This window comes from Pseudomonas sp. zfem001 (assembly GCF_032621725.1).
GTDB lineage: Bacteria > Pseudomonadota > Gammaproteobacteria > Pseudomonadales > Pseudomonadaceae > Aquipseudomonas > Aquipseudomonas sediminis.
In genome coordinates this window covers 1,293,258-1,518,299 of the sequence record NZ_JAVYJI010000001.1, presented here as the reverse complement: position 1 = coordinate 1,518,299, position 225,042 = coordinate 1,293,258, and the positions used below count along the sequence as shown (strand labels likewise).

Genomic DNA, 225,042 nt, shown 5'->3' with positions numbered 1-225,042 from the left:
CATGATTACGGCATCTCGTTCGATTTCCGCGCCATCGTGCCACGACTGAGCGCATGAGCCAACGCATACGGATGTCGCATGAAACTGGTCTAGACCTGTGATCAGGGCAGGTTTAGCGCACTAAGTGGCTGTCTCAGCATCTGCTCGTCGCAGTTATGGCCGTCGCCACCACGGTCCACCACCAGGAAGCGGCCGGGGTGTTGCAGGCACAGTAAAGGGTGGTGCCAGGTGCCGCGAGCGTAGTTCACGCCCTGATCCGGCGCGCTGATGAAAGCGCGGATCTGCGACTCATCCAGCTCGCCGGGCGGTGCGACGACGATCAGCATGCGCCCGCCATCCACCGGGTAGAACGCCTGGCTGCCCAGCGGGTGGCGTTCGAGCATGCGAATCTCGACGGGTGCGTGCCAGGCCTTGCCTTCGAACAGGTTGACCAGGGTGCGCGGCGCCTCACCGGCCAGCTCCACCTGCACCAGATCGTGGTAGCGAGTGGTGGTGCCGGCGTTGATCGGGAAGGCCGTGGCGCCGGCAGTTTCGATCACGTCGCCGAACGGCGCGAAGGCTTCTCGGGTCAGTGGTTCGATGCGTATTGGCAGCGGGGTCATGGCGTTCACAGGTTCACCGAACCGATGAAGTTGCGCAGCTCCTCGGTCTGCGGGGCGGCGAACAGCGCTTTCGGGTCGCCGATCTCATGCACTTTGCCATGGTGCATGAACACCAGCTTGTTACCCACTTCGCGGGCGAAGCGCATCTCGTGGGTGACCATGATCAGGGTCATGCCTTCGCTGGCCAACTGCTTGACCACCGCCAGTACCTCATTCACCAGCTCCGGGTCGAGCGCCGAGGTGATCTCGTCGCACAGCAACACCTTGGGCGACATGGCCAGGGCGCGGGCGATGGCCACGCGCTGTTGCTGGCCGCCGGAAAGGCGTTCGGGGTAGGCGTCGAATTTCTCCGCCAGGCCGACGCGTTCGAGCATCTGGCGGGCGGTTTTCTCGGCTTCGGCGCGTGAGGTTTTCTTCACCACCTGTGGCGCCAGCATGACGTTCTCGCCGACGGTCAGGTGCGGGAACAGGTTGAATTGCTGGAATACCATGCCGACTTTCTGCCGCAGGCTGCGCAGGTCGGCGCGGGCGGCGTCGATGTAATCACCGTCAACTTCGATCACGCCGTCGTTGATCGACTCCAGGCCGTTGAGGGTGCGCAGGAAGGTGCTCTTGCCCGAGCCGCTGCGGCCGATGATGGCGACCACTTCGCCTTCTTCGACCTTGAGGTCGATGCCCTTGAGTACGTGGTTGTCGCCGTAATACTTGTGCAGGGCGGTGACATTAAGCAGTGACATTCAGCCTCCTTTCCAGGCGGTATGCAGCGAGCGAGAGCGGGTAGCAAAGCAGGAAGTAACCGAGGGCGACGAAGCCGTAGACCATGAACGGCTCGAAGGTGGCGTTGGCCAGCATGCTGCCGGTCTTGGTCAGCTCGGTGAAACCGATGATCGAGGTCACCGCGGTGCCCTTGACCACCTGCACCGAGAAACCGACGGTAGGTGCCACGGCGATGCGCAGCGCCTGTGGCAGGACTACGTGGCGCAAAGTTTCCAGGCGGCTCATGGCCAGGCTTTCGGATGCCTCCCACTGGCCACGGCTGATCGACTCGACGCAGCCGCGCCAGATTTCGGCGAGAAAGGCGCTGGTAAACAGCGTCAGTGCGGTGGCTGCAGCCAGCCAGGGCGACACGTCGAGGCCGAGCAGGGCGATGCCGAAGAACACCAGGAACAACTGCATCAGCAGCGGCGTGCCCTGGAACAGCTCGATATAGCCACGGGCGAGGATGCGCGGCGCCGATAACGGCGACAGGCGGGCCAGCAACACCAGCAGACCGGCGATGCCGCCACAGACAAAGGCCACCAGCGACAGCAGCAGCGTCCACTGCAGGCCGGTGAGCAGATTGCGCAGGATGTCCCAGAGGGTGAAGTCCATCAGCGGGCTCCCATGATGAAGCGGCGGCCGACCCAGGCCAGCAACTGGCGAATCCCGATGGCCATAATCAGGTACAGCGCGGTGGTCAGCAGGTAGGTTTCGAAGGCGCGGAAGTTACGCGACTGGATGAAGTTGGCGGCGAACGACAACTCCTCGGTGGAGATCTGCGAGCACACCGCCGAACCGAGCATGACGATGATGATCTGGCTCGACAGGGCCGGCCACACCTTGCCCAGCGCCGGGCGCAGCACCACATGGCGGAACGTCTCGAAGCGGCTCATGGCCAGTGCGCTGGCAGCCTCGAGCTGGCCGTGCGGGATGGCCTGGATGCCGGCACGGATGATCTCCGTGGAGTAGGCGCCAAGGTTGATCACCATGGCCAGAATGGCGGCCTCCCATTCGCTCAGACGTACGCCGAGCGAGGGCAGGCCGAAGAAGATGAAGAACAGCTGGACGATGAACGGCGTATTGCGGATCAGCTCCACGTAGACGCCGAAAATGCGGTCGAACGGGCGGATGCGCCAGGCGCGCAGTATCGCCCCGACGATGCCGAGACCGACACCCAGCAGGGTGCCGATCGCCGTCAGGCCGAGGGTGAATGCCGCACCCTGTAGCAGCAGGTCACTGTGCTGCAGGACGGCGGCGAAGTCGAACTGGTACGCCATGGCTCAGTTCCCCGTGCCGCTCAGAGACCGGCCGGCAGCGGTTGCTTCAGCCACTTCTGGCTGAGTGCGTCGAGGCTGCCGTCGGTCTTGGCGTCGGCGATGATGGCGTTGACCTTATCCATCAGGGCGGCCTGATCCTTATTCACACCCACGTACACCGGCGAGTCCTTGAGCTTGAGTTTCATGCCCGGCACGCGCTTGGGGTTTTTCTCGGAGATGGCCACCATCACCACGTTGCCGCTGGCGATCAGCTCGACCTGGCCGGAGAGGTAGGCGGCGATGGTCGAGTTGTTGTCCTCGAAGCGCTTGATGGTGGCGCCTTTCGGGGCGACGTTGCTCAGCTCGATATCCTCGATGGAGCCACGGGTGACGCTGATGGTCTTGCCATTCAGGTCATCGAGGCTGGCAATGGCGGCGTCTTCCGGGCCGAACACTCCGAGGTAGAAGGGCGCGTAGGCAGCGGAGAAGTCGATCACCGCTTCACGCTCGGGGTTCTTGCCGAGGCTGGAGATCACCAGATCGACCTTGCCGGTAGTGAGGAAGGGAATGCGGTTGGTGCTGTTGACCGGGGTCAGCTCCAGCTTCACCGCCAGCTTGTCGGCCAGCAGTTGTGCGGTATCGATATCCAGGCCGCGCGGTTTCATGTCCGGGCCAACCGAGCCGAACGGCGGAAAATCCTGCGGTACGGCGACTTTCAGTACGCCAGCCTTGCTGATGTCTTCGAGTGCATCGGCGTGAGCGGTGCTGGCGCCGAAGGCCAGGGCGGCGAACAGGGTACCCAGCAGGGTGCGGTGAAATTTGCGCATGTCGAACTCCTGGTGAATGAAAAACTGAAGCGTTTTGCTTGGTTCCTGCAGTGCATCGCCTGTGCCAAGTTCAATGAAATCAGGGCTTTCATCGCTTCAGGCGAGCGGAAACAAGGTCTTACTGGTCTGAACAGTTGGCTTAGCTGACCGAATGGTCAGAAGTATTCCTGAGCCATCTCGGTGCGTTCGTGCTCTGAGCTGGTCCACAAGGGGGCGTCGCTTGCCTGAAATATGCTTATGGCCTTACAAAGGCGGCTTTACTGGACTGACCGGCCCGAACAGTCATGAATGCTTCTGCTCCCCGCGCGGTACCCGAATACGCCTTGCAGGCGATCCGTCGCCTGATCGAGGACGAGGGCTATCGCCCTGGCGACGCACTGCCGTCGCAGCGCGATCTGGCCGAGCGCCTCGGTGTCAGCCGTGCGTCACTGCGTGAGGCGCTGTCGTCGCTCAGCGCGTTGGGCCTGGTCAGCGTGCAGGCTGGCAAGGGTGTGTTCGTGCAGGAGGCGAGTAAGGCCGAGGCGGCCGGAGCTTTTGCCTGGCCCTTCGCCGCACAGGTATCGGCGGCCGATACCTTTCAGTTGCGCTTCGCTCTGGAGGGCTTCGCCTGCGGCCTGGCGGCCGGGGTGATGACCGCTGAGGAGCTGGATATCCTCGAGGACAACGTCGAGCAGATGCGCCGCGAGTTGCGTGCCGGTGATTTCGAGCAGGCCACGCGGCTGGATTTCGAGTTCCACCAGCGCATACTCGCTGCCAGCGGCAACCAGGCAATGTTCGCCCTGGTCACCTCCAGCGCCGATATCTTTCTGGAAAGCCAGAAGCTGCCGTTCATCCGCCCGGAGCGAGCGATGGAGACCTGGCAGGAGCACCGCAAGATCATCAAGGCCCTTGCCCGGCATGCCGCCGGCCCGGCGCAAAAGGCCATGCAGCAGCATATCCGCGCCGCTGCGCTGCGTACCGGCATCGCCTTCACCACGCTGGGCGATTGAGGCCTACATTGGCGACTATTGAAAGGCTCAATCGTCAGTGCCTTTCGGTGTCACTCAAGCCGGGCTATGATGGCGCCACTTTTTTGCTTCCGAATCACGGAGACTCCTCATGAGCGAATTCATCACCAACGTCAGCGACGCCAGCTTCGACCAGGACGTCATCCAGGCTGAAGGTCCGGTTCTGGTCGACTATTGGGCTGAGTGGTGCGGCCCGTGCAAGATGATTGCACCGGTGCTCGACGAGATCGCCAAGGAATACCAAGGCAAGCTGAAGATCTGCAAACTGAACATCGACGAGAACCAGGAAACCCCGCCGAAGTACGGCGTGCGCGGTATCCCGACCCTGATGCTGTTCAAGAACGGCAACGTCGAAGCGACCAAGGTCGGCGCGCTGTCCAAGTCGCAGCTGGCTGCTTTCCTCGACAGCAACATCTAAAGAGTAGGGTGGGCTTTAGCCCACCGAGCTGTTCGCAGGTGGCGTGCTGGTGGGCTGAAGCCCACCCTACACCTCTGAGGCAAGTCGCTCTGGAAGGCCCTGCTTTTTGCGGGGCTTTTTCGTTTTTAGGGCTAGACGCTGTTTTTTCACGGTGTTAAATTCGACCCCGCTGCATCCTCCATGCAGCTCTCTGCATGCCGTCGCCGATTCATTCCTATACGAACTCGTTCGCGATCCTGTCGCCTTCTCTGCGGCGCGGCCTCTCAAGCTAACAGCTTTCTTCTCCTCTCGATGATCACGTCATTCCTATGAATCTGACCGAACTCAAGCAAAAGCCGATTGCCGAACTGCTGGACATGGCCGAACAAATGGGCCAGGAAAACATGGCTCGTTCGCGCAAGCAGGACATCATCTTCGCTCTGCTGAAAAAGCATGCCAAAAGCGGCGAGGAGATTTCCGGCGACGGCGTGCTGGAGATCCTCCAGGACGGTTTCGGCTTCCTGCGCAGTGCCGACTCTTCCTACCTGGCCGGCCCTGACGACATCTACGTCTCGCCCAGCCAGATCCGCCGTTTCAACCTGCGTACCGGTGACACCATCGTCGGCAAGATCCGTCCGCCGAAGGAGGGCGAGCGTTACTTCGCCCTGCTCAAGGTCGACAGCATCAACTTCGACCGCCCGGAAAACGCCAAGAACAAGATCCTGTTCGAGAACCTGACGCCGCTGTTCCCCAACAAGCGCCTGACCATGGAAGCCGGCAACGGCTCCACCGAGGACATCACCGGCCGTGTGATCGACCTCTGCGCGCCGATTGGCAAGGGCCAGCGCGGCCTGATCGTCGCTCCGCCGAAAGCGGGCAAGACGATCATGCTGCAGAACATCGCCTCGAACATCACCCGTAACAACCCCGAGTGCCACCTGATCGTCCTGCTGATCGACGAGCGCCCGGAAGAAGTGACCGAAATGCAGCGCACCGTGCGCGGCGAAGTGGTCGCCTCGACCTTCGACGAGCCGCCGACCCGCCACGTGCAGGTCGCCGAAATGGTGATCGAGAAGGCCAAGCGCCTGGTCGAGCACAAGAAGGACGTAGTCATCCTGCTCGACTCCATCACCCGCCTGGCGCGTGCCTACAACACCGTGATTCCGAGCTCCGGCAAGGTACTCACCGGTGGTGTCGACGCCCATGCCCTGGAGAAGCCGAAGCGCTTCTTCGGCGCCGCGCGTAACATCGAAGAAGGCGGCTCGCTGACCATCATCGCCACCGCGCTGGTTGAAACCGGCTCGAAGATGGACGAAGTGATCTACGAGGAATTCAAAGGCACCGGCAACATGGAGCTGATCCTCGATCGCCGTGTTTCCGAGAAGCGTGTGTTCCCGGCGATCAACATCAACAAATCCGGCACCCGCCGCGAAGAGTTGCTGACCGGCGAGGAAGAGCTGTCGCGCATGTGGATTCTGCGCAAGCTGCTGCACCCGATGGATGAAATCGCCGCCATCGAATTCCTGATCGATAAGCTCAAGGCAACCAAGACCAACGACGAGTTCTTCCTGTCGATGAAGCGCAAATAAGAGGATCTACTGCGCCTCGGTGATGCTGCGTTAAAAACAGACTCGGAATGCTCATGTACAAAAGTACACTCCGCTTCCTCGCCTGTTTTTGCCTTGCCTGACCTTCGCTCGCTACGATCCATTGCACCGCCACAAGGCCGGGGAAACCCGGCCTTGTCGTATCTGGAGGCTTTCAAGCCTTCTGAAAGCCCGACTTCGGCGCTAAACTTTGCGGCCGACTCTTGCCTGTCCGACACGAGGCTCCTGCATGCAGTATCGCGACCTGCGCGACTTCATCCGTGAACTGGAAAAGCGCGGCGAACTCAAGCGCATCCAGACCCCGGTATCGCCCGTTCTGGAAATGACCGAAATCTGCGACCGCACCCTGCGCAAGGGCGGCCCGGCGTTGCTGTTCGAAAAGCCAAGCGGCTTCGACGTGCCGGTGCTCGGCAACCTGTTCGGCACGCCCAAGCGCGTGGCGCTGGGCATGGGCGCCGAAGAGGTGTCCGAACTGCGCGAGATCGGCAAGCTGCTGGCCTTTCTCAAGGAGCCCGAGCCGCCGAAGGGACTGAAGGATGCATGGAGCAAGTTGCCGATCTTCAAGAAGGTCATCAGCATGGCGCCCAAGGTGGTCAAGGATGCGCCCTGTCATGAAGTGATCGAGGAAGGCGATGACGTCGACCTCGGCAAACTGCCGATCCAGCACTGCTGGCCGGGTGACGTGGCGCCGCTGATCACCTGGGGCCTGACCATCACCAAAGGCCCGAACAAGGAGCGACAGAACCTTGGGATCTATCGCCAGCAGGTGATCGGTCGCAACAAGGTGATCATGCGCTGGCTCAGCCACCGTGGTGGCGCGCTGGATTACCGCGAGTGGTGCCAGAAGCATCCAGACAAGCCTTATCCGGTTTGCGTCGCGCTGGGTGCAGACCCGGCGACCATTCTCGGCGCCGTCACGCCAGTGCCGGATACGCTCTCCGAATATGCTTTTGCGGGCCTGCTGCGTGGTCACCGCACCGAGCTGATCAAGGCTCGTGGTAGCGACCTGCAAGTACCGGCCAGTGCCGAGATCGTCCTGGAAGGCGTGATCCATCCGGGCGAGACCGCGCCGGAAGGCCCCTACGGCGACCACACCGGCTACTACAACGAGGTTGATACCTTCCCGGTGTTCACCGTCGAGCGCATCACCCGTCGCCGCGATCCGATCTACCACAGCACCTACACCGGCCGGCCGCCAGATGAGCCGGCGATCCTCGGCGTAGCGCTGAACGAAGTGTTCGTGCCGATCCTGCAGAAGCAGTTCCCCGAGATCACCGATTTCTACCTGCCGCCGGAAGGCTGTTCCTACCGCATGGCAGTGGTGACCATGAAGAAGCAGTACCCGGGCCACGCCAAGCGCGTAATGCTCGGTGTGTGGTCGTTCCTGCGACAGTTCATGTACACCAAGTTCGTTATCGTCACCGACGACGATATCAATGCACGGGACTGGAATGACGTGATTTGGGCGATTACCACGCGCATGGACCCCAAGCGCGACACGGTGATGATCGACAACACGCCGATCGACTACCTCGACTTCGCCTCGCCGATCTCCGGCCTGGGTTCGAAGATGGGCCTGGACGCCACCCACAAGTGGCCCGGTGAAACCACTCGCGAGTGGGGCCGCGCCATCGAGAAGGATCCGGCCGTGGTGGCGCGCGTCGACGCGCTGTGGAGCGAGCTGGGAATCGATTGATGAACGTCACCCTGCAACCTTCCGGCGTCACCCTCTCGCTACAGCCGGGCGAACGCATCCTCGATGGTGCTCGGCGCCTGGGCTACGACTGCCCACAAAGCTGTCGCAACGGTAACTGCCATATCTGCGCTGCGCTGCTGGTTGAAGGCCGTGTCAGGCAGAACGGCGTGGAGCTGGACCATGGCGAGCTGTTCACCTGTCTGGCCGAGCCGCTGGAAGACTGCGTGCTGCACTGGGATGGCGTGCTGGCTCCGGGCGAGCTGCCGGTGCGCGAGCTGAGCTGCCAGGTGGTCGAATGCCAGGAAGTTGGCGGCGACGTGTTCCGCGTACGCTTGCGCACCCCGGCCGGCAAGGCGCCGCGTTATCACGCCGGGCAGTACCTGCTGTTGCAGCGCCCGGATAGCGAGATGGCGGCCTTTTCCCTGGCCTCTGCGCCACATGCCGGACGCGAGCTGGAGCTACACATCCTCGCCCGCGAAGACAGCAGCATCGCCCTGTTGGAGCAGTTGCGTGCAACCGACATGGCGCGCGTGCAGATGCCTTACGGCGACACTCATCTTGCTGACCTGCCCGATGGACCGCTGGTACTGATCGCCGCCGGTACCGGCATGGGCCAGATGCACAGCCTGATCGAACACTGCCGCGCCGCCGGTTTCGCTCACCCCGTACACCTGTACTGGGGCGCGCGTCGGCCCGACGACTTCTATCAGCTGCCACACTGGGCCGAGTGGCAACAGCTGGATAATCTGCACCTGCATCAGGTGGTCAGCGACCAGTGTGGCTGGCAGGGCCGCTGCGGCCTGCTGCACGAAGCCGTGCGCGAAGACTTCCCCGACCTCAAGGCCCTGCACGTTTACGCCAGCGGCTCCCCAACCATGGTCTACGCCACCCTCGATGCACTGGTCGAAGCCGGGATGGACGCTCACCAAATGCGCGCCGACGTGTTCGCCTACGCACCGCGTTAAGGGTCAATGACGATCAGTTAAGGTTGCCAGAACTTAACGCCAGTCAGCTAAGGCTGTACGCGTTTGGCTCCCCTCTCCCGCTTGCGGGAGAGGTCCGAAGTATCGACGAAACGGTCATGCTCCCCTCTCCCCAGAGGGGCGAGGGGACCGACCGTGTTCGAACGATATCTGACTACATGTATGCCAAAGCTGCCTTTCGTAGCAGCCCCACCCCACGGCGAAATCTTTCCTGGCGGCAGCCCTTCGGGCTGTCACAGGGCGCTGCCAAAAATGCTTCCGGCATGTTTCCGAGCTCGCCTCGCCCTTGTCCGTGGTGAGGCGCGGCTCCTAAACAGGCAGTACGTCTCACTTTTAAGTTTCGTTAGGCGCCGTTTATCGGGGCATCCGAATCAATGTCCCCAAACGTGAAGTTGTTCAGTTTTTAGACATTTGATGGCAGGAGGCCATATGTTCTAATCGCCGCCGATTTTCCGCCGCTGTTTTTCTGCTATTCAAAGGACTGAAGGCATGTCTTTCCGTATTAGCCCTTTGGCCGTATGGCTATGTTTTTCCCTTCCCGCTATCGCACTGGCGCAGACGCCGGGCGACCGTGAGCTGATCCGCGAGCGCCAGGAGCGCCTGCTGCAGGAGCAGCAGCGGCGCCTCGACGAGCTGCAGCAACTCCCAGGTGAAACGCCTCAGTTGCAAGTCGCCCCCGTCGAAGACGAGCGCTGCTTCGATATCGAGCAGATTCGCCTGGAAGGCGCCACTCTCCTCGCTGAGGACGACCAGCAGGCCATTCTGCAGCGCTTCGCTGGCGAGTGTCTGGGCGTTGGCCAGCTCAACGAGTTGCTCAAAGCCATCACCCAGTTCTATATCGACCGTGGCTATGTGACCTCGCGCGCCTACTTGCCGCAGCAGGATCTGGCCTCGGGCGAGCTGCGCGTCATTGTGGTCGAAGGCCGTCTGGAAGGGCTGGACAGCTCCGAGCTGGCCAGCGACCGCGAACTGGCCATGGGTTTTCCCGGCCAGCCAGGCGAAGTGCTGGACCTGCGCGAGCTGGAGCAACTGGTCGACCAGCTCAACCGCCTGCCGTCGCGCCAGGCCCAGCTGGAGCTGGTGCCGGGCGAAGAGGTAGGCGGCAGCCGCGTCCGCTTGCAAGGCCAGCGCGACAAACCCTGGCGTGCCGGGCTCAACCGCCACAACGACGGCCAGAAGAGCACCGGCGAGCAACAGTGGGGCCTGAGCTTCGACTGGGACAGCCCGCTCGGCCTGGCCGACCAGCTTAGCCTGCGCGCCAATCGCGACGCGGTGAGCGATAGCTACCGCCACTCCCACAGCCAGAGCCTGATCTACCAGGTGCCTTATGGTTGGTGGAACTTCAGCTACAGCTACAGCCAGAGCTACTACCGTACGCAGAGCGACGGCGGCGGCTTTCTCTTCGATCAGGATGGCGACAGCAAGACCCACGCCTTGCGCGGCGAGCGCGTGCTGCACCGCGACAGCGTCAGCAAGACCGCCTTCAACCTGGGTGTCAGTCACCTGCGCAGCAACAACTTCATTCTCGGTAACCGCATCGACACTTCCAGCACGCGCCTGTCCGAAGCGCAACTGGGCTTCAACCATGGCCGTCGCATCGGCAGCGCCTTCGTCAACGCCGATCTCGGCTGGCAACGCGGTATTGGCGCCTTCGACGCTCAGCGTGCCGGCGACCCGCAAGGCAGTCAGCCGGTGGCGCGCTACAACAAATACACCCTGGCCCTGAGCTACCTGCAGCCCTTTGCGCTATGGGGCGAGTCCTTCAGCTTCGACAGCCTCGCCTACGGCCAGAAGAGCGAAGACGTGCTGTTCAGTCCGCAGCGTATCAGCATCGGTGGCCTCAGCTCGGTGCGTGGCTTCAAGGACCAGTCGTTGGCTGGCGACACCGGCGGCTACTGGCGCAATCAGCTGCGCTGGCGCCGCCCGGTGACCTGGGAGGCGCTGCGCCCCTTCGTGCACGAGTACAGCCTGACCTTCGCCTATGACGTGGGCGTGATCCACGGCGGCCGGCACAACCCCGAGCAGCGCGGCCGTATGACGGGCAACGCCCTCGAATTCGCCCTGCGCGGCCAGCACTTGGCGGCCTCGGTGAGCTTCGCCCATGCCCTGGAGCGCCCAGATGCCATCGAGCGTGACGAGCGCCCGGTCTATTTCCGATTCGACGTGTTTTTCTGATTACCCGGCCGGATGGCTGGTTGGAGTATCGACATGGACGTACGCAGTCCCCTGTTCCAGAACATCGCCCTCATCGTTGCTGGCGTGCTGTTTCTCAACCCTATCGTCGCCACCGCGGCGCAACTGACGGTTGACCAGGCCGCAGGCGGAAACACCGCCGTGACCCAGGCGCAGAACGGCGTGCCGATGGTCAACATCGCCACGCCCAATGGCAGCGGCCTGTCGCACAACAAGTTCACCGACTACAACGTCGGTCAGCAGGGGCTGATCCTCAACAACAATGCGCAGAACCTGGTGCAGACCCAGCTGGGCGGCTACGTGGTCGGCAACCCCAACCTGAAGAATGGCGCCGCCGGGCTGATTCTCAACGAAGTCACCGGCGGCAACGCCAGCCAGCTCAAGGGTTACACGGAAGTGGCCGGGCGCTCGGCAGCGGTCATCGTCGCCAACCCACACGGCATCACCTGCGATGGCTGCGGCTTCATCAACACCCCGCGCGTTACCCTCAGCACCGGCACCCCGGTCGTCGAGAATGGCCGCCTGCAGCGTTTCGACGTCGACGGTGGGCAGATCGCCATCGAAGGCCAAGGCCTCAATGCCGGCAACGTCGACCAGTTCGACCTGATTACCCGCAGTGCGCAGATCAACGCCGAGCTGCACGCCAACAAGCTCAATATCGTCACCGGCCGCAATGAGGTGGACGCCACCACCCTGGCTGCGACCGCCAAAGCCGATGATGGCTCGGACAAACCCATGCTGGCCATCGATAGTTCGGCCCTCGGCGGCATGTACGCGGGCGCCATCCGCCTAGTTGGTACCGAGCAAGGCGTGGGTGTGAAACTGGCCGGTGACATGGCCGCCAGTGCCGGGGATATCCAGATCGATGCCAATGGCAAGCTGAGCCTGGCGCGTGTCGCGGCCAGTAATGACCTGAAACTCGCTGCCAACGAGATTGAACTGAACGCCGATACATATGCCGGGCGTAACGCGACAGTCACAGCCACGGACAAGACCCTGGTGAAGGAAAGCCTGGCGGCTGGCAATCGTCTTGAGATCGGCGGCGGTGAGCTGGACAACCAGGGCATCGTCGAGGCCGGGGTCAAGGCCAATGGTGCGCTGGTAACCGACAGCCAACTGGTATTGAACAGCCAGCGTGTCAGCAACCGGGGCGAGCTGATTGCTCGCGGCAGCCTGGAAGCGGATGTCGAGGTGCTGGACAACAGCAACGGCAAGTTGCTCAGCGCAGGTAATGCCAAGATCCAGGCTGCACAACTTGCCAACAGCCAGGGCCAAATCATTGCGCAGAAGAGCCTGGAACTTGGTGGCGGCGCCCTGAGTAACCAGGGCGGCGAGCTGCTGGCAGCCGGCGAACTGCGAGTCGACGCTGCGTCACTGAACAACCAGGGTGGCATCCTCGCTGCTGACTCCATCGATGTGAAGCTGGTGGGGGCGTTGGAGAACGCACAGGGGCTGATCGAATCCAGTAAAACACTGACGCTTGCTGTTGGCAGCGCTCAGAACAGTGATGGCCGTTTGCGTGCGCTGTCCAGTAGCGGCAAGAGCGACTTCCAGATTGGTGGCTCATTCGACAATGCTCAGGGCCTGGTGGAAGTCGGCAACGCTGCCTTCGCGCTCACTAGCGCTTCACTGAGCAACCTGGGCGGTATGGTTCGCCATCTCGGTACTCAGGGATTCGAGCTGGCGCTTGCTGATCTGGGCGGGGCCGGGGGGCGTTTCACCACCAATGGTGAGTTGAGTCTCAGTGCCGCTGACTGGACGAACACCAGTGAACTGCAGGCCGAGCGCCTGACCCTGAATATCGGTCAGTTCACCCAGGCGGCCGAGGGCCAACTGATCTCGCGACAGAGTATCTTCGCGACCGGTGACAACTGGGTGAATGATGGTGTCATCGCCACCGATGGTTCGCTCGACCTGACGCTCAGCGGCAGCTACGAGGGCAATGGTGCGTTGCGCAGCCTGGGCGATCTGACCTTCAAGGCCGCGAGTGCCGAGTTCGGCAGCGATGCCCAAGCCAAGAGTGGCGGTATCGGACGCTTGGAACTGAGCGGCCAACTGCTCAACCAGGGCCGCCTGACCGCCGCGCAGGATATGTTCCTCAAACTGGGTAGCCTCGACAACCGTGGCACCTTGGGTGGCAGTGGCCTGCTACGTATCGAGGGTGACTCGCTGCGTAACGAGCAGGGCCTGATCTTCAGCGGCGCGGACATGACCCTGCGCACCACCAGCCTGGTCAACTTGCTGGGCGATATCTACAGCTTGGGCGAGCTGGACGTTGCACGTGACGAAACCGGGGGCGAACTCGACCTGCTGGAAAACCGCTCGGCGAGCATCGAATCCACAGGTGATATGACCCTGCGTGCAGCGGTGCTGCACAACCGCAAGGATGTATTCGACTGGCAGCTTGCCCAGACCTACGGTGGTATCAGCGTCGTCTGCTATGACTGCAGTGGCGATCACCACAACGTCGACTATGTGGCGACCGAGCGCTTCGAGGCCCGAGTTGAAGCGGACTCCGCCTCATCACGCATCCATAGCGGTGCCAACCTGCTGCTCAGCGGCGGTGAAATCGCCAACCGCTACAGCACCCTGAGCGCGGCCGGCGATATCGATATCGATGCCGACAGTCTGGAGAATACCGGTGCCACTCTCGCCTCGGTGGAACGTGTGCGCCGCTACAACACCGGCCGGGTCACAGACGGAACGGATGAGCGTTTCCGGGCCAACTACATCTACCCCTACAACGCCCAGCCCTTGCCCAAGGTATTGCCTGGGGCATTGGGGCAATGGAGGCTGGTCAGCGACATTCAGCGAGAAACGCCCATTGGCGTCGCGGCGCCCGGCATCATCCAGGCTGGCGGCGATGTGCGCATCCAGGCAACCCAACCTATTACTAATGAATCCGTCCTGGCCCATAACGCACCCCAGGCCGGTACTGAGCAAACACTGGAAACCACTGTAGGTGGCGCCTCTGCCCCCTTGGTCGTGCAGCTCAACCCGCAACTGCCTGCTGATACAGCGCAACAAGCCGTCGATCCCATCAGCCTCCCTGGCTTCAGCCTGCCGCAAGGGCAGAATGGCCTGTTCCAGACCAATACCGATCCCGGCCATCGCTACCTGATTGAAACCAATCCGGCGTTCGCCGACCTCAAGCAATTCGTCAGCTCCGACTACATGCTCGGCCTGCTCGGTTTTGATAACGACACGGCGCAGAAGCGCCTGGGCGATGGCCTGTACGAACAGCGTCTGCTTGAGCAGGCGGTGGCGGCTCGTACCGGCAAGCGTTACCTCGACGGTTTCACCAACAACGACGCGCAGTTCCGCTACCTGATGGACAACGCCATCGCCAGCAAGGATGCGCTGAGCCTGTCGGTCGGTATCGGCTTGTCGTCAGCCCAGGTCGCGGCGCTGACCCACGATATCGTCTGGCTCGAAGAGCGTGAGGTGAATGGCGAGAAGGTACTGGTACCGGTCCTCTACCTGGCCCAGGTCGGTGATCGCCTGGCACCCAGTGGCGCCCTGATCCAGGGCCAGGACGTTGCCCTGATCAGCGGCGGCAGCCTGAACAACAGCGGCACCTTGCGTGCCAGTGAAAACCTCAGTGTCACAGCTGCCAGCATCGGTAACAGCGGTTTGATGCAGGCGAGCGACCGCCTGCAACTGCTGGCGACAAACAGCATTCGCAACGCCCAGGGCGGCATCATCAATGGTCAAGACGTTTCCCTCATTGCCCTGACAGGCGACATCAGCAACGAGCGCACCATCAGCCAGCAGAGCCTGAGCGGCAAGGGTTTCAGCCAGTTGACCAGCGTGGTGGACAAGGCCGCCGGTATCGAGGCTGGCAACGACCTGCAACTGCTCGCTGGGGGCGATATCCAGAACATCGGCGGCAGCCTCAAGGCGGGTGGCGACGCCAAATTGGATGCCGGTGGTGATGTGATCATCGCCTCTGCTGCCGAAGAGCACGGCAGCATGCGCCAGGACAAGCGCCACTTCTGGAGCACCACCAGCACCACCCAGCATGGTAGTGATGTGCAGGTGGGCGGCGATCTGGCCGTGGCCGCCGGGCAGGATATCGCTGTTGTGGCCAGCACGGTGAGGGCCGGTGGCGACGTGCTGCTGGACGCTGGCCGTGACGTGACCATCGCTGCAGCGGCCAACGAGAGCAGCAGCGAGTACCGCTACAAGCGCAGTGGCAAGAAGGTCGACAAGGCGGACAGCAACCTACGCCAGCAGGCGGCGGTGATCGAGGCGGGTGGGGATCTGGATGTCCTGGCCGAAGGCAACCTGATCCTCAGCGCCAGCCAGCTCAGGGCCGAGGGTGAGGCTTACCTGTATGCCGGTGAGCAACTCGCGTTGCTGGCTGCTCAGAACAGTGACTACTACCTCTACGACATGAAGAAGAAGGGCTCCTGGGGCAGCAAGAAAACCCAGCGAGACGAAGTCACCACGGTGCGCAATGTTGGCAGCAGCATCACCACGGGTGGTGATCTGACACTGGTCAGCGAAGGCGACCAGCTCTACCAGAAAGCGCGCCTGGAAAGCGGCAACGACCTGATCCTCGACAGCGGCGGCAGCATCACCTTCGAAGCGGTCAAGGATCTGGATCAGGAGAGCCACGAGAAGAGCAGCAACAGCCTGGCGTGGACCTCAGCCAAGGGCAAAGGCACGACGGATGAAACCCTCTACCAGAGCCAACTGATCGCCAAAGGTGACCTGGTGATACAGGCCGTGGACGGCCTGAAGATCGACATCAAGGAGGTCAACCAACAGAGCGTCAGCCAGACCATCGACGCCATGGTCAAGGCCGACCCCGAACTGGCCTGGCTCAAGGAGATGGAGCAGCGCGGGGATGTCGATTGGCGGCAGGTGAAGGAGATACATGACTCCTTCAAGTACAGCCATTCGGGGTTGGGGGCTGGGGCGCAGTTGGTGATTGCGATTGTGATGGCTGCCGTGGTTGGCCCGATGGCTGCCGGCGCTCTTGGCGGCGCTGCTACGGGAGCAGCTGCGACCAGCCTGGCAACGACCGGAGTGATCAGCACGATTAACAATAAGGGCAACCTAGGCGCCGCGCTCAAAGACACCTTTAGCAGCGATAGCTTGAAAAATGCTGCTGTGGCAGGAGTGACGGCGGGTCTTACGGAAGGCCTGTATGACAGCATGCTTAACACCAAGACCAACGCGATCACTGGCAAGGTCACGGTTGATCTCAGCAATCTTGATGGCATTGGCCGCTTTGCCGGCAATCAGGTGCTGCAAGGCGGAACCTCTGCCGCGTTGAATAAAGCCCTTGGTCGGGACGTGGACTTCAAGGATGTGCTTCAAAGTGCGCTGTTCAATACTTTAGCAGCTGCTACCTTCAATGCCGTGGGAGACCACACGCAAGGTGTCTTAGATGATGGCAGCGCAGGAAAGGTTGCTATTCATGCGTTTGTGGGTGGTCTGCTCAGCGAAGCGACAGGCGGTGACTTTGTTACCGGTGCGCTTGCGGCAGGTGCGAATGAGGCACTCGTCAATCAGCTAAACGCTCTCGTTGACAGCAATGAAAGCCTGCTGCTGATGATGTCCCAGTTGGTGGGTGTGGCTGCTGCTGCGATGACAGATGGGGACATGGAGAATGCGGCGTGGGTGACGAAGAATGCTACGCAGTACAACTTCATGGGTCATCAGGAACTGGATGAGTTTGTTGCAGACGCTCAAGTGTGTGAAGCAAGAGGAAACTGTGACGAGGTAAGGCAAAAATTCAGGGACATTTCTCTCGGTGGCGATGATGCGTTAGGTGCCCTCTGTGCTACTGATCCGGCTAGTTGTATTGAGCTGTATGGTGATCTGGCTCATGATCGCCTAAGTTTGCAGGAGAGAATCAGCAAGCTCTATTTCGACGACAGTATTCCCTCGGTACTCAAACGTGATCTGCATGTTTATCAAATGCAGAATATGAGTGCGGTTGGTACACTGACGAAGGCACAGGTGCAGATCAGTCTTGAGAACCAAGGTCTCTCTAGTGATACCGCTCAGCTAGGCGCTATGGTGGCTGCGGCAGCAGCGTCTGGCGGCCTAGTGGGTCGAACTGGTGGGGCAAAAGAACCTATATTTAAAACCACTAGAGAGGCCAGGGTTGCTGCTGAGGGCTTAGGGTTCAAGAAAATTAATGAAACGGTTCATGGAGGGCAGGCTGTATTTAGAAAAGGAAATTTATATATCACGCGAGACTTGGACGGTCATAATGGTGGGGCTTGGAAAATGGCGGCTTCAGTTAAAGATTTGTCTAGCAGAAGTACTCGTATGGGGACTTATGACTCAAGCCTAAATCGTATAGGTGATTAGATGGGAAATGATGCGACAGAAAGTGGCGCGTGGGTGTCAGTTGGAAAGACAATTAAGCAGCTGATTGCTGAATTAGAGTCGTTTGAAAACAAAGATCTAATCGTTGAGTTATCAGTTGACGGTGGTGGTAGTAGTGTGCCGATAAGTTTGGTTGGTAAGAAGGATGGCAAGTGTATTCTTATGTATACTGGTTGAAGGATCAATGGGGTCAGAGTCTGAGGAATCCCCACAAATCTACCCCGGTGCCTGCGCCTGCCGGTGAACCTCCTCACGCAGCAAAAGCTCCATCTTCGCCAGAGCCGAGCATGATAAATCGCTGGCCGAGCGCCTGAGGTATTCGAGGCCGATACGCCAGAGCGACAGCACGGGTTTATGCCTGACGCTGTTGCTCTGAAAGCGGCATGACCTGCCTGTCGTTTGAGCCTGAAGGCCGGCCAAGTACAGAAAGTATTAGGAAAATATTAGGGGACAGACCACGATTTAACTAGGAAGAAAACGTGGTCTGTCCCCTATTGTTTGCCTATTGTTTGATTGAGGAATTGCATTTTCCAGGGGCCAAGAAATGACAGAGGTAGAGGCTATTTCCATCCTTGAAAATCACGGTTGGATCTGTGGGGTCGATGAGGCAGGGGATCGTTCTTGCTCCATGGATCTTGGCGATAAGGTTGTTCGAATATTTCCAACAATCGGGAAGCGATCAAATCACTTTAGGGTAACTTTCATGCCATCCATATCCTCTAGAAAATTCTCGGCGGTGGTTTCGTCTATTTTGGGTGAAGATGTGAAGTATGACCCGGTGATTGTTAGCAATGAAATTCCGGAAAAGTTGGCAGGGTTCTCGGTTAGTGATGTGCTGAGGCTTTCGGAGAAAGCGATATCTTGGGCAAATGCTCAAAATCTGGAGGCAGGATTAGCTGCTTATAGAGATCTACCAACGGATGCTAAAGGTGCAATGCCACTCCGTCATTTGGCGGCTTTAGCGATAGCTGGTGAAGTAAGTCGTCTTGGATCATATCGACAGAGCTTCGAAAAGGGTAATCGCCTAGGTTTTGTGCCCTATATAACTTCTGCAATGCTTGATAGGGCAATTTCGATAGCCCAGGAACACGCCACTTGAATGAAATATTCGGGGACAGACCACGAATATCTCCTGCTCTTTAAGAACATAAATCAACCCGGCGTTCGCCGACCTCAAGCAGTTCGTCGGCTCCGACTACATGCACGGCTTGCTTGGTTTCGATAGCGGCACGACCTGAAGTGAAGCCACGGTCGATGCCGGCCGGCAAGTCAGCCTGGACAGTGGGCGTGACACCAGCCTTGTGGGCAGCCAGGTCAGTGCCGGCAACGACCTCCGCAACATCGGCGGCGCCATCAGTGCGGGCGGCGATGCCAGCTTGCAGGCGGGCAATGACCTGATCCTCGGTTCGGCCGAGGCCGAGAACCGGCAGAACAAGTGAGGAAAAAGGGGACAGATTTATTTTCCGCCTGATCGGCTAAGCTGAAGGTCTCAATGGAAGGAGGTCGTTATGCCAAGGATGGGGCGTATTGTGTTGCCGAACTACCCACATCATGTGGTGCAGCGAGGGCATAACCGGCAGGTAGTGTTTGCCGCTGAGCAGGATTATCAGCGTTACATTTCTGACCTGCGGGAATAATAGGGGACAGACCACGTTTATTGGTCTAGGGTTATGGAATTCCATGGAAGGAGGTCTGTATGCCACGTCGAGCACGGATATCACTGCCAGGCGTTTCAGTTCATCTGATTCAGAGAGGGAATAATCGCTCAGCCTGTTTTTACGCTGACGAGGACTATCTTTTTTATCTGGATGTATTGATGGAGCAAGCAAAGAAGCATGGATGTGCGATCCATGCCTGGTGTCTGATGACCAACCATGTTCATTTGTTGGCCACGCCCGAAAGCCCTGATAGTGCAGGACTCATGATGAAGGGGCTAGGGCAGCGTTACGTGCAGTATGTTAATCGCACATACCGCCGTAGCGGGACGCTGTGGGAAGGTCGTTTCCGCTCTTGCCTCATGCAGGAAGAGGCGTATGTGTTGGCTTGCTATCGATACATTGAAATGAATCCTATCCGTGCAGGCATGGTTGAGCACCCGGCTGAATATCGCTGGTCGAGTTACCGGGCCAATGCGCAAGGTGAGTCCTCAGTGCTGCGCTGTCCACACCCCCTCTATCAGACACTGGGTCGAGATGAGGGGCTCAGGACTGAGGCTTATAGAGAATTGTTCCGCTATCAGCTAGACCCGGGGCTTGTTGATCAGATACGCGCTGCGACAAATGGAAACTACGCACTGGGGAGTCCGAAGTTTTCTGCCGAAGTTGAGGCTGCGTTGGGGCGAAGAGTCACAAGAGGCAAGCCAGGGCGTCCCAAGAGTGCGCCGGATATTTAGTAAAACGTGGTCTGTCCCCTATTGTTTTGGTCAATGAAGGGGCGAATTAAGCATGTGGAACTGCCGACTCAGGGAAAAATTCGATATGTTCCGCCGGAGAACTACAACCCATCTAGCCCTCTTCCTCGTGGTCCGAACAATGGCTATATCGATAAGTTCGGGAACGAGTGGACAAAGGGACCGTCACGTACACAAGGGCAGGCGTTCGAGTGGGATGTGCAGCTCTCTAAGCAAGGGCGTTCCCAGCTTGGGTGGGCTACCCGCGATGGCTCTCACTTAAATGTATCACTAGATGGAAAGATTACGCACAAATGATAGGCGAGAAGATAGGTTTTTATCAGGAAGTTGAAGTTTGCTCTGGGGCAAAAAACTCAAAATATCGAGGGCTGAAAGGTGCTGTTTTAGGTGTCAGTGAGGAGGAGGGCGTTGTTTATGGTTATGTCGTCCTGATTCATGGAGAAAGTAGTTCAGTGTATTTTGACAAGAACGATTTAATACCGACGGGCTTTCAGTTTTCCCGGGATGATTTCTATTGATCCTTTGGTGCAAAAGCGACAGCAGGTTCTCCAAAGATCACCATTAGGGATCATTATGATCATCACTTAAATATGGTCGATGATATTAAGGATCAGCTGTCTGCTCAGGGATATCGAGTTAGTGGCAAGGAAATCTCTTTCGGTAGCTCGTGCGGTACAGGTCGTTGTAGGCCTGATATTGTAGCTGAGGCTCCTGATGGGACTATTAGAATCATTGAGGTTAAAACGGGTAAGGCTGACCTAAGTATTCGTCAATCTGAGATTTTTCCGCAGATTCGTGATGGTAGTTCAATTCCTAGAGGGCAGGTGGCTGAAAACTTCGGTCTCATTCCAGGTAAGCCGCTTAGGGAACAAGGTTATCCCAATGGGATTCCTATTGAAGTTGTGAATTTCCCAGGTGCTAAATAATGAAAGAAATAGAAATATTGCCAACTCTAGAAGAGCTTGGCTGGAGATGCGGTAAAGATGAGGTTGGAGATTATTTTTGCCTAATGGATAGTGGCAATGCGCAGATCCAGATTATTCCGGCTATAGGAAAACGCTCTGACCATTTCAGGGTTTCATTTATGCCATCCGTCTCTACGAAGAGTTTTACAGAGGCTGTTGCATTCGTTTTGGGTGAGGCCAGGGATTATGTGCCGATCATTGTGAGCAATGATGTACCGGAGAAAATAGTCGATTTTTCATTGGATGATGTCGTTAGGCTTTCCCAAAGTGCTATATCTTGGGCCTCTGCTCAAGATATAGAAAAAGGCTTGGCGGCTTATAGAGCTTTGCCAACAAATTCGAAGGGAGCTATGCCGTTACGCCATTTAGCTGCTTTGGCTATAGCTGGAGAGGTAGGACGCCTTGTAGGCTATCAACGTAGCTTCGAGCAAGGCGACAGATTAGGGTTTGTTCCCTATATCGCAGCAGAAATGATTGACCGCGCTCTTTTATTGGCTCGAGGTTCAGAAGGCTAAGTTTAAGCAATGGTGCAAAAGGGACAGGGAATGTTTCTAGCGGTGCTGAAAACGTAGCAACGTATCCGAAGCTGAAAGATCAACTTGCACAGCAGAACTTGGCAAATATAGCAGGAAAAGGGGACAGATTTATTTTTCGTTTGATCGACTAAGCTGAAAGTCTCAACGGAAGGAGGTCGTTATGCCAAGGATGGGGCGTATTGTGTTGCCGAACTACCCGCATCATGTGGTGCAGCGTGGCCATAACCGGCAGGTAGTGTTTGCCGCTGAGCAGGATTATCAGCGTTACATTTCTGACCTACGTGAGCTAAAAGATGTCTTCGGGGTCAAGGTCTACGCTTATTGCCTGATGACGAACCATGTTCATCTGCTTCTGGAACCCGGCGAGGCCATTGCCGGGTTGGGTCAGTTGATGAAGGCGCTAGCGGCGCGCGCTACGCGCTATCGAAATCGTCTAGAAGGGCGTACCGGCACTCTCTGGGAGAGTCGCTACAAGTCCAGCGTAGTCGAATCAGATGCCTACTTGCTTGCCTGCTGTCGCTATATCGAACTGAACCCGGTTCGAGCCCGCATGGTTGCCGAAGCGGTTGATTATCCCTGGTCGAGCCATCGGATGCGGGTAACGGATCAGGCGGACAGCGATTGGTTGGACATGGACCCTTGCTTCGTCGCACTTGGCGACACGCCTGAAAGGCGTCGTATCCGTTACATGGAATTCATGCGACAAGCCGTTCCATCAGGTGAGATTGATTTGATTCGTGCTGCGCTGCAGAGGGGGCAGCTAACCGGCAGTGCCCGTTTCGTGGATGAGATAGAAAGAATCCAAGGTGTGCGGGTTGAGTTACGAGGTCAGGGCAGGCCGAGGCGTAATTCCGAAAAATAAATCTGTCCCCTTTTTTGCAAGAGATGTTGGCAATGGCTGCTGCTGGACACTCAGCAGATGCCGTTATCGACGCTTTGGGTATCAAATGGAAGCTGACCCCAGACCAGGTTGATGAGTTAAGAACCATGATGGTTCTGACGGTCGCCGGGGCTGGTGGTATTGTCGCCTTGCAGAGAGCAAAGGCAACCGTAGCTCAGTTGAAAACTGAGGTTGCTGGTAGGGGGATGCCTGAGGCTGGCCCAAAAGGGGTAGGTGGTGCGGCAGATAATGTCGCGTCTTCAGGAGGGGCTGTTAGGCCTACTCCCAAACAGTCCGAGATTGATATAGGAACTGAGCTTGGCTCAGGTGCCCGCCCTCAAGTCAGCTACAAAAATGGTCAAGAGGTTCCCTACGGTACAGCAGGTAGCGTGCGCCCAGACTGGTGCATCGGCAGCGTGTGTAGTGTTGAGGTGAAAAACTACAAAATCGCTACCAACCAACAAGGGCTGATTAATAATGTCTCAAAACAAGCGCTGCAGCGTGCGGAGAATCTGCCTCAAGGTATGCAGCAGCAAGTAGTTATTGATATTCGTGGTCAAGTTGTCACCGATGCACAGAAAAACGCAGTAATTAAAGGCATTGTGCAGAAATCAAAAGGTACACTTACCCCTACTGATATAAGGTTTAAATCTGAATGAGAAAGATCGGCTTTGATGGCGGTCACACGGTATACGAATTAGGCCCGGCGTCGGATGTTGTATTGTTCTTTGAGTGCCTCAATTCTTTTGTTGTAAGTCAATATCCAGATCAAGATTGGAGTCTGCTAACAGATCGACTCTATAGGCGCTATTTGCGGCGAGAAGAACTGGAGTGTTCTTTTGCTCTGATGGAGAGGGCGAGAAGCATATTTTTCACGCTGCCAAGCGCCTCTGTTGAGTGGGATGAGAGCTTGCAGAGTGACCGTGATAAAACATGGTTGGACTCAAGGCAGGATACGCTCGGAGCTATTTTTTCTAGGTATTTTGACTTGTTTTCAAAGGCGAAGGACTCGGCTATTTCATTCTTGGACGAATTTGGGATTTATCAGCCGGTCAGAGTGCTCGTTTCTGATATGCCTGCTTTAATCGTCGAGAAGAAGAGGCCTTTAAATGAATACGATGCACTTGGCTTGAGTGATTTGCCGTATTGGCTTCGTTGAAGGAAAAGCGGGAAAAGGGGGGCAGATTAACAATAGGCAAACAATAGGGGACAGACCACGTTTATTGGTCTAAGGAAAAAAGGGGACAGATTTATTTTCCGCCTGATCGGCTAAGCTGAAGGTCTCAATGGATGGAGGTCGTTATGCCAAGGATGGGGTGTATTGTGTTGCCGAACTACCCACATCATGTGGTGCAGCGAGGGCATAACCGGCAGGTGGTGTTTGCCGCTGAGCAGGATTATCAGCGTTATATTTCCGATCTGCGTGAGCTGAAAGATGTCTTCGGGGTCAAGGTCTACGCCTATTGCCTGATGACCAATCATGTTCACCTGCTACTGGCACCCGGTGAGGCGATCGCCGGGCTGGGGCAGTTGATGAAAGCGCTGGCGGCGCGCGCCACCCGTTATCGGAACCGTTTAGAGGGACGAACTGGCACTCTCTGGGAGAGTCGCTACAAGTCCAGCGTAGTCGAATCAGACGCCTACTTGCTTGCCTGCTGTCGCTATATCGAACTGAACCCGGTTCGCGCCCGCATGGTTACCGAAGCGGTTGATTATCCCTGGTCGAGCCATCGGATGCGGGTAACGGATCAGGCGGACAGCGACTGGCTAGATATAGACCCCTGCTTCATTGCTCTCGGCAACACGCCTGAAAGGCGTCGTATCCGATACATGGAGTTCATGCGCCAAGCCGTATCATCGAGCGAGATTGATCTGATCCGTGCAGCACTACAGAGGGGGCAGCTAACCGGGAGTGCTCGTTTCGTGGATGCAATAGAAAGAATCCAAGGGCAGCGGGTTGAGCTACGAGGTCAGGGCAGACCTAAGCGACAGCCCAAAAAATAAATCTGTCCCCTATTCTCCTCTATTCTCCTGTCCCCTGTTCTCATATCTACAGATATAACCCCGCTACGGGCGGCTTGACGAAATTTTAATGACTTATGAAACCATATATACAAATTTCAATTAAAACTAAATCTGCGACGGTTGGTTGGGGCGTTGGCGAGAAGCTTATTGACTCGTTAAGTCTAAACGGTGGTTTACTGCTTCCAGAGCAGGTGTCGCACAATGCAGATAAGTTCACGGAGCCTTTTATAGGAAAGGCTGCGAGTGAAGGTGTTTGGGCGTCTAAAGCTGCCATCCGTGTCAATGGCTCTTTGTCGGACTTCTACCAAGACTTTGCATGGAGAAGAAAGAAGGCGATTAAATCCTCGGGAAGTGTTGTTCATACATCTCAAAATGTTCGAGGGCAAATTGTTCCGGGTTCCGCCCGCTTAAATTCTGCTTGCAGTGAGCAAATTGACTGGTACGCGCTCTTTAGCGTGTGGTGCGAAGTTTTCCCCCCGCAGCTTGGAATGCTTCATCTCTTCAGTGAACCTGAGCTTGGTTCTCATGAGAAGAATAACAGCTTTCAGATTGGGTCATTTAATGCGGCCTTGAAGCCCGATGTGTCGAACATTGGCTGGGCAATGTTCTATGGAGACGAATTTGCCCAAGAGGTTGATTCTGACAAGATCGCAGCGTCAGGTTTCCCTATTGAGAAAATAGGTAATGGCTACCTAGTGAGGGTCACAAATAGCATTCAGGACGTGGCGAGTGATTTCTCGTTATTTTCAAAACGCCGCGCTGAGCTTAAGAGCTTGTTCCGTGAAGACTTCTTCCTAATCAAGGATGAGCCTTCAATTTGAATGCCCCAGCACTGGCCCGCGCCGGCGTTGTTTTAGTAATAGGAGGCAGACCACGATTAATTTCTCTGTTCGTAAATCGTGGTCTGTCCCTGCTGCTTCGTGTTTCGTAAAAACGTGCCCTCTTTTTTTCCTCGTTTCAGCGGGAGGAGTGGAATCTCTCCCTGCACTCTGCCTCCGTCGATCCATCGAATTCGTTACCACGTCCTGGCTCGGCACCACCGATTTAAAGTTGGCACTTTCCGATTCGCTGTTGGGTCGTAACTGATGTAGGGGATGGCGAAGCAGTGAGGGCATTGCCAGGCATTGGTTTCGCAGCAGTGTTACACCCTGCATAGGATCGGCAGCCGCACATGGGTTGCCGGTTTCAGGCGCGCCGCTCCATCGTGGGCCGCCACAGACATGCGAGGAGATTGCCATGGGCTTGGGAACCATACTACTGATCATTCTGCTTCTGATGCTGGTTGGTGCGCTCCCTGCGTGGCCACATAGCCGCAGTTGGGGTTATGGGCCCACTGGTGGCTTGGGGCTGGTGCTGGTTATCGTGCTGGTGCTAGTGCTGCTCGGTTACGTGTGAGCCGGCGCCTGCGTCGTTGACGCAGGCGGTCGCCACCAGCGGTTTTCGTCGCTGACGGCCTAGCGGGCTAAGGTGGGCAGCTTCCAGTTCGCGTCAGTCGTCAGTAGATCTGGCGACTGCAGGCCCTGACGGTCGCAATGAATCTTGGATCTTCTGACGGTGCGGAGTCGCAGGAGCGGGTTGCCCCGCCCCCGAGCACCCTAGCGAATCTCCACCACCACCTTGCCCACTGCCTTGCGCTGGCCGAGTGCATCGATCGCTTCGCCGCCGCGCTCAAGCGGGAAGGTCTGCGACACCAGCGGCTTGAGCTTGCCTTCGGCGTGCCAGGCGAATAGCTGCTGGAAGTTCGCTGCGTTGTCCTGCGGCTGGCGCTGAGCGAAGGAACCCCAGAATACGCCGACCAGGGAGGCGCCCTTGAGCAGCGGCAGGTTGGCCGGCAGCGCCGGGATGCCACCGCCGGCGGCGAAACCCACCACCAGGAAACGGCCGTTCCAGCCGATGCTGCGGAAGGCTTCCTCGAACAGCGTGCCGCCCACCGGGTCGTAGATCACGTCCACGCCCTGGCCGCCGGTGAGCTTCTTCACTTCGTCCTTAAGGCTTTGTTCGCTGTAGTTGATCAGCTCATCCGCGCCGGCCTTGCGCGCCACTTCCAGTTTCTCGACGCTGCTCGCCGCAGCGATGACCTTGGCGCCCATGGCCTTGCCGATTTCCACCGCGGCCAGACCGACGCCACCGGAGGCGCCGAGCACCAGCAGGGTTTCGCCTGGTTGCAGGTTGGCGCGCTGCTTGAGGGCGTGCATCGAGGTGCCGTAGGTCATGCCGAAGGCCGCCGCGGTGGTCAGATCCATGCTCTTGGGCACTGGCAGCACGTTGTAGGCTGGCACGGCGACCTCTTCGGCGAACCCGCCCCAGCCGGTCAGCGCCATCACCCGGTCACCCGCACGCAGGTGGCTGACCTTCTCGCCAACAGCCTTGACCACGCCGGCCACCTCGCCGCCCGGGGCGAAGGGGAAGGGCGGTTTGAACTGGTACTTGCCTTCGATGATCAGTGTGTCGGGGAAGTTGACCCCGGCGGCCTGCACCTCGATCAGCACCTCGTTCTTTTTCGGTTCGGGGCTCGGCAGGTCTTCCAGTACCAGGGTGTCGGCAGGGCCGAAGGCTTTGCACAGCAGGGCTTTCATCAAGGTCATTCCTCTTGCAGGGTGCCTTGCAGTGTAGAAAGCGCCCGCTGAGGGTCAACGAGCATGCCGGAGCCTGATAGGCCGGCATAAGCGTCGGGCTTGGGTGCTGGCCTGTGGATGGCTATGCTAGGCACATCCCCGATGGAGTGCCGAACGTGAAACTGTTGACCGCCCTGCTGCTGAGCCTGTCGATCTGCCTGCCTGCCCTGGCCTCTTCGGAGAAGAAGGAAGAGGCGCCTACGACGATTTATCACAACCTGTTTCCGGCGCTGATCGGCAATCTGGCGGATCAGGGCAACCGCCTCAAGTTTTTCAAGGCCGATGTGTCGCTGCGAGTCACCGGCACCGAGGCCGAGGAGAAGCTCAAGCAGCATGAACCGCTGATCCGCCATCAGATGGTGATGCTGTTCTCGGCCCAGACCAGCGAGACCATCAATGCGCCCGATGGCCGTGAGAACCTGCGCCTGGAAGCGTTGAAGAAGGTGCAGGACGCGATCAATGGCGAAGAGGGCAAGCCTATCGTCGAAGACCTGCTGTTCAACAACCTGATTATTCAGTAACGCTTAATCCCGCTGGTGCCGCTTTGGCCGCGTCTGAAGTGTTCGCGGCTAAAGCCGCTCCTACCGTTCCCTCAGGGCCTCTACGCGAGGGCTTGGCTAAGCGCCTCGCGCCGCGATGAGGAATGGCGACGCGTGACGTTGATCATTCCGGTGTCCCTGTAGAGCCCCATGGTTCGGGGTTTTCATAACAAGTCGACTGTCTTCCAGATGTGCCTCAGGGGTCTTGGTGCAGGTCAAGCGCAGGGGGCTGCCACAGACAGGTGCGGTTGCGGCCCTCATGCTTGGCGCGATACAGCGCCTGGTCGCCCTGGGCGAGCAGCTCGCCTGGTTGTTCGTCGCTGACCGGGTCGACCACCATCAGGCCGATGCTCAGCGTCAGGCGGCTGAACGGGCTAGCAGGGTGGGGGATATCCAGGTCGGCGATCATCGCGTGAATGCGCGCAGCGACCTGCTCGGCACCGTCCAGGTTGGTGTTGGCCAAGATGATGGCGAACTCTTCGCCACCGTAGCGGCAGGCAGTGTCGCCTTCTCGCTGCAGGCTCTCGCGCAGGACGTTACTCACGCGGCGCAGCGCATCGTCGCCGGCCAGGTGGCCGAGGGCGTCGTTGTAGGTCTTGAAGTGGTCGATATCCAACATCAGCAGCGCCAGGGGCGCATCGAGACGGCGCAGGCGGCGCCATTCGACCAGCAGTTGCTGATCGAAATAGCGGCGGTTGTACAGCCCAGTCAGACCGTCCAGCTGTGAGAGGCGCTGCAGCTGCGCTTCCAATTGCAGGCGCTCGCTGTTGTCGCGGGAGACGGCGATCAGGTATTCGCGGTCGTGCAACTGCACCAACTGGGTGTTGATTTCGGCCGGCTGGCGACTGCCATCGCGGCGAATCAACTCGCGCTGGAAAATCCGCGAGAGGTTGTTGCTTTGCGCCTGGCGCGCCTGTTCCAGCCAGCGGTGAAAGCCTGGCAGGAGCTTCTCTGGATCATCGCGCAGCAGCTCGGCGAACTGTTCGGGGCGGTAGCCGAGCGTGGCGTAGGTGGCCTGATTCATGTGCAGCAGCTCGCGGGTACTGCTGTCGAAGATGAACAGTCCGTCATGGCTGGAGTCGGTCAGGTCCAGTACCAGTTGTAGCCGCTCGCGGTTCTCGCGCAGGCGCTGCTCGGTTTCTTCGCGGCGTTCGGCTTCCAGTTTGAAGCGACGATTGGCCTGCTGCAGGGCATGGGCTCGGCGGCTGTTCTCCAGCGCCAAAGCCAGGGCGGCAACCAGCAGCAGGCTGATGGTCAGGCTGGCACCGAGCACGACGTCGGGCAGCGGTGAGTCCAGTTGATCGAGCAGTTCTTCGGTGGGGCTGAGGCGCAGGCTGAAGCCCTGGTTGTTGAGCAGGCTCAGGCCCAGTTGCAGGCTATGTGGCGTATTGTCGGTCGCAGCGCCATGACGGAACAGGCTATGGCCGTTCTCCAGTAATTCGAGGTTGAAGGCGTTCCGGTCGAGCTGAGTGAGCAGTTGTAGCATCAGCGGCTCGACGCGAAATACGCCCTGCAGGAATCCGTCGAACACCTTGCTGCCATTCAGCTCGCGGTACAGCGGTGTATAGAGAACAAAACCGCGTCCACCCTGCACCAGATCGAAGCTGTTGGAGAAGCGCTGTTCACCGCTCTCGCGAGCTTCCATCGCCAGTGGGTAGTTGGGGTGCTCCGGGTACAGGCGAAAATTCAGCGCCGCTTCGTTGCCGGCCACCGGCAGCAGCCAGCGCATATGCAGGTCGGGGCCGACCCATTGGATCGACTGGTAGGCGGGAAAACCACGCAGAGCAAGTTCCACCTCTTCGTCCCAGCTGGCGCGTGGCAGACGGCCGAGGCTGTTCCATAAACGGGCGATACGCTCGAGGCTGGCCACTTCCAGGTGCAGCGTGCTTTCCAGCTGCCTTGCCAAGCTACGTGCCTGGTAGCCGACCCGCTCGTCGACGCGCTGTTGTTGCACGGATTCGATCTGGCGCCAAAGCAGCACGCTGGCGCTGCTCAGCACCAGTAACAGTAGCGCCAGCGCAAGGCGCGCTGGCCAGGCGGAGGATGCTGGCATGGATAACTCCCTTGGCATGCTGTGGTGATAGCACAGTGCCGTAGGTGACTCAACGCATGGCGAGAATTGCCGTCCATTCGGCCTCGGCCACCGGCATCACCGACAGGCGGCTGCCGCGTTGTACCAAGGCCAGCTCGGCCAGTAGCGGGTTGTTCTTCAGGTGTTGCAGCGGCAGTACCTCGTCGAAGGCTTCGACGAACTCGACGTCCAGGGCGCTCCAGGGGTTCTTCTCGGCGCTGGCCTTGGGGTCATGGTAGTGGTTGTGCGGGTCCAGCGCGGTGGGGTCGGAATACACCTCGCCGGCAATACGCGCGATGCCGGCGATACCGGGTTGCGGGCAGCTGGAGTGGTAGAAGAAGAACAGATCGCCCGGTTGCATTGCGCGCATGAAGTTGCGCGCCTGGTAATTACGCACGCCATCCCAGCGCGTTTTGCCCAGTCGTTGCAGGTCATGAATGGACAATTCATCGGGTTCGGACTTCATCAGCCAATAAGGCATGAACTTTGCTCCTGCAGGTCTGTCCGTAAGCGGACGCTCGTTTGAGGGGGATCTCCGACGGCCGGTTGGCGTCGGAAATTGCACAGTGCATGGCACTGAAGGAAAATGCCCGGCTAAACGCTTGGCGCTGTCGTATTGCATAAAACAATAACGCGCGACCAACGCGCGCATTGCCTTGAAGGGGGAGGCAATAAATGAAACGCAAGCCAGATCTTTTGTGGGTTCTCGTCGTACTGTTCAGCCTGGGCGTGGTTACCACGGGTTACACCCAGAGCCTTTGGGAGCGTCAAAACGACGCTCCGATCAATGTAACGCAGCAGCCCTGATTCACTGGCTGACCGCGTAAGCGCCGCAGGGAACGCGGTGCAGCATCCTTCGCTTCAATACCACGCCTTATCCGTCACCGTTGCCTGCAAGGGCACGTCCCAGCTGGCCATGGCCAGTTCATCCACCCGCTGACATTCATGCGCCAGACCCAGTAGTGTCGGCATGTGCCAATTTTTGCGCATGCGCAGATAAGCCAGGCTGCGGTCGTAGAAACCGCCGCCCATGCCCAGGCGTCCGCCGCGATCATCGAAGCCCACCAGCGGCAGCAGCACCAGATCCAACGCCCACACCTTGCGTTGGCGTTTGGGTTGCGGGCGCGGCTCGAGGATGCGGAAGCGATTGCCCGCCAGTTTCTCGTGCTTGCTGACGCGCTGAAACACCATCTTGGTGCGTGGCCAGGCGCTTAGCACTGGCAGGTAGGTGTGCTTGCCGCGTTTCTGTGCGGCAGCCAGCAGCGGGCGCGGGTCGATCTCGCCATCGTTGGGAAGGTACAGGGCGATATGCCTGGCGCGGCGAAACTGCGGGCTTTGCGTCAGCTGGCGATAAAGGTTGCGTGCGGCAAGACGTTGCTGGCTGCGGCTGAGCGCGCGACGACGCTGACGCAGCACGCGGCGCAGTTGTGGGCGACTGAGAGTGGTGGGCGTAGTCATGAGGTGTAGCTGGGGAGAGGCGGGTAGCAGTGCAGAAGGCTGCTGGAAAAGATGACTTCCCGACGTGCCGCTGTCGGTTTAGCCCTTGAACCCGAAAGTTCAAGGTGGAGGTTGCAGGAGGCGTTAAGGCTTTCCGTCAGGCGGACATGCACACCGGCCCCAACGTGCAACCCCCGTGGTTGTGCGTATCGGCTCAGGGACATCACCGACTGGCGCACACCCCAGGAAGTTGCGCCCAGTATACCCGAATAGAGGCTCTGCGGGGCGGCCTGCGACGAACAGGCAGGCATGACGGTGCTCAGGCGCTCGGGTCGTCGGCCAGTGCATGGTCGACGCGATCGAGCAGGTCGCGCACCTGCTGGCGGGTGGAGTTGGCGTCCTGATCCAGGCGCTGTTGCTTGTGCAGCAGGTCGTGAGTGATGTTCAGTGCGGCCATCACGGCAACGCGGTCGGCACCAATCACTTTGCCGCTGGTGCGGATCTCGCGCATCTTGCCATCCAGGTAGCGGGCAGCACTCTCCAGATTGGCGCGTTCATCCTGCGGGCAGGCGATGCAATATTCTTTGTCCAGAATGTGGACGGTCACGGTGTTCGACTGGGTCATGAGTCCTGCTCCAGGGCTTTAAGGCGCGAAATCATCGATTCGACCTTGTGCCGGGCCATTTCGTTCTTTTCGATCAGATGGGCGCGTTCCTCACGCCAGGCCTGTTCATTCGCCAGCAGGAGTCGGTTGTGAGCCTTAAGCTGCTCGACACGCTGGATCAGCAGTTCCAGCTTGGCGGTCAATGCGTGCAGATCGGCGTCTTCCATGGGCTCTCGCTATGGGAGGGAATGGCTGGACTATATAGGCCTGTCCCGGCTACGGGTCAAACCACGGATAGCAGTGGTGTGATGCAGATGACGGCATCACCCTGGCGGCCTCGGATGGTCTTGCCGCGTCTGCCGGTGCTAGGATACGAGGCCTCCATTCTAGAGATTGCGCCGTCTGGCGCCTAGCTATCTATGTCGATTCCAAGCTCTCCCTACGCCGCCTTCGCTGCTTTGCTCAACAGCGCCGGGCATTCCGTCTCCCCTGCCGAACTGCATGGCCTGCTGCTCGGTCGCAGCTGCGCTGGCGCGGGCTTCGAGGCCGATGCCTGGCTGCTCGACGCTGCCGATCTGCTTGGCAGCGAGCCGCAGGATAACGTGCGCCAGGCGCTGATCGGTCTGCAGGAGATGGTCAAGGGTGAGCTGTGCAGCGAAGACGTCACCGTGGTGCTGTTGTTGCCGGATGACGAAACCCCGCTGGCGCAGCGCGCAACCGCTCTGGGCCACTGGTGCCAGGGCTTTCTCGGTGGCTTTGGGCTGACCGTTCGCGACGGTGCGCTGAGTGCCGAAGCCATGGAAGTGTTGCAGGATCTCTCCGCCATCGCCCAGGTGCAGAGCGCTCTGGAAGAATCAGAAGATGGCGAGAGCGACTACATGGAGGTGATGGAATACCTGCGTGTGGCGCCGCTGTTGCTGTTCACCGAGTGCGCCAAGCCTGCGGCACCTGCTGCCAAACCGTCCCTGCACTGATTTTCGTCGGAGCCTGCCTTGATCAGCATCCCCAAGTCCGAATATGCCCGTCGGCGCAAGGCGCTGATGGCGCAGATGGAGCCCAACAGCATTGCCATCTTGCCGGCGGCACCGGTGTATATCCGTAACCGTGACGTCGAGCATGTCTACCGCCAGGACAGCGACTTCCAGTACCTCACCGGTTTCCCCGAGCCGGAAGCGGTGATGGCGCTGATTCCTGGCCGCGAGCACGGTGAATATGTGTTGTTCTGCCGTGAACGCGACCCGGAGCGTGAGTTGTGGGACGGCCTGCGCGCCGGTCAGGACGGCGCGGTTAAGCATTTCGGTGCCGACGATGCCTTTCCCATCGGCGATATCGACGACATTCTCCCGGGGCTGATCGAAGGTCGCGAGCGTGTCTACTACGCCATCGGTAGCAACCAGGAGTTCGATCATCGGCTGATGGAGTGGGTCAACCACATCCGCGCCAAGGCTCGCCAGGGTGCCACGCCGCCGAACGAATTCGTTGCCCTCAACCATCTGCTGCACGACATGCGCCTGTACAAGTCGGCTGCCGAGGTGAAGGTGATGAAGGAGGCTGCCGAGATCAGTGCGCGCGCCCACATCCGTGCGATGCAGGCGAGTCGCGCCGGGCTGTTCGAATATCACCTGGAAGCCGAGCTGGATTACGAGTTCCGCAAGGGCGGGGCGAAGATGCCGGCCTACGGCAGCATCGTCGCCGCCGGCCGCAATGCCTGCATCCTGCACTATCGCGAGAATGACGCGGCGCTCAAGGACGGCGATCTGGTATTGATCGACGCTGGTTGCGAGATCGACTGCTACGCCAGCGACATCACCCGCTCCTTCCCGGTCAGCGGCAAGTTCTCGCCCGAGCAGAAGGCCATCTATGAGCTGGTGCTCAAGGCCAACGAGGAAGCGTTCAAGTTCATCGCGCCAGGCAAGCACTGGAACGAAGCCCACGAAGCCACCGTGCGCGTGATCACTGCCGGTCTTGTCGAGCTGGGCCTGCTCGAGGGTAACGTCGACGAGCTGATCGCCAGCGAGGCCTACAAACCTTTCTATATGCATCGCGCTGGCCACTGGCTGGGTATGGACGTGCACGATGTTGGCGATTACAAGGTCGGCGGCGAGTGGCGCGTGCTGGAAGTCGGCATGGCGATGACCGTCGAGCCGGGCATCTACATCGCCCCCGACAACGACAAGGTCGCCAAGAAATGGCGCGGCATCGGCGTGCGCATCGAAGACGACGTGGTGGTGACCAAGAAGGGCTGCGAGGTTCTCACCAACGGTGTGCCCAAGTCGGTCGCCGAAATCGAGGCGTTGATGGCTGCCGCGCGTAGCGAGGCGGCCTGAGCCTATGTCACGCGTACAGCTGGCGATTATCGGCGGCGGTCTGGTCGGTGCCAGCCTGGCGTTGGCCCTGCAGGAGACGGCGCGTCAGCGTGGTTGGCGCATCGCCCTGATCGAACCCTTCGCGCCGGGCAGCGAGTACCAGCCCAGCTATGACGCGCGTTCCACCGCGCTGTCCTATGGCAGTCGGTTGATCTACGAGCGTCTCGGTCTGTGGCAGAGCATCGCTCAGCGGGCCGAACCGATTCAGCAGATCCATGTGTCCGACCGCGGCCGCTTCGGCGCCACGCGCCTGCAAGCCATCGAGGAAGGCGTGCCGGCACTCGGCTACGTGGTGGAGAACGCCTGGATCGGCCACTGCCTGTGGCAGGCGCTGGATGTGGATGTGATCGAATGGCGCTGCCCGGCCGAGGTGGTCGGCATGCAGCGCCTTGACGACGGCTATCGGCTGACCCTGAACGACGAAACCTGTCTTGACTGCGACCTGGCGATTCTTGCCGATGGTGGGCGTTCCGGTTTGCGCGAGCAGCTCGGTATCGGCGTCAGCAGCAAACCTTACGGGCAGAGTGCGTTGATCGCCAACGTCAGCCCGCTGGAAGCGCATCGTGGGCAGGCTTTCGAGCGCTTCACCGATGACGGCCCGATGGCGCTGCTGCCCTTGAGCGACAACCGCTGCGCGCTGGTCTGGACGCGCGCAGCGGCTGACGCCGAGCGCCTGCAGCGCGTCAGCGAGGCCAGCTTTCTCAGCGAGTTGCAGCAAGCCTTCGGTTATCGCCTGGGCGCCTTGCAGCAGGTCGGTGCGCGACATCTCTACCCGCTGAGTCTGGTCGAGGCGCAGGAGCAGGTGCGTCCGCATCTGGTGGTGTTGGGCAACGCCGCGCACAGCCTGCACCCCATCGCTGGCCAGGGCTACAACCTGTCGCTGCGCGATACCCTGGCGTTGGCCGAAGTCATCATCGGTAGTGAGGCTGCACTGGGCGAGCTTGCCACCCTGCAGCGGTACCAGCAAAGGCAGCAGCTCGATCAGCAGATGACCGTCGGCTTCTCCGATCAGGTAACGCGCCTGTTCAGCAACGCGCAGCCGCTGCTGACCGCCGGGCGTAACCTGGGTCTGCTCGGCCTCGATCTGCTACCGCCAGCCAAGCGCTGGTTCGCCCGGCAGGCCATGGGTATGGGAACCCGTAATCTATGACCGGCCCTGTAGGGTGCGCTGTGCGCACCAGCCGGAAGCCAGGGTGCGCACAGCGTGCCCTGGGGTTTAAGGAGTGATATGCGCGCGGATCTGATCATCGTCGGTGCCGGTATGGTCGGTAGCACCCTGGCTCTGGCGCTGGAGCACAGCGGTCTGGATATTCTGATCGTCGACGGCAGCCCGCTGAGCGTGTCGCCCTTCGATGCGCAGGCGCCGTTCGAGCCGCGCGTCAGCGCATTGTCGATGGCCAGCCAGCGCATTCTCGAGCGCCTGGGCGCCTGGCCAGGCATCGCTGCACGGCGTGCCTGCCCCTATGGCGAGATGCGCGTGTGGGATGGCTCCGGTACCGGCAGCATTCACTTCGCTGCCGCCAGCGTGCATGCCGATACCCTGGGCCATATCGTCGAGAACCGTGTGGTGCAGGACGCTTTGCTAGAACGTCTGCACGACAGCCAGATCGGCCTGTTACCCGGCGCACGCCTGGAGCAACTGCGCCGCAGCGGCGATGACTGGCTGCTGACGCTTACCGATGGCCGTCAGTTGCGCGCACCGTTGCTGGTCGCGGCCGACGGCGCCAACTCCGCAGTGCGTCGTCTGGCCGGTTGCGCTACGCGCGAATGGGATTATCTGCACCACGCCATCGTCACCAGCGTGCGCTGCGAGCGTGCGCACCAGGCCACTGCCTGGCAGCGTTTCACCGATGACGGTCCGCTGGCCTTCCTGCCGCTGGCCGGGCCGGCCGGCGAGCACTGGTGCTCGATCGTCTGGTCCACCGTACCGGTCGAGGCTGAGCGCTTGATGGCGCTGGACGATGAGGCCTTCTGCGCCGAGCTGGGCAAGGCTTTCGAATCCCGCCTGGGCAAGGTGCTGCATGCCGATCGCCGTCTGTGCATCCCGCTGCGTCAACGCCATGCCAAGCATTACGTGGAGCCGGGGCTGGCGCTGATCGGCGATGCTGCGCACACCATCCACCCGCTGGCGGGGCAGGGCGTCAACCTGGGCTTTCTCGATGCGGCGGTGCTGGCCGAGGTGCTGCTGCATGCCGCTATGCGAGGTGAGAACCTCAGTGATGAGCGCGTGCTGAGCCGTTTCGAGCGTCGGCGCATGCCGCACAATCTGGCGATGATGGCGGCGATGGAGGGTTTCCAGCGTCTGTTCCAGGCCGATCCGTTGCCGTTGCGCCTGCTGCGCAACGTCGGCCTCGACCTGGTCGACGGCCAGGCCGAAGCCAAGGCGCTGTTCGTGCGCCAGGCGCTTGGGCTGGCCGGCGACTTGCCGGAACTGGCGCGAGCCTGAGCTGACGCAACTTGTAATAACTGCCGCGTGTGGTCTTGCTGTTTACGTTGAGAAGGTAAATAACATTCACTACTATTCAGCCACTTTGTAATCCACAAGAGGCTGGTCCCATGAAGGCTCGTAACGCGCTCCTCGCCGCATTCACTCTCAGCACCCTGGCAACTGCCGTCCAGGCTGCCGATGAAGTGGTGGTCTACTCCGCCCGCATCGATGAGCTGATCAAGCCGGTGTTCGACGCCTACACCGAGAAAACCGGGGTCAAGGTGAAGTTCATCACCGACAAGGAAGCCCCGCTGATCGCCCGCCTCAAGGCCGAGGGCGCCAACACCCCGGCTGACCTGCTGATCACCGTCGACGCCGGCAACCTCTGGCAGGCCGAGCAGGAAGGCGTGCTGCAGCCGACCAAGTCCGACGTGATCGATGCCAACATCCCCGCTCAGTATCGCTCCAGCACCGACAGCTGGACCGGCCTGTCGCTGCGTGCACGGACCATTTTCTACTCCACCGAGCGCGTCAAGCCGGAAGAGTTGTCCACCTACGAAGCGCTGGCAGACAAGAACTGGGAAGGCCGCCTGTGCCTGCGCACCAGCAAGAAGGTCTACAACCAGTCGCTGACCGCCACCCTGATCGAAGCCCATGGCGCCGAGAAGACCGAAGAAATCGTCAAGGGTTGGGTCAACAACCTGGCGACCGACGTGTTCCCGGATGACACTGCGCTGTTGCAAGCCATCGACGCCGGCCAGTGCGACGTGGGCATCACCAACACCTACTACTATGGCCGCCTGCACAAGCAGCAGCCGGATCTGAAGGTCAAGGCGTTCTGGCCGAACCAGAACGACCGTGGCGTGCACGTCAACCTGGCCGGTGCTGGTGTGACCAAGCATGCACCGCATGCCGAACAGGCCAAGAAGCTGCTGGAGTGGATGACCACCGCAGAAGCGCAGAGCATCTTCGCCGGTGTTAACCAGGAATACCCGGCCAACCCGGCGGTGAAACCTTCTGCCGAGGTGGCTTCCTGGGGCACTTTTAAGGCCGATACCGTGGCCACCGAAGTGGCTGGCAAGCGCCAGGCCGAAGCGACCATGCTGATGGACCGCGCTGGCTGGCAGTAAGCGCGTAACGATCATCGACGAGCACAGCGCTGCCGTTATACTGCGACGCCCCGCCTAGCCGGGGCGTCGTCATTTCCGTAGTCGAGGAATCCGCGTGCCGCATCCCGTCCAGCGTCGCTGGTACCCCATCGTCCTTGCCGTCGCCGTTCTGGTGTTGATGCCGCTGTCGGTGCTGCTGCTGAGCTGGCACGACGTGGATCAGCAGATCTGGGTGCACCTGTGGCAGACGCAGATGGCGCGGCTGATCGGTAACACACTGACGCTGGTGATCGGTGTCGGCGTAGGGGTGACGCTGCTGGGGGTGAGCCTGGCCTGGCTCACCAGCCTCTGCGAGTTTCCCGGTCGGCGCTGGCTGGACTGGGCGCTGATGCTGCCTTTCGCCATTCCCGCTTACGTGCTGGCATTCGTTTTCGTTGGCCTGCTAGATTTCGCCGGCCCGGTGCAGACGCTGCTGCGCGAATGGTTCGGCAGTGGCTTGCGCCTGCCGCGCGTGCGCTCGACCGGCGGGGTGATCATCGTGTTGGTGCTGGTGTTCTATCCCTACGTCTATCTGCTCGCCCGTGGCGCCTTCCTGGCTCAGGGCAAGGGCTTGATGGAGGCGGCTCGGGTGCTCGGGCAAAGCCCCTGGCAGGCGTTCTGGCGGGTGGCGCTGCCAATGGCGCGACCGGCCATCGGTGCTGGTCTGGCCCTGGCAATCATGGAGACCCTGGCCGATTTCGGCGCGGTGTCGGTGTTCAACTTCGATACCTTCACCACGGCGATCTACAAGACCTGGTACAGCTTCTACAGCCTGACCAGTGCTACCCAGCTGGCCAGCCTGCTGCTGCTGGCCGTGGCGTTGGTGCTCTACGGCGAGCGTCGTGCCCGCGGCGCCGCACGACCGGCCAACGAGCGGCCGCGCGGCAAGGCGCTGTATCACCTGCACGGCTGGAAGGCCTTCGCGGCCAGCGCCTGGTGCGGTCTGGTATTCGCCTGCGCCTTCGTCATCCCGCTGCTGCAGCTGCTGGCCTGGTTCTGGCAGCGCGGCCGCTTCGACCTCGACGAGCGCTACGCCGGGCTGATCCTGCATACCCTTTACCTGGGCGGCATGGCGGCACTGATCACCGTCAGTGTGGCCATGCTGCTGGCCTTCGCCCGCCGCCAGGCGCCGAATCGTGGCGTGCGCTTCGGTGTCGCGCTGGGCAATCTCGGCTATGCCTTGCCGGGTTCGGTGCTGGCGGTGGCAATCATGCTGGCGTTCAGTTTTTTGGATCGTGAACTGGTGATTCCGTTGTCCACGGCGTTGGGCGGTGCGGGCAAGCCGTTGCTGATGGGGAGCCTGACGGCGCTGCTGGTAGCCTACCTGATCCGCTTCATGGCGGTGGCCTTCGGACCGCTGGAGACCAGCCTGGCGCGTATTCGTCCGTCCCTGCCCGAGGCCTCGCGCAGCCTTGGCGTTGGCAGCTTCGGGCTGTTCTTCAGGGTCTATCTGCCACTGCTGCTGCCGGGCACCTTGTCGGCAGCGCTGCTGGTATTCGTCGACGTGCTCAAGGAAATGCCGGCGACCCTGCTGATGCGTCCGTTCGGCTGGGACACGCTGTCGGTACGGGTGTTCGAAATGACCAGCGAGGGCGAGTGGGCGCGCGCCTCGCTGCCGGCGCTGACCCTGGTGCTGGTTGGCCTGCTGCCGGTGATTCTGCTGATAAGGCGCTCGGCCCGCAGTTTCGGTTGAGGGCCTCTGGTCCAGGCCCTGGGCTTAGACATATACAGGCTCGGATCACTGCGCGACCTTTGGTCAGATGACCCCCGCAGACCTTGCGGCTACAATGCGCGCCATTCGCGAGTCGGGGTAACCCGACAGGATTCGTCTAGAAGCGTCTCCGAGGCCGCCAGTGCAAGGCGCAGGCAAACGAGAAAGCGCAGTGTGCTCCTGCACATGAGCATTTCGAGTTTGCCTGCAACGCAGCAATGGCAACGCAGGTAGCTTCTAGGGGTCTGAATCGCTTCGCCAAGCCCGGAAGGAGATTTACCCATGGGACAGCGCACCCCCCTCTATGACCTGCACCTGGCACTGGGGGCCAAGATGGTGGACTTCGGCGGCTGGGACATGCCGCTGCACTACGGTTCGCAAGTGGAAGAGCATCATCAGGTGCGCCGCGAGTGCGGCGTGTTCGACGTCTCGCACATGTGCGTTGTGGACGTAAGCGGCAGTCAGGCGAAGGCCTTCCTGCAGCGTCTGCTGGCCAATGATGTGGCCCGCCTGGAAAGCCCTGGCAAGGCGCTTTACAGCGCCATGCTCAATGAGCAGGGCGGGGTGATCGACGACCTGATCGTTTACCTCACCGAGGGCGGCTACCGCCTGGTGGTCAACGCTGGCACCCGTGACAAGGACCTGGCGTGGATGCATGCCCAGGCGAGCGACTTCGACGTGCAACTGCGCGAGCGTCGCGATCTGGCTATGCTCGCCATTCAGGGGCCGAAGGCGCGCGCACGCGTTTCCGAGCTGCTGAGCCAGGCCCGTGCCGCACTGATCCACGAGCTCAAGCCGTTCCAGGGCCTGCCCGAGGGTGACTGGTTCATCGCGCGTACCGGTTATACCGGCGAAGATGGCCTGGAAATCGTGCTGCCGGTGACCGAGGTGGTGTCCTTCCTCAACGATCTGGTCGGTGCCGGTATTTCGCCCATTGGCCTTGGCGCCCGTGACACCCTGCGCCTCGAAGCGGGTATGAACCTCTACGGCCAGGACATGGATGAGCAGGTCAGCCCACTGGCTGCCAACATGGCCTGGACCATCGCCTGGGAACCAGCCGAGCGCGATTTCATCGGCCGTCCCGCGCTGGAGGCGCAGCGCGCCGACGGCTGCCCGAGCAAGCTGGTTGGGCTGGTGCTGGAGGAGCGTGGCGTGCTGCGTGCGCACCAGGTGGTGCGCGTCGACGGCATCGGTGAGGGCGAGATCACCAGTGGCAGCTTCTCGCCTACGCTGAACAAATCCATCGCGCTGGCGCGGGTGCCGGCCGCGACCGGGGATCGTGCCGAGGTGGAGATCCGCGGCAAGTGGTACCCGGTGCGGGTGGTCAGGCCGAGCTTCGTGCGCAACGGTAAAACCCTTATCTGAATCATCAGGTCGCGGTGCTGGCTTCCCCTGGCGCTGCGGCCTGCTAAATTGTCCAGACGGCCCACTTGCCGTCACCGTTTACGAGGAATCAAACATGAGCAATATCCCCGCCGATCTGCGTTATGCCGCCAGCCACGAGTGGGCGCGCCTGGAGGCTGACGGTAGCGTGACCGTGGGCATTTCCGACCACGCCCAGGAAGCCCTCGGCGACGTGGTATTCATCGAGCTGCCGGAAGTCGGCAAGCAACTGAACGCCGGCCAGGAAGCCGGTGTGGTGGAGTCGGTCAAGGCTGCCTCCGACATCTATGCGCCGGTTGGTGGCGAAGTCATCGCCATCAACGAAGCGCTGGCTGACAGCCCGGAAAGCGTCAACAGCGACCCGTATGGCAGCTGGTTCTTCAAGCTCAAACCGAGCGACACCAGCGAGCTGGACAAGCTGCTGGACGCTGCCGCCTATCAGGCCGCTGCTGACGCCGACGCCTGATTCATCAGGCCTCGCCCCGGAAACCCGCTGCGGCGGGTTTCTGCGTTTCTGGGCTCTGCTAATGAATTCGCGTCCAGGGCGTCAGTGATAGCCCGTATGTAACCCTGGGAGTGACGATACCCCCTGTAGGAGGCGCTTTAGCGGCGAGTTCTTTTCGCGGCTAAAGCCCCTCCCACGATTTGTACTGTGCATGCATCGGTTGATGTAAGTCGGCACGCTCTTGTAAGGCCCGTTCAATTCCCTCTTTAGCCGCTGGTCGGTTGGGCTAACACTTGCTCGAAATACAATATATAAAGATACATATTGTATTAAGTGAAGGTGTTCCATGACTGAGCCCATCGATATCCAGCAGCTGCGCGTCAATGCCGACGCCGCCGGGCAACTGCTCAAGGCGTTGGCCAATCCTGATCGCTTGTTGCTGCTCTGCCAGCTGTCGCAAGGCGAGCGCAACGTCAGCGAGCTGGAGGCGCTGCTCGGTATCCAGCAGCCGACGCTGTCCCAGCAACTGGCGGTGCTGCGCCGCGAGGGGTTGGTGGAAACCCGTCGTGACGGCAAACAGATCTTCTATCGCATCAGCAGCCCGGCGGCGCTGGCGGTGATCGAGACGCTCTACCGTCTGTTCTGCGAGGGCCGGCAATGAACATCGACTGGGCCGGCTTCACACCCTGGAGCGCCCTGGCAGGAGGGGCGCTGATCGGTCTGGCGGCTGCCATATTCGCCTTGGCCAATGGCCGGGTAGCGGGTATCAGCGGCCTGCTCGGCAGCCTGCTGCAGCCTCAGGGCGAAGGGCGCGGCGAAAAAGCAGCGTTCCTTGTTGGCCTGCTTCTGGCGCCCTTGCTCTGGGGATTGTTCGCGGCATTACCGTCGATTCATTTCGAGACGAGCAGTCTCGGCTTGATCGTCGCCGGCTTGCTGGTCGGTATCGGCACCCGTTATGGCTCGGGCTGCACAAGCGGCCACGGCGTTTGCGGTATTTCTCGCCTGTCGCCGCGCTCGATGCTGGCAACCCTGTGCTTCATGGCCACGGGTTTCGTCACGGTCTTTGTCCTGCGTCACCTGCTGGGGGCTTGAGGATGGTCAGACTCAGTGCATTCGCCTGCGGCCTGCTGTTTGGTCTGGGCCTGCTGCTAGCGGGCATGGCCGACCCGGCCAAGGTGCTGGCTTTTCTCGATCTGGCCGGAAATTGGGATCCCTCGCTGGCGCTGGTGATGGCGGGGGCCATTGCAGTCGCAGCAGTGCCGTTGAACGTGGCGCAATGGCGCGCCAGGGCACTGCTCGGCGGCGCCATGCAGTTGCCGACGCGTCGTGACCTCGATGCTCGCCTGATCGGCGGCAGCCTGCTGTTCGGGGCCGGTTGGGGTATCGCTGGCATCTGTCCGGGGCCGGCTGTTGCCATCCTGCTGACCGGGCACTGGCAGGCCCTGCTGTTCGTCGCGGCGATGCTCGCCGGCATGCTGCTCTTTGCTGCGCTGGAAGGCCGGCGCGGACGTTGACCTGGAGAACCTCGATGAAAGCCAATGTTGGAACGCTCGACCGCAGTCTGCGCATCGCCGCAGGGTTGATCCTCATTGCGCTGAGCCTGGCCGGTGTCATCGGTCTGTGGGGTTGGATCGGTGTGGTGCCACTGGCGACCGGCATCTTCCGTTTCTGCCCGGCGTATCCATTGCTGGGTATCAACACCTGCAAAATGAAATGAAACATATCCACTGAGGCGAGATGCGCATGCGACTTGATGCAGATCAAGTCGCCCCGGGTGTGCGCTGGGCATGGTCGAGACATAACCAGAACAGCCAATACCTGAGGAGATACACACATGCGCACTCTGACCCTGCTGGCCGGATTGTGCTTGGGCGCCAGCGCCTGGGCCAATCTACCGGCCAACGAACCCGTCGAGCCGATCGCACCGGCCGAGATCACTGATCCGGCCAAGGTGGAGCTGGGCAAGCAGCTGTTCTTCGACCCGCGCCTGTCGCGCTCGGGGTTCATTTCCTGCAACTCCTGCCACAACCTGTCGATGGGAGGCAGCGACAATCTGCCGAGCTCCATCGGCCACAACTGGCAGCAAGGGCCGATCAATTCGCCGACCGTGCTCAATTCCAGTCTCAACCTCGCGCAGTTCTGGGATGGCCGCGCCGCCGACCTCAAGGAACAGGCCGCCGGCCCTATCGCCAACCCAATGGAAATGGCCTTTACCCACATTCTCGCCATCGACGTGCTGCGCTCGATCCCGCAATACCGCGAGTCGTTCAAGGCCGTGTACAAAACCGACGAGATCACCCTGGACGAAGTGACCGATGCTATCGCCGAGTTTGAGAAGACCCTGGTCACGCCCAACTCGCGCTTCGACCTGTGGCTCAAGGGGGATGCTGAGGCCATCACCAAGACCGAGCTGGAAGGTTACGAGCTGTTCAAGTCCATCGGCTGCGTGGCTTGCCACAACGGCCCGGCACTGGGCGGCAACTCGTTCCAGAAGATGGGCCTGGTAGAACCCTATGAAACCAGCAACCCCGCCGAAGGCGTTGCCGGTCTGACTGGCAAGGATGCCGACCGCTTCAAGTTCAAGGTGCCGACCCTGCGCAACGTCGAACTGACCTATCCCTATTTCCACGACGGTGCCTACTGGAAGTTGGAAGAGTCGGTGGACATCATGGCGCGTCTGCAGCTCGGCCGGCAGCTGAGCGAAGGCGAGATTGGCAAGATCACCGCCTTCCTCAAGACCCTGACCGGCGAGCAGCCGAGCTTCGCCCTGCCGATCCTGCCTCCGTCGAACAATGATACGCCGCGGCCGCAGCCATTCGAGTGATCAGTACTCTTCCAGCGCCTCGGCGAACTGGCGCACGGCATCGACAACCTGCCGTGCGCCACTCTGGATTTCCTCGATCACCTGCCCGGCCTGGTTGACCAGCTCCACACCCTGCTCGACCTTTTGCTGACTGGACTGCATGTTGTCCACGGCGTCTTGCGCTAGCTCGTGGTTGCGCTTGACCACCTCGACGATCTCTACCGTGGCCTGTGCGGTGCGCGCGGCCAGGCTGCGTACTTCATCAGCGACCACGGCGAATCCGCGGCCCTGCTCGCCTGCGCGCGCCGCTTCGATAGCGGCGTTGAGGGCCAGCAGGTTGGTTTGCTCGGCAATGCCGCGGATGGTCTGCACGATGCTGCTGATCATTTCCGACTGCTGACTGACCGCGCTAATGCCCTCGGCTGCGCGGGACAGCTCGTCGGCGATGCCGCGCACCATCGTGACGGTTTCGCTGATCACCTCGGCGCCATGCCGGGCACTGTCGTCGGTGCGTTGGGAAATTTCATAGGCAAGCTTGGCTGCATCAGATTCGGCCTGTTGCTGGTGCACCTGCGGGGTGATGTCACGGGCGAACTTGACGATCTTGTAGAGGGTGCCGCTGGCGTCGAACACCGGATTGTAGGTGGCGCTCAGCCAGATGATGTCGCCGTGGCGGTTGATGCGCTGGAATCGCCCTGAGAAGAATTCGCCGCGATTCAGGCGTGCCCAGAAGTCGCGGTAGGCAGGCGAGTCGGCCTCTTCGCGGGTGCAGAACAGGCGATGGTGCTTGCCGCGGATTTCGTCCAGGCGGTAGCCCATGGTCTGCTGGAAGTTTTCATTGGCATCGAGTACCTCGCCCTTGAGGTTGAAGGCGATTACCGCCATGGAGCGGCTGATGGCCTCTACCATGCTGTTCTGTTCCTGCTCGCGAATGACCTGTGCAGTGATGTCCGTGGCCAGTTTGAGCACGCCTTCGACACGGCCATCTGCGCCGCGGATCGGGTTGTAGCTGGCTTCCAGCCAGACCTCCTGGCCTTGCTTGTTGCGACGACGGAAGCGCTCACGGATGTACTCGCCGGCCGCCAGGCGTTGCCAGAAGCGGCGGTACTCGGCGCTGGACTGGTATTCGGGGAAGCAGAAGATGCTGTGATGCTGGCCGACGATCTCCTCCAGTCGGTAACCCATGGTGGTGAGGAGATTGTCATTGGCGCTGACGATGGTGCCGTCAGGCTTGAATTCGATCATGGCCGTCGAACGATCGACGGCAGCCTTCCTGGCAAGCGAGGACTGCAACTGCTGACGAGCTACTTCCAGTGCTCGCTTGAGGGCTTTGTTGAACATGATGTGCTCTTGAAGGTGACGGGTTGATCCCGACCAATCTTATCGGCTTGGTCAGGATCAACTTGAAGGCCTTCAGCGTACTTTTCAACTGCCTTGCGGGGCTGGCTGCTGCTGGGTGATGCAGTGGATATTGCCGCCGCCCAGAAGGATCTCACGGCCTGGCACCATCACCACGCGATGCTCGGGGAAAATACGCTCAAGAATGGCGCGCGCCTCTTCGTCCTTCGGGTCATCGAAGCTCGGCGCGACAATGCCGCCGTTGACGATAAGGAAGTTGACGTAGGAGCCGGCCAGGCGAACGTCCGGGCTCCGCTCTTGGCTGCCGTCGACGATGTCGATGCCCGCGCACTCTTCGGCGGTGGCATGAATCGGGCCGGGAATCGGCATCTTGTGCACGGTCAGCTGACGCCCCTTGGCGTCGCGCACGCTTTCCAGCACACGCATGGCGGCCTGACAGCGCGGGTAGTTGGGGTCATTCACATCGTCGGTCCAGGCCAGCAGCACTTCACCGGGCCGCACGTAACAGCAGAAGTTGTCGACGTGGCCGTCGGTTTCGTCGTTGTACAGACCGTCCGGCAGCCAGATCACTGTGTCGATGGCCAAGTGCTCGCTCAGCACGGTTTCGATTTCTTCGCGCGACAGGTGCGGGTTGCGGTTCTTGTTCAGCAGGCACTCTTCGGTGGTGATCAGGGTGCCTTCGCCATCGACATGGATCGAACCGCCTTCGAGGACGAAGCCTTCGGTGCGATAGCGCTTGCAGCCTTCGATCTCGAGGACCTTGCGCGCCACCTGATCGTCACGCAGCCACGGCCAGTACAGGCCGCCATCGAAGCCGCCCCAGGCGTTGAATGCCCAGTCCACGCCGCGCACTTCGCCATTGGCATTGGTGACGAAGGTCGGGCCGGTGTCGCGCACCCAGGCGTCGTCAGTGGTGATTTCCACCAGGCGGATGTTGTCGTCATCCAGGCGCGCGCGGGCGTTCTCGTACTGCGCCGCGGACACGCAGACGGTCACCGGTTCGAACTGGGCGATGGCCTTGGCCACGGCGGTGAAGGCTGCCTGCGCCGGCTTGCCGCCGTTGCGCCAGTTGTCCGGGCGCTCGGGCCAGACCATCCAGGTCTGGCTGTGTGGTGCCCACTCGGCGGGCATGTGGAAACCATCGGCGCGTGGAGTGCTGGTCAGCGTGGTCATGTTTCACCTGTAGCCCGGATGCAATCCGGGGAGTCGTGAGAAAAGGCCCCGGATTGCATCCGGGCTACGTTCACTCGCAGCGGTTTTCACCGTCGAGCGTGGAAAGCGGCCAGTATAGGTTCGGCCGGCGGTCGCGGAACACACCCCAGGCGGTGCGTACCTTCTCCAGTTCGCTCAGGTCGAAGCTGTGCACCAGCACGCCTTCTTCGGTCTGGTTCAGCTCCTCGACTTTCTCGCCGAACTGGTTGGCGATGAACGAGCTGCCGTAGAAGGTGATGTCGTAGCCGTCCTGCTCCTCGCGGCCAATGCGGTTGCTGGCTACCAGCGGCATCAGGTTGGCGCCGGCATGACCCTGCTGCACACGCTGCCAGTGGTCGCGCGAGGTGATGTTGGCATCGTGCGGCTCGCTGCCGATGGCAGTGGGATAGAAGAGGATTTCCGCGCCCATCAGCGCCATGCTGCGCGCGCACTCGGGAAACCACTGGTCCCAGCAGATGCCCACGCCGATGCGCGCATAAGCGGTGTCCCAGACCTTGAAGCCGGTATCGCCCGGGTTGAAGTAGTACTTCTCGTGATAGCCGGGGCCATCGGGAATATGGCTTTTTCGATAAATCCCGAGATTGGTACCGTCGGCGTCGAGGATAGCGATGCTGTTGAAGCGGGCGCGGCCGGCACGCTCGAAGAAGCTGATCGGCAGCACCACCTGCAGTTCGGCAGCAACTTTCTGGAAGTGCGCGATAGCCGGATTTTCCTCCACCGCGGTCGCCAGCTGGGTGTAGTCGGCGTTGGGCTTCTGGCAGAAGTAGGGGGCCTCGAACAGCTCCTGGATCAGGATGATCTGCGCGCCCTGTGCGGCAGCCTGGCGTACCAGCCTCTCGGCAGTGGCGATGTTCGCGGGCGTATCCCAGGAGCAGGCCATCTGGGTCGCAGCGACGGTAACGATACGGGACATAAAGCACCTCTTGGCTCGTTCGCAGGCCGCTCCGGCGGCCTATTCAGAGTGCCGTGGCTGGACTTGGCCAAGGCTTGATGTTCGATTTATATCCGATAAATATCGGTATTAGAAGATGCTTTTGGTCGGCAGAGCGAAATAAATACGATTTTTATCGGATTTATATTGGTTCGGTCGTAGGGGCACAGGCCGCTTAGGGTGCGCGCAGCGGTCGGCCACGCCGTCAGATGTCATCGGTGCGCACGGCGCACCCTACGGGGGATTACGCCAGCGGTGCAGGTCTTTTCGGCAGTGCGGCCGGCAGGTACAGGCCCAGGTAGGCGTCGAATACGCGCATGCCTTCCTCGGCCAGGCGTGGCGTGATTTCGCCGTGCAGCTGTACGGAGCGGGCATAGACGCGATCACCCAGCTCCATGGCCAGGGCGAAGACATCGATATCCATCGGTAGCTGCGGCAGGGGGAAGTGGCGGTCGAACAGCGCCTGCATCAGGCGGCCCAGTTCGATGTCGTGCTGATGGTCGGCCTGGGTTACCTCGGCCAGGCCATGCTGGGCGAGGATCAGCTGGCGCGCTGCGGCGTCGCGCGCGTAGATGCCCAGCATACGTTGTTCGACGATGCGCGACAGGTCATGCCAGGTGTTCAGGCGGGCGTGTTCGACCGGCTCCTGCAGGCAGGCGCGGAAGGCTGCGTGCACGTCTGCAGTCAGCCCTTCGAGCAGTGTCGGCACGCTGGCGAAGAAGTGGTACACCGACGACGGTGGAATGCCTGCGTGCTCGGCCACCGTGTATATCGACAGGTTGGCCATGCCCTGCTCGGCCAGCAGTTCGCGTGCTGCCGCCAGTATCACGGCGATCCGTGCCTGGCTGCTGGCGCGTGGCTTGCGGGTGCTGGCGGGGCGCGACATGGCTGAGTCCTCGTGGGTCGAGGCGCTATTGGACGTCAGCAGGCGGCGGCGAGGCAAGCATCGCCGTACACGCCTCAGATACCGTCGCGAAAGCGCTGCCAGACGTTGCTGCGCACCTGCGCATGTTTCTCCGAAAGGACTTCCAGCGGATACAGGCGGCGTTTGGTGTCCTGATCCGGGTACAGGCCGGGCTGCGCCAGCAGGGCGCTGTCGATGAACTGCGCGGAGTTTGCATTACCGTTGGGGTACAGCGTCTCGGCGGTGATCTGGGCGATGACCTGCGGTTGCATCAGGTAGTCGATGAAGCGGTGAGCGAGGTCCGGCCGAGCGGCGTTGGCAGGAATCACCAGGTTGTCGATGAACAGCACCGAGCCTTCGTCCGGTACCACGAAGCGTACCGGCTGGCCGGCCTGCGCCGCGGCAAGGGCGTCGCCGACCCAAGCCATGGCCAGGCACAAGTGGCCGCTGCTGAGATCTTCGATATAGCGCTCGCTGTCGACGTAGCGCAGGTTCGGGCGTAGTGCCTCGAGCACTCCGCCGGCGCGCTCGACCCGGCTTGGTGCGCTGCGGGCAAGGCTGCGGCCCTGGTAGTTGAGCAGCAGCGACAGGGTTTCATCTGGCGCATCCAGCACGCTGATGCCGCAGCTGGCCAGGCGCGCGCTCTGTTTGGCATCGAACAGCAGGCTCCAGCTGTCCGGCAGTGGTCCGCCATAGGCCGCCTCGGCCTGCGGCGTGTTGATCGCCAGACCGACCGCGCCCCACAGGTACGGCACGGCGTGCTGGTTCTGCGGGTCGACCGCGGCCAGCTTGCTGAGCAACTGCTTGTCGAGGTGTGTGCGGTTGGGTAACTGGTTGAAATCCAGCGGACGAATACGGCCGCTGGCGATCAGCCCTGGCAGATCGTTGTGCGAGGGCACCGCGATGTCGATGGGCTGGCCGCTTTGCAGTGCGGCGGCCAGTTCTTCAGCACTGGCGAAGGTGTGGTACTCGACCTCGATGCCGGTGTCGCGCGTGAAGTTTTCCAACACCTGCGGCGCGATGTAATCGTTCCAGTTGTAGACCCGAATGCTGTCGGCGGCCTGGGCCAGGCCACAGCTCAGGCCTAGCAGGACGGCGGCAAAAACGCGTTGCATGAGTAGCTCCCCGATGGATGAAGGCAACAGTATCCGGCGGTCTTGGGCGCCGGGGGTTGATTCATGTCAGCGGAGTCGCCGTGCGGCGAACCGCTGGCCCCGGTGCAGAGCACTGGAGCAGGCAGTTGGCAGGCAAAAAGAAGCCGGCTCTGCGGCCGGCTTTCTCGGTTTTACACGGTGTGCAGGTACCAGTTGTACTCGAGGTCGGAGATGGTGGTCTCGAACTCCTCCAGCTCGGCTTCCTTGCACGCGACGAAGATGTCGATGTACTTCGGATCGATGTATTTGTTCAGCACTTCGCTGTCGTCCAGCTCGCGCAGGGCATCGCGCAGGTTGTTCGGCAGGCTCTGTTCGAGCTGTTCGTAGGAGTTGCCTTCGATCGGCTCGCCCGGTTCGATCTGGTTGGTCAGACCGTGGTGGATACCGGCGAGAATCGACGCCAGCATCAGGTAGGGGTTGGCATCGGCACCGGCGACGCGGTGCTCGATGCGTACCGCGTCAGCACTCCCGGTCGGCACGCGCACGGCCACGGTGCGGTTGTCCAGCGCCCAGCTCGGCGCGTTGGGCACGTAGAACTGTGCACCGAAGCGGCGGTAGGAGTTGACGTTGGGGCAGAGGAACGCCATCGACGCGGACATGGTGTCGAGGATGCCGCCGACGGCATGACGCAGCGAGGTGTTCTCCAACGGATCTTCGGCAGCGAAGATGTTCTTGCCGGTCTTCTTGTCGAGCAGCGAGATGTGCACGTGCAAGCCGTTGCCCGCCTGGCCCGGATAGGGCTTGGCCATGAAGGTGGAGTCCATCTCATGGTCGTAGGCGATGTTCTTGATCAGGCGCTTGAGCAGCAGCGCGTAGTCGCAGGCCTTGATGGCGTCTTCGACGTGGTGCAGGTTGACCTCGAACTGCGCCGGGGCACTTTCCTTGACGATGGCGTCGGCCGGGATGTCCTGCTCCTTGGCGGCTTCGAGCATGTCCTGCAGGCAGTCGACGTACTCGTCGAGGTCATCGATCAGGTAGACCTGAGTCGAATGCGGACGCTTGCCGGAGATCGGCGAGCGTGGTGGCTGCGGGCGACCGTTCACGTTCTCCTGGTCGATCAGGTAGAACTCCAGTTCGAAGGCTGCGCAGATACGTAGGCCCAGTTCGTCGAACTTCTGTACCACCTGGCGCAATACCTCGCGCGGGTCGGCGAAGAAAGGCGTGCCGTCCAGCTCGTGCATGGTCATCAGCAGTTGCGCAGTGGGGCGCTTCTGCCAGGGCTCGTTGCACAGGGTATTGGGGATGGGGAAGCAGATACGGTCGGCGTCGCCGATGTCCAGACCAAGGCCGGTGCTTTCGACGGTGGAACCGTTGATGTCGAGCGCAAAGAGCGAGGCGGGCAGGTTGATGCCTTTCTCGTACACCTTGTGCAGGGCGTTTCGATCGATGCGCTTGCCGCGCACCACGCCATTCATATCTGCAATAAGAAGGTCGACGAACTGGACCTCAGGATGTTCCTTAAGGAACGCGTTCGCTTCGTTAAGCTGAACGGCACGCGGGGGTACCGACATGATGCAACACCTTTTTGTTAAATATATCAATCATGCGACTGCATGGGTGTGAGTCAATCCGAAACGCACTTTACTGTCAAGCAGGCCCGATGATGCCCTGTAGTGGGGCGTGATGGCCATTTTTGGGGCGTTTCAAGGCCTTTCAGGGTGGTTCAACCGGCGTCTTTTCAGGGTGCTCAGTGGGGTGTGTTCAATTTTTTACAGAGCTATTGTGTAAAAAAATGAACAAGGCTAAGCTCGGTTCAAACCCATAACAGCAATAATACGGGTGTCTCATGTTTTGCCTGCCGACCATCGGCGTCAGCGCTTGTTCCAGCACCACCGGTCACGCTACCTCTGTCCTCGTTCGCGAGGCGGGCCTGCACATCATGCGGGTTACCAGGGTCAGCATGCCTGGCGGCGCGGCAACACGGCAGCATCTTTCCCCTGCGGCATCATCGTCGCTCAGTCTGTGTCATCAGGTCTTTCGCTCACTCAATACCCTGCACGATAGCGTACGCAGCCGTGCAATGCCCCTTGGCCGGCTTCGTGCACTGCACAAACCATGCTCCAGGTTTGTCGGGATCGTGCTATGCCGCGAGCTAGACAGTGCGGTTTTGGTGAGCAAGGGCGGGCGATTTTCTTTCTGTGGCGTGCAAAGTCGGGTGTCGGAGGTGTCGCACCCCTAGTAGCATCCACCCGAATATCTCGCCTTCTTCCAGGCCTTTGGTGAGGCTTGCAGGGAGGAGGCGGGGCAACGCTGAACCGGCTATAACCCTAGTTGGTTCTACAACCCTGAGGTCTCTATGAGTACCAAGTTAGACCAGCTCACGAGCTGGCTGAAAGAACGCAAAATCACCGAAGTCGAATGCCTGATCAGCGACCTGACCGGCATTGCCCGCGGCAAGATCTCGCCGACCAACAAGTTCCTCGACGAGAAGGGCATGCGCCTCCCCGAGAGCGTGCTGCTGCAGACCGTGACCGGCGACTACGTCGAGGACGACATCTATTACGACCTGCTGGATGAGGCGGACATCGACATGTTCTGCCGTCCGGACCCCAACGCTGTCTTCGTCGTGCCCTGGGCCATCGAGCCCACCGCCATGGTGATCCACGATACGTTCGACAAGCAGGGCAACCCCATCGAGCTGTCGCCGCGCAACATCCTCAAGAAGGTGTTGCAGATGTATGCCGACAAGGGTTGGAAGCCCATCGTCGCGCCGGAGATGGAGTTCTACCTGACCAAGCGCAACAGCGACCCGGACTTCCCGCTGGTGGCGCCTGTTGGCCGCTCCGGCCGCCCGGAAACCGGCCGTCAGAGCTTCTCCATCGACGCGGCCAACGAGTTCGACCCGCTGTTCGAAGACATGTATGACTGGTGCGAACTGCAAGGCCTGGATCTGGACACCCTGATCCACGAAGAAGGCCCGGCGCAGATGGAAATCAACTTCCGTCATGGCGATGCACTGCACCTGGCCGACCAGATTCTGGTGTTCAAGCGCACCATGCGTGAGGCCGCGCTCAAGCATGACGTGGCAGCCACGTTCATGGCCAAGCCGATCACCGACGAGCCGGGCAGCGCCATGCACATCCACCAGAGCGTGGTCGACATTAAGACCGGCAAGAACATCTTCTCCAACGAAGACGGGACGATGAGCGAGCTGTTCATGCATCACATCGGGGGGCTGCAGAAGTACATCCCCGAGCTGCTGCCGCTGTTCGCGCCGAACGTGAACTCGTTCCGCCGCTTCCTGCCCGATACCTCGGCGCCAGTGAACGTGGAGTGGGGCGAGGAGAACCGTACTGTGGGCCTGCGCGTGCCTGAGGCGACTCCGCAGAACCGTCGCGTGGAAAACCGCCTGGCCGGCGCTGACGCCAACCCGTACCTGGTGCTGGCAGCCACTCTGCTGTGCGGCTACATGGGGATGGTCGGCGGGGTGAGACCCGGTGCACCGGTCAAGGGGCGTGGTTACGAGCGTCGCAACCTGCGCCTGCCGGTGACCATCGAGAGCGCTCTGGAGCGGATGGAAGCGTGCAAGGACGCCGAGAAATTCCTCGGCGAGAAGTTCATCCGTGGCTATGTCGCGGTCAAGCGCGCCGAGCACGAGAACTTTAAGCGCGTGATCAGCTCCTGGGAACGCGAGTTCCTCCTGCTGTCGGTGTAATGGGCTACCGGCCGCGCCTGGCGCGGCCGGTGCCACGAATCTCTGCGTAGCGCCGCTGGCGCTGCGTGTTAGCAAGGTGTTGGCAATGAACAAGCAAGCGAACAACCCCAAGACCGCCCAGTGGCAGGCCCTGAGCCAGGCCCACCACCTGGCGCCGTTCAGTGATTACAAGCAGCTGGCCGAAAATGGCCCGCGCATCATCACCGAGGCCAAGGGCGTTCATCTGTGGGACAGCGAGGGCAACAAGATCCTCGATGGCATGGCCGGCTTGTGGTGCGTGGCCGTCGGCTATGGTCGCGAGGAGCTGGTCGCCGCCGCCGCCAAGCAGATGCTGCAGCTGCCGTTCTACAACACCTTCTTCCAGACCGCGCACCCGCCGGTGCTTGAGTTGGCCCACGCCATTTCCCAGCTGGCGCCGGCGGGCATGAACCACGTGTTCTTCACCGGTTCGGGTTCGGAAGGCAATGACACCATGCTGCGTCTGGTGCGCCACTACTGGGCATGCAAAGGCCAGCCGAACAAGAAAATCATCATCGGTCGCGACAACGGCTACCACGGCTCCACCGTGGCCGGGGCTAGCCTCGGCGGCATGAAATTCATGCACGAGCAGGGCGACCTGCCGATCCCCGGCATCGCTCATATCCCGCAGCCGTACTGGTTCGGCGAGGGCGGCGATCAATCGCCGGAAGAGTTTGGTATCTGGGCTGCCGACCAGCTGGAGAAGAAGATTCTCGAGCTGGGCGAAGGCAACGTTGCAGCGTTCATCGCTGAGCCGATCCAGGGCGCCGGGGGCGTGATCATCCCGCCGGAAACCTACTGGCCGCGCATCAAGGAAATCCTCGCCAAGTACGACATCCTGTTCGTGGCTGACGAAGTGATCTGCGGCTTCGGCCGTACCGGCGAATGGTTCGGCAGCCAGTACTACGACCTCAAGCCTGATCTGATGACCATCGCCAAAGGCCTGACCTCGGGCTACGTGCCGATGGGCGGGCTGATCGTCAGTGACAAGGTGTTCGAAGTGATCGAAGCGCATGGCGATTTCAACCACGGCTTCACCTATTCCGGTCATCCGGTGGCAGCGGCGGTGGGTCTGGAGAACCTGCGCATTCTCAAGGAAGAGGGCATCGTCGAGCGGGTGAAGGCAGAAACGGCACCGTATTTGCAGAGTCGTCTACGTGAGCTGGCCGATCACCCGTTGGTGGGCGAAGTGCGCGGCGTCGGCATGCTTGGCGCCATCGAGTTGGTGCAGGACAAGGCGACGCGCACACGTTATCCGGGTGACAAGGCGGTAGGCATGATCTGCCGCGGCCACTGTTTTAACAACGGTCTGATCATGCGCGCCGTGGGCGACACCATGATCATTGCGCCGCCTCTGGTGATCAGCCAGGCGGAAGTGGATGAGCTGGTGGAGAAAGCACGCAAGTGCCTGGATCTGACCCTGCGTGACCTGTCGGTCTGAAAGCCCGCAGTCACGGAAAGTTGTCAGCGGTGCCATGACCTTGCCAGACTGCGCCAGAGTGCGCGAGCCGACCTGATTGGAACGGTTTGCGCGACCTCTGGAATAACGACACAACAACAGGAGCTGTACGCATGAAAACATTCGGCAAGACCCTTCTCGCGTTGTCCCTGACCGCGGCCGTGGCAGGCGCTGCTCAGGCTGACGACAAGGTGCTGCATGTCTACAACTGGAGCGATTACATCGCCGAAGACACCCTGGCCAACTTCGAGAAGGAAACCGGCATCAAGGTCGTCTACGACGTCTTCGACAGCAATGAAGTGCTGGAAGCCAAGTTGCTGGCTGGCAGCTCCGGTTACGACGTAGTGGTCCCGTCCAACCCCTTCCTGGCCAAGCAGATCAAGGCTGGCGTGTTCCAGAAACTGGACAAGTCCAAGCTGCCGAACTGGTCGAACCTGGACAAGGATCTGCTCAAGGCCCTGGAGCCGAGCGACCCGGGCAACCAGTACTCGATCCCCTACATGTGGGGCACCATCGGCATCGGCTACAACGTCGAGAAGGTCAAGGCCGTGCTCGGCGAAGACGCGCCGGTCGACTCCTGGGATCTGGTGTTCAAGCCCGAGAACATGGAAAAGCTGAAGTCTTGCGGCGTTTCCTTCCTCGATTCGCCGACCGAAATTCTCCCGGCCGCTCTGCATTACCTGGGCTACGCTCCGGACAGCAGCGACAAGGGCGAGCTGCAGAAAGCCGAAGAGCTGTTCATGAAGATTCGTCCTTCGGTGGCTTACTTCCACAGCTCCAAGTACATCTCCGACCTGGCCAACGGCAACATCTGCGTCGCTATCGGCTACTCGGGTGACATCTACCAGAGCAAGGCACGCGCCGAAGAAGCGAAGAACGGCGTGGAAGTCGGCTACAACATTCCGAAGGAAGGCGCGGGTTCCTTCTTCGACATGTTGGCGGTGCCGGCTGACGCCAAGAACGTCGAAGCTGCACACGCGTTCCTCAACTACCTGATGGAGCCAGCGGTGATGGCCAACATCACCAACTACGTGCAATTCCCCAACGGCAACGCCGCAGCCACGCCGCTGGTGGATGAAGCACTGCGTACCGACCCGGGCGTATACCCGACGCCGGAAGTGCTGAAGAAGATCTACACCTTCCCGGACCTGGCTCCGGCGGTGCAGCGCACCATGACCCGCAGCTGGACCAAGATCAAGTCCGGTCGCTAAGCGACGAAGCAACGCCGCCTGGCGGGTTCGCCCGCCAGGTACCCAAATCGCAAGAAGAGGAAACGTCATGCGTCGTTCTACCCTGCTGGCTGGCCTGATCGCCGCTGCCATTGGTATGTCTGTTGCCCAGGCCGCCGACCGTGTGGTCAAGGTCTACAACTGGTCCGACTACATTGCGCCGGACACCATTGCCGAGTTCGAGAAGGAAACCGGTATCAAGGTGGTGTATGACGTTTTCGATTCCAACGAAACCCTCGATGGCAAGCTGGCCACCGGACAGAGCGGCTATGACGTGGTGGTTCCGACCAACCACTTCCTGGCCAAGCAGGTACGTGCCGGCACCTACCTGAAGCTGGATAAATCCAAGCTGCCCAATCTGGTCAATCTCGACCCGACCATCATGAAAAACCTGGCCGCGGGCGACCCCGGCAACGAATATTCGGTGCCCTACCTATGGGGCACCAACGGCATCGGCCTGAACGCCACCAAGGCGCGCGCCGTGCTCGGTGACGATGCACCACTGGATTCCTGGGAGCTGCTGTTCGACCCGAAATACGCCGAGAAGCTCGCCTCCTGCGGCATCGCATTGCTCGACTCTGGCGACGAAGTGCTGCCGCAAACGGTCAACTACCTGGGCCTGTCGCCGCATACCACCAAGCGTGAAGACTACGAGAAGGCCTATGAGCAGCTGATGAAGGTGCGCCCTTACATCACCTACTTCCACAGCTCCAAATTCATCTCCGACCTGGCCAACGGCAACATCTGCGCCGCCTTCGGCTACTCCGGCGACGTGCTGCAAGCCGCTGACCGCGCCGAAGAGGCCGGCCGTAGCGACGAGATCATCTACATCATTCCCAAGGAAGGCACCGCCATGTGGGCGGACCTGCTGGCCATCCCCAAGGACTCGAAGAACGTCGCTGAAGCCCACGAATTCATCAACTACCTGCTGCGCCCCGACGTGATCGCCAAGATCAGTGACTACGTCGCCTACGCCAACCCCAACCTCAAGGCCACCGAGCTGGTCGACGAGAGCGTACGGGACAACCCAGGCGTTTATCCCAGTGAGGAGGTCATGGCCAAACTCTATGTTGCCGAGGAGCGTACGCCCGAGGTGCAGCGTTGGCTGACCCGTGACTGGACGAGAATCAAAAGCGGCCGCTGATCGACGAACGATTTTCCTATAAAGTGCCGCGCTTTTTTCGGGCGGCACACAAAAACGAGGATGATACTGTGCGAGTTACCCTGCCCAAGTCTCTGATCGCGATGGCGGCTTCCGCCTTCTGTAGTGCTGCTCTGGCCCAGTCCACGGTGCACATCTACAACTGGAGCGATTACATCGGCGAAGAGACGCTGGCCAAGTTCGAAGCGAGAACCGGGATCAAGCCGATCTATGATGTCTTCGACTCCAACGAAACCCTCGAAGGCAAACTGCTCGCCGGCCGTAGCGGCTACGACGTGGTGGTGCCCTCCAACCATTTTCTCGGCAAGCAGATTCGCGCGGGCGCCTTCCAGCCGCTCGATCGCAGCAAGTTGAGCAATTGGGACAACCTCGATCCGGCGTTGCTCAAGCAACTGGAAACCAACGACCCCGGTAACCAGTACGCCGTGCCTTACCTGTGGGGCACCAATGGCATCGGCTACAACGTCGAGAAGGTCAAGGCTGCGCTCGGTGTCGAGGAGATCGACTCCTGGGCCGTGCTGTTCGAGCCGGAAAACATCAAGAAGCTCAGCGAATGCGGTGTGGCCTTCCTCGACTCGGGCGATGAAATGATCCCGGCCATGCTCAATTACCTGGGCCTGAACCCCAACAGCACCAACCCCGATGACTACGCCAAGGCCGAGGCCAAGCTGCTGGAGGTGCGTCCCTACGTCACCTACTTCCACAGCTCCAAGTACATTGGCGATCTGGCCAACGGCAATATCTGCGTGGCTGCCGGCTTCTCCGGCGACATCCTGCAGGCCGCCGACCGCGCCGACGAAGCCGGCAAGGGCATCGAAATCGCCTACAGCATCCCCAAGGAAGGCGCCAATCTCTGGTTCGACATGATGGCCATCCCGGCCGACGCGGCGAACGCCGAGCAGGCGCATGCCTTCATCAACTTTCTCCTCGAGCCTGAGGTGATCGCCGAAGTCAGTGACTACGTGGGTTATGCCAACCCCAATACCAAGGCGGACGAATTCATGGACGAGGAGGTCCGCAACGACCCGTCCGTGTACCCGCCTCAGTCGGTGCTAGACAAGCTGTACATCTCTGCCGAGCTGCCGGTGCGTGTGCAGCGCCTGATGACCCGCAGTTGGACCAAGGTCAAGTCGGGTCAGTAATCGTTCCTGCCCGGCCGCAGGGGTCGGGCACAATCTTCCGGGAGTTTTCCTAAATGGCTGTTGCCTCCAGCGCCTACAAAAAAGCCCTCGAGGGGGATCAGACACCGAAAGAGGTGCTGGTCAAGATCGATCGGGTGACCAAGAAGTTCGACGAGACCGTGGCCGTCGACGACGTCTCGTTGACCATCAACAAGGGCGAGATCTTCGCCCTGCTGGGTGGCTCCGGCTCCGGTAAGTCGACCCTGCTGCGCATGCTCGCCGGCTTCGAGCGGCCGACCGAAGGGCGCATCATCCTCGATGGCGTCGACATCACCGACATGCCGCCTTACCAGCGGCCGATCAACATGATGTTCCAGTCCTATGCGCTGTTCCCGCACATGACCGTGGCGCAGAACATCGCCTTCGGCCTGCAGCAGGACAAGCTGCCCAAGGCCGAGATCGACGAGCGCGTGGCCGAGATGCTCAAGCTGGTGCACATGACCCAGTACGCCAAGCGCAAGCCGCACCAGCTTTCCGGTGGCCAGCGCCAGCGCGTGGCCCTGGCTCGCTCGCTGGCCAAGCGTCCCAAGCTGCTGCTGCTCGACGAGCCGATGGGCGCGCTGGACAAGAAGCTGCGTTCGCAGATGCAACTGGAACTGGTGGAGATCATCGAGCGCGTCGGCGTGACCTGCGTGATGGTGACCCACGACCAGGAAGAGGCCATGACCATGGCCCAGCGCATCGCCATCATGCACCTGGGCTGGATCGCCCAGACCGGCAGCCCGATCGACATCTACGAGACGCCAACCAGTCGCCTGGTGTGCGAGTTCATCGGCAACGTCAACCTGTTCGACGGCCAGATCACCACCGACGAGGTCGACCACGCGATCATCGACTGCCCGCAACTGGACAAGCCAATCTACATTGGCCACGGCGTCAGTACTCGCGCCGAGAACAAGTCCGTCAGCTACGCCCTGCGCCCCGAGAAGTTGCTGATGGCCACGGCACTGCCGGAAGACCACGAGCACCCCGAATACAATTGGAGCCATGGCCACGTGCATGACATCGCCTACCTGGGCGGTCACTCGGTGTACCACGTCAAACTCACCTCCGGGCAGATCGTGCAGTGCTTCATCGCCAACGCCGAGCGCCGTGGTAAGCGTCCGACCTGGGACGACCCGGTAGTGGTGTACTGGGAAGACGACAGCGGCGTGGTACTGCAATCATGAAACCGAGCAAACTGGCGCGCTATCTGCCCAGTGGGCGGCATGCCGTTATCGGCATCCCGTTCCTCTGGCTGTTCATGTTCTTCCTGCTGCCGTTCGTCATCGTGCTGAAGATCAGCTTCGCCGAGGCCGACGTGGCGATCCCGCCCTACACGGAAATCTACGAGTGGGCGGATAACAAGCTGACGTTGTTGCTGAACTTCGGCAACTACATCTTCCTCACCGAGGATGCGCTGTATCTGTCGGCCTACCTCGGTTCGTTGAAGGTCGCGTTGTTCAGCACCCTGCTGTGCCTGCTGATCGGCTACCCGATGGCCTACGCCATCGCTCGTGCGCCGAAGTCGCAGCAAACCGTGCTGTTGCTGCTGATCATGATGCCGACCTGGACCGCAATCCTGATCCGCGTCTACGCCTGGATGGGCATTCTCGGCAACAACGGTCTGCTCAACAGCCTGCTGATGGGCATTGGCCTGATCGATACGCCGCTGCAGATCCTCAACACCAACATCGCGGTCTATATCGGCGTCGTGTATTCCTACCTGCCGTTCATGATCCTGCCGCTCTACGCCAACCTGGTGAAGCACGACCTCAGCTTGCTGGAGGCGGCTTCTGACCTGGGCTCGAGCAACTTCAACAACTTCTGGAAGATCACCGTGCCGCTGTCGAAGAACGGCATCATCGCTGGCTCCATGCTGGTGTTCATTCCGGTGGTCGGCGAGTTCGTCATCCCCGAATTGCTCGGCGGCCCGGAGACCCTGATGATCGGCAAGGTGCTGTGGCAGGAGTTCTTCAACAACCGCGACTGGCCTGTAGCGTCCGCCCTGGCGGTGGTGATGCTGGCGATCCTGATCGTGCCCATCATCCTCTTTAACCGCAACCAAGCCAAAGAGCTGGAGGGCCGCCCATGAAGCGTTTCAGTTTCTCCAGCATCATGCTCTGGGCCGGTCTGGTATTCATCTACCTGCCCATGGTCATTCTGGTCATCTACTCGTTCAACGCCTCGCGGCTGGTAACGGTGTGGGGCGGCTGGTCGGTGAAGTGGTACGTCGGTTTGCTCGACAACACGCAACTGATGAACTCGGTGATGCGCTCGCTGGAAATCGCCTGCTACACCGCCATCGCGGCGGTGGCGCTGGGCACCCTGGCGGCCTTCGTGCTGACCCGCATCACCCACTTCAAGGGGCGCACCCTGTTCGGTGGCCTGGTCACTGCACCGCTGGTGATGCCGGAAGTGATCACCGGCCTGTCCCTGCTGCTGCTGTTCGTGCTGATGGCGCAACTGATCGGCTGGCCGATGCAGCGCGGTATGACCACCATCTGGATCGCTCACACCACCTTCTGCTCGGCCTATGTGGCGGTGGTGGTGTCGTCGCGTCTGCGTGAGCTGGACATGTCCATCGAAGAGGCGGCCATGGACCTCGGCGCACGGCCGTGGAAGGTGTTCTTCCTGATCACCGTACCGATGATCGCGCCGTCGCTGGCAGCGGGTGCGATGATGTCCTTCGCTCTGTCGCTGGACGATCTGGTGCTGGCCAGCTTCGTATCCGGTCCAGGCTCGACCACTCTGCCGATGGAGATCTTCTCCGCTGTGCGCCTGGGGGTTAAACCGGAGATCAACGCGGTGGCCAGTCTGATCCTGCTGGCGGTGTCGTTCGCCACTTTCCTGGCCTGGTTCTTCGCCCATCGGGCCGAGGAAAAACGCAAGAAGGCCATGCAGCAGGCCATGGACGAGACCACCAATCCCTCCTGGCAGCAGGTCGTAGACAGCCGTCGCAGCAACTAAGCGTCTGGCTGAAAGAAAAAAACGGGCCCCGCGGGGCCCGTTTTTCATGGTGTCACTGATCGGGGCGTTGTTCCGCGATCTGTAGGAGCGGCTTCAGCCGCGAAGGTTGTGAGCGCCCAGCCGCTATTTCACCAGCGCTTTCCAGGCCTTGAGGCTGTTCACGATCTGCGTCTGAGTCGCGCGCAGCTGACGCTGCTCGTCGTCCAGGTCCTGCTGCGCCAGCTCGTAGAGCTTGTTCAGCTCGCCATACAGGCGGTCGACCTCAGGCACTTCCAGCACGCCGCGCGCCAGGCGCAGCCAGACCAGCAGGCGTTCCAGACGTGGCATCTGTTCGGCCAGATCCTCCGGCTGCTGCTGGTAGCGGCGCAGTTGCAGAGCCGCGCCTTCTTCTGCCAGCAGAGTCGGCAGCCAGTTGCCCAGAGCCGCGCTGCCCTGACGGTTGCCACGATTGTTGCGCTCTGCGGTCCAGCTGCGCTGCAGCAGCCAGTGCGACAGTTTCAGCGACAGCAGACCCCAGCGGCAGCCGTCGAGCTCGGCGGCGAACAGCGCCGGGGCATTGTGCCGCATGCTGTCGTCGTCCTGGCCTGCCGCCAGGCGCGGGCGCCAATCGTCGAGCAGGGCATCGAGTGCTTCGCGCAACTCGCGCGAGCTGGCGCGTGGCGCGGCCTGGCCGAGGCTGGCGAGCAGGGCGCGCAGGTCGATCAGTTGCTCCAGCCATTGCTGCAACAGGCTCCAATGGCCGTTCCAGCGATACTGCTCGGCCAGACGCTGGCTGGCGCCGAGCAAGTGCCAGGCGAGTGCGGCGAAGGCGTCGTCCAGGCTCATTTCGGGCGTCAAGGCGGGCGCCGGCAGGCTCAGGCTGTAACTGCCAGCATCGAACAGGCGATAGCCACGCTCGGCTTTGCTGATGTCACAAGGCATCAGCGGCAGTTCGGCGGCCAGCTCGCAGGCCAGCTCCAGCAGCGCAGCAGGTTCGCCCTGGCGCAGTTCCAGCTCCAGCTCGCAAATCTCTTCTTCGCCCTCGCCGGCGATGACCTTGCCCAGGTCCAGCGCGGCCTCGATGACCACCTTGGCCTTGCCGCGACCCCAGGCGATTTCGGCCTTTTCGCGAACGAAGTCGGTGGTGAACAGCGGCTGCAGGGTTTTCTTGTCCAGTTCGGCCAGGCTGGCTGGCCAGCACGTGTCATCAAGTTTTTTCAGATCGAGCTTGGCCTTGCTCAGGTACCAGTCCCACTCGTTTCGCTCGGACAGGCCGGCGACGCTCTGGCCACGGCTCTTCAGTGTCTGAATGAACTGCTCACCGTCACGGCGCAGGCGCAGGGCGACCTTGGCGCTGGCCAGGTCGCGGTCCGGCGTGTCGTAGTACTGGTTGAACAGTTCGCCGCGCTGCCAGCCACTCTTGTTGCGCTTCTTCAGCAGTGGGTGTTCGCGCAGGGCTGCCAGGGTGGTACGACTGACGCGCAGTTTGATTTCGGTTTCTTTGACCATGGTGGAGAGCTATGACGCCTTTTATGAAAATGTGACAGACCGATGACGCGCGCTGGCGAATGACGAATCCGGTCCCTATACTTGCGGCCTTCTCAAAACGGGGGCTTACCCTATGCCTATCAATCCCTTTGTCAGCCTGTTCGGTCGTTCACCCATCGGCCCCATGCAACAGCATATCGCCAAGGCCCACGAGTGCGCGGCGAACCTGGTTCCCTTCTTCGAGGCCATCATGGCCGAGGATTGGGCCAAGGTAGAACAGGTGCAACAGGAGATGTCCCGGCTGGAGCACGAGGCCGACAAGCTGAAGAAAAGCGTGCGCCTGCACCTGCCCAAGAGCCTGTTCCTGCCGGTGCCGCGTTCGGACCTGCTTGAGCTGCTCAGTGTACAGGACAAAGTCGCCAACCGTGCCAAGGACATCGCTGGTCTGATGCTCGGCCGGCAGATGGCTATTCCGCAGCCGCTGCAGCCACTGGTGCGCACCTACGTACAGCGCAGTGTGGACGCCAGCGCCCAGGCGCTGAAGGCAATGAACGAATTGGACGAACTGCTCGAAACCGGTTTCGCCGGTCGCGAAGCAGTGCTGGTGGAAAACCTGATCGAGGAGCTCGGTTCGATCGAAAACGATACCGACCGCCTGCAGATCGAGGTGCGCCGCAACCTGTTCAAACTGGAGAAGGACCTTCCTCCGGTCGATGTGATGTTCCTCTATCAGATCATCGACTGGATCGGCGATGTCGCCGACCGTGCCCAACGAGTGGGCAACCGACTGGAACAACTGCTGGCGCGCTAAGCGCCAGTATCCTTTCTGGGATCTACGGATAACTCATTATGTCTCTGATTGCGGACTACGGGCTGGTTCTGCTCGTCCTTGCCTGCCTTTTCGGTTTTTTCATGGCCTGGGGCGTCGGCGCCAATGATGTCGCCAACGCCATGGGTACGTCGGTCGGCTCACGCGCGCTGACCATCAAGCAGGCGATCATCATCGCCATGGTCTTCGAATTCGCTGGCGCCTATCTGGCTGGCGGCGAGGTGACCGAAACCATCAAGAACGGCATCGTCGATGCCAACATGATCAGCCCCAACCTGATGGTGCTGGGCATGATGTCGGCGTTGCTGGCGGCGGGTACCTGGCTGCTGGTGGCTTCGACGCGTGGCTGGCCAGTATCGACCACGCACACCATCGTCGGTGCGGTGATCGGCTTCGCTGCGGTCGGCGTGTCGATGGATGCGGTGCACTGGAGTGGCGTTGGCCCCATCGTCGCCAGTTGGGTGGTCACGCCAATGCTGGCCGGTATCATCTCCTTCTGCCTGTTCGTCAGCGTGCAGAAGCTGATCATCGACACCGACAATCCCTTCCTCAACGCCAAGCGTTACGTGCCGCTGTACATGTTCATCACCGGCTTCATGATCTCGCTGATGACCATGACCAAGGGCCTCAAGCACGTCGGCCTGAACCTCTCCAGCACCGAAGGCTTCATGCTTTCGATCGGTGTCGGTGTACTGGTCATGCTGATCGGTATCGCGCTGCTCAGCCGCATCCATGTCGATGCCGAGGCGGACAAGGCCTTCCACTTCTCCAGCGTGGAGAAGGTGTTCGCCATCCTGATGATTTTCACCGCCTGCGCCATGGCCTTCGCCCACGGTTCCAACGACGTGGCTAATGCCGTTGGTCCGCTGGCCGCCATCGTCGGCGTGATCCAAAGCGGCGGTGAACTGGCCGCGGGTGAGAAGTCCATCGTTCCAGGCTGGATCCTGCTGCTGGGTGCACTGGGTATCGTGGTCGGTCTGGCCACTTATGGCTACAAGGTCATCGCCACCATCGGCAAGGAAATCACCGAGCTGACTCCTAGCCGTGGTTTTGCTGCCGAACTGGCTGCCGCTACCACCGTGGTCAGTGCTTCGGGCCTGGGGCTGCCGGTTTCCACCACCCACACCCTGGTCGGTGCGATTCTCGGTGTCGGCCTGGCGCGCGGTATCGGTGCGCTGAACCTGGGCATGATCGGCAAGATCTTCCTGTCCTGGATCATCACTCTGCCGGCCGGTGCGATTCTGTCGATCATCTTCTTCTTCATTCTGCGTTTGCTGTTCGGCGGAGTCTGATTCCACTTCGGCGGTTTCACCGACAGGACGATGCCCCTATGATGGGGCATCGTTTTAGGAGATCGCCGATGCCCCTGCCGTCCTTTCAAGAGCAGTTCGCTGCGCTGATCGCTGCGCCATCGGTTAGCTGCACCCAGCCCAATTGGGACCAGAGCAACTCGCCCGTCATCGAGCTACTCGCTGCCTGGCTCGGTGATCTGGGTTTTACCTGCGAAACCCAGCAGATCGCCCCCGGCAAATTCAACCTGCTCGCCAGCTATGGCAGTGGCCCAGGTGGTCTGGTGCTGGCTGGGCATAGCGATACCGTGCCCTTCGATGCCGCGCTATGGCAGAGCGACCCACTCAAGCTGACCGAGGTTGGTGACCGTTGGGTGGGCCTTGGCAGTTGCGACATGAAAGGTTTTTTTGCCCTGGCCATCGAAGCCGTGCGGCCGCTGCTCGATCAGCCTTTCCAGCAACCGCTGCTGATCCTTGCTACCTGTGATGAAGAGAGCTCCATGGCCGGTGCCCGTGCCCTGGCCGATGCTGGCCGGCCGCTTGGTCGCGCAGCGGTGATCGGCGAGCCCACCGGCCTCAAGCCGATTCGCCTGCACAAGGGCGTGATGATGGAGCGCATCGACATCCTTGGGCAGAGCGGCCATTCCTCCGATCCGGCGCTTGGCCACAGCGCGCTGGAGGCCATGCAGGACGTGATGGGCGAGTTGCGCGGCCTGCGCGCGCAGTGGCAGCGCGAGTTCAACAACCCGCAGTTCAGTGTGCCGCAACCGACGCTGAACCTCGGCTGCATCCACGGTGGCGACAATCCCAATCGCATCTGTGGTCAGTGCGCGCTGGAGTTCGACCTGCGCCCGCTGCCAGGCATGGACCCGGAACAACTGCGTGAGGCGATTCGCGGCAAGTTGCAGCCGCTGGCGCTCAAGCATCAGGTGCGCATCGACTATGGCCCGCTGTTCCCGGCCGTCCCGCCCTTCGAGCAGCGCGCCGATGCCGAGCTGGTGCGTCTGGCCGAACGGCTGACCGGGCACACGGCCCAGGCGGTGGCATTCGGTACCGAAGCGCCTTATCTTCAGCAGCTTGGCTGCGAGACGCTGGTGCTTGGCCCCGGCGATATCGACTGTGCACACCAGCCCGGGGAACACCTGGAGCTGGCCCGCATCGAACCTACTGTGGCGATACTGCGCCAACTGATCCAACACTACTGCCTGACCCGGAGTGACGACGTGCAGCGACGATGAGAGCGACTCTCTAACCGAACATGACGGCTATGCCCGTCCTACGTCTCGACGCTAATGGATTGCTCATGCACGACTACGTCACCTGGTTACGCCACGCTTCGCCTTACATCAACGCCCATCGCGACTGCACCTTCGTGGTCATGCTGCCGGGCGAGGGTGTTGCCCATCCGAATTTCGCCAACATCGTCCACGACCTGGTGCTGCTGCATAGCCTCGGCGTGCGCCTGGTGCTGGTGCATGGCTCGCGCCCGCAGATCGAGGCGCGCCTCGCTGCCCGTGGCCTGACCCCGCATTACCATCGCGACCTGCGCATCACCGACGCGCCGACCCTGGAATGCGTGATCGATGCCGTCGGCCAGCTGCGCATCGCTATCGAGGCGCGTCTGTCTATGGATATGGCCGCCTCACCGATGCAGGGCTCGCGCCTGCGCCTGACCAGCGGTAATTTCGTCACCGCGCGGCCGATCGGTGTGGTCGATGGCGTCGACTACCACCACACCGGCGAAGTACGGCGCATCGACCGCAAGGGCATCAATCGTCAGCTCGACGAACGCAGCATCGTGCTGCTGTCGCCGCTGGGCTATTCGCCCACCGGGGAAATCTTCAACCTGGCCTGCGAGGACGTCGCCACCCGCGCCGCCGTCGACCTGGGCGCAGACAAGCTGCTGCTGTTCGGCGCCGAGGATGGCCTGCTCGACGAAAACGGCAAGCTGGTGCGCGAACTGCGTCCGCAGCAGGTGCCGGCGCATCTGGCGCGGCTGGGCAGCAACTATCAGGGCGAGCTGCTCGATGCCGCCGCCGAAGCCTGTCGTGGCGGCGTGAAGCGTAGCCATATCGTCAGTTATGCCACCGATGGCGCGTTGCTCAGCGAACTGTTCACCCGTACTGGCAACGGCACCCTGGTGGCGCAGGAGCAGTTCGAATCCCTGCGCGAGGCGACCATCGAAGACGTCGGCGGTTTGATCGAGCTGATCAGTCCGCTGGAAGAACAGGGCATTCTGGTGCGCCGTTCGCGGGAGGTGCTGGAGCGCGAGATCGAGCAGTTCAGCATCGTCGAGCGCGAAGGGCTGATCATTGCCTGTGCGGCGTTGTATCCCCTCGCCGATTCCGACTGTGGCGAGCTGGCCTGTCTGGCCGTCAATCCCGACTATCGCCACGGCGGTCGTGGTGACGAGTTGCTCGAGCGGATCGAGGCACGGGCGCGGGCACAGGGGATCAAGACCCTGTTCGTACTCACCACCCGTACCGCCCACTGGTTCCGCGAGCGCGGCTTCGAGCCGAGCAGCGTCGAGCGCATGCCCACCGCGCGGGCGTCGCTGTACAACTACCAGCGCAATTCGAAGGTGTTCGAGAAGACGTTGTAGGAAGACAAATGCGATGAGTGGGAGGGGCTTTAGCCGCGAGCGATGAATCAGTCGCGGCTAAAGCCCCTCGCACAATGCGTTCAGAGTGTCAGGCGCTGTGCTGCTGCAAGCGCATCTGCTCGAAGCCGTCGTCCCAACCGGCCTCCCAGGCCGCAGCGGGGATCTCATCGGGGTAGGGCTGGCGGGTTCTGGGCTGGCCCGTGAGGCCGGCCATATAACCTTGCTGGTAGGCCTTGGTCAGGCTTTCCAGGCTCCATTGCGGCGTGGCGTCATCGGCCATGGGCGCTGCTCGTCTATCGTCCTTTACCCGGCAATGCTAGCTGGCCGAGCGGCCGTGGGTATGGCCGCCCATCCTGGCTTTTGCTCCGCTGGTTTGCTTTGTGACGCAGTCGACGCTTCGTCGCCCGTGCCACCGGGCACATAAGGTGCGCCGCACGCAGCGCGGTTACCCCGGTGCGTATAGGTGCGCGCGGCCCTGGCTGTGGTGAGACCTAAACGGCCAGCGCCAGGATGCTCGCCTGGTAAGCCGCGACGAAGGCGTCGAAATCGCCTGTGGGCTGCGCCTCCAGCTCCGCCTGCGCGGCCAGCGAGTCGTACGCGGCCTGTTCGAAAGCTTGTTGCTGTTCAACGCTGAGCGGCTGAGCACGGAAGTATTCGGCGTGACGCTGGCTCTGCTGCAGGGCGAACTCGGTAAAGCTCTTGCCCTGACGCAGAATCGCCAGCACCTGTGCCGACGGCGTCATTTCCACATCCGCGACCTTGGCTTGCTGCTGCGCCAGGGCCTCGATGTGCGCATTGCTGTCCTGGCTGCGATCGAGCAGTTCGGCCAGCGGCAGGATGCGCTCAAGCAGTTCGCTGGCCCAGACCTTGAGTTCCACCTGCTGGCTGCCTTTCTGCAGGTGCAGGCCGGGACGACGCCCCTCCTTGACCACCTTGAGGAAGTTGCTGGTGCAACTGCTGCACTCGCCGTTCTCGAGCAGCGGGCTGTCTTCCAGGGCACAGAACAGCAGGAACGCGTCGATGAAGCGCGCTTGCGCCACGTCGATGCCTAACGGCAGGAAGGGGTTGATGTCGAGGCAGCGTACTTCCACGTATTGCACGCCACGGCTCATCAGCGCCTGGATCGGTCGCTCGCCGCTGTAGGTGACGCGTTTCGGGCGGATGCTCGAGTAGTACTCGTTCTCGATCTGCAGGATGTTGGTGTTCAGCTGCAGCCATTCGTCGCCGCGCTTGGTTCCTGCCTCGACATAGGCCGGATAGGGCGTGCCCACCGCCAGACGCAGGCTGTCGGTGTAGCTGGCCAGGTCGTTGTAGCAGGGGGTCAGGCCGGACTGTGCGCTGCTCTGGTATCCCAGGTCGCTCATGCGCAGGCTGGTGGCGTAGGGCAGGTACAGGGTGCTGGCGTCCAGCTCCTGAAGGTGGTGCGGTCGGCCACGCATGAAGCCTTTGTCCAGCGCCGGCGAGGCACCGAACAGGTACATCAGCAGCCAGCTGTAGCGACGGAAGTTGCGGATCAGCGAGATATAGCGGGCCGACTGATAGTCACGCGCACTCTGTTCGTTGCCTTCGCTCTGCTGTTGCAGCTGCCACAGCCCCTCGGGCAGGGAGAAGTTGTAGTGGATGCCAGCGATGCACTGCATGGTCTTGCCGTAACGCAGTGCCAGGCCCTTGCGGTATACGTACTTGAGGCGGCCGATGTTGGAGCTGCCGTAGCGAGCGATTGGAATCGTCTCTTCGTCCGGCAGAGGGCAGGGCATCGACGGGCTCCACAGCAGTTCGTCATCGAGCTTGTCGTAGGCGAAGCGGTGGATGCCTTCCAGCTCGGCGAGGGTGGCGGCTGGGTCGTTGGCGGTGCCGGTGATGAACTCCAGCAGCGACTCGGAATAATCGGTGGTGATCTGCGCATGGGTCAGCGCCGAGCCCAGCGCCTGCGGGTGCGGGGTCAGGGCCAGCTGGCCGTCGCGATCGACGCGCAGGCATTCGCGCTCGATGCCGTGCAGGCACTCACCCAGCAGGGACAGGTTGGCCGGCTCGCCGAGCTGAGCCAGGCGGCGGGAGAGAAGATCGCTCAAGATGCAATTCCTAACTGGGCAGTCGCCACAATATGGGGATCGCCCCTGCACTCTGCAAGGGGCGAACGGTTTCCCAGATTAGACCAGCTCGAGCGGCGCCGATTATACGCAGGCGAAGGTGCCTTGTGCCTTGGCGACCAGCTTGTCGCCCTGCAGCACTTCAGCTTCCACCACCTGGGTACGGCGCCCAGCGTGCAGCACCTTGGCGTGGCACAGCACGCTGCCCTCGGACACCGGGCGGATGTAGTTGATCTTGCACTCCAGGGTCACGCTGCTCGGGCCGCCATCGCCCAGGCTATGGCTGGCCTGGCCCATGGCGGTATCGATCAGCGAGAACAGTGCGCCGCCGTGCAGTTTGCCGTGCAGGTTGCGCAAGTCGTCGGTGAGGGTCAGGCGCACGCGCGCCTCGCCGCCGCCGACCTGGAGAATTTCCAGGCCGAGCAGGCGGGAAAAGGCGCTGCTGGCGCCCACGTTGTCGGTCGTACTCATTTCTTCAACTGCTTGGCGTTGGCGAACAGGGCGGCCATGCCGCCGGTGGCGGGTGCCGGTTTGTCCTGGCTGGAATGACGCTCGCTGCGTGGGGTATTGCCGCCACGGTTGCCACCGCGCGACTGGCCACCACGTGCGCCTTCGACTTTCTCGCCCGGGGTATCGCCCATGCGCATGGACAGGGCGATGCGGTTACGCGGGATATCCACTTCCATCACCTTGACCTTGACCACGTCGCCGGCCTTGACCGCTTCGTGTGGGTCCTTGATGAACTTCTCCGACAGCGCGCTGATGTGCACCAGGCCGTCCTGGTGCACGCCGATGTCGACGAAGGCGCCGAAGTTGGTGACGTTGGTCACCACGCCTTCGAGCACCATGCCCAGTTCGAGGTCCTTGAGGGTTTCCACACCTTCCTGGAACTCGGCGGTCTTGAACTCCGGGCGCGGGTCGCGGCCAGGCTTGTCCAGTTCCTTGAGGATGTCGCCGACGGTGACCAGGCCGAAGCGCTCATCGGTGAACTTGGCCGGATCGAGGCGCTTGAGGAAGCCCGAATCGCCGATCAGCGAGCGGATATCGCGCTCGGTACCAGCGGCGATGCGCTCGACCAACGGATAGGTTTCCGGGTGCACGGCAGAGGCGTCCAGCGGGTTGTCGCCGTTCATTACACGGAGGAAGCCGGCAGCCTGTTCGAAGGTCTTCTCGCCCAGGCGCGGTACCTGCTTGAGTGCTGCGCGGCTGGCGAAGGCGCCGTTGGCATCGCGGTACTGCACGATGTTCTGCGCCAGGGTCGTGTTGAGGCCGGAAATGCGCGCCAGCAGGGCAGCGGAGGCTGTGTTCACATCGACGCCGACGGCGTTCACGCAGTCCTCGACCACGGCGTCCAGGCTACGCGCCAGCTTGAGCTGCGACACGTCGTGCTGGTATTGGCCGACGCCGATGGATTTCGGGTCGATCTTCACCAGCTCGGCCAGCGGGTCCTGCAGGCGGCGGGCGATGCTTACTGCGCCACGCAGCGACACGTCGAGATCGGGGAATTCGCGGGCGGCCAGTTCCGAGGCCGAATACACCGAGGCGCCGGCCTCGGAGACCATCACCTTGGTCAGCTTCAGGCCCGGCACCTTCTTGATCAGCTCGGCGGCCAGCTTGTCGGTCTCGCGGCTGGCGGTGCCGTTGCCGATCGAGATCAGGTCGACGCCATGCTTGGCGCAGAGCTTGGCGAGGATGGCCAGGGTGCCGTCCCAGTCGTTGCGTGGGGCGTGCGGGTAGACAGTGGCGGTTTCGAGCACCTTGCCGGTGGCGTCGACCACCGCCACCTTGCAGCCGGTGCGCAGGCCCGGGTCGAGCGCCAGGGTGGCGCGAGGGCCGGCGGGGGCGGCCAGCAGCAGATCGTGCAGGTTACGGGCGAATACGGCAATCGCCTCGTCCTCGGCCTTCTCGCGCAGCTCGCCGAGCAGGTCGGTTTCCAGGTGGCTATAGAGCTTGACCTTCCAGGTCCAGCGCACCACTTCACCCAGCCATTTATCCGCCGGGCGGCCTTGCGCGCTGATACCGAAGCGCTCGCCGATCATCAGCTCGCATGGATGCAGGGTGCCGGGTAGCTCTTCGCCGACCTTCAGGCTGGAACTGAGAATGCCTTCGTTGCGCCCGCGGAAAATCGCCAGCGCGCGGTGCGACGGTACGCCCTTGAGCGCTTCGTCGTGTTCGAAGTAGTCGCTGAACTTGGCGCCTTCGTTTTCCTTGCCCGGCACCAGGCGAGCGCTGAGGGTGGCGTTGTCCTTGAGGAAGCTGCGCAGCTTGTCCAGTAGCGCGGCGTCTTCGGCAAAGCGCTCCATGAGGATGTACTTGGCACCTTCGAGCACGGCCTTGACGTCGGCGAAGCCCTTTTCGGCGTCGATGAAGCGCTCGGCTTCATGCTCGGGCACGAGATTCGGGTCGTTGAACAGTGCATCGGCCAGCTCGCCGAGACCGGCTTCCAGGGCGATCTGGCCCTTGGTGCGGCGCTTTTGCTTGTACGGCAGGTAGAGGTCTTCGAGGCGCGTCTTGGTGTCGGCCAGGTTGATCTCGCGCTTGAGTTCGTGGGTCAGCTTGCCCTGCTCCTCGATGCTGGCAAGGATCGCCGTACGGCGCTCGTCCAGCTCGCGCAGGTAGCGCAGGCGCTCTTCCAGGTGGCGCAGCTGGGTATCGTCGAGGCTGCCGGTCACTTCTTTACGATAACGGGCGATGAAGGGCACGGTGGAGCCTTCGTCGAGTAGGGCCACGGCAGCGGCAACCTGTTGCGGGCGCACGCCCAGTTCATCGGCGATACGGTTGTTGATGCTATCCATATGAAAACTACCCACTGAAGCGACAGGGCGGCCGCAAAGACGCTGGCCAGACACGAAAGCGGCGCATTATAAACACCGCATTCGCGAGAGCTGCGAACCGTTGGGGAAAAATCTGCTAACAATGGCTAAAGCGCCCACCCATGCGCCTGAGCGATAATGCCGCCACTTGCCGTCCTCAGTACGGCTGTCCAAGGAGACGCCATGACCCAGTCCGCTGCCCCTGTCGCCGAAGGCGAGAAGATCCTCATCGTCGATGACGACGCCCGTCTGCGCCGCTTGCTCGAGCGCTTCTTCGATGAGCAGGGCTACCGGGTTCGCGCAGTGGAGAACGTCGAGCAGATGGATCGTCTGCTGGCGCGCGAACTGTTCAATCTGGTGGTGCTGGACCTGATGTTGCCGGGCGAAGACGGCCTTTCTGCTTGCCGCCGCTTGCGCGAAGCGGGCAACCAGATGCCGATCATCATGCTCACCGCCAAAGGCGATGAGTCCAGTCGTATCCAGGGTCTGGAACTGGGTGCTGACGACTACCTGGCCAAACCCTTCAACCCGCGTGAGCTGCTGGCGCGGATCAAGGCGGTGCTGCGTCGTCAGGCGCCGGTGGTGCCGGGTGCGCCGGGTAGCGAGGATGAGAGCGTCAGCTTCGGCGAGTACGAATTGTCCCTGGCCACCCGCGAGCTGAAGAAGGGTGAGGAAGTACATATGCTCACCACCGGCGAGTTCGCCGTGCTCAAAGCGCTGGTGCAGCATGCGCGCGAGCCGCTGACCCGCGACAAGCTGATGAACCTGGCCCGTGGTCGCGAATGGGATGCGCTGGAGCGCTCCATCGACGTGCAGATCAGCCGCCTGCGTCGCCTGATCGAGCCGGACCCGTCCAAGCCGCGCTATATCCAGACTGTCTGGGGTGTGGGTTACGTGTTCGTTCCCGACGGCAACAAGTGACCTGTAGGAGCGAGCGCCGCTCGCGAATCGAAGCCACATTTTCGCGAGCAGCGCTCGCTCCTCCGGTTATGTGTTGATGAAAGCCCCTTACTGGTTCCCGCAAAGCTTCTTCGCCCGCACCCTGTGGCTGGTGCTGGTGGTCGTGCTGTTCTCCAAGGCACTGACCCTGGTGTACCTGATGATGAACGAGGATGTACTGGTCGACCGCCAGTACAGCCACGGTGCGGCGCTGACCTTGCGCGCCTACTGGGCAGCCAACCCCGATGATCGCGACCACATCGCCCAGGCCGCCGGGCTCAAACGCATCCCGCGGGACAAGGTGCCAGCCAGCGAGCAGCACTGGCCCTACAGCGAGATCTTCCAGCGGCAGATGCAAACCGAGCTGGGCCCCGATACCGAAACCCATGTGCGTGCCACCACGCCGCCGGCGCTGTGGGTGCACGCGCCGAGCCTCGGCGACGGCTGGGTACGGGTGCCGATGTATCCGCATCCGCTGCGTGGCCAACGTATCTGGAGCGTACTTGGCTGGTTCCTTGGTATCGGCCTGCTGTCCACGGCTGCGGCCTGGATCTTCGTGCGCCAGCTCAATGCGCCGCTCAAGCGCCTGGTCTATGCCGCTCGCCAGCTTGGTCAGGGGCGCAGCGTGCGCCTGCCGGTGGGCGATACGCCAAGCGAGATGACCGAGGTGTACCGCGCTTTCAACCAGATGGCCGAGGACGTCGAACAGGCCGGGCGCGAACGCGAACTGATGCTGGCCGGTGTCTCCCATGACCTGCGCACGCCGCTGACTCGCCTGCGGCTGGCCCTGGAGTTCATGGATAACGACACCGAGCTCACCGACGACATGGTGCGCGATATCGAGGACATGGACGCCATTCTCGATCAGTTCCTCGCCTTTATTCGCGACGGGCGCGACGAGCCGGTGGAGGAGCTGGACTTCTCCGAACTGGTGCGCGAAACCCTGGCACCCTACAACCAGAACGGCGAGCGCGTGCGTTTGTGCCTCGAGCCGATCCCGCCGTTCCCGCTGCGCCGCGTTTCGACCAAGCGGCTGCTGACCAATCTGGTGGAGAACGCCCTCAATCACGGCGGTGGTGATGCCGTCGAGGTGGTCGCCAGCCTGGCCGGCGACCATAACGCGCCTTATGTGGTGCTGAGCGTGCTGGACCGTGGCAACGGTATCGATCCGGCCGAGCTGGACAGCATCTTCAACCCCTTCATTCGCGGTGATCGGGCGCGTGGTGGGCGCGGCACCGGTCTGGGTCTGGCCATCGTCAAACGCATCGCGGCGCTGCATGGTGGTAGCGTCGAGCTGCGCAACCGCTCCGGCGGCGGCCTGGAGGCGCGAGTACGCCTGCCGCTCGGCCTGCTGCTACCGCGCGACGCGGTGTAGCTGACGACCGACCGTCCTGGCGGCGGTCTGTGTGCTGGCAATATGCTGCCAAGCGCTCTGGCGCTGGGCTATGCTGTGCCAGCGCATCAACTCGAGGCCTGCATGCCCGCCGCCTTCCCCGACCGCTTGCCCAGCTGGACCTGGTGGCTGCCGCTGCCGATTTTCCATCTGGCAACCTGGATTTCCCTGGCGACCCGCCTGAATGACGGGGTGGCGTTGTGTTACCTGCCCATGGTGCTCGGGCTTGCCATGTGCCTGTGGTGGGGCCCGCGGGTGCTGCCTGCGTTGTACCTCAATGCCCTGTTTTGCGTGCCGTTATGGGGCCTGCCCTGGCAGTTGGCGCCGCTCTATGCCCTGCCGGAAACCGCCGCCGTCGCTCTGGGCTGGTGGCTGTTGCGACGTCAGCCTTTCGATCCCGCCCTGGGGCGCTTGAGTGATCTGCTCCGATTCCTTGCCTTCGCTGTGTTGATGCCTAGCACGCTGGTGGCGCTCGGCTTGCAGAGCAACCTGTGGCTGACTGGTTTTCAGACCAGCGAGCAGTGGGCGCAGGCCAGTTTGTCGGTCTGGTTGGGCGACACCATCAATATGCTCGCACTGACGGCGCCCCTGCTGGCGTTCTGTACCCCGCTGCTGCGCGCCCGCGGCTGGACCCACGCGCCGGTGGAAAATGCCGCGCCAACGCTGAGCATCAGCCGTTCGCCAGGTGGCTGGTTGTTGGCCACTGGCGTGTTTCTGGTGCTGATGCTGCTCAGCGCCAGTCTGCCGGCTCAGTTCGCCCTGCCGCTGCTTGGTCTGAGCATGCTGGTCCTGGCGCTACGACACGCCTTTGCCGGTGCTCTGTATGGCGTGCTGCTGGTGTACGCCGCGACTCTGCCGCTACCGCTGCTGCGCGACAGCTTGAGTTTCGGCGAGCTCGATCTGCAGCGTAACCAGCTGCACTTCGCTGTGGTGCTGCTGATGGGCGCTACCTTGCTGGTGGGCCGTGTGCTTGGCGACCTGCGTCAGGCGCTGGCGCGCAGCGCGCAGATGCAGCAGCAACTGGCCCGCGCCAACCTGGCGATGGAGGCCAGCCCGTTGGGCGTGACCATCGCCGATGTGCGCCAGGAAGACATGCCATTGGTGTACTGCAATTCCGCATTCAGCCAGATAACCGGCTACAGCGCGGAGGAGGCGTTGGGACGCAACTGCCGTTTCCTGCTCGGCCAGGACCGTGCCCAATTGGAGTTGCAACCGTTGCGCCGTGCCCTGCGAGAGGGGCGCAGCGGCCATGCGGTGGTGCGTAACTATCGCAAGGACGGTAGGCCGTTCTGGAACGAGGTGGTGTTGGCGCCAATGCGTGACGATCAGGGCATCAGCCATTTCGTCGGGCTGCAGCACGATGTCACCGAGCGCGTCGAACTGGCGGCCAAGGTCGAGCTGCAGCGCTCGCAATTACTGCGTCAGAGCCATCTGTTCAGCCAGACCGAAGACATCGCCAGCCTGGGTGGCTGGGTGCTGGAGATCAGCGACTACGGCATGTCCTGGAGCGATGGCTGCTACCGCATCGTCGACCGTGATATCCAGCAAGGGCCGCCTGACCTGCAGCAAGTGCTGGATTACTACGATACGCCGAGCCAGGCACTGATCATGCAGACGCTGCAGGCCGCGCTCAGCGGCATGGACGACCTGGACATCGAGGTACGCCTGGCGGCGCGTCTGGGCGGACGCCTGGTGCGTCTGCGCGGCATGGCCGAGCGCGATGAAGACGGCAGCCTGGTGCGCATCTATGGCGTGGTGCAGGACATCAGCGAGCGTAAGCGCACCGAGTCGCAGCTGCGTGAGCGAGACGAACGTCTGCGCCTGTTCTTCGAGGCGCCGCTGATCGGCATGGCGCTGACCACTCAGAGTTTTGCCTGGGAAGAGGTCAACCAGAAGCTGTGCAGCATCCTCGGTCGCAGTCGCGACGAATTGCTCGCCAGCAGTTGGCGGCAGCTGTCGCACCCGGATGATCTGCCAGTCGAACAGGCCCATGTGGAGCAGGTACTGCTGGGCGGCAGCGATGGCTTCGAGATGGACAAGCGCTTCCTGCGTGCAGATGGTTTGGTGGTCTTCACACGTGTCAGCCTGCGCGCCGTACGTGGTAGCGGCCGGCAGACGCTGTTCCTGCTGTTGGTCGAGGACATCAGTGCACGGCGCGAAGCCGAGGCGCGCTATCGAACGCTGGTCGAGCATGCGCCCGAGGCGATCCTGCTGTTCAATCCTGAGGGCGGTATCGTCGAATGCAACGAGAACGCCTTGAGCCTGTTCCGCTATCGCCGCGATGAGCTGCTCGGCAAGTCGATTCAGAGCATCAGCCCGGTGCGTCAGGCCGATGGTCGGTTGTCTTCCCGCGCTGGCAAGGCCTTCCTGCGCCGCGCCATCGCCGGCGAAGCGCCGGTGTTCGAATGGAACCACCGCGACAGCGCCGGTCGCCAGTTGCCCTGCGAGGTGCGCCTGGTACGCATGCCGGGGGAGAACCTGCTGATTCGCGCCAGCGTCACCGACATCTCCGAGCGCCAGCGCTATCAGCGCGAGATCGAGCGCCTGGCCTACAGCGACGAACTCACCGGCCTACCCAATCGCCGCTTGCTGCTCGATCGCCTGCAGCACGCCATGGACCGGGAGAGTCGCGAGGGTAGCCTGGGCGCGTTGCTGTTTATCGATCTGGATCACTTCAAGACGGTCAACGACAGCCTGGGTCATCTGGTTGGCGATGCCCTGCTGGTCGAGGTGACCACGCGCCTGGCCGCCGAATTGCGTACTGAAGACACCCTGGCGCGCCTCGGTGGTGATGAGTTCGTGGTGCTGCTCGAAGCCCTGGGGCATGAGCCGCAAGTGGTTGCCGAGCAGGCTGCGGCAGTGGGAGAGAAATTGCTGCGTGGCCTGCAGGGCAGTTGTCTGATCGACGGTCATGAGCTGGCGATCAGCGCCAGTATCGGCATCGCTCTGCATCCTCTGGGCCTGCAGCAGGCCTCGGACATTCTCAAGCAGGCCGATACCGCCATGTACCGGGCCAAGCATGCCGGGCGCAACGCCCTGCATTTCTTCGCCCCGGAGATGCAGGTTGCCATCGACCAACGTCTGCAGTTGCAGAGCGAACTGCGTCAGGCCATCGCGCGTCAGCAACTACAGCTGGTGTTCCAGCCGCAACTGATGCTGGCTGATAACAGCGTGGCGGGCGCCGAGGTGCTGCTGCGCTGGATGCACCCCGAGCGCGGTGAGATCGGTCCGGATCAGTTCATCCCGCTGGCCGAGGAAACCGGGCTGATCCAGGACATTGGCCAGTGGGTGCTGGAGCAGGCCTGTGCGGCGCTGGCGCGCTGGCAGACGCAGTGGCCGCAACTGGTGCTGGCGGTCAATCTCAGCCCGCGTGAGCTGCGTCAGGCGGGCTGCGTCGAGCGTGTCGAGCAGTGCCTGCGCGCTCACGGCGTGCCGGCGCAGTCGCTGGAGCTAGAAATCACCGAGGGCGTGTTACTCGAAGATGTCGAGCGCTGCATCGGCAACATGCAGCAGCTCAAGGCGCAGGGAGTACGCTTCGCCATCGACGACTTCGGCACGGGCTACTCGTCGCTGACCTACCTCAAGCGTCTGCCGCTGGATCGGCTGAAGATCGACCGCAGTTTCGTCGCCGATCTGGATGGCGAGGCGAGCGGGCGCATGCTGGTGCAGACCATCCTGATGATTGCGCGCAACCTGGGCCTGGAGTGCGTGGCCGAAGGGATCGAGCACGATAGCCAACTGGCGCTGCTGCGCGAGCAGGACTGCACATTGGGGCAGGGCTATCTGTTCGGTCGACCGATGGCCGAGGCCGAGTTTCTCGCCTGGATGCAGGCGCGTCAGCGCTGAGGTGGCCTACCAGCTCAGGCTGCTAGCGTTCAGTCGTGCCTTCTTGCCGCAGGGCCAGGGGAAGTTGCTGTCGCCATGCCCGCTCGGCAGGTCGCCGTACAGTGGCACGCCCAGCGGCTCCAGGTACTCGCCGATGATCTGCTCCAGGCTGTGCTGCACGCCGCGTCGCGGGCAGTCGGTGAAACTGCCCAGGCACACCGCGCGTGGTCTTTGCCCGGCGAAACTGTGCAGCAACTGCCAGAGACTGCGCTCGAGGCGGTAGTAGGGCTCGCCGACGTCTTCCAGGATCAGGATCGAATCTTCGGCCAGACGCAGCTCGGCCGTCGTGCCGCAGACGCTGGCCAGGGCCGTGAGATTGCCGCCCTGCAAGGTGCCCTCGACGACATGTTGTGGACCACTGATATGGCGCAGCGGCAACTGCCGGTGCTGGCCTTTGAGCAGGCTCCACAGCGCCTGTATCGAAGCCAGGCGCTCACGCTGGCCGCCGGGCGCCGACAGCGCCTGATGGCCGAGCGCCGTAGCCACGGGACCATGAATGGCTGGCAGCCCCCGTTGGGCAAAGGCTTCGAGCAGAATCGACAGATCGGAGAAACCGATCAACGGGCGCGGGCTGGCCTGGCGCAGCAGCGCCCAGTCGATATCCGCCACCAGTTGTGCGCAGCCGTAGCCGCCACGCAGGCACCAGACGGCGCTGATATCCGCCAGGGTGAAGGCCTGGTGCAGGTCGTCCAGGCGTTGCTCCGGCGTGCCCGCCAGGTAACGATGGCGGGCGCGCACGTGCTGGCCCAGGTGATAGCGCACGCCGAGCACGTCGAGCTGCGCCAGGGTCGCTTCCAGTACGTCTTCGGCAATCGCCGCCGCGGGGGCGATCAGCGCCAGGCGGCCGTCGAACACTTGGCTCATCCGCGCCCTCGGGTGCGGGTCTGGCCGGGCTCTGCGTTCTTTTCCAGGTACTGGATGATCATCCCGGCGACATCCTTGCCGGTGGTGGTCTCGATACCTTCCAGGCCAGGGGAGGAGTTCACCTCCATCACCAGCGGGCCATGGTTGGAGCGCAGGATGTCGACACCGGCGACGTTGAGGCCCATGACCTTGGCCGCGCGCACTGCCGTCATGCGCTCCTCCGGGGTGATCTTGATCAGGCTGGCGCTGCCGCCGCGGTGCAGGTTGGAGCGGAATTCGCCAGCCTTGGCCTGGCGCTTCATCGCGGCAATCACCTTGTCACCGACCACGAAGCAGCGAATGTCGGCGCCGCCGGCTTCCTGGATGTATTCCTGGACCATGATGTCCTGCTTGAGGCCGAGGAAGGCCTCGATCACCGACTCGGCCGCCTTGTGCGTTTCGGCCAGCACCACGCCCATGCCCTGGGTACCTTCCAGCACCTTGATTACCAGCGGCGCGCCACCCACCATCTGGATCAGGTCGGGAATGTCGTCGGGGGAGTGGGCGAAGCCGGTCACCGGCAGGCCGATGCCCTTGCGCGACAGCAGTTGCAGGGCGCGCAGCTTGTCGCGCGAACGGCTGATGGCCACCGACTCGTTGAGCGGGTAGACGTCCATCATCTCGAACTGGCGCAGCACCGCGCAGCCATAGAAGGTCACCGAGGCGCCGATACGCGGGATCACTGCGTCGAAGCCGTCCATGGCCTGGCCGCGATAGTGGATCTGCGGTTTGTGGCTGGCGATGTTCATGTAGGCGCGCAGGGTGTCGATCACCACCATTTCATGGCCCCGTTGCTGGCCGGCCTCCACCAGACGGCGGGTGGAATACAGGCGCGGGTTGCGCGACAGCACGGCGATCTTCATTGGGCACCTGGAAGGGCAGAGGAAAGTGAGGGTTTGTCCTGCACATAGCTGAGTGCCGGATTGACCACCAGTTGGCCGGTGATCAGCGCCTTGGAGCCAAGTAGTACGCGATAACGCATGGTCTTGCGACAGGCCAGGGTGAATTCCACCGGCCACAGCAGATCACCGAGGGCCAGGTGGGTGCGGATCACATAGCGGCTCTGCGCCTGGCCATTGGAACTCTTGATACGTTTGACCGAGACCAGCGGCGCCTCGCAACGGTGGCGGCGCTGCACCTGAGTGCCGAGGTAGGCAGTGAAGCGTACCCAGTCCTCGCCGTCACGTTGGAACGGCTGGATATCGCTGGCATGCAGGCTCGAGGTGCTGGCGCCGGTGTCGATCTTGGCGCGCAGGCCGATGATGCCGAGCTCAGGCAGATTGATCCACTCACGCAGGCCGATCACGCTGAGCTGGTCGAAAGTCTTCAAGGTGAGAGTGTCCCCTGCGGCCGACAACGCCTATGATTCCGCGCATTCTAGTTGTGTCGTGTGACAACTGCATCTGCCGCGCGTGCGAATAGCAGAACCCTTTCAGAGAGTGAGATGAGCGAAAAAGACGACGACAAGATCCGCCTGGACAAATGGCTGTGGGCGGCACGCTTCTTCAAGACGCGCGCCCTGTGCAAGGCGGCTATAGAGGGGGGCAAGGTCCACCATCGTGGCGAGCGCTGCAAGCCGGGCAAGGAGCCGAAGATCGGTGATGAGTACGTGCTGCGCACCGGCTTCGATGAGCGCACCGTGGTCGTGCTGGCATTATCCAGCGTCCGCCGTGGCGCGCCCGAGGCGCAACTGCTGTATCGCGAGACGGAAGAAAGTATCGCCCGCCGCGAGCAGGCAGCGGCCATGCGCAAAGCTGGTGCCGTGGGCATGCAGACCGATGGGCGGCCGAGCAAGAAGCAACGCCGGCAGATCCATCAGTTCAACGAGCAGCAGGAAGGTGGCCTTCGCCACCCCTGGGCGGATGAGGATTAGAGTGTCATGGGATCACCCCGTGTGACGCTACGGATCAACTGTCGGTTGGACTGTTTTTCGTAGGGTGCGCTGTGCGCACCAAACGAGCACTGCGATCTTCACGGTGCGCACGGCGCACCCTACGGTCTAGTCGTTCAACGCCCACTGACGATGCTCATGCGGCCCAGCAGCGGCAGTTTGGCCAGGCGCGAGGTGATCGGCAGGGCGACCTTCTCCAGCCATTCGCTGGCGTGATAACCCAGCGGGGTGTAGCAGCTCCAGGCCAGGGCCAGCAGGCTGAGGAATACGCCGCCGACGAAGGCATCTGCCCCCCAGTGAGCACCGGCCACCAGGCGCGGCAGGATGCCGATCACGGTAATGGCCCAGACCAGCAGCAGACGCCAGCCGCGGGCAAAGAAGCTCATGAAATAAGCCCAGATCAGCAGCACCGAGGCGTGGTCACCGGGGAAACTGCGGCTGGCGCTGTCCTTCAGGTCCCAGCGTTCTTCCCAGGCCGGGAACATCTCGGTCAGGCGCGCGCTGCCTTCTACTACCAGAGAAGGGCTGGCGTGCTGCCAGCCCATGTATTCGACCAGGTCGGCGAACAGTACGCGCATCAGCAGCATCACGATCAGGGCGACCAGAAAGGCGAACAGCGCTCGGCGCACCTGCGGCCCGGTGAATACCAGATCGGCCTTGAGCATGACCGCCAGCATCACCACGCCGACGCCGGCATCGACCGGGCGCATGCTGCCGATGGCCCAGATATGGGCCCACAGGCCGCCGGCATGGACCGGGTCGTTGAGCAGTTTGAACAGCCACACATCGAAGACATTCCAAAGCTCGCGCGTGGGCTGCCACAGCCAACTGACGAGCAGCACGACGGCCACGACATGGCAGACCAGCATCGCGCGTGGTTGCCAGTGACGATTGATGAACGTGCTCGACATGGGAAATCCCTTTGCAGATTTATGACAGGCCTGACCTCAGGCGCGCGGATGATAGGCAGTGCTGGCGCCTAAACAAGGGCGGCAGCACAGTCGTTCAGCCAAGGTTCAGCGGCTGATTCCTGCTGTGTGAACACGCTCACATGACGTTCGGGCCTTGGTTGTGCTGGCGTTTGTGCATAAAATCGCCAGCCTTTTATAGACCCTGGGCCAGCCGCCATGAACGACTTCAGTCAACGCTTTCTCTTCGACGACACCGACGTGCGAGGCGAAATGGTCGCGTTGCGCGAAAGTTACGCTCATGTGCTGGCCAAGCACGCCTACCCGCAGCCAGTGGCGCAACTGCTCGGCGAGATGATGGCCGCCGCTGCCCTGCTGGTCGGTACCCTCAAGTTCGATGGCCTGCTGGTGCTGCAGGCGCGTTCGGAAGGCCCGCTGTCGCTGCTGATGGTGGAATGCTCGAGCGCTCGCGAGCTGCGCGGTATCGCCCGCTATGAAGCCGAGCAGATCGGCGCCGATGCTGACCTGCAAAGCCTGATGCCCAATGGCGTGTTGGCCATCACCATCGACCCGACCCGAGGCCAGCGCTACCAGGGTATCGTCGACCTTGAAGGGGTCGACCTGGCCGAGTGCCTGTCCAACTACTTCGCCAGCTCCGAACAGCTGCCGACCCGTTTCTGGCTCAAGGCCGACGGCCAGCGCGCGCGCGGCCTGCTGCTGCAGCAACTGCCGCCGCACCATCAGACCGAAGCGGAAGAACGCGCCGAGAGCTGGAACCACGTGCTGACGCTGGCCGACACCCTGACTGCCGAAGAACTGTTGGGCCTGGACAACCCGACCCTGCTGCATCGCCTCTACCACGAAGAGAATGTGCGCCTGTTCGATGAGCAGCCGCTGCAGTTCCGCTGCAGCTGCTCGCGCGAGCGTTCGGCCAGTGCCCTGGCCAGCCTCGGCCAGGCCGACGCCGAACTGCTGCTGGCCGAGCAGGGTGGCAGCGTGGTGATCGATTGCCAGTTCTGCAACGAGCGCTATGCCTTCGACGCCGCCGACATCGCCCAGCTGTTCGCCGGTGCCGGTAGCGAGGCGCCGTCGCAGACGCGGCATTGATGAACTTTTCTAAACGATAGCCGTTCTCTATCAGATCGGAGGCTGCCAAGCAGTTCGCTTTTCTGGCATACTCCCGCGACTTTTTTACCGTGTAGTGCAGTTGCCCCTGTACTACACAACGTTCGGAAGACTCGGCCAGCGGCCGACGGGGACCCTCATGACGCAAGCCAACAACGCCGTGTACACCGACATCAGCGCCGCGCAACTGGTCGAAGAAGCCATTCGCCGTGGTGAAGGGGAACTGGCCGCCAACGGCGCGCTGGTCGTACGTACTGGTCATCGCACTGGCCGCTCGCCGGCTGATCGTTTCATCGTTCAGGAGCCGAGCACCGAGGCGCAGATTGCCTGGGGCGCCATCAACCGTCCGTTCCCGGCCGACAAGTTCGATGCCCTGTGGGATCGCGTCGCCGCGTTCAACGCCGCTCAGGAGCACTTCGTCTCCCACGTTCACGTCGGTTCCGCCGAAGAGCACTACCTGCCGGTGAAGATGACCACCGCGACCGCCTGGCAGAACCTGTTCGGCCGTCAGCTGTTCATCAACCCGACTACTTATAACCAGGCTGGCAAGGCCGAGTGGCAGATCCTCAACGTCGCCAACTTCGAGTGCGTGCCTGAGCGTGACGGCACCAACTCCGATGGCTGCGTGATCATCAACTTCGCTGCCAAGAAAGTCCTGATCGCCGGCATGCGTTACGCCGGTGAAATGAAGAAAGCCATGTTCTCCGTGCAGAACTTCCTGCTGCCGGAAAAAGACGTGCTGCCGATGCACTGCGCCGCCAACATTGGCGAAGAAGGCGACGTGACCCTGTTCTTCGGCCTGTCAGGCACCGGCAAGACCACCCTGTCGGCCGACGAGTCGCGTTACCTGATCGGTGACGACGAGCATGGTTGGGGCGAAGGCGTGGTGTTCAACGTCGAAGGCGGTTGCTACGCCAAGTGCATCGACCTGTCCGAGAAGAACGAGCCGGTGATCTGGAAAGCCATCCAGTTTGGCACCGTGCTGGAAAACGTCGTGCTCGACGACAGCCGTACCCCGGATTACGCCGACGACAGCCTGACCCAGAACAGCCGCGCGGCCTACCCGCTGGAGTACGTCGAGAAGCGCAGCGAGAAGAACCTGGGCGGCGAGCCGAATGCCGTGATCTTCCTGACCTGCGACCTGACTGGCGTGCTGCCGCCGGTATCGATCCTCAACAACGAGCAGGCGGCCTACCACTTCCTGTCCGGCTACACCGCGCTGGTCGGTTCCACCGAAATGGGTTCGGGCGGCGGCATCAAGTCGACCTTCTCCACCTGCTTCGGCGCACCGTTCTTCCCGCGTCCGGCTGGCGTCTACGCCGAGTTGCTGATCAAGCGCATCAATGCCTTTGGCTCCAAGGTCTACCTGGTCAATACCGGTTGGACTGGCGGTGGCTACGGTGTCGGCAAACGCTTCAACATCCCCACCACTCGCGGCGTGATCGCCGCGATCCAGAGTGGCGCGCTGATCGGTGCCGAGACTGAGCACCTGCCGATCATCAACCTGGATGTGCCGAAGTCGGTACCGGGCGTCGAGACCAACCTGCTCAACCCGCGCAATACCTGGGCTGACAAGAACGCCTACGACGAAGCCGCCAAAGGCCTGGCCAAGCTGTTCATCGACAACTTCACCAAGTTCGATGTCAGCGACGCCATCAAGAACGCCGGTCCGCAGCTGTAAGCTGAGCCGTGTTCTCTGACAAAGCCGCCTTCGGGCGGCTTTGTCGTTTATGGCGTGGTGCTCGCGGAGCCCGGATGCAATCCGGGATGGCTGGTGACCCTTCCCGGATTTTATCCGGGCTGTACACAGTGCCCGAGGTAGGGTGCGCCGTGCGCACCGGTTCTCAACGGGATTCTGTCTGTGCGCATGGCGCACCCTACCTAACCGCGTTATGGTCAGGGACCATTCAGCGGTCAATGGAGTGACAGCGCATGTCTACCCTCAAACGTGTCTTCGGTTTCGATCAACTGCGTCCCGGCCAGGAAACGGTGATCAGCGCCGTGCTCGCCGGTCGTTCGGCGGCGGCGATCTTTCCTACCGGTTCGGGCAAGTCGCTGTGCTATCAGTTGCCGGCCTTGCATCTGCCACACCTGACCCTGGTGATTTCGCCGCTGCTGGCGCTTATGCAGGATCAGTTGGCGTTCCTGCATGCCCATGGCATCGCCGCGGCCAGTATCGATTCGGCGCAGAGTCGCGAGCAGGCCGCCGAGGTGATGAATCGCGCGCGCAGCGGCGAGCTGAAGATCCTGATGATCTCGGTGGAGCGCCTGAAGAACGAGCGTTTTCGCAATTTCATCGCTCAGGTGCCGATCTCCCTGCTGGTGGTCGACGAGGCGCACTGCATCTCCGAGTGGGGCCACAACTTCCGCCCGGACTACCTCAAGCTGCCCGACTATCAGCGCCAGTTCGGCATCAAGCAGGTGCTGCTGCTGACCGCCACGGCGACGCCCAAGGTGATCGCCGATATGCGCGAGAAGTTCGCCATTGCCGAGGCGGACGTGGTCACCACCGGTTTCTACCGGCCCAACCTCAATCTGCTGGTCGAGCCCGTGCCCGGAGGTGCCAAGCAGCAGCGTCTGCAGCAATGGCTGGTGCCGCGACGCGGGCAGGCGAGCATCGTCTATGTCACCCAGCAGAAGACTGCCGAGCAGGTCGCCGAGCATCTGGCGCGCGAGGGTCTGGCGGTCAGCGCTTACCACGCGGGTATGGCTCATGACGTACGTGAGTCGATCCAGCGCCGTTTCATGGCTGGCGAGCTGGAGTGCATCGTCGCCACCATCGCCTTCGGCATGGGCATCGACAAGCGTGATATCCGCAACGTGATGCACTTCGACCTGCCCAAGTCGGTGGAGAACTACAGCCAGGAAATCGGCCGCGCCGGGCGTGACGGCCAGGCCTCGGACTGCCTGGTGCTGGCCAGCCGCGATGGCCTCAGTGTGTTGGAGAATTTCGTTTTTGGCGATACGCCCGAGCTCGGCGGTATACGCGTCGTGCTCGATGATTTGCGCGCGGTCGGCACGGGCGGGCAGTGGGAGCTGATGCTTGGGCAGCTGTCGGAGCTGAGCAATATCCGCGCGTTGCCACTCAAGACCCTGCTGGTGCAGCTGGAACTGCGCGGCATCATCGCCCCGCGTTACGCCTACTTCGCCGAGTACCGCTTCAAGCTACTGCTGGAAGATGACGTGTTGCTGGCCAAGTTCGAGGGCGAGCGCCGCCAGTTCGTCGAGGCGATTCTTGCCAGCTCACGGCGTGCGCGAACCTGGAGCACCCTGGATTTCGACGTGCTGTATCGCGACCACCGCGCCGAACGTGCGCGGGTGGTCAAGGCGCTGGATTACTTTCAGGAAAGGGGCTGGCTGGAGCTGGAAAGCAAGCAGATGACCGAGGTCTACGCCGTGCTCGATGGCGACTTCGATGTGTCAGCCCTGGCCAACGATCTGCACGCGCACTTCCGCGCCCACGAGGCCAGCGAGATCGCGCGTATCCAGGCCATGCTCGGTTTGTTCGAGAGCCGCGAATGCCTGAGCCGGCGCCTGGCGTTGTACTTTGGTGACGAACAGGCGCCCGAGCATTGCGGACATTGTTCGGTGTGCCGGGGCCAGGTCGCGACCTTGCCGCAGCCGCCGGAACTACCGCCCTTGAGTGGGCGTGATGCCGAGGCGCTATGCGCCGCCTTCATCGAGAAGCACCAGCAGCACGCCGGCTGCAGGCCGAGCCACGAATGTCTGACGCGTTTTCTCTGTGGCGTCACTACGCCGCTATTGACCAAGCTCAAGGCACGTCAGTTGGCCGGCTTCGCCGCGCTGGAGGATTACCCCTACGCCGAGGTGCGTGATTGGTTGGCTGTGTAGGGGGTGGATTGGTGCGCACGGCGCACCCTAGGGTAGCGGCATCCATCGCGTAGGGTGTGCTGTGCGCACCGATGATCACGTGTGCGCTGCCATGCGCTTATGGCCGGCGACTGCGTTGCCCTTCGGCCAGCGTCCAGTCCACCAGCTCGCGGGACAATCGATCGCCAGCCTGGCCGAAGGCTTTCACTACTGCAGCAATCGACGTATCACTCGCCGGCTGACTAACTCTGAAGCGGCGGCTGGCGAGGATGCGCTGATCGCGCCCGTCGACCAGACGCACGTCGAGCTGGATCAGTGCCTCGGCAACGCCATCGCGATACTGGCTATGGAAGCTGCGCAGGTCGCTGACCAGCTCCAGGTCGGCCTGCAGACGTTGCTCTTCGTTGCTCAATGCCTGAACGCGGCCATCATCCTGAAACGCGTCGAGCAGACGGCCGCGCAGCAACTGCGGCGTGCGCTCGCTCCAGCGCACGCCCTGGTAGGTGTTGACCCGGCCGGGCTCGGGCAGCACGACGATGCGTGTGCCGTCGAGCAACTGGTTGCTGACCGGGCTGTTCACTCGCAGCGACCAGTCGACGCGCTGGGTTTGTGCCGGCAGGGTGGCGCCTGGCAGCAGATAGATATCCAGGGGCTCGCTCTGTGGCAGGATCGAGCAGGCGCTGAGCAGGCCGGCGGCCAGCAGCAGGGACAGGCGCTTCATGGTTGGAACTCCTTGATGCTGTCGTTGCGCAGCAGGTAGCCGGTGGGGTCCTGCTCCAGGCGACGGGAGAAGCTGCGCAGGGCGCCGAGGGTGTCACGCAGTTCGCTAACTGCCGGGCCCAGCTCACCGAGACTCTGCATGCCGTTGTCCAGCGCGCTGCGGTTGTTTTGCAGCAGCTCCTCGATATTGCGGCTGCTGCGTTCCAGCGAGGCCATCAGGCGCTCGGCGTTCTCCAGCACCTGGCTGCCCTGGCCATCGAGCAGGCGATTGGCCGTGCGCATCAGTTCGGCCGCTTCGCGGGTGGCGGCACTGGTCTGACGCAGGGTTTCGCCCAGTTCATCACGCTGCTCGGCGATGCCGGCGGTGGCCTGCTCCAGATTTTCCAGCGTGCGCGACACGCGCTCGGCGTTCTCGCGTGACAGCATGCGGTTGGCGCGATTGAGCAGGCGGGTGATGTTGACCACCAGGTCTTCGCCGTTGGCCATCAGCCGCGAAAGGGGCGAACGGTCGGCGATGATGATGCCGGGTTCGCCATCGGTGCTCTCCAGTGGTGGGCTTTCCGGGCTGCCACCATGCAGTTGGATCACCGCCAGGCCGGTGATGCCGGTGATCGCCAGGCGGGCACGGGTGTCCTGCTTGATCGGCGTATGGCCGACGATGCGAATCCGCGCCCGCACGGTACGCGGATCGTTCGGATCGAGCCCCAGGCTGATCACGTCGCCGACCTTGATCCCGTTGTACTGCACGGCGCTGCCTTGCGACAGGCCGGTGACCGCCTCGTTGAAGATCACCTCGTAGTCGGTAACGGCGCGATCAGCGCCGGCCTTGTTCAGCCACAGGCCGAACAGCAGCGCGGCGCCCACCGTGAGCACGGTAAACAGGCCGATCAGCACATGATGGGCTCTGGGTTCCATTCATTGACTCCCTACCGCTGCGGCGGCCTGTGCAGCCGCGCGTCCACGCGGGCCGTGAAAATAGTCCTGAATCCAGGCGTTGTCTGTGGCAGCCACCACGTCCAGGCGGTCGGCTACCAGCACCTTCTTCTGCGCCAGCACCGCGACCCGGTCGCAGATGCTGTAGAGCGTGTCCAGATCGTGAGTCACCAGAAATACACTCAGACCGAGGCTGTCGCTGAGGGTGCGGATCAATTGGTCGAAGGCCGCCGCGCCAATCGGGTCGAGGCCGGCGGTGGGTTCGTCGAGAAACAGGATGTCCGGGTCGAGCGCGAGCGCGCGGGCCAGGGCGGCGCGTTTGACCATGCCACCGGACAGCGAGCTGGGGTACTTGCTGCCGGCGTCCTGCGGTAGGCCGGCGAGGGCGATCTTGACCCTGGCCAGGCGCTCGGCTGCAGCGCGCGACAGGCCGGCGTGTTCGATCAGCGGCAGGGCGATGTTCTCGCTGACGGTCAGCGAGGAGAACAGCGCGCCGCGCTGGTAGAGCACGCCGAAGCGCCGTTCCAGTTGCGAGCGCCGCTCGGGCGGCAGGCTCAGCAGTTCTTCGCCGAACACGCGCACGGTGCCGGCATTGGGTTGGCGCAGGCCGACGATGCTGCGCAGCAGCACGGATTTGCCGGTACCGGAGCCACCGACCACGCCGAGGATCTCGCCGCGATAGAGATCGAAATCCAGGTGCTCGTGCACCACCTGGCTACCGAAGCGATTGCTCAGGTCGCGTACCTCGATGACGGTTTCCTGGCTCACCAGCCCATCTCCATCAGGAACAACGCCGCCAGGGCGTCGAGCAGGATGACCACGAAGATCGATTGCACCACCGCCGAGGTGGTGTGCTCACCCACCGACTGTGCGCTGCCGCTGACCTTGAAACCTTCCAGGCAGCCAATCAGGGCGATCAGGAAGGCGAAGATCGGCGCCTTTAGCAGGCCGACCAGAAAGTGCCGCAGCAGGTCGCTTTCCTGCAGGATCGACAGGTACATGGCCAGCGGAATATCCAGTGACAGCGCGCAGACCAGTGCGCCGCCGAGCATGCCGCTGAGCATGGCGATGAAGGTCAATATCGGCAGGGCGATGAGCATGGCGAAAACGCGCGGCAGCACCAGCAGTTCGATGGGGCTCAGACCGAGGGTGCGGATGGCGTCGATTTCCTCGTTGGCCTTCATCGAGCCGATCTGTGCGGTGAAGGCGCTGGCGGTGCGGCCGGCCATGAGAATCGCAGTGAGCAGCACGCCGAATTCGCGCAGGAAGGAGAAGGCCACCAGATTCACCGTGTAGATGCTGGCGCCGAAGTCGGCGAGGATGGTCGCGCCGAGAAAGGCCACCACGGCGCCCACCAGAAAGGTCAGCAGGGCGACGATGGGCACGGCATTGAGCCCGCACTGCTCCAAGTGCGCGGTCAGCGAGGTCAGGCGCCAGCGGGTCGGCCGCACCAGTATCGCCAGCATGCTGGTCAGGGTCAGGCCCATGAACCCGAGCAACGCGCGGCCCTGGTGCCACATGCTTTCGACCACTTCGCCGATGTGCCCGAGCACCTCACGCAGCACCGACGGCTCCGGCGGCGTCTGAGCCTGCTGGCTGTCGGCCATGGCATCGGCCACTGTCAGCAGCAGTGCGCGGCGTTGCTCGTTGAATTCGCTTTGTTTGCTGAGCTGGCGCAGGCGTTCGCTGCCGAACAGTTCCACCAGCAACGCGGCGCCGGCGGTATCCAGCGCGGCCAGGTCGCTCAGGTCGACGGACTCCTTGCCCTGCAGGCGTTCGCGTAGGGCCAGCACCTGGGGTTCGAGCTGGCTGTAGTGGGCCAGCGTCCAGTCACCACCCAGCCGCAGGCTGCTGGCGGCGTCCGTGCTGCTGGTCTGCTGCGAGGTCAGGTAGGGAGTGGTCATCGCCACAGCTTAGCGCTGCTCGGGCGCCTGAGGCCAGTCGTGGCGCTCACTCGAGGTTCTGCGCCTCTTCCCGAGCGACCCCGCAGGCCATTGCTGATGGCCCGTATCGCGCAGGCTTTGCAGCTGCTGCCAGCGCAGGGCGAGCGCGTGCCATGGAATCTGCTCCAGCATCACCTGCCCGATGTGGCACTGCTGCACTACGGCAAACTGGAAGACCATTAGCTGATGTTTTCCACCCCTCGGAAAGAGCCGCAAGCGGAGTCAGCGCAGCGCTGATGTGACGGGGGGGTATAGCGAATGTCCTACAAGAAATTACATAATCGCGCCGCTTTCTTTCCTGGCATTGCGCCACTACCATTTTGCGATATGTGTCACGGATGAGCCACTGGGTGCAGTGTCACCCATTACATGAGGAGTCGGCCATGAAGGAACAGCGCCACCTGCCCGCACTGCGTGCGCATATCGAGCAGCTATTGAGCAAAGGCTGGGTGATCGCCAGTCGCAGCCCCCTGACCCTGCAGAACGGTCATCGCTGCTTTCTCGTCTCCCATGGCATGCTGATCAGCGACTCTTCTTCGCGCGCAGCCTGATAACTGTTTCCCGACCGCTGCGCCGTTATCCCGCCTGGCGCAGCGGCGTTTTTGGTTACCGGATATTGCGTCCGTAGCCTGCCGTATTTCCCCTCCTGCGCCCGTCACTGCCGGCCTCCGGCGGATTCCCTTGCTGTCTTTCTCGGTCGATAGCGAATCGGTCGCGGATGTAACGCCTTGGTCTCAGCGCGGTCAGTGCCTATAACCAACCGGTCACTGTTAGAGGAGCCACGTCATGCCTACTCGTCGCCGAGTCCTGCAAGGTAGCGCCAGCCTGGCAGCGTTAGCTGTCCTGATGCCCTGGTTACCGTCCTCCGTCTTCGCCGCCGAAACACTGCTGAGCCGGGCGATTCCCAGTAGCGGTGAACTGCTGCCGGTGATCGGTCTGGGTACCTCACGCACCCACGATGTGGCGATGAGCGACGAGGCGCTACAGCCCTTGCGCGAGGTGTTGCAGGCACTGGTCAACGGTGGCGCCAGCCTGGTGGATACCGCGCCGAGCTACGGGCGGGCCGAAGCGGTGTGTGGCGCTCTGGCCGCAGAAGGCGACATGCGCAAAAAGCTGTTCCTGGCCAGCAAGGTGTCCTCCACCGGGCGTTCTGCTGGCGAGCGGCAGGTCGAAGCCAGTTTCGCCGCGCTCAAGACCGACACCATCGACCTGATGCAGGTGCATAACCTGCAGGACACCAGCACTCAGCTTGGCCTGTTGCGCGAGCTGAAAGAACAGGGCTGGGTACGCTACATCGGCGTGACTCACTACCTGGATTCCGCCCACGAGCGCCTGCTCGAGGTCCTGCGCAAGGAACCAGTGGATTTCGTCCAGTTCAACTACTCCATCGGCGAGCGCAACGCCGAGCGCGAGCTGTTGCCCTACTGCGCCGACAAGGGCATCGCAGTTTTGATCAACCGGCCTTTTCAACGCTCGGCCCTGTTCGATCGGGTCAAGGGCAAGAGCCTGCCGGACTGGGCTGCGGTAGAGCTCGATGCCACCTCCTGGGCACAGCTGATGCTCAAGTACATCCTCGCCAACCCGGCGGTAACGGCGGTGATCCCGGCCACCTCCAACCCACGCTATATGGCTGACAACATCCTCGCCGGCCAGGGCCGCCTGCCCGACGCGGCGCAGCGCCAACGCATCATCGAGCTATTCGCCTGAGATGCAGGCGCTCACCCGGCGCCTGGCGCGTGCGATCAATGCCGAAGGTGAGGAGCTGGCTGCGGTGCTGGCCGGTTTTGCCTTGTTCTTCTGTCTGTTCGCCGGCTATTTCATGTTGCGGCCGATCCGTGAGGCGATGGGCATCACCGGTGGTGTGAACAATCTGCAGTGGCTGTTCACCGCGACCTTTGTCGTCATGCTGCTGGCGGTGCCGCTGTTCGCCTGGCTCAACTCGAAAGTCCCGCGTATCCATTTCATCGACTGGGTATACGGCTTCTTCTGCCTCAACTTGCTGGCCTTCGTCCTGCTGTTTCGCATCGACCACGACAGCGTATGGCTGGCGCGGGTTTTCTACGTGTGGATCTCGGTCTACAACCTGTTCGTCGTCTCGGTGGCCTGGAGCCTGATGGCCGACGTGTTCGATGGCGCCCAGGCGCGGCGGCTGTTCGCCTTCATTGCCGCAGGTGCCAGTGTCGGTGGACTCTGCGGACCGCTGTTGAGCGCGTTGTTGATCGGGGTGGTCGGTGAGTCCGGGTTGATGCTGATGGCCACCGTGCTGCTCGGTGCGGCCATGGCGCTCAAGCGTTACCTGATGGAGTGGCGCGAGCGACAGGGCGCCGGGCGGTCTGCAGGGGCAGCCAATGAGAGCCCGCGCAGGCCGGTGTCAGGCAATCCGTTCAGCGGGCTGACGCGTATGCTCGGTTCGCGTTACCTGCTGGGTATCGGCGCGTTCATTTTGCTGCTCACCTCGGTGAGCACCTTTCTCTATTTCGAGCAGGCGCGCCTGGTGGCTGAGCTGTTCCCGGATCGCGCCGCCCAGGTGAAGGTGTTCGGTGTGATCGATTTTGTCGTGCAGGCCGGTGCCCTGGCTGCGCAGTTGTTCATCACCGGGCGGGTGGCGCAGAAGCTGGGCGTACGTGTGTTGCTGTCGCTAGTACCGGTACTGGTGTGTCTGGGCTTTATCGGCCTGGCGCTGGCGCCGACTTTCGCCATGTTGGCTGGGCTGATGATCGTGCGGCGTATTGGTGAGTACGCCTTCGTGCGGCCGGGGCGGGAAATGCTCTTCGCCCCGCTCGACGCCGAGAGCAAGTACAAGGCGAAGAACTTCATCGACACCGTGGTCTATCGCGGTGGCGATGCCCTCAGCGGCTGGGCCAAGGCCGGGTTGGACATGCTCGGCCACGGCGCCTGGCTGGTGGCCATGGTCGGTGCTCTCTGTGCCGCGCTGTGGGGAATGTTAGGTTGGTATCTGGGCGGGCGCGCCGATAGGCAGGCGGAAAGACAGGACGGGTGACTGGGTAATCATCCCGCCACCGCGACGATCTCCTCGATCAGCCATTGCAGCGCGGCATCGCGTTGGCGTTGCGCCAGGCTGACCACTTCCAGATGGAACGGGCCGAGGGTGAAGGGCAGGTCGAACAACTGCAGTGGCAGCAGCGTGGCGAAATGTCGGGCGAGGGCGGTGGGCAGCACTGCCGCCAGCTCGCTGCCAGCGACGATATGCGCCGCCTGCAGGTAGTTCGGTGTGGTGTAGAGAATCTGCCGCGACAGCCCCTGTTCCCCCAGCCATTGATCGACCATGCCGCGCGTCTGCCCACCATGCACCCAGAGGTGGCGCAGGCGCAGGAAGGTATCCAGATCCAGATTGCCCTGGCGCAGCAGCGGATGATCGCGCCGCACCGCTAGCTTGAGTGTCTCGCTCATCCAGTGGCGACGGGCGAAGCGCGCCGGCATCTCGTCGAAGCGGCCCAGCACCAGATCCAGCTCGCCCTTGTCCAGCGCCTCCATCGGCAGGCTCGGGCTGAGGTGGCGAATGTCGACGCCGATACCCGGCGCTTTATAGCTGATGCGGTCGAGCAGGCGCGGCATGCACACCAGCTCCACGTAGTCGGTGACGGCGATGCAAAAGCGTTGGCGGCTTTCGCCCGGCTCGAAGGTCTCGCCGGCGCTCAGGCTCTGTTCCAATTGGCGCAGGGCGCTGCGGATCGGGGCTTCCAGCGCCAGTGCTCGTGGCGTCGGTTGCATGCGCCGGCCCACACGCACCAGCAGCGGGTCGCCGAGCAGCTCACGCAGACGACTCAGCGCGTTGCTCACGGCAGGCTGGCTCAAGGACAGGCGCTCGGCGGCGCGCGACACGTTCTGTTCGCGCAGCAGAGCGTCCAGCACCCGCAAGAGGTTGAGGTCGAAATTGCTGAAATTCATCTGCTGAATACTTCGTATCACAAGACTAAATTTCAAAAATAGTAGCGGCTTGCTTATCGTGACCCAAGCTTTTCCCTGCGTATTCGAGAGGAACAACAATGACTCAAGTCGTCTCGCCGCTTCGCTGTGCCGCCGTGATCGGCGCCGGCACCATGGGCCGCGGTATCGTCATCAGCCTGGCCAATGCCGGCTTGCGCGTGCTGTGGCTGGATAACAATCCGCAGATGGTCGAGCAGGGCCTAGCGATGGCGGAGGAAACCTGGGCGCATAACGTCGCCAAGGGTCGTATCGATTCACTGGAAGCGGCAGCGCGACGCGCACGTATCGAGGCGGTAGACAGCTATGCGGCGCTGGCCGACGCCGACCTGGTGATCGAAGCGGTGTACGAGAACCTAGAACTCAAGCAGCGCATCTTCCGCGAGCTGGACGCGGTGATGAAGCCCGGCGCGATTCTCGCCAGCAACACCTCGGCGCTGGATATCGATGCCATCGCCGCCGTCACCACTCGGCCGGAAGCCGTGCTGGGCCTGCACTTCTTCAGCCCGGCGCACATCATGAAGCTGCTGGAGATCGTCCGCGGCGCCAAGACCGCGCCAGCCGTGCTGGACGCCGCTCAAGAGCTGGGTGAGCGCATGGGCAAGGTGGCGGTGGTGGCCGGTAACTGTCACGGTTTCATCGGCAACCGCATGCTGCACACCTATGTGCGCGAGGCACGCATGCTGCTGCTCGAAGGCGCCTGGCCGCACCAGGTGGACGCGGCGCTGCAGGGCTTCGGCTTCGCCATGGGGCCGTTTCGCATGTACGACGTGGTCGGCATCGACCTGGAATGGCGTGCCCGTGAACTGTCCGGCCAGGGCCAGGACGACCCGGCGGTACAGGTGGACAACCGCCTGTGCGAACTGGGCCGCTTCGGCCAGAAGAGCGGCAAAGGCTATTACCTGTATGCGCCCGGCAGCCGCCAGGCCGAGCATGACCCGGTCGTCGACGGGCTGGTGCAGATGCAATCGGAGCGCCTGGGCTTCAGTCGCCGTGATATCGGCAACGAGGAGATTCTCGAGCGCTGCCTGCTGGCACTGGTCAACGAAGGGGCGAAGATTCTCGAAGAGAACATTGCTGCTAACAGCCACGATATCGATCTGGTCTATCTCAATGGCTACGGTTTCCCTGCCGAGCGCGGTGGCCCGATGGCTTGGGCCGACGGCGAGGGCGTCGGCGCCATTCGTCAGCGTCTGCTGCAACTGGCCGAACGCTTCGGTAGCCATTGGCAACCGGCGGCGTTGATCGAGCGTCTGGCCGCCGACAACAAGCGCTTCAGCGACGTGCAGAAGGGCCGGGTATGAGCTATCAGGCGCCATTGCGCGATATGCGCTTCGTCCTGCACGAACTGTTCGACGCTGCCGGCCACTGCGAGCGTCTGGGCAACGGCCTGGATCGCGAGCTGATTGACGGCGTGCTGGAGGAGGCTGCGGCCTTTGCCGCAGGCGAGGTCGCGCCGCTCAATCGCAACAGCGATGAGGAGGGTTGTTACCTGGAAAACGGCCTGGTCAGCACGCCCAAGGGCTTTGCCGAGGCCTATCGGCAGTACGTGGACAACGGCTGGGCGAGCATGACCGGCCCGGTTGAGTATGGCGGCCAGGGCTTCCCACAACTGGTTGCCTTTGCCTTTCACGAGATGCTGATGGGCGCGTCGTTGTCGTTCCGCGTCTACTCCGGGCTGACCGAGGGCGCCGTGCTGGCGCTGCACAGGCACGGCAGCGAAGCGTTGAAGCAGCAGTATCTGGGCAAGCTGGTCAGCGGTCAGTGGACGGGCACCATGTGCCTGACCGAGCCGCAGGCTGGCACCGACCTGGCTCTGCTGCGCACCCGCGCCGAGCCGCAGGCCGACGGTAGCTACCGCGTCAGCGGCAGCAAGATCTTTATCAGCGGCGGCGAGCAGGACATCTCCGAAAACATCATCCATCTGGTGCTGGCGCGTCTGCCGGATGCACCTGCTGGCGTGAAGGGCATTTCGCTGCTGCTGGTACCGAAATTTGTCGCTGCCGCCGACGGTACGCCTGGCGAACGCAACAGCCTGTCGTGCGGGGCCATCGAGCACAAGATGGGCATCAAGGGTGCCTCCACTTGCGTGATGAACTTCGACGGCGCCACCGGCTGGTTGGTAGGTGAAGCCAACCAGGGCCTGGCCTGTATGTTCACCATGATGAACGACGCGCGCTTTCAGGTCGGCCTGCAAGGCTTGGGGATAGGCGAGGCAGCCTTCCAGGGCGCGCTGCGTTATGCCCGTGAGCGCCTGCAGTCGCGGGGACTGACCGGCGTGCAGGCGCCGGACAAGTCGGCCGACCCGATCATCGTTCACCCCGATGTGCGGCGCATGCTGCTGACGCAGAAGACCTTGGTCGAGGGCAGCCGCATGCTCGCCGCCTACACCGCCCGCCAGTTGGACCTGGAGCACGGCGCCGAGGCGGCCGGCAAGCGCGCGGCGCTTCTGATCCCTATCGTCAAGGCGTTCTTCACCGACATGGGCCAGGAAGTAGCCAGCCATGGTGTGCAGGTCTATGGCGGGCATGGCTTCATCCGCGAGTGGGGCATGGAACAACTGATGCGCGACAGTCGCATCACCCAGCTTTACGAGGGCACCAACGGCATTCAGGCGCTGGACTATATCCGCCGCAAGTTGCTCGGCGACGGTGGTGCCGAGCTGTCTGCGCTGCAGGCCGAGTTCAGCGCGCTGTGCGATGCCCAGGCCGAGCGCCCGGCGCTGAAGGATATGGCGACCGTCGTGCAGGCACGTCTGGGCGAATGGCGCGAGCTAAGCGAAGAAGTGATTGCCGCCTGTCAGCGCGACCCGCAGGAGATCGGCGCCACTTCGGTGGATTTTCTCCAATACTCGGCCTATGTACTGCTCGCCGGTTTCTGGCTGCAAGCCGCGGCGCGGGCGCAGGATGCATTGGAGGCGGGTAGCGGTGAAGCGACGTTCTACCAGGCCAAGTTGCACAGCGCCGATTTCTATCTGCGTCGTGTGCTGCCGCGCGCCAGTGCACACCGCGAAGCCCTGCTGGGCGGCGCGCAGTGCCTGATGGCCATGGATGAGGACAGTTTCGCGTTCTAACGCGGGTTATTGGTGCGCACGGCGCACCCTACGCGTGAGACGCCCAGCGTAGCCCGGATGCAATCCGGGGAAGTTTGCATGAACCAGTCCCGGATTTCATCCGGGCTACAAAAAGAGGAGCACCCATGCACCCATTCAGCTTCGCCACTACCGCGCAGATTCTTTGCGAATCCGGCGCCAGTCTGCGTCTGGCCGAACTCTGCCGCGAGCGCGGCGCCCGGCGCGTGCTGATCGTCACCGATCCCGGCATCACCCGTCTCGGTCTGCTGGAACCGCTGCTGCCGGGGTTTTCTCGCGCCGGCATGAACGTGCGGATATTCGATCAGGTGCTGGCCGACCCGCCCGAGGCCGTGGTGCTGGCCGCCGTGGCCCAGGCTCGCGAGCTGCGGGCAGAACTGGTGGTCGGCTTCGGTGGTGGCAGCTCGATGGATGTGGCCAAACTGGTGGCGCTGCTGGCGCATCCCGACTGCGGCCAGGCGCTGAACGAGATCTATGGAGTGGGCAATGCCCGCGGTCGGCGTCTACCACTGATTCAGGTGCCGACCACCGCCGGCACCGGCTCTGAGGTGACACCGATCGCCATCGTCACCACCGGCGAGACCACCAAGATGGGCGTGGTGTCGCCGCTGCTGCTGCCGGATCTGGCTCTGCTCGATGCCGACCTGACTCTCGGCCTGCCGGCGACGGTCACTGCCGCCACCGGCATCGACGCCATGGTGCATGCCATCGAGGCCTACACCAGTGCGCTGAAGAAGAACCCGCTTTCCGACTTGCTGGCGCGCGAAGCCCTGCGTCTGCTTGCGGCCAACCTCGATGAGGTAGTGAGTAACGGCAGCAACCGCGAGGCGCGCCAGGCCATGTTGCTTGGTGCCTGCCTGGCCGGACAGGCATTTGCCAACGCGCCAGTGGCGGCGGTGCATGCCCTGGCCTATCCCCTGGGCGGGCATTTCCATATTCCTCACGGGCTGTCCAACGCCCTGGTGCTACCGCAGGTACTGGCGTTCAACACACCAGCGGCCGCGCCGCTGTACGCCGAGTTGGCGCCGCTGGTATTGGGCGAGCAGTTGAGGGCCGGCAGTGCAGCGGCGCAGACCGAGCAGTTGATCGAGGCCCTGGCCGGCTTCAGTCAGCGCAGCGGCCTGCCGACGCGGTTGCGCGACGCCGGAGTGAGCGAAGCCATGTTGCCGACTCTGGCGGCGGACGCCATGCTGCAGCAGCGCCTGTTGGTGAACAATCCGCGCGAGATGAACGAGCAGCAGGCGCTGGCCATTTATTCGGCTGCCTACTGACACTCACCGCAATTGGTGCGCATGGCGCACCCTACCGGGCCGTCGCTATCCCTGCCGTAGGGTGCGCCGCGCACACCGAAGCCGCCCCAAGGACCATCGATGAACCAACCCCAACACCTGCGTGGTGACTACCGTAACTTCCAGCCGATCACCACGCGCTGGCACGACAACGACATCTATGGCCACGTGAATAACGTGACCTACTACAGCTACTTCGACAGTGCGGTGAATGCCTACCTGATCGCCGAGGGTGGTCTGGATATCCATGACGGCGAAGTGGTTGGGTTCGTGGTCAGCTCGGCGTGCGACTACTTCGCCTCGATCGCCTTCCCCGACGCCATCGAGGTCGGCCTGCGCGTCGGCAAGCTGGGTAACAGTTCGGTGCAGTACGAGCTGGCGATTTTCAAGGCCGGCGAGGATCAGGCCTGTGCCGCTGGGCGCTTCGTGCATGTGTTCGTCGACCGGACGAGCAATCGCCCAGTAGCGATCCCCGAGACCTTGCGTGCTGCGCTGGAGCGCTTGCTCACGACCTAGTCCGGCCTGCTAGGCTGTGGGCAGTCATTTGCCAGGGAGTGCCCATGTCCGATCTCGAGCGTGAGCAGGCGCAACAGCGTGCCGCTCGCATCGCCGCCTTCCGCGAGGAGCTGGCGGAGTTGCGTCAGGAGCAGGTGTTGCAACTGAGCGCGACACAGGAACAAGCCGTCACCGACCATCATCGCCAATTGCTGGCGCACTTTCGCCAGGCGCTGGATATCGACGCCGATGCTCGTGCGCGCCAGCTGTCGTTGGGGATGCGCCTGGCCTCGCTGTTCGGCGCGCTGGCGCTGGCGGCCGGATTATTCTTTCTGTTCTACCAGTTCTGGGGACTTTTCGACGCCTTCGCGCAGGTCGCCATCCTGGTCGGCAGTACCCTGGGCAGCCTGCTGCTGTGCTTCTGGCTGCAGGCTCGCGACACTTCGGGTTATTACGCCAAGCTGGCCTCGGTGCTTGCATTCGTCTGCTTCGTGCTGAACCTGTCGATGCTCGGGCAGATCTTCAATATCACGCCGTCGGACAAGGCCCTGCTGCCTTGGGGCGCGTTGGCGCTGCTATTGGCTTATCAATGCCGCCAGCGTCTGTTGCTGGTGGTGGCATTGCTCTGCTTCGGTCTGTTCGTCGCGGCTCGCCTGGCTGATTGGGCGGGCTGGCACTGGTGGTCGCTGGGTGAACGGCCGGAGCTGTTCATGCCGCTGGCGGCGCTGTTGCTCGTGCCGCAAGTGCTCGATCAGCGGCGTTATCCGAGGTTCGCCGCCTGCTACCGAGTGGTGGGGCTGCTCTACTTGCTCGGTCCGGTGCTGGTGCTGTCCTACTGGGGAGGTGGCAGCTACCTCGACTGGTCGACGGGCTGGATCGAGGCCTTGTACCAGACGCTCGGTTTCGTCCTCGCCGGGTTGACGATATGGCTCGGCATTCGCCGCGGCTGGGGCGAGGTGGTCAACACCGGCCTGGTCTTCGCGTTGATCATGCTCTTCGCCAAGCTGTTCGACTGGTGGTGGCAGTTGCTGCCGCGCTACCTGTTCTTCCTCCTGCTCGGGTTGATCGCCGTGCTACTGCTGGTGGTGTTGCAACGCTGGCGGCGCAACGCGTCGGGAGGTGCACGATGAAGCGGGCAGCATGGCTTGGCCTTGGTGTGGTGTTGCTGAGCAATGCCGTTGCCCTGGGCGGCGTCTGGTACAACCGCAGCGGCGAGCCCGAGGCGCAACTGCTGCTCAGCGAGCGCGAGCTGCAGCGCGTTTACGGTGGGTGGTTGCGCGATGAGGACGATGGCGTACTGCGCCTGCAACTGAGCTGGCAGCGCCCCGGTGATGGTTGGCAGTTGCCCTGGCTGGACGAGGCCAAGCTGCGCGAGCTGGGGTTCTCCGCTACCGATGAGCAAACCTTGAACAGACAGCCGGCACGCCAGGTCTGGTTGGTGCTGGAGCTGGATGGACCGTTGTACCGAGGTCAGGTCGAAGAGTCGCGGCAGGCTCTGAGCGGGGCCGAAGCTGAATTGCACGCCAAGCCAGAGAGCGAGGTGTTACAGCAGGAGCGCGATGAGCGCCAGCGTCGCCTGCAATTCGTCGAGCAACAGGCCAGCCGTTTGATGCTGGTGGATGCGGGCGTGGATGCACAGGTGCTGCGCCAGCGTTGGCCGGATCGGCAGCGTCAGGTGTTACTGGCCGGGCGTATCGAACCCTATCGCCACGCTGCTGAAGCCGGTTACGGCGCCACCATTCGCCTGGAGAATGACCGCCTGAGTGTGCCCTACGCCTATCGTGAATTAGCGCGTGGCTGGGAGCGCAGCTATGAACAAACAGGATTCAAGGCGCAGGTCGAAGTGGCCTTCGGTCGTCGCCATGAACCCTGGGTGATGGGGTTTGTTGGCGTTTCGCCGCGACCGCGCCGGAGCCAGTTTTAGCGCGGAGCTAGGCACGAGACGCGAAGTTTGGTTGCCCAAATGAGCCGTCGAGTAACGACGCTCCACGCTAAAACTGGCCCGGCCCTTCGGGTTGCGCGGGAAATGACTCCCGCTGTTGTTGCAGGACTTGGCAAGGGAATGACCATTACCTGCGTCCTGCGCCTAACCGGGAGCCATTTCTCGCGGCAACGCGGCTTGCGTCGAAATGCCAACAGACCCCAGGCATCCGTCAGTGACGGCGCCAGTGTTTGTGGTGCTTCTTGTGTTTCTTGCCATGGTGTTTGTGATGCTTGCCGCGACGATCATCGTCGTAGCTGGCGTTGCCCATGTAGTTGCCCAGCGCGCCACCAGCGCCGCCGCCGACTGCTGCACCGACCACGCCGCCGGTGTTACCACCGACCTGCTGGCCGACCACGTTACCGCCCGCTGCGCCCAGGGCGCCGCCAATGGCGGCTTCGGTACGACTGCGGCGATCCGCGCCGACCATGCTGCCGGCAGCGCCACCGAGACCGGCACCGACCGCGGCGCCAGTGTTGCCACCGACCTGCTGACCAACCATCGCACCCACTGCGCCACCGAGTGCGCCGCCCAGGCCGGCCTCGGTATTGCCGGCAAAGGCAAAACCGCCGCTAGTCAGGCCAAGGGAAAGAAAGAAGAGTTGCAGAGACTTCATGGACACCTCGATAACAGAAACCGCCAGATGGCGAGCGTTACGCCATTGACCAGCGATTTCTGTACGAGGTTCCTGGCCGCCGGTCAGCTTGCTGCGCTGCTGCCCAGCAGATTGCCGCCGCTGGCAGCCTGCAGGCGGATGGCGACGAACTTGCTGGTCGGTGTGCTGCTGCCGACGCCGGCGCTTTCCAGCGGCACCAGCGGATTGGCTTCGGGGAAGTAGGCAGCGGCCTGGCCGGCCGGGATATCGAAAGCGAGCAGGGTGAAACCGCTCACCCGGCGTTCGATGCCATCGTTCCACAACGAGCGGATGTCCACCTTCTGACCTGGCTTGAAGCCCAAACGAAGGATGTCCGCCTCGTTGGCGAAGAGCACATCGCGCTGGCCGCGTACGCCGCGATAGCGGTCGTCGAGGCCGTACACCGTGGTGTTGTACTGATCGTGCGAGCGCAGGGTCTGCAGGATCAGATCCGGCGTCTCTCCGCTTTCGCGCACCTGCGGAGGCAGCAGGTCGTCGAGCAGCGCATTGGCCTTGAAGTTGGCCTTGCCGGATGCCGTTTTCCACTGCCGCGCGCCGGCCGAGTTGCCGAGGTAGAAACCGCCGGGGTGAGCGACACGCTGGTTGAAATCCTGGAAGCCGGGGATGGTGTCGGCGATCAGCTCGCGGATGCGGTCGTAGTCGGCGATCAGCGCGTCCCAGTCCACCGGGTGGTTGCCCAGGGTGGCCTTGGCGATCCCGGCGACGATGGCCGGCTCCGAGCGCATCTCGCTGCCGGAGAGCGGTTCGAGCTGGCCGTAGGAGGCGTGGATCATGCTGAACGAATCTTCCACCGTCACCGCCTGCGGGCCACCGGCCTGATGGTCGATGTCGGTACGGCCCAGGCACGGCAGGATCAGCGCGTCGCGGCCAACGGTGAGGTGACTACGATTGAGCTTGGTGCTGATCTGCACGGTGAGGTCGCAGCTCTGCAGCGCCTTGTGCGTACGCGGGCTGTCCGGCGTGGCCTGGGCGAAGTTGCCGCCAAGGCCGATGAATACCTTGGCCTGGCCGTCGATCATGGCGTTGATCGCCTCGACGGTGTTGTGGCCATTCTCGCGCGGCACCTTGAACTGGAAGCGCTTTTCCAGGGCGTCGAGCAGCGTGACCGGCGGGCGGTCGTTGATGCCCATGGTGCGGTCGCCCTGCACGTTGCTGTGGCCGCGCACCGGGCACAGGCCGGCGCCGGGGCGGCCGAGGTTGCCGCGCAGCAGTTGCAGGTTGACGATTTCCTGGATGGTCGCCACCGAGTGGTGGTGCTGGGTGATACCCATGGCCCAGCAGATGATGACCCGCTCGGCGCGGCGGTACATGCGCGCCGCCTGTTCGATTTCCAGCAGGCTCAGGCCGGACTGGGCTTCGAGCGCCTCCCAGGTGGTGTCGTCGAGCAGCTTCAGGTAGGCCTCGACACCATCGGTGTGCTCAGCGATGAAAGCATGGTCGAACACCGCTGCTTCACCCTTGGACTGCGCCTCGCGCTCCCACAGCAGCAGGAACTTGGCGATGCCGCGCATGGCGGCCATGTCGCCGCCCAGGGCCGGACGGAAGAACGCGGTGTTCAGCGGCTCGGAACCGTTGGTGAGCATCTCCAGCGCGTGTTGCGGATGCTGGAAACGCTCCAGGCCGCGCTCCTTGAGCGGGTTGAAGCAGACCACCTGGGCGCCGCGTTTGACCGCTTCACGCAGCGGTTCGAGCATGCGCGGGTGGTTGGTGCCGGGGTTCTGGCCAAGCACGAAGATGGCGTCGGCATGCTCGAAATCGTTGAAGGTCACGCTGCCCTTGCCGATGCCCACGCTCTGGCCGAGGGCGACGCCGCTGGCCTCGTGGCACATGTTCGAGCAGTCGGGGAAGTTGTTGGTGCCATAGGCGCGCACGAACAACTGGTAGAGGTATGCCGCCTCGTTGCTGGCCCGGCCGGAGGTGTAGAACTCGGCGTGGTCCGGACTCGGCAGCGCCTTCAGATGCCTGGCGATCAGGGCGAAGGCTTCGGCCCAGGTGGTCTTCGTGTAGCGATCGGTGCTGGCGTCATAGCGCATCGGGTGGGTCAGGCGGCCCTGGTATTCGAGCCAGTAGTCGCTCTGCTCGCGCAATTGGCTGACCGTGTAGCGGGCAAAGAAGGCCGGGTCCACGCGGCGTTTGGTGGCTTCCCAGTTGACCGCCTTGGCGCCGTTCTCGCAGAACTTGATATGGCCGTCTTCGGGCGAATCACCCCAGGCGCAGCCGGGGCAGTCGAAACCGCCGTTCTGGTTGGTCTTGAGCAACGCGCGCAAGTTCTTGAACGGCTGCTTGCTGTCCAGCCAGAAGCGGGTCACGGCGTTCAGTGCACCCCAGCCAGCGGCTGGGCCTTTGTAGGGCTTATAGCGAGGATTGACGGGTTGCAGGCTCATGGTCGTTCTTCTTCGTCAGGCGCAGGGCTGTAGACCCGCGGCGTGCTGTGATGGGGCAGGTGGATGAGGTTGAGGCGATGGCGCCGCGCCCACTCCACGGTCAGTGCGGTGGGCGCGGACAGGCTCACCAGGGTGCCGATGCCGGCACGTACCGCCTTGTGCAGCAACTCCAGGCTGCAGCGACTGGTGACCAGGGCGAAGCCACCGTGAGTGTCGATACGTTCGCGGGCGATGGCGCCGATCAGCTTGTCCAGGGCGTTATGGCGACCGATGTCTTCACGGCACAGACGAATTTCACCGCTGGCATCGATGAACAAGGCGGCATGCAGCGCGCCGCTGTGGCGTGCCAGTTGCTGTTGCTCACCAATACGCTCGCGCAGTCCGGTGAGATGTTCAAGTGGCGGTAATGCTGCGCCGGGTAGGGCGGTCAGGGCCGGTAGCGCCTGTTCCAGTGCATCCACACCGCACAGGCCACAACCACTGGTGCCAGCCATTTGCCGGCGTTGCTGCTTGAGCGCCCAGAAGGCGCGACTGCTGACCTGCAGGCGGGCTTCGCGGCTGTCACCCAGGCCGCGCAACTGGATGTCATAGATGTCGTCGATTGACTGGACCAGGTCGTTGCCAAGACTGAAGCCGACGGCAAAATCTTCCAGGTGATGGGGCGAAACCATCATCACCGCCTGGTTCAGGTCGTTGTAGCTGATCGCCAGGGCACATTCTTCGGCCAGTGCAGCGTGCTGCGCGCGACCGTCACCGAGTTCGGCGTAGGTATAGGCACTGGCAATGTGCGGCTGGGCGGCTGGCTTGGCCATCGAGGCGCGCTCTGTGACAGATTGACACAGCTAAGCCTAGGCCCATGGGCGGGGAGCGTCTAATCGTTGGCTTTGATGTGTTGATCGAGCAAATCTATCAAGCGTTCGCCAGCCACTCTCGTGCCTCTTCGAAACAGGCTTGCGCGAGCGGTGAGGCAGGGGCGCTACGGCGCATGATCAGGCCCTGAGGTGCCAGGGTATGAGCGTCCTCGATGGGTAGCAGGCGCAGATGACCGTCGGTCGGAGCGCCGTCGGTCGGCAATGGCATGACGCTGCAGCACAGCCCGGCGCTGACCGCTTGAGTCAGGTGGTGCACGGCATCGGCCTCCAGGCGTACCTGCGGGCTCAGGCCGCGAGCACGGAAGCTGTGATCGATGGACTGGCGAAAGTGCATGCCGGTGGAGAGCAGGCCCAGGGGCAGGTTGGCCAACTGTTCCCAGCGCAGGCTGCTGCTGACGAAGTGGAAGTGGCGCTGATCGTAGAGCAGGCCCATGCGTGCCTCAGCCAGTTCCAGGCTGGCGAAATGCTCGCGGTCGAGTCGGTCGAGATAGGACAGACCAAGGTCGAGCTGATTGCGGACCAGGCCCTCAAGAATCTGATCGCTACTCAGCGCGTGCAACTGGAAGCGCAGCCCGGGGTGACGCTCGGCGAACAGACTGATCAGGCGCATCGGGTCGAAACTGGCCAGCGGCACCACGCCCAGGCGCAGCGTACCTACCAGGTGCCCGCGACAGGCTGCAGCTTCGGCGAGCAGGCCATCCTGTGCCGCCAGCACACTGCGTGCCCAGGCCAGGATGCGTTCACCCTCGGCACTGAAACCCTCGAAACGCTGTCCGCGGCGGACCAGTTCCAGGCCCAGCTCGTCTTCCAACTGGCGCAAGCGCATGGACAGCGTCGGCTGGGTCACGTGGCAGCGCGCAGCGGCCTGACCGAAGTGGCGGGTCTCGTCGAGGGCGACGAGGAATTTCAGCTGCTTTATGTCCATGGGGGCTCCTGGTTTGCCCGGATTCTAATGCGCGAACGCTAATCAGGGGTGTTTCCTGAACTAGACTTTGGTCTCCGGGCGGTTTGCCCGGTCATTCACAAGGAACGAGAGGAATCGCCATGAGTCTGTTTGCCTTTGTCAAAGACGCCGGGGTAAAGCTCTGGGAGTCGCTGGTGGGTCAGGAGGCACAGGCCGCCGAATCGCTCAAGGAGCATGTCGCCAAGGTTGGCCTGGGCAACCCCGACATCGAGGTCAGCGTCGAGGGCGACAAGGTCATCGCTCGCGGCGAAGTGGCCAGCCAGGAAGAGAAGGAAAAGATTCTCCTGGCGCTGGGCAACGTGGCCGGCGTCGGTGAGGTCGATGATCAGATCAGCGTGACCATGCCCGCGCCCGAAGCGCGATTCGTCACGGTGAAGAAGGGTGACACGCTGAGCGCCATTGCCAAGGCCGAGTACGGCAATGCCAATGCCTACATGAAGATATTCGAGGCCAATAAGCCGATGCTCAGTCACCCGGACAAGATCTATCCGGGGCAGGTATTGCGGATTCCCGACTAAACCCGCGCTCAGGTGCGGCGGGGGCTTGGCCTTGGCGACGATCAGCATCATTCGCGATCACCGCCAAGCCGGCTCCTACAGTGAGGGCGTCGCAGGCAGTCCGTGCACCAACTCCCGGTAGTCCTCCACTGCGGCGAACTCCTCGGTATCTTTAGGCCCGGCCTGGCTGTCTGGCTGGCGCACGGCGAGTAGATGGGCAACACCGAACTGCCCGGCGCTGCGCAGGATCGGCAGGCTGTCATCGATGAACAGGCTGCGGGCCGGGTCGAAGTCGACGTCCTGGCGCAGGGCGAACCAGAACTGCTGATCCTCCTTGGGGAAACCGTAGTCGTGGGAGCTGATCAGGCGTTCGAACCAGGGCGCCAGCTCGACGCGTTCCAGTTTCAGCGACAGCGAATCGCGGTGCGCGTTGGTGATCAGCACCACGCGCTTGCCAGCTTCGCGCAGGGCGCGCAGAAACAGTTCGGCATCCGTGCGCAGGGCGATCAGGTGCGCGACCTCGCGCTTGAGTTCGCGGATCGACAGCCGCAGCTCGCGGCTCCAGAAGTCGGTGCAGTACCAGTTCAGCGTACCGGCATGCTCGCGAAACAGCGGCAGCAGTTCGGCTTGGGCCAGCGCCAGGCTGACGCCATGGTGCTCGGCGTAGCGTTGCGGCAGGTGGGTGAGCCAGAAGTGGTTGTCGAAGTGCAGGTCGAGCAACGTGCCGTCCATGTCCAGCAGGACGGTGTCGATCTGCTGCCAGGGTAGTACGGGCATGCGCATCTCTCTGATCGGGAACAATTGTTCCGTGGCCTGTTTCGCCTTGATGCAATCTCGGCCACGGATAATGGCGAAAGCCGCTGTATGATAACCCGCTCGGTCCCGCCAAGGAGTCGCCTCATGCGCCAAAAGCCCACGGTTCTCGCTCGCGAAATTGTCGCCAGCAGCCGTCTGTTTCGTGTCGAGGAAGTGCAGTTGCGCTTCTCCAACGGCACGGAGCGCACCTATGAGCGACTGGTCGGCAAGGGCTCGGGCTACGGCGCGGTGATGGTGGTGGCGATGCTCGACGCCGAGCACGCGGTGCTGATCGAGGAGTATTGCGGCGGCACCGATGACTACCAGCTGTCGCTGCCCAAAGGCCTGATCGAGCCGGGTGAAGACGTGTTGGTGGCAGCCAACCGCGAGCTCAAGGAAGAGGCCGGTTTCGGCGCGCACGAACTGGAGTACATCACCGAGCTGAGCCTGTCGCCCGGTTACATGAGCCAGAAAATTCAGGTGGTACTGGCGCGCAACCTTTATGAAGAGCGCCTGCCGGGTGACGAGCCCGAGCCGATGCGGGTCGACCGCATCAGCCTGCGCGAGCTGTCCAGCCTGGCTCAGCACGAACAGTTCAGCGAAGGCCGTGCGCTGGCTGCGTTGTACCTGGTGCGCGATCTGCTGACTCAGCGCGGGGATTACCGTCCGTGAGTCATCCCTTTATTCCCCAGGTGATCGAACTGGTTCGTGCGGCGGGCGCGGCGACGCTGCCGTACTGGCGCAGCGGTGTGGCAGTGACGGAGAAAGCCGATGCCTCGCCGGTGACCGCTGCCGACCTGGCCGCGCACCATATCCTGCTCGATGGCCTGCAGGCGCTGGCACCGGAGGTGCCGGTGCTGTCAGAGGAGGCCGCCGACATTCCGCTGGCTGAGCGCGCCGCCTGGACGCGTTGGTGGCTGGTCGATCCGCTCGATGGCACCAAGGAATTCATCGCCGGCTCCGAAGAGTTCACGGTCAATGTCGCGTTGATCGAACAGGGACGAGTGGTCTTCGGTGGGGTCGGCATTCCTGCCAATGGCCGCTGCTATTACGGCGGCGCTGGTTTGGGCGCCTGGTGCAGCGATATGCCGGGCGAGGAGCATTCGATCAGCGTGCGCCTGGCGCCCGCGCAGGGCTTTACCCTGGTGGCCAGCAAGCGCCATTCGAGCCCAGCGCAGGAAACTCTACTCGCAGGTCTGGCCCAGCGTTTCGGTGAGCCGGCGCTGGCCAATATCGGCAGCTCGCTGAAGTTCTGTCTGCTGGCTGAAGGCAATGCCGACTGCTATCCGCGCCTGGCGCCCACCTCGCAGTGGGATACCGCAGCCGCGCAGGGCGTGCTGGAAGGGGCAGGTGGCGAAGTGCTGGATCTGGCTGGCGAAGTGCTGACCTACGAGGCGCGCGAATCCTTCCTCAATCCGTCTTTCCTGGCGCTGCCGGCCGCCGCCGAATGGCGTGGCGAGCTGATCGAGCTGGCGCGTAGTCTGTAGCCTTGACACTTTACCTGTAGGAGCGAGCTCTGCTCGCGAACCCTGGTGACCCAGAAGCTTCGCGAGCAGAGCTCGCTCCTACGGTTTGTGCGTCGTTGCTGCTTCGCTCAATCGAGCATATCGCTATAGCGCGCGTCCTTCCTGAACACCAGCGGCTGGTCGAAGCCCGGCACCTTCACTTCTTCGGTGGTGATGGAGATCGCCTGGTCGTCGATCATGTCGTTGCCGAAGTTGTAGATGATGTCCAGCTTGCCCTGCAGAGCAAGTTGGTCATATGCGGCTGCGGCGGCACGGGTGCCCTCACGGCGTGCCAGGTAGGCATCGAATGCAGTCTGGCCATGACGCTTGCGCAGCATGCGCTCGGTCACGTGAGGGGCCAGCACCAGAGCGCTGGCGTTGTTACCGCCGAAGCCCTTGGAGTTGATGAAGGCGACGTCCAGCGCCTGCTCGCCGACCTTGCGGTCTTCGGTGGACAGGCTCAGGTGATCCTGGTGCACGTCGCCAGCGACTGCGTCGATGGTCTTCAGGCCCGGCACGATGCCGTACTTGAAGGCGCCGAGTGCGCCGATCACCTGGTCGCCGCTGGCGGTGGCCAGGGAGTGGCCGACGAAGGCCTTCACCGCTGTGACCGGCCACTGTTCGATGCCGAAGGCCGCCGCGACGCGGTTGAGGATTTCCGACTCGGTGACGCGGTTGGCCGGGGTGCTGGAGCCGTGGGCGTGGACGAAGCTGCGGTTGCGCACGGCGTCCAGGCCGAGCAGTTGCACGGCGCTGGCCACGGCCTTGGCCACGGTCAGGTAGTTGCCCGGGCCGGGGGCGGAAATGGATTTCTTGAAGCCATCGGCGTTGATGAACACGTCCGGCACGGCACCGTGGATGTCGGCACCCAGTTCCAGGGCCAGCTCATCGTCCATCAGCACCACGAACTGGCAGGCTTCGGCCAGGGTGAAACCGCAGTTGTCGCCGAACGGACGGCTGGCGCGGCGGAAGTCCACCTCGCTCTTGCCCTCGATCTGGCGCAGGCCTTCCTCGGTGGCCAGTGCGCCCATGGCGCCGTAGCCCTCGATGCATTCCTGGTTGATCGGCGCCTCGCTGCTGCCGACGATGACCACGCGCGCCTTGCCGGAGGCGATCTGCTCGATGCCTTTCTGCAGGTTGTAGAGGAAGGTGGCGCAGGCGCCGGTGATGCTGCCGGTGGTGCCGACGCTACCGAGCACGTAGGCGTTGATGAAGTCGGCCGGCATGGTGTTCAGGCCCAGGGCCAGTTGCTTGGCCGTGACACGGCCGCCCTTGAGGCGCGACTGCATCATGCCACCGAAGCCGTTCTCGTCGAGCTGGCTCATGATGCAGCTGGCGAACACGGCGATCTCGTCCGGGGCGACGTGCTGGACGATGCGCTGCCAGTCGATGCCCACCGAGCGCAGGGCGTCGGTGACGCCAACCACGGTCATGGCCAGGCCGCGCGGGTGAAAACGGGCGTTGTACAGCTCGCTTGGCTCGAAGCCGGTGGGCAACTGGCCGGCGGATTTCACTGCCAGCGGGCGATAGCTGTCGACCTTGAATTCGCAACTGTCATGCAGGGTGACGCGTACTTCGTTGCCTTCGAGCTCTTCGACCGACCAGTTGGCCGGCAGCGGCTCGGGCAATTGCTTGCGCTGAGTGATGAAGCTCAGGTTGGCGCCATTGACGGGGGCGAGGCTGATGCTTTTTTGCCAGTGGGCGGCGTCCGGGTCCAGGTGCTGCTTCTCGAGACGGCGCACCAGGGTGCCGGCGAGGATCTCCTTGGCGTAGCGGCTTTCGATGTCGGCGAGGCTCAGCGCCTGGCCGTCCTGATCCTGGTACTGGCCATCGACCACGCGCACCAGTTTCATCATCTGCGCCAACCCGGCCAGGGTTTCCTGGCGCGCCTGGGGTTCCAGCGACTCCTGCACGGTGCGACGGAAGCCATGGTGGAAGGAGCTGCGCCCGGCTGCGTTGTAACCCCCAAAACCCACGATCACAGGTAAGCGCGACATAAATCAAAAGCTCCTGAACAAGGCCAGCGCGACGCCAGGCCGGCGCCTTCGGGCGCGAGCGGGGTCATAGGGCGGTGGCATTTGGAAAATTTCGGCTGCCTAACCTGACGTGGATCATGACCGTCGAGTCACTACTTCGTCCAATGTCGTGGCAAGAGCGGGGCGTGTCGCGGATGGGAAGGTCGCCTGGACGTAGGGTGCGCCGTGCGCACCGCGGCCTTCAGCGGTTGGTGCCTGCGGCCTGGGCGACCCCGCGACACCCTACGGAGCTGGCGAGCCCGCCGGGTGGCGGGCTCGTATCGGTTCAGCCCTGGTAGCTGATATGCCCGTCGACCAGCGTGTAGCGCACCGCGCCAGGCAGGCAATGGCCGATGAACGGGCAGTTGCTGCCCTTGGAGTACCACTGCTCGCCGGCGATGGTCGAGGCCTGCGCATCGAACAGCACGATATCGGCGGCGCCGCCGACGTTCAGGCTGCCGGCTGGCAGGCGCAGCGCGGCGGCGGGGCCGTTGGTCAGGCGCGCCAGCAGTGTCGGCAGATCCAGCAGGCCGTCCTGCACCAGGCTCAGGGCCAGTGGCAGCAGCAACTGCACGCTGCTGATGCCCGGCTTGGTGGCGGCGAAGGGCGCCAGCTTGGCATCGCGCTCGTGCGGCTGGTGGTGACTGGAAATGGCCGAGATCACCCCGGCTTTCACCGCTTCGCGCAGACCGTCGCGGTCGGTGCGCGAGCGCAGCGGCGGTTGCACGTGATAAAGGCTGGAGAAGTCGATCAGCGCCTCGTCGGTGAGGATCAGCTGGTACAGCGCGACATCGGCGGTCACCGGCAGGCCGCGGGCCTGGGCGGCGGCGATCAGCTCGGCACCACGGGCGCTGGTGATCTGGCTGAAGTGCGCGCGCACGCCGCTCTGTTCCACCAGCAGCAGGTCGCGAGCCAGGGCCACGGTTTCGGCGGTTTCCGGGATGCCGGCCAGGCCGAGGAAGCTGGCGGTCGGGCCTTCGTGCGCCAGGCCGCCTTCGGCCAGATCGGCATCCTGCGAGTGGAAGATCACCTGCAGGTCGAAGGTGGCTGCATATTCCAGCGCACGGCGCAGGGTACGGCTGCTGCGGAAGTTGTCCAGGCCATTGCCGAAGGCCACGCAGCCAGCGTCGCGCAGGGCGACCAATTCGGCGAGCTGCTCGCCAGCCAGGCCCTTGCTCAGCGCGCCGATGGGAAAGACCTTGGTGTGCCCGGCTTCGCGGGCGCGGTCGAGGATCAGCTCGGCCACCGCCGAGGTGTCCAGCACCGGCTTGGTGAACGGTGGGCAGCACAGGCTGGTGACGCCGCCGGCCGCTGCTGCCAGGGTTTCCGTGGCGATGCTGCCTTTGCGGCTGTAGCCAGGCTCGCGCAGGGCCACCGACAGGTCGACCAGGCCGGGCGCTGCGATCAGACCTTGGGCGTCGAGACTGTTGTCGGCAACGAAGCCGGCCGGCGCTTGACCAGTGGCGACCAGCTTGCCGCCATCTATATAGAGATCGGTGACCTGATCCAGGCCGCTGGCCGGATCGATCACGCGGGCGCCGAGGATTGCGGTGCGCATCAGTTGGCCTCCTCGGCGTTGAGTTGACGTTGGGCGTTCTGCCCGCTCATGGCCATCGACAGCACGGCCATGCGGATGGCGATGCCGTAGGTGACCTGGTTGAGGATCACCGACTGCGGGCCGTCGGCCACTGCCGACTCGATTTCCACGCCGCGGTTGATCGGCCCCGGGTGCATCACCAGTGCATCCGGCTTGGCCAGCTTGAGGCGTTGCTCGGTCAGGCCGAACAGGCGGTAGAACTCACCCTCGCTGGGCAGCAGGCCGCCCTGCATGCGCTCGCGCTGCAGGCGCAGCATGATCACTACATCGACGTCCTTGAGGCCTTCATTGGCGTCGCTGAACACGCGCACGCCGTAGCTTTCCTCCAGGCCGATGGGTAGCAAGGTCTTCGGCGCGATGACGCGGATGTCCGGGCAGCCCAGGGTCTTCAGGGCCAGCATGTTCGAGCGTGCTACCCGCGAGTGCAGGATGTCGCCGACGATGGCCACCGAGAGGTTCTCGAAGTCGCCCTTGTGGCGGCGAATAGTGAGCATGTCGAGCATGCCCTGGGTCGGGTGCGCGTGGCGGCCGTCGCCACCGTTGATGATCGCCAGGTTCGGGCACACGTGCTCGGCGATGAAGTGCGCAGCGCCGGAGTCGGCATGGCGCACGACGAAGATGTCGGCGGCCATGGCTTCGAGGTTGCGCAAGGTATCGAACAGCGTCTCGCCCTTGCTGGTGGAGCTGGTCGAGACGTTGAGGCTGATGACGTCGGCCGATAGGCGCTGGGCGGCCAGCTCGAAGGTGGTGCGGGTGCGCGTGGAGTTCTCGAAGAACACGTTGCACACGGTCTTGCCGCGCAGCAGCGGGACTTTCTTCACGGCCCGCGCGCCGACTTCGAGGAAGGAGTCGGCGGTGTCGAGGATTTCGGTCAACAGCTCGCGGGGCAGGCCGTCGAGTGAGAGGAAATGGCGCAGCTGACCTTGGTCGTTCAGCTGCAGCGGGCGCTTGGCGGCGAGTGGCGTCATCGCGGGGGTCTCAGTTGGCGAGCGTCTGGAGTTCGAGGGTCAGCGGCGTGGGGCCGGACAATTTTACCCGCTCGTTGGCTGCCAGCGACAGGGTGGCACCGACCACGTCGGGGCGAATCGGCAACTCGCGGGCATCGAGGTCGAGCAGGCTGACCAGGGTCACACTGGCCGGGCGGCCATAATCGAACAGTTCGTTCAGTGCGGCGCGGATGGTGCGGCCGCTCATCAATACGTCGTCGATCAGTACCAGGTGCTGGCCTTCGATCTCAAACGGCAGCTCGGACGGTTGCACCTGTGGGTGCAGACCGTTCTGGGTGAAGTCGTCGCGGTAGAAGGACACGTCGAGCACGCCCAGCGCGTCGTCACGATTCAGGGCCTGCAGCAGGGCCTGGGCGACCCAGACACCGCCAGTGCGGATGCCGATAAAACGCGGTTCGCTGATCTGGCGCCGATTCAGATGCTGGGTCAGGGCGCTGGCCATGGCCGGTAGTAGATCGTTGGGGTTGGGTAGCATGGCGAAACTCCTTGGTGCGTGCTGACTCGATCAGCCCGTGCAGTTTTCCTCTAACCAGCCCTGTAGCAACAAGGCTGCAGCAATGGCATCGACGGGGCGCTCGCGATAGCCGCCACTCTGGCCTTCGCGTAGGCGCTGGCCCTTGGCCTCGAAGGTGGTCAGGCGTTCGTCGTGGGTGAAGGCCGGCAGGTTGAAGCGGCCGTTGAGGCGGCGGGCGAATTTCTCGGCGCGGGCGCTCATCTCGCTGGGCGTGCCATCCATGTTCAGCGGCAGGCCGACCACCACGGCGTCCGGCTGCCACTCCTTGATCAGTGCTTCGACGCGGCTCCAGTCCGGCACGCCGTTCTGCGCCTTGAGCACACACAGTTCGCGGGCCTGGCCGGTGATTACCTGGCCGACGGCGACGCCGATCTGCTTGGTGCCATAGTCGAAGCCCAGCAGCAGGCGCAGTGGCTTGTCGCTCATCAGGCGTGCCCGACCTGAGAAGTCAGCAGGCTGAGGTTGACCCCCAGGCGCGCAGCTGCGGCATTCAGGCGTTGGTCGAACGGCAGGTCGAAGAGAATGTTGCTGTCGGCGGGGCAGGTCAGCCAGGCGTTGTCGGCCAGTTCGGCCTCCAGTTGCCCGGCATCCCAGCCGGCGTAGCCGAGGGTGATCAGGTAGCGATCCGGGCCGCTGCCGTCGGCGATGGCGAACAGCACATCCTGCGAGGTCGAAAGCCCCAGTTCGCCCAGCTCCAGGGTCGCCTGGAACTGCGGGCCAGCTGAATGCAGGACGAAGCCGCGGTCAGTCTGTACCGGGCCGCCGGCGAAGATCGGCAGGCTGTGGCACAGCGCCGCGGGCTCCTCATCGGGGCGTAATTGCTCCAGCACATCGGCCAGGTTGAGGCCATTGGGCTTGTTGATCACCAGGCCCATCGCGCCCTGCTCGTTGTGTTCGACCAGGTAGGTGACGGTCTGCGCGAAATTCGGATCGTCCATGTGCGGCATGGCGATCAGGAAGTGGTGCTTGAGCGAGGTAGGGGCTGAACTCTTCATGTCGGCTAGTTTGAAGCCGCAAGCTGCAAGCGACAAGCATCAGCAGAAGAACCTCCGTCGCGGTTCTCCGTATTGAGGCTTGTCGCGGCTCTGGCTAGTTGCTCGACAGGCGGTCGCCGCGCTCGAAGCGCCAGGTGCGGATGATCTCCAGGCGGTCGATATCAGCCAGGTCGCCGGTGAAGGGCGCATAGGGCGCGGCCAGGCGCACGATGCGCTGCGCGGCCTGGTCGAGCATGGCCTGGCCGGACGATTCCAGCACCTGGACCTCGTACAGCGAGCCGTCACGGTTGATCGACACCAGCAGGCGCAGGCTACCGTAGATGCGTTGGCGACGAGCATCGTCGGGATAATTCAGGTTGCCGATGCGCTCGACCTTCTTGCGCCATTCGTCCTTGTACCAGGCGCCCTTGTCACGCATGGTCGAGGCAGCATTGAGGCGGTGGATCTTCGGGCGTTTGGCGTACTGCTGAACCTCCTGGGCAAGCTCCGCCTCCAGGCTGGCGATCTCGGCGGACAACTGAGCGGAGTCGAACACTGGCGCAGGCTGGGTTTGAGGCACCGGCTTGGTTTCTTCGCGTTTGACCGGAGTTTTCTGCTGCTGTGGTGCACGTGTAGCGACCGCGGCCTTGGGTGCTTCCTGTTTGGTGGCGGGCTGTTGCGGGGTGGCGGGCGGTGTGACCTTGCGCACCTCGCTGTCCTGGAAGGGCGCTTGTTCGGTGGTCTTGGGGGCAGCTGCATGTTCCAGCGTGCCGCTGCCTTGCTGGTTGTCCTGCGCCAGGAAATCCGCTTCTTTGGGCTTTTCTTCGCTCTTGAAAGTGGAGAGCGTGATTTCCAGCGTCTTGCTGATTTCTGGCGGAGACTCCAGGGTAAAACCGACGCCGAGGATCAGTGCCGCGTGCAGTGCAGCCGCGAGAAACAGGGTGAATCCCAGGCGGTCCGCCGGTCGTGCGTTGGCGGAGGAGGTGGTCGGTGGGGAGGCTGCTGCGTTCATCGCGTATCGGGTCTGCTTTCGAATGTCGCGCAGTCTGCCGGGTAGCAGTAGGCGCCTGCAAGTTGCAGGCGCCAGGCTGCCACCTGCGTCAAGCTTTTAACCCGCGCTTGCGTGCAATGCAGTCCATCAGTTGTTCGCCGATGCGGGTGTCGAATGCTGCATCGATCTCGCGGATACAGGTCGGGCTGGTGACATTGATTTCTGTCAGATGGTCACCGATCACGTCGAGCCCAACGAAGATCAGGCCTTTTTCGCGCAGGGTCGGGCCGACTGCGGCGGCGATCTCACGATCACGTTCGGTCAGTGGGCGTGCCTCGCCACGGCCACCTGCGGCCAGGTTGCCGCGGGTCTCTCCGGCAGCCGGAATACGTGCCAGGCAGTAGGGTACCGGTTCCCCGTCTATCATCAGGATGCGTTTGTCGCCGTCCTTGATCGCCGGCAGGTAGGCCTGCGCCATGATCTGCTGGTGGCCGTGCAGGGTCAGGGTTTCCAGAATCACCGAGAGATTCGGGTCGCCCTCACGGTGGCGAAATATCTGCGATCCGCCCATGCCATCAAGGGGTTTGAGAATGATGTCACGGTGCTCATCGGCAAACTGGCGCACAATGTCGGGGCGCCGGCTTACCAGAGTCGCAGGTGTGTATTGAGGAAACTGGGTGGCGAAGAACTTTTCATTGCAGTCGCGCAGACTCTGCGGCCGATTGACCACCAGTACGCCGTCGCGCTCGGCCTGCTCGAGCAGGTAGGTGGAGTAGACGAACTCGTTATCGAAGGGCGGGTCCTTGCGCATCAGGATCACGTCCAGTTCGGCGAGCGGCGTGTCCTGTTCCGTACCAAGGGTGAACCAGCGCTGCGGATCGTTGAATACTTCCAGAGAGCGCAGGCGGGCGCGAGCCTGACCGCGAACCTGATAGAGATCCTGCTGCTCCATGTAGAACAGCGACCAGCCGCGTGCTTGAGCGGCCAGCAACATGGCCAGCGAGCTGTCTTTCTTGAAGGAGATGCTGGCAATAGGATCCATGACGATCCCGAGACGAAGGCTCATGGGGGGATAAACTCCGTGAGATGAGGGTGAAGGCCGGGCTGACCGAGCCGAATGACGGCTCTCAGGGTGGCGCCGGCCGGGCCGCGTGGTCAAGGGCGGAGCTGCCCGGGAAGCCTTATAGATTGCATCTGGAGAGTGTGCTAAAAAGGCCCGACGATTGGGTCAAGACCCATCGAAGACTGGGCCTCAGGCATACTGATAACGCGAATATAACGACTCACCGAGGCGATGGTAGGGCAAACATGGAACAGCATACCGAGGGTTTGAAAGTGATGGTGATCGACGATTCGAAAACGATTCGTCGCACCGCTGAAACTCTGCTGAAAAAAGTGGGTTGTGATGTCATCACTGCGGTCGATGGCTTCGATGCCCTGGCCAAGATTGCCGACACGCATCCCAGCATCATCTTTGTTGACATCATGATGCCGCGTCTCGATGGGTATCAGACCTGTGCCCTGATCAAGAACAACAGTGCTTTCAAGTCCACGCCAGTGATCATGCTGTCCTCCAAGGACGGCCTGTTCGACAAGGCCAAGGGGCGTATCGTCGGCTCCGACCAGTACCTGACCAAGCCTTTCAGCAAGGAAGAGCTGCTCGGTGCTATCAAAGCCCACGTGCCTGACTTCACCCCAGTGGAACAAGCCTCCTGACGTTCCGGCCTGACCGCCGTACGCCACTTCTGTATTGGGAAACACCATGGCTCGAATTCTGATTGTTGATGACTCACCGACCGAGATGTACAAGCTGACCGCCATGTTGGAAAAGCATGGGCATCAGGTACTCAAAGCGGAAAATGGCGCCGATGGCGTAGCTCTGGCTCGCCAGGAAAAACCCGATGCGGTGCTGATGGACATCGTCATGCCCGGCCTCAACGGTTTTCAGGCGACCCGTCAGTTGACCAAGGACGCCGAGACCAGCCACATCCCGGTGGTCATCGTTACCACCAAGGATCAGGAGACCGACAAGGTCTGGGGCAAGCGCCAGGGCGCGAAGGACTACCTGACCAAGCCGATCGATGAAGATACCTTGCTGAAGACTCTCAATGCGGTGCTGGCCGGCTGATGCCGTGCTGCTCGCGTACTAAATAAAAAGAAGGCCAAGGCTGGCATGTCCGTGCAGACTCCTTTCCAGATTCTCCTCGAGATCGACCAGCGTTGCCGAGCCCTGGCGGCCGGCCTGCCGTCGCAGCAAGCGGCGGTACAGACCTGGAGCGGTATCGGCTTTCGCATGGGTGAGCGATTCTTCGTCGCGCCGATGGGGGAGGTGGGTGAGGTACTGCATGAGCCGCGCTACACCCTGCTGCCGGGTGTCAAAGGCTGGGTCAAAGGGGTGGCCAACGTGCGTGGCCGCCTGCTGCCGATCATGGACCTGTGCGGGTTCTTCGGTAATGAGTTGTCGCCGCTGCGCAAGTTGCGGCGAATTCTGGTGGTCGACTATCAGGAAATCTTCGCTGGCCTGACGGTCGATGAAGTTTTCGGTATGCAGCACTTCCCCGTGGATGCATTTTCAGAACAACTGCCGCCTCTCGAGGCGAGCATTGCGCCGTTTATCCACGGTGTCTTTCAACGAGAACAGCCCTGGTTGGTGTTCAGCCCTCATGCGCTGACGGCCGATCCTGGCTTTCTCGATGTGTCCTTTCAGTAGATTTTCGGTTGGGTCGGTTCTTCCGGCCCTTTGGCGTTACATGGGAACCGTAGTGCGGTCGGTCCAGGCGGGGGCCAGAAAATGAAAAAATTCAATGCAGGTAATTTGTTGGTCGGGGCGCGCAGTAGCACGCTGATCGCGACGCTGTTCGTCGTGCTGATCGTGTCCATCGTGTTGTTGTTTGCGAACTTCGCCTACATCAACACCCAGTCCAACTACGATACCGAGTACATCAGTCACTCCGGTGAGCTGCGCGTACTGTCCCAGCGTATCGCCAAGAACGCCACGGAAGCTGCGGCAGGTAAAGCCGAAGCGTTCGGCCTGTTGCGCGACGCGCGTAACGACTTCCAGCTGCGCTGGGGGTATCTGACCGATGGTGATGCCAGCAGTGGCTTGCCGTCGGCGCCCGCGTCGGTGCAGGCGCAGATGGCAGCGGTGCAGCAGGACTGGGATAGCCTGCGGCAGAATACCGACGCCATTCTGGCCAGTGAGCAGACCGTACTGTCCCTGCACCAGGTAGCCGCCACCCTGGCGGAAACCATCCCGCAGTTGCAGGTCGAGTACGAGGAAGTGGTCGACATCCTGCTGGAAAGCGGTGCGCCGGCTGCCCAGGTTTCTGTAGCCCAGCGCCAGTCGCTGTTGGCCGAGCGTATTCTCGGCTCGGTGAACAAGGTACTGGCCGGTGACGAAGACTCGGTACAGGCCGCCGACATGTTCGGCCGTGACGCCAGCCTGTTCGGCCGTGTACTGGCTGCAATGCTCGAAGGCAACGCGGCGATGGAAATCAGCCAGGTGACCGACGAGGAAGCCCTCGAACGTCTGGCCGAGATTTCCGAGCTGTTCGAATTCGTATCCGGCTCGGTGGACGAGATTCTCGAAACCTCGCCAGAACTGTTCCAGGTACGTGAATCGGCGAACTCGATCTTCACCGTGTCGCAGACCCTGCTGGACAAGGCCTCCGAACTCGCCGTCGGCTTTGAGAACCTGGCCTCGGGCCGTGCCATCAACACCCTGTTCGGCTACGTGCTGGGTGGCCTGGCGCTGGGTGCGATCATCCTCATCGGTCTGGTGATGGTGCGTGAAACCAACCGCCGTCTGGCCGAGACCGCCGAGAAGAACGAGCGTAACCAGGCCGCGATTCTGCGTCTGCTCGACGAAATCGCCGACCTCGCAGACGGTGACTTGACCGTGGCCGCGACGGTAACCGAAGACTTCACCGGTGCCATCGCCGACTCCATCAACTACTCCATCGACCAGCTGCGCGACCTGGTAGCCACGATCAACCTGACCGCCGTTCAGGTTGCCGGTGCTGCCCAGGAAACCCAGGCCACGGCGATGCACCTGGCGGAAGCTTCCGAGCACCAGGCGCAGGAAATTGCCGGCGCCTCTGCGGCGATCAACGAAATGGCCGTGTCGATTGACCAGGTATCGGCGAACGCCTCGGAATCCTCCGCGGTAGCGGAACGTTCCGTAGCCATCGCCAACAAGGGTAACGAAGTCGTACACAACACCATCACCGGCATGGATAACATCCGTGAGCAGATCCAGGACACTTCGAAGCGGATCAAACGCCTCGGTGAGTCGTCCCAGGAGATTGGTGACATCGTTAGCCTGATTAACGACATTGCCGACCAGACCAACATCCTCGCACTGAACGCCGCGATCCAGGCCTCCATGGCCGGTGATGCAGGCCGCGGCTTCGCCGTGGTAGCGGACGAGGTACAGCGCCTCGCAGAACGTTCCTCGGCGGCGACCAAGCAGATCGAGGCGCTGGTAAAAACCATTCAGACCGACACCAACGAAGCCGTTATCTCCATGGAGCAGACGACTTCCGAAGTGGTGCGCGGTGCCCGCCTGGCGCAGGACGCCGGGGTGGCACTGGAAGAGATCGAGAAGGTATCGAAGACCCTCGCGGCCCTCATCCAGAACATTTCCAACGCCGCGCGTCAGCAGGCCTCTTCGGCCGGCCACATTTCCAACACCATGAACGTGATCCAGGAGATCACCTCGCAGACGTCCTCGGGTACCACCGCCACCGCCAAGAGCATTGGTAACCTGGCCAAGATGGCCAGTGAGATGCGCAAGTCGGTGTCCGGTTTCACCCTGCCAGACGCCTGATAAAGGAGTGCGAAGGCTGGCGGCAGCCTTCGCTACATAGCCATGACTCAGGGCGAAGGTATGCAGTCAGCGGGCGTTTGGGCATTGCGCCCGGTGGCCGATATGTCGCAAGCCGATTTTCACGACTGGCAGACGTTGCTCGAAGCGCGTACCGGTGTGGTGATCAGCGAGCAGCGGCGCGCCTTTCTGCAGACCAACCTGAGTGCGCGCATGCGCGAACTGGGCGTCACGGATTACGCCAGCTATTACCGTCAGGTCACCGATGGCCCGCGTGGCGCGGTGGAGTGGTCGACCCTGCTGGATCGTCTGACCGTGCAGGAAACCCGCTTCTTCCGCCACCCGCCGTCCTTCGAGGTGCTCTCGCAGTACCTGCAGGAGCGTCTGGCGGCGGGCCTGGGCAAACCCTGGGAGTTCTGGAGCGTGGGTTGCTCCAGTGGTGAAGAGCCTTACTCGCTGGCGATTCAGGCCGCGGATGCGCTTCAAGGCAGCGAGTTGCCCGAGCACTTCGCGGTAACCGGCACGGATATCAGTCAGGGCGCACTGAGCAAGGCACGCGAGGCGTGTTATTCGGTGCGACGCCTGGAGCAGGTGAGTGACGAGCTGCGCGAGCGCTACTTTCTCGCACAGGCCGATGGACGCTTCAAGGTAGTACCGAGCCTGGCTGCGCGTGTGTGCTGCGCCAAGCTCAATGTGCTGGAACTGGCCAAGGCGCCGATGTCCGGCATGGATGTGATTTTCTGTCAGAACTTGCTGATCTATTTCCGCCGCTGGCGTCGCCGCGACATCCTCAATCGCCTGGCCGAAAGCCTGGCGCCGGGTGGCCTGCTGGTCGTGGGCGTGGGCGAAGTAGCCGGTTGGCAGCACCCGCAACTGGTGCCGGTGGCCGACGAGCGAGTTCTGGCGTTTACCCGCAAGGGATAAGGCCAAGTTTATGAGTGGAGTGGCTATGGGTGATCGGCATGATTATGTCGCCCTGGAGTGGGTCAAAGGCGAGATCGGGGAAACCCTGAAGCAGGCGCGGCAAGCCCTGGAGGCGTTCGTCGAGAACCCGCAGGACCCTACGCGCATGCGCTTCTGCCTGACCTACGTGCACCAGGTTCACGGCACCTTGCAGATGGTCGAATTCTACGGCGCCGCGTTGCTCGCCGAAGAAATGGAACAGTTGGCCAAGGCATTGATGGAAGGTCGCGTAGCCAATCAGGGCGAAGCCCTGGAAGTGCTGATGCAGGCCATCCTGCAACTGCCGGTGTACCTCGACCGTATCCAGACCGCTCGCCGCGACCTGCCCATGGTCGTGCTGCCGCTGCTCAACGACCTGCGTGCCGCCCGTGGCGAGAAGCTGCTGTCGGAAACCAGCCTGTTTTCCCCGGACATGTCCGCGCGCCTGCCGGCGCTGCCATCCGACAGCCTGGCGCGCCTGCGTACCGCCGAGCTTCCCGTGCTGTTGCGCAAACTGCGGCAGATGCTGCAAATGGCCCTGGTCGGCGTGATCCGCAATCAGGAGCTGGCGACCAATCTGGGCTATATGGCGCGCGTCTTCGCGCGCCTGGAAACACTGTGCAAGGACGCCCCACTGGGCGGCCTGTGGCAGATCGCTTCCGGCATGGTCGAAGGTCTGGCCAACGGTAGCGTGGTCAACGGCACGTCGGTGCGTACCCTGCTGCGCCAGGTCGACAAGGAGCTCAAGCGCCTGGTCGAACAGGGCGCCGATGGCATCAACCAATCTGCGCCCGATGAACTGACCAAGAACCTGCTGTTCTACGTCGCCAAGGCGCCAGCACAGTCGCCGCGCATTCGTGCGCTGAAGGAGCAGTACCGCCTCGACGAAGCACTGCCCGACAATGAGGTGGTGGACGAAGAACGTGCTCGCCTGGCCGGGCCAGACCGTGACGCCATGCGTTCGGTGGTCGCCGCGCTGTGCGAGGAACTGGTGCGGGTCAAGGACAGCCTCGATCTGTTCGTGCGCAGCGATCGTAGCCAGCCCGGTGAGCTGGACGCCCTGCTTGCACCGCTCAAGCAGATCGCCGATACCCTCGCGGTGCTTGGCTTCGGTCAGCCGCGCAAGGTCATTCTCGACCAGATCGACGTCATCCATGGCCTGTCTCTCGGTCAGCGCGAGCCCAACGATGCGGTGCTGATGGACGTCGCTGGCGCGCTGCTCTATGTCGAGGCGACGCTGGCCGGCATGGTCGGCCCGAGCGATGACGGCCCGAACGAGCAGAGCCATCTGCCGACCACCGACGTGGCGCAGATCCACCAGCTTGTCATCAAGGAAGCGCGCAATGGCCTGGAACAGGCCAAGGACGCGATCATCGAGTTCATCGCCTCGCAGTGGAACCACGAGCACCTGGCCCGTGTGCCCGAGCTGCTGACCCAGGTCCGTGGCGGCCTGGCGATGATTCCGCTGCAGCGCGCTGCCGACCTGCTCAATGCCTGCAATCGCTACATTCAGGAACAGCTGCTGGCGCGCAAGGCCGTGCCCAACTGGCAGAGCCTGGACACCCTGGCCGATGCCATCACCAGCGTCGAGTACTACCTCGAACGGCTGTCCGAGGACCATGGCACGCAGGGCGATCTGATTCTCGACGTTGCCGAGGAAAGCCTGGAAACCCTGGGTTACCCGCTCAAGGAAAAACCGTCGATCCTCGACCGTGTCGAGCCGCAGGAAGAAACCCTGGCACCGCTGGCTGACCCGCTGCAGGAAATCGAGCTGCTGGGCGCCGAAGACGAACAACTCGAAGAGCCCCTGGCTGAGAGCGAGGCGCTGACCTTCGATGTAGTCGAGCCGTCCAGCGATGAGGTTGCGGATCTGCAACTGCTGGACGCTGAGCCCGAGCAGTCGGGCGCCCGTGAGACTGCCGACAGCTTTACCTTCGAGCTAGACGAGCTTGAAGAGCTACCCGCCCTGCAGGACGAAGAGACTGTTGCCGCACCGCTGCTTGACGCTGAGCCGGAGCTTGAGCTCGAAGAGCTGAGCCTGGATCAACTGGCCGAGCCGGCGCAGTGGGATGAGCTGGAACTGGCCGATCTGGAGCTACCGGAAGTCGAGCTGCCCAGCGCACCGCAGGTGCAGGAGCTGCCGGATGAACCGGCAGCGGAGAAGCCGCTGTCGATGGCCGATGTCATGGCCGCTCCGGTACAGGCGATCAACCCGCCTGCTGCCGACGTGCCGCCGAGCCTGCTGCCGCCGCCTGCCGACGAAGAGCCGGTGGACGAAGAGCTGCTGGAAGTCTTCATCGAAGAAGTCGGCGAAGTGCTGGAAACCATCGGTGAGTACCTGCCGCAGTGGCAGGCCGATACCGACAACAAGGACGCGCTGATCGAAGTTCGTCGCGCCTTCCACACGCTCAAGGGCAGCGGGCGCATGGTTCGCGCGCTGATCATCGGTGAGCTGGGCTGGTCCATCGAGAACCTGCTCAACCGCGTGCTGGACCGCAGCATCGAGCCGAACGCGCCTGTGCAGCAGGTGGTACTCGATGTCGTGGCCCTGATGCCGGCGCTGGTCGACGAGTTTGCCGCCAAGGCGCAGCGTCAGCGCGACGATGTCGATCTGCTGGCGGCCACCGCGCATGCCCTGGCCAAGGGGCTGACGCCCCCAAAATCTAACGCCCCGGCCACCCAGCAGGTAGCCGAGCCCGTGGGCGTTGACGACGCTACCGAGGTCGTCGAGCTGGACGAGTCGGCCAACGACCAATCGCTCGATGGTGAGCCCCTCGACCCGCAGTTGCTGGAAATTTTCCGCAACGAGGCGGAAACCCATCTGGATACCCTGGTGGGCTTTCTTGCCGACTGCGCACAGGAACTGCCGCAGCCAGTCACCGACGACCTGCAGCGTGCGCTGCACACCCTCAAGGGCAGCGCCTATATGGCCGGGATCCTGCCGGTGGCAGAAATCGCGGCGCCGCTGGAAAAGCTGGTCAAGGAGTTCAAGACCAACCTGATCCAGGTGGATCTGGCGGCTGCCGAGCTGTTGAGCAGCGCCGAGGGCGTGTTCCGTATCGGTCTCGACAATCTCGAGACCCAGCCTCTGGCACCCATTCCTGGCGCAGAGGCACTTCTTGCTCGCGTCCAGGCGTTGCATCAGGAGCGTCTCGCCAGCGCCGAAGACGAGCGTATGGCGCAGAGCGGCGAAAGTCGCGACCCGCAGATGATCAGCATCTTCCTCGCCGAAGGCATGGATATCTTGCTGGACGCCGAGGACCTGCTACGCAAATGGCGTGAGCATCCGTCCGAGCGCCAGGAGCTGTCCGCGCTGCTGGAGGAGCTGACGACCCTCGGCCGTGGCGCCGAAATGGCCGAGCTGCCGCAGATCGACGAGCTCTGCGAAGCCCTGCTGGATCTCTATGGCGCCGTCGAAGAAGGCAGCCTGGCAGTCAGCGAGCGCTTCTTCGACGAGGCGGAGAAGGCCCACGAAGCGCTGATCGGGATGATGGATCAGGTCGCTGCGGCCTTGCAGGTCACCCCGCAACCCGAGCGGGTGCAGGCGCTACGTGATCTGCTGAGCGAAGCCATCGATCCGCATACCTTGGCCTTGCTGACGCCTGGCGTCGAAGGGCTGGAGGTCATCGAGTTGGACCAGGCCACCGCCGAGCTGGAACAGGAAGCCGAGGCTGAGCCGGTGATATGGCAAGAGGCACCCGCCGAGCCGGAAGTCGCCGTAGACATTGATCTGGAGTCGCAGTCCGAGGCCGAGCTGGGCTTCAGCCCTGTCGACGCCGATCTTGATGAGGAAATGGTCGAGATCTTCCTCGAAGAGGCCGTGGATATTCTCGACAGCGCTGGTCAGGCGCTGGAGCGCTGGCTCAGTGAGCCGGACAACACCATGCCGCTGTCCTCACTGCAGCGTGACCTGCACACCCTCAAGGGCGGTGCGCGCATGGCCGCGATTCGCCCGATTGGTGATCTTGGCCACGAACTGGAGTCGCTCTACGAGGGCTTGGTCGACCGCCGTTACAGTCATTCGCCGGCACTGGGCAATCTGCTGCAGCAAAGCCATGATCGCCTGGCGCAGATGCTCGATCAGTTGCAGGCCCGACTGCCGTTGGTCTCTGGTGACGACTTGATTCAGGCCATTCGTCAGTTCCGCCAGGGTGGTACGCCGCAGAGCCTGTCGGCGGCCGTCGCCCAGGTTGAGCCGGAGCTGGACGACGAACCCGTCGAGCCGATCGAGGTGGTGGAGCTGGACAGTCTTGAGCTGCCGCCTCTGGCGTTGGTCGAAGACGAAATTGTGCTCGACGAAGTGCCACAGGCAGAGCCAGAGGCAGTGTTGCCGCTGATCGACGAAGTCGAGCTGGTAATACCCGAAGACGAACTGCCTGTTGCCGAGCCCGAGCCGCAAGGTACGACGCTGGCCAACTGGCATGAAGAGCGTGATCCTGAACTGGTGGAAATCTTCCTCGAGGAAGGTTTCGACATCATCGACAGTGCTGGCGCCGCTCTGCAGCGCTGGGTGGGCGATGTCGACAACAGCCTGGAGCTGGAAGCCCTGCAGCGTGACCTGCACACCCTCAAGGGTGGTGCGCGCATGGCTGAAATTCGTGAAATCGGTGATTTGGCCCACGAGCTGGAATTCCTGTACGAAGGTCTCGGCGGTGGTCGTCTGCGGGCTAGCCAGGAGCTGTTCACCCTGTTGCAGGCCTGTCACGACCGCCTGGCCGAGATGCTCGAAGCCGTGCGAGATAAGCGGGCAGTGCCGCAGGGCCATGCCCTGATCGAGACGATCAAACGCTTTCGTGCCAACCCTGACGAGCAACTGAGCATGCCGTCGGCCGTACAGCTCAGGGCTGTGGTCGAGAGCGACGAGGCCGAAGAGGCTGACAGCGACATTCTCGATATCTTCCTCGAAGAAGGCGATGACCTGCTCGAGGCGATGGAAGTGTCGATCGGGCGGTGGGAAGAACAGCGCGATGATGTCAGCGCCATCGACGAAATGCTGCGCACGCTGCACACCCTCAAGGGTGGTGCGCGTCTGGCTGGGCAGAAACGCCTTGGCGATCTGAGCCACGACCTGGAACAACATCTCAGCGAGGCTCTGCTGCAGGGCGCTCCCTGGCCGGAGAGCCTGTTGCTCGACGTGCAGTCCGGTTTCGAAGGGCTGCAGAATGAGCTCGACGTGCTGCGCCAGCGTCTTAGCGCCAGTCTCGGTGATGAGCCGGTGGCGGCCGATACCGAGGTCGAGCCAGCGGCAGCACCTGTGAGCAATCTGCTCAACCCGATCGTTGCTGCCAGTGACGTGCCAAGCCAGTTGCAGGCGCCGAAGGTGCTGCCGTTCGTACAGCGTGCGCAGGAGGCCGCACTGGAGGCAGCGTCCCGCCGTGCGCCACAGGAGCTGGTCAAGGTGCCAGCCGAGCTGCTCGAAGGCCTGGTCAACCTGGCCGGTGAGACATCGATCTTCCGCGGACGTGTCGAGCAGCAGGTGAGCGATGTCGGTTTCACTCTGAGCGAGATGGAAGCGACCATCGACCGCGTACGTGACCAGCTGCGCCGTCTCGATACCGAGACCCAGGCGCAAATTCTCAGCCGCTACCAGGCCGAGGCCGAGCGCGCCGGTTATGAAGATTTCGACCCGCTGGAGATGGACCGCCACTCGCAACTGCAGCAGCTCTCGCGCGCGCTGTTCGAATCGGCCTCCGACTTGCTCGATCTGAAGGAAACCCTGGCGGCGAAGAACCGCGACGCCGAGACCCTGCTGCTGCAACAGGCGCGGGTCAATACCGAGCTGCAGGAAGGTCTGATGCGCACCCGCATGGTGCCGTTCGACCGCCTGGTGCCGCGTCTGCGCCGCATCGTGCGCCAGGTTGCGGGCGAACTGGGCAAGCAGGTGGAGTTCGTCGTCGGCAACGCCGAAGGGGAAATGGACCGCACGGTGCTCGAGCGCATCGTCGCGCCGCTGGAACACATGCTACGTAACGCCGTCGATCACGGCATCGAGCTGAGCGATGTACGTCGCGCTGCTGGCAAGTCGGAGACCGGCACCATCCGCCTCAATCTCGGTCGTGAGGGCGGCGATATCGTTCTTACCCTGGACGATGACGGCGGTGGTATTCGCCTGGAAGCCGTGCGGCGCAAGGCCATCGAGCGTGGGCTGATGGACGCCGACAGCGACCTGAGCGATCACGAAATCCTGCAGTTCATTCTTGAGGCGGGTTTCTCCACTGCCGAGAAGGTCACGCAGATTTCCGGCCGTGGTGTCGGCATGGACGTGGTGCACTCGGAGGTCAAGCAGCTCGGCGGTGCGATGAGCATCGACTCGACGCTGGGCCAGGGTACGCGCTTCACCATTCGCCTGCCATTCACCGTGTCGGTCAACCGTGCACTGATGGTGTACTCCGGCGAAGACCTCTACGCCATCCCGCTGAACACCATCGAAGGTATCGTGCGGGTGTCGCCGTTCGAGCTGGAGGCCTATTACGCGCCTGACGCGCCGCGCTTCGAATACGCCGGGCAGGCCTACGAGCTGAAGTACCTGGGCGATCTGCTGAACAATGGCCAGCATCCCAAACTGGTGGGTCAGAGCCTGCCGCTGCCGGTGATTCTGGTGCGTTCCAGCGAGCACGCCGTGGCGGTGCAGGTAGACAGCCTGGCCGGTTCGCGCGAGATCGTGGTGAAGAGCCTCGGCCCGCAGTTCGCCGGGGTGCACGGGATCTCCGGTGCGACCATCCTCGGTGACGGCCGCGTGGTGGTGATTCTCGATCTGCTGGCGACCATTCGTGTGCTGCATGCGCATCTGCAGAATCAGCTGACGCCGCGCCTGGCTTCGCGTCAGGCTTCGGCCAGCGAAGAGGTGGAGATCGACCGTCCGACGCTGGTCATGGTGGTCGACGACTCGGTCACCGTGCGCAAGGTCACCAGCCGTTTACTCGAGCGTAATGGCATGAACGTGGTCACCGCCAAGGACGGGGTCGACGCTATTGCTCAGCTCCAGGAACACAAGCCTGACATCATGCTGCTGGACATCGAAATGCCGCGCATGGATGGCTTCGAGGTGGCCACGCTGGTGCGCCACGACGAGCGCCTGAAGGACCTGCCGATCATCATGATCACCTCGCGTACCGGCGAGAAGCACCGCGAGCGGGCCATGTCCATCGGCGTCAACCAATACCTCGGCAAGCCCTATCAGGAGTCCTTGCTGCTCGAGACCATCGCTCAGTTGGTGGATAGCCATCGGGTCAAACGGACATGACAGACAAAACCTCCGCGCGCATTGCAGTAATCGCCGACACCTCGTTGCAGCGCCATGTGTTGCAGCAGGCATTGGCCGGTGGCGGTTATCAGGTAGTGCTCAACAGCGACCCGGCGCGGCTCGACGAGGAGCAACTGGCTGCCTGCGAAACCGACCTGTGGTTAGTGGACCTGGCTCAGTCGGAAGATTCGCCGCTGGTCGACAGCCTGCTCGAGCGTGCCAGTGCCCCCGTGCTGTTCGGCGAGGGGCATGCGCCCGAGCGTCACTCGGAGAACTACCCACGCTGGGAGCGCAGCCTGTTCGGCAAGCTCAAGCGCCTGGTCGGTGATCCGACTCAGGCGGTCGGGCCCAGCCTGCAGGCACTGCTCGATGAAGCGCAGCGTCCGGCGCGTCTGGAACTGCCGCAAGCGCTGGCCAATACGCCGCTTAAAGCTGGCGAGCCGGCACGCCAGGTCTGGCTGCTGGCTGCCTCGTTGGGTGGCCCGGCAGCGGTCAAGGCATTTCTCGATGCCTTGCCGGGTGGCCTGCCCATCGGTTTCATCTATGCCCAGCACATCGACGCCAGTTTCGAGGCGGCCTTGCCGCAGGCAGTGGGTCGACACAGCCAGTGGCACGTCAACTCGGCACGTCATGGCGATCCGGTGCGGTGCGGTGAAGTAGTGGTGGTGCCGATCAGCAACGAGCTGGGCTTTGCCGAAGACGGTGCGATGCAGATTACCGAACGCGGTTGGCCGGAGCCCTACAGCCCTTCCATCGATCAGATGATGCTCAATCTGGCGCAGCAATTCGGCGGCCTGTGCGGTGTGATTGCGTTCAGCGGCATGGGCAGTGATGGCAGTGCCGCTGCCGCTTACGTCAAACGCCAGGGTGGCTTGATCTGGACCCAGCGTGCCGACAGTTGCGCCAGCCCGAGTATGCCCGACAGCCTGCGCGAGGGCGGCTACAGCAGTTTCAGTGCCGACCCGCGTGAGTTGGCCGTGGCCCTGGTCAATCACCTCGCCGAACATTGCAGTTGAGGACGTTTCAATGAGCCAAGCCGTCGCCGCCCAGAACAGCGCCGCCAGCCTCACCGGTTTGCTGGTGCCGCTGGCCGACCGCACCTTGCTGCTGCCCAACGTGGCGGTGGCGGAGCTGATTCCCTATCGCGCGCCGCAGACGACCGACGGTACTCCCGACTGGTTTCTCGGCCAGATCGCCTGGCGTGACCTGCGCCTGCCGCTGCTCTCCTTCGAGGCCGCCAGCGGTGGCCAGGCACAGGTTGCCAGTGGCGCTCGCGTTGCGGTGATCAATGCCCTGGGCGGTCGTCCCAAGGTCAAGTTCATCGCCTTGCTGGTGCAGGGTATTCCGCGCTCGCTTAAGGTCGGCAGCGACCTGGCGGCGGCGGATGTCGAACTGGCTCCGCTGGAGCTTGGGGCTGCGCGCGTCGGTGACGACGTGGTGCGTATTCCTGATCTGGCGGCACTGGAGCAACTGCTCGCCGATGCTGGCCTGATCTGAAATAACCCAGCGCGATCGCATCGCCCATGAAAAAGCCCCGGCACTGGCCGGGGCTTTTTCGTTACTGCCTTGAGGTGATCAGCGCTGTGGTTGCTGCGCTGCGGACTTCTCTGCAGTCAGGTTGTCGTCTTTAGACGGAGCCTGATCCCAGTAGTCGGCATTGGTGATGCCAAGCTTCTCGGGGTGGAAGACCGGGTCTTTGCCCTCGTCCAACTGCTGCTCGTAATCCTTCAGGCACTTGTAGGCGACCTTGTGCATGAGCAGGATGGCGATGATGTTCAGCCAGGCCATCAGGCCCACACCGAGGTCACCCAGATCCCAGGCGAAAGTAGCGGTATGCACGGTGCCGTACACGGTGGCCGCGATGATGCCGAATTTCAGCAGCAGGGTGAGGATGGGGCGCTTCACCTTGCGGTTGATGTAGGCAATGTTGGTTTCGGCGATGTAGTAGTACGCCAGGATGGTGGTGAAGGCGAAGAAGAACAGGGCGATGGCAACGAAGGCGTTACCGAAGCCGGGCATCATGTTCTCCATCGCGGTCTGCACGTAACCCGGGCCTGCGGCTACGCCAGCGATACCGGTGAACAGCGCGCTACCATCGGGAGCCTGAACGTTGTACTGGCCGGTGATCAGCAACATGAACGCGGTTGCGGAGCAGACGAACAGGGTGTCGATGTAAACCGAGAAGCCCTGAACCAGGCCCTGTTTGGCCGGGTGGCTGACCGCTGCGGCCGACGAGGCATGCGGGCCGGTGCCTTGGCCTGCTTCGTTGGAGTACACGCCGCGTTTCACGCCCCACTGAATGGCCATGCCGACGATGGCGCCGAAACCAGCTTCGAGGCCGAAGGCGCTCTTGAAGATCAGTGCGATGACGTCCGGCAGTTGGCTGATGTTGAGCAGGATGATCACCAACGCCACCAGGATGTAGCCCAGCGCCATGAACGGCACGACTACTTGGGTGAAGTGGGCGATACGCTTGACGCCGCCGAAAATGATCAGGCCGATCAGTACTGCCAGGGCTGCCGCGGTGACGTTCGGGTCGATACCGAAGGCGGTTTGCGCACTGGAGGCGATGGAGTTGGCCTGTACGCCCGGCAGCAGCAGGCCGCAGGCGAATACGGTAACGATGGCGAACAGCCAGGCGTACCATTTCAGACCCAGGCCGCGCTCGATGTAGAAAGCAGGGCCACCGCGGTATTCACCGTTGAGCTTTTCCTTGTACACCTGGCCGAGGGTCGACTCGACGAAGGCCGAGCTGGCGCCGAGGAAGGCCACCATCCACATCCAGAAAACGGCACCCGGACCACCGAAGGTGATCGCGGTGGCCACACCGGCGATATTACCGGTACCGACGCGACCGGCGAGGGTCATGGTCAGGGCTTGGAAGGAGGTGATGCCATGTTCATCGGTCTTGCCGGTGAACATCAGGCGAATCATTTCTTTGAAGTGGCGAACCTGGAGGAAGCGTCCGCGCAGGGAGAAGTAGAGACCAACGCCGAGACATAGATAGATCAGCGCCGGGCTCCAGACCAGACCGTTTAGGGTCGAGACCAGTTCGTTCATGCAATGCTCCTGGGCATGCGGCCGCCTTTTGGGCGGGGCCGAGGCCCGTTGTTTGTTATTGGAAGAGAACGACGCTGCGGGGCGCCGGCCTCGGCCGCGCGCGGGTTGCTGGTGAGCGGGTCGCGCGTGCGGCGCGCAGAGCATGACAAAGACTGTCGGTCTTGCAATCTCTTGAGGTCACAATTTGTTACGTCAAGGCGACATTTTGCGCTTACAGGTCGCCCCACAACTGCTGAGCGACGCTCAGGGCCACTACTGGCGCCGTTTCCGTGCGCAAAACTCGGGGGCCGAGGCGCGCTGCGTGGAAGCCGGCACTCTTTGCCTGATCGACTTCAGCATCGCTCAAACCACCCTCCGGGCCGATCAAAAAAGCCAGGGAGCGTGGTGGGGCATGGCCGATCCAGGGCTCGGCGACCGGGTGCAGTACCAGCTTCAGGTCGGCTTCGATCTGCTGCAGCCAGGCGTCCAGCTCCAGCGGCGGGTTGATCACCGGCAACACCGAGCGGCCACATTGCTCGCAGGCGCTGATCGCCACCTGACGCCAATGCGCCATGCGCTTGTCGGCGCGTTCGTCTTTCAGGCGTACCTCGCAGCGCGCGGAGACGATCGGGGTGATTTCGCTGGCGCCCAGCTCGGTGGCTTTCTGGATCGCCCAGTCCATGCGCTCGCCGCGCGACAGGCCCTGCCCCAGATGGATACGCAGCGTCGATTCGCTCAGCCCGGCGATAGACTCGCGCAGCTCGACACGCACACTCTTCTTGCCCACCTCGATCAGCTCACCGAGGTATTCCTGGCCGCTGCCGTCGAACAGCTGCACGGCATCTCCCACCGCATGGCGCAGCACACGGCCGATGTAATGGGCCTGCGCTTCGGGCAGGTCGTGTTGGCCGAGGGAGAGCGGGGCATCGATGAAGAAGCGGGACAGGCGCATGACGTATCAACCTTGAGCAGAGGCGCGAATTCTAGCTGTAGGGTGCGCTGTGCGCACCGCTCCTGAGTCAGCCCGGATCGCGATGATCGGGGTAACGGTTGTCCACCGCCACGCTGACGGACTCTCGGGTGGCGATATCGATGCCCTCACTGGCCACCTCGGCGAGGAAATCGATCTCTTCGGGCGTGATCACGTAGGGCGGCAGGAAGTACACCACACTGCCCAATGGGCGCAGCAGCGCGCCGCGCTCCAGTGCGTGCTGGTACACGCGCAGGCCTCGCCGCTCCTGCCAGGGGTAGGCTGCCTTGCTGGCCTTGTCCTGCACCATCTCGATGGCCAGAGCCATGCCGGTCTGGCGCACTTCGGCGACATGCGGATGGTCGGCCAGGTGCGCGGTGGCACTGGCCATGCGCGCCGCCAGGGCCTTGTTGCGTTCGATCACGTCGTCATCGCGGAAGATGTCCAGCGTTGCCAGGGCGGCGGCGCAGGCCAGCGGGTTGCCGGTGTAGGTGTGCGAGTGCAGGAAGGCGCGCAGGGTGGCGTAGTCGTCATAGAAGGCGCCATAGACCTCATCGGTAGTCAGCACCGCCGCCATCGGCAGGTAGCCGCCGGTCAGCGCCTTGGACAGCACCAGGAAGTCCGGGGTGATGCCGGCCTGCTCGCAGGCGAACATCGTGCCGGTACGGCCGAAACCGACGGCAATTTCGTCGTGGATCAGGTGCACGCCGTAGCGGTCGCAGGCCTCGCGCAAGAGCCTGAGGTAGATCGGGTGGTACATGCGCATGCCGCCGGCGCCCTGGATCAGCGGCTCGACGATTACCGCGGCGACTTCGTGGTGATGCTCGGCCAGTGTTTGCTCCATGTGGGCGAACATGACGCGCGAATGTTCTTCCCAGCTCACGCCCTCGGGGCGCAGGTAGCAATCCGGGCTGGGCACCTTGAGGGTATCGAGCAGCAGCGGCTTGTAGGTGTCGGTGAACAGCGAAACGTCGCCCACCGACATCGCCGCCACGGTTTCACCGTGATAGCTGTTGCTCAGGGTGACGAAGCGCTTCTTCTCCGGTCGGCCGTTGTTGAGCCAGTAGTGGAAGCTCATCTTCAGCGCCACTTCGATGCCCGAGGATCCATTGTCGGCGTAGAACACCTTGTTCAGGCCTACCGGGGTGATCTGCACCAGGCGCTCGGACAGCTCGATGACCGGTTGATGGGTAAAGCCGGCGAGCATCACGTGTTCGAGGTTTTCCAACTGCTCGCGGATGCGCGCGTTGATACGCGGGTTGGCATGGCCGAAGACATTGACCCACCAAGAGCTGACGGCATCCAGGTAGCGTTTGCCGTCGAAGTCTTCGAGCCATACGCCAGAGGCCTTGCGAATGGCCACCAGCGGCAGGCGCTGGTGATCCTTCATCTGGGTGCAGGGGTGCCACAATACGTCGAGGTCGCGTTGCATCCAGTGTTGGTTCAGGCTCATTAACGATCTCCCAGTGTCCGGCGGCACAGCCTACCAGAAGCCAGCACTGAGACGTGGTCGCTACCGTCGGTCTACTGCAATGCGCCGTCCGCGCCGCTGCTGCTGAACTCTACGACGAGCGCGTGCAACTAAGCTGATCGGCCAGCGGTGGCTGAAATGAGGTATCGCATTTCTCGATGTTTCATAGCGAAATTTTCCGCTTTAAATCGATATATTTGTCGTTAGTCTTGCTCGGACACTGAATTAGGGAAGCTCCCCATGCAATGGCGCAATACCTCTGCTCGTTATGGTCTGGTCAGCGTGGTGCTGCACTGGCTGGTGGCGTTGGTCGTGTTCGGTCTGTTCGCCCTTGGCTTCTGGATGGTGGGGCTCAGTTACTACGACCCGTGGCGCCAGAGTGCGCCGGACCTGCACAAGAGTATCGGTATCCTGCTGTTCGCGGTGATGCTGCTGCGCGTGCTGTGGCGTCTGCTCAACCCGGCGCCGGTAGCTCTGGCCAGCCACGGTCAGCTCACTCGTCTGGCCTCCAAACTGGGTCATGGCGTGCTCTATTTCGGCCTGTTTGGCGTGATGATTTCCGGCTACCTGATTTCCACTGCCGATGGCCGTGGCATCGAGGTGTTCGGTCTGTTCAGTGTGCCGGCCACCCTGACCGGTATCGCGCAACAGGAAGACATTGCCGGAGTCATTCACGAATACCTGGCCTGGGGCCTGGTGATTTTCGCTGGCCTGCATGGTCTGGCCGCACTCAAGCATCATTTCATCGACCGCGACAGCACCCTGCTGCGGATGTTCGGGCGCTGACGCACTTCATAACCGGGCTCGTGCCCACCTAGATCGACAACCTCGCAAGGAGAACACCCATGTTGAAGAACGCCCTCGCTGCACTGGTTCTGGGTTCCGCTCTGATCGGCGGCCAGGCCATGGCGGCAGACTACGCCATCGACAAGCAAGGCCAGCACGCCTTCGTCAATTTCAAGATTAGCCACCTGGGCTACAGCTGGCTGTACGGCACCTTCAAGGATTTCGACGGCAAGTTCAGCTTCGACGCCGCCAATCCCGAGGCGAGCAAAGTCAGCGTGACCCTGAAGACTGCCAGCGTCGATACCAACCACGCCGAGCGTGACAAGCACATTCGCAGTGCCGACTTCCTCAATGCGAGCAAGCACGCTACTGCCACGTTCGAATCGACTTCGGTCAAGTCCACTGGCGAAGGCACTGCCGACGTGACCGGCAACCTGACCCTGAACGGCGTGACCAAGCCGGTGGTGATCGCTGCCAAGTTCATCGGCGAGGGCAAGGACCCGTGGGGTGGCTACCGCGCCGGCTTCGAGGGCACCACCACCCTGACGCTGAAAGACTTCGACATCTCCATGGATCTCGGCCCGGCTTCGCAAACCGTGGAGCTGATCATCTCGGTCGAAGGTGTGCGTCAGTAAGAAAAGGAGCGAGGCGAGTCATCGGTGCGCACGACGCACCCAGCGTAACGGACAAGCCAGCGCACCAGCAAAAACGCCACCCCATGGGGTGGCGTTTTTGTTTGCGTGGCAGCTTACTCTTCGCGATTACGCGTGAGCAGCGCCGGCTTCTCGCCGCGTGGACGAGTGCTGTTGCTCAACTCGTCTAGCTGCTCGGCGCTGGGGAAACGATCCAGGCGCGAGCCCTTGTGCACGATGATCGGCTGCTTCTCGCGCGGGTTGCGCACGGCCGCTTCGGCGCGTGGCAGTTCGTCGCGGTCCAGCGAGGTGATGCGACCATCCGCCTGTCGGCCACGGCTCCCGCCGTTGCGGCCTTGACCACCCTGGCCGCCTTGACGGCGATTCTTGCCGGGATTGCCTGGGTTACCGCCAGTGTTGCTGCGGGGCTGCCTGTTGTTGCTGTTGGCTCTCTGACCTTGGCCCTGAGCAGCGCCATTACCAGGTGCACCGCCGCCCGAGCGGCGGCCGCGACCTTGTGGCTTGTTCTGCACCGGGACGTAATCGGCACGGTTACCGAAATTGTCGATTTCGTCGTCGAGAAACTCTTCTGGATCGCGATCCGGCGGCAGTGCGGGAACGGCCGGAGCTGCGCCACGATTCTGGTTGCGAGGCTGCTGGCCGCGACGGTTCTGACCTTGGCCCTGCTGCTGCGGCTTGGCTTTCTGGTCCCTGCCGCCATCCTTGCCCTTGTCTCTGCGGCCACCGTTGTTGCGCTCGCCCTTGGGCTTATCGCCGCCTTCGGCTTTCTGCTTTTTCTGCCCGGCATTACGCGGTTGGCGTGGCTCACGTACTTCCGGGCGCTCCGCTTCCACGGCGCTGGCGTCGAAGCCCATCAGATCGCCGTCGGGGATCTTCTGCTTGGTCATGCGCTCGATGCTTTTCAGCAGCTTCTCTTCGTCCGGAGCGACCAGCGAGATGGCCTCGCCACTGCGGCCGGCACGGCCAGTACGGCCGATACGGTGAACGTAGTCTTCCTCGACGTTGGGCAGCTCGAAGTTGACCACGTGCGGCAGTTGGTCGATATCCAGGCCGCGTGCGGCGATATCGGTGGCCACCAGGATGCGTACCTGGTTGGCCTTGAAGTCGGCCAGGGCCTTGGTGCGCGCGTTCTGGCTCTTGTTGCCATGGATCGCGGCAGCCGGCAGACCATGCTTGTCGAGGTACTCGGCCAGGCGGTTGGCGCCATGCTTGGTGCGGGTGAACACCAGCACCTGTTCCCAGGCACCCTGGGTGATCAAGTGGGCGAGCAGCGCGCGCTTGTGGCTGGCGGCCAGGCGGAACACACGCTGTTCGATGCGCTCGACCGTGGTGTTCGGCGGCGTGACCTCGATGCGCTCGGGGTTGTGCAGCAGCTTGCCGGCCAGGTCGGTGATGTCCTTGGAGAAGGTGGCCGAGAACAGCAGGTTCTGGCGCTGTGCAGGCAGTTTGGCCAGCACCTTCTTGACGTCGTGGATGAAGCCCATGTCGAGCATGCGGTCGGCTTCATCGAGGACGAGAATTTCCACGTGCGACAGGTCGATGGCTTTCTGATTGGCCAGGTCGAGCAGGCGACCAGGGCAGGCCACCAGCACGTCGACGCCCTTGGCCAGGGCCTGGACCTGCGGGTTCATGCCAACGCCGCCGAAAATGCAGGCGCTGACGAATTTCAGATCGCGGGCATAGACCTTGAAGCTGTCATGCACCTGGGCGGCCAGTTCGCGAGTGGGTGTCAGCACCAGCACGCGCGGCTGTTTCGGGCCGTGACGTTGTTCGCGATCCGGATGACCACCCGGAAACAGGCGCTCGAGGATCGGCAGGGCGAAACCGCCCGTCTTACCTGTACCCGTCTGGGCCGCCACCATGAGATCGCGACCTTGCAACACGGCGGGAATGGCCCGCTGTTGCACCGGAGTGGGCTGGGTGTAGCCGGCGGACTCGACCGCACGGACTAGAGCCTCGGAGAGACCGAGGGAGGCAAAGGACATGAGCAATCCTGTACTAAGTGAGGGCGTGGCCCTGGGGGTGTAGAGCCTGGCTTGAATCACACGTGGGGGGCGTGATCCCGTCCGGTACTGCTGGTCTCTGAGGGCTAGCATCCGGGCGCAAGCCTGGCGGGAAGATCCGAGTATAACAGAGCTGAGGCCTTGCGCAGCTACCAGCCTGTCGGTTGATTCACGGCTTTAAGCGTTCAGGGCTGGCGTAACGCAGTTGTAACTGTGCGTAGGCGGGCTCGCGTTTGAAACGGCGCAGTTCGGCATCGAAACCCGCAGCCAGGCGCGCCAGCTTGGGGTCGTGGCGCAACGCCAGGTACATGCGGTCATGGCCGACCGCTTTGCGGTTGTAGTCGATCTGGCCTTGCAGGCCCAGCTGTGCCCCAAGGTAAAGCCCAGCGCGGCGATCGTTGACCACCAGATCGACGCGGTGACGGATCAGCTTGCCCAGGTTGGCCTCATGAGTCGGCGCTTCTTCACGTCTGAACAGGGTCGAGGTGCGGAAGGTTTCGTCGTTGTACCAGTAGCCTGGCGAGATGCCGATGACCAGCTCGCGCAGGTCTTCCAGGCTTTCGTAGGGGTAGGGGCGGTTACGTGCGTAGAACAGCACGAGTTCGACCTCGCTCAGTGGTTCTTCGACGAACAGCATGCTTGCCTCGCGCTCAGGCAAGTGGAATATGTCGAGAATTCCATCGGCGTGGCCTTGCTCCAGCGCCAACAGGCAGCGCTTCCAGGGCAGGAATTGCAGGTCCAGCGTCACCCCCAGGCGCTGCAGCACCTCGCGGGTTATTTCGTAGTCGAGGCCTGCGGCCTGGCCGTTGTCCTCGTAGACATAGGGCGCCCAGGCATCCGTGACCAGGCGCAGCGTTTCGCCGCGGGCGGCGAAAGCGCAACAGCATAGCAAAAGAGTGGCGATAATCTGGCGCTGGAATAATGACATCGCGCCAGGTTAGCGATTTTGCAGGTGCCTTGAAAGTGCGTCTTGCGCAGCCTCAGTCGACTACCCGATAGCAGGGCTCATAAGCGCTGCCACCCGGCAGTTTCATGCGGTGTTGCTCGACGAAGGCCTGCAGCAAGCGATCCAGCGGGCGCATGATGGTGGTTTCGCCGCGAATCTCGTAGGGGCCGTGCTCCTCGATCAGGCGGATGCCGTTCTCCTTGACGTTGCCGGCGACAATGCCGGAGAACGCGCGACGCAGGTTGGCGGCGAGGTGATGCAGTGGCTGCTCACGGGTGAGGTTGAGGCTGGCCATGGCTTCGTGGGTCGGCTCGAACGGGTGCTGGAAGCTCTCGTCGATCTTCAGCAGCCAGTTGAAGTGGAAGGCGTCGTTGCGCTCGCGGCGGAACTGACGCACGGCCTTGATGCCGGCGGCCATTTCGCGGGCTACTTCGGCCGGGTCGTTGACGATCATGCTGTAGCGCTGCTGCGCCGCCTCGCCCAGGGTGGCGCCGATGAAATCATGCAGCTGCTGCAGGTACGGCCCGGCGCTTTTCGGCCCGGTAAGAATGACCGGGAAGGGCAGGTCCTGGTTGTCCGGGTGGGTGAGGATGCCCAGCAGGTAGAGGAATTCTTCGGCAGTACCAGCGCCACCCGGGAAGATGATGATGCCGTGGCCGACGCGAACGAATGCCTCCAGGCGCTTTTCGATATCCGGCAGGATCACCAGCTCGTTGACGATCGGGTTTGGCGCTTCGGCGGCGATGATCCCCGGTTCGGTCAGGCCCAGGTAGCGGCCGGTGAGGTTGCGCTGTTTGGCGTGGCTGATGGTGGCGCCCTTCATCGGCCCCTTCATCACGCCTGGGCCGCAGCCGGTGCAGATGTCCAGGCCGCGCAGGCCCAGCTCGTGACCGACCTTCTTGGTGTACTTGTATTCCTCGGTGCTGATCGAATGGCCGCCCCAGCACACCACCATCTTCGGCTCGACGCCGCTGCGCAGGGTCTGTGCGTTGCGCAGCAGGTGGAAGACGTAATCGGTGATGCCTTCGGAGCTGTCCAGGTCGATGCGCTTGTGCTCCAGCTCGCTTTGCGTGAAGACGATGTCGCGCAGGGCGCTGAACAGCATCTCGCGGGTGCTGGCGATCATCTCGCCATCGACGAAGGCGTCGGCCGGCGCGTTGATCAGCTCCAGGCGGATGCCGCGATCCTGCTGGTGAATCTTCACTTCGAAGTCCGGGTAGGCTTCGAGGATGGTCTTGGCGTTGTCGCTGTGCGAACCGGTATTGAGGATCGCCAGGGCGCACTGGCGGAACAGGCGGTAGACGCTGCCCGAGCCGGTCTCGCGCAGTTGCTGCACTTCGCGCTGGGAGAGGGTTTCCAGGCTGCCCTTGGGGCTGACGGAGGCGTTGATCGTGGAGCGTTTGAGCATGGGGGCGATCCTTCGGCGGCGAGGCGGGAGGGTGAAGCGGACAGGCTGCCCAGGGTGGGCAGCCTGTGAGTAAGCGGCCTGTTAGCGCGGCAGCTTGAGATTGTTCCAAATGGACAGGCTGGGCCCGGCCAGGTTCATGCTGTAGAAGTGCAGGCCGGGCGCGCCGCCTTGCAGCAGGCGTTCGCACATCTCGGTGATGACCTGTTCGCCGAAGACGCGAATGCTGTCGGCATCGTCGCCGTAGGCTTCCAACTGCTTGCGAACCCAGCGTGGGATTTCAGCGCCGCAGGCGTCGGAGAAGCGCGCCAGCTTGCTGTAGTTGGTGATCGGCATGATGCCTGGCACCACTGGAATGTCCACGCCCAGTTTCTGCACGCGCTCGACGAAGTAGAAGTAGCTGTCGGCGTTGAAGAAGTATTGGGTGATGGCACTGTCGGCGCCGGCCTTGGCCTTGCGCACGAAGTTGGCGATATCGTCCTCGAGGTTGCGTGCCTGCGGATGCATCTCCGGGTAGGCGGCAATTTCGATATGGAAGTGATCACCGGTTTCAGTGCGGATGAACTCGACCAGTTCATTGGCGTAGCGCAGCTCACCGCTGGCCATGCCCATACCCGACGGCAGGTCGCCGCGCAGGGCCACGATGCGCTTGATGCCGGCATCCTTGTACAGGTTCAGCAGCTCGCGCAGCTCTGCTTTGCTGTCGCCCACGCAGGACAGGTGCGGTGCGGTGGGTACCTTGATCTCGCCATCGAGTTGCAGCACGGTATTGACGGTACGGTCGCGGGTCGAACCGCCGGCGCCATAGGTGCAGGAGAAGAAATCGGGGTTGTAGGTCGCCAGTTGGCGCGCCACATCCATCAGTTTTTCATGCCCGGCTTCGGTCTTGGTAGGGAAGAACTCGAAGCTGTAGCGGCGTTGTTGGCTCATAGGGTTTCTAGCCTTGGAGACTTAGGGTGGATGGCGTTACCCATCCACCTTGCTGGAAGTCGGCGGTGGATAAGCCAGGGGCCTACCCACCCTACGCATTAGTAGCGGTAAGCGTCCGGCTTGAACGGGCCTTCCACGGTCACGCCAATGTACTCGGCCTGCTGCTTGGTCAGTTGAGTGACCACGCCGCCGAAGCCCTTGACCATTTCCAGGGCGACTTCTTCGTCGAGCTTCTTCGGCAGCACTTCGACGGTCAGGCGCTCGGCCTTCTTCTCTGCAGAGAGATCAGCGAACTTCTGCTCGAACAGGAAGATCTGCGCCAGCACCTGGTTGGCGAAGGAGCCGTCCATGATGCGGCTCGGATGGCCAGTGGCGTTGCCCAGGTTCACCAGACGGCCTTCGGCCAGCAGGATCAGGTAGTCGTCGTTGGTCGGATCGAAGCTGCCGGCGCCGGTGCGGTGAATCTTGTGCACCTGCGGTTTGACCTCTTCCCACGCCCAGTTCTTGCGCATGAAGGCGGTGTCGATCTCGTTGTCGAAGTGGCCGATGTTGCACACCACGGCGCGCTTCTTCAGGGCCTTGAGCATGCCGGCGTCGCAGACGTTGACGTTACCGGTGGTGGTAACGATCAGGTCGATCTTGCCCAGCAGCGCAGCGTCGACGCTGGCCTCGGTGCCGTCGTTGAGACCGTTCTTGTACGGGGAAACCAGCTCGAAGCCGTCCATGCAGGCCTGCATGGCGCAGATCGGGTCGATTTCGGAAACCTTGACGATCATGCCTTCCTGACGCAGCGACTGCGCCGAACCCTTGCCCACGTCACCGTAGCCGATGACCAGCGCCTGCTTGCCCGACAGCAGGTGGTCGGTGCCGCGCTTGATCGCGTCGTTGAGGCTGTGGCGGCAGCCGTACTTGTTGTCGTTCTTGCTCTTGGTAACCGCGTCGTTGACGTTGATCGCCGGGACTTTCAGGGTGCCGGCCTTGAGCATGTCGAGCAGGCGGTGCACACCGGTGGTGGTCTCTTCGGTGACGCCGTGGATGCGCTCGAGCATCTGCGGGTATTTCTTGTGCAGGATCTCGGTCAGGTCACCGCCGTCGTCGAGCACCATGTTGGCGTCCCACGGCTTGCCATCCTTGAGGATGGTCTGCTCGATGCACCACTCGTACTCTTCTTCGGTCTCGCCCTTCCAGGCGAATACCGGGATGCCGGCGGCGGCGATGGCGGCAGCGGCCTGATCCTGGGTGGAGAAGATGTTGCACGACGACCAGCGCACTTCGGCGCCCAGGGCGGTGAGCGTCTCGATCAGCACGCCGGTCTGGATGGTCATGTGGATGCAGCCGAGGATTTTCGCGCCTTTCAGCGGTTGGCTGGCGGCGTACTTGCGGCGCAGGCCCATCAGTGCCGGCATCTCGGACTCGGCGATGATCAGCTCTTTGCGGCCCCAATCGGCCAGGGAAATGTCGGCGACTTTGAAATCATTGAAAGACATGCAATAGCACTCCATTCGTTGTCTGCGAATGGGCGCCGTTGATGCGTATGGTTAACGCCCCATCCGAGCCTGACAGGTTGCCCTGCTGCAGCGCCCCTCGGACAGGTGGCGGGCACAACCGGAGCGGTGCCGGTTGCGTGAAACCGGCAAATTATAGCCGTGTGTGCGGCGCAGCCCAAGGCTTTCCGTCGCATTTGCCTGGCTATGATTGTCATAGCCAGCGATGCAACGACAAGCGCAGCGCTGCGGGCGCATCATGGGCGCCCAATCTGGCACGGAGGACACTGCATGAATTTCCATACTCGCAAGTGGATCAAGCCCGAGGATCTCAACCCCAACGGCACTCTGTTCGGCGGCAGCCTGCTGAAATGGATCGATGAAGAAGCAGCGATCTACGCCATCGTCCAGCTCGACAATCAGCGCGTGGTGACCAAATTCATTTCCGAGATCAACTTCGTCAGTTCGGCGCGTCAGAGCGACATCATCGAGCTGGGCATCACTGCTACCGAGTTCGGCCGCACCTCCATCACCCTGCGCTGCGAAGTGCGCAACAAGGTAACCCGCAAGAGCATCCTGACCATCGACAAGCTGGTGTTCGTCAATCTGGGCGAGGACGGTCAGCCGCAGCCGCACGGCAAGAGCGCGATCACCTACGCCAGAGATCGCTTCACGGACTGAGCGCCGCTGGCGCGGATGGCTGCCGGCTTGGCCGAAGCGCCGGCATCATTGGCGGGTGCGGCCATGGACGGTAAAGGGGCGCTCGCTCAGGCTTGGTTTCCCGACCTTTCGAGTGAAGCCACACCATGACCCTTGCCTACTGGTGCGTACTGATCGCCATCTTTCTGCCCTACCTGGGCACTGCCACTGCCAAGTTTCTTGGCCCCGGCTACGGGCCGCGCGCCAATCAGGACCCGCGCGCGTTCCTGAGTACCCTTGAGGGCTGGCGCAAGCGCGCCAACAACGCCCAGCTCAACGGCTTCGAGGTGACTCCGGCGTTCGCCGCCGCAGTGATCATTGCGCACCAGGCCGGTGGCGCCGAGCAAGCGCTGCTCGACCAGTTGGCCATGGCATTCATCGTCAGCCGTGTGCTGTATTTCATCTGCTACCTGGCCGACTGGGGCCCTGTTCGCTCGCTGGTGTGGTTCGCCGGGATGGGGCTGATCGCAGCGTTGTTCGTGGTGTCCGCTAGCTGAACACTGGCTGACTGCCGGGTAGGAAAGGCATCCGTTGTGACAAGAGGTCGCTTGGCCCGACCGGGGCTAGCCGCGATACTGGCGGCCCCTTGTCGCCTGGAAGTCGTGTCGATGACCTTGAAGAAACTCCTGCTGCTCACCTGCGTCTGCCTGACCCTGGCTGCTTGTGGTGGGGTCGACCCCGACTCGCCGTTGGGCAAGCGCCAAGCCGCGTTCAAGGAGATGCTCAAGGTCAGCGAAGACCTCGGTGGGATGTTGCGCAATCGTATTCCCTACGACGAAGCCGCATTCATCAGCGGCGCAGCCGAGCTCGAGCGTCTGTCGCACGAGCCCTGGCAGCACTTTCCGCAGGTACGTGACGACGAGCGCAGCAAGGCCAATCCCGAGGTCTGGCAGCGCCAGGAGCAATTCCAGAAGATGGCGCGTGAGCTGGAGCAGGCCACCGCCTCACTGGTTCAGGCGACGACCGCGCCGCCGCTACGCCGCTCCGAACTGGAGCCGGCAGTGCAGGCCGTCGAGGACAGTTGCGAGGCCTGCCACAAGGCGTTTCGCGCTTACTGATCGGCGCGCGCTTCGGCCTCGGCCTGCTCCAGTTCGGCGCGCGCCTCGGCCAGTTTGGCCTGACGCTTGGCGATCTTTTCCTGATCGCCCTTGCCCATGGCTTCGCGCAGATCCATCTCGCGCTCCTGCACTTCCTCACGTGCTTCCTTGACGCTGGCCAGGCGATCACTGTGCAGGGTGGCGTCGTCGCAATTCATTTCCACATTGCCTAGCGCCCTTTGCAGGCCATCCAGTTGCTGTGAGTTGCCGTTCTTGCGCGCGGCCTCGATCTTTTCCTCGATGACCTGGCGCTTGGCCGCACAGCCACCGTCGCCTTCTGCAGCGAGGATGGGCGTGGCGTTGAGATTGGCAGCCAGCAACAGGCCGAGCAAAGCGGTTTGACGAATCATGGTCTGTCCTCGTGTAGGTCTACTTCGAAGTGACCCTGGTTACCGCGTGAGGTTCGACCCGAGTGAGTCATCTGCTGACCCGGGTCAACCGCGCGGAGAGTTTTCCTGCGGCAGGAAACCGACGGTGCCGGCCTCCTGCAATTGCGTGCCCAGGCGCTGAACCTCGGGGTGGCTGAAGAACGCCAACAGACGCTCAGCGCTCTTCTGGCTCACGCCGGGCTGCTGCATCCAGTCGGCGTGGCTGCGACCCAGTAGCGTGGCCCAGTCATCCTCCGCGCCTAGTTGGATGCCAGGTGGTGCGCCGAGGGCCTGCAGCCATTGTTGCAGTGAGCGCCGCTGGGCCTGGGCGAAGGCCTGCTGCAACTGCGAGGCTCGCCGTTGGCCGATACCTGGCAGTTGCTGCAGGTGTTCGCTGTCGAATTCCAGCCAATCGAGCAGGCCATGCAGTTTCTGCCCCGCCAGTAACTTGCTCCAGGTGCCTGGTCCCACGCCGGGTAAGTTCAGCCCCTGTTTGCCGGCGAGCCAGTTCAGGCGTGCCTGGAACTGTTGCTGGCACTCCTCGCTGAGTCGCCAGCAACTCATGGCGTGGTATCGATGAGGGTCAGGTGCGTGCACCGCTGCGCGCTCCTGGCTACGCCAGATCACCTGGTCGAGGCGCGGAATGGTCAGGCCAGCCAGGCGTATCGCCACCTGATCGCCGGGGCGAATGTCCAGTTCTTCCCAGGCTTGCAGCGAGCCGAGCGCGACCCGGCTGATGCGCCGCTCGTCGAGGTCGACCGGCTGCAAACGCAGGATCGGCGTGATGCGTCCAGTGCGACCGATACTGAAATCCACCGCTTGCACCACGGCCAGCGCCTGGCCGGCCGGGTATTTCCAGGCAATCGCCCAGTGCGGCGCTTCTGCCTGCCAACGCGCGCCGGGTGGCCGCGTGCCCTGGCGCAGGACCACACCATCGCTGGCAAACGGTTGCGGCTGATCGAACCAGCGCTGACGCCAGTTGTGGGCTTCCTTGGCGTTCCGCAAGGGCTGGGTGTAGTGCAGGCTGTCGGCGAAACCCAGTTTCTGCAGGGTATGCAGACGCTCTGGCATGTTCGCCGGGCCATCCGGCCAATCCCAGACGAACAGGCCGATGGCATCGAGCTGTTGCGGGGCGAGCGTTTGTCGCGCCATCAGGCCTGCCACCTTGCCGCGGGCCCCGGCGCCACCGTCGCGGCCCTGCACGTGGTTGTCCAGGCGCCAGTAAAGCTCGCCTTGCAGCACGGCATCGAGTGGCTGTTTCAGGTGCGTGGGAATGGCCGGTAGCTGCCTGGCACGGGCCGTCCAGTCTTGCCCATGGCGTCCATCGCCGCGGCTGATGGCCTGTTGTAATGAGCCGTTGCGATAGACCAGGGTGATCGCAACGCCGTCGACCTTGGGCTGAATCCACAGGTCGTCGCGGCTGTTGATCCATTCGGCCACTGCCGCGTCGTTCAGTTTACGCAGTCCCGTCTGCGGCACCGGATGGGCGATCGTTCCGCTGCTGCCAGCCAGTGGGTCTGCCAGTGCCGTATGGGCAGTCGGGAAGCACTGATGCCAGGATTGCAGGCGCTCGCGTGCCTGGTCATAGATTTCATCGGCCACTAGCGAGCGGCCGTGATTATGGTAGGCGTCGTCCCACTCGGCTATCTGCTGGCTGAGCGCGGTGAGCTCGGAATTGGCGCGACTGGAGGGCCAGTCGGGGCAGGGGCTGGCCTGGGCGGTGAGGGGGAAAAGCAGCAGAGCGATCCAGCGCTTCATGTTGAGCATCCTTGCTCCGATTGGTCGAGTGGCCTGGGCCTGTGATTACAGTACCAAGTCGAGATACTGGGCAGTTTAGACCAGTGTGGGCCGCTCACCAGGCTGGTGTAGATGCGCAAACATGATCAGGGCACGGTAAGGTGCGGGCCATGTCTACTACCCTGTTCGACGGCGGCCCGCTCAGGGTTGGTAAGGAACTCGTTCATTCAGAGGGACGTTCATATGCAGGACATGCGTTTTACCAAGCGAATCACTCCGCTGCTGGCCATGGCCATGCTGGTCGGTTGTGGTGAAAGCGCTGACAAGCAAGTCGCCAAGGCCGACGCTGTCAGCGAGGAAGCGGTTGCCGCACCTGCCGAGGCATCCCCAGCAGTGGCAGCATCCAATGGCGGCAGTGCGGCCTGTCTCGATGTGCCCGCTCTGCGTACGGTCGGCAATACCTGGACGATCACCACCGACGGCCAGCGCGACGTCAATACGGTTGCAGAGCTGGTCGACTATCGTGGGCAGAGTGCTTATCGCACTCATACCGAGAACAGCGTGGGAACGGTGGCGGACGCCTACGGCAACGTCGTCGATGGCGTCGTCCATTGGTATGGAAGTGTGATGACCCAGCCGGCCATCAATGAAAGCTATAACCAGCCGAGCTTTTCCGTGCCTGCGGATTTGCCCCAGGACCAGACCCATTCGGTCAGCTTCGACGCGATCACCGTGCAGCCAGGGGCGGAGCCCTTTGCCATGAAGCTGACCAACACAGTGACGTACCGAGGGCGTGAACGCATCGAGACGGAGTTCGGCGCCTTCGATACCTGCAAGATGGAGTTCTCGACCGAGGGCGCCATGGTGCCGAAAACTACCTGGCAGCAGTGGATTATCGCCTCAGGCAAGTTCGCCGGCTTGCCCTTGCGCATGAGCAATGTGCAGGGCACCACGCAGGCCAGCAGTATCGAGGTGAGCTGGTAAGCCGCTGCGATCTGCAGGCATGAAAAAACCGATGCCGTTGCTGGCATCGGTTTTTTGTTTTCGCGTAGCGCTGCGGGCTTACAGGCCGGCGGCGGTGCGCAGGTCGGCAGCCTTGTCGGTGCGCTCCCAGGTGAAGGTGGTGAAGCTGTCGTCGCCAACGGTTCGGGACTGCGGCGTGCGGCCGAAGTGGCCGTAGGCTGCAGTGTCCTGGTACATCGGGTGCAGCAGGTCGAGCATCTTGGTGATGGCGTACGGGCGCAGGTCGAACACGTCACGCACCAGTTTGATGATCTTCTCTTCAGCGATCTTGTGGGTGCCGAAGGTGTTGATCGAGATGGAGGTCGGCTCGGCCACGCCGATGGCGTAGGACACCTGGATCTCGCAACGCTCGGCCAGGCCGGCGGCGACGATGTTCTTGGCCACGTAGCGGCCGGCGTAGGCGGCGGAGCGGTCAACCTTGGACGGGTCCTTGCCGGAGAAGGCACCGCCGCCGTGACGGGCCATGCCGCCGTAGCTGTCGACGATGATCTTGCGCCCGGTCAGGCCGCAGTCGCCCACCGGGCCACCGATGATGAACTGGCCGGTCGGGTTGATGTGGAACTGGGTGTCCTTGTGCAGCAGCTCGGCCGGCAGCACGTGCTTGACGATCAGCTCCATCACGCCGTCGCGCAGGTCGTCGTATTTCACTTCCGGGTTGTGCTGGGTGGACAGTACCACCGCATCGATGGCTGCGACCTTGCCGTTTTCGTAGCGGCAGGTGACCTGGGATTTGGCATCCGGGCGCAGCCACGGCAGCAGGCCGGACTTGCGCGCTTCGGCCTGACGCTCGACCAGGCGATGCGAGAAGCAGATCGGCGCCGGCATCAGCACGTCGGTTTCGTTGCTGGCGTAGCCGAACATCAGGCCCTGGTCGCCGGCGCCCTGATCTTCCGGCTTGGCGCGGTCGACGCCCTGGTTGATGTCCGGGGACTGCTTGCCAATGATGTTGAGCACGCCGCAGGTGGCGCCGTCGAAACCGACGTCGGAACTGGTGTAGCCGATGTCGCAGATCACGTCGCGGACAATCTGCTCCAGGTCGACCCAGGCGCTGGTGGTGACTTCGCCGGCAACGATGGCCACACCGGTCTTGACCAGGGTTTCCACGGCCACGCGGGCGTGTTTGTCCTGGGTGATGATGGCGTCGAGCACCGCATCGGAAATCTGGTCGGCGATCTTGTCCGGATGCCCTTCGGACACGGACTCGGAGGTAAACAGGGAATATTCGCTCATCTATCGGTTCCTTTCTTGCCGGAGGCTGAAGGCGCTGTGCGCATCGGGTTTGGCAAAGTGCCGTAATTGAATCTGAAAGCCGTTTTTCAAGCCAATGTAGAGGCTTTCGCCAGGCGTCAGGCCGGCGGCCGTCGCCCAGCGCGCCAGGTCGTCTTGTTCGAAGCCCAGCCAGAGGTCGCCGCACGCTTCGCGCGCCCAGCTCTGGTCGTGGCTGCACAGTTCGCTGAGTAGCAGGCTGCCACCTGGTGCGACCAGTCCAGCCAGCTTGCGAAAGGCTTCGGCTGGCGTGGCGAAGTGGTGCAGCACCATGTTCAGTACCACGCAATCGGCCGTGACTGGCGCGTCCTGCAGCGCATCGGCCAGTTTCAGCTCGACGTTATCCAGGCCTTCTGCGGCGCAGCGTTGGCTGGCCAATTCGAGCATAGCCGGGCTGTTGTCCAGTGCCGTGACCTGGGCGAAGCGCCGCGCCAGTTCGGGCAGGAAGGCGCCATCGCCCGGGCCGATTTCCAGCGCGCTGGCGCTGGGGGCGAAGTGCAGGGCATCGAGCAGCGCCAGCAGGCTGTCGCGGTACTGCGGCAGGCCGGCGATCAGGTCCTGCTGGGCCTGGAAGTTGCTGGCCATGCGTGCGAAGAAATCGCGGCTGACGGTGGCGCGCTGCTGGTGCACGGTGGCGATGCGTGCCTGTACATCGCCGGGCAGCGGCAGCTCGTCGATATCGTCCAGCAGGGCGGCATGCAGGCGGCCATTGGGCAGTGCGCGGCGGTAGAAGATCGCGTTTCCTTCGCGGCGCGTGGCCACCAGCCCGGCCTGGGCCAATACCTTGAGGTGATGGCTCATGCCCGATTGGCCGATGGCGAAGATCTGCGCCAGCTCCAGCACACCGAAGGAATCGTTGCTCAGGACGCGCAGTACGTTCAGGCGCAGCGGATCGCCGCCGGCCTTGCACAGGGCGGCGAGCTCGTCGCAGGGGTCGAATTCCAACTGGGGGGCGCGCAGGGTCATGGTGGCGCAGTCTAGTCGGTCATTTTTCATACAGCAACACCAATATCAAAAAGTTTTGATATTGGTGTTGCTGTTATTCCGACGTTTGAGTCAACGCCAGGAAAGCCGCGGGTGCCGGGCTCAGACTGGCGCCCATGCGCCACAGCACATGCAGCTCGCGCTCGATCTGCAGGTCCTGTACCGGCAGATGGCGCAGTTCGCCGCTGGCCAGTTCGCGCTCCACCACTCGCTGCGACAGCCAGGCAATGCCCTGGCCGTCAGCGAGCAGACGCTTGAGCGCCTCGGTGCTGCCGATGGCCATGCCGGCACGGGGTTCGAGGCCGTGCACGCGGTAGGCCTGCTCGACGCTGACGCGCGCGCCGGAGCCCGGCTCGCGCATGTACAGCGGGTAATCCTGCAGTTTCTCCGCGGCGAGCGTCTGGCTGGCGGCCAGCGGATGGTGCGGCGCAACCACCGGTAGCAGGGCGTCGCGTGCCAGCAGGCGATGGGCGTAGTCGGTGCGGACGAACGGGCCTTCGACGAAGCCCAGGCTGATGCGGCCTTCGTCCAGCTGTCGGGTGACGACATCGGTGTTGCTCACGTCGAGGCTGACGAATATCTGCGGATGAAGGGCGCGGAAGCGGGTGAGCAGGGGTGGCAACAGGTAGGAGCCTAGGGTGGCGCTGGCGCCTAGGTGCAGTTCGCCTTGTTCCAGTTGGGCAAAGTCACGCAGGTCGCGTTCGGCGGCGCGCTCCAGGCTGAAGATGCGCTGGGCGTAGTCGAGCAGGCGCAGGCCGCCCTCGGTCAGTTGTACACCGCGCGGCAGGCGGTCGAACAGGCGCAGGTCGAGGCTGGCTTCGAGGTCGCGAATTTCCCGCGTCACCGCCGGCTGGCTGATGTGCAGGCGCTCGGCGCCAGCGCTGATGCTGCCGGCCTCTGCCACGGCAAGGAAGACCTTCAGGTGATGGAGGTTCATGATTCATGCATAAGTGAAAGGCATGGATAGGATGCTGAATATGTATTTTTAATATGGCAAGCCTCTTCTTAACCTTGAGCTATCACTCATGTCACGGGACAACCCGATTCATGCCGCGCCCTTTCAGTCGTTTGCCCGAGCCTCTCGCCTTCATCCGTCACTTCACGCCCAACTGGTTCGCCATGACCATGGGCACTGGTGTGCTGGCGCTGGTGATCGCCCATCTACCCTGGCCGCTGCCTGGTCTGGCGTTGCTGGCCGAAGGCCTGTGGTTCTTCGCTGTCAGCCTGTTCGTCCTGTTCATGGCGCTGTTTCTGCTGCGCCTGGCACTGTTTCGCGACACCGTATGGCCGATGCTGCTGCACCCGGTGCAGTCGATGTTTCTCGGCGCGATCCCGATGGGGCTGGCGGTGCTGATCAAGGGTCTGTTGCTGTTCGGCGTGCCGCGCTGGGGAGAGGGCGTCTATGCGCTGGCGCATGCCTTGTGGTGGCTGGATGCGGTGCTGGCGCTGCTCGGCGCCCTGCTGGTGCCCTATCTGATGTTCACCCGCCAGCATCACGCACTGGAGAAGCTCACGGCGGTCTGGCTGCTACCTATCGTCGCACCCGAGGTCGCTGCCAGCACGGCGGGAGCGTTGGCTCCGCACCTGGACGCTGTGGTCGCGCAGCAACTGCTGGTCGCCGGCTTCATCCTCTGGGGATTGTCGCTGTCGCTGGCGTTCTCGCTGATCACCCTGGTGCTGCTGCGCCTGGCCCTGCACAAGTTGCCGGATACCGATTTCGCCGCCACCAGCTGGCTGCCATTGGGGCCGCTGGCGACCGGCTGCCTGGGGCTGCTGAGCATGGGCCAGGCGGCGCCGCTGGCGTTCGCTGGCACGCCCCTGGCCAGCGCTGCCGAACTGGCGCGTGATCTCGGTTTGATCGGCGGCCTGGCGCTGTGGGGCGCAGGATTGTGGTGGCTGGTGATCGCGACGCTGTTCACTCGTCACTACATTCGCGACAACATGCCGTTCAACCTCGGCTGGTGGGGCTTCACCTTCCCGCTGGGGGTGTTTGCCCTGGCCACTTTCGAGCTGCAGGTACTGACCGGGCTGACCTTCTTCACCCTGGTCGGCGTGGCACTGGCGATTCAACTGGCGGCGGTGTGGTCGCTGGTGTTCAGTCGCACGCTCGCTGGCGTCTGGCATGGCGAGCTATTCCAGGCGCCCTGCCTGGGTGGGCCAGGTAGTCCGGCGGTGAGTGTGCTGAGCGAGCAGACAGGTTGATTTGGTCTCTACGACCATCTGTCATTGCCCCGCGGGGGCCGGCTGGGCGAAAATAGGCGTCTTTTTTCGCCCCCTTCATTCAGAAGCAGCCCCCGTAGGAGATTCAGCGATGCCCAGCCGTCGTGAGCGAGCCAATGCCATTCGTGCCCTCAGCATGGATGCCGTGCAGAAAGCCAACAGCGGCCACCCCGGTGCCCCCATGGGTATGGCGGACATCGCCGAAGTGCTGTGGCGCGACTACCTCAAGCACAATCCGAGCAACCCGAACTTCGCCGATCGTGACCGCTTCGTGCTGTCCAACGGCCATGGTTCGATGCTGATCTACTCGCTGCTGCACCTGACCGGCTACGACCTGTCGATCGACGACCTGAAGAACTTCCGTCAACTGCACAGCAGGACGCCGGGCCACCCGGAATACGGCTACACCCCGGGCGTCGAGACCACCACCGGCCCGCTCGGCCAGGGCATCGCCAACGCCGTCGGTTTCGCTATCGCCGAGAAGGTGCTGGGCGCGCAGTTCAACCGTGAAGGGCACGATATCGTCGACCACAACACCTACGTGTTCCTCGGCGACGGCTGCATGATGGAAGGCATCAGCCATGAAGTCTGCTCGCTGGCCGGCACCTTGGGCTTGGGCAAACTGGTCGCTTTCTATGACGACAACGGCATTTCCATCGACGGTGAAGTCGAGGGCTGGTTCACCGACGATACGCCGAAGCGCTTCGAAGCCTACGGCTGGCAGGTGATTCGCAACGTCGACGGCCACGACGCCGAAGAAATCAAGATCGCCATTGATACCGCCCGCAAGACCACGGATCAACCGACCCTGATCTGCTGCAAAACCACCATCGGTTTTGGTTCGCCGAACAAGCAGGGCAAGGAAGAGTGCCACGGTGCGCCGCTGGGCAACGACGAAATCGCCCTGACTCGCGCCAACCTGGGCTGGAACCATGGCCCGTTCGAAGTCCCGGCCGAAATCTACGCCGAGTGGGACGCCAAGGCTGCCGGTGCTGCCGCCGAAGCCGCCTGGAACGACAAGTTCGCTGCCTACGCCGCTGCCCATCCCGAGCTGGCTGCCGAGTTCAAGCGCCGCATCGATGGTGAGCTGCCGGCCGACTTCGCCGAGAAAGCCGCTGCCTACATCAAGGACGTCGCCGAGAAGGGCGAGACCATCGCCAGCCGCAAGGCCAGCCAGAACGCGCTGAATGCCTTCGGCCCGCTGCTGCCGGAGTTCCTCGGTGGTTCGGCCGACCTGGCCGGCTCCAACCTGACCCTGTGGAAAGGCTGCAAAGGCGTCTCCGCTGAAGACGCCTCCGGCAACTACATGTTCTACGGCGTGCGCGAGTTCGGCATGAGCGCGATCATGAACGGCATCGCCCTGCACGGCGGCTTTGTGCCGTACGGTGCGACCTTCCTGATCTTCATGGAGTACGCGCGCAACGCCGTGCGTATGTCCGCGCTGATGAAGAAGCGTGTGCTGTACGTGTTCACCCACGACTCCATCGGCCTTGGCGAAGACGGCCCGACCCACCAGCCGATCGAGCAATTGGCCAGCCTGCGTGGCACGCCGAACCTCGACACCTGGCGCCCGGCCGATGCCGTGGAGTCCGCCGTGGCCTGGAAATACGCCATCGAGCGCGCCGACGGCCCCAGTGCCTTGGTGTTCAGCCGTCAGAACCTGCCGCACCAGCCGCGTGATGCCCAGCAGCTGGCTGACGTCGCCCGTGGCGGCTACGTGCTCAAGGACAGCGCTGGCGAGCCGGAGCTGATCCTGATCGCTACCGGTTCGGAAGTCGGCCTGGCCGTGGCTGCCTACGACAAACTGACCGCTGCCGGCCACAAGGTACGCGTGGTGTCGATGCCGTCCACCAGCGTGTTCGACGCCCAGGACGCCGCCTACAAGCAGGACGTGCTGCCACTGCAGGTCGGTGCGCGCATCGCCATCGAGGCCTCGCACGCCGACTACTGGTACAAGTATGTGGGCCTTGAAGGTCGCATCATCGGCATGACCAGCTTCGGCGAGTCGGCCCCGGCGCCGGCCCTGTTCGAGCACTTTGGCTTCACCGTCGACAACATCGTCGCCACCGCCGAAGAACTGCTGGACGCCTGACCCTTCCGTAGGAGCGAGCTCTGCTCGCGAAGCTGTTTGCCTCGCGCAGGGTTCGCGAGCAGAGCTCGCTCCTACCGGGTTCCTTTTGCCTTGCGAGCGCCTATGTCACGACAACGCCCCTATCGTGTCGCCCTCAACGGCTATGGCCGCATCGGTCGTTGCGTGCTGCGCGCGCTGCACGAGCGTGGCAATTCGGCGAGCCTGGAAATTGTCGCATTGAACGACCTGGCCGATCAGGCCAGCATTGAATACCTGACCCGCTTCGACTCCACCCACGGGCGTTTTCCCGGCGAGGTGAAGGTCGATGGCGACTGTCTGCACATCAACGGCGACTGCGTGAAGGTGCTGCGCCAGAGCGAGCCCGAGGCCATCGACTGGGCGGCGCTGGACATCGACCTGCTGCTGGAATGCTCCGGGCAGTACACCACGCGTGCCGATGCCGAGCGGTTCCTCGCTGCCGGTGCGCCGCGCGTGTTGCTGTCGCAGCCGATGGCCAGTGAGGCGGATATCGACGCCACGGTGGTCTACGGCGTCAATCAGCAGTGCCTGAGCGGTGCCGAGCGACTGGTCTCCAACGCCTCCTGCACCACCAACTGCGGGGTGCCGCTGCTGAAACTTCTCGATGAGGTGGTGGGTCTGGAGTATGTCTCCATTACCACCATCCACTCGGCGATGAACGACCAACCGGTGATCGATGCCTACCACCACGAAGACCTGCGCCGCACGCGCTCGGCCTTCCAGTCGGTGATCCCGGTATCCACCGGCCTGGCGCGCGGTATCGAGCGCTTGCTGCCGGAACTGGCCGGGCGTATCCAGGCCAAGGCCATTCGGGTGCCGACGGTCAACGTCTCGTGCCTGGATATCACCCTGCAGACCGCACGCGATACCTCTGCAGAAGAGATCAACCGCGTGCTGCGTCAGGCGGCGGAAAGTGGCCCACTCAAGGGGTTGCTGGCCTATACCGAACTGCCGCACGCCAGCTGCGACTTCAACCACGACCCGCACTCGGCCATCGTCGACGGCAGCCAGACCCGCGTGTCCGGCCCGCGTCTGGTCAACCTGCTGGCCTGGTTCGACAACGAGTGGGGGTTTGCCAACCGCATGCTCGATGTTGCCGAACATTTTCTCGCTGCATCTACTTCCTCCGTACAACCAGCCCCCGTGAAGGACTGATTTATGACCGTTCTGAAGATGACCGACCTCGACCTCAATGGTAAGCGCGTGTTGATCCGCGAAGACCTCAACGTCCCGGTGAAGGACGGTGTGGTCAAGAGCGACGCGCGTATCCTTGCGTCCCTGCCGACCATCAAGCTGGCGCTGGAGAAGGGCGCTGCCGTGCTGGTCTGCTCGCACCTGGGCCGCCCGGAAGAGGGCGTCTACAGCGAGGAAGACAGCCTGGCACCGGTCGCGGCCTACCTGAGCAAGGCGCTCGGCCGCGACGTGCCGCTGGTCAAGGACTACCTCGGTGGTGTCGAGGTCAAGGCCGGCGAGCTGGTGCTGCTGGAGAACGTCCGTTTCAACAAGGGCGAGAAGAAGAGCACCGACGAGCTGGCCCAGCAGTACGCTGCCCTGTGCGACGTGTTTGTCATGGACGCCTTCGGTACCGCTCACCGCGCCCAGGGTTCGACCCACGGTGTGGCCAAGTTCGCCAAGGTCGCTTGTGCCGGCCCGCTGCTGGCTGCCGAGCTGGACGCGCTGGGCCAGGCCCTGGACAAACCGGCGCGGCCGATGCTGGCCATCGTCGCCGGCTCCAAGGTGTCGACCAAGCTGGACGTGCTCAACTCCCTGGCCGATATCTGCGACTCGCTGATCGTCGGTGGCGGCATTGCCAACACCTTCCTCGCTGCTGCCGGCCTGCCGGTGGGCAAGTCGCTGTACGAGGCCGATCTGGTCGACACCGCCAAGGCCATCGCGGCCAAGGTCAGCGTACCGCTGCCGGTTGACGTGGTCGTGGCCAAGGCCTTCGCCGAAGACGCCGAAGCCACCATCAAGGCAGTCGCCGACGTGGCTGAGGACGACATGATCCTCGACATCGGCCCGCAGACTGCGGCGATGTTCGCTGAAATGCTCAAAGCCTCGCAGACCATTCTGTGGAACGGCCCGGTCGGCGTGTTCGAGTTCGATCAGTTCGGCAACGGCACCAAGGCCCTGGCCCTGGCCATTGCCGAGAGCCCGGCGTTCTCCATCGCCGGTGGTGGCGACACCCTGGCGGCGATCGACAAGTACGGCGTGGCAGAGAAGATTTCCTACATTTCCACCGGTGGCGGCGCGTTCCTCGAGTTCGTCGAGGGCAAGGTACTGCCGGCTGTGGAAGTGCTCGAGCAACGCGCACAATAAACACCAGCTAGGGTGAAAGGAGTCACCCAGCACCACGGCGGATAAAACCCTGACGTGAACGGGTGGTCTGTAGAAAACCGGATCATCGAACAAGGAGTCACGATATGGATAAGTTAGCCGCCTTGAGCGTCATTGGTATGTTGCTGGCAGGTTGTGCCGGCGGTGGTCGTGAAGCGGCCTGCGAGGTGTTCAGCCCGGCGCAGATCGAAACCCCGACCACTCAGGATGATCAGCGTGTCGAGCAAAACAGTGGTGAGCCCACTGGCGCGGCACCGGAACAGCGTTGCTGACGAGGAGAAACAATGATCGGTATCAGACTCGCGGGGCTCGCTGTCACCGCCCTGCTGCTTGCGGCCTGCAGCAGCCAGCCGGAGGTGCCGGATCAGTGGAATCGCTGGGTGTGCGACAGCCAGACCGAAGTGCTGTGGCGCTTCGCCAATGGCAGCGTCGACCAGGTGGATGTACGCCTGGGCGGTGATGACATCGTCTACCGTCTGACCCAGGAGTCGGCAGCATCCGGCGCGCTGTACAGCGACGGACGCCTGTCCTTCCATACCAAGGGTGAGGAAGGCCTGGTCTACTGGACCGCGACCGATGACCTGATCGGCCGCGGCTGCAAGGCTCCGTAGCACCTTCGGCGCTGCCGAAACGAGCCGCGGGCACAGGCTCCGACTCGACGAAACTTGAACAACGCCTGCCCCTGCGGCAGGCTTGCACGATTAACGACCTCCAAACCGGGAGACAGAAACACCATGGCACTTATCAGCATGCGCCAGATGCTCGACCACGCCGCCGAATTCGGCTACGGCGTGCCGGCCTTCAACGTCAACAACCTCGAGCAGATGCGCGCCATCATGGAAGCCGCCGACAAGACCGATTCGCCGGTCATCGTCCAGGCCTCCGCTGGTGCCCGCAAGTACGCTGGTGCGCCGTTCCTGCGCCACTTGATCCTGGCTGCCATCGAAGAATTCCCGCATATCCCGGTGTGCATGCACCAAGATCACGGCACCAGCCCTGACGTGTGCCAGCGCTCCATCCAACTGGGTTTCTCCTCGGTGATGATGGACGGCTCGCTGAAAGAAGACGGCAAGACCCCGGCCGACTACGACTACAACGTCGCCGTCACCCGGCAGACTGTTGCCTTCGCTCACGCCTGTGGCGTGTCCGTGGAAGGCGAGCTGGGTTGCCTGGGCAGCCTGGAAACCGGCATGGCCGGTGAAGAAGACGGCGTCGGCGCCGAGGGCGTGCTGGATCACAGCCAACTGCTGACCGACCCGGAAGAAGCCGCTGCCTTCGTCAAGGCCACTCAGGTCGATGCCCTGGCCATCGCCATCGGCACCAGCCACGGCGCCTACAAGTTCACCAAGCCGCCAACCGGCGACGTGCTCTCCATCGAGCGCATCAAGGAAATCCACAAGCGCATCCCCAACACCCACCTGGTGATGCACGGTTCCTCCTCCGTTCCGCAGGAATGGCTGAAGGTGATCAACGAATTCGGCGGCGACATCAAGGAAACCTACGGTGTGCCGGTCGAGGAAATCGTCGAAGGCATCAAGCACGGCGTGCGCAAGGTCAACATCGACACCGACCTGCGTCTGGCCTCCACCGGTGCCATCCGCCGCATGATGGCCGAGCACCCGAGCGAGTTCGACCCGCGCAAGTTCTTCGCCAAGACCATCGTCGCCATGCGTGACATCTGCATCGCCCGCTACGAAGCTTTCGGCACCGCCGGCAATGCCTCCAAGATCAAGCCGATCTCCCTGGAAGGCATGTACCAGCGCTACGCCAAGGGTGAGCTGAACGCCAAGGTCAACTGAGCCTGGTGAGTGACCCGGAGCCCCGCCTTGTGCGGGGCTTCTGCTTTTTATAGGCGGGGTACGGCGTGAGCAACGCGGTGAGAGGTAAAACCCTGTAAAACACCCGAAGCATGACGGCAGGCGTGGTACGCCATAATTCGTGGACTGTCGTTCCGGGAAACTGCCACCCATGTCCAGCAAGCCACGCCTGTTGCTCGCTTTCCTCCTCGCCGTGTTGCTGGCCTCGCTGCTCGCCTCGATCTTTCAGACCCAGACCAACCTCGCTGCCTTGCAGGCGCTCGGCGTGCCGATGCCGCTGGATGTGCGCGTTGGCACCACCTGCCTCGATCTGCTCGGCTTCGCCCCGACCTTCGCCATGCTCGCTGCCCTGGGCTTTCTCGTTGCCCTGCCGCTAGCGGCCTGGATGGTCCGGCGCCTGCCGGCGCTGCGCTGGCTGATCTTCGTGCTGGCCGGTGCGGCGGCGATCTGGACTGCACTGGCACTGGCCAACGCGCTGGCGCCGATGCCGACGCTGATCGCCGCCGACCGCAGCCCGTTTGGCACGCTCGGGCTGATGGCCTGCGGCAGCGTCGGTGCGCTGCTGTTCGGCCTGCTCGGCCGGCGGGTGCGCTACCGCGCGCAACCGACTTCTTCCGATTCTCTGTGACAAGGCGTTGCCCATGTTGAGAAGCACCCGTGCGCTGATGCTCTGCGCCCTGTTCGTCAGTACGCCGCTGCTGGCCCTGGATTACCGCATCGAAACCTTCAGCGAAGGGCTGGAGAGCCCATGGTCAATAGCCTTCCTGCCGGACGGGCGCCTGCTGGTTACCGAGCGTGTTGGGCGCCTGCGTATCATCGAAGCCGATGGCAGTATCGACCCGGAGCCGGTGGCGGGCCTGCCTGAGGTCTTCATCGCTGCCCAGGCCGGGCTGATGGAAGTGGCGCTGGACCCGGACTATAGCGATAACCGCTGGCTGTACCTGACCTATGCGCACGGCTCGCAAGAGGCGAACAACACGCGTCTGGCGCGTGCCCGCCTGGTGGATGACGAACTGCACGACTTCGAGGTGTTGTTCACTGCCCAGCCGCTCAAGGCCGGCGCCGCGCATTACGGTGGGCGCATCGCCTTTCTCGCCGACAAGACCCTGGTGCTGACCCTGGGCGACGGTTTCGATTGGCGTGAAGAGGCGCAGAACCCGGCCAACCACCTGGGCAAGATCGTGCGCCTGAACCGAGACGGCAGCGTACCGCAGGACAACCCGCTGATCGGCCAGGAAGGTGCCGCGCCGGAGATCTACAGCCTCGGTCATCGCAATGTGCAGGGCATCTTCTTCGATGCCGAACACAATCGCCTGTACAGCCACGAGCACGGCCCGCGCGGGGGAGACGAGCTCAATCTGATCGAGGCCGGCAACAACTATGGCTGGCCGCTGGCGACCTTCGGTATCGACTACACCGGTGCGCGCATCAGCCCCTACACCGAGCTGCCGGGGCTGACCGCGCCGCTGCTGCACTGGACGCCCTCGGTCGCGCCGTCGAGCCTGACGCTGTATCGCGGTGAGTTGTTCCCCGACTGGCAGGACGACCTGTTCGCAGCCACCCTGGCCGAGAGCAGCGTACGGCGCATCCGTGTGCGTGACGGCATGCTGGCCGGTGAGGAAATCCTCTTCGAAGAGCTGGGCGAGCGGATTCGCGATGTACGCAGCGGGCCGGATGGCGCGCTCTACCTGCTCACCGATAACCCGCAGGGGCGCTTGCTGCGTGTGGTGCCCAGCGAGTAATGCGGCATCCGTTACACTGACGGTCCAGATGAACGCGGGATCGTATCGTTGAAGTATCTACAGGGTTATCCGGTCGCCTTGCAGCAGCAGGTCCGTCAGCTGATCGCCGATGATCGGTTGGGCGACTACCTGGCGCAGCGCTATCCGGGGCGGCATGAAGTGCAGAGCGACAAGGCGCTGTACGGCTACGTCATGGCGCTCAAGCAGGAGCACCTGAAGAACGCGCCGGCCATCGACAAGGTGCTCTACGACAATCGGCTCGACCTCACGCATCGCGCCCTGGGTCTGCACACGGCGGTCTCGCGTGTGCAGGGCGGCAAGCTCAAGGCGAAAAAGGAAATTCGCGTTGCCTCGCTGTTTCGCGATGCGGCGCCGGCCTTTCTGCAGATGATCGTGGTGCACGAGTTGGCGCACCTGAAAGAGAGCGATCACAACAAGGCGTTCTACAAGCTGTGCGACCACATGCTGCCGGGCTATGCGCAGATCGAGTTCGACCTGCGCATGTTCCTGACCTGGCGTGAGATGAGTTCGTAGGGTGCGCCGCGCGCACCGATGCCTCGGCGATAGGGAAAAACGGTGCGCACGGCGCACCCTACGCGTCCGACCCGCTATTTGATGCCAGGCGCGGTATCAGCCGTGCAGGCGCACGTTGAGCTGATCGACCACTGGCGCCCAGTCGGCGTCTTCGAGAATTTCTTCGCGCAGCAGCGCGGCCTGCGCTGGCGTCCAGAACGGGGCATCGGACAACTTACATGCGTCCGGCAGTGGCGAATGGGTGCTGATGAAGGCGTTGATACTGGCGGCATCGTCGGGCAGGCCAAGTTGCTTGAACAGGGCTGGCAGGCTGTGGATGGGCTTTTCCATGATGGGCTCTCCAAACGTGAGGTTCATCGTTAATTACCCCACCCATGCGCAGATAGTTCCGCTCAATGGCACCTCTAAAAACTACCTGCGTTGCCATCGCGGCGTTAAAAACAGGCTCAGAATGCTCATTTACAACACGTAAACTGCGCTTCTTTGCCTGTTTTTGCCTTGCGCTGACTGCCTCGCCTACGGTTTTAGAGGCGCCCTCAATCGACCGCCAATACCTCGAAGGCCTGCAGCCGCTGGCCCATCGGCAGGGTAATTTCGTCGCCGGGGTGCTTGCCGAGTAGCAGGCGTCCCAGCGGTGCAGCATTGCTCAGTACCTGGATATTCTGCCCGGCATGCTGCAGCTTCATGCTGGCACCTTGCGGACCGAGAAACAGCCACTGCTCATGACCGTCTTCGCTGGCCAGCAGAATTAGCGCGCCCAGTTCGATACCTTGCACCTCGTCGAACGGCCGCGGGCGCAACTGGCGCCAGGTGATCAGGGTCTGGCGCAGTTCTTCGACGCGGCGCGCCTGACCGCTGGCCAGGTAGGCCGCTTCCAGGCCCAGGGTGTCGTACTTGTTCTCGGCGACGTTCTCTTCGTGGGTGGCCGCTTCGTGGGCGCTGAGAGCGGCGAGGCTGGCCTGTTCGAGATCGGCCTGCAGGTGGGCGAGTACGTCTTGCAGCAGCTGATTCTTGTCCATGGCGGGCTATCGGATTTGGGGTGATGAGAGGGGCAGCGGCCCCTCTTCAAAGCTCTTGAGTGGCCAGCTGTACGCGGTTGCGACCTTCGGCCTTGGCCCGGTACATCGCAGCATCAGCCAGGCGAATCAGCAGAGTGGCATCGTCGGCGCCGTGGCTCAGGGCGATACCGATGCTGGCGCCGACGCGTACGGCACGATCTTCCAGGTACATCGGCGTGTCCAGGCCTTCCAGCAGGCGTTTGGCCAGGTCCTGCGCATCCTCGGCCGATTGCACGTTCTCGCAGATCACCACGAATTCGTCACCGCCCAGACGCGCTGGCAGGTCGGCATCGCGGATGTACTGGCGCAAGCGACCGGCTATTTCGGCCAGTACCTGGTCGCCAAAGCCATGGCCGTGTTGGTCGTTGATTGGTTTGAAACCGTCGAGGTCGATCAACATCACCGCGAGCAATTCATTGCGTCGCAGGCTGCGCGCCAGTGCTTGCTCCAGATGCTGCTGCAGGGCGGTGCGGTTGGCCAGGCCCGTCAGCGGGTCCTGCAGGGCCAGCTCACTGAGGCGTTGGTTGGCCTGCTCCAGCGCCATGGTGCGTTCGGTGACGCGTTTGGCGAGGATCTGTTCGTTGAGTTGCAGCGCGGCCTCGCGCTGGCGTTTGAGTTCGTTGAAACGGGCTGCCAGGGCGAAGGACAGCAGGATCATCTCCAGCCCCGAGCCAATCTGCATGGCGTACAGGGTCAGGAAGTTCGACGGAATCAGGGCGAAGTTGCGCAGTGCCAGTAGCACTGCGCCGGTCAGCAACATCAGCCAGGCCAGGGCGAACAGGCGAGCGCCGGGTACGCGGTAGCCGACGCAGACGAAACTGGTGAGCAGCAGCGTCAGGGTGGCGATCAGGCCGGTCAGCGACATCAGCTGCAGCGCGCGCTGCAGTGGTAGCAGCATACTGGCCAATACGGCCCCACCGATGGCGATGGACAGTATCAGCAGGCCCTTGTCCCAGCGCGGCAGCCACTGGCGGGTATCGAGAAAGCTGCGTGCAAAAACCACCGACAGCAGCGCCGCCGTCGTCAGGCTTACCGGCAGCATGCGGTTGCTCCAGGGCGCAGCTTCAGACCACAGATACTGCGCGCCAAGGCCATTGAGCGACAGCACGCTGAGGGCGAAGGCGCACATGAACAGCACGTAATTGAGGAAAGGCCGCTCGCGCAGGGCGAGAAACAGCAGCAGGTTGTATAGGCCCAGTGCGATCAGTACGCCGAAGTAGATGGCGTGCACTAGATAGCCGTTCTGGCTGTGTTGCTCGAAATCGCGGGCAGACATCAGCGCGCCGCTGAGGGTCATGCTGCCACGCGAGTCGACGCGCAGGTACAGCGTGCGTTGTTCGCCGGGCTGCAGAACGATCTCGAATACCGGGTTGCGATGGCCGACGCTGCGCTGCATGTAGGGTACGGTGTCGCCGCTGTGCGACTCGCGCACGCCATCGGTGCCGATGTCGTACAGACGCACCTCGTCCAGCGAGGCGTAGTTCAGCTCCAGGCGCCAGACGCTTGTTTGCTGGGCATCCGATTGCAGCGCCAGGCGCAGCCAGATCCCCCCCGGCACGTAGCCGAAGCTGAGGTCACGGCGGTTCAACGAGGGTTGGAAAGGGGCATCGACAGCGCGAACGTCGTTCAGGCTCAGGGTGCTTTCAGGATCGGCGAGAAAGTCGACCAGGCCGTAGAGATCCTGTGCTGCGCTGCTATCGCCCAGGCGCGTACTGGCGAGGGTGGCCTGACTGGCAAAAAGCAGGCTGCACACCAACAGCAGACCCGGCAGCGAGACCAGGTAGGCGAGGGCGGTGTGTCGATTGGCTGGCATGGGCAAGGTCTGGGAGCTCGGCGTCGTCAGATAGTGGCAGAAAGCCCCATGAGCCTGCTAGTGGCGATCCTTCTGCAGATGCACGGCCAAGGTACGCAGCGGCGCGAGCTGGCGGCAGATCAGCGCCAGTTGCGTCTGCACCAGGCGCTGGCGTTCGTCGACGTCATCGGCAATCTGCTCCAGGCTCTGTGCCAGCGCTTGCTCCTCGTCGCTGTGGATGGCCAGCGGCTGCTCGCCGCGCAGGCCGGTAGCGATCGCATCGAGGCTGACCGCCAGCGCTTCGGCCTGCTCCAGCAACTGTGCCTGGGCCGCCTGTGGCAACTGCTCGCCACGATGGGCACCGAGCCCGGACAGATAGCTGAGCAGGGTGTGCGATAGCACCAGAAAGCGAAAGCCGAGGTCGGCGTCCTTACGGAAGTGGCCGGGCTCCATCAGCATGTTGCCGAGGGTGGTGGATAGCGCCGCGTCGGCGTTATGCGCGTTGCGTCGGGCCAGGCGGTAGCCTAGGTCGTCACGCTTGCCGCGCGCGTATTGGGCGATGATCTGCCGCAGGTAGGCGCTGTTGCAGCTCAGTGTACTCGCCAACATGCGCCCCAGGCGTCGACCCTGCCAGTCCGGCAGGATCAGGAATACCGCCAGCCCGGCCAGCATACCGCCGAGCAGGGTGTCGACCAGGCGCGGCAGGAACAGGCCGTAGCCATTGCCGATCTGGTTGAAGCAGAACAGCACCAGCAGGGTGATCGCCGCTGTGGCCAGGGTGTAGCGGGTGCTGCGTGTGGCGAAGAAGGCGACCCCGGCGATCACGGCGAACAGTGCCTGGATGCGTGGGTCGGGGAACAGATCGAACAATGCCCAGCCGAGGCCCAAGCCGATCAGGGTGCCGACGATACGCTGCACCAGCTTCAGGCGCGTGGCGCCGTAGTTCGGCTGGCAGACGAACAGAGTGGTCAGCAGAATCCAGTAACCCTGAGTCGGGTGGATCAAATGCAGCAGGCCGTAACCGGCCGCCAGGGCAATGGACAGGCGCAGCGCGTGGCGGAACAGCAGCGAAGTGGGCGTCAGTTGCTGGCCGATCCGCTCGATGACCTCGCGCAACGAATGCGGTTCGCGGTCCAGCAGGCTGCTGTCTTGCTCATCGGCCAGAGCGTCGGGGTTGCTGGCGTTGCCGAGCAGCAGGTCGAGGCTGGCGAGGTTGCCGGCCAATGCACCGAGCGAGCGTAGCAGTCGGCGCCAGGCCGGGTTGCTCTGCAGGTGCAGGTGATCGAGCGAAGCATGCAGATCTTCCAGGGCCTGGCTGCATAGTTCGCGGTATTCGAAGGGCTGGCGCAACTCGATGGCGCTGCCCAGGCGCTGGCAGGCCTCGCCGTGCAGGCGCAGCAGGCGCTGGCAGCGAAACAGCACATCGCTGTGGAAAAAGGCTTCGGCCAGTTCGTTGTAGGGATAGTGCGACGAACTGGCGCGCTCGTGAATGTCCTGGGCAAGGAAGTACAGCTTCAGGTAGCGATTGACCTTCGGCGCCGGTCGACCGCCACCGACCCGGTGCAGAATGATCTCCTTGGCCGCGTTGAGTGCGGAGACCACGCGTCCATTCTGCTGAGCCAGCTCCAGGCGGCGTTGCTCCACATCCAGCTGGCGCACGGGTTCGAACAGCGCCGCTTTGAGCTTGAGATACTTGCCCAGTTCGCGAAACAACCGGGCCAGGGCGAGCTGCACCGGCTGATGAGCGAACAGCGCGTGCCAGATCACCGAAAGCAGGCCGTACCAGGCGGCGCCGGCCACCAGCAGTAGCGGCTCCAGCCACAGGCCGGCGACGCCGCCGCGCTGCTCTACGCCGATCATGCTGTACACGGCGAGGATCAACGTGCCCGAACCCAGTGTGGCGAAACGCTCGCCGAGCGCGCCGAGCATGGTCAGGCAGAAGGCGGAAAAGGCCAGGGCGATGACGAACAGCCAGGGATAGGGAAAGAGGAACTCCACCGCATAGGCTGCTGCGCTGAAGCAGGCCAGGGTGGCCAGCACCGCGCCGAGGCGGCCTTGCCAACTGTCGTCGGTCTCGGTCAGGGCGCTGGCGATGATGCCGAGAAATAGCGGGATCAACCCATGCATCCAGCCCTGCCACCAGCACAGCGAAAGGGCTCCGGCCAGGGCGATGAACACCCGCAGACTGGCGCTGAACTTGTCCAGTGCCCAGAGGCGGCGCAGTGATTGACGAAGGCGAGGGCGGGGCATACGAAGCCTGATCTGAAGCGATGCATGAAGCCTACCGGAACTCATCGGTCACTGGGTATCGGTAGCGGTACGCAGATCGTGTTGATTATTTGGACCGATTGGTTCTAAATTCGGCTTATGACGACACGTGGACGCCCCAAAAACTTCTGCCCGGACCGGGCCCTGGAAAATGCCATGCAGCTGTTCTGGCAGCGCGGTTATGAGGCCGCGTCGCTGCAGGATCTGCAGGCGGCAACCGGGCTGTCCAAGAGCAGCCTCTATCAGACCTATCCGAGCAAGCAGGCTTGGTTCGTCGCGGCCTTCAGCCTGTATGTGGCGCAGCGCCGCGCCCTGCTGCTGGAGCAACTGCAGACCAGCGCCTCGCCGCTCACCTTTATCCGCGAGCGTCTGCTCAGCGTGCTGGAGGACGACGGCACCGATGGCGTGCCGCGTGGCTGCATGCTGGTCAACGTCGCCAATGAATTTTCCTTGTCGGAGCCAGCGCTGGTGCCGGTGCTGCAACAGGCCACGGCGGGCATCTGCCAGATTTTCCAGCAGGCGCTCGAACGCGCCGTGGCCTGCGGGGAGCTGAGCAATGCCCAGGACCTTGCGGCCCGTGCCGGCTACCTGCAGTGCGTGATGAGCGGGCTGCGTACCCAGGTGAAATCCGCAGTGCCGGCGGACTCGATTCGCGCCACCGTGGCGGTGGTGATGGCCAGCCTGGATTGCGCATGAGCGGTGTTGCGCAGGTTTTTCTTCGTCCAATTCTGGACTGACTGGTTTTTAAAGGAGCTGATATGCGGGAATTGTTCGAGCTGTGCGGCGCCGATCCTGAGCTGGTGTTCTCGCCCTACTGTTGGCGCATACGTCTGGCGCTGGCGCACAAGGGCCTGGACTGGCAGAGCCGGCCGACACGTTTCACCGACAAGGAGTTGATCGCCTTTTCCGGACAGAAGCTGGTGCCGGTGCTGATCGATGACGGTGAAACCGTGCATGACAGCCTGGCCATCTTCGCCTACCTCGACCAGCGTTATCCGCAGCAGCCTCTGCTCGGTGATGCCTTGGCTGCCGAGCGCGCCCGTCTGTTCGAACGCCTGAGTTTTCACATGGTGCGCGCGCCGCTGTTGAAGATGCTGGTCCCGCGAGTCTGGCAGGTGATCGACCCCGCTGATCGTGACTATTTCCGCAGTAGCCGGGAGAAGGCGCTGGGCATGAGCCTGGAGGCGTTCGCCGATCCGCAGGGTGGTGAGCGTCTGTTCCGTGAGGGCGTGGCGCCGCTGGAAGCGTGGCTACGTGATCAGCCCTTCCTCGAAGGCCAGGCGCCCGGTGGCTGCGACTACCTGCTGGCCGGCATGCTGTTCTGGGCATGGTGCCTGGGCGCACAACCCTGGGCCGACGATTCGGCGCTGGGTGCCTGGTTCGCGCGCATCCTGCAGGCGTATGAGGCGACTCACGGCCCGGTCAAGCGGGCCGAGATCCACGTGGAGGAAAAGCAATGATCGACCTGTACTACTGGACCACACCCAACGGCCACAAGGTCAGCATCTTTCTCGAGGAGGCCGGGCTCGACTACCGCATTGTTCCGGTGCACATCGGCAAGGGCGAGCAGTTCACGCCGGCGTTTCTCAAGATCGCACCGAACAATCGCATTCCCGCCATCGTCGATAACGCGCCGGCAGATAGCGGCGAGCCCATCGCCCTGTTCGAGTCCGGGGCAATTCTCGAATACCTGGCGGACAAGAGTGGGCAGTTCCTGCCTCGCGAGACGCGGGCACGCTTCGACGTGCTGCAGTGGCTGTACTGGCAGATGGGCGGCCTCGGGCCCATGGCAGGGCAGAATCATCACTTCGTGCGCTACGCTCCGGAGCCGATCCCCTATGCCATCGACCGCTACGTGAAGGAAACCGCGCGCCTCTATGGCGTGCTCGATCGCCAACTGGCCGGGCGTGACTACGTGGCGGGGGACTACTCCATTGCCGACATGGCCATCTACCCCTGGGCCAAGCTGTGGAAGATGCAGCAGCAGAAGCTGCAGGACTTCCCCAACATGGCCGCCTGGCTAGAACGCATCGATGCACGCCCTGCGGTGCAGCGTGCCTACGCGCTGGTAGAGCAGGTGAATGCCGATCCGCAGGCATTGCTCACGGCCGAGGCGCGGCGCCTGCTGTTCGGCCAGTGACGGACGGGCGAACTTTCTCACGGATTTTCCTGTGATACGGCTCACGCTTTCCTAAACTTCAGACTGTTGGCCCGCAATGGTTGGAGATGGTGATGCGAATCGGCGTACCCAAGGAAATCAAGAACCACGAGTACCGCGTCGGTCTCACGCCGCAGTCGGTGGCCGAGCTGAGCGCGCTCGGTCATGAGGTGTGGATCGAAACCCATGCCGGTGCGGCCATCGGTTTTGCCGACGAGGACTACCTCGAAGCCGGCGCGCAGATCGCCAGGAACTCGGCCGAGGTGTTCCAGCAGGGGCAGTTGATCGTCAAGGTCAAGGAGCCGCTGGCAGTGGAGCGCGCCAGGTTGCGCGCCCATCACACGCTGTTCACCTACCTGCACCTGGCGCCGGACCGGGCGCAGACCGAAGAGCTTATGGCCGGCGGCGCCACCTGCATTGCCTATGAGACGGTGACCGATGCACAGGGGCGCCTGCCGTTGCTGGCACCGATGTCGGAAGTGGCCGGACGCATGTCCATCCAGGCCGGCGCCGGCTGCCTGGAAAAGGCCCGCGGCGGACGTGGCGTCCTGCTCGGCGGTGTGCCAGGCGTGGCGCCGGGCAAGGTGGTGATTCTCGGCGCTGGCGTGGTCGGTAGCCATGCCCTGGCCATGGCGGTTGGCCTGGGCGCCGATGTCACGGTGCTGGACAAGAGCGTCGATGCACTGCGCCGGCTCGATGCCCAGTATGGCAATCGCATCACCACGCTCTATTCCACCCGCGCGGCGGTGCGCGAGCAGGTATTGGCTGCTGATCTGGTGATTGGCGGGGTACTGATTCCCGGCGCCGCCGCGCCGAAGCTGATCACTGCGGAGATGGTCCGGCAGATGAAGGTGGGCGCAGTGCTGGTGGATGTCGCCATCGACCAGGGCGGCTGCGCCGAGACCTCGCGCGCCACCACTCATGCCGAGCCCACTTATGTGGTCGATGATGTGGTGCATTACTGCGTGGCCAACATGCCTGGCGCGGTGGCGCGCACCTCAACCCTGGCGCTCAACAACGCCACGCTGCCGTTCGTCGTGGCGCTGGCGCAAAAGGGCACACGACGAGCCTTGCAGGAGGACCCACACCTGCTCGCTGGCCTCAATGTCGCGCGTGGCATCATCACCTGCGCCAGTGTCGCCGAGGCACATGACCTGCGTTTCCAGTCGCCGGCCAGCGTGATCGAGCAGCTCTGAGGCAGGGTAGCCCCGGTGAACGGCTAGCCTGGCGGCGAGTTACAGCGGCCAGACCCAGAGCAGCAACGGGATGCTGACCAGCACCACCAGGATCTCCAGTGGCAACCCCAGGCGCCAATAGTCGCCGAAGCGAAAACCGCCAGGGCTGAGAATCAGGGTGTTGTTCTGGTGGCCGATGGGCGTGAGGAACGAGCACGAGGCGCCGATGGCCACTGCCATCAACAGCGCGTCCGGGCTGACGCCGAGTTGGCTCGCGGCGCTCAGCGCAATCGGGCACATCACCGCTGCGGTTGCCGCGTTGTTCATGAAATCCGACAGGGTCATGGTCACCACCAGCAACAGGGTCAGGGTGATGATGGCGTTGCCCTGCGCCAGATTTTCCATCAGCACTCGTGCCAGCAGATCGGCCGCGCCTGTGGTGGACATCGCCCCAGCCACCGGGATCAACGCTCCGAGCAGCACGATCACCGGCCAGTCGATGGACTCGTAGACGGCCCGCAGCGGCACCAGGCGCAGCAGCATGTAGGCCAGCACCCCGCAGGCGAATGCGATCGCCGTGGGCAGCAGACCAAAGGCCGCCGCGACGATGGCCAGGATCATGATGCCAAGGGCCAGGTTGGCCTGACGTGGATCGGGAATGTTGATGGCGCGTGCGGCCAGCGGCACACAGTCGTAGTCGTTGGCGAACTCACCGATATCCTCGGCGCTGCCCTGCATCAGCAGTACGTCACCACCCTGGATCAGGGTCGAGCGCAGGCGTTTGATCGAGCGATGGCTCTGCCGTGAGATGGCCAGCAGGTTGATGGAGTAGCGGCTGCGCAAGCGCGTGCTGCTGGCGGAGCGACCGATCAGCGAGGAGTCAGGTTTGACCAGCAGTTCCTGCATTGCACGGTCTTCGTCGTTGCTGACTTTCTTCTCGGTGTCACCGTTCTTGTCGTTCTGTTGCTCGGCCTCCCTGGCTTCGCGCTCGGCTTCCAGCAGCAGGTCCAGCTTGCCGAGCACTTCGCCCAGCTCTGCCGGATCGGCCTCGATCACCAGCACGTCGTCAGCCTGCAGCACACGCCGCGGGTTGGGGGCAGTCAGGCGCAGCTTGTTGCGCACCATGGCCACCACCTGGGCATCGGCTTCATCGAGCAGCTGTTCGATCTCGCGCAGAGTCTTGCCCTCGGCGCTACCGCCTGCCTTGACCCGCGCCTCGGTCAGGTAATGGCCAGTGTCGAAGCTGGCGGCGTTGCCCACTTCGCGCTTGGGTACCAGGCGCCAACCGAGCAGGCTGATGAACAGTACGCCGGCCAGCGCCACGGCCACGCCGACCGGGCTGAAGTCGAACATTTCGAAGGGGCCACCGCCATGCTGGGCGCGGAAGCTGGAGACGATCAGGTTTGGCGGTGTGCCGATCAGTGTGGTCATGCCGCCGAGGATGGTGCCGAAGGCCAGCGGCATCAGCACGCGCCCTGGCGGCAGCTCCAGGCGCGCGGAAATCTGCAGGGCGATGGGCATCAGTAGGGCGAGGGCGCCGACGTTGTTCATGAACGCCGAGAGCAGCGCCCCCAGGCTGGTCAACGCGGCGATGGACACTAGAGCACCCGCGCCGCTGGGCAGCAGGCGTTGCGCCAGGCGGTTGACCGCGCCAGTGCGCTGCAGGCCATGGCTGAGCACCAGCACGCAGGCAACGGTGATCACCGCCGGGTGACCGAAACCAGCGAAGGCGTCGCGGTCTGGCACGATGCCGACGATCACGCAGGCCAGCAGCGCCCCCAGTGCGACCACATCGTGGCGCCAGCGGCCCCAGATGAACAAGCCCATGCTGGCGATTAGAATGGCGAAGATCAGGCCTTGTTCGAACGTCATGATGCGGCGTCATCCCTGTGATTGCAGCGTTGCATAGGCTGTTCACAGCAGAGTCTGCGCCGCGCCGGCAGTTCCCGGCGCGCCTTCAAATGGTGCGCAAAATTTTGTCTCAGACGTATTGCGCGGCGGCGTAGCCCGAAGCCCAGGCCCACTGGAAGTTGAAGCCGCCGAGGTGACCGGTGACGTCCAGCACTTCGCCGATGAAATAAAGCCCCGGCACCTTGAGCGATTCCAGCGTCTTCGACGACACCTCGTCGGTGTTCACCCCGCCCAGGGTTACCTCGGCGGTACGGTAGCCCTCGGTACCGGCCGGCACCAGTTGCCAGTCGGCCAGGTGCTCGGCGATCGCCTTGAGCTCGCCAGGCGTGTACTGCTTGAGGGGTTTGTTGCTGAACCAGGCGTCGACCAGCAGGGTCGCCATCTTCTTGGTGAACAGCTCGGCCAGCAGGGTTTTCAGCTCGCTGTTGCCGCGCTCGCGCTGTTGCGTCGCCAGCCATTCAGGCAGGTCGATGTGCGGCAGCAGGTCGATGTGCACGGTATCGCCCGGCTGCCAGTAGGACGAAATCTGCAGGATCGCCGGCCCGGACAGGCCGCGGTGGGTGAAGAGGATGTTCTCGACGAAGCTCTGGCCATTGCAGCTTACCCGGCAATCCTCCACCGAAGTGCCGGACAGCTCGGTGCACAGCGCCTTGAGTTGTGGATCGGTGAGGGTGAACGGCACCAGCCCGGCGCGGGTTGGTAGCAGTTCGTGGCCGAATTGTCTGGCCACCTGATAGCCGAAGCCGGTGGCGCCCAGGGTCGGAATCGACAGCCCGCCGGTGGCGATCACCAGCGACTGGCAGGCCACGGCGCCGAGATCGGTTTGCAGGCAGAAGCCGGCGTCGGTTTTCTCGATGCCTTGCACGGCGGTGTCGAGGCGGATCTCTGCGCCTGCTTCTGCGCACTCGGCCAGCAGCAGTTCGAGGATGTCGCTGGACTTGTTATCGCAGAACAGCTGGCCGAGTTTCTTCTCGTGATACGGCACGCCATGCTTGGCCACCAGGCCGATGAAGTCCCATTGGGTGAAGCGCGCCAGGGCGGATTTGCAGAAGTGCGGGTTGCCGGAGAGGAAGTTGCTCGGCTCGCAATACATGTTGGTGAAGTTGCAGCGCCCGCCGCCGGACATGAGGATCTTCTTGCCGGCCTTGTTGGCGTGGTCGAGCACCAGCACGCGGCGACCACGGGCAGCTGCACTGGCTGCGCACATCAGGCCGGCGGCCCCTGCGCCGATGATCAATACGTCGGTTTGCAACACGGGATGTCCTCAGGTGAATCTGCTGACGCAGCCATCGCCGCGCGAAAACCGCTGAAGTTTACCCGAACCGCTCTGTGCCGACGCTTCTGTCAGCGCGCTACTGGCAAGAAGGGCACACTGCGAATGACTGTCTCAGATATGAGACAGTGACGAGTGGCGTTGTGCCTGCTATGACTAGAACTGATCATTTCGGATGGATCTCCACTCATGACCGTCGTGCGTGCCTGGCTATTGCTCTTGCTGCTGTCGCCGGCATCGGCCTCGGCTGAGCTTTTGCGTCTGGTGGCCGACCCCTGGCCGCCGTTCAATGATCAACGCTTGCCCGGCAAGGGGCTGGCCAGTGATCTGGTGGAGCAGGCGCTGGCCCGCGCTGGCTACACCACCAGTTATGTGGAGGTGCCCTGGGAGCGTGCTGTGTTAGGGCTCAAACGCGGGGATTACGATGTGCTGATCAACGCCTGGTATAGCGCCGATCGCACCGAGTACGGTTATTTCTCCCAGCCCTATCTGGTCAATCGCATCCGCTTCATGCAGCGCAAGGGCAGCAACATTCGCTTCGAGACCCTTGCTGACCTCTACTCGCACAGCATCGCGGTGGTCAGGGGGTATGCCTATTCCAAGGAGTTCGACAGCGACCCGCAGTTGCTCAAGGTCGGGGTCGGCAGTTTCGAGATCGCCGCGCGTATGCTGCATGCCGGGCGCGTGCAACTGGCACTGGAGGATGAGCTGGTCGCGCGCTACATGCTCGGGCGCACACTGAGCAGCATTCGTGATGAGCTGGAGTTTCTGCCACTGCCGCTGAGCGAGAACGGTCTGCATATCCTGATACGCCGTAGCCATCCACAGCATCGCGATATTGCCCGGCGTTTCGATGCGGCGATTCAATCCATGAGCGAAGACGGCAGCTATGCCGCGACATTGAAGCGCCACGGTCCCTGATCAGCTCAGTACGGTGCGGGCACGGCCCTGCTGCTTGGCGCGATACAGGCGAATGTCGGCCTCGTGCAGCAGGCTTTCTAGGTCTTCGGGTTCACCCTGGTAAAGGCCGGCGCTGAAAGATAGCGCAGGCGCACCAACGGCGTAGTGCAGGCCGGCGCACTGTCGGCGCAGTTTATCCAGTGCCTGCACCACATGCTCCGCGCCGTGCAGGGTGAGCAGGGCAAATTCCTCACCGCCCAGGCGGCCCAGCAGCATGTCGGGGAAGGCGGTGCTCATGGCTCGGGCGAACACCACCAGGGCGCTGTCGCCGCTGGCATGACCGAAGCCATCGTTGATCTGCTTGAAGTGATCGAGATCGAGCATCGCCACGCTGACCTCGCGACTTTCCCGTTGCGCCTTCTGCAGTATCTGCATGCCTTGCTCGTAGAAGGCGCGGCGGTTGTTCAGGCCGGTCAGGGCATCGAACTGCGCGGCCTTCTTCAATGCGCGCAGCAGGTCGCGTCGCTCCAGGGTCGACATCACCCGGCAATTCAGCTCTTCAGGGCAGAAGGGTTTGCGCAGGAAGTCATCGGCGCCGTGCTTGATGAACTGCGCACTGAGCGAGCCCTTGGGGTCGGCGGACACGCCGATGATGATCAGGTCATTGAGGCGCAGTTTCTGCCGCAGCAGTTTGACCAGCTCGAAACCGCTGACGCCGGGCATGGCATGGTCGAGGACCAGCAGGTCGAGGTCAGGGTGCTCGTTCAGCTGGCGCAGCGTCTCCTTGCCGTCGCTGGCTTCGATGATCTGGTAGTGGTGCGGCTCGAGAATGTGGCGAATGTAGTGGCGCTGCGCGGTGGAGTCGTCGGCGATGAGAATCTTGATGTGGCTGTTGTGATCGAGCCGGTGCAGCAGGCGGAAGGCATACTCGTAGGAGTGCTGGCTTTCCTTGAGCACGTAGTCGACCACGCCTTTCATCAGCAGATCATCACGGCGCTGCTCGTTGTAACTGCCACTGAGCACGATGCACGGCAGGTTATAGCGCATCACCAGGTCGACGCTCTCGCCGTCCGGTGCATCGGGCAGGTGCAGGTCGACGATGGCGGCGAAGAACAGCGCGGCCGAGGTTTCCAGCATCACTTCGGCTTCTGCCAGCGAGGCACAGAAGATCGGCTCCAGATCGGTTTCCTGGCGAAACAGATGTTCGAGGATCTTCAGTACCAGTGGACTGTCTTCAATGACCAGAATATTGCGCATGGGTAACTCCGGCCCAGGCCTTTTGATGCTTTATATCAGCCTAAGAGCCTGTTCGCGATCTTGCGAGCCAGAGCATCCGGCAGGAAAACGAGCGTCCGAGCTTGCTTTCAACGCAGTAGCGCCGACGCGCAGCAGGTCGTGTGCAGGCTCTTACAGTAGACGCACGCGCAGTGTTCTGCCCTTGATCTTGCCCTCAGTGAGGCGCTTGAGTGCCTGACGGGCGACATCGCGGTCGACGGCGACATAGGCCTGGTAGTCGAACAGGGCAATCTTGCCGACCTGACTACCGGGCAGCCCGGCGTCGCCGGTCAGGGCACCGAGAATATCGCCGGGGCGCAGCTTGTCCTTGCGTCCGGCGCCGATGCACAGCGTATGCATCGGCGGCAGCAACGGCTCACCCGTTGCCTTGGCCGCGGGTAATGGGTACCAGGCCAGCTCCTTGCCTTGCAGGGTTTCGATGGCCTGGGCGCGACCGGCTTCAGCGGGCGCCACCAGGCTCAGTGCCAGGCCTTTCTCGCCAGCGCGACCACTACGGCCGATACGGTGGATATGCACCTCGGCATCACGCGACAGCTCGACGTTGATCACCATTTCCAGCCCGGCGATATCCAGGCCACGCGCTGCAACGTCGGTGGCTACCAGCACGCTGAGGCTGCGGTTGGCGAACAGTGCGAGGATCTGGTCGCGATCGCGCTGTTCCAGATCGCCATGCAGGGCCGCGGCGGAAATCTTCTCGGCCTCCAGCTGTGCGGCCAGTTCGTCACACTGTTGGCGCGTGGCGCAGAAGGCCACGGTCGGTTGTTTGCGGAAATGCCGCAGCAGGGTGCTGACCGCCTCCAGGCGCTGGCTCGGCGCTATTTCGTAGAAGCGCTGCTCGATCTGCCCGTCGTCGTGCTGTGCCTCCACTTCGACCCGCTCCGGGCTACGCAAAAAACGCGCGGCAAGCTGTTCGATGGCGGGCGGGTAGGTGGCGGAGAACAGCAGGGTCTGGCGGCGCGCCGGGGTCTGCTCGATGATTTCGCTGATGCTGTCGATGAAGCCCATGTCGAGCATGCGGTCAGCTTCGTCGAGCACCAGGGTATTGAGTCCATCGACTTTCAGCGTGCCCTTGCGCAGGTGCTCCTGTACCCGCCCCGGGGTGCCGACGATTACGTGCGCACCATGCTCCAGCGAGCCGATCTGCGGTCCGAAGGGTACGCCGCCGCAGAGGGTGAGCACCTTGATGTTGTCGGCGGCGCGGGCCAGGCGGCGGAGTTCCTTGGCCACCTGATCGGCCAGTTCGCGCGTCGGGCACAGCACCATGGCCTGGCAGCCGAAGTAGCGCGGGTTGAGCGGGTGCAGCAGGCCGATGCCGAAGGCTGCGGTCTTGCCGCTGCCGGTCTTGGCCTGGGCGATCAGATCGCGCCCCTTGAGAATCAGCGGCAGGCTGGCGGCCTGAATTGGCGTCATCTCGGCATAGCCGATGGCGGCGAGGTTGGCCTGCATGGCGGCAGAAATGGGCAGGCTGGCGAAGGCGGTAGCGGTCACGGCAAGTGCTCGGGGATGGCGAAACAGGGCGGCAGTGTAGCAGGCCCGATCATTCGTCCGCTGAAACCTCGATATTGCGACCGCTGCGGCCATCTTTCGCATCCAGTTGCAGGAAGATCGCTGCCGCCAGCATCGATAGCAGGCCGACGCACAGGTAGGTGGCCTGGAACGCCTGCAACACATGCCCACTGTCGCCCAGTTCACGGCTGAAACCACTGAGCAGCGCTGCCGCCGACGCAACGCCGAGGCCCATCGCCAGTTGCACCACCACCGACAGCAGGCTGTTGCCGCTGCTGGCGTCGCGGTTGTCCAGGTCGATCAGGGTCACGGTATTCATCGCGGTGAACTGCAGTGAATTGCAGGCGCCGATCAGGCCTAGCTGGATGATCAACTGCAGCGTCGAGGTCTCGGCATCGACCAGGGCCAGACTGGCGATCAGGGCGCCGAGCAGCAGGGTGTTGCTGGTGAGGATGTTGCGGTAACCGAGGCGCTCGATCAGCGGCCTGGCCAGCGGCTTGGCCGCCATGGCCGCCAGCGCCAGGGGAATCAGACTCATGCCGGCCTGGGCCGGCGAATAGCCCATCGCCAATTGCAGCAGCAGCGGCGTGAGGAAGGGCAGCGCGCCGCTGCCGAGGCGGGCGAACAGGTTGCCGATGATGCCCACGGCGAAGCTGCGGGTGTGAAACAGCGCGGGTGAGAACAACGGGTGCTCGATGCGCCCGGCGCGCAGCCAATAGGCGGCCAGGCAGGCCATGCCGCCGAGCAACAGCAGCACCACGCGCATGGTCGGCAGGTGCAGCTCGCCGAGCCCTTCCAGCGCCACGGTGATCAGCAGCATGGCGGCGCCGAACAGCAGGAAACCGGCGGTGTCGAAGCGGCTGCGCTCAGGGCCGCGCAGGTCGGGCATGTGCCGCCATACCGCCCAACATCCGAGCAGTCCCACCGGCAGGTTGATCAGGAAGATCCAGTGCCAGCTAGCCACCTCCACCAGCCAGCCGCCTAGGCTTGGGCCGATCAGCGGGCCGAGCAGGCCGGGCAGGGTGATGAAGCTCATGATCCGCACCAACTCCGAGCGCGGATAAGCACGCAGCACCACCAGGCGTCCGACCGGCATCATCAGCGCGCCGCCCAGGCCCTGGATGACCCGTGCGCCGATCAGCATGCTGAGCGACTCCGACAGCGCGCAGAGCAGCGAACCAAGGCTGAACAGGGCGATGGCGCCGAAGAAGATGCGCCGCGTACCGAAACGGTCGGCGACCCAGCCAGAGGCCGGGATCAACAGGGCCACGGTGAGCATGTAGGCGATCACCACCGACTGCATGCGCAGTGGGTCTTCGTTGAGATCGCCCGCCATGGCTGGCAGCGCCGTATTGAGGATGGTGCCGTCCAGCGTCTGCATGAAGAAGGCGATGGCGACTATCCAGGGCAGCAGGCGGGCAGTGCGTGGGTCGAGCAGGGCGGGGTTGGTCATGCTGTTCTCATGGTTTGTGCCTTTCACTCTAGGCTGCTGGTTCAGCAGGGGCAACCGCGGCAGGCTGCGGGCAGGCGCGAGTCAATGGGAGTGCTACGCTGGGTTGACTGGCACATCGCCCCGCAAGGGCTAAGGATGGCTTCATGCGCTGGTTCTCTCTGTGGTTTTCGCTGGCCTGTCAGCCGCTGCTGGCAGCCGAGTGGTTCCCTTACCCGGTACGCGCCGATGGCCGCCTGCTGGATTACCGGCCTCTGCCGGTGGCCAGCCAGCCCTGGCGGATCTGCGCGCTACTGCCTCATGGCAAGGACCGCTACTGGTGGGGCGTGGCCTGGGGCCTGGATCAGGAGGCCAACCGTCTGGGCGTGCGCCTGGGCATCTATGAAGCTGGTGGCTACGAGCATGCCGAGGTGCAGGTGGAGCAGTTCGAGCATTGCGTGGCCGAGGGCGCCGATGCCTTCGTCGTCGCCAGCATCAACACCTATGACCTGTGCAGCGCGGCAGAAGTGCAGAGCAAGGCGGGCCGCCCGGTCATCGATCTGGTCAATCGCCTGGAGTGCCCAACGCTGAGCGCACACTCGCGGGTCGATTTCGCCGACATGGCGCGCACCACGCTCGAGTATCTGGTGCGCATCAGCGACGGTCGGCCGATTCAGGTCGGCTGGCTACCAGGCCCAGCCGATGCAGGCTGGGTGCAGGATGCCGAACGCGGTCTGCGCGATGCCTTGCCGGGAACCCGGGTGACCCTGATCCATGGCGGCTACGGCCCGGTGGATCGCAGCCGGCAGGCGCAGCTGGCGCGCGAGCTGTTCAAGCAGCATCCGCATCTCGATTATCTGATCGCCAATGCCGAGGCGGCGGCCTTCGCTGCGGAGCTGGTGCGCAACCTCGGCTCCGAGGCGCAGGTGCTGTCGCTGTACGCCACCGAGCGGGTGCTGGAGCAGATTCGCGAGGGGCAGGTGCTGGCCGCGCCCACCGATTCACCGGTGATTCAGGCTCGCATCGCGCTGGATCTGGCCGTTCGTGGCCTCCAGGGCGAAAAGCTGCCGCAACTGGTGAGCCCGCAGATCGAAATGCTCGACGCGGAGGCGCTGGATCGCTTCGACCTCGGCCGGCTGATGCCGCCCGAGGGGCACTGGATGATCCGCCAGGAGTTACCCGACTAACCTGTCGTGCTGGCTGCGCAACGGCGTGCCGCGCACCGGGCGCTCGCCAGCGACGAAGTAGGGCGCGGTGCTGCGCGGCAAGGGCTGGCGACCACGAATCCGGTCCGCGATCTTCTCCGCCATCATGATGGTGGTGGCGTTGAGGTTGCCGGTGATGATCTCCGGCATGATCGACGCATCCACCACGCGCAAGCCCTGCACGCCGTGCACGCGGCCCTGGCTATCCACGACTGCCATGTCGTCCTCACCCATCTTGCACGAGCAGGACGGATGGAAGGCGGTTTCCGCATGCTCACGAATGAAGGCATCGAGCTCGGCGTCGCTCTGCACATGCGCGCCAGGGCTGATTTCACGGCCACGGTACGGGTCCAGTGCCGGCTGCGCCATGATCTCGCGGGTGAGGCGAATGCCGTCGCGGAACTCCTGCCAGTCCTGCTCATGGCTCATGTAGTTGAACAGGATGCTTGGGTGTTGGCGCGGGTCTTTGGACTTGAGCTGGATACGCCCGCGGCTGGGCGAGCGCATCGAGCCGACGTGAGCCTGAAAGCCGTGCTCGTTGACTGCGTTGCTGCCGTTGTAGTTGATCGCCACCGGCAGGAAGTGGAACTGGATGTTGGGCCAGGCGAATTCCGGGCGGGTGCGGATGAAGCCTCCGGCCTCGAACTGGTTGCTGGCGCCGATGCCGTTGCCGGCGAACAGCCATTGAGCGCCGATGCCTGGCTGGTTGAGCAGCTTGAGCGCCGGGTACAGCGACACCGGCTGGGTGCAGGCGTACTGCAGGTACATCTCCAAGTGGTCTTGCAGGTTCTGGCCGACGCCAGGCAGTTCATGTACCAGCGCGATGTCCAGCTCACGCAGCAGTGCGGCAGGGCCGACGCCGGAGCGCTGCAGGATCTGCGGCGAGGCGATGGCACCTGCGCACAGCAGCACTTCGCGGCGGGCACGGGCGGTGATGGTGTCATTCGAATTACCGATCAGGTAACTGACGCCACTGGCGCGTTTGCCGTCGAACAGGATGCGGTCGGTGGTGGCATGGGTGACGATGGTCAGGTTGGCGCGCGCCCGTGCCTGATCCAGATAGCCCCGCGCGGTGCTGGCGCGGCGACCTTCCGGAGTCACGGTACGATCCATCGGGCCAAAGCCTTCCTGCTGGTAACCGTTGAGATCATCCGTGCGCGGATAGCCGGCCTGCACGCCAGCCTCGACCATGGCGTGGAACAGCGGGTTGTTACCGGCCTTGGGCGTGGTCACGCTCACCGGGCCATCACCGCCGTGGTAGTCGTTGGGACCGATGTCGCGGGTTTCCGCCTTGCGGAAGTACGGCAGGCAGTCCAGATAGGTCCAGTCTTCCAGGCCTTTGGCCGTAGCCCAGTTGTCGAAATCCAGCGCGTTACCGCGGATGTAGCACATACCGTTGATCAAAGATGAGCCGCCCAGGCCCTTGCCGCGCCCGCACTCCATGCGGCGGTTGTTCATGTACGGCTCGGGTTCGGTCTCGTAGGCCCAGTTGTAGCGTCGGCCCTGCAGCGGGAAGGCCAGGGCGGCCGGCATCTGAGTGCGGAAGTCGAGGCGGTAATCGGGGCCGCCAGCTTCCAGCAGCAGCACGCTGACACCCTCGTCTTCGGTCAGACGGGTGGCCAGGACGTTACCGGCCGAGCCGGCGCCGATGATGATGTAGTCGAATTCCTGGGTCATGCTTCCTCCTGTTGCCCGGCTGCGAACCGGGAAAACCTGGATGAATGTCCCCGGATGGCATCCGGGCTGCGGGGGCGGCGATTCTTTGTAGGAGCGGATTCATCCGCGATGTCTTTCGCGGCTGAAGCGGTGCGCCGCCCGGCCGCTCCCACAGAACGGTGTTCAGAACACTGACGCGTAATCGCCCATTTCCAACTGCACCGACTTGATGCGGGTGTAGTGGCCGAGGGTGACCAGGCCGTTCTCGCGGCCGACGCCGGACTGCTTGTAGCCGCCCACCGGCATCTCGGCCGGCGACTCGCCCCAGGTGTTGATCCAGCAGATGCCGGCTTCCAGCTTGTGGATCACCCGATGCGCGCGGTTCAGATCGCGCGTCACCACGCCGGCAGCCAGGCCGTAGTCGGTGTCGTTGGCGCGGCGGATCACTTCCTCTTCACTGTCGTAGATGAGGATGCTCATCACCGGGCCGAAGATTTCCTCGCGCACGATGGTCATGTCGTCGCGGCAGTCGGTGAACACGGTCGGCGCCACGTAGGCGCCCTTGGCGTAGTCGCCATCGCTGACGCGTGAACCGCCGATCAGCAGGCGCGCGCCTTGTTTGCGGCCTTGCTCGATGTAGCCGAGCACGCTTTCCATGTGCGCGTAGCTCACCAGCGGGCCGAAGTTGGTGGTGTCGCTGAGTGGATCGCCGAGGCGGATGCGCTTGACCCGCTCCAGCACCTTGGCCTCGAAGCGCGCTTGCAGCATGCGCGGTACGAACACGCGGGTGCCGTTGGTGCACACCTGGCCGGAGCTGTAGAAGTTGGCCATCACCGCGATGTCGGCGGCGCGGTCCAGGTCGGCGTCCTCGAACACGATCAGCGGCGACTTGCCGCCCAGCTCCATGGTCACTTCCTTGAGGCTGGAGCTGGATGCGCTGGCCATCACTTTCTTGCCGGTGACGGTGCCGCCGGTGAAGGAAATCTTCTCGATACCCGGATGCTCGGTCAGCCACTGGCCCACTTCGCGACCGCTGCCGGTGAGCACGTTGAACACGCCGTCGGGCAGGCCGGCTTCGGTGTAGATCTCGGCCAGTTTCAGTGCGGTCAGCGAGGTGACTTCGCTGGGCTTGAAGATCATCGCGTTACCGGCGGCGAGGGCCGGAGCGGACTTCCACAGGGCGATCTGGATCGGGTAGTTCCAGGCACCGATGCCGGCGACCACGCCCAGCGGTTCGCGACGGGTGTAGACGAAAGAGGTCTCGCGCAGCGGGATCTGCTCGCCTTCGATGGCCGGGATCAGGCCAGCGTAGTACTCCAGCACGTCGGCGCCGGTAACGATATCGACGTAGCGGGTTTCCGACAGTGGCTTGCCGGTGTCGAGGGTTTCCAGCTCGGCCAGCTCGTCGTTGCGCTCACGCAGGATGTCCACGGCCTTGCGCAGGACGCGCGAGCGCTGCATGGCGGTCATCGCTGCCCACACCTTCTGCCCTTCGGTGGCACTGGCCACGGCACGGTCGACGTCGGCCTGGCTGGCGCGCTGCACCTTGGCCAGCACCTCACCGGTGGCCGGGTTGATGCTGTCGAAGGTTTCTCCGCTGCTGGCGGCGACGTACTGGCCACCGATGTAGAGCTGCTGTTCGGCGAAACGGGGCATGGGCTGTCCTCTGCACTTGGCAATCTGCTATGAGAACAGCCTATTTTATTTAAGTTGAACGATCAATCAACAAAAACGACAGCGCGCAGCCAAACGCGACATGGCGTCGACTTGGGATAATCCCGAGCGCGGGACGTCACTGCCTGAGCACAAGCTTAGAGATTAAAACGATAGGAGGAGTAGATGCAGATTCAGTCGCTGTACCGAGATATCAGGGAGCACCGTGAGCTGTTTATCAAGGCGCCGCTAGCAAGGGCTTGGGCTCATCGTGAGTATCGCCAGGGCATTGGCTGCATGCTGGGCTTGCTGTTACTTATGCCGCTCTTTGGCCTAGCCGACGTGCTCTACGAGCAGCCATTCGTGACGTTGCTTACTGTCCTGCCTCTCCTGTTGATGGCCGTTCGTTGTCGGGGCATAAGCGACCGTGAGCAGGTGTTGTTGATCGAGGAGACGTTTGGCGTGTTACCCGATACCGAGGTGGGTGATCGTGGCAGCCTGGGAGCTTGGGAGAGGTACTGGTTTTGTCAACGGTATAGGAGCCAGCCCAGCGGGCTGGCGTCTCTAGCCTTCGAGATGGAGCAGGATTGGTCGGATTGGCAGCGCATTCGGAGCAGGGCAGGCGATCTCGACGCCAATGAGCTGCTCGACTTCTTCTTTGGCCGGATGGATAGCAATCGCCTGACTGCGTTGCTCGCTATCCTACTGACGATCATCTGCACGCTGGTCGTTACGTATGGCGAGGGGGCTCAGGCGTACTTCGAGCTGTTCGCTGTATTGCAAGACAGAGGCTGGCAACTGCTATTGCTTCTCGCCTGGCTGTGCATGTTGTTAGGTCTGCTCAGACTCATGTTCAGGGACATGCTTCGTGGTCTCGGCACGATGCTATTCGAGCAGTGGGGCAGCTATGGCATCAGTGATCGCGGTGTGTATCGCTACCTGCGTCAGATGATCTGGGTGGGCGGTATTGAGGGGCAGGACGCGGCGCGTTCCAATTCAAGCTCGCGCCATTTGCAATCGCTGCTCGACCTGGCCTACATGCCCATCGGGCAACTGCTGCGAAGATTAATTCGTCTGCGGTTTCCGGGCGTAGCTGGTAGGAGCTAATCAGCCTTGACCAGTCAGGGCGGATGCAACCCGCCATCTTGGGCGGTGGGTTGCATCCGCCCTACGCTACTGAGCTTTGCTCCGCCCGTAGGGTGGGCTTCAGCCCACATGGGCAGGATGGATTGCCTTACAGGGCTTTGCCCAGCTGCAGGTCGAGGTAGTCGTAGGCGATGCGGCGCGCCTGTTCGGTGTCGAAGGCCTCGCCGGACAGCGCGCCACGCAGCCAAAGACCGTCGATCAGCGAAGCCAGGCCGCGGGCGGCGAAGCGCGCCTGATCCTGCGGCAACGCGCGATGGAACTGGCCACACAGGTTGGAGTAGAGGCGGTGATCGTTGACCCGCTGCAACCGGCGCAGGGCCGGCTGGTGCATGCTGCTGGCCCAGAACGCCAGCCAGGTCTTCATCGCCGGGCCGCTGACCTGGCTTTCATCGAAGTTGCCATCGATCATCGCCTTCAGGTGTGCTCGCGGGCTGTCCTCGCGCAATGCGCGACGGCGTTCCCCGACTGCATTGCTGAGCGCCTGCATCAAATGGCGCATGGTCGCTTCGAGCAGGCCGTTCTTGTCGTTGAAGTAGTGGCTGATGATGCCGTTCGACACCCCCGCCAGACGGGCGATATAGGCGATGCTGGCATCGGCCATGCCTACCTGATCGACCGCTTCCAGGGTGGCGGCGATCAGCTGCGAACGACGAATGGGCTGCATGCCGACCTTGGGCATGGGGATCTCCAGCGGGTGAAGTTGGGCCGGAGTCTAGGCGGATTTTGATCGTTCGATCAATCAAGCGAGGTGGGGGAGCGGGGGCGGGGCACCGATTCCGCAGGCTGTCACGGGGCGACCTTGGCCGTGCACACCGCCTTATCATCGGTGCCTGCGGTGCACACGCGACCTTGCAACATCCTACGGAAACGACAAAGCGGGCCGAAGCCCGCTTTGTGATGCGACAGGGGAGGCTTACTTCAGCCACTCCGCAACGCGGTCCGGGTTCTTGGCGATCCAGTCCTTGGCGGCCTGGTCAGGCTTGGCGCCTTCGCGGATGGCCAGCATGACTGCACCGACTTCTTCGCCGCTCCAGGAAATCTTGCTCAGGAAAGCAGCAGCGTCGGCGGCCTTGCCCTTCAGTTCCGGGTTGGCCACGGTGTCGACACGCTCGTCGTCGCCGAAGACTTTCTTCGGATCTTCAAGGAAGCGCAGTTTCCACTTGGCGAACATCCAGTGCGGAATCCAGCCGGTGACCACGATCGGCTTCTGCGCCTTCTCGGCACGGGTCAGGGCGGTGGCCATGGCCGGGCCCGAGCTCGGCATCAGCTTGATGCTGGCCAGGTTGTATTCCTTGATGGCGTCTTCGGTGCGGCGCATCACGCCGGCACCGGCGTCGATACCGGTGATCTTGCCGTCGAAGTCCTTGGAATATTTTTCCAGGTCTTCGATGGTCTTGGCTTGTACGTAGTCCGGCACGATCAGGCCGATCTTGGCGCCGGAGTAGTTGGTGCCGAGGATTTCCACCTTGTCCTTGAGCTTGTCGTAGTACTCGCCGTGGGTAGCCGGCAGCCAGGCGGAGAGGGTGGCATCGAGGTCGCCACGGGCCACGCCCTGCCACATGATGGCGGGTTCGACCGGTTTCAGTTCGACGCTGTAGCCGAGTTTGCTTTGCAGGATTTCACCGGCGACATGGGTGACGGCGACGCTGTCGTCCCAGCCGTTGACGTAGCCGATCTTCAGGGTGGGTTTGTCGGCGGCCAGGGCGCTGCCCATGCCGATGGCCAGGGCGGCAGCGCCGAGGCAGAGGTGTTTGAGTACGCGCATGTTGTTGTGCTCCATCAGTGAGTGGCAGTTGCAAAATCGTTGACTGGCTCGTTCTCATTGCGGGCCTTGCGAATCCGTGTTGCGCAACAGATTGCCGGTTCGCGGGCAAAGTCTCCCCGTCACAGCCAGAAATCAGCCGCTAGTGGTTTGCGAGGAGATTTTCAGGCTCGAACCCTGAGGTTCGAGCCTGAATCGGGTCGTGGCCTGTTACAGCCCGACGTGTTTCTTCACGGCGGCAACGCCGTCCTGACCGTCAAAGGTGGTCACGCCGTTCAGCCACTGGTCGAGGATCGCCGGGTTGGCCTTGATCCACTCCTTGGCGACTGTCTGCGGGTTTTCCTTCTCCAGTACCTTTTCCATCAGTTGGCTTTCGATATCGACGGTGAACTGCAGGTTGTTCAGCAGTTTGCCGACGTTCTCGCAGCGCGCTTCGTAATCCGGTGGTACCACGGTGTAGACCTTGGCCGCGCCGTAGTCGGGGCCGAACACGTCGTCACCGCCGGACAGGTAGGTGATGTCGTGCTGGGTGTTCATCGGGTGCGGCGCCCAGCCGAGGAAGACCACCGGCTCTTTCTTCTTGATGGCGCGCGATACCTGCACCAGCATCCCGGCTTCGCTGGACTCGACCATGCGGAAGTCGCCGAGGTCGAACTGGTTGTTCTTGATCATGCCATCGATCAGCAGATTGCCGTCGTTACCCGGCTCGATGCCGTAGATCTTGCCGCCCAGTTGATCCTTGAACTTGGCGATGTCCTGGAAGCTCTTCAGGCCAGCCTCGGCTGCGTAGGTCGGCACGGCCAGGGTGTACTTGGCGCCTTCGAGGTTGGCCTTGGGCAGCACCTTGACGCCGTCATCCTTGAGGAAGGGCTCGATCACCGAGTCCATCGACGGCGCCCAGTAGCCGAGGAAGACATCGACCTGGCCGCTCTTCACGCCAGTGAAGGCGATAGGCACCGAGGCCATGATCTTGCGTGGCTGATAACCCAGACCTTCGGCCAGGGTCATGGCCACACCGGTGGTGGCGGCGATGTCGGCCCAGCCAATTTCGGCGAAACGTACCTGCTTGCAGCTCGCCGGTTCAGCGGCCATGGCGCCCTGCATCAGTGCGCAGGACAACAAGCCGATGACGGCGGTGGTCTTGATCGTTTTCATCTGCGGTTCCCTGTGAAGTGAAAAAAACGTATTAGCTGGACTGGCGCTGCAGTTTGCCACTGAACCAGGCGAATAGGCCGCGTTTGGCGGTCTGCGGCGTGCCGAAGCTTTCGGTGATGCGGTCGAGGATGATCGCCAGCAGCACCACGGCCATGCCGCTCTCGAAGCCTAGACCGATGTCCAGTCGCTGGATACTTGCCAATACATCGTTACCCAGGCCACCGGCGCCGACCATCGAGGCGATGATCACCATCGACAGGGCCATCATGATGGTCTGGTTGACCCCGGCCATGATCGACGGCATGGCATTGGGCAGTTGCACCTTGAACAGCAACTGGCGGCTGGTGCAGCCGAAGGATTGGCCAGCTTCGACGATTTCCTTGTTCACCTGGCGGATACCCAGGCTGGTCAGGCGCACGGCTGGCGGCATGGCGAAGATCACCGTGGCAATGATGCCTGGCACGCGACCGAGGCCGAAGAGCATGGCAGCCGGGATCAGGTAGACGAACGCCGGCATGGTCTGCATGAAGTCGAGAATCGGCCGGATGATGGTCGCCACGCGCTCGCTCTTGGCAGCCCAGATGCCCAGTGGGATACCCAGCAGCAGGCTAATCAGGGTGGCAGAGAAGGTCAGGCCGAGGGTGACCACGGTCTGATCCCAGAAACCGGTCATGACGATCAGGATGAAGGCCACGGCGGTGAAGATCGCGAAGCGTGCGCCGATGCGCCACAGGCCGAGAGCGACGAAGATGGCGATCAGCAGCCAGGCTGGCGGCAGCATCAGCACCTTCTCGATGGCCTCGGAGAAGCCGGCGACCACGCTGCCAATGCTGTCGAAGGCGCCGCTGTAGTTGTCCAGCAGGTGCTGGACGACGTCGTTGACCCAGCTACCCAGGTCGAGTTTCTTGTCACTCATTGGATTCCCCCTGCAGTCGGGTCAGCAGACGGCCCTTGCTGATGGCGCCGCAGTAATGGCCGTCGGCGTCTACCACCGGGATCGGACCTTCGTTGTCCACCAGGCGGGTGATCACATCTTCCAGCGGCATGTCTTCGGGCACCGGCACGACCTGCTTGAGCGCATCCGCTTCGAGTGGTCGGGGTTCGTCGCCGTCGACCATCAGGGCGATCTTCTCCAGGCTGATGGAACCCTGGAAGTTGTTCTGTTCGTCGACGATGAAGGCGTAGTGCTTGTCCAGCGCCTGCAGCTCCTTGCAGATCTTCGCCGCGTCCGGCGCGCTGCCGTTGTAGACGTAGGTCGGCACGCTGTCGGCCTTGAGCTGGCCGGCGGTGAGGTAGCGGCTGGTGTCGACGGTGTCGAAGAAGTTACGCACGTATTCGTTGGCCGGCTTCTCGATCAGTTCCTGCGGGGTGCCGACCTGGATCAGCTTGCCGCCTTCCATGATGCCGATGCGGGTACCGATGCGCATGGCCTCTTCGATATCGTGGGAGACGAAGATGATGGTGCGGCGATGGGTCTTCTGCAGCTCCAGCAGTACGTCCTGCATTTCGCGGCGCTTGAGCGGGTCGAGGGCGGAGAAGGCCTCGTCCATGATGATCATCGACGGGTTGACCGTCAGTGCACGGGCCAGGCCGACGCGTTGCTGCATGCCGCCGGAGAGTTCGTGCGGGTACTTGTGGGCGAAGGTGTCCAGGCCGACCTGCTTGAGCACTTCCATGGCGCGCTTCTCGCGCTCCTTGCGGCCGGTGCCGGCCACTTCCAGGCCGAAGGCGGCGTTGTCCAGCACGCTGCGCGAAGGCATCAGGGCGAAGGACTGGAAGACCATGCTCATGTCGCGGCGGCGCAGGTCGATCAGTTGCGACTGCGGCAGCTTGGCCACGTTCTGGCCATCGATGTAGACGTCACCGCCGCTGGGCTCGACTAGGCGGTTGATCAGACGGATCAGGGTGGATTTGCCAGAACCGGACAGGCCCATGAGCACGAAGATTTCGCCCTCTTCGACACTGAACGACACATCGCTGACGCCGATCACGGCGCCTTTCTCGGCCAGAATCCTCTCCTTGCTCCAGCCTTCCTTGAGCAGGTCGATGGCTTCTTGTGGGTTAGGGCCGAAAACCTTGTACAGGTGTTCGACCACGATCTTTCCAGACTGCATGGGACGTTTCCCCTTCAATCGGCATCCAGTTCACGCTGGCACGGCTGGGTACGCATCGTCGAAGCGTAGAACAGCGGTGTCAGGCTTCTGATACCTGTTTGGGTGTTTGCTGGGTTTCGGGGCTGGCGAGCGCTTCGCTGCGGGCGTCGGATGTGGCGCTCGGGCACGCTGCAGCGGACGCGGCTGGTGGCAGAAACTGCCCACTGCGTCGTTGCAACCTGTTGATGAGTGACCACTGTCTTGCCGTGCTGCAAACCGCTTTCCAAACCCTCTGGCAGTGTTTCGAAGCCCATTCCTTTGGGGTTTCATGCGTCGTCCTGGCGCATGCGTACATCCGAAATTTCTTGTTGGGCTGGCGCCCTATCGATGGTGGGCCAGCGCTTATCTGTTCTTCGGTCCGGGGCGGTGGGCCCCAGTCTGCCGGTCCCCTCGGGAGGCGGCAGCGACGTCATCGGCTGACTCAACGATATAGTCTTGGGGTCTGCGCAATTATCGGTTTGCGACCCTGACGTGTTGGGCGACGACATGGCCCGTCACACCCCGTGTTTTTCCATGTTTTCGCCGTTTTTCGGGCTCCTGAAAGCACTGCGTGATGCCGTTTTGAATAGCGCTCGATGTGAGCATCGAGAAGCGCTTTCGAGAACGTACTTTAAAAACCTTAACAGACTTTTTCGTCCCTTGGCCAAGGCTGAAAGCCGCGCCGGTGCTGGTTTTCAGACCTTTAAGCGAGGCGCAGGCGGCGTAGCGCGGGGGCTGTGGCGATGTTGAAAAAAATTTACAGTCAGAGGTGGAGGCGTGCCGAAAAGCGTTGAAAAATCCAAAGTCGGCGCAATGTGACCGATCGGTCATAGCCGGCCAGGCTTGCGAGCCTGGCCGTGATTCTCGACACGACAAGGGAAATCCCTTTCGAGCCATGAAGTGTTCTCTGCTTTCTGCCATTTTTATTGATTTTTCTCGGCTATTTCGTCGAATTTATCAGTCATTTTTCGCTAGCGATACGTCGAATACCTTGCTGATGGGGCCGCCTTGATAGCGAGTCACACCTTCCAGCCAGGACGCAACCATCTGCGGGTTGTCTTCGATCCACTGCTTGGCCACGCGGCGGCGATTGGTATTGCCTTCCAGCACGGCGCTCATCAAATGGTTTTCTGCAGCGATGGTGAAGGTGATGTTGCGAAACAGCTTGGCTAGATTGGGACACTGCTGGCTGAAGCCGCCGCGTGCCACCGTGTTGACCTGCGCTGCACCGTAATTGGGGCCGAAATAATCATCGCCACCGGCCAGATAGCTCATCTTCAGACGCTCGTTCATCGGGTGCGGTTCCCAGCCCAGAAAAACTGCCCATTTGCCCAGGCGCTGAGCGCGTTCGACGTGGTTGAGCATGCCGCTTTCGCTGGATTCCACCAGGGTGAATCCCTGCAAGCCGAATACGTTGTCGCGGATCATGCCTTTGACCATCTCGTTGCCTTCGTTGCCGGGCTCGATGCCGAAGATCTGCCCGCTGAGCTCGTCCTTGAAACGATGGATGTCGGCGAAGTCCTTGAGCCCCGCTTCATAACCTGGTGCCAGCACTGCCAGGGTGTAGCGCACCGTGGGCAGGTTGGTGTGCAGTTTTTCGATCTTGCCGCTGTCCAGGTGCGGCTGTACCTGCTCGCTCTGTGCCGGCATCCAGTTGCCAAGGAACACGTCCAACTGGCCTTCGGACAATCCACGATAGGTGTCTGGCAGCGACATGCGGCGGATCTGCGTGCGATAGCCGATCTCGCCCAGTATCAGGCGAGCCACGGCGGTGGTCATGGTGATGTCAGTCCAGCCTACATCGCTGAGGCGTACCAGCTCGCAGCGCTCGGATTCTGCGGCGTACAAGGTGGTGGAGGAGGTGAGGGCGATCACGAGCAGCCAGCGAGCAAATCTGTTCACGGGGTGTGCCTCTGTTCGGGCGGCTGAAGCCGCTGGAAGATTCCTGGGGCGGACGATTGGCTATTTCACAGCAAGAGGTGGGCCGCCCTCTGGGCGAGAAGCGACACTGGCATGCCGAGAAAAGACCTTGATACGGCTGCTCGCTGCGGCGCGATTGAATATGTACGAGTCGGTTGGAGATCTGGACGTGCTGACGAAAGTTGGATCATCGCGAACCTGTTGCGGATTCGTCAGGTCGCTTGTCTCTATCAGGTCTGGCGGCTGGCACTTTGGCGAGAGTTGACCTGTGCTGGTGCAGTGATTCCGGCTAGGCCACCGCTTCGCGAGATTTTGGTGCGACGAGTGCGGTCATCGACTCCATCGGTCGTGACCGATCGGTCGCTGCTGTTACCGTCCGTCCGTTACTGGTAATCAGGGAAGCCGTAGCAGGCCACTCAATCCGTGCTACCGAAATGCTCAAAGCCTTGTGGCAAGAGGCTTTGAGAGCGTTTCGCAAGCTCTTGGATTCGCGTCAAGAAGCCCGTCTGGCGCGCCACGCATGGAAGGCTCTGTTTTTATTGAACGCTTGATCAATTTAGGCATGACCTTTGCGTAGAGATGCATAGCCACCGGGTTTTCAGGCCTGGCCAGGATATAACAGAGGCCCACTTCAATTGGGCTCACACCGTGCTTAGCGTGAGAGGGTTCCATCAATGTCGCAGTTCAGCCAAGGGGCGCATCCCCAGAACCGTGTCGCCCAGTCCATCGGCTTCCTGCTCCTGGACAACTTCACCCTGATTTCTCTCGCTTCGGCGGTAGAGCCCCTGCGCATGGCCAACCAGCTTTCCGGCAAGGAACTGTTTCGCTGGCACACCCTGACTCATGATGGTTTGCCGGTCTGCGCCAGCGATGGCTTGCAGATCACCCCGGACGCGGCCATGCAAAGTGCGCCGGCGCTGGATGCGGTGATCGTCTGTGGTGGCGTGGATATTCAACACAGCGTCAAGCGTGAACATGTCAGCTGGCTGCAACTGCAGGCGCGCCAGGGGCGCCTGCTCGGTGCTGTGTGCACCGGCAGCTGGGCGCTGGCTAAGGCCGGTCTGCTCGACGGCTACGATTGCAGCGTGCATTGGGAGTGCCTGGCCTCGATGCAGGAAGCCTTCCCGCGTGCGGCCATCACCACTCGCCTGTTTTCCATCGACCGCAATCGCCACACTTCCTCTGGCGGTACCGCGCCGATGGACATGATGCTGCATCTGATCGGCCAGCAGCATGGCCGCGAACTGGCAGCCGGCATCTCCGAAATGTTCATCTACGAACGTATTCGTAACGAGCAGGATCACCAGCGTGTACCGCTCAAGCACATGCTTGGCAGCAACCAGCCGAAGTTGCAGGAAATTGTCGCACTGATGGAGGCGAATCTTGAGGAGCCGATCGATCTCGACGAGCTGGCCTGCTTCGTCGACATCTCCCGTCGTCAACTCGAGCGCCTGTTCCAGAAGTATCTGCACTGCTCGCCGTCGCGTTACTACCTCAAGCTGCGCCTGATCCGTGCGCGCCAGTTGCTCAAGCAGACCAGCATGTCGATCATCGAAGTGGCCTCGGTTTGCGGTTTCGTATCCACCCCGCATTTCTCCAAGTGCTACCGAGAGTACTTCGGTATTCCGCCACGCGACGAGCGCGCTGGTCAGCAGGGCAACAACCTAGTGGTGCTGTTGCCGATCCCTGAGCAGCAAGCTCATTCCGGTGCCATGTTGGCGCTCAACCGTGCCCAGGGTGAGTCGACTTTCGCCAGCGTACGTATCTGACGCGAGCTGCAATGAAAACGGGGCGCCAGCGGCGCCCCGTTTTCATTGTGTCGTTGCTGTAGGGTGCGCCATGCGCACCGAGGAATATCAGGCCGGCTTGGGCACCAGCGCTGGCAGTAGGTGCTTGCTGATGGCTTCGCGTACGTTGGGCAGCAGGGTGGCGCTGCCGCCGAGCAACTCCTCCACCAGATGACGCAAGGCCACGGCGCGCTCGGCGCTGAGGCCGCTGACGGCCAGCTCGCAAGCCTGCTCGGGCGTGACGCCTGCTGGAATGCTCAGGCCCAACGCGATCAGGCGTTCGCGGAAGTCTTCCTGGTCGATCAGATCGGCATGCATCATGGTCGTGGCTCCTTGGCTTGGGGCGTCAACGCAGGACGCCCTCTTCGATCAACAGCTTGAAGATAGCCTCTGCTCCTTCTTGTGGCGAGACATCCTTGAGGATCTGGCCGCCCCCACCACTGGCTTTGGCCGTGGCTGCCTTCATCCGTTCCGCGCCGGTCTTGGCCTTGATCACCTTGAGACGCTTGGGCCGCGGCTTGGCCGGCTGCAGGCTAGCCTCGGCCAGCAGCGTGTCATCCACCACCGTCACTTCATGTGCTTCGATCTGTCCGCGTCGTGCCGGGCCAAAGGCGCTCTGGCGAGCAACGGGTGCGGCGTTGTCGACGCTGGCCACGCACGGCAAGCGCACTTTGAGGCGACGCCGCTGGCCACGTGGCAGTGCTTGCAGCACCTGGGCCACGCCGTTCTCGACCTTCTCCACTTCGGCCAGGCCGACCACCATCGGCCATCCCAGCCGCTCGGCGAGCAGGAACGGCAGCATGCCCGAGCCTTCGCCGGTTTCCGCCTGGCTGCCGGTGAGCACGAGCTGCGTGCGGCTGCCTTGCAGGTAGTCGACCAGCAGCGGCAAGGCGTCGGCGCCTTCGGGTTGCTCCAGTACGTCGAGCTGTTCCAATCCCATGCCCAGGTAGCCGCGCAGGGCTTCGGCCTGGGGATCGCCAGCGTGCAACAGCTGCAGATTCTGTCCGGCAAGACGCAGGCCGAGCTCCACCGCGCGCGCGTCCTGCTCGGCACGCCGTGGGCGAGCGGAGGTCGGGTGAGCGCCGACCGAGACCAGGGCGACGATATTCAGGTCAGTCATGGTGGCAACCTCGAACCGTTGTAGCGGCATTAGCCGCGATCTGGCCATGCACGCATTCTGTCGCGGCTGAAGCCCCTCCCAAGAGGGAGCATTCGTGAGAGTCAGGCAGCATCACGTTTTCCTTCCTGGCGCCAGGCCGCGACGCGCTCCATCAGCGCTGCGAGGATCGCTGCCGAGTCACCGATCACCGAGAGGTCGGCACGTTTGATCATGTCGCAGCCGGGGTCCATGTTCACTGCTACCACCTTGTCGCAGGCACCGATGCCCTGCAGGTGCTGGATGGCGCCGGAAATACCGACAGCCAGGTAGACGCGAGCGGTGACCCAGGTGCCGGTGGCGCCGACCTGACGGTTGCGCGGCATGAAGCCATCGTCGACCGCCACGCGCGAGGCACCTTCGGTGGCGCCCAGGGCAATGGCGGCCTGATGGAACAGCTTCCAGTCCTTCACGCCGTTGCCGCCGGAGAGGATGAATTCGGCCTCGGCCATGGGAATCTGTGCAGGGTCTACGGCCACCGGGCCGAGATCTTCGACGCGCGGCAGGCTGTGCGCGACTTTTTCGGCCAGCTCCAGCAAGCGGACTTCATGGCGGGTGTCGCTGACCGGCTTGGCGCATTCGGCGGCGGCCAGGATCAACCGTGGCAGCGCGCGCTGGATATCCTGCTGGCCACTGCCGGCACGGCCGATGGCCTGCTCGCCGGCGACCTGCCAGACGCGCGTGGCCGGGCGCTCACCGAGCTTGGCGGCCAGGCGTCGGCCCAGTTCGCCGCCGCCGGTGCGGCTGTCGGGCAGCAGCCAATGGCGTGGCGCCAATTGGCTCTCCACGGCGCTCAGCGCCAGTACGCGGGCTTCTGGGGCGTAGCCGTCGAAGGCATCGCCCTGGACGCGCAGCAGGCGGTCGACGCCGGCCGTGTCGAAAGCGCTTTCCTTGTCTTCACCGAAGATCACGGCGACTACGGCACCGCTATCGCCGGCCAGCTCGCGTGCCAGACCGATCAGATCCTTGTCATGGCTGGACAGACGGCCTCCGACCATGTCCGGCACCACGCAAATGTGGAAGGCTGGTTGTTCGATAATGTGCAGCGGTAGTTGCACCTCGACGCTGGCGTTGCTGCGTTTGCCGACAGTGCCCTGCTGGGCGCCGCTGCGGTCGATGCGCTTGAGCCCGGCCGGGCCGAAGAAACCGGCGGCAATGACGTGCGGGTTCTTGCGGATGATGCCATTGGGCCCCATCCAGCTGGTTTCGGCCTTCTGCATCGAGGCATGCAGTGGATGCAGGCGGTTACGGGCGATCCACTCGGCGCGTGGGTCGCGGCGGATGATGTCGCTCATTGCAGGGCCTCCAGGCTGTGCGTAGGGCGGGTGTAACCCGCCGGACAGATGCTGGCGGGTTGCACCCGCCCTACGTCGGTCGCATTCATCACTGCACCTCCGCCAGTTCGCGCTTGGCGGCAGGGCGCTTAGCCGCTACGTCGGTGGCTTCGATCAGCACTTCAGCGACCAGCTCGGCGATGTCCTTGATCTCCGGGCGCGGGGCGACCACGCCTTCGAGCATCGCGGTGCATTGCGGGCAGCCGACGGCTACCAGTTCGGCACCGGTTTCCTTGATGTCGACCATGCGCATGTCGGGGATACGTTGCTTGCCGGGGATGTCGGTGATCGGCGCGCCACCACCGCCGCCGCAGCAGCGCGAACGGAAGCCCGAACGTTCCATCTCCTTGACCTCGATGCCGATAGCCTTGAGCACCGCACGCGGCGCTTCGTACTCGCCGTTGTAGCGGCCGAGGTAACAGGGGTCGTGATAGGTGACGCTGGCGGCCTTGCTCTGGCCGAGATTCAGCGAGCCCTTGCGCACCAGCTCTTCGATGAAGGTGCTGTGGTGCAGAACCTGGTAGTTGCCGCCGAGTGCGCCGTATTCGTTCTTCAGCACGTGGAAGCTGTGCGGGTCGCAGCTGACGATGCGCTGGAAGCGGTACTTGGTCAGGGTTGCGATGTTGCGCTTGGCCAGGTGCTGGAAGGTCGCTTCGTCACCCAGGCGGCGAGCCACGTCGCCGCTGTCGCGCTCTTCCAGGCCGAGTACGGCGAAGTCGACGTCGGCAGCCTTGAGGATCTTCACGAAGGCCCTAAGCGTTCTTTGATTGCGCATATCGAAGGCGCCGTCGCCGACCCAGAACAGCACGTCGGTTTCGCCCTTGTCGGCAAGCAGCGGCAGGTTCAGGTCGGCGGCCCAGTTCAGGCGACCGCCGGGGTTGAAGCCGCCCGGGTTGTCGGTAGCAATGAGGTTTTCCAGCACTTCGGCGCCCTTGTTCGGCGTCGAGCCTTTCTCAAGCGTGAGATGACGGCGCATATCGACGATGGCATCGACGTGCTCGATCATCATCGGGCACTCCTCGACGCAGGCTCGGCAGGTAGTGCACGACCACAGGGTGTCGGCGTCGACCAGGGCTTTGCCCTGCAGCGAAACGATTGGCTGGTGCGGGCCGCCGCCGTGTTCACCGAGTGGCTTGCCCGGATACGGCGAGCCGGCGAAGTTGGCGTCGTTGCCACCGGCCAGGCCGATGACCATATCCTGAATCAGCTTCTTCGGGTTCAGCGGCTGGCCGGCGGCGAAGGCCGGGCACATGGCCTCGCATTTGCCGCACTGCACGCAGGCGTCGAAGCCGAGCAGCTGGTTCCACGTGAAGTCAGTGGGCTTTTCCACGCCCAGCGGGGCTTTTGGGTCATTCAGGTCCAGCGCTTTCAGGCCGGTGGAGCGACCGCCACCGAAGCGCTCGGCACGGCGGTGCCAGGCCAGGTGCAGGGCACCAGCGAAGGCGTGTTTCATCGGTCCGCCCCAGGTCATGCCGAGGAACAGCTCGGATACACCCCAGGCCACGCCGACGGCGAGGATGATGGCCAGCACCCAGCCACCGAAGTCGGGCGGCAGGATGCCGGCCACCGGCAGCGTGGCGATAAAGAAGCTGGCCGCGAACATCAGCAGGCTTTTCGGCAGGCGCATCCACGGGCCTTTCGACAGGCGCGAGGGCGGGTTCAGGCGGCGCTTGGCGACGAACAGGGCGCCGGTGAACATCAGCACCGTGGCCGCCAACAGGGCGAAACCGAGGATGCGGTTGTGCAGGCCGAAACCGTGCACGACTATGGCCAGCACTGCCGCGAGAACGAAGCCACCGGCGGTGGCCACGTGGGTTTTGGACATGTACTTGTCGCGCTCGACCACGTGGTGCAGGTCCACCAGGTAGCGACGCGGCATCTTCAGCAGGCCGCCGATCCAGTCGACCTTGGCCGGCCGACCGCGACGCCACATGAAGAAGCGCTTGGCCGCCCCGATGACCGCGAGGGCCAGGGCGGCGAAGAGCAGAATGGGGAGCAGGGTGTTTAACATCGAGGACATCCTCAAGCCCGAGGGTGGGGCTGATGGAAGAGGCTCTGGCCGCGATGCTGCTTACCTTGTCGCGGCTAAAGCCCCTCCCACACCGGTTCAGCGGTTAGATCAGAAGTCCTTGCACAGGCGCAAGGCGTCATAGATCGCCGCGTGAGTGTTGCGCTGGGCCACGCAGTCGCCGATGCGGAACAGCAGGTAGCCGTCGCCCGGCTCGCTCAGGCACGGCTGCGGCTTGATCGCGAACAGCGCGTCGACATCGATCTGGCCCTTGTTACGCGAGCCCTGCTTGAGTGCGTAGTACAGCGACTCGTCAGGCCGCACGCCGTTCTCCACCACCACCTGGTCGACCACGCGCTCTTCCTTGGCGCCGGTGTATTCGTTCTCCAGCACCGCTACCAGTTTGTCGCCTTCGCGGTAGACCTTCTCCAGCATCAGGTCCCCGGTCATGATCACTTCTTTCGGATACAGGCTGCGGTAGTAGGTCGGGAAGCTGGTGCCGCCAATGGCCACGCCTGGCTTGATGTCGTCGGTGACGATCTCCACCTGTGCGCCCTTGTCGGCCAGGTAGTCGGCGACCGACATGCCGGTGAATTCGCAGATGGTGTCGTACACCAGCACGTTCTTGCCCGGCGCCACTTTGCCCGAGAGCACATCCCAGCTGCTCACCACCAGGCCTTCGTCGGCGCCCCAGTGCTCGTTCTGCTCGAGGAACGGATGGCCGCCGTTGGCCAGCACGATGATGTCTGGACGCAGGTCGAGCAGGGTGGCCTCGTCGGCCGCAGTACCCAGGCGCAGATCGATGCCCAGGCGCGCCAGCTCCAACTGGTACCAGCGGGTGATGCCGGCGATCTGGTCGCGCTGTGGCGCCTTGGACGCCAGGGTGATCTGCCCACCCAGTTGTTCCTGCTTTTCAAACAGGGTCACGTCGTGGCCGCGTTCGGCGGCGACGCGAGCCGCCTCCATACCGCCTGGGCCGCCACCGACGATCACCACCTTGCGCTTGGCGCCTGTGGTCTTCTCGATGATGTGCGGTACGCCCATGTATTCACGGCTGGTGGCAGCGTTCTGGATGCACAGCACGTCCAGGCCCTGGTACTGGCGGTCGATGCAGTAGTTGGCGCCGACGCACTGCTTGATCTGGTCGATCTGGCCCATCTTGATCTTGGCGATCAGATGCGGGTCGGCGATGTGCGCGCGAGTCATGCCGACCATGTCCACGTAGCCGCCTTCAAGAATGCGCGTGGCCTGGTTCGGGTCCTTGATGTTCTGCGCGTGCAGCACCGGCACCTTGACCACTTCCTTGATGCCAGCCGCCAGGTGCAGGAAGGGCTCCGGCGGGTAGCTCATGTTCGGAATCACGTTGGCCAGGGTGTTGTGGGTGTCACAGCCCGAGCCGACAACGCCGATGAAGTCGATCATGCCGGTGGCATCGTAGTAGGCCGCGATCTGCTTCATGTCCTCGTGGGACAGGCCGTCCGGATGGAATTCGTCGCCGCAGATGCGCATGCCGACGCAGAAGTCGTCGCCGACTTCCTTGCGCACGGCCTTGAGCACTTCCAGGCCGAACTTCATGCGGCCTTCGAAGGTGCCGCCCCATTCGTCGGTACGCTTGTTCACGCGCGGCGACCAGAACTGATCGATCATGTGCTGGTGCACGGCGGACAGCTCGACGCCATCCAGGCCGCCTTCCTTGGCGCGGCGTGCGGCCTGCGCGTAGTTACCGATCACCCGCCAGATTTCCTCGACCTCGATGGTCTTGCAGGTGGCGCGGTGCACCGGTTCACGGATGCCGGACGGCGACATCAGGGTCGGCCAGTGGAAACCGTCCCAGCGCGAGCGACGACCCATGTGGGTAATCTGGATCATGATCTTGGCACCGTGCTTGTGCATGGCGTCGGCAAGATTCTGGAAGTGCGGAATGATGCGGTCGGTGGACAGGTTGACCGAGCTCCACCACTGCTGCGGGCTGTCGATGGCCACCACCGAGGAGCCGCCACAAATGGCGAGGCCGATGCCGCCCTTGGCCTTCTCCTCGTAGTACTTCACGTAGCGCTCGGTGGTCATGCCGCCGTCGGTGGCGTAGACCTCAGCGTGCGCGGTGGAGAGCACGCGGTTGCGGATGGTCAGCTTGCCGATCTGGATCGGCTGGAACATTGCTTCGAAGGCCATTACGGCATCCTCACGGTAAGCGCTCTAGCGTTGTGGGAGGCGCTGCAGCGGCGAGGGTGTCACCGCTGCAGTCCGGCCTTTCCACGGAATTCTTATGGGTGACTCAGAGTGGCCGGGTGACGAACAGGCCGTCGTCATGGCCTTCTTCGGAACCGCTGTACTCCTGCACGGTGACGGTGCGGATCGGACTGCCCTTGGCGGCCAGAATCTGGTCGATGGCGCCGGAGAACCAGCCGGTGAACATGTAATCCACCTTGCGATTGACCTTGCCGTACACGTAAACGAAGGCCGAATGCTTGAGCTTGACCTCGGCATGGCCGGTTTCCAGGTCGAGCTTCTGCGTTTCGAACAGGCCCCAGCCGCGCTGCGACAAGCGCTTCATGTAGTGCTCGAACACAGCGGCGCCTGAAATGCCATGGCATTCGGCTTCCTTCTCGCACCAGTGCCATGCGGATTTGTAGCCGGCCTTGTAGAGAATCTCGGCGTATTTCTCGGCGCCGAGCACTTCCTCGATGCCCATGTGATTGTTGACGAAGAAATGCCGCGGCACGTACAGCATCGGCAGGGCGTCGGTGGTCCAGACGCCGGTTTCGTCGTCGACCTGGATGGGCATTTCGGGGGCGTGGGTGGCCATGTACGGAAACTCCTGAGTTCGAATCGTAGGAGCGGCTTTAGCCGCGAAGCTTCAGGGCATGCCGTCCCTTCGGGACGGATCGCGGCTGAAGCCGCTCCTACAGAAAATGGGGTGGAAGGGCTTATTCGCCCCAGACGTCCTTCAATACGCGTACCCAGTTCTCGCCCATGACCTTGCGCACCACGCGCTCGGGCATGCCGCGTTTGAGCAGGGTCTCGGTGAGGTTGGGGAACTCGCCCACGGTGCGGATGCCCAGTGGGTTGACGATCTTGCCGAAGCTGGTCAGGCGGCGGGCGTAACCCTTGTCGTGGGTCAGCCACTCGAAGAATTCCTTGCCGTGGCCCTGGGTGAAGTCGGTGCCGATGCCGATTGCGTCTTCGCCGACGATGTTCATCACGTACTCGATGGCCTCGGCATAGTCGTCGATGGTCGAGTCGATGCCCTTGGCCAGGAACGGCGCGAACATGGTCACGCCGACGAAGCCGCCGTGGTCGGCGATGAACTTCAGCTCTTCATCGGATTTGTTGCGCGGGTGTTCTTTCAGGCCCGAGGGCAGGCAGTGCGAGTAGCAGACCGGCTTCTTCGATTCGAGGATGACTTCCTCGCTGGTTTTGGAACCGACATGGGACAGGTCGCACATGATGCCGACGCGGTTCATCTCGGCGACGATCTCGCGGCCGAAGCCGGACAGGCCGCCGTCGCGTTCGTAGCAGCCGGTACCGACAAGATTCTGGGTGTTGTAGCACATCTGCACGATGCCCACGCCGAGCTGCTTGAACACTTCGACGTAGCCGATCTGATCTTCGAACGCGTGGGCGTTCTGGAAGCCGTAAAGGATGCCGGTCTTGCCCTGTTCCTTGGCTTTACGGATGTCGGCGGTGGTGCGCACCGGGATGACCAGGTCGCTGTTCTCGCGGATCAGGTTGTTGCTGGCGACGATATTGTTCACCGTGGCCTGGAAACCTTCCCACACCGACACGGTGCAGTTGGCCGCGGTCAGGCCGCCCTTACGCATGTCTTCGAACAGTTCGCGGTTCCACTTGGCGATGATCAGACCGTCGATGACGATGCTGTCGGCGTGCAATTCGGCTGGGCTCATCAGGCTTGTCCCCTAAACAGATGCGCCGAGTCGGTCGTCGGCGCTTTGGGGAGAGCTTATCCCTGGGGGGCAGGGCGACCCGGTGCAAAAACGACTGGGGGTTTGCCGAAAGCGTCAAGCCGAGGTCGCGAACGGATATGTGGCTCTGCATGTGGTATCCCGTTCCAACGGGCAGGTGTGCATTCAGGCTGGCCGTTCGTGACGATCCTGGCTGGGGCTGACGGCGAAGCGCCTGCGGTAGCTGCGCGAGAAGTAAGAGGCCGAGTCGAAGCCGCAGGCAAGGCTCACCTCAAGTACGCTGAGATCGCTCTGGCGCAATAGCTGGCGCGCCTTGTCCAGGCGCAGATCGAGGTAGAAGGCCGAGGGTGTGGTCGCCAGATGGTTGCGGAAAAGGCGCTCCAGCTGGCGCACGGTGATGCCGGCCAGCTCGGCCAGTGCCTCGCTGGACAGCGGTTGCTCGCACTGGCGCTCCATCTCGCCGACCACCCGTACCAGCTTCTTGTTGTGCAAGTCGTAGCGGCTGGCCACCTGCATGCGTTGGTGGTCCAGGCGGGTGCGGATGCGGCTGACCACGAACTGCTCGGACACCTGCACCGCCAGCGGCTCGCCGTGTTCCTGGCCGATCAGGCCGAGCATCAGGTCGAGGCTACTGGTGCCACCGGCGCTGGTGATGCGCCGGCCGTCGATCTCGAACAGTTCCTGAGTTACCAGCAGCGTCGGGTAGCGTTCGCGAAAGGCATCGATGGCTTCCCAGTGCAGGGTCAGGCGCTGGTGCTGGAATAGCCCCGCTTCAGCCAGCACGAAGCTGCCGGTGTCGATGCCGCCGAGGATCGCCAGTTCCGGCTCGCGTCGTTGCAGCCAGTGCGCCAGATGATGGTCGTAGTGGGCCAGTGGCTCGAACCCGGCGACCACGAACAGCGCCTGGCTGTCAGCGGGCAATTCCAGGCTGTCGTCGACGTTGAGCGACATGCCGTTGCTGGCCTGCACGGCATTGCCATCCTGGCTGAGCAGGCGCCAGCGATACAGCTCGCCGCGAAAGCGATTGGCCACGCGCAGCGGTTCGATGGCTGACATCAGGCCCATCATCGAAAAGCCGGGCAGCAGCAGGAAGCAGAAGGTCTGGGGCATACAGGTCACGACACGGGTGCAGGATTACGGGCATACCGAGAGATTAATGGGCCAGTATGGTTTTCATGCAAGAAAAAGTCGGCATAGGTCAATAAATAGTCGTTCAAGTGCGAATGTTGCATCGAATCGAAGCGTAAGGTGTTTTCATCGGGAGATGAAAGTCCCCGAGCACGGTGGGGGTTCTGTCCGTTGACAGGCCTCTAGAAGAACGAAATAGAACCGCTGTGACACGATGAGGAGCACCCAGATGAAAGGTCTTACCGCGCTGGCCGCGTGCTGCACCCTGAGCCTGTTCAGTACCTCCCTGCTGGCCGACGACGCCAGTTGCAAGAACGTTCGAATCGGCGCCGTCGGCTGGACCGACGTGGTCGCTACCACCGCCGTCGCCAGCGAGCTGCTGAGTGGCCTCGGCTATGAAATCAAGCAGACCCAGGCGTCGCAACAGATCATCTTCGCCGGTATCCAAAAAGGGCAGATCGATGCCTTCCTCGGCTACTGGAAGCCGATCATGGACGACAACATCAAACCCTTCCTCGATGCCGGTGCAGTCAAGGTCGCGGCCGAGCCGTCGCTGGATGATGCGGTGGCGGTGCTCGCGGTACCGAGCTACACCGCCGACAAGGGCCTGAAGACCCTGGCCGACATCGCCAAATTCAAGGACGAGCTGGACGGCAAGATCTACGGCATCGAAGCCGGCTCGGGCGCCAATACGGCGATCCAGAAGATGATCGACTCCGACCAGTTCGGTCTGGGTGGCTTCAAACTGGTGGAGTCGAGTGAAGCGGGCATGCTCGCCGCCGTCGGTCGCGCCGTACGCAACGAGAAACCGGTGGTGTTCTTCGGCTGGAAACCGCACCCGATGAACCTGTCGATGCAGGTCACCTACCTGACCGGCACCGACGACGTGTTCGGCCCCAACGATGGCGCCGCCACGGTGTCCACCGTCACCGCGCCGGACTACGCCGAGCGTTGCCCCAACGCCAACCGCCTGCTCACCAGCCTGCGCTTCACCAGCCAGCAGGAAGCCGAGCTGATGCAGCCGATCATGGACCGTAAGCCGGCCGCCCAAGTGGCGCGTGACTGGATCAAGGCCAACCCGCAGGTGGTCGATGCCTGGCTCGAGGGCGTCACCACGCTGGACGGCAAGCCTGCCAACGCCGCGCTGGTCGCTGGCAACTGATAGCACGGCGCCGGTTGATCCGGCGCCAATTTCCCTTTTTTGCACAACGCCTGCGGCCCCGCCGTCGGCACTCGTTCGCCTCTGGAAAGGACAGTCGAAAATGAATTACGAGGTTATCGTCACCTGCGCGGTGACCGGCGCTGGCGACACCGTCGGCAAACATCCGGCGATCCCGGTCACGCCCAAGGAGATCGCTGCCGCCGCCATCGAGGCGGCCAAGGCCGGTGCCACCGTCGCCCACTGTCATGTGCGCGACCCGCAGACCGGCAAGCCGAGCCGCGACGTGGCGCTGTACCGTGAGTTGGTCGAGCGCATTCGTGAAAGCGATACCGACGTGATCATCAACCTCACCGCCGGCATGGGCGGTGATCTGGAGATTGGCCGGGGCGAGCAGCCATTGGAGTTCGGCGCCGGCACCGACTTGGTCGGGCCGATCACCCGTCTGGCGCATGTCGAGGAACTGCTGCCGGAAATCTGCACCCTGGACTGCGGCACGCTGAATTTCGGCGACGGCGACTTCATCTACGTCTCCACCCCGGCGCAACTGCGCGCCGGCGCCAAACGCATCACCGAGCTGGGGGTGAAGGCCGAGCTGGAAATCTTCGACACCGGCCACCTCTGGTTCGCCAAACAGATGATCAAGGAAGGCCTGCTGGACGACCCGCTGATCCAGCTGTGCCTGGGCATTCCCTGGGGCGCGCCGGCCGATACCACGACCATGAAGGCCATGGCCGACAACCTGCCGCCAGGCATCACCTGGGCTGGCTTCGGCATTGGCCGCATGCAGATGCCCATGGTCGCCCAGGCCATGTTGCTCGGCGGCCACGTGCGGGTGGGGCTGGAGGACAACATCTGGCTGGATCGCGGCGTGCATGCGAGCAACGGCCAACTGGTCGAGCGCGCCATCGAGATCATCGAGCGCCTTGGTGGTCACGCCCTGACCCCGGCCGAGGGGCGGGAAAAGATGAAGCTCAAGCGTCGCGGCTGAAGCACTGCCCTACTCCCGTGGGAGGGGCTCTAGCCGCGACAGCCTTAGCCCGGACGCAATCCGGGGCATTCCCTAACGCCAATTCCCCGGATGGCATCCGGGCTACCGGAGTTCAACCATGACCTTCGTCACCGATATCAAAACTGTCGCCGCCCTCGGCACCGGCGTCATCGGCGCCGGCTGGATTGCTCGCGCCCTGGCCCATGGCCTCGACGTCATCGCCTGGGACCCGGCGCCCGGCGCCGAGGCTGCGCTGCGCACGCGGTTGGCCAATGCCTGGCCTGCGCTGGAAAAACAGGGCCTGGCACCCGGCGCGGCATTGGATCGCCTGCGTTTCGTCAGCACCATCGAGGACTGCGTGCGCGATGCCGATTTCATCCAGGAAAGCGCGCCCGAGCGCCTCGACCTCAAGTGTGAGCTGCATGCCAAGATCAGCGCTGCCGCTCGCCCCGACGTGCTGATCGGCTCCAGCACCTCGGGTCTGCTGCCCAGCGAGTTCTACGCAGATGCCGCGCACCCCGAGCGCTGCGTGGTTGGCCATCCGTTCAACCCGGTGTACCTGCTGCCACTGGTGGAGGTAGTCGGCGGGGCGAAGACCGCACCTGAAGCGGTGCAGGCGGCGATCAGTGTGTACGAGTCGCTGGGTATGCGCCCGCTGCATGTACGCAAGGAGGTGCCAGGATTTATCGCCGATCGCCTGCTCGAAGCGCTATGGCGCGAGGCGCTGCATCTGGTCAACGACGGCGTGGCGACCACCGGCGAGATCGACGATGCGATCCGCTTCGGCGCCGGCCTGCGCTGGTCGTTCATGGGTAGCTTCCTGACCTACACCCTGGCTGGCGGCCCGGCCGGCATGCGCCACTTCATGGCGCAGTTCGGCCCGGCGCTGAAGCTGCCCTGGACGTACCTGGAAGCGCCGGAATTGAGCGAGGGGCTGATCGACGCGGTGGTCGAAGGCACCGCCGAGCAGCAGGGCGAACGCAGCCTGGATGCCCTGGAGCGCTATCGCGATGACTGCCTGCTGGCGGTTATGGAGGCGATTCGCCAAACCAAGGCCAAGCACGGCTTCGAGTTCGCCGAGTAACCGAGTCATTCCCGGTGCGCACGGCGCACCCTACGCACCGGGTCCACTTCTGGAGTCGTGTCATGTCCGCCAAGCCGCTGACCAGCTACCAAACCACCATCTCCCCTGACTGGGTCGACTACAACGGCCACTTGCGTGACGCCTTCTACCTGCTGATCTTCAGTCATGCCACCGATGCGCTGATGGACGTGCTGGGCCTGGACGAAGCCGGCCGCGTCCGTACCGGGCACACCCTGTACACCCTGGAATGTCACCTGAACTTCCTGGCGGAGGTGAAAGAGGGCGAGCGGGTGGAGGTGCGCACCCAGCTGCTGGCGCACGACGCCAAGCGCCTGCATATCCACCATGGTCTTTATCGGCCGGGCGAAGACGTCAGCCTCGCGGAAAGCGAACAGATGCTGATGAACATCGACAGCGCGGCCGGCCGCGCGGCGCCATTCGACGAGCAGGTGGCCGAGCGGGTGACGCAACTGGCTGCCGAACAGCAGAACCTACAATGCCCTGCCTGTGTCGGGCGTGTTATCGGCCTACGCCGGGCCTCGTAGGGTGTCGCGGGGCCGCCCAGGCTGTGCGCACCAGCGTCACTGCCCGTGCAGCAACCCTTATTTGGGCTTATACGCGCAATACCCCGGCCTTGGCCCGACCTTGGGGTGATGACGGCAGGTGTCCGGGCGTTTTTCGTAAACGCTGCACAGGCGTGTCTTGCGATCCAGAAAAAGGCAGTCGTTGTTGGACATGCGGATCAGGGTGAAGATGCCTGATTTCTGATTGAAGCGCTCGACGATACCGTCTTTCTGCAGGCGCTTGGCGATGTTCTTCGGCGGCTCGCTGCGCTCGAACTCGTCCACCAGCTCCAGGCGGATCAGGTCATTCAGGCGTACCTCAACCGGCATGGTGCAGCAGGTGGACATGCAGCTGTGGCACATGTCGGCAGTGTATTTGGCCCAGGTTTCCAGGCGGTCGATTTCTGCAGCGGCTATCAGGCGGGGCTTTATCATGGTTTTGGCTATCGTGCGGTCTGCGCCGCTGCTGTCACGGGGCGGCGATGATAGCGGGCGCGTGGCGTTTGTGAAGCACCGGCTGGCGGCTGATCGCTTTCCGTTGTGCCTGTGAACGGCTTGGCAGTCGTCTCTCTGGGTGTTGGTTGGTGCGACTCCTTATACTGATGCCCGTCTCGGGCACGGCAGGAGCGCGAGGCGACCTCTTTCTCAGGGTTGGGACATACGCATGCAATGGATTTTCATGCTGGTCGGTTTGGTGCTCGGTGCGGGCGTCAGTGAATCGGTCACGGGCGCGCTTCTTGGTGGGTTGATCGGCCTCAGCCTGGGCCAGGCGATACGTCTGCAAGGGTTGGAGTCGCGCAACGTACAACTTGCCGCGCAGCTCAAGGACTTCGCCGAACGCTTCGAGCGCGGCACCCGCGCCATGCACGAGCGTCTGGTGAAGGTGGAGCAGGGCGAGCGCAGTGAACCGGAGCCTGTCCCGGTCCCCGTGTCTGCTGAACCTGTTGCCAGTGCTGCGCCCGAACCACTACCGGAGCCGCTCTTTGCCGAAGAGCCGCAGCCGGAGCTGGACTGGACGCTGGACCCATTGCCGGAAATCGAAACGCCACCTCCTGTCAACGAGCCCGTACCGCTGGCGGCCCAAGTCGCCCACGAGCCTCAACCGACAGCGCAGCAAAGCCCCTGGCGCGAGCAAACGCCGCGTGAGCCGAACCTGATCGAGCGCGGTATCGCGGCGGCCAAGGCTTGGCTGTTCGGCGGCAACACCGTGCTGCGTGTCGGCGTGGTGCTGCTGTTCCTCGGCCTGGCCTTCCTTCTGCGCTATGCCACCGAAGGCGTCGAGGTGCCGGTCGCGCTGCGTTACATGGGCGTCGCCGCCAGTGCCCTTGCCTTGCTCGGTCTGGGCTGGTGGCTGCGCCGGCGCAATCGCAACTACGCCCTGGTGTTGCAGGGCACCGGCATCGCCGTGCTGTACCTGACGGTGTTCGCCGCGATGCGCCTGCATCCGCTGCTCGATCCGGGCATGGCGCTCGGCCTGCTGGTGGCGGTGACGTTGTTCTCGGCGATTCTCGCCGTGCAGCAGAATGCCCTCGGCCTTGCGGCTGCGGCCGCACTGGGTGGCTTCGCCGCGCCGATTCTCACGTCCACCGGCAGCGGCAACCATGTCGCGCTGTTCTCCTATTTCGCTCTGCTCAACGCCGGTATCTTTGCCATCGCCTGGTTCAAGGCCTGGCGCCTACTCAACCTGATCGGCTTCGTCGGCACCTTCGGCATCGGTTTCGCCTGGGGACTGCGTTCCTATACGCCGGAACTGCTGTGGAGCACTGAGCCGTTCCTGCTGCTGTTCTTCCTGATGTACGTGGCCATCGGCCTGCTGTTCGCCCGCCGCACCCTGCGCGACGCGGCGGATGCGCCCCAGGCGCGTGACGAGCTGCTGCGCTGGTCGCTGCGCCGTGGTGATTACGTCGATGCCACCACGCTGTTCGGCCCTCCGTTGGTCGGCTTCGGCCTGCAGGTGGCATTGGTACGGCACATCGAATTCGCCGCCGCTTTCAGTGCCCTCGGCCTGGGCCTGTTCTATCTGCTGCTGGCGCGTGTGCTCAAGGCGCGAGCTGGCGACCGTGCGCTGCTGCTGGTGGAAACCTGCCTGGCGCTTGGCGTGGTGTTCGCCAGCCTGGCTATTCCGCTTGGTCTCGATGCGCGCTGGACGGCGGCGGCCTGGGCGGTGGAGGGTGCTGGCATCTTCTGGCTAGGCCTGCGCCAGGGGCGACCGCTGGCGCGTGCGTTCGCTCTGTTGTTGCAGGTGGGCGCGGCGTTGGCGTTCGTCAGCGGCCTGGATTTTGGCTACGACAGCCTGCTCGACGGTTCGCCACTGGGCGCACTGATGCTCAGTGCGGCGCTGCTGTTCAGTTACTGGCAATTGCGCCAGGCGCCGCAGTCTGCCAGCACTTGGGAAAGCCGCCTGCTGCCCTGGTTGGGTCTGGCCGGGCTGGCATTCATCTACCTGATTGCGCCGCTGCTGTTCGAGGCGCCCGGCACTGCCATCGCCTGGGCGCTGGGCGGGCTGGCGACCTTGTTCGTCGGCCTGCGTATCGCCGCGCCAAGTTTCGTTTACAGCGCTTTCGCCATCCAGTTGTTCGGCGGCCTGCTGTTCCTCGGCCAGATGGCGCTGGATTCGCTGTTCGGCAGTGGCAGCTTCAGCGCGGGCTGGTTCGGCTTGCTGGCGGCGTCGATGGTTGGCTTGGGGCTGATCGCCGGCATGTTGCTGGCGGCGCGTGATCCGCATATCCGCGAGAACCGCCGGCTGCTCGGCGCACTGTCGGCAATCATGCTGGTGGGCCTGGTGTTCATCAACCTGGCGGTGCTGTTCGTGTTGCCCTGGGTCGCAGCCGCGGCGGTGTGGGGCGGTACGGGGCTGCTGATTCTGTGGCTGGCGCTTTATCTGCAGCAGCGCGCGGCCTTCCTGTTCAGCCTGGTGTTGCAGGTATTCGCTGGCCTGGCGTTCCTTGCCGCCGGGCCGTTGCTGCTGTCTGGCATCAGTGGCGAGGGCTTGTCACCGCTGGCGCACACCGGTTTCTGGACCCCAGCCGTACTCGGCCTGGCCGCGCAGATCGGCGCCTGGCGCCTGCACGGCCTGGCGCGCAGCGGGCGGGAAACCGGGTTCGATGGCGTCAGTCTGCAGCGCCTGGGTCAGCTCTTGCTGGCCTGGGGCGCGGCCTGGTGGGCACTGGCTTTGGCCAGTGAGGTGATGCGTTTCGTCAGCGTTGAGCTGCAGGCCAGCGTGCTGCTGGTACTGGCCGCTCTGTCGAGCCTGGCCTGGATGCTGCTCGCGCTGCGTACGGGTTGGCGCGACCTGGCCGTGCTGTGCAGCCTGCTGGCGCCGGTGGCAGGCTTGATTCTGGCCTATGCCTGGCATCCGCAGTATCACCCGGCGGCGAACTATGGCTGGCTGGGTTGGATCGCCGTGATTGCTGCGCATCTGTTGATGCTGAGGCGTTTGAGCGCGCTGCTGCCGAGCCGCGCGGCCAGCGTCGCCCATGTGCTCGGTTGCTGGTTGCTGCTTGGCGTGCTGGCGTTGGAGCTGCGTTATCTGCTGCTGAGCCTGTCCGAGCACTACAACGCCTGGCGCTGGCTGAGCTGGGCGTTGATACCTACCGCCTATCTGTGGGCCATGGCCCAGGCGCGTCGTCTGCCCTGGCCGGTGGCCAGTTTCGACCGTGAGTACCGGCTTTGGGCGGCGGCGCCGCTGGCAGCATTGATGCTCGCTTGGTTCTGGGTGGCCAATGCCAACAGCGCTGGCGACAGCGATCCGCTGCCTTACCTGCCGTTGATCAACCCGCTGGAGTTGGGCCTGCTGTTGTGCCTGGGCGCGCTTTTCGTCTGGGCCCGCGATGCGCTACCGCGCTTCGGCCTGCAACCTGCGCGTGCGCAGCAAGTGGTGCAGGGCGTCGCTGGACTGTCGTTGTTCGCTCTGCTGACCGTGATGGTGATGCGTACCGCGCACCAGTGGGGCGGCGTGCCCTGGCACAGCTCGGCACTGTACGACTCGATGCTGGTGCAGGCCGGCCTGTCCATCGTCTGGACCCTGATCGCCCTGGCGCTGATGCTGTTCGGCCACCTGCGTGCGCGTCGCGAGCTGTGGCTGGTCGGCGCCGCGCTGATCGCGCTGGTGGTGGCCAAGTTGTTCTTCGTCGAACTGGGCAACCGCGGCGGCCTGGAGCGTATCGTGTCGTTCATTGGCGTCGGGGTGCTGCTGTTGGTGGTGGGCTATTTCGCCCCACTGCCGCCGCGCAAGGCCGAAGAGTCGGCCGCTAACGAACAGGAGTCTGCCGTATGAACTTCATCCGTTGGGGCCTGCTCCTGGGTTTGTCGTTGAGTGCGCTCAGCCAGGCCAGTGAGAAACCTCAGGACTATCGGCATGGCGCAGCGCTGCAACTCGCTGGCGAGGGACCCTGGTATCGTCTGGAGCTGCCCTTCGCCGCTCACCTTGCCGCCGGGCATGGCGATTTGCGCGATCTGCGCGTATTCGACAGTAACGGCCAGATGCAGGCCTACGCGTTGATTCCGGGGCGTAGCGAGACCGTGCAGCAGGAACAGGAGCATGGCGTGCGCTGGTTTCCGTTGCGAGGCCGCGCCGATACCCAGGACATACCTGCGCTGCGCGTCGAGCGCAGCACCACTGGTACGTTGATCGAGCTGCGCGGCGATGCGCCGGTCGAAAGCGAGCAACAGCTTCGGGGTTGGTTGCTCGATGCCAGTACCATCGATGCGCCGCTGGTGCGTATGAATCTGGACTGGAGCGGCGCCGAGGAAGGATTCCAGCGTTTCAGCATCGAGGCCAGTGATGACCTGCAGCACTGGCGCAGTTGGGGGGAAGGGCAGGTGGCGCGTCTGAGCTTCGCCGATGATCGCATCGATCAGCGCCAGGTCGAGCTGCCTGGGCAGCGGGCCCGGTATCTGCGTCTGCTGTGGCGCAATCCTACCCAGGCCCCGCAGCTGCAGGCCGTTACCCTGCGCAGTCAACGGCAGGCTCATCAGGCCGCGCCGCTGGTGTGGTCCGAGCCCATGCCGGCGCAGACCAGCGCTGAGGGGCAGTACCAGTGGCAGCTGCCCTTGTCATTGCCTCTGGAGCGACTGCGGGTCGAGCTGGAACAGAGCAACACGCTGGCACCTCTGCGCTTCGAGGCGCGCAGCAGTGATCAGGGTGCCTGGCGTCAGCTGACAAGCGGGGTACTTTATCGTCTGCCTGAGGCTGGGCGTGAAGTGGTTAACGATGAGTTGAGTCTGCCCGGTTGGCCGGTGCGCCAGCTGCGTGTGCAGGTGGATGCCCGGGGCGGCGGCTTGGGGGTGGATACGCCACGCTTGCAGGTCGCGTTGCGTGCCACGCAACTGGTGTTTCTCGCCCGTGGCGAGCCGCCTTATCGGCTGGCGCTGGGTAGCCCGAGCGCGCAGTCGGCAGCCTTGCCACTGCATACCCTGATCCCTGGTTATCAGCCGGAGCGACTGGCCAGCCTTGGCCGTGCCGAGTTGACCGAGGCGTTTGCCTCTGCGCTCGAGCCACAAGCCGGCTCCGGCCAGGACTGGCAGCGTTGGGGACTCTGGGCTGTACTGTTAGTGGGCGTTGGGTTGCTGGCCGCGATGGCCGCCAGTGTGCTGCGTCGCCCGCCAGACGTCTGAGAGGCATGGACCAATAAAGCCCAGCTGCGGCAGGGCTTTTGCAGTATCTTAGGCACCCCGCGCCAATCCAGCATTGAAGGTCAGGAAGGCCCTTGCGTATTTCGATTCGCGTCATCGCCCAGTCGTCTTGTGTCGCGTGTGTACGTGATTCAAGTGCTGCCTCGCCGGGAATACGGAGGCGTCGCTGATGCAGGCCTGCATGGCTTCCGGCTGGAGTTTCTCGGCACCGGTATTGGTGACGCTGCTGGTGTGCCTCGGCGTGATCCTGCTGGCGCACTGGGTGACCCGCCAGCGCGACTTTCCCGGACGTGAGAGTTTCATCCTGCTGCATCTGGCCAGCCTCTGGTGGATGGTTACTGCAGCGCTGGAAATGACCTTCCTCAGCGCCGACTGCAAGATGTTCTGGGCCAGCATGGCCTGGCCCGGCATCGTTTCCACGCCCACCTTCTGGGCCGTCTTCCTCTGGCAATACGTCAATAGCATGCGCGCGCCTCTGGCACGTAGCAGCATCCTCGGCTTGAGTCTGGTACCGCTGCTGGTCTGGGGGCTGGCGCTGAGTAACCCCTGGCATGGTCTGTTCTACGGGGCAGGCAGTGCGCCGGTCGACGCCAGCCTGGGTGCGCCGGTGCGCTACGAGCATGGTCCGTTGTTCTACGCTACGGCCGTCTATGTCTATCTGTTCATGGCCTTCTGCATGGGGGTGGTGACACGTGCGGCGGCATTGAGCCAGGGGCTGCATCGCCGCCACTATCTGGCCTTCGTGCTGGTCACCGCGGTGCCGTGGGTGGCCAACGTCGGTTATGTGGGGTTCGGCTTGACCCTGTTCGGCTTCGACCCGACGCCCTTCAGTTTCGCGTTCACCCTGATCGCTTTTTCCTGGCTGATCGTCGGGGTACGCCTGTTCGACCTGTTGCCGGTGGCCCGCCATCTGCTGCTCGAAGCCTTGCTCGATCCGGTGCTGGTGATCGACCCGCGTGGACGTGTGATCGAGGCCAACCCGGCAGCGCTGAAACTGGCAGGCCTGCAATCGGGATGGCAAGGCACCGAGTTGGCGCAATGGCCGGTGTTCGGCGCCGATCTGCAGCAGTTGCTGCAAGAACACAACGGTCCCGAGCAGGATCTGCCGCTGACGCTGACCAGTGCCGCGCGCTACTACGAGGTGCGCGTGCGCGCCATCCAGCGCGCCACTCGGCACGGCCCGACCCTGCTCGGCCATATGCTCTACATCCGTGACGTGACCCAGCGCCACCTCAGTGAGCTAAAGCTGGCCGAAGCGCTGGCGCTGAGCGAGGAGCGCCTGCGCACCATCTCCAGCCTGCACGAACAACTGCGCGAACAGGCCCTGTGTGATCCGCTGACGGGGTTGTACAACCGGCGTTACCTGGATGAGTTCTTCGAACGCGAACTGGCCAGGGTGCAGCGCGAGAACCTGCCATTGGCGCTGGCCCTGATCGATCTCGATCACTTCAAGCGCCTCAACGACGAGTGCGGCCACCTGGTCGGCGACGACGTACTCAAGGCGGTCGCCCAGCACCTGCTGGATAACCTGCGCAGCACTGATGCGGTGTTTCGTATCGGTGGCGAGGAGTTTTTGCTGATCCTGCCGGGCGCCGATCCACGTGAGGCCAGTGAACGCCTGCAAAGCATCGGCACGCAGCTGGCCGCTCAGGATGTCGCGACCCGTGGTGGTGATCAGCGTGTGACGCTGTCCGCCGGCCTGGCCCATTGGCCTGAGCAGGGTCAGGCACTCGACGAGCTGCTGCAGGCTGCCGACGCCGCGCTTTATCAGGCCAAACGCGACGGGCGTAACCGCGTCTGCGACCTTTTGCCCGGCGCGGATCTCAGCCATCCATCCCGGCAGGCAGCATTGCGCGGCGACTCGGGTTAAACTGCGCGCGATTTTTCCCCTTTCCGGAGCCGTCCATGTCCCGCGTCACCCTGAGCCGCTACCTGATCGAGCAGACTCGCAGCCACAACACCCCGGCCGACCTGCGTTTCCTTATCGAAGTCGTGGCGCGGGCCTGCAAGGCGATCAGCCATCAGGTTTCCAAGGGCGCCCTTGGCGGCGTGCTGGGCAGCCTGGACAGCGAAAACGTGCAGGGCGAAGTGCAGAAGAAGCTCGACGTGATTTCCAACGAGATTCTGCTCGAAGCCAACGAGTGGGGCGGCCACCTGGCCGGCATGGCGTCCGAGGAAATGGACAACGCCTACCAGATCCCCGGCAAGTATCCGAAAGGTGCCTACCTGCTGGTATTCGACCCGCTGGACGGCTCCAGCAACATCGACGTCAACGTTTCGGTCGGCACCATCTTCTCCGTGCTGCGTTGCCCTGAGCGCAATGGCCAGACCGGCGACCTGGGCGAGGAGGCCTTCCTCCAGCCGGGCACTCAGCAGGTCGCGGCCGGCTACGCCATCTATGGCCCGCAGACCATGCTGATGCTGACCCTCGGCGACGGCGTGAAGGGCTTCACTCTGGATCGTGAACTCGGCAGCTTCGTGCTGACCCACGACAACATCAAGGTGCCGGAGTCGACCAAGGAATTCGCCATCAACATGTCCAATCAGCGCCACTGGGAAGCCCCGGTGCAGCGTTACGTTTCCGAACTGCTGGCCGGTGAAACCGGGCCGCTGGGGCGTAACTACAACATGCGCTGGATCGCCTCGATGGTGGCCGATGTGCATCGCATCCTCACCCGTGGTGGTGTGTTCATGTACCCGCGCGATGCTCGCGAGCCGGACAAGCCGGGCAAGCTGCGCCTGATGTACGAGGCCAACCCGATGTCGATGATCATCGAACAGGCTGGCGGCGCTGCAACCGACGGTAGCCAGCGCATTCTCGACATCCAGCCCACTTCCCTGCACCAGCGTGTGCCGGTGTACCTTGGCTCCAAGGAAGAAGTGCTGCGTATCACCGCGTACCATCGCAGCTGATGCAGGCCTGGCAGCCGCTGCTCGACTGGTGGTTCGGTGTCGATCACGGCACGGCCACCGAGGTGGCTGCGGCGCGCCAGGCGTTGTGGTTCGGCAAGCGTGACAGCCAGGACCGTGAGGCCGAGGTGCGCTTCGGCGCGTTGGTCGAGCAGGCACTGGCTGGCGAGCTGCAAGGCTGGGCGGACGATCCGCAGGGCTGGCTGGCGCAACTGATCCTGCTTGATCAACTGCCGCGCATGATCTTTCGCGACACACCACGCGCATTTGCGGGAGACCAACGGGCTCGCCCGCTGCTGCGCGATGGTCTGGAGCGCGGCTGGGACCGCCGGCTGATGCCGATCCAGCGTGTCTTTGCCTATTTGGTCTTCGAGCATGCCGAAGATCTGCCGTTGCAGAACCGTGCGGTTGAGCTGTTTGCTGATCTGCTCAGTGAAGCTGCTGTCAATGAGCGGCCATTGTTCGCCAACTTCCTCGATTACGCCGAGCGCCATCAGCGGGTGATCGCTCGCTTCGGTCGTTTTCCCCATCGCAATGCGATTCTCGGTCGCGCATCCAGCGACGAAGAGCTGGCCTTCCTGCGGGAACCCGGCTCGCGTTTCTGAACTCCAAGCGGGCAAGTCGTCGCCGGCTATGCCAAGCTTGCTGGCACCTTCCCATCAGGAGCTTCATCCATGTCGATGCGTATCGTCGCGTTGCTCGCCTGTTGCCTGCTCGCCGCTTGCGGCAAGGTCAATCAGGAAAACTACTCCAAGCTCAAGGCCGGTATGAGCAAGCAGGAGGTGGAAAGCCTGCTCGGCGCGCCGGGCGAATGTGCCGGTGCGTTGGGGATGACCAGTTGCACCTGGGGCGACGACAAGGCCTATATCAGCGTCCAGTACGCCGGGGACAAGGTCATGCTGTTCTCCGGCAAGGGACTCAAGTAAACAGGAGCCTCCATGCGTTCGATCCTAATTGCCAGCGCCATTCTCGCTCTCGCCGGCTGTGCCAACTCGGGTACCGGCAGCATTCAGAAGCCGCCACCACAGACCATGCAGGTCGACCTGCAGCGCTACCAGGGCACCTGGTACGAGTTGGCGCGCCTGCCGATGTTCTTCCAGCGCAACTGCGTGCAGTCCGAAGCGCACTACGGTTTGCGTGACGACGGGCGCATCGACGTCACCAACCGCTGCCGTGACAAGGACGGTGAATGGATCGAGGCCAAGGGTGTCGCCGAGCCTCAGGTCGAAGGAAAGACCGACAAACTCTGGGTGCGCTTCGATAACTGGGCCAGCAAGATCCTGCCGATCAAGGGCGACTACTGGGTGATCTACCACGACGAGGATTATCGTGTAGCGCTGGTCGGCCACCCGAAGCACAAGTACCTGTGGCTGCTGTCACGCACCCCGGAGATCGATCAGGAAACCCGCGACAAGCTGCTCAGCGTCGCGCGTGAGCAGGGTTACGTGACCTCGGATCTGATCTGGCGCCAGCCCGACTGATCCAACTGTAGCCCAGATGCAATCCGGGGATGTCTGCCCTGGATTTCCCGGATTGCATCCGGGCTACGCTTTCACTCCCAGTCCAGCCGCGCGAGTTTCCACTCGTTGCCGTCCAGCCACCATTCCAGCTTCACCGAGTAGTGCCGCGCGCTGTCGGGAATCAGCCCTTCGGCGCCGCTAAGACCCACCTGCGCTTCGGTATAACCCTTGCTGCTGATTGCCGAGTCGATCCAGCTGTTCTTGCCCAGTGCGATGACCTTGATGTTCTTGTGGCGCAGGAACAGCAGGGTCATGGTGCGTTTGGCCCACTCACGCTCCAGCTCCTGGCGGGCCAGGAAATCATCATGTAGCTGCTCCAGCACTGCACCGGTGCTCTTGGCCTCGATATTGTCCTGCAACTGCTGTACGGCCGCCTCCAGCGCTGCCTGTGGGTCGTCACGACCGCCGCAGCCGGCGAGCAGGAGGGTGATGGACATAAACAGCGACCAAGCCAGATGACGCATCGACATGCTGAACTTCCTTTTCATGGTTATGATGCCGGGCAGAGTGGAACACGGCAGTTGTAGCCCAGCCAACAGGAGCCAACCATGCAGACTTTGTATCCGGAGATCAAACCCTACGCCCGCCATGAGCTGGCGGTCGAGCAACCGCACGTGCTTTACGTCGACGAGAGCGGCTCTGCGGATGGGTTGCCGGTACTGTTCATCCATGGTGGCCCTGGCGCCGGCTGCGATGCGGCCAGCCGCCGCTACTTCGATCCTGCCCTGTATCGCATCGTCACTTTCGACCAGCGTGGCTGCGGCCGCTCCACGCCGCACGCGAGCCTGGAGAACAACACCACCCAGGCGTTGATCGCCGATATCGAGCGTATTCGCGAGCATCTTGGCATCGACAAGTTCGTGCTGTTCGGCGGCTCCTGGGGCTCCACCCTGGCGTTGGCGTATGCGCAGACGCATCCGCAGCGTGTGCATGGGTTGATCCTGCGCGGCATCTTCCTGTGCCGGCCGCAGGAGCTCAGCTGGTTCTATCAGGAGGGCGCCAGCCGCCTGTTCCCTGATTATTGGGAGGACTACGTTGCGCCGATTCCGGCGGAGGAGCGCGGCGACCTGATGCAGGCCTTCTACAAGCGCCTGACCGGTGCCGACCAGATCGCCCAGATGCATGCGGCCAAGGCCTGGTCCACCTGGGAGGGGCGTACCGCCACCCTGCGTCCCAACAGCCAGGTGGTCGATCGATTCAGTGATGCCCATCGCGCACTGTCCATCGCCCGCATCGAATGCCACTACTTCGTCAACGACGCCTTTCTCGAACCCAACCAGTTACTCCGCGACATGCCGAAGATCGCCCACCTGCCGGGCATCATTGTGCATGGCCGATACGACGTCATCTGCCCGCTGGATAATGCCTGGGCGCTGCATCAGGCATGGCCCAACAGCGAGCTGCAGATCATCCGCGATGCGGGGCACTCGGCGGCTGAGCCCGGCATTACCGATGCACTGGTGCGCGCCGCGGATGAGCTGTCGCGACGCCTGCTCGACCTGCCGCCGGAGGATGCGTGAAGCTGCTGATCCAGCGCGTCACTGAGGCGCGGGTGGAGGTGGAAGGGGAAGTGGTCGGGCGCATCGATCAGGGCCTGCTGGCGCTGGTCGGCATCGAACCGCAGGACGATCAGGCCAGTCTGTCGCGCGCGCTGCACAAGCTGCTGAATTACCGCGTGTTCAGCGATGAAGCGGGCAAGATGAATCGTTCGCTGACGGATATGCAGGGCGGTCTATTGCTGGTCTCGCAGTTCACATTGGCGGCTGACACCAAGAGCGGTATGCGCCCCAGCTTCTCCAGCGCTGCACCGCCGGTGCAGGGGGCTGCGCTGTTCGACGGCTTGGTCGAAATGGCCAAGGCCCAGCACCCGCAGGTCGCCACCGGGCGCTTCGGCGCCAATATGCAGGTGCACCTGGTCAACGATGGGCCGGTGACCTTCCTGCTCGAGGTATAGCGGTAGCTTGTGGGAGCGAGCTCTGCTCGCGAATGCTGGCGACTCGAACGCTTCGCGAGCAGAGCTCGCTCCTACAGGTTGATCGTTCGTGTTTAGAACAACCTGGCCAGCAACGCCGGCACGGCCGTCTCCACTCGCAAGATTCGCTCGCCGAGTTGCACCGGCTGCAGGCCTGCGGCTTCACGCAGCAGCTCGACTTCGTAGGGAATCCAGCCACCTTCCGGGCCGATGGCCAGGGTCACTGGTTCCTGTACTGCACGCGGGCATGATGGGTAATCACCGGGGTGGCCGGTCAGGCCGAGCGTGCCTGCTGCCAACGCCGGCAGGCGATCCTCGACGAAGGGCTTGAAGCGTTTCTCGATGCTCACCTCGGGCAGCACCGTGTCACGCGCCTGTTCCAGGCCCAGAATCAGCTGTTCGCGAATGGCCTCTGCCTCGAGAAATGGCGTCTGCCAGAAGCTCTTCTCCACGCGATAGCTGTTGACCAGCACTAGGCGCGGCACGCCCATGGCGCTGACGGTTTGCAGCACGCGCTTGAGCATCTTCGGGCGGGGTAGGGCGAGGATCAGCGTCAGCGGCAGCTTGGTCGGTGGTGGTTGGTCGAGGCTGACCTGCAGTTCGGCATGCTCGGCATCCAGAGCGATCAGTCGACCTTCGCCCATCAAGCCGTCAAGGCGACCGACGCGCAGGCGGTCACCGGTTTCGGCGCGATGTACTTCATGTAGGTGCTTCAGGCGCCTACCCGTGAGACATACCCGGTCGCCGTCGACGAAGTCGGCGTCTTCCAGCAGCAGCAGATTCACGGCAGTGGTGCGGGTGGTTGGTCTTCGGGCTCGGCCTCGGCTTCTTCCTCGGTCTGTTCCTCGTCGCGCTTACGCTTGACCATGGCGCCAGCCAGCACGCCGGCCTCGAACAGCAGCCACATAGGTACTGCCAGCAGCGTCTGCGAGAACACGTCCGGCGGCGTCAGCACCATGCCGACCACGAAGCAGCCGACGATCACGTAGGGACGGCTCTTGCGCAGTGTGGCGACGTCAACCAGCCCGACCCAGATCACCAGAAATGTAGCGATGGGGATCTCGAAGGCCACGCCGAAGGCGAAGAACAGCGTCAGGACGAAATCCAGGTACTGGCCGATGTCGGTCATCATCGCCACGCCTTCCGGCGTCACGCTGGCGAAGAAGCCGAACATGATCGGGAACACCACGAAGTAGGCGAAGGCCATGCCGGCATAGAACAGGAAAATACTGGAGACCAGCAATGGCACCGCGATACGCCGTTCGTGGGTATACAGCCCTGGCGCGATGAAGCCCCAGATCTGGTGCAGGATCACCGGCATGCCGAGAAACAACGCACACATCAGCGTCAGTTTGAACGGTGTGAGAAACGGCGAGGCGACGCCCGTGGCGATCATCGTCGCGCCTTCCGGCAGGTAGGCGCGCAGCGGCGCTGCTACCAGAGCGTAGATATCCTGAGCGAAGTAGAACAGGCCGGCGAAGATCAGCAGGATGATCACTACACAGCGCAACAGGCGAGTACGCAGCTCGGCCAGGTGCGAGACCAGGGGCATTTCCTGGTCGGCTTGTGGATTATTGCTCATGGCTGGGGATTCTTGTCCTGAACGCTCTGGGCCGTTTCGGTGGTCGCTTTGGCGCTGTTCTCGGCTGGCGGGCTGTTACTGCTGCCGGTGCCGAGAATGTCTTGCTTCATCGCCTTCATCTCGCGCTCCAGCTCGAGAATCCGCTCGTTGTGCAGCTGGCGACGAATTTCATCAGCACCGATCTCGCGCTCCACCTCGGCCTTGATCGAGTTGAAGCTGCGCTTGATCCGGCCGATCCACAGGCTGGCCGTCCGCACGGCACCGGGCAAGCGCTCAGGGCCGAGCACCACCAGAGCCACGAGGCCGACCAGTAATAGCTCGGTAAAACCGATGTCGAACATGGCTTAGTCTTTCTTCGCCGGCTCTTCGACCTTGCGTGCCTGGGCATCGATGGTCTGGCCCTTGGGCTCTTCCACGGCGGGCTTTTCAGCTTCGCTGCTATCCATCGATTTACGGAAGCCCTTGATCGCGTCGCCCAGATCCGAGCCCAGGCCTTTCAGGCGCTTGGTACCGAAAAGCATGACCACGATGAGCAGGATGATCAGGAGTTGCCAGATGCTGATACCGCCGAAACCCATGATGAGTTCTCCGTTGTGAAAGTTATTCGGATTGCGGTCGCGCGGCTTTTTCCGCGTGGCCGGAGAGGCCGAAACGGCGATCCAGTTCATCCAGCACGGCCTGAGGATGCTGGCCGAGGGCGGCGAGCATGACCAGGCTGTGGAACCACAGATCGGCGGTTTCGTAGATCAGGTCCTTGCAGTCACCGCTGGTGGCGGCGTCCTTGGCGGCGAGGATGGTTTCCACCGATTCCTCACCGACCTTTTCCAGAATCTTGTTCAGGCCCTTGTGATACAGGCTGGCGACATAGGAACTGTCGGCCGCTGCGCCCTTGCGCGCTTCCAGTACCTCGGCCAGGCGGCTCAGGGTGTCACTCATGGCTGTGTCCTGCATAGATGGCGTGCGGGTCTTTCAGCACGGCGTCGACGGTTTTCCAGTCGCCATTCTCGTACACGCGGTAAAAGCAGCTCTCGCGACCGGTGTGGCAGGCGATGCCGCCCAGTTGTTCGACCATCAGTACGATAACGTCGGCGTCGCAGTCCAGGCGCAGTTCGTGCAGCTTCTGCACATGGCCGGACTCTTCACCCTTGCGCCACAGCTTGCCACGTGAGCGCGACCAGTAGATGGCGCGGTTCTCTGCAGCGGTGAGAGCGAGGGATTCGCGGTTCATCCAGGCCATCATCAGGATGCGGCCACTCTGGTAATCCTGAGCTATCGCTGGCACCAGACCGTCTTCGTTCCAGTGGATTTCGTCGAGCCAATCTTTCATCGGTGTTCCAAGTCTGCCGGGCCCTTGGGCCCGTGAATTCACCAAGTGTGCCAGCGCCGCGGCCAACTGGCTATCGGCGCAGCACCAGATAGAGTCCGCCACCGACCATCAGCCAGGCTGACCAGGCGGCCAGCAGCGGTGCCAGGCCTTGAATGGTACCGGCAGCGATCAGTGCGGCGCCGAGCAGGCGTAGCGGCCATCGGTCGCTGCTGGGGTGCTGCTCTTCCCGTTGCTGCGAGCGCTGCAGGCGCTCCAGGGTGTCGCGGGCGATCTGCGACAGGTGCGGCACCTGCTCGGCCTGTTGCTGCAGATTGCGCAGCAGGTGTAACGGGCTGATGCGTTCGCGCATCCAGCGTTCGAGATAGGGCTGAGCGGTGCTCCACAGGTCCAGGTCTGGATACAGCTGGCGACCGAGGCCTTCGATGTTGAGCAGGGTCTTTTGCAGTAGCACCAGCTGCGGCTGCACTTCCATGTTGAAGCGCCGCGCGGTCTGGAACAGGCGCAGCAGCAACTGGCCGAAGGAAATGTCTTTCAGCGGCCGTTCGAAGATCGGCTCGCAGACGGTGCGGATGGCAGCCTCGAACTCGTTGACCTTGGTCTCCGCCGGCACCCAGCCGGAGTCGATGTGCAGCTGCGCGACCTTGCGGTAGTCACGCTTGAAGAAAGCCAGCAGGTTGCGCGCCAGGTAGTCCTGGTCCTCGTCGGTAAGGCTGCCGACGATGCCGCAGTCGATGGCGATGTACTGCGGGCTCCAGGGCGTGCGCGTACTGACGAAGATGTTGCCGGGGTGCATGTCGGCGTGGAAGAAGCTGTCGCGGAACACCTGGGTGAAGAAGATCTCCACGCCGCGCTCGGCCAGGAGCTTCATGTCGGTGCGCTGGTCGGCCAGGGTTGCCAGATCAGTGACCGGGATGCCGTAGATGCGCTCCATCACCAGCACTTGCGGACGGCACAGGTCCCAGTACACCTGTGGTACGTAGAGCAGCGGCGAACCGTCGAAATTGCGCCGCAGCTGGCTGGCGTTGGCCGCTTCGCGCAGCAGGTCGAGCTCGTCGAAGATGGTCTTCTCGTAGTCGCTGACCACTTCCACCGGGCGCAGGCGGCGGGCATCGGCCGAGGCTTTTTCGGCAATGCGGGCGATCAGGAACAGCCAGGCCAGATCCTGGCGGATCACCGGCTTGAGGCCTGGACGTACCACCTTGACCACCACTTCCTCGCCGGTCTTGAGCTGCGCGGCATGCACCTGCGCGACCGAGGCAGAGGCCAGCGGCTGGCTGTCGAAGCGGGCGAACAGTTCGCTTACCGGTGCGCCGAGCTGACGCTCGATCAGGGCGATGGCCTGAGCTTCGGGGAACGGCGGTACCTGATCCTGCAGACGCGCCAGTTCGTCGGCGATGTCTGGCGGCATCAGGTCGCGGCGAGTGGACAGCAGTTGGCCGAACTTGATGAAGATAGGTCCTAGGTCTTCGAGCGCCAGGCGCAGGCGTGCGCCGCGCGACAGTTGCGACGGTTTGCGCGGCAGCCAGCGCCACGGTAGCAGCCAGGACAGTGCGCGCAGCCAGAATGGCAGCGGCAGTTCGAGGAGCAGGTCGTCCAGTTGATAGCGGATGACCACGCGCTGGATACGCAGCAGACGGCGAACGGCAAGCAGCTTCATGCGTCGGACTTATTGGCAGAAGTGAGGCGCTCGATGCGTGCTTCCAGGCGGTCGAGGGCGAGTTTGAGATGGTCCAGCTCGGCAAAGCGCACATCGGCTTCGCGCTGGCCCACCAGCGTGCGTGATTCTTCGGCCAGGTAGTCGGCCAAATCCTGCTTGAGGCTGGCCGCGCCGTTGCTGGCCAGGTTCACCCGGCTGCGCAGATGGCCGGCGAGCAGGGTAGTGGCCACCGGGCCGAGCCAGCGCGAGACTTCGTATTCCCAGTCCAGCTCCAGATCCTGAAGGATGCCGGCCAGTTGCAGCAGCACCGCGCTGTCGCCATCGAGCGAGACTTCCGGGCGGTGCAGCACGGCGGTCTTGTCACTGCTCAGTGCCAGGCGCGCCAGGCTGGCGGCGGGTGCGGTGAGCGTGCAGTCGGGCGGTGCGTGCCATTGCGACGCCAGTTGCAGGCCGTCGCCGCTGGGCAGGATGAACAGCTCCAGGGCGGGACTCTGGCAGTGCACGGCGATGACCTTGCCGCTCAGCGTCTGCAGGCGCGGCAAGGCCGTGCCATCGAGGCCGAGAACCCGGTTGAGGCCCGTTTCGACGCCGGCCAGCAGCCCGGTTAGCAGCATCAGGGCTTGATGCCTCGGTGCAGGGCGACGATGCCGCCGGTCATGTTGTGGTAGGTGACGCGTTCGAAGCCGGCATCGACCATCATCGCCTTGAGGGTTTCCTGATCCGGGTGCATGCGGATCGACTCGGCGAGGTAGCGGTAGCTTTCCGAATCATTGGTGATCAGCTTGCCAGCCAGCGGCATGAAGCTGAACGAATAGGTGTCGTAGACTTTGGCCAGCAGCGGGTTGCCGGGCTTGGAGAACTCCAGTACCAGCAGGCGGCCACCGGGTTTGAGCACGCGCAGCATGGAGGCGATGGCCGCATCCTTGTGGGTGACGTTGCGCAGGCCGAAGGCGATAGTGACCACGTCGAAGTGATTGTCGGGGAACGGCAGCTTCTCGGCATCGGCCTGAACGAACTGCACGTTGCCGGCCACGCCCTTGTCCAGCAGGCGGTCGCGACCGACCTTGAGCATGGAGTCGTTGATGTCGGCCAGCACCACTTCACCGGTCGGGCCGACGATGCTGGCGAACTTGCGGGTCAGATCACCGGTGCCGCCGGCGATGTCCAGCACACGGTTACCGGGACGCACGCCGGACAGCTCGATGGTGAAACGCTTCCACAGGCGGTGCAGGCCGCCGGACAGCACGTCGTTCATCAGATCGTACTTGGCCGCCACCGAGTGGAAGACTTCAGCCACCTTTTCCGCCTTCTGGCTTTCCGGTACGTCCTGGAAACCGAAGTGGGTGGTGGGTTCCTGCTCCTGGGCCTTGCGTGGATCGCTCATGTCGCTCTCACCGGGTAGAAAACCGCACCATTCTAAAGGCGCCTGGCGCCTTTGTCTTGCCTGGGTGCCCGCTTGCCCGATGGGCTGGTAGAGTGATGTGACCTCATGCCGCAGCCACGCGGCACGCTGCCAGTTCAAGGAGTTTCCATGTCCCGTATTCGTGTCGAACGATCCCATTCCCTCGGTCGCGAGGGCGCCCGCGAAAAGGCCGAGCGCCTGGCCGAACGCCTGGCCAGCGAGTACGACGTGCGCTATCGCTGGAACGGCGACACCCTGGAGTTCAAGCGCAGCGGTGCCGACGGCAGCATCGCGGTGGGTGAAGACACTGTGCGTGTCGAGCTCAAGCTCGGTCTGCTGCTATCGCCCATGGGCGGCATGATCCAGCGCGAGATCGAGCAGGTGCTGGACAAGTCGCTGGCTTGAGGGCAGCGGCAAGCAAGCGCATGGTGAATGTCGCTTTTTACATCCACCAGGTCGGTGGATCGGTGAAGCGTGATCCACCCTACGATGTTGTGCTAGCCGCTGCTCCTAGTATGCGATTTCTAATTTTTCTCCTTAGGGTGTACCCAAGCCTGCATTCCGTGGGCGTTTCCGCTAACTGTAAAGCGCGTGAGGTGCACCATGTCGAAAGTATCCGTGAAGAAAAAAGTAGAAACCGTGGTCGAAGACAAAGCCGGTCTGTTCGACGACGTGAAGGGCTATGCCCGCAAGATCTACCTCGCTGGCCTGGGCGCTTACGCCAAGGCGGGTGTCGAGGGGGCTGAATACTTCAAGGAGCTGGTCAAGGCCGGTGAAGGCGTCGAGAGCAAAGGCAAGAAGCTGGTCGACGAGCAGGTAGAAGCCGCCAACAGCCAGATCGAATCGGTCAAGCAGTCGGTCAATTCCAATGTCACCAGCGTTAAAGGCAAGGTCGAAGTTCAACTCGACAAGATCGAGAAGGCTTTCGATACTCGTGTGGCTTCCGCTCTGAACCGTATCGGCATTCCGTCCAAGCAGGATGTTGAAGCACTCTCTGCTAAGCTGGATGAGCTGAGCGCGTTGCTCGAGCATGTCGCGCGTACCAAATAAGGAGATCAGGATGGCTGTTAAGAAGAAAACCGAGAAACAGACCAGCTCCTGGATCGGCGAGGTCGAGAAATACTCGCGTCAGATCTGGTTGGCAGGCTTGGGCGCTTACTCCAAGGTCAGCAAGGACGGCACCAAGCTGTTCGATACGCTGGTCAAGGACGGCGAGAAGGCTGAGAAGCAGGCCAAGAGTGAAGTCGACAAGCAGGTTGGCGCGGTGAAAGCCGGCGTCGGCTCCAAGGTCGGTTCCGCCAAGTCCAAGGTCGATGAAGTCCGGGGCAAGGCGATCGGCAAGTGGGGTGAGCTGGAAGAGGCTTTCGACAAGCGTCTGAACAATGCCATCTCGCGTCTGGGCGTGCCCAGCCGCAACGAGGTCAAGGCATTGAACGACAAGGTCGACAGCCTGACCAAGCAGCTGGAAAAAATTACCGGTGTATCGGCGAAAT

At 62.9% G+C, this 225,042-nt stretch carries 209 protein-coding genes, 1 other RNA gene, 2 pseudogenes and 1 riboswitch (2 of these 213 running past the window's edge); of the genes and pseudogenes, 117 read left to right on the top strand and 95 right to left on the bottom strand.

All coding sequences use genetic code 11. The features are described 5' to 3' along the window. The 6 genes from ppx to RTH74_RS07080 form a co-directional block, all read right to left on the bottom strand. On the bottom strand, window positions 1-3 hold the 5' portion of the coding sequence (gene ppx, locus RTH74_RS07105; RefSeq protein WP_166432399.1) for an exopolyphosphatase. It extends 1,500 nt beyond the left edge of the window; the window shows 3 of its 1,503 coding nt (coding positions 1-3); the start codon lies at window positions 1-3; its stop codon lies beyond the left edge, outside the window. 98 nt (window positions 4-101) lie between these two features. After that, on the bottom strand, window positions 102-611 hold the full coding sequence (locus RTH74_RS07100; protein ID WP_316914200.1) for an ureidoglycolate lyase: 510 nt from the start codon (window positions 609-611) through the stop codon (window positions 102-104). Further along, window positions 608-1,339, bottom strand: coding sequence for an amino acid ABC transporter ATP-binding protein (locus tag RTH74_RS07095; protein ID WP_106735086.1), 732 nt, complete (start codon window positions 1,337-1,339; stop codon window positions 608-610). Before RTH74_RS07095 ends, RTH74_RS07100 begins: the two co-directional genes overlap by 4 nt. After that, complete coding sequence (locus tag RTH74_RS07090; RefSeq protein ID WP_179546273.1) at window positions 1,326-1,976, bottom strand: amino acid ABC transporter permease; 651 nt, start codon at window positions 1,974-1,976, stop codon at window positions 1,326-1,328. Before RTH74_RS07090 ends, RTH74_RS07095 begins: the two co-directional genes overlap by 14 nt. Next, on the bottom strand, window positions 1,973-2,638 hold the full coding sequence (locus RTH74_RS07085; RefSeq protein WP_090335970.1) for an amino acid ABC transporter permease: 666 nt from the start codon (window positions 2,636-2,638) through the stop codon (window positions 1,973-1,975). The genes RTH74_RS07090 and RTH74_RS07085 overlap by 4 nt, the downstream gene beginning before the upstream one ends. Before the next feature lie 20 nt (window positions 2,639-2,658). Further along, window positions 2,659-3,444 (bottom strand): transporter substrate-binding domain-containing protein, encoded by a 786-nt coding sequence (locus RTH74_RS07080; protein WP_316914199.1) that lies wholly within the window; start codon window positions 3,442-3,444, stop codon window positions 2,659-2,661. 284 nt (window positions 3,445-3,728) lie between these two features. On the opposite strand from RTH74_RS07080, the gene RTH74_RS07075 reads away from it, so the two are divergent. From RTH74_RS07075 to RTH74_RS06975, 22 genes and pseudogenes are all read left to right on the top strand, one after another. Further along, window positions 3,729-4,433, top strand: coding sequence for a FadR/GntR family transcriptional regulator (locus RTH74_RS07075; protein WP_099524629.1), 705 nt, complete (start codon window positions 3,729-3,731; stop codon window positions 4,431-4,433). Window positions 4,434-4,542: 109 nt separating this feature from the next. Further along, window positions 4,543-4,869: a thioredoxin TrxA gene (trxA, locus tag RTH74_RS07070; RefSeq protein WP_003458627.1), complete on the top strand. Its 327-nt coding sequence runs from the start codon at window positions 4,543-4,545 to the stop codon at window positions 4,867-4,869. Window positions 4,870-5,177: 308 nt separating this feature from the next. Continuing rightward, entirely contained in the window at window positions 5,178-6,437 is a 1,260-nt protein-coding gene (gene rho, locus RTH74_RS07065) for a transcription termination factor Rho (RefSeq protein WP_090335975.1), read from the top strand. Between the two features lie 247 nt (window positions 6,438-6,684). Next, window positions 6,685-8,151: a 4-hydroxy-3-polyprenylbenzoate decarboxylase gene (gene ubiD / locus RTH74_RS07060; RefSeq protein ID WP_301406721.1), complete on the top strand. Its 1,467-nt coding sequence runs from the start codon at window positions 6,685-6,687 to the stop codon at window positions 8,149-8,151. Further along, window positions 8,151-9,116 carry a CDP-6-deoxy-delta-3,4-glucoseen reductase gene (locus RTH74_RS07055; protein WP_316914198.1) on the top strand — a complete coding sequence of 322 codons (966 nt, stop codon included), beginning with the start codon at window positions 8,151-8,153 and terminating at the stop codon, window positions 9,114-9,116. Before ubiD ends, RTH74_RS07055 begins: the two co-directional genes overlap by 1 nt. A gap of 507 nt (window positions 9,117-9,623) precedes the next feature. After that, window positions 9,624-11,309 (top strand): ShlB/FhaC/HecB family hemolysin secretion/activation protein, encoded by a 1,686-nt coding sequence (locus RTH74_RS07050; RefSeq protein ID WP_316914197.1) that lies wholly within the window; start codon window positions 9,624-9,626, stop codon window positions 11,307-11,309. A 33-nt stretch (window positions 11,310-11,342) separates the two neighbouring features. Further along, complete coding sequence (locus RTH74_RS07045) at window positions 11,343-17,657, top strand: DUF637 domain-containing protein (protein WP_316914196.1); 6,315 nt, start codon at window positions 11,343-11,345, stop codon at window positions 17,655-17,657. Then, window positions 17,658-17,852 carry a hypothetical protein gene (locus tag RTH74_RS07040; RefSeq protein ID WP_196475162.1) on the top strand — a complete coding sequence of 65 codons (195 nt, stop codon included), beginning with the start codon at window positions 17,658-17,660 and terminating at the stop codon, window positions 17,850-17,852. A gap of 367 nt (window positions 17,853-18,219) precedes the next feature. After that, window positions 18,220-18,774 carry a DUF6990 domain-containing protein gene (locus RTH74_RS07035; protein WP_316914195.1) on the top strand — a complete coding sequence of 185 codons (555 nt, stop codon included), beginning with the start codon at window positions 18,220-18,222 and terminating at the stop codon, window positions 18,772-18,774. A 157-nt stretch (window positions 18,775-18,931) separates the two neighbouring features. Then, window positions 18,932-19,114, top strand: a pseudogene (locus RTH74_RS07030) (hemagglutinin repeat-containing protein); the annotation flags it as partial. A 69-nt stretch (window positions 19,115-19,183) separates the two neighbouring features. Next, window positions 19,184-19,320 (top strand): annotated as a pseudogene (locus RTH74_RS07025) (transposase); the annotation flags it as partial. 51 nt (window positions 19,321-19,371) lie between these two features. Continuing rightward, on the top strand, window positions 19,372-20,067 hold the full coding sequence (locus RTH74_RS07020) for a transposase (protein ID WP_316914194.1): 696 nt from the start codon (window positions 19,372-19,374) through the stop codon (window positions 20,065-20,067). A 33-nt stretch (window positions 20,068-20,100) separates the two neighbouring features. After that, window positions 20,101-20,382 carry a polymorphic toxin type 17 domain-containing protein gene (locus tag RTH74_RS24155; protein ID WP_420713126.1) on the top strand — a complete coding sequence of 94 codons (282 nt, stop codon included), beginning with the start codon at window positions 20,101-20,103 and terminating at the stop codon, window positions 20,380-20,382. After that, entirely contained in the window at window positions 20,379-20,603 is a 225-nt protein-coding gene (locus RTH74_RS07015) for an Imm31 family immunity protein (protein WP_316914193.1), read from the top strand. The genes RTH74_RS24155 and RTH74_RS07015 overlap by 4 nt, the downstream gene beginning before the upstream one ends. A gap of 72 nt (window positions 20,604-20,675) precedes the next feature. Then, complete coding sequence (locus RTH74_RS07010) at window positions 20,676-21,011, top strand: hypothetical protein (RefSeq protein ID WP_316914192.1); 336 nt, start codon at window positions 20,676-20,678, stop codon at window positions 21,009-21,011. Further along, on the top strand, window positions 21,011-21,565 hold the full coding sequence (locus RTH74_RS07005) for a DUF6990 domain-containing protein (RefSeq protein ID WP_316914191.1): 555 nt from the start codon (window positions 21,011-21,013) through the stop codon (window positions 21,563-21,565). The genes RTH74_RS07010 and RTH74_RS07005 overlap by 1 nt, the downstream gene beginning before the upstream one ends. Window positions 21,566-21,746: 181 nt before the next feature. Continuing rightward, window positions 21,747-22,448, top strand: coding sequence for a transposase (locus tag RTH74_RS07000; RefSeq protein WP_275861732.1), 702 nt, complete (start codon window positions 21,747-21,749; stop codon window positions 22,446-22,448). Window positions 22,449-22,480: 32 nt separating this feature from the next. Continuing rightward, the gene (locus RTH74_RS06995; protein WP_316914190.1) at window positions 22,481-23,125 is read left to right on the top strand and encodes a hypothetical protein; all 645 of its coding nucleotides are present in this window, start codon (window positions 22,481-22,483) and stop codon (window positions 23,123-23,125) included. Beyond that, a complete protein-coding gene (locus tag RTH74_RS06990) occupies window positions 23,122-23,625 on the top strand; it encodes a hypothetical protein (protein WP_316914189.1) in 504 nt (167 codons plus the stop codon). The genes RTH74_RS06995 and RTH74_RS06990 overlap by 4 nt, the downstream gene beginning before the upstream one ends. A gap of 143 nt (window positions 23,626-23,768) precedes the next feature. Further along, window positions 23,769-24,470, top strand: coding sequence for a transposase (locus RTH74_RS06985; RefSeq protein WP_316914317.1), 702 nt, complete (start codon window positions 23,769-23,771; stop codon window positions 24,468-24,470). Window positions 24,471-24,565: 95 nt separating this feature from the next. Next, on the top strand, window positions 24,566-25,312 hold the full coding sequence (locus tag RTH74_RS06980) for a hypothetical protein (RefSeq protein ID WP_316914188.1): 747 nt from the start codon (window positions 24,566-24,568) through the stop codon (window positions 25,310-25,312). Window positions 25,313-25,727: 415 nt separating this feature from the next. Beyond that, a complete protein-coding gene (locus RTH74_RS06975) occupies window positions 25,728-25,886 on the top strand; it encodes a DUF3309 family protein (RefSeq protein WP_072423525.1) in 159 nt (52 codons plus the stop codon). A gap of 200 nt (window positions 25,887-26,086) precedes the next feature. Here RTH74_RS06975 and RTH74_RS06970 read toward each other — a convergent pair whose 3' ends face one another. After that, the gene (locus RTH74_RS06970) at window positions 26,087-27,067 is read right to left on the bottom strand and encodes an NADPH:quinone oxidoreductase family protein (RefSeq protein WP_072423765.1); all 981 of its coding nucleotides are present in this window, start codon (window positions 27,065-27,067) and stop codon (window positions 26,087-26,089) included. A 155-nt stretch (window positions 27,068-27,222) separates the two neighbouring features. Between RTH74_RS06970 and RTH74_RS06965 the strand changes: the two genes are divergently transcribed. Next, window positions 27,223-27,627, top strand: coding sequence for a flagellar basal body-associated FliL family protein (locus tag RTH74_RS06965; protein WP_106735092.1), 405 nt, complete (start codon window positions 27,223-27,225; stop codon window positions 27,625-27,627). A 214-nt stretch (window positions 27,628-27,841) separates the two neighbouring features. On the opposite strand, the gene RTH74_RS06960 is transcribed toward RTH74_RS06965, so the two are convergent. Beyond that, window positions 27,842-29,698 (bottom strand): diguanylate cyclase, encoded by a 1,857-nt coding sequence (locus RTH74_RS06960; RefSeq protein WP_316914187.1) that lies wholly within the window; start codon window positions 29,696-29,698, stop codon window positions 27,842-27,844. A 49-nt stretch (window positions 29,699-29,747) separates the two neighbouring features. Continuing rightward, entirely contained in the window at window positions 29,748-30,197 is a 450-nt protein-coding gene (locus RTH74_RS06955; protein WP_316914186.1) for an EVE domain-containing protein, read from the bottom strand. 194 nt (window positions 30,198-30,391) lie between these two features. Between RTH74_RS06955 and RTH74_RS06950 the strand changes: the two genes are divergently transcribed. After that, complete coding sequence (locus tag RTH74_RS06950; protein WP_316914185.1) at window positions 30,392-30,523, top strand: hypothetical protein; 132 nt, start codon at window positions 30,392-30,394, stop codon at window positions 30,521-30,523. 54 nt (window positions 30,524-30,577) lie between these two features. On the opposite strand, the gene RTH74_RS06945 is transcribed toward RTH74_RS06950, so the two are convergent. The 4 genes from RTH74_RS06945 to RTH74_RS06930 all read right to left on the bottom strand — a co-directional run bounded on the left by RTH74_RS06945 (window position 30,578) and on the right by RTH74_RS06930 (window position 31,984). Beyond that, on the bottom strand, window positions 30,578-31,174 hold the full coding sequence (locus tag RTH74_RS06945; protein ID WP_316914184.1) for a 5-formyltetrahydrofolate cyclo-ligase: 597 nt from the start codon (window positions 31,172-31,174) through the stop codon (window positions 30,578-30,580). Between the two features lie 52 nt (window positions 31,175-31,226). Then, a non-coding RNA gene (ssrS, locus tag RTH74_RS06940) (6S RNA) lies at window positions 31,227-31,405 on the bottom strand. Between the two features lie 67 nt (window positions 31,406-31,472). Continuing rightward, window positions 31,473-31,778 carry a cell division protein ZapA gene (locus RTH74_RS06935; protein WP_003458649.1) on the bottom strand — a complete coding sequence of 102 codons (306 nt, stop codon included), beginning with the start codon at window positions 31,776-31,778 and terminating at the stop codon, window positions 31,473-31,475. Further along, window positions 31,775-31,984, bottom strand: a complete 210-nt coding sequence (locus RTH74_RS06930) for a TIGR02449 family protein (RefSeq protein ID WP_003458652.1) — start codon at window positions 31,982-31,984, stop codon at window positions 31,775-31,777. Before RTH74_RS06930 ends, RTH74_RS06935 begins: the two co-directional genes overlap by 4 nt. Window positions 31,985-32,176: 192 nt before the next feature. On the opposite strand from RTH74_RS06930, the gene RTH74_RS06925 reads away from it, so the two are divergent. The 13 genes from RTH74_RS06925 to RTH74_RS06865 all read left to right on the top strand — a co-directional run bounded on the left by RTH74_RS06925 (window position 32,177) and on the right by RTH74_RS06865 (window position 44,062). After that, window positions 32,177-32,731: a YecA family protein gene (locus RTH74_RS06925; RefSeq protein WP_316914183.1), complete on the top strand. Its 555-nt coding sequence runs from the start codon at window positions 32,177-32,179 to the stop codon at window positions 32,729-32,731. Between the two features lie 18 nt (window positions 32,732-32,749). Beyond that, complete coding sequence (pepP, locus tag RTH74_RS06920) at window positions 32,750-34,084, top strand: Xaa-Pro aminopeptidase (protein WP_316914182.1); 1,335 nt, start codon at window positions 32,750-32,752, stop codon at window positions 34,082-34,084. A gap of 4 nt (window positions 34,085-34,088) precedes the next feature. Then, complete coding sequence (ubiH, locus tag RTH74_RS06915; protein WP_316914181.1) at window positions 34,089-35,273, top strand: 2-octaprenyl-6-methoxyphenyl hydroxylase; 1,185 nt, start codon at window positions 34,089-34,091, stop codon at window positions 35,271-35,273. 78 nt (window positions 35,274-35,351) lie between these two features. After that, complete coding sequence (locus RTH74_RS06910) at window positions 35,352-36,569, top strand: 2-octaprenyl-3-methyl-6-methoxy-1,4-benzoquinol hydroxylase (RefSeq protein WP_316914180.1); 1,218 nt, start codon at window positions 35,352-35,354, stop codon at window positions 36,567-36,569. A 110-nt stretch (window positions 36,570-36,679) separates the two neighbouring features. Further along, window positions 36,680-37,681 (top strand): extracellular solute-binding protein, encoded by a 1,002-nt coding sequence (locus RTH74_RS06905; RefSeq protein ID WP_316914179.1) that lies wholly within the window; start codon window positions 36,680-36,682, stop codon window positions 37,679-37,681. Between the two features lie 94 nt (window positions 37,682-37,775). Further along, window positions 37,776-39,392, top strand: coding sequence for an iron ABC transporter permease (locus RTH74_RS06900; RefSeq protein ID WP_316914178.1), 1,617 nt, complete (start codon window positions 37,776-37,778; stop codon window positions 39,390-39,392). 300 nt (window positions 39,393-39,692) lie between these two features. Next, on the top strand, window positions 39,693-40,775 hold the full coding sequence (gene gcvT, locus RTH74_RS06895; RefSeq protein ID WP_316914177.1) for a glycine cleavage system aminomethyltransferase GcvT: 1,083 nt from the start codon (window positions 39,693-39,695) through the stop codon (window positions 40,773-40,775). Window positions 40,776-40,869: 94 nt separating this feature from the next. After that, complete coding sequence (gene gcvH, locus RTH74_RS06890) at window positions 40,870-41,259, top strand: glycine cleavage system protein GcvH (protein ID WP_003458665.1); 390 nt, start codon at window positions 40,870-40,872, stop codon at window positions 41,257-41,259. Window positions 41,260-41,584: 325 nt separating this feature from the next. Next, complete coding sequence (locus RTH74_RS06885; RefSeq protein ID WP_296235771.1) at window positions 41,585-41,899, top strand: ArsR/SmtB family transcription factor; 315 nt, start codon at window positions 41,585-41,587, stop codon at window positions 41,897-41,899. After that, complete coding sequence (locus RTH74_RS06880) at window positions 41,896-42,330, top strand: YeeE/YedE thiosulfate transporter family protein (RefSeq protein WP_316914176.1); 435 nt, start codon at window positions 41,896-41,898, stop codon at window positions 42,328-42,330. The genes RTH74_RS06885 and RTH74_RS06880 overlap by 4 nt, the downstream gene beginning before the upstream one ends. A gap of 2 nt (window positions 42,331-42,332) precedes the next feature. Then, window positions 42,333-42,752: a DUF6691 family protein gene (locus RTH74_RS06875; RefSeq protein WP_316914175.1), complete on the top strand. Its 420-nt coding sequence runs from the start codon at window positions 42,333-42,335 to the stop codon at window positions 42,750-42,752. 14 nt (window positions 42,753-42,766) lie between these two features. Further along, entirely contained in the window at window positions 42,767-42,955 is a 189-nt protein-coding gene (locus tag RTH74_RS06870; protein ID WP_074857615.1) for a YgaP family membrane protein, read from the top strand. 117 nt (window positions 42,956-43,072) lie between these two features. Continuing rightward, complete coding sequence (locus RTH74_RS06865; RefSeq protein ID WP_316914174.1) at window positions 43,073-44,062, top strand: cytochrome-c peroxidase; 990 nt, start codon at window positions 43,073-43,075, stop codon at window positions 44,060-44,062. Here the strand turns inward: RTH74_RS06865 and RTH74_RS06860 are convergent, their stop codons facing one another. From RTH74_RS06860 to RTH74_RS06835, 6 genes are all read right to left on the bottom strand, one after another. Continuing rightward, complete coding sequence (locus RTH74_RS06860) at window positions 44,063-45,382, bottom strand: methyl-accepting chemotaxis protein (protein WP_316914173.1); 1,320 nt, start codon at window positions 45,380-45,382, stop codon at window positions 44,063-44,065. It abuts the gene before it with no gap. 84 nt (window positions 45,383-45,466) lie between these two features. Next, window positions 45,467-46,573 (bottom strand): agmatine deiminase, encoded by a 1,107-nt coding sequence (aguA, locus tag RTH74_RS06855; RefSeq protein ID WP_316914172.1) that lies wholly within the window; start codon window positions 46,571-46,573, stop codon window positions 45,467-45,469. Between the two features lie 70 nt (window positions 46,574-46,643). Beyond that, window positions 46,644-47,525 (bottom strand): N-carbamoylputrescine amidase, encoded by an 882-nt coding sequence (gene aguB, locus RTH74_RS06850; RefSeq protein ID WP_316914171.1) that lies wholly within the window; start codon window positions 47,523-47,525, stop codon window positions 46,644-46,646. 262 nt (window positions 47,526-47,787) lie between these two features. After that, complete coding sequence (locus tag RTH74_RS06845) at window positions 47,788-48,429, bottom strand: TetR/AcrR family transcriptional regulator (protein ID WP_316914170.1); 642 nt, start codon at window positions 48,427-48,429, stop codon at window positions 47,788-47,790. A gap of 74 nt (window positions 48,430-48,503) precedes the next feature. Then, the gene (locus RTH74_RS06840; RefSeq protein WP_316914169.1) at window positions 48,504-49,562 is read right to left on the bottom strand and encodes an extracellular solute-binding protein; all 1,059 of its coding nucleotides are present in this window, start codon (window positions 49,560-49,562) and stop codon (window positions 48,504-48,506) included. Between the two features lie 170 nt (window positions 49,563-49,732). Next, on the bottom strand, window positions 49,733-51,112 hold the full coding sequence (locus RTH74_RS06835) for a glutamine synthetase family protein (protein ID WP_099524587.1): 1,380 nt from the start codon (window positions 51,110-51,112) through the stop codon (window positions 49,733-49,735). A 785-nt stretch (window positions 51,113-51,897) separates the two neighbouring features. On the opposite strand from RTH74_RS06835, the gene RTH74_RS06830 reads away from it, so the two are divergent. The 8 genes from RTH74_RS06830 to RTH74_RS06795 all read left to right on the top strand — a co-directional run bounded on the left by RTH74_RS06830 (window position 51,898) and on the right by RTH74_RS06795 (window position 61,254). Further along, window positions 51,898-53,256: a glutamine synthetase family protein gene (locus RTH74_RS06830; protein ID WP_074855158.1), complete on the top strand. Its 1,359-nt coding sequence runs from the start codon at window positions 51,898-51,900 to the stop codon at window positions 53,254-53,256. An 85-nt stretch (window positions 53,257-53,341) separates the two neighbouring features. Then, window positions 53,342-54,715, top strand: a complete 1,374-nt coding sequence (locus RTH74_RS06825) for an aspartate aminotransferase family protein (protein ID WP_316914168.1) — start codon at window positions 53,342-53,344, stop codon at window positions 54,713-54,715. A 131-nt stretch (window positions 54,716-54,846) separates the two neighbouring features. After that, the gene (locus RTH74_RS06820) at window positions 54,847-55,944 is read left to right on the top strand and encodes an extracellular solute-binding protein (protein ID WP_316914167.1); all 1,098 of its coding nucleotides are present in this window, start codon (window positions 54,847-54,849) and stop codon (window positions 55,942-55,944) included. A gap of 67 nt (window positions 55,945-56,011) precedes the next feature. Then, complete coding sequence (locus RTH74_RS06815) at window positions 56,012-57,106, top strand: polyamine ABC transporter substrate-binding protein (protein WP_125881716.1); 1,095 nt, start codon at window positions 56,012-56,014, stop codon at window positions 57,104-57,106. Between the two features lie 68 nt (window positions 57,107-57,174). Beyond that, on the top strand, window positions 57,175-58,266 hold the full coding sequence (locus RTH74_RS06810; RefSeq protein ID WP_316914166.1) for a polyamine ABC transporter substrate-binding protein: 1,092 nt from the start codon (window positions 57,175-57,177) through the stop codon (window positions 58,264-58,266). Between the two features lie 53 nt (window positions 58,267-58,319). After that, the gene (gene potA, locus RTH74_RS06805; RefSeq protein WP_316914165.1) at window positions 58,320-59,474 is read left to right on the top strand and encodes a polyamine ABC transporter ATP-binding protein; all 1,155 of its coding nucleotides are present in this window, start codon (window positions 58,320-58,322) and stop codon (window positions 59,472-59,474) included. Between the two features lie 23 nt (window positions 59,475-59,497). Further along, window positions 59,498-60,379: an ABC transporter permease subunit gene (locus tag RTH74_RS06800; RefSeq protein ID WP_166432385.1), complete on the top strand. Its 882-nt coding sequence runs from the start codon at window positions 59,498-59,500 to the stop codon at window positions 60,377-60,379. Next, complete coding sequence (locus RTH74_RS06795) at window positions 60,376-61,254, top strand: ABC transporter permease subunit (RefSeq protein WP_106733605.1); 879 nt, start codon at window positions 60,376-60,378, stop codon at window positions 61,252-61,254. The genes RTH74_RS06800 and RTH74_RS06795 overlap by 4 nt, the downstream gene beginning before the upstream one ends. A 123-nt stretch (window positions 61,255-61,377) precedes the next feature. Here the strand turns inward: RTH74_RS06795 and RTH74_RS06790 are convergent, their stop codons facing one another. After that, entirely contained in the window at window positions 61,378-62,742 is a 1,365-nt protein-coding gene (locus RTH74_RS06790) for an inorganic triphosphatase (RefSeq protein ID WP_316914164.1), read from the bottom strand. 112 nt (window positions 62,743-62,854) lie between these two features. Between RTH74_RS06790 and RTH74_RS06785 the strand changes: the two genes are divergently transcribed. From RTH74_RS06785 to argA, 4 genes are all read left to right on the top strand, one after another. Beyond that, window positions 62,855-63,532, top strand: coding sequence for a TIGR00153 family protein (locus RTH74_RS06785; RefSeq protein WP_099522935.1), 678 nt, complete (start codon window positions 62,855-62,857; stop codon window positions 63,530-63,532). Between the two features lie 38 nt (window positions 63,533-63,570). Next, a complete protein-coding gene (locus RTH74_RS06780; protein ID WP_099522934.1) occupies window positions 63,571-64,842 on the top strand; it encodes an inorganic phosphate transporter in 1,272 nt (423 codons plus the stop codon). 68 nt (window positions 64,843-64,910) lie between these two features. Further along, window positions 64,911-66,077, top strand: coding sequence for an acetylornithine deacetylase (gene argE / locus RTH74_RS06775; protein ID WP_316914163.1), 1,167 nt, complete (start codon window positions 64,911-64,913; stop codon window positions 66,075-66,077). Between the two features lie 65 nt (window positions 66,078-66,142). After that, the gene (argA, locus tag RTH74_RS06770; protein ID WP_099522932.1) at window positions 66,143-67,441 is read left to right on the top strand and encodes an amino-acid N-acetyltransferase; all 1,299 of its coding nucleotides are present in this window, start codon (window positions 66,143-66,145) and stop codon (window positions 67,439-67,441) included. A gap of 88 nt (window positions 67,442-67,529) precedes the next feature. Here argA and rmf read toward each other — a convergent pair whose 3' ends face one another. The 4 genes from rmf to RTH74_RS06750 form a co-directional block, all read right to left on the bottom strand. Then, complete coding sequence (gene rmf, locus RTH74_RS06765; RefSeq protein WP_017678387.1) at window positions 67,530-67,721, bottom strand: ribosome modulation factor; 192 nt, start codon at window positions 67,719-67,721, stop codon at window positions 67,530-67,532. Between the two features lie 211 nt (window positions 67,722-67,932). Continuing rightward, a complete protein-coding gene (gshA, locus tag RTH74_RS06760) occupies window positions 67,933-69,513 on the bottom strand; it encodes a glutamate--cysteine ligase (protein WP_316914162.1) in 1,581 nt (526 codons plus the stop codon). A gap of 102 nt (window positions 69,514-69,615) precedes the next feature. Further along, window positions 69,616-70,002, bottom strand: coding sequence for a PaaI family thioesterase (locus RTH74_RS06755; RefSeq protein WP_106733610.1), 387 nt, complete (start codon window positions 70,000-70,002; stop codon window positions 69,616-69,618). Further along, a complete protein-coding gene (locus RTH74_RS06750; protein WP_316914161.1) occupies window positions 69,999-72,326 on the bottom strand; it encodes a Tex family protein in 2,328 nt (775 codons plus the stop codon). The genes RTH74_RS06755 and RTH74_RS06750 overlap by 4 nt, the downstream gene beginning before the upstream one ends. A 201-nt stretch (window positions 72,327-72,527) precedes the next feature. Between RTH74_RS06750 and ompR the strand changes: the two genes are divergently transcribed. The 3 genes from ompR to RTH74_RS06735 all read left to right on the top strand — a co-directional run bounded on the left by ompR (window position 72,528) and on the right by RTH74_RS06735 (window position 78,522). Continuing rightward, window positions 72,528-73,265: a two-component system response regulator OmpR gene (ompR, locus tag RTH74_RS06745; protein WP_106733612.1), complete on the top strand. Its 738-nt coding sequence runs from the start codon at window positions 72,528-72,530 to the stop codon at window positions 73,263-73,265. 76 nt (window positions 73,266-73,341) lie between these two features. Beyond that, on the top strand, window positions 73,342-74,658 hold the full coding sequence (locus RTH74_RS06740) for an ATP-binding protein (protein ID WP_106733613.1): 1,317 nt from the start codon (window positions 73,342-73,344) through the stop codon (window positions 74,656-74,658). Window positions 74,659-74,760: 102 nt separating this feature from the next. Then, window positions 74,761-78,522 (top strand): EAL domain-containing protein, encoded by a 3,762-nt coding sequence (locus tag RTH74_RS06735; RefSeq protein ID WP_316914160.1) that lies wholly within the window; start codon window positions 74,761-74,763, stop codon window positions 78,520-78,522. 6 nt (window positions 78,523-78,528) lie between these two features. Here RTH74_RS06735 and RTH74_RS06730 read toward each other — a convergent pair whose 3' ends face one another. From RTH74_RS06730 to RTH74_RS06720, 3 genes are read right to left on the bottom strand one after another with little or no spacing between them, the layout of a single operon-like run. Further along, on the bottom strand, window positions 78,529-79,425 hold the full coding sequence (locus RTH74_RS06730) for an LD-carboxypeptidase (RefSeq protein WP_316914159.1): 897 nt from the start codon (window positions 79,423-79,425) through the stop codon (window positions 78,529-78,531). Continuing rightward, a complete protein-coding gene (gene rimK, locus RTH74_RS06725) occupies window positions 79,422-80,327 on the bottom strand; it encodes a 30S ribosomal protein S6--L-glutamate ligase (RefSeq protein WP_099522924.1) in 906 nt (301 codons plus the stop codon). The genes RTH74_RS06730 and rimK overlap by 4 nt, the downstream gene beginning before the upstream one ends. Then, window positions 80,324-80,761: an ATP-dependent zinc protease gene (locus RTH74_RS06720; RefSeq protein WP_166432384.1), complete on the bottom strand. Its 438-nt coding sequence runs from the start codon at window positions 80,759-80,761 to the stop codon at window positions 80,324-80,326. Before RTH74_RS06720 ends, rimK begins: the two co-directional genes overlap by 4 nt. A 147-nt stretch (window positions 80,762-80,908) precedes the next feature. Between RTH74_RS06720 and RTH74_RS06715 the strand changes: the two genes are divergently transcribed. Then, window positions 80,909-81,337 (top strand): RNA-binding S4 domain-containing protein, encoded by a 429-nt coding sequence (locus tag RTH74_RS06715; protein WP_017678397.1) that lies wholly within the window; start codon window positions 80,909-80,911, stop codon window positions 81,335-81,337. A gap of 134 nt (window positions 81,338-81,471) precedes the next feature. Here the strand turns inward: RTH74_RS06715 and RTH74_RS06710 are convergent, their stop codons facing one another. After that, on the bottom strand, window positions 81,472-82,266 hold the full coding sequence (locus RTH74_RS06710; RefSeq protein ID WP_316914158.1) for a phosphatase PAP2 family protein: 795 nt from the start codon (window positions 82,264-82,266) through the stop codon (window positions 81,472-81,474). A gap of 216 nt (window positions 82,267-82,482) precedes the next feature. On the opposite strand from RTH74_RS06710, the gene hslO reads away from it, so the two are divergent. From hslO to RTH74_RS06695, 3 genes are all read left to right on the top strand, one after another. Further along, window positions 82,483-83,370 (top strand): Hsp33 family molecular chaperone HslO, encoded by an 888-nt coding sequence (gene hslO, locus RTH74_RS06705; protein WP_106733617.1) that lies wholly within the window; start codon window positions 82,483-82,485, stop codon window positions 83,368-83,370. Window positions 83,371-83,527: 157 nt separating this feature from the next. After that, window positions 83,528-85,069 carry a phosphoenolpyruvate carboxykinase gene (locus tag RTH74_RS06700; protein ID WP_125834935.1) on the top strand — a complete coding sequence of 514 codons (1,542 nt, stop codon included), beginning with the start codon at window positions 83,528-83,530 and terminating at the stop codon, window positions 85,067-85,069. A gap of 251 nt (window positions 85,070-85,320) precedes the next feature. After that, on the top strand, window positions 85,321-87,240 hold the full coding sequence (locus tag RTH74_RS06695) for an ATP-dependent DNA helicase RecQ (RefSeq protein ID WP_316914157.1): 1,920 nt from the start codon (window positions 85,321-85,323) through the stop codon (window positions 87,238-87,240). A gap of 97 nt (window positions 87,241-87,337) precedes the next feature. Here the strand turns inward: RTH74_RS06695 and RTH74_RS06690 are convergent, their stop codons facing one another. Genes RTH74_RS06690 through RTH74_RS06675 form a run of 4 tightly spaced genes read right to left on the bottom strand, consistent with a single transcriptional unit; the run spans window position 87,338 to window position 90,776 of the window. Next, window positions 87,338-87,940, bottom strand: a complete 603-nt coding sequence (locus RTH74_RS06690; RefSeq protein WP_316914156.1) for an ABC-type transport auxiliary lipoprotein family protein — start codon at window positions 87,938-87,940, stop codon at window positions 87,338-87,340. Then, window positions 87,937-88,854, bottom strand: coding sequence for an MlaD family protein (locus tag RTH74_RS06685; RefSeq protein ID WP_316914155.1), 918 nt, complete (start codon window positions 88,852-88,854; stop codon window positions 87,937-87,939). Before RTH74_RS06685 ends, RTH74_RS06690 begins: the two co-directional genes overlap by 4 nt. Beyond that, window positions 88,855-89,640 (bottom strand): ABC transporter ATP-binding protein, encoded by a 786-nt coding sequence (locus tag RTH74_RS06680; protein ID WP_125834939.1) that lies wholly within the window; start codon window positions 89,638-89,640, stop codon window positions 88,855-88,857. It abuts the gene before it with no gap. Next, a complete protein-coding gene (locus RTH74_RS06675; protein WP_099522918.1) occupies window positions 89,637-90,776 on the bottom strand; it encodes an ABC transporter permease in 1,140 nt (379 codons plus the stop codon). Before RTH74_RS06675 ends, RTH74_RS06680 begins: the two co-directional genes overlap by 4 nt. Window positions 90,777-90,872: 96 nt before the next feature. Between RTH74_RS06675 and RTH74_RS06670 the strand changes: the two genes are divergently transcribed. The 4 genes from RTH74_RS06670 (at window position 90,873) to RTH74_RS06655 (ending at window position 93,816) form a co-directional block, all read left to right on the top strand. Next, window positions 90,873-90,998, top strand: a complete 126-nt coding sequence (locus tag RTH74_RS06670; RefSeq protein ID WP_256672402.1) for a hypothetical protein — start codon at window positions 90,873-90,875, stop codon at window positions 90,996-90,998. Window positions 90,999-91,198: 200 nt separating this feature from the next. After that, window positions 91,199-91,366 carry a hypothetical protein gene (locus tag RTH74_RS06665; protein ID WP_177429652.1) on the top strand — a complete coding sequence of 56 codons (168 nt, stop codon included), beginning with the start codon at window positions 91,199-91,201 and terminating at the stop codon, window positions 91,364-91,366. Window positions 91,367-91,601: 235 nt separating this feature from the next. Further along, entirely contained in the window at window positions 91,602-92,522 is a 921-nt protein-coding gene (locus RTH74_RS06660) for an aldo/keto reductase (protein ID WP_316914154.1), read from the top strand. A gap of 1 nt (window position 92,523) precedes the next feature. Beyond that, on the top strand, window positions 92,524-93,816 hold the full coding sequence (locus RTH74_RS06655) for an MFS transporter (protein ID WP_316914153.1): 1,293 nt from the start codon (window positions 92,524-92,526) through the stop codon (window positions 93,814-93,816). A gap of 8 nt (window positions 93,817-93,824) precedes the next feature. On the opposite strand, the gene RTH74_RS06650 is transcribed toward RTH74_RS06655, so the two are convergent. Then, window positions 93,825-94,724, bottom strand: a complete 900-nt coding sequence (locus RTH74_RS06650; protein WP_316914152.1) for a LysR family transcriptional regulator — start codon at window positions 94,722-94,724, stop codon at window positions 93,825-93,827. Window positions 94,725-94,822: 98 nt separating this feature from the next. On the opposite strand from RTH74_RS06650, the gene RTH74_RS06645 reads away from it, so the two are divergent. The 6 genes from RTH74_RS06645 (at window position 94,823) to RTH74_RS06620 (ending at window position 101,559) form a co-directional block, all read left to right on the top strand. After that, a complete protein-coding gene (locus RTH74_RS06645) occupies window positions 94,823-96,064 on the top strand; it encodes a 3-hydroxyacyl-CoA dehydrogenase NAD-binding domain-containing protein (RefSeq protein WP_316914151.1) in 1,242 nt (413 codons plus the stop codon). Then, window positions 96,061-97,833, top strand: coding sequence for an acyl-CoA dehydrogenase C-terminal domain-containing protein (locus RTH74_RS06640; protein WP_316914150.1), 1,773 nt, complete (start codon window positions 96,061-96,063; stop codon window positions 97,831-97,833). Before RTH74_RS06645 ends, RTH74_RS06640 begins: the two co-directional genes overlap by 4 nt. Before the next feature lie 125 nt (window positions 97,834-97,958). After that, window positions 97,959-99,122 (top strand): iron-containing alcohol dehydrogenase, encoded by a 1,164-nt coding sequence (locus tag RTH74_RS06635; RefSeq protein ID WP_316914149.1) that lies wholly within the window; start codon window positions 97,959-97,961, stop codon window positions 99,120-99,122. Between the two features lie 99 nt (window positions 99,123-99,221). Next, a complete protein-coding gene (locus RTH74_RS06630; protein ID WP_021487717.1) occupies window positions 99,222-99,656 on the top strand; it encodes an acyl-CoA thioesterase in 435 nt (144 codons plus the stop codon). Between the two features lie 44 nt (window positions 99,657-99,700). After that, a complete protein-coding gene (locus RTH74_RS06625) occupies window positions 99,701-100,765 on the top strand; it encodes a DUF2157 domain-containing protein (RefSeq protein WP_316914148.1) in 1,065 nt (354 codons plus the stop codon). Continuing rightward, the gene (locus RTH74_RS06620; RefSeq protein ID WP_316914147.1) at window positions 100,762-101,559 is read left to right on the top strand and encodes a DUF4824 family protein; all 798 of its coding nucleotides are present in this window, start codon (window positions 100,762-100,764) and stop codon (window positions 101,557-101,559) included. The genes RTH74_RS06625 and RTH74_RS06620 overlap by 4 nt, the downstream gene beginning before the upstream one ends. A gap of 229 nt (window positions 101,560-101,788) precedes the next feature. On the opposite strand, the gene RTH74_RS06615 is transcribed toward RTH74_RS06620, so the two are convergent. The 4 genes from RTH74_RS06615 to RTH74_RS06600 form a co-directional block, all read right to left on the bottom strand. Further along, complete coding sequence (locus RTH74_RS06615) at window positions 101,789-102,232, bottom strand: hypothetical protein (protein WP_099522908.1); 444 nt, start codon at window positions 102,230-102,232, stop codon at window positions 101,789-101,791. 83 nt (window positions 102,233-102,315) lie between these two features. Continuing rightward, on the bottom strand, window positions 102,316-104,655 hold the full coding sequence (locus RTH74_RS06610; RefSeq protein WP_106733633.1) for an FdhF/YdeP family oxidoreductase: 2,340 nt from the start codon (window positions 104,653-104,655) through the stop codon (window positions 102,316-102,318). After that, window positions 104,652-105,467: a formate dehydrogenase accessory sulfurtransferase FdhD gene (gene fdhD / locus RTH74_RS06605; protein ID WP_316914146.1), complete on the bottom strand. Its 816-nt coding sequence runs from the start codon at window positions 105,465-105,467 to the stop codon at window positions 104,652-104,654. The genes RTH74_RS06610 and fdhD overlap by 4 nt, the downstream gene beginning before the upstream one ends. A gap of 97 nt (window positions 105,468-105,564) precedes the next feature. Further along, entirely contained in the window at window positions 105,565-106,452 is an 888-nt protein-coding gene (locus tag RTH74_RS06600) for a LysR family transcriptional regulator (RefSeq protein WP_179546079.1), read from the bottom strand. A gap of 119 nt (window positions 106,453-106,571) precedes the next feature. Between RTH74_RS06600 and lysM the strand changes: the two genes are divergently transcribed. Then, window positions 106,572-107,009 carry a peptidoglycan-binding protein LysM gene (gene lysM, locus RTH74_RS06595; protein WP_316914145.1) on the top strand — a complete coding sequence of 146 codons (438 nt, stop codon included), beginning with the start codon at window positions 106,572-106,574 and terminating at the stop codon, window positions 107,007-107,009. A 75-nt stretch (window positions 107,010-107,084) separates the two neighbouring features. Here the strand turns inward: lysM and yrfG are convergent, their stop codons facing one another. Continuing rightward, on the bottom strand, window positions 107,085-107,765 hold the full coding sequence (gene yrfG / locus RTH74_RS06590) for a GMP/IMP nucleotidase (RefSeq protein ID WP_125879110.1): 681 nt from the start codon (window positions 107,763-107,765) through the stop codon (window positions 107,085-107,087). A 123-nt stretch (window positions 107,766-107,888) separates the two neighbouring features. On the opposite strand from yrfG, the gene nudE reads away from it, so the two are divergent. After that, on the top strand, window positions 107,889-108,455 hold the full coding sequence (gene nudE, locus RTH74_RS06585) for an ADP compounds hydrolase NudE (RefSeq protein WP_106733634.1): 567 nt from the start codon (window positions 107,889-107,891) through the stop codon (window positions 108,453-108,455). Further along, a complete protein-coding gene (gene cysQ / locus RTH74_RS06580) occupies window positions 108,452-109,270 on the top strand; it encodes a 3'(2'),5'-bisphosphate nucleotidase CysQ (RefSeq protein WP_316914144.1) in 819 nt (272 codons plus the stop codon). Before nudE ends, cysQ begins: the two co-directional genes overlap by 4 nt. 107 nt (window positions 109,271-109,377) lie before the next feature. Here the strand turns inward: cysQ and RTH74_RS06575 are convergent, their stop codons facing one another. The 8 genes from RTH74_RS06575 to gshB form a co-directional block, all read right to left on the bottom strand. Next, on the bottom strand, window positions 109,378-111,285 hold the full coding sequence (locus RTH74_RS06575) for a beta-ketoacyl synthase (protein ID WP_316914143.1): 1,908 nt from the start codon (window positions 111,283-111,285) through the stop codon (window positions 109,378-109,380). A gap of 304 nt (window positions 111,286-111,589) precedes the next feature. Further along, the gene (locus RTH74_RS06570; protein WP_316914142.1) at window positions 111,590-112,861 is read right to left on the bottom strand and encodes a dihydroorotase; all 1,272 of its coding nucleotides are present in this window, start codon (window positions 112,859-112,861) and stop codon (window positions 111,590-111,592) included. Continuing rightward, window positions 112,861-113,868: an aspartate carbamoyltransferase catalytic subunit gene (locus RTH74_RS06565; RefSeq protein ID WP_011920651.1), complete on the bottom strand. Its 1,008-nt coding sequence runs from the start codon at window positions 113,866-113,868 to the stop codon at window positions 112,861-112,863. Before RTH74_RS06565 ends, RTH74_RS06570 begins: the two co-directional genes overlap by 1 nt. A 10-nt stretch (window positions 113,869-113,878) precedes the next feature. After that, the gene (gene pyrR, locus RTH74_RS06560; RefSeq protein ID WP_125879105.1) at window positions 113,879-114,382 is read right to left on the bottom strand and encodes a bifunctional pyr operon transcriptional regulator/uracil phosphoribosyltransferase PyrR; all 504 of its coding nucleotides are present in this window, start codon (window positions 114,380-114,382) and stop codon (window positions 113,879-113,881) included. 30 nt (window positions 114,383-114,412) lie between these two features. After that, window positions 114,413-114,850 (bottom strand): Holliday junction resolvase RuvX, encoded by a 438-nt coding sequence (gene ruvX / locus RTH74_RS06555; protein ID WP_143504664.1) that lies wholly within the window; start codon window positions 114,848-114,850, stop codon window positions 114,413-114,415. Next, window positions 114,847-115,416, bottom strand: a complete 570-nt coding sequence (locus tag RTH74_RS06550; protein ID WP_316914141.1) for a YqgE/AlgH family protein — start codon at window positions 115,414-115,416, stop codon at window positions 114,847-114,849. The genes ruvX and RTH74_RS06550 overlap by 4 nt, the downstream gene beginning before the upstream one ends. Window positions 115,417-115,510: 94 nt before the next feature. Then, window positions 115,511-116,407 (bottom strand): energy transducer TonB, encoded by an 897-nt coding sequence (locus RTH74_RS06545; protein ID WP_099522896.1) that lies wholly within the window; start codon window positions 116,405-116,407, stop codon window positions 115,511-115,513. A gap of 88 nt (window positions 116,408-116,495) precedes the next feature. After that, window positions 116,496-117,452, bottom strand: a complete 957-nt coding sequence (gshB, locus tag RTH74_RS06540; protein ID WP_099522895.1) for a glutathione synthase — start codon at window positions 117,450-117,452, stop codon at window positions 116,496-116,498. Between the two features lie 242 nt (window positions 117,453-117,694). Here gshB and pilG point away from each other — a divergent pair, with 242 nt between their 5' ends. The 8 genes from pilG to RTH74_RS06500 all read left to right on the top strand — a co-directional run bounded on the left by pilG (window position 117,695) and on the right by RTH74_RS06500 (window position 130,893). Beyond that, window positions 117,695-118,102, top strand: a complete 408-nt coding sequence (gene pilG, locus RTH74_RS06535; RefSeq protein WP_017678433.1) for a twitching motility response regulator PilG — start codon at window positions 117,695-117,697, stop codon at window positions 118,100-118,102. Window positions 118,103-118,148: 46 nt separating this feature from the next. Continuing rightward, on the top strand, window positions 118,149-118,514 hold the full coding sequence (gene pilH, locus RTH74_RS06530; RefSeq protein ID WP_099522894.1) for a twitching motility response regulator PilH: 366 nt from the start codon (window positions 118,149-118,151) through the stop codon (window positions 118,512-118,514). Window positions 118,515-118,559: 45 nt separating this feature from the next. Further along, window positions 118,560-119,096, top strand: a complete 537-nt coding sequence (locus tag RTH74_RS06525) for a chemotaxis protein CheW (RefSeq protein ID WP_099522893.1) — start codon at window positions 118,560-118,562, stop codon at window positions 119,094-119,096. Between the two features lie 81 nt (window positions 119,097-119,177). After that, complete coding sequence (locus tag RTH74_RS06520) at window positions 119,178-121,214, top strand: methyl-accepting chemotaxis protein (RefSeq protein ID WP_106733642.1); 2,037 nt, start codon at window positions 119,178-119,180, stop codon at window positions 121,212-121,214. Between the two features lie 60 nt (window positions 121,215-121,274). Beyond that, window positions 121,275-122,135: a protein-glutamate O-methyltransferase gene (locus tag RTH74_RS06515; protein WP_099522980.1), complete on the top strand. Its 861-nt coding sequence runs from the start codon at window positions 121,275-121,277 to the stop codon at window positions 122,133-122,135. Window positions 122,136-122,160: 25 nt separating this feature from the next. Continuing rightward, window positions 122,161-129,396 carry an Hpt domain-containing protein gene (locus tag RTH74_RS06510; RefSeq protein WP_316914140.1) on the top strand — a complete coding sequence of 2,412 codons (7,236 nt, stop codon included), beginning with the start codon at window positions 122,161-122,163 and terminating at the stop codon, window positions 129,394-129,396. Then, entirely contained in the window at window positions 129,393-130,412 is a 1,020-nt protein-coding gene (locus tag RTH74_RS06505; protein WP_125834961.1) for a chemotaxis protein CheB, read from the top strand. The genes RTH74_RS06510 and RTH74_RS06505 overlap by 4 nt, the downstream gene beginning before the upstream one ends. 10 nt (window positions 130,413-130,422) lie before the next feature. Beyond that, entirely contained in the window at window positions 130,423-130,893 is a 471-nt protein-coding gene (locus tag RTH74_RS06500; RefSeq protein ID WP_316914139.1) for a chemotaxis protein CheW, read from the top strand. Between the two features lie 78 nt (window positions 130,894-130,971). Here RTH74_RS06500 and RTH74_RS06495 read toward each other — a convergent pair whose 3' ends face one another. From RTH74_RS06495 to RTH74_RS06485, 3 genes are all read right to left on the bottom strand, one after another. Beyond that, window positions 130,972-132,456, bottom strand: a complete 1,485-nt coding sequence (locus RTH74_RS06495) for an alanine/glycine:cation symporter family protein (protein ID WP_179546066.1) — start codon at window positions 132,454-132,456, stop codon at window positions 130,972-130,974. A 211-nt stretch (window positions 132,457-132,667) separates the two neighbouring features. Beyond that, a complete protein-coding gene (locus RTH74_RS06490) occupies window positions 132,668-133,387 on the bottom strand; it encodes a 16S rRNA (uracil(1498)-N(3))-methyltransferase (RefSeq protein WP_316914138.1) in 720 nt (239 codons plus the stop codon). 67 nt (window positions 133,388-133,454) lie between these two features. Then, window positions 133,455-134,858 (bottom strand): adenosylmethionine--8-amino-7-oxononanoate transaminase, encoded by a 1,404-nt coding sequence (locus tag RTH74_RS06485; protein ID WP_296233255.1) that lies wholly within the window; start codon window positions 134,856-134,858, stop codon window positions 133,455-133,457. Between the two features lie 258 nt (window positions 134,859-135,116). On the opposite strand from RTH74_RS06485, the gene RTH74_RS06480 reads away from it, so the two are divergent. Together RTH74_RS06480 and RTH74_RS06475 are read left to right on the top strand one after the other, a co-directional pair. Then, window positions 135,117-135,662 carry a cytochrome b gene (locus RTH74_RS06480; protein ID WP_316914137.1) on the top strand — a complete coding sequence of 182 codons (546 nt, stop codon included), beginning with the start codon at window positions 135,117-135,119 and terminating at the stop codon, window positions 135,660-135,662. Between the two features lie 59 nt (window positions 135,663-135,721). After that, window positions 135,722-136,297, top strand: coding sequence for a YceI family protein (locus tag RTH74_RS06475; RefSeq protein ID WP_106733649.1), 576 nt, complete (start codon window positions 135,722-135,724; stop codon window positions 136,295-136,297). 113 nt (window positions 136,298-136,410) lie between these two features. Here the strand turns inward: RTH74_RS06475 and RTH74_RS06470 are convergent, their stop codons facing one another. The 5 genes from RTH74_RS06470 to ahcY form a co-directional block, all read right to left on the bottom strand. Beyond that, window positions 136,411-138,300 (bottom strand): DEAD/DEAH box helicase, encoded by a 1,890-nt coding sequence (locus tag RTH74_RS06470; protein WP_316914136.1) that lies wholly within the window; start codon window positions 138,298-138,300, stop codon window positions 136,411-136,413. Window positions 138,301-138,487: 187 nt separating this feature from the next. Further along, window positions 138,488-139,246, bottom strand: a complete 759-nt coding sequence (locus RTH74_RS06465) for a transporter substrate-binding domain-containing protein (protein ID WP_316914135.1) — start codon at window positions 139,244-139,246, stop codon at window positions 138,488-138,490. Between the two features lie 52 nt (window positions 139,247-139,298). Beyond that, the gene (gene ppnN / locus RTH74_RS06460) at window positions 139,299-140,672 is read right to left on the bottom strand and encodes a nucleotide 5'-monophosphate nucleosidase PpnN (protein ID WP_316914134.1); all 1,374 of its coding nucleotides are present in this window, start codon (window positions 140,670-140,672) and stop codon (window positions 139,299-139,301) included. An 81-nt stretch (window positions 140,673-140,753) separates the two neighbouring features. Next, the gene (gene metF / locus RTH74_RS06455) at window positions 140,754-141,599 is read right to left on the bottom strand and encodes a methylenetetrahydrofolate reductase [NAD(P)H] (RefSeq protein WP_099522880.1); all 846 of its coding nucleotides are present in this window, start codon (window positions 141,597-141,599) and stop codon (window positions 140,754-140,756) included. 98 nt (window positions 141,600-141,697) lie between these two features. After that, window positions 141,698-143,086, bottom strand: a complete 1,389-nt coding sequence (gene ahcY / locus RTH74_RS06450) for an adenosylhomocysteinase (RefSeq protein ID WP_316914133.1) — start codon at window positions 143,084-143,086, stop codon at window positions 141,698-141,700. A 23-nt stretch (window positions 143,087-143,109) separates the two neighbouring features. After that, a riboswitch (S-adenosyl-L-homocysteine riboswitch) is annotated at window positions 143,110-143,191 on the bottom strand. 183 nt (window positions 143,192-143,374) lie between these two features. Between ahcY and RTH74_RS06445 the strand changes: the two genes are divergently transcribed. The 3 genes from RTH74_RS06445 (at window position 143,375) to RTH74_RS06435 (ending at window position 144,840) form a co-directional block, all read left to right on the top strand. Next, complete coding sequence (locus RTH74_RS06445) at window positions 143,375-143,764, top strand: acyl-CoA thioesterase (RefSeq protein ID WP_099522878.1); 390 nt, start codon at window positions 143,375-143,377, stop codon at window positions 143,762-143,764. Between the two features lie 125 nt (window positions 143,765-143,889). Continuing rightward, complete coding sequence (locus tag RTH74_RS06440; protein ID WP_279916531.1) at window positions 143,890-144,279, top strand: MAPEG family protein; 390 nt, start codon at window positions 143,890-143,892, stop codon at window positions 144,277-144,279. A 111-nt stretch (window positions 144,280-144,390) separates the two neighbouring features. Further along, window positions 144,391-144,840, top strand: a complete 450-nt coding sequence (locus tag RTH74_RS06435; protein ID WP_316914132.1) for a cytochrome c — start codon at window positions 144,391-144,393, stop codon at window positions 144,838-144,840. Here RTH74_RS06435 and RTH74_RS06430 read toward each other — a convergent pair. Together RTH74_RS06430 and ligB are read right to left on the bottom strand one after the other, a co-directional pair. Beyond that, a complete protein-coding gene (locus RTH74_RS06430; RefSeq protein WP_125834973.1) occupies window positions 144,834-145,229 on the bottom strand; it encodes a DUF1090 domain-containing protein in 396 nt (131 codons plus the stop codon). The genes RTH74_RS06435 and RTH74_RS06430 overlap by 7 nt on opposite strands. Window positions 145,230-145,313: 84 nt before the next feature. Continuing rightward, window positions 145,314-147,005, bottom strand: coding sequence for an NAD-dependent DNA ligase LigB (gene ligB, locus RTH74_RS06425; RefSeq protein WP_316914131.1), 1,692 nt, complete (start codon window positions 147,003-147,005; stop codon window positions 145,314-145,316). A gap of 222 nt (window positions 147,006-147,227) precedes the next feature. Between ligB and RTH74_RS06420 the strand changes: the two genes are divergently transcribed. Next, the gene (locus RTH74_RS06420) at window positions 147,228-147,968 is read left to right on the top strand and encodes a hypothetical protein (RefSeq protein ID WP_316914130.1); all 741 of its coding nucleotides are present in this window, start codon (window positions 147,228-147,230) and stop codon (window positions 147,966-147,968) included. A 78-nt stretch (window positions 147,969-148,046) separates the two neighbouring features. On the opposite strand, the gene metK is transcribed toward RTH74_RS06420, so the two are convergent. The 3 genes from metK to RTH74_RS06405 all read right to left on the bottom strand — a co-directional run bounded on the left by metK (window position 148,047) and on the right by RTH74_RS06405 (window position 151,194). Continuing rightward, window positions 148,047-149,237, bottom strand: a complete 1,191-nt coding sequence (gene metK, locus RTH74_RS06415) for a methionine adenosyltransferase (protein ID WP_316914129.1) — start codon at window positions 149,235-149,237, stop codon at window positions 148,047-148,049. Then, window positions 149,238-150,239: a metalloregulator ArsR/SmtB family transcription factor gene (locus RTH74_RS06410; protein ID WP_316914316.1), complete on the bottom strand. Its 1,002-nt coding sequence runs from the start codon at window positions 150,237-150,239 to the stop codon at window positions 149,238-149,240. A gap of 73 nt (window positions 150,240-150,312) precedes the next feature. Next, window positions 150,313-151,194 carry a LysR family transcriptional regulator gene (locus RTH74_RS06405; protein WP_316914128.1) on the bottom strand — a complete coding sequence of 294 codons (882 nt, stop codon included), beginning with the start codon at window positions 151,192-151,194 and terminating at the stop codon, window positions 150,313-150,315. A 110-nt stretch (window positions 151,195-151,304) separates the two neighbouring features. Between RTH74_RS06405 and RTH74_RS06400 the strand changes: the two genes are divergently transcribed. From RTH74_RS06400 to RTH74_RS06355, 10 genes are all read left to right on the top strand, one after another. Further along, the gene (locus RTH74_RS06400; protein WP_316914127.1) at window positions 151,305-152,459 is read left to right on the top strand and encodes a TDT family transporter; all 1,155 of its coding nucleotides are present in this window, start codon (window positions 151,305-151,307) and stop codon (window positions 152,457-152,459) included. Window positions 152,460-152,568: 109 nt separating this feature from the next. Beyond that, entirely contained in the window at window positions 152,569-154,569 is a 2,001-nt protein-coding gene (gene tkt / locus RTH74_RS06395; protein WP_316914126.1) for a transketolase, read from the top strand. A gap of 102 nt (window positions 154,570-154,671) precedes the next feature. Beyond that, window positions 154,672-155,742 (top strand): erythrose-4-phosphate dehydrogenase, encoded by a 1,071-nt coding sequence (gene epd / locus RTH74_RS06390; protein ID WP_179546053.1) that lies wholly within the window; start codon window positions 154,672-154,674, stop codon window positions 155,740-155,742. 3 nt (window positions 155,743-155,745) lie between these two features. Beyond that, entirely contained in the window at window positions 155,746-156,906 is a 1,161-nt protein-coding gene (locus RTH74_RS06385; RefSeq protein WP_099522866.1) for a phosphoglycerate kinase, read from the top strand. A gap of 104 nt (window positions 156,907-157,010) precedes the next feature. Beyond that, window positions 157,011-157,196: a hypothetical protein gene (locus RTH74_RS06380; protein ID WP_074936669.1), complete on the top strand. Its 186-nt coding sequence runs from the start codon at window positions 157,011-157,013 to the stop codon at window positions 157,194-157,196. A 12-nt stretch (window positions 157,197-157,208) separates the two neighbouring features. Beyond that, window positions 157,209-157,535, top strand: coding sequence for an MliC family protein (locus tag RTH74_RS06375; protein ID WP_316914125.1), 327 nt, complete (start codon window positions 157,209-157,211; stop codon window positions 157,533-157,535). Between the two features lie 123 nt (window positions 157,536-157,658). Then, window positions 157,659-158,723 carry a class II fructose-bisphosphate aldolase gene (gene fba / locus RTH74_RS06370; protein WP_037003821.1) on the top strand — a complete coding sequence of 355 codons (1,065 nt, stop codon included), beginning with the start codon at window positions 157,659-157,661 and terminating at the stop codon, window positions 158,721-158,723. A gap of 169 nt (window positions 158,724-158,892) precedes the next feature. Further along, complete coding sequence (locus RTH74_RS06365; protein WP_316914124.1) at window positions 158,893-159,369, top strand: hypothetical protein; 477 nt, start codon at window positions 158,893-158,895, stop codon at window positions 159,367-159,369. 13 nt (window positions 159,370-159,382) lie between these two features. Further along, window positions 159,383-160,483 carry a PQQ-dependent sugar dehydrogenase gene (locus RTH74_RS06360; protein ID WP_316914123.1) on the top strand — a complete coding sequence of 367 codons (1,101 nt, stop codon included), beginning with the start codon at window positions 159,383-159,385 and terminating at the stop codon, window positions 160,481-160,483. A 39-nt stretch (window positions 160,484-160,522) separates the two neighbouring features. Beyond that, the gene (locus RTH74_RS06355; protein WP_179546271.1) at window positions 160,523-161,017 is read left to right on the top strand and encodes a YgjP-like metallopeptidase domain-containing protein; all 495 of its coding nucleotides are present in this window, start codon (window positions 160,523-160,525) and stop codon (window positions 161,015-161,017) included. A 96-nt stretch (window positions 161,018-161,113) separates the two neighbouring features. On the opposite strand, the gene RTH74_RS06350 is transcribed toward RTH74_RS06355, so the two are convergent. From RTH74_RS06350 to yccS, 4 genes are all read right to left on the bottom strand, one after another. Beyond that, window positions 161,114-161,347, bottom strand: a complete 234-nt coding sequence (locus tag RTH74_RS06350; RefSeq protein WP_099522861.1) for a DUF2789 domain-containing protein — start codon at window positions 161,345-161,347, stop codon at window positions 161,114-161,116. A gap of 206 nt (window positions 161,348-161,553) precedes the next feature. Further along, entirely contained in the window at window positions 161,554-162,036 is a 483-nt protein-coding gene (locus RTH74_RS06345; RefSeq protein WP_316914122.1) for a transcription elongation factor GreAB, read from the bottom strand. A gap of 46 nt (window positions 162,037-162,082) precedes the next feature. Then, a complete protein-coding gene (locus RTH74_RS06340; RefSeq protein ID WP_316914121.1) occupies window positions 162,083-163,888 on the bottom strand; it encodes a diguanylate cyclase in 1,806 nt (601 codons plus the stop codon). Between the two features lie 57 nt (window positions 163,889-163,945). After that, window positions 163,946-166,117 carry a YccS family putative transporter gene (gene yccS, locus RTH74_RS06335; RefSeq protein WP_316914120.1) on the bottom strand — a complete coding sequence of 724 codons (2,172 nt, stop codon included), beginning with the start codon at window positions 166,115-166,117 and terminating at the stop codon, window positions 163,946-163,948. 174 nt (window positions 166,118-166,291) lie between these two features. Here yccS and RTH74_RS06330 point away from each other — a divergent pair, with 174 nt between their 5' ends. The 4 genes from RTH74_RS06330 to ald all read left to right on the top strand — a co-directional run bounded on the left by RTH74_RS06330 (window position 166,292) and on the right by ald (window position 169,489). Beyond that, the gene (locus tag RTH74_RS06330) at window positions 166,292-166,831 is read left to right on the top strand and encodes a TetR/AcrR family transcriptional regulator (RefSeq protein ID WP_316914119.1); all 540 of its coding nucleotides are present in this window, start codon (window positions 166,292-166,294) and stop codon (window positions 166,829-166,831) included. 62 nt (window positions 166,832-166,893) lie between these two features. After that, window positions 166,894-167,595, top strand: a complete 702-nt coding sequence (locus RTH74_RS06325) for a glutathione S-transferase family protein (RefSeq protein WP_316914118.1) — start codon at window positions 166,894-166,896, stop codon at window positions 167,593-167,595. After that, window positions 167,592-168,275: a glutathione S-transferase N-terminal domain-containing protein gene (locus RTH74_RS06320; RefSeq protein WP_316914117.1), complete on the top strand. Its 684-nt coding sequence runs from the start codon at window positions 167,592-167,594 to the stop codon at window positions 168,273-168,275. The genes RTH74_RS06325 and RTH74_RS06320 overlap by 4 nt, the downstream gene beginning before the upstream one ends. 92 nt (window positions 168,276-168,367) lie before the next feature. Next, window positions 168,368-169,489 carry an alanine dehydrogenase gene (ald, locus tag RTH74_RS06315; protein ID WP_316914116.1) on the top strand — a complete coding sequence of 374 codons (1,122 nt, stop codon included), beginning with the start codon at window positions 168,368-168,370 and terminating at the stop codon, window positions 169,487-169,489. 39 nt (window positions 169,490-169,528) lie between these two features. Here the strand turns inward: ald and RTH74_RS06310 are convergent, their stop codons facing one another. Next, window positions 169,529-171,340 carry an SLC13 family permease gene (locus RTH74_RS06310; protein ID WP_316914115.1) on the bottom strand — a complete coding sequence of 604 codons (1,812 nt, stop codon included), beginning with the start codon at window positions 171,338-171,340 and terminating at the stop codon, window positions 169,529-169,531. A gap of 109 nt (window positions 171,341-171,449) precedes the next feature. Beyond that, a complete protein-coding gene (locus RTH74_RS06305; RefSeq protein WP_099522852.1) occupies window positions 171,450-172,634 on the bottom strand; it encodes an NAD(P)/FAD-dependent oxidoreductase in 1,185 nt (394 codons plus the stop codon). Window positions 172,635-172,841: 207 nt separating this feature from the next. Here RTH74_RS06305 and RTH74_RS06300 point away from each other — a divergent pair, with 207 nt between their 5' ends. Continuing rightward, on the top strand, window positions 172,842-173,573 hold the full coding sequence (locus RTH74_RS06300) for a substrate-binding periplasmic protein (RefSeq protein ID WP_099522851.1): 732 nt from the start codon (window positions 172,842-172,844) through the stop codon (window positions 173,571-173,573). Here RTH74_RS06300 and RTH74_RS06295 read toward each other — a convergent pair whose 3' ends face one another. The 3 genes from RTH74_RS06295 to mdtD all read right to left on the bottom strand — a co-directional run bounded on the left by RTH74_RS06295 (window position 173,574) and on the right by mdtD (window position 177,807). Continuing rightward, complete coding sequence (locus RTH74_RS06295; protein WP_099522850.1) at window positions 173,574-174,809, bottom strand: diguanylate cyclase; 1,236 nt, start codon at window positions 174,807-174,809, stop codon at window positions 173,574-173,576. 150 nt (window positions 174,810-174,959) lie between these two features. After that, complete coding sequence (gene dbpA, locus RTH74_RS06290) at window positions 174,960-176,336, bottom strand: ATP-dependent RNA helicase DbpA (RefSeq protein WP_316914114.1); 1,377 nt, start codon at window positions 176,334-176,336, stop codon at window positions 174,960-174,962. Window positions 176,337-176,385: 49 nt separating this feature from the next. Next, window positions 176,386-177,807 carry a multidrug transporter subunit MdtD gene (gene mdtD, locus RTH74_RS06285; RefSeq protein ID WP_316914113.1) on the bottom strand — a complete coding sequence of 474 codons (1,422 nt, stop codon included), beginning with the start codon at window positions 177,805-177,807 and terminating at the stop codon, window positions 176,386-176,388. A gap of 143 nt (window positions 177,808-177,950) precedes the next feature. Here mdtD and torT point away from each other — a divergent pair, with 143 nt between their 5' ends. Next, window positions 177,951-178,970 carry a TMAO reductase system periplasmic protein TorT gene (gene torT / locus RTH74_RS06280; RefSeq protein WP_316914112.1) on the top strand — a complete coding sequence of 340 codons (1,020 nt, stop codon included), beginning with the start codon at window positions 177,951-177,953 and terminating at the stop codon, window positions 178,968-178,970. Here torT and betA read toward each other — a convergent pair. Both betA and betB read right to left on the bottom strand, forming a co-directional pair. Further along, window positions 178,959-180,665 carry a choline dehydrogenase gene (betA, locus tag RTH74_RS06275; RefSeq protein ID WP_316914111.1) on the bottom strand — a complete coding sequence of 569 codons (1,707 nt, stop codon included), beginning with the start codon at window positions 180,663-180,665 and terminating at the stop codon, window positions 178,959-178,961. The genes torT and betA overlap by 12 nt on opposite strands. A gap of 162 nt (window positions 180,666-180,827) precedes the next feature. Then, window positions 180,828-182,300 (bottom strand): betaine-aldehyde dehydrogenase, encoded by a 1,473-nt coding sequence (gene betB, locus RTH74_RS06270; protein WP_316914110.1) that lies wholly within the window; start codon window positions 182,298-182,300, stop codon window positions 180,828-180,830. Between the two features lie 183 nt (window positions 182,301-182,483). Between betB and RTH74_RS06265 the strand changes: the two genes are divergently transcribed. Next, on the top strand, window positions 182,484-183,404 hold the full coding sequence (locus tag RTH74_RS06265; RefSeq protein ID WP_316914109.1) for a hypothetical protein: 921 nt from the start codon (window positions 182,484-182,486) through the stop codon (window positions 183,402-183,404). Window positions 183,405-183,531: 127 nt separating this feature from the next. Here RTH74_RS06265 and betI read toward each other — a convergent pair whose 3' ends face one another. From betI to RTH74_RS06235, 6 genes are all read right to left on the bottom strand, one after another. Then, complete coding sequence (gene betI / locus RTH74_RS06260) at window positions 183,532-184,122, bottom strand: transcriptional regulator BetI (RefSeq protein ID WP_316914108.1); 591 nt, start codon at window positions 184,120-184,122, stop codon at window positions 183,532-183,534. A 234-nt stretch (window positions 184,123-184,356) separates the two neighbouring features. Then, on the bottom strand, window positions 184,357-185,208 hold the full coding sequence (locus RTH74_RS06255; protein WP_316914107.1) for a glycine betaine ABC transporter substrate-binding protein: 852 nt from the start codon (window positions 185,206-185,208) through the stop codon (window positions 184,357-184,359). A gap of 207 nt (window positions 185,209-185,415) precedes the next feature. After that, window positions 185,416-186,360, bottom strand: a complete 945-nt coding sequence (locus RTH74_RS06250) for a choline ABC transporter substrate-binding protein (protein ID WP_316914106.1) — start codon at window positions 186,358-186,360, stop codon at window positions 185,416-185,418. A 31-nt stretch (window positions 186,361-186,391) separates the two neighbouring features. Further along, a complete protein-coding gene (locus RTH74_RS06245) occupies window positions 186,392-187,276 on the bottom strand; it encodes an ABC transporter permease (protein WP_099522842.1) in 885 nt (294 codons plus the stop codon). Next, window positions 187,269-188,474, bottom strand: coding sequence for a quaternary amine ABC transporter ATP-binding protein (locus RTH74_RS06240; RefSeq protein WP_099522841.1), 1,206 nt, complete (start codon window positions 188,472-188,474; stop codon window positions 187,269-187,271). The genes RTH74_RS06245 and RTH74_RS06240 overlap by 8 nt, the downstream gene beginning before the upstream one ends. A 975-nt stretch (window positions 188,475-189,449) precedes the next feature. Next, a complete protein-coding gene (locus RTH74_RS06235) occupies window positions 189,450-190,394 on the bottom strand; it encodes an ABC transporter substrate-binding protein (RefSeq protein WP_316914105.1) in 945 nt (314 codons plus the stop codon). A 692-nt stretch (window positions 190,395-191,086) separates the two neighbouring features. Between RTH74_RS06235 and RTH74_RS06230 the strand changes: the two genes are divergently transcribed. Then, on the top strand, window positions 191,087-192,181 hold the full coding sequence (locus RTH74_RS06230; RefSeq protein ID WP_099522839.1) for a GlxA family transcriptional regulator: 1,095 nt from the start codon (window positions 191,087-191,089) through the stop codon (window positions 192,179-192,181). An 87-nt stretch (window positions 192,182-192,268) separates the two neighbouring features. Here the strand turns inward: RTH74_RS06230 and RTH74_RS06225 are convergent, their stop codons facing one another. The 8 genes from RTH74_RS06225 to RTH74_RS06190 all read right to left on the bottom strand — a co-directional run bounded on the left by RTH74_RS06225 (window position 192,269) and on the right by RTH74_RS06190 (window position 201,730). After that, window positions 192,269-192,520, bottom strand: coding sequence for a hypothetical protein (locus RTH74_RS06225; RefSeq protein ID WP_099522838.1), 252 nt, complete (start codon window positions 192,518-192,520; stop codon window positions 192,269-192,271). A 25-nt stretch (window positions 192,521-192,545) separates the two neighbouring features. Further along, complete coding sequence (locus tag RTH74_RS06220; RefSeq protein ID WP_099522837.1) at window positions 192,546-193,319, bottom strand: electron transfer flavoprotein subunit beta; 774 nt, start codon at window positions 193,317-193,319, stop codon at window positions 192,546-192,548. Window positions 193,320-193,420: 101 nt separating this feature from the next. Continuing rightward, window positions 193,421-194,650 carry an electron transfer flavoprotein subunit alpha/FixB family protein gene (locus tag RTH74_RS06215; RefSeq protein WP_316914104.1) on the bottom strand — a complete coding sequence of 410 codons (1,230 nt, stop codon included), beginning with the start codon at window positions 194,648-194,650 and terminating at the stop codon, window positions 193,421-193,423. Window positions 194,651-194,738: 88 nt separating this feature from the next. Continuing rightward, window positions 194,739-196,700 (bottom strand): dimethylglycine demethylation protein DgcB, encoded by a 1,962-nt coding sequence (gene dgcB / locus RTH74_RS06210; protein WP_316914103.1) that lies wholly within the window; start codon window positions 196,698-196,700, stop codon window positions 194,739-194,741. 108 nt (window positions 196,701-196,808) lie between these two features. Further along, window positions 196,809-198,869: a dimethylglycine demethylation protein DgcA gene (gene dgcA, locus RTH74_RS06205; protein WP_316914102.1), complete on the bottom strand. Its 2,061-nt coding sequence runs from the start codon at window positions 198,867-198,869 to the stop codon at window positions 196,809-196,811. 103 nt (window positions 198,870-198,972) lie between these two features. Beyond that, window positions 198,973-199,503, bottom strand: coding sequence for a DUF5943 domain-containing protein (locus RTH74_RS06200; protein WP_316914101.1), 531 nt, complete (start codon window positions 199,501-199,503; stop codon window positions 198,973-198,975). 121 nt (window positions 199,504-199,624) lie between these two features. Continuing rightward, complete coding sequence (locus tag RTH74_RS06195; RefSeq protein ID WP_106733696.1) at window positions 199,625-200,602, bottom strand: dipeptidase; 978 nt, start codon at window positions 200,600-200,602, stop codon at window positions 199,625-199,627. Window positions 200,603-200,785: 183 nt separating this feature from the next. Continuing rightward, on the bottom strand, window positions 200,786-201,730 hold the full coding sequence (locus RTH74_RS06190) for a GlxA family transcriptional regulator (protein WP_316914100.1): 945 nt from the start codon (window positions 201,728-201,730) through the stop codon (window positions 200,786-200,788). 247 nt (window positions 201,731-201,977) lie between these two features. Between RTH74_RS06190 and choX the strand changes: the two genes are divergently transcribed. The 4 genes from choX (at window position 201,978) to RTH74_RS06170 (ending at window position 205,527) form a co-directional block, all read left to right on the top strand. After that, on the top strand, window positions 201,978-202,910 hold the full coding sequence (gene choX / locus RTH74_RS06185) for a choline ABC transporter substrate-binding protein (protein ID WP_316914099.1): 933 nt from the start codon (window positions 201,978-201,980) through the stop codon (window positions 202,908-202,910). A gap of 100 nt (window positions 202,911-203,010) precedes the next feature. Further along, window positions 203,011-203,898 (top strand): 3-keto-5-aminohexanoate cleavage protein, encoded by an 888-nt coding sequence (locus RTH74_RS06180; RefSeq protein ID WP_316914098.1) that lies wholly within the window; start codon window positions 203,011-203,013, stop codon window positions 203,896-203,898. 118 nt (window positions 203,899-204,016) lie between these two features. Beyond that, window positions 204,017-204,982 (top strand): L-carnitine dehydrogenase, encoded by a 966-nt coding sequence (locus RTH74_RS06175; protein WP_316914097.1) that lies wholly within the window; start codon window positions 204,017-204,019, stop codon window positions 204,980-204,982. A 62-nt stretch (window positions 204,983-205,044) separates the two neighbouring features. Then, entirely contained in the window at window positions 205,045-205,527 is a 483-nt protein-coding gene (locus RTH74_RS06170) for a thioesterase family protein (protein WP_316914096.1), read from the top strand. Between the two features lie 57 nt (window positions 205,528-205,584). Here the strand turns inward: RTH74_RS06170 and RTH74_RS06165 are convergent, their stop codons facing one another. Then, a complete protein-coding gene (locus RTH74_RS06165; protein ID WP_037004502.1) occupies window positions 205,585-205,980 on the bottom strand; it encodes a YkgJ family cysteine cluster protein in 396 nt (131 codons plus the stop codon). A 229-nt stretch (window positions 205,981-206,209) separates the two neighbouring features. Between RTH74_RS06165 and RTH74_RS06160 the strand changes: the two genes are divergently transcribed. The 7 genes from RTH74_RS06160 to RTH74_RS06130 all read left to right on the top strand — a co-directional run bounded on the left by RTH74_RS06160 (window position 206,210) and on the right by RTH74_RS06130 (window position 215,570). Continuing rightward, on the top strand, window positions 206,210-209,821 hold the full coding sequence (locus tag RTH74_RS06160; RefSeq protein WP_316914095.1) for a DUF2339 domain-containing protein: 3,612 nt from the start codon (window positions 206,210-206,212) through the stop codon (window positions 209,819-209,821). Next, window positions 209,818-211,161 carry a DUF3999 domain-containing protein gene (locus RTH74_RS06155; RefSeq protein ID WP_316914094.1) on the top strand — a complete coding sequence of 448 codons (1,344 nt, stop codon included), beginning with the start codon at window positions 209,818-209,820 and terminating at the stop codon, window positions 211,159-211,161. Before RTH74_RS06160 ends, RTH74_RS06155 begins: the two co-directional genes overlap by 4 nt. A gap of 187 nt (window positions 211,162-211,348) precedes the next feature. Then, on the top strand, window positions 211,349-213,049 hold the full coding sequence (locus RTH74_RS06150) for a histidine kinase N-terminal 7TM domain-containing protein (protein ID WP_316914093.1): 1,701 nt from the start codon (window positions 211,349-211,351) through the stop codon (window positions 213,047-213,049). A 35-nt stretch (window positions 213,050-213,084) separates the two neighbouring features. Further along, a complete protein-coding gene (locus tag RTH74_RS06145; RefSeq protein ID WP_099522821.1) occupies window positions 213,085-214,092 on the top strand; it encodes a class 1 fructose-bisphosphatase in 1,008 nt (335 codons plus the stop codon). Then, a complete protein-coding gene (locus RTH74_RS06140; protein WP_316914092.1) occupies window positions 214,092-214,694 on the top strand; it encodes a DUF924 family protein in 603 nt (200 codons plus the stop codon). Before RTH74_RS06145 ends, RTH74_RS06140 begins: the two co-directional genes overlap by 1 nt. 69 nt (window positions 214,695-214,763) lie before the next feature. Continuing rightward, window positions 214,764-215,015, top strand: coding sequence for an outer membrane protein assembly factor BamE domain-containing protein (gene bamE, locus RTH74_RS06135; protein WP_106733706.1), 252 nt, complete (start codon window positions 214,764-214,766; stop codon window positions 215,013-215,015). 12 nt (window positions 215,016-215,027) lie between these two features. Next, window positions 215,028-215,570, top strand: coding sequence for a lipocalin family protein (locus RTH74_RS06130; RefSeq protein WP_316914091.1), 543 nt, complete (start codon window positions 215,028-215,030; stop codon window positions 215,568-215,570). A 71-nt stretch (window positions 215,571-215,641) separates the two neighbouring features. Here the strand turns inward: RTH74_RS06130 and RTH74_RS06125 are convergent, their stop codons facing one another. Continuing rightward, entirely contained in the window at window positions 215,642-216,079 is a 438-nt protein-coding gene (locus RTH74_RS06125; RefSeq protein WP_316914090.1) for a hypothetical protein, read from the bottom strand. Window positions 216,080-216,157: 78 nt separating this feature from the next. Between RTH74_RS06125 and pip the strand changes: the two genes are divergently transcribed. Next, window positions 216,158-217,129: a prolyl aminopeptidase gene (gene pip, locus RTH74_RS06120; protein ID WP_125879044.1), complete on the top strand. Its 972-nt coding sequence runs from the start codon at window positions 216,158-216,160 to the stop codon at window positions 217,127-217,129. Then, window positions 217,126-217,563 (top strand): D-aminoacyl-tRNA deacylase, encoded by a 438-nt coding sequence (dtd, locus tag RTH74_RS06115; protein ID WP_316914089.1) that lies wholly within the window; start codon window positions 217,126-217,128, stop codon window positions 217,561-217,563. The genes pip and dtd overlap by 4 nt, the downstream gene beginning before the upstream one ends. A 92-nt stretch (window positions 217,564-217,655) precedes the next feature. Here the strand turns inward: dtd and RTH74_RS06110 are convergent, their stop codons facing one another. The 9 genes from RTH74_RS06110 to ubiE form a co-directional block, all read right to left on the bottom strand. Continuing rightward, window positions 217,656-218,366: a 16S rRNA (uracil(1498)-N(3))-methyltransferase gene (locus RTH74_RS06110; protein WP_316914088.1), complete on the bottom strand. Its 711-nt coding sequence runs from the start codon at window positions 218,364-218,366 to the stop codon at window positions 217,656-217,658. Next, complete coding sequence (tatC, locus tag RTH74_RS06105; protein ID WP_099522812.1) at window positions 218,363-219,163, bottom strand: twin-arginine translocase subunit TatC; 801 nt, start codon at window positions 219,161-219,163, stop codon at window positions 218,363-218,365. Before tatC ends, RTH74_RS06110 begins: the two co-directional genes overlap by 4 nt. Next, window positions 219,160-219,504 (bottom strand): Sec-independent protein translocase protein TatB, encoded by a 345-nt coding sequence (gene tatB, locus RTH74_RS06100; RefSeq protein ID WP_099522811.1) that lies wholly within the window; start codon window positions 219,502-219,504, stop codon window positions 219,160-219,162. The genes tatC and tatB overlap by 4 nt, the downstream gene beginning before the upstream one ends. Window positions 219,505-219,507: 3 nt before the next feature. Then, complete coding sequence (gene tatA, locus RTH74_RS06095) at window positions 219,508-219,741, bottom strand: twin-arginine translocase TatA/TatE family subunit (RefSeq protein ID WP_099522810.1); 234 nt, start codon at window positions 219,739-219,741, stop codon at window positions 219,508-219,510. A 22-nt stretch (window positions 219,742-219,763) separates the two neighbouring features. Beyond that, window positions 219,764-220,099 carry a phosphoribosyl-ATP diphosphatase gene (locus tag RTH74_RS06090; RefSeq protein WP_099522809.1) on the bottom strand — a complete coding sequence of 112 codons (336 nt, stop codon included), beginning with the start codon at window positions 220,097-220,099 and terminating at the stop codon, window positions 219,764-219,766. Beyond that, window positions 220,092-220,490, bottom strand: a complete 399-nt coding sequence (gene hisI / locus RTH74_RS06085; RefSeq protein ID WP_099522808.1) for a phosphoribosyl-AMP cyclohydrolase — start codon at window positions 220,488-220,490, stop codon at window positions 220,092-220,094. The genes RTH74_RS06090 and hisI overlap by 8 nt, the downstream gene beginning before the upstream one ends. 70 nt (window positions 220,491-220,560) lie before the next feature. Next, entirely contained in the window at window positions 220,561-222,147 is a 1,587-nt protein-coding gene (gene ubiB, locus RTH74_RS06080; protein ID WP_316914087.1) for a ubiquinone biosynthesis regulatory protein kinase UbiB, read from the bottom strand. Further along, on the bottom strand, window positions 222,144-222,761 hold the full coding sequence (locus RTH74_RS06075) for an SCP2 sterol-binding domain-containing protein (RefSeq protein ID WP_316914086.1): 618 nt from the start codon (window positions 222,759-222,761) through the stop codon (window positions 222,144-222,146). The genes ubiB and RTH74_RS06075 overlap by 4 nt, the downstream gene beginning before the upstream one ends. Beyond that, on the bottom strand, window positions 222,761-223,531 hold the full coding sequence (ubiE, locus tag RTH74_RS06070; RefSeq protein WP_099522805.1) for a bifunctional demethylmenaquinone methyltransferase/2-methoxy-6-polyprenyl-1,4-benzoquinol methylase UbiE: 771 nt from the start codon (window positions 223,529-223,531) through the stop codon (window positions 222,761-222,763). Before ubiE ends, RTH74_RS06075 begins: the two co-directional genes overlap by 1 nt. 147 nt (window positions 223,532-223,678) lie before the next feature. On the opposite strand from ubiE, the gene RTH74_RS06065 reads away from it, so the two are divergent. The 3 genes from RTH74_RS06065 to RTH74_RS06055 all read left to right on the top strand — a co-directional run. Next, the gene (locus RTH74_RS06065) at window positions 223,679-223,954 is read left to right on the top strand and encodes a polyhydroxyalkanoic acid system family protein (protein WP_013713710.1); all 276 of its coding nucleotides are present in this window, start codon (window positions 223,679-223,681) and stop codon (window positions 223,952-223,954) included. A 198-nt stretch (window positions 223,955-224,152) separates the two neighbouring features. After that, a complete protein-coding gene (locus RTH74_RS06060) occupies window positions 224,153-224,599 on the top strand; it encodes a phasin family protein (protein ID WP_099522803.1) in 447 nt (148 codons plus the stop codon). 10 nt (window positions 224,600-224,609) lie between these two features. Next, window positions 224,610-225,042, top strand: partial view of a phasin family protein gene (locus RTH74_RS06055; RefSeq protein WP_316914085.1) — the start only. It continues 455 nt past the right edge of the window; the window shows 433 of its 888 coding nt (coding positions 1-433); it begins with the start codon at window positions 224,610-224,612; its stop codon lies off the right edge, out of view.

Excerpts from the sequence above, each read along its gene's own strand:
- fdhD (WP_316914146.1), bottom strand. The coding sequence starts at position 105,467 with ATGGCCAAGCCAGCCGCCCAGCCGCACATTGCCAGTGCCTATACCTAC.
- RTH74_RS06640 (WP_316914150.1), top strand. The coding sequence starts at position 96,061 with ATGAGCTATCAGGCGCCATTGCGCGATATGCGCTTCGTCCTGCACGAA.
- RTH74_RS06195 (WP_106733696.1), bottom strand. The coding sequence starts at position 200,602 with ATGAGCCCAGCCGAATTGCACGCCGACAGCATCGTCATCGACGGTCTG.
- gshB (WP_099522895.1), bottom strand. The coding sequence starts at position 117,452 with ATGAGCCTTCGTCTCGGGATCGTCATGGATCCTATTGCCAGCATCTCC.
- RTH74_RS06140 (WP_316914092.1), top strand. The coding sequence starts at position 214,092 with ATGCAGGCCTGGCAGCCGCTGCTCGACTGGTGGTTCGGTGTCGATCAC.
- RTH74_RS06875 (WP_316914175.1), top strand. The coding sequence starts at position 42,333 with ATGGTCAGACTCAGTGCATTCGCCTGCGGCCTGCTGTTTGGTCTGGGC.
- RTH74_RS06695 (WP_316914157.1), top strand. The coding sequence starts at position 85,321 with ATGTCTACCCTCAAACGTGTCTTCGGTTTCGATCAACTGCGTCCCGGC.
- RTH74_RS06990 (WP_316914189.1), top strand. The coding sequence starts at position 23,122 with ATGAGAAAGATCGGCTTTGATGGCGGTCACACGGTATACGAATTAGGC.
- RTH74_RS06520 (WP_106733642.1), top strand. The coding sequence starts at position 119,178 with ATGAAAAAATTCAATGCAGGTAATTTGTTGGTCGGGGCGCGCAGTAGC.
- RTH74_RS06790 (WP_316914164.1), bottom strand. The coding sequence starts at position 62,742 with ATGGTCAAAGAAACCGAAATCAAACTGCGCGTCAGTCGTACCACCCTG.
- ompR (WP_106733612.1), top strand. The coding sequence starts at position 72,528 with ATGACCCAGTCCGCTGCCCCTGTCGCCGAAGGCGAGAAGATCCTCATC.
- RTH74_RS06905 (WP_316914179.1), top strand. The coding sequence starts at position 36,680 with ATGAAGGCTCGTAACGCGCTCCTCGCCGCATTCACTCTCAGCACCCTG.
- RTH74_RS06500 (WP_316914139.1), top strand. The coding sequence starts at position 130,423 with ATGAGCCAAGCCGTCGCCGCCCAGAACAGCGCCGCCAGCCTCACCGGT.
- RTH74_RS06440 (WP_279916531.1), top strand. The coding sequence starts at position 143,890 with ATGACCCTTGCCTACTGGTGCGTACTGATCGCCATCTTTCTGCCCTAC.
- RTH74_RS06860 (WP_316914173.1), bottom strand. The coding sequence starts at position 45,382 with ATGTTCAACAAAGCCCTCAAGCGAGCACTGGAAGTAGCTCGTCAGCAG.
- hslO (WP_106733617.1), top strand. The coding sequence starts at position 82,483 with ATGAACGACTTCAGTCAACGCTTTCTCTTCGACGACACCGACGTGCGA.
- RTH74_RS06345 (WP_316914122.1), bottom strand. The coding sequence starts at position 162,036 with ATGGACAAGAATCAGCTGCTGCAAGACGTACTCGCCCACCTGCAGGCC.
- RTH74_RS06755 (WP_106733610.1), bottom strand. The coding sequence starts at position 70,002 with ATGAGTACGACCGACAACGTGGGCGCCAGCAGCGCCTTTTCCCGCCTG.
- RTH74_RS07015 (WP_316914193.1), top strand. The coding sequence starts at position 20,379 with ATGATAGGCGAGAAGATAGGTTTTTATCAGGAAGTTGAAGTTTGCTCT.
- RTH74_RS06410 (WP_316914316.1), bottom strand. The coding sequence starts at position 150,239 with ATGACCCTGCGCGCCCCCCAGTTGGAATTCGACCCCTGCGACGAGCTC.
- RTH74_RS06060 (WP_099522803.1), top strand. The coding sequence starts at position 224,153 with ATGTCGAAAGTATCCGTGAAGAAAAAAGTAGAAACCGTGGTCGAAGAC.
- argE (WP_316914163.1), top strand. The coding sequence starts at position 64,911 with ATGCCCCTGCCGTCCTTTCAAGAGCAGTTCGCTGCGCTGATCGCTGCG.
- RTH74_RS06565 (WP_011920651.1), bottom strand. The coding sequence starts at position 113,868 with ATGACGCCACTCGCCGCCAAGCGCCCGCTGCAGCTGAACGACCAAGGT.
- trxA (WP_003458627.1), top strand. The coding sequence starts at position 4,543 with ATGAGCGAATTCATCACCAACGTCAGCGACGCCAGCTTCGACCAGGAC.
- RTH74_RS06795 (WP_106733605.1), top strand. The coding sequence starts at position 60,376 with ATGAAGCGTTTCAGTTTCTCCAGCATCATGCTCTGGGCCGGTCTGGTA.
- RTH74_RS07020 (WP_316914194.1), top strand. The coding sequence starts at position 19,372 with ATGCCACGTCGAGCACGGATATCACTGCCAGGCGTTTCAGTTCATCTG.
- aguA (WP_316914172.1), bottom strand. The coding sequence starts at position 46,573 with ATGACCACGCTGACCAGCACTCCACGCGCCGATGGTTTCCACATGCCC.
- RTH74_RS06670 (WP_256672402.1), top strand. The coding sequence starts at position 90,873 with ATGGCCCGTATCGCGCAGGCTTTGCAGCTGCTGCCAGCGCAGGGCGAG.
- RTH74_RS06700 (WP_125834935.1), top strand. The coding sequence starts at position 83,528 with ATGACGCAAGCCAACAACGCCGTGTACACCGACATCAGCGCCGCGCAA.
- RTH74_RS06545 (WP_099522896.1), bottom strand. The coding sequence starts at position 116,407 with ATGAACGCAGCAGCCTCCCCACCGACCACCTCCTCCGCCAACGCACGA.
- RTH74_RS06880 (WP_316914176.1), top strand. The coding sequence starts at position 41,896 with ATGAACATCGACTGGGCCGGCTTCACACCCTGGAGCGCCCTGGCAGGA.
- RTH74_RS06830 (WP_074855158.1), top strand. The coding sequence starts at position 51,898 with ATGAGTACCAAGTTAGACCAGCTCACGAGCTGGCTGAAAGAACGCAAA.
- RTH74_RS06230 (WP_099522839.1), top strand. The coding sequence starts at position 191,087 with ATGTCGCAGTTCAGCCAAGGGGCGCATCCCCAGAACCGTGTCGCCCAG.
- RTH74_RS06490 (WP_316914138.1), bottom strand. The coding sequence starts at position 133,387 with ATGCGCCTGTCCCGCTTCTTCATCGATGCCCCGCTCTCCCTCGGCCAA.
- RTH74_RS07085 (WP_090335970.1), bottom strand. The coding sequence starts at position 2,638 with ATGGCGTACCAGTTCGACTTCGCCGCCGTCCTGCAGCACAGTGACCTG.
- rmf (WP_017678387.1), bottom strand. The coding sequence starts at position 67,721 with ATGGCCGATGACGCCACGCCGCAATGGAGCCTGGAAAGCCTGACCAAG.
- RTH74_RS06625 (WP_316914148.1), top strand. The coding sequence starts at position 99,701 with ATGTCCGATCTCGAGCGTGAGCAGGCGCAACAGCGTGCCGCTCGCATC.
- betA (WP_316914111.1), bottom strand. The coding sequence starts at position 180,665 with ATGACCCAGGAATTCGACTACATCATCATCGGCGCCGGCTCGGCCGGT.
- pip (WP_125879044.1), top strand. The coding sequence starts at position 216,158 with ATGCAGACTTTGTATCCGGAGATCAAACCCTACGCCCGCCATGAGCTG.
- RTH74_RS06385 (WP_099522866.1), top strand. The coding sequence starts at position 155,746 with ATGACCGTTCTGAAGATGACCGACCTCGACCTCAATGGTAAGCGCGTG.
- mdtD (WP_316914113.1), bottom strand. The coding sequence starts at position 177,807 with ATGACCAACCCCGCCCTGCTCGACCCACGCACTGCCCGCCTGCTGCCC.
- RTH74_RS06320 (WP_316914117.1), top strand. The coding sequence starts at position 167,592 with ATGATCGACCTGTACTACTGGACCACACCCAACGGCCACAAGGTCAGC.
- lysM (WP_316914145.1), top strand. The coding sequence starts at position 106,572 with ATGAGTCTGTTTGCCTTTGTCAAAGACGCCGGGGTAAAGCTCTGGGAG.
- RTH74_RS07075 (WP_099524629.1), top strand. The coding sequence starts at position 3,729 with ATGAATGCTTCTGCTCCCCGCGCGGTACCCGAATACGCCTTGCAGGCG.
- RTH74_RS07080 (WP_316914199.1), bottom strand. The coding sequence starts at position 3,444 with ATGCGCAAATTTCACCGCACCCTGCTGGGTACCCTGTTCGCCGCCCTG.
- RTH74_RS06955 (WP_316914186.1), bottom strand. The coding sequence starts at position 30,197 with ATGCCTTATTGGCTGATGAAGTCCGAACCCGATGAATTGTCCATTCAT.
- RTH74_RS06980 (WP_316914188.1), top strand. The coding sequence starts at position 24,566 with ATGAAACCATATATACAAATTTCAATTAAAACTAAATCTGCGACGGTT.
- RTH74_RS06815 (WP_125881716.1), top strand. The coding sequence starts at position 56,012 with ATGCGTCGTTCTACCCTGCTGGCTGGCCTGATCGCCGCTGCCATTGGT.
- RTH74_RS07045 (WP_316914196.1), top strand. The coding sequence starts at position 11,343 with ATGGACGTACGCAGTCCCCTGTTCCAGAACATCGCCCTCATCGTTGCT.
- RTH74_RS06375 (WP_316914125.1), top strand. The coding sequence starts at position 157,209 with ATGATCGGTATCAGACTCGCGGGGCTCGCTGTCACCGCCCTGCTGCTT.
- ppnN (WP_316914134.1), bottom strand. The coding sequence starts at position 140,672 with ATGCTCAAACGCTCCACGATCAACGCCTCCGTCAGCCCCAAGGGCAGC.
- RTH74_RS06505 (WP_125834961.1), top strand. The coding sequence starts at position 129,393 with ATGACAGACAAAACCTCCGCGCGCATTGCAGTAATCGCCGACACCTCG.
- RTH74_RS06380 (WP_074936669.1), top strand. The coding sequence starts at position 157,011 with ATGGATAAGTTAGCCGCCTTGAGCGTCATTGGTATGTTGCTGGCAGGT.
- RTH74_RS06125 (WP_316914090.1), bottom strand. The coding sequence starts at position 216,079 with ATGTCGATGCGTCATCTGGCTTGGTCGCTGTTTATGTCCATCACCCTC.
- RTH74_RS06400 (WP_316914127.1), top strand. The coding sequence starts at position 151,305 with ATGCCGCGCCCTTTCAGTCGTTTGCCCGAGCCTCTCGCCTTCATCCGT.
- ald (WP_316914116.1), top strand. The coding sequence starts at position 168,368 with ATGCGAATCGGCGTACCCAAGGAAATCAAGAACCACGAGTACCGCGTC.
- RTH74_RS06835 (WP_099524587.1), bottom strand. The coding sequence starts at position 51,112 with ATGTCGGTACCCCCGCGTGCCGTTCAGCTTAACGAAGCGAACGCGTTC.
- RTH74_RS06165 (WP_037004502.1), bottom strand. The coding sequence starts at position 205,980 with ATGATAAAGCCCCGCCTGATAGCCGCTGCAGAAATCGACCGCCTGGAA.
- RTH74_RS06090 (WP_099522809.1), bottom strand. The coding sequence starts at position 220,099 with ATGAGTGACACCCTGAGCCGCCTGGCCGAGGTACTGGAAGCGCGCAAG.
- RTH74_RS06970 (WP_072423765.1), bottom strand. The coding sequence starts at position 27,067 with ATGAAAGCCCTGCTGTGCAAAGCCTTCGGCCCTGCCGACACCCTGGTA.
- RTH74_RS07095 (WP_106735086.1), bottom strand. The coding sequence starts at position 1,339 with ATGTCACTGCTTAATGTCACCGCCCTGCACAAGTATTACGGCGACAAC.
- ubiD (WP_301406721.1), top strand. The coding sequence starts at position 6,685 with ATGCAGTATCGCGACCTGCGCGACTTCATCCGTGAACTGGAAAAGCGC.
- RTH74_RS06925 (WP_316914183.1), top strand. The coding sequence starts at position 32,177 with ATGTCGATTCCAAGCTCTCCCTACGCCGCCTTCGCTGCTTTGCTCAAC.
- hisI (WP_099522808.1), bottom strand. The coding sequence starts at position 220,490 with ATGAAAGATTGGCTCGACGAAATCCACTGGAACGAAGACGGTCTGGTG.
- RTH74_RS06420 (WP_316914130.1), top strand. The coding sequence starts at position 147,228 with ATGCAGGACATGCGTTTTACCAAGCGAATCACTCCGCTGCTGGCCATG.
- RTH74_RS06130 (WP_316914091.1), top strand. The coding sequence starts at position 215,028 with ATGCGTTCGATCCTAATTGCCAGCGCCATTCTCGCTCTCGCCGGCTGT.
- tatA (WP_099522810.1), bottom strand. The coding sequence starts at position 219,741 with ATGGGTTTCGGCGGTATCAGCATCTGGCAACTCCTGATCATCCTGCTC.
- RTH74_RS06300 (WP_099522851.1), top strand. The coding sequence starts at position 172,842 with ATGACCGTCGTGCGTGCCTGGCTATTGCTCTTGCTGCTGTCGCCGGCA.
- RTH74_RS06740 (WP_106733613.1), top strand. The coding sequence starts at position 73,342 with ATGAAAGCCCCTTACTGGTTCCCGCAAAGCTTCTTCGCCCGCACCCTG.
- RTH74_RS06360 (WP_316914123.1), top strand. The coding sequence starts at position 159,383 with ATGTTGAGAAGCACCCGTGCGCTGATGCTCTGCGCCCTGTTCGTCAGT.
- RTH74_RS06065 (WP_013713710.1), top strand. The coding sequence starts at position 223,679 with ATGTCCCGTATTCGTGTCGAACGATCCCATTCCCTCGGTCGCGAGGGC.
- tatB (WP_099522811.1), bottom strand. The coding sequence starts at position 219,504 with ATGTTCGACATCGGTTTTACCGAGCTATTACTGGTCGGCCTCGTGGCT.
- RTH74_RS06730 (WP_316914159.1), bottom strand. The coding sequence starts at position 79,425 with ATGAGCCAAGTGTTCGACGGCCGCCTGGCGCTGATCGCCCCCGCGGCG.
- RTH74_RS06350 (WP_099522861.1), bottom strand. The coding sequence starts at position 161,347 with ATGGAAAAGCCCATCCACAGCCTGCCAGCCCTGTTCAAGCAACTTGGC.
- RTH74_RS06735 (WP_316914160.1), top strand. The coding sequence starts at position 74,761 with ATGCCCGCCGCCTTCCCCGACCGCTTGCCCAGCTGGACCTGGTGGCTG.
- RTH74_RS06160 (WP_316914095.1), top strand. The coding sequence starts at position 206,210 with ATGCAATGGATTTTCATGCTGGTCGGTTTGGTGCTCGGTGCGGGCGTC.
- RTH74_RS07000 (WP_275861732.1), top strand. The coding sequence starts at position 21,747 with ATGCCAAGGATGGGGCGTATTGTGTTGCCGAACTACCCGCATCATGTG.
- yrfG (WP_125879110.1), bottom strand. The coding sequence starts at position 107,765 with ATGCCCGTACTACCCTGGCAGCAGATCGACACCGTCCTGCTGGACATG.
- potA (WP_316914165.1), top strand. The coding sequence starts at position 58,320 with ATGGCTGTTGCCTCCAGCGCCTACAAAAAAGCCCTCGAGGGGGATCAG.
- RTH74_RS06330 (WP_316914119.1), top strand. The coding sequence starts at position 166,292 with ATGCAGCTGTTCTGGCAGCGCGGTTATGAGGCCGCGTCGCTGCAGGAT.
- rimK (WP_099522924.1), bottom strand. The coding sequence starts at position 80,327 with ATGAAGATCGCCGTGCTGTCGCGCAACCCGCGCCTGTATTCCACCCGC.
- RTH74_RS06145 (WP_099522821.1), top strand. The coding sequence starts at position 213,085 with ATGTCCCGCGTCACCCTGAGCCGCTACCTGATCGAGCAGACTCGCAGC.
- RTH74_RS06525 (WP_099522893.1), top strand. The coding sequence starts at position 118,560 with ATGTCCGTGCAGACTCCTTTCCAGATTCTCCTCGAGATCGACCAGCGT.
- RTH74_RS06485 (WP_296233255.1), bottom strand. The coding sequence starts at position 134,858 with ATGAGCCTGAACCAACACTGGATGCAACGCGACCTCGACGTATTGTGG.
- gcvH (WP_003458665.1), top strand. The coding sequence starts at position 40,870 with ATGAGCAATATCCCCGCCGATCTGCGTTATGCCGCCAGCCACGAGTGG.
- gcvT (WP_316914177.1), top strand. The coding sequence starts at position 39,693 with ATGGGACAGCGCACCCCCCTCTATGACCTGCACCTGGCACTGGGGGCC.
- RTH74_RS06665 (WP_177429652.1), top strand. The coding sequence starts at position 91,199 with ATGAAGGAACAGCGCCACCTGCCCGCACTGCGTGCGCATATCGAGCAG.
- aguB (WP_316914171.1), bottom strand. The coding sequence starts at position 47,525 with ATGTCCCGTATCGTTACCGTCGCTGCGACCCAGATGGCCTGCTCCTGG.
- RTH74_RS06430 (WP_125834973.1), bottom strand. The coding sequence starts at position 145,229 with ATGATTCGTCAAACCGCTTTGCTCGGCCTGTTGCTGGCTGCCAATCTC.
- torT (WP_316914112.1), top strand. The coding sequence starts at position 177,951 with ATGCGCTGGTTCTCTCTGTGGTTTTCGCTGGCCTGTCAGCCGCTGCTG.
- RTH74_RS06615 (WP_099522908.1), bottom strand. The coding sequence starts at position 102,232 with ATGAAGTCTCTGCAACTCTTCTTTCTTTCCCTTGGCCTGACTAGCGGC.
- RTH74_RS07005 (WP_316914191.1), top strand. The coding sequence starts at position 21,011 with ATGAAAGAAATAGAAATATTGCCAACTCTAGAAGAGCTTGGCTGGAGA.
- ubiB (WP_316914087.1), bottom strand. The coding sequence starts at position 222,147 with ATGAAGCTGCTTGCCGTTCGCCGTCTGCTGCGTATCCAGCGCGTGGTC.
- pilG (WP_017678433.1), top strand. The coding sequence starts at position 117,695 with ATGGAACAGCATACCGAGGGTTTGAAAGTGATGGTGATCGACGATTCG.
- RTH74_RS06840 (WP_316914169.1), bottom strand. The coding sequence starts at position 49,562 with ATGCAACGCGTTTTTGCCGCCGTCCTGCTAGGCCTGAGCTGTGGCCTG.
- nudE (WP_106733634.1), top strand. The coding sequence starts at position 107,889 with ATGCGCCAAAAGCCCACGGTTCTCGCTCGCGAAATTGTCGCCAGCAGC.
- RTH74_RS07050 (WP_316914197.1), top strand. The coding sequence starts at position 9,624 with ATGTCTTTCCGTATTAGCCCTTTGGCCGTATGGCTATGTTTTTCCCTT.
- pilH (WP_099522894.1), top strand. The coding sequence starts at position 118,149 with ATGGCTCGAATTCTGATTGTTGATGACTCACCGACCGAGATGTACAAG.
- RTH74_RS06995 (WP_316914190.1), top strand. The coding sequence starts at position 22,481 with ATGGCTGCTGCTGGACACTCAGCAGATGCCGTTATCGACGCTTTGGGT.
- ubiH (WP_316914181.1), top strand. The coding sequence starts at position 34,089 with ATGTCACGCGTACAGCTGGCGATTATCGGCGGCGGTCTGGTCGGTGCC.
- RTH74_RS06845 (WP_316914170.1), bottom strand. The coding sequence starts at position 48,429 with ATGTCGCGCCCCGCCAGCACCCGCAAGCCACGCGCCAGCAGCCAGGCA.
- RTH74_RS06620 (WP_316914147.1), top strand. The coding sequence starts at position 100,762 with ATGAAGCGGGCAGCATGGCTTGGCCTTGGTGTGGTGTTGCTGAGCAAT.
- pyrR (WP_125879105.1), bottom strand. The coding sequence starts at position 114,382 with ATGCTACCCAACCCCAACGATCTACTACCGGCCATGGCCAGCGCCCTG.
- RTH74_RS06480 (WP_316914137.1), top strand. The coding sequence starts at position 135,117 with ATGCAATGGCGCAATACCTCTGCTCGTTATGGTCTGGTCAGCGTGGTG.
- RTH74_RS06265 (WP_316914109.1), top strand. The coding sequence starts at position 182,484 with ATGCAGATTCAGTCGCTGTACCGAGATATCAGGGAGCACCGTGAGCTG.
- RTH74_RS06220 (WP_099522837.1), bottom strand. The coding sequence starts at position 193,319 with ATGACTGACCTGAATATCGTCGCCCTGGTCTCGGTCGGCGCTCACCCG.
- RTH74_RS06340 (WP_316914121.1), bottom strand. The coding sequence starts at position 163,888 with ATGCCAGCCAATCGACACACCGCCCTCGCCTACCTGGTCTCGCTGCCG.
- RTH74_RS06865 (WP_316914174.1), top strand. The coding sequence starts at position 43,073 with ATGCGCACTCTGACCCTGCTGGCCGGATTGTGCTTGGGCGCCAGCGCC.
- RTH74_RS06820 (WP_316914167.1), top strand. The coding sequence starts at position 54,847 with ATGAAAACATTCGGCAAGACCCTTCTCGCGTTGTCCCTGACCGCGGCC.
- RTH74_RS06710 (WP_316914158.1), bottom strand. The coding sequence starts at position 82,266 with ATGTCGAGCACGTTCATCAATCGTCACTGGCAACCACGCGCGATGCTG.
- RTH74_RS06715 (WP_017678397.1), top strand. The coding sequence starts at position 80,909 with ATGAGCGAAAAAGACGACGACAAGATCCGCCTGGACAAATGGCTGTGG.
- dgcA (WP_316914102.1), bottom strand. The coding sequence starts at position 198,869 with ATGGCCTTCGAAGCAATGTTCCAGCCGATCCAGATCGGCAAGCTGACC.
- RTH74_RS07010 (WP_316914192.1), top strand. The coding sequence starts at position 20,676 with ATGGTCGATGATATTAAGGATCAGCTGTCTGCTCAGGGATATCGAGTT.
- metF (WP_099522880.1), bottom strand. The coding sequence starts at position 141,599 with ATGAGCCAACAACGCCGCTACAGCTTCGAGTTCTTCCCTACCAAGACC.
- RTH74_RS06515 (WP_099522980.1), top strand. The coding sequence starts at position 121,275 with ATGCAGTCAGCGGGCGTTTGGGCATTGCGCCCGGTGGCCGATATGTCG.
- RTH74_RS06945 (WP_316914184.1), bottom strand. The coding sequence starts at position 31,174 with ATGACTACGCCCACCACTCTCAGTCGCCCACAACTGCGCCGCGTGCTG.
- RTH74_RS06930 (WP_003458652.1), bottom strand. The coding sequence starts at position 31,984 with ATGGAAGACGCCGATCTGCACGCATTGACCGCCAAGCTGGAACTGCTG.
- fba (WP_037003821.1), top strand. The coding sequence starts at position 157,659 with ATGGCACTTATCAGCATGCGCCAGATGCTCGACCACGCCGCCGAATTC.
- dgcB (WP_316914103.1), bottom strand. The coding sequence starts at position 196,700 with ATGTTAAACACCCTGCTCCCCATTCTGCTCTTCGCCGCCCTGGCCCTC.
- RTH74_RS06465 (WP_316914135.1), bottom strand. The coding sequence starts at position 139,246 with ATGTCATTATTCCAGCGCCAGATTATCGCCACTCTTTTGCTATGCTGT.
- ubiE (WP_099522805.1), bottom strand. The coding sequence starts at position 223,531 with ATGAGCGATCCACGCAAGGCCCAGGAGCAGGAACCCACCACCCACTTC.
- RTH74_RS06155 (WP_316914094.1), top strand. The coding sequence starts at position 209,818 with ATGAACTTCATCCGTTGGGGCCTGCTCCTGGGTTTGTCGTTGAGTGCG.
- RTH74_RS06435 (WP_316914132.1), top strand. The coding sequence starts at position 144,391 with ATGACCTTGAAGAAACTCCTGCTGCTCACCTGCGTCTGCCTGACCCTG.
- betI (WP_316914108.1), bottom strand. The coding sequence starts at position 184,122 with ATGCCCAAGGTCGGCATGCAGCCCATTCGTCGTTCGCAGCTGATCGCC.
- RTH74_RS06170 (WP_316914096.1), top strand. The coding sequence starts at position 205,045 with ATGTCCGCCAAGCCGCTGACCAGCTACCAAACCACCATCTCCCCTGAC.
- yccS (WP_316914120.1), bottom strand. The coding sequence starts at position 166,117 with ATGCCCCGCCCTCGCCTTCGTCAATCACTGCGCCGCCTCTGGGCACTG.
- RTH74_RS06675 (WP_099522918.1), bottom strand. The coding sequence starts at position 90,776 with ATGACCACTCCCTACCTGACCTCGCAGCAGACCAGCAGCACGGACGCC.
- tatC (WP_099522812.1), bottom strand. The coding sequence starts at position 219,163 with ATGAGCAATAATCCACAAGCCGACCAGGAAATGCCCCTGGTCTCGCAC.
- RTH74_RS06685 (WP_316914155.1), bottom strand. The coding sequence starts at position 88,854 with ATGGAACCCAGAGCCCATCATGTGCTGATCGGCCTGTTTACCGTGCTC.
- RTH74_RS06690 (WP_316914156.1), bottom strand. The coding sequence starts at position 87,940 with ATGAAGCGCCTGTCCCTGCTGCTGGCCGCCGGCCTGCTCAGCGCCTGC.
- RTH74_RS06960 (WP_316914187.1), bottom strand. The coding sequence starts at position 29,698 with ATGCCAGCATCCTCCGCCTGGCCAGCGCGCCTTGCGCTGGCGCTACTG.
- RTH74_RS06600 (WP_179546079.1), bottom strand. The coding sequence starts at position 106,452 with ATGGACATAAAGCAGCTGAAATTCCTCGTCGCCCTCGACGAGACCCGC.
- RTH74_RS07035 (WP_316914195.1), top strand. The coding sequence starts at position 18,220 with ATGACAGAGGTAGAGGCTATTTCCATCCTTGAAAATCACGGTTGGATC.
- RTH74_RS06975 (WP_072423525.1), top strand. The coding sequence starts at position 25,728 with ATGGGCTTGGGAACCATACTACTGATCATTCTGCTTCTGATGCTGGTT.
- RTH74_RS06150 (WP_316914093.1), top strand. The coding sequence starts at position 211,349 with ATGCAGGCCTGCATGGCTTCCGGCTGGAGTTTCTCGGCACCGGTATTG.
- RTH74_RS06365 (WP_316914124.1), top strand. The coding sequence starts at position 158,893 with ATGTCCAGCAAGCCACGCCTGTTGCTCGCTTTCCTCCTCGCCGTGTTG.
- RTH74_RS06645 (WP_316914151.1), top strand. The coding sequence starts at position 94,823 with ATGACTCAAGTCGTCTCGCCGCTTCGCTGTGCCGCCGTGATCGGCGCC.
- RTH74_RS06870 (WP_074857615.1), top strand. The coding sequence starts at position 42,767 with ATGAAAGCCAATGTTGGAACGCTCGACCGCAGTCTGCGCATCGCCGCA.
- RTH74_RS06610 (WP_106733633.1), bottom strand. The coding sequence starts at position 104,655 with ATGAGCCTGCAACCCGTCAATCCTCGCTATAAGCCCTACAAAGGCCCA.
- RTH74_RS06785 (WP_099522935.1), top strand. The coding sequence starts at position 62,855 with ATGCCTATCAATCCCTTTGTCAGCCTGTTCGGTCGTTCACCCATCGGC.
- RTH74_RS06885 (WP_296235771.1), top strand. The coding sequence starts at position 41,585 with ATGACTGAGCCCATCGATATCCAGCAGCTGCGCGTCAATGCCGACGCC.
- RTH74_RS06180 (WP_316914098.1), top strand. The coding sequence starts at position 203,011 with ATGAATTACGAGGTTATCGTCACCTGCGCGGTGACCGGCGCTGGCGAC.
- RTH74_RS06175 (WP_316914097.1), top strand. The coding sequence starts at position 204,017 with ATGACCTTCGTCACCGATATCAAAACTGTCGCCGCCCTCGGCACCGGC.
- RTH74_RS06295 (WP_099522850.1), bottom strand. The coding sequence starts at position 174,809 with ATGCGCAATATTCTGGTCATTGAAGACAGTCCACTGGTACTGAAGATC.
- RTH74_RS06660 (WP_316914154.1), top strand. The coding sequence starts at position 91,602 with ATGCCTACTCGTCGCCGAGTCCTGCAAGGTAGCGCCAGCCTGGCAGCG.
- RTH74_RS06635 (WP_316914149.1), top strand. The coding sequence starts at position 97,959 with ATGCACCCATTCAGCTTCGCCACTACCGCGCAGATTCTTTGCGAATCC.
- rho (WP_090335975.1), top strand. The coding sequence starts at position 5,178 with ATGAATCTGACCGAACTCAAGCAAAAGCCGATTGCCGAACTGCTGGAC.
- RTH74_RS06325 (WP_316914118.1), top strand. The coding sequence starts at position 166,894 with ATGCGGGAATTGTTCGAGCTGTGCGGCGCCGATCCTGAGCTGGTGTTC.
- RTH74_RS06780 (WP_099522934.1), top strand. The coding sequence starts at position 63,571 with ATGTCTCTGATTGCGGACTACGGGCTGGTTCTGCTCGTCCTTGCCTGC.
- RTH74_RS06950 (WP_316914185.1), top strand. The coding sequence starts at position 30,392 with ATGAAACGCAAGCCAGATCTTTTGTGGGTTCTCGTCGTACTGTTCAGC.
- RTH74_RS06825 (WP_316914168.1), top strand. The coding sequence starts at position 53,342 with ATGAACAAGCAAGCGAACAACCCCAAGACCGCCCAGTGGCAGGCCCTG.
- RTH74_RS06910 (WP_316914180.1), top strand. The coding sequence starts at position 35,352 with ATGCGCGCGGATCTGATCATCGTCGGTGCCGGTATGGTCGGTAGCACC.
- RTH74_RS06935 (WP_003458649.1), bottom strand. The coding sequence starts at position 31,778 with ATGACCCAGTCGAACACCGTGACCGTCCACATTCTGGACAAAGAATAT.
- RTH74_RS06985 (WP_316914317.1), top strand. The coding sequence starts at position 23,769 with ATGCCAAGGATGGGGTGTATTGTGTTGCCGAACTACCCACATCATGTG.
- RTH74_RS06630 (WP_021487717.1), top strand. The coding sequence starts at position 99,222 with ATGAACCAACCCCAACACCTGCGTGGTGACTACCGTAACTTCCAGCCG.
- RTH74_RS06310 (WP_316914115.1), bottom strand. The coding sequence starts at position 171,340 with ATGACGTTCGAACAAGGCCTGATCTTCGCCATTCTAATCGCCAGCATG.
- tkt (WP_316914126.1), top strand. The coding sequence starts at position 152,569 with ATGCCCAGCCGTCGTGAGCGAGCCAATGCCATTCGTGCCCTCAGCATG.
- choX (WP_316914099.1), top strand. The coding sequence starts at position 201,978 with ATGAAAGGTCTTACCGCGCTGGCCGCGTGCTGCACCCTGAGCCTGTTC.
- RTH74_RS06240 (WP_099522841.1), bottom strand. The coding sequence starts at position 188,474 with ATGCAGTCTGGAAAGATCGTGGTCGAACACCTGTACAAGGTTTTCGGC.
- argA (WP_099522932.1), top strand. The coding sequence starts at position 66,143 with ATGCACGACTACGTCACCTGGTTACGCCACGCTTCGCCTTACATCAAC.
- RTH74_RS06570 (WP_316914142.1), bottom strand. The coding sequence starts at position 112,861 with ATGCGCACCGCAATCCTCGGCGCCCGCGTGATCGATCCGGCCAGCGGC.
- RTH74_RS06655 (WP_316914153.1), top strand. The coding sequence starts at position 92,524 with ATGCAGGCGCTCACCCGGCGCCTGGCGCGTGCGATCAATGCCGAAGGT.
- RTH74_RS06190 (WP_316914100.1), bottom strand. The coding sequence starts at position 201,730 with ATGCCCCAGACCTTCTGCTTCCTGCTGCTGCCCGGCTTTTCGATGATG.
- RTH74_RS07040 (WP_196475162.1), top strand. The coding sequence starts at position 17,658 with ATGGGAAATGATGCGACAGAAAGTGGCGCGTGGGTGTCAGTTGGAAAG.
- RTH74_RS06075 (WP_316914086.1), bottom strand. The coding sequence starts at position 222,761 with ATGCTGCTAACCGGGCTGCTGGCCGGCGTCGAAACGGGCCTCAACCGG.
- RTH74_RS06445 (WP_099522878.1), top strand. The coding sequence starts at position 143,375 with ATGAATTTCCATACTCGCAAGTGGATCAAGCCCGAGGATCTCAACCCC.
- RTH74_RS06405 (WP_316914128.1), bottom strand. The coding sequence starts at position 151,194 with ATGAACCTCCATCACCTGAAGGTCTTCCTTGCCGTGGCAGAGGCCGGC.
- metK (WP_316914129.1), bottom strand. The coding sequence starts at position 149,237 with ATGAGCGAATATTCCCTGTTTACCTCCGAGTCCGTGTCCGAAGGGCAT.
- RTH74_RS06215 (WP_316914104.1), bottom strand. The coding sequence starts at position 194,650 with ATGAGCGACATCATCCGCCGCGACCCACGCGCCGAGTGGATCGCCCGT.
- bamE (WP_106733706.1), top strand. The coding sequence starts at position 214,764 with ATGTCGATGCGTATCGTCGCGTTGCTCGCCTGTTGCCTGCTCGCCGCT.
- RTH74_RS06650 (WP_316914152.1), bottom strand. The coding sequence starts at position 94,724 with ATGAATTTCAGCAATTTCGACCTCAACCTCTTGCGGGTGCTGGACGCT.
- RTH74_RS06550 (WP_316914141.1), bottom strand. The coding sequence starts at position 115,416 with ATGAAGAGTTCAGCCCCTACCTCGCTCAAGCACCACTTCCTGATCGCC.
- RTH74_RS06250 (WP_316914106.1), bottom strand. The coding sequence starts at position 186,360 with ATGAAAACGATCAAGACCACCGCCGTCATCGGCTTGTTGTCCTGCGCA.
- RTH74_RS06225 (WP_099522838.1), bottom strand. The coding sequence starts at position 192,520 with ATGATGCATGCCGATCTGATCGACCAGGAAGACTTCCGCGAACGCCTG.
- RTH74_RS06200 (WP_316914101.1), bottom strand. The coding sequence starts at position 199,503 with ATGGCCACCCACGCCCCCGAAATGCCCATCCAGGTCGACGACGAAACC.
- RTH74_RS06470 (WP_316914136.1), bottom strand. The coding sequence starts at position 138,300 with ATGTCCTTTGCCTCCCTCGGTCTCTCCGAGGCTCTAGTCCGTGCGGTC.
- RTH74_RS07055 (WP_316914198.1), top strand. The coding sequence starts at position 8,151 with ATGAACGTCACCCTGCAACCTTCCGGCGTCACCCTCTCGCTACAGCCG.
- epd (WP_179546053.1), top strand. The coding sequence starts at position 154,672 with ATGTCACGACAACGCCCCTATCGTGTCGCCCTCAACGGCTATGGCCGC.
- ahcY (WP_316914133.1), bottom strand. The coding sequence starts at position 143,086 with ATGTCTTTCAATGATTTCAAAGTCGCCGACATTTCCCTGGCCGATTGG.
- betB (WP_316914110.1), bottom strand. The coding sequence starts at position 182,300 with ATGCCCCGTTTCGCCGAACAGCAGCTCTACATCGGTGGCCAGTACGTC.
- RTH74_RS06475 (WP_106733649.1), top strand. The coding sequence starts at position 135,722 with ATGTTGAAGAACGCCCTCGCTGCACTGGTTCTGGGTTCCGCTCTGATC.
- RTH74_RS06245 (WP_099522842.1), bottom strand. The coding sequence starts at position 187,276 with ATGAGTGACAAGAAACTCGACCTGGGTAGCTGGGTCAACGACGTCGTC.
- RTH74_RS24155 (WP_420713126.1), top strand. The coding sequence starts at position 20,101 with ATGAAGGGGCGAATTAAGCATGTGGAACTGCCGACTCAGGGAAAAATT.
- RTH74_RS06495 (WP_179546066.1), bottom strand. The coding sequence starts at position 132,456 with ATGAACGAACTGGTCTCGACCCTAAACGGTCTGGTCTGGAGCCCGGCG.
- RTH74_RS06750 (WP_316914161.1), bottom strand. The coding sequence starts at position 72,326 with ATGGATAGCATCAACAACCGTATCGCCGATGAACTGGGCGTGCGCCCG.
- RTH74_RS06575 (WP_316914143.1), bottom strand. The coding sequence starts at position 111,285 with ATGTCGCGCTTACCTGTGATCGTGGGTTTTGGGGGTTACAACGCAGCC.
- ligB (WP_316914131.1), bottom strand. The coding sequence starts at position 147,005 with ATGAAGCGCTGGATCGCTCTGCTGCTTTTCCCCCTCACCGCCCAGGCC.
- RTH74_RS06255 (WP_316914107.1), bottom strand. The coding sequence starts at position 185,208 with ATGCGCGTACTCAAACACCTCTGCCTCGGCGCTGCCGCCCTGGCCATC.
- RTH74_RS06510 (WP_316914140.1), top strand. The coding sequence starts at position 122,161 with ATGGGTGATCGGCATGATTATGTCGCCCTGGAGTGGGTCAAAGGCGAG.